Genomic DNA, 228467 nt, shown 5'->3' on the forward strand with positions numbered 1-228467 from the left:
GTAAGTGGTAGGTGAATCATGCGTTTGTTGCTCATCTGCAGCGCATGATTTCCAGAATCCAGCGCGGTTTTTGTGGGAGCGGCCTTGTGTCGCGATTGGGCCGCAGAGCGGTCCCGGCGATGGCTGCGGCAAGCTGAAAACCTGGGACCGTTGCGAGGTCCCAATCGCGACACAAGGCCGCTCCTACAAGTGATTGAGCGGCGCCCGTGCACAGCGATGAATGCCAGAACCCTCTTCTATGCATATTCCAAAGCGTTAGTTCATAAAGGTTTTATAAGCGCATAAGGTATATCCACCGGACCACCGGACCCGCACTCATCCGTCGCAATCAGTTGCACGCGATGCATTCACTTCGTGAGGTTCATGAATGGTCAGCCACACTCTCTCCCCGCTCGGGGCGTCGAGTGCCGCCAGGGAGCGGCACTGATGTCCAGCCAAGCCAACAGTCAATCGAACCACGAGACCGACAGCATGCCGCGGCTGCTGCCGGCGGCGATCCTGCGCGACGACGCCCAGGCGCTGCAGGCCGCCCGCGAACTGGCCGACACCGCCAGGACTCAGGCCGCGCAGCGCGATCAGCAGCGCCAGTTGCCGTGGGCCGAAATCGAACAGTTCACCCGCTCGGGCCTGGGCAGCATCAGCGTGCCCAAAGCGTTCGGTGGCCCCGGCGTATCCTTTGTCACCCTCGCCGAAGTGTTCCGCCTGATCAGCGCTGCCGACCCGGCCCTGGGACAGATCCCGCAGAACCAGTTCGGTCTGCTGCAGTTGCTGCGCGACACTGCCACTCCGGCCCAGCAGGCCCGCCTCTACCGCTCGGTGCTGGACGGCTGGCGCATCGGCAACGCCGGTCCCGAGCGCAACACGCAGAACACCCTCACCCTCAAGGCACGCCTGACCCGCGACGGTAGCGGCTATCGCCTCAGCGGCGAGAAGTTCTACTCCACTGGCGCCTTGTTCGCCCATTGGGTGTCGGTCAAGGCGCTGGACGACGAAGGCCGCCAGCGCCTGGCCTTCGTGCGCCGCGGCAGCCCCGGCCTGCGCATCGTCGACGACTGGTCCGGCTTTGGCCAGCGCACCACCGCCAGCGGCACGGTGCTGCTCGAGCATGTCGCGGTGGAGGCGGACCTGGTGATCGACAACTGGCGCCAGAGCGAGCGCCCGAACATCCAGGGCGCCGCCTCGCAGTTGATCCAGGCCGCCATCGACGCCGGTATCGCCGAAGCGGCCATCGACGACGCCATCGACTTCGTGCGCCACAAGTCGCGGCCCTGGATCGACGCCAAGGTCGAGCGCGCCAGCGATGACCTCTACGTGATCGCCGACATCGGCCGTCTCAAGCTCGACCTGCACGCCGCCGAGGCGCTGTTGCGCAAGGCCGCACAGGTGCTGGACGAGGTCGATGCCGGGCCGGTGGATGCCGCCGCCGCGGCCCGTGCCTCCATCGCCGTGGCCGAAGCCAAGGTGTTGACCACCGAGATCGCGCTGCTGGCCAGCGAGAAGCTGCTGGAACTGGCTGGCAGCCGCGCCACCCTGGCCGAGTTCAACCTCGACCGCCACTGGCGCAACGCGCGGGTGCATACCCTGCACGACCCAGTGCGCTGGAAGTATCACGCGGTCGGCGCCTACTACCTCAACGGCACGCTGCCTGCGCGGCATTCCTGGATCTGATTGCTCGCCGAGGGCTGCTTTGGCGGCCCTCCGCCCCGGAGCCCCCCATGACGACATCCCTGATCACCAGCGACGCCCAGGCCCTGGCCGTCGCCGAAGACCTCGCCCGCCACCTGCAAGGCGGCAGTGCCCTGCGCGACCGCGAACGGCGCCTGCCCCACGCCGAGCTGGAACTGTTCACCCGCTCCGGCCTGTGGGCTATCAGCGTGCCCAAGGCCTACGGCGGCGCGCAGGTGTCCAACGTCACCCTGGCCAAGGTCATCGCCCGCATCGCCCAGGCCGACAGCTCGCTCGGGCAGATTCCGCAGAATCACTTCTATGCCCTCGAAGTGCTGCGGGTGAACGGCAGCGCTGCGCAGCAGCAGCGCCTCTACGCCGAGGTGCTCGGCGGGCGACGCTTCGGCAACGCCCTGGCCGAACTCGGCACGCGCACCGCCCACGACCGCACCACGCGCCTGACCCGCGACGGCGACGGCTACCGCATCGACGGGCGCAAGTTCTACGCCACCGGGGCGCTCTACGCCCAGCGCATCCCCACCTCGGTGATCGACGACGACGGCGTGCAGCAACTGGCGTTCGTCCCCGCCGACAGTCCCGGCGTGCAGGTGATCGACGACTGGAGCGGCTTCGGCCAGCGCACCACCGGCAGCGGCTCGGTACTGTTCGAGAACGTGCGCGTCGAGGCCCAGGACATCGTGCCGTTCCAGTCCGCCTTCGAACGGCCGACCCCGGTGGGACCGCTGGCGCAGATCCTCCACGCCGCCATCGACACCGGCATCGCCCGCGCCGCTGTCGAAGACGCCCTGGCCTTCGTCCGTCAGCACAGCCGCCCATGGATCGACTCTGGCGTCGATCAGGCCTCGGCCGACCCGCTCACCCTGAACGCCTTCGGCCGCCTGAACATTCGCCTGCATGCCGCCGAAGCCCTGCTGGAACGGGCCGGCGAAGCCCTCGACCGGGCCCAGCGTGACGCGAATGCCGACTCGGTGGCCGCCGCCTCCATTGCGGTCGCCGAGGCGCGGGCGATCAGCACCGAGATTTCCCTGGCCGCCGGCAGCACCCTGTTCGAGCTGGCCGGCAGCCGCGCCACCCTGGCCGAGCACAACCTCGACCGCCACTGGCGCAACGCGCGGGTGCACACCCTGCACGATCCGGTGCGCTGGAAATACCACGCCATCGGCAACTACTACCTGAACCGCGAAAACCCGCCGTTGCGAGGGACGATCTGATGCCCAGGCAGATCCTGCTCAACGCCTTCAACATGAACTGCGTCGGCCATATCAACCATGGCCTGTGGACCCACCCACGGGACACCTCGACCCGCTACAAGGACATCGAGTACTGGACCGACCTGGCGCGCCTGCTCGAACGCGGGCTGTTCGACGGCCTGTTCATCGCCGATATCGTCGGCACCTACGATGTCTATGGCCAATCGCTGGACGTCACCCTCAAGGAGTCGATCCAGCTACCGGTCAACGACCCGCTGCTACTGGTCTCGGCCATGGCTGCCGTGACCCGGCACCTGGGCTTCGGCCTCACCGCCAACCTCACCTACGAGCCGCCGTACCTGTTCGCCCGCCGCCTGTCCACCCTCGACCACCTGAGCAAGGGCCGCGTGGGCTGGAACATCGTCACCGGCTACCTGGACAGTGCCGCCCGCGCCATGGGCCTGGCGCAACAGCCCGAACACGACCGGCGCTACGACCAGGCCGACGAGTATCTGGAGGTGCTGTACCAGTTGCTCGAAGGGAGCTGGGCCGACGATGCGGTGGTCGCCGACCGTCAGCGGCGCGTCTATGCGCAGCCTGAACGGGTGCGCAAGGTCGAGCACCACGGCGAGTTCTACAAGGTCGACGGCTACCACCTGTGCGAGCCCTCACCGCAGCGCACGCCGGTGCTGTTCCAGGCCGGCAGTTCCAGCCGGGGCCTGAGCTTCGCCGGGCAGCATGCCGAATGCGTGTTCATCGGTGGCCAGACCCACGCCGGCACCCGCGCCCAGGTCGACAAGGTGCGCGCCGCGGCCCAGGCAGCGGGCCGCGATGCGCAGGCGATCAAGGTGTTCATGGGCATCAGCGTGATCGTTGCCGCCACCGAGGCCGAAGCGCGCGCCAAGCACGCCGAGTACCTGCGCCATGCCAGCGCCGAGGCCGGGGTGGCGCACTTCGCGGCCTCCACGGGCATCGACTTCGCCGCGTTCGACCTTGACGAGCCGATCCATGCCGGCCCGGGCAACGCCATCCAGTCGGCCAACAAGATACTTCAGGACAGCACCTGGACCCGCCGCCGTCTGTTGCAGCAGCACGCCCTGGGCGGGCGCTACGTGACCCTGGTGGGCTCGCCCGAGCAGGTCGCGGAACAGTTGATCGGCTGGATCGACGAGACCGGCCTGGATGGTTTCAACCTGACCCGCACCGTCACCCCGGAAAGCTACGAAGACTTCATCGAGCTGGTGATTCCCGAGCTGCAACGTCGCGGTCGCTACAAGACCGCCTATGCCGACGGCACCTTGCGCCAGAAGCTGTTCGCCAGCCCCAGCGCGCACCTGCCGGCCGATCACCCCGGCAGCCGCCATCGCTTCCCCGACCCTGTCCCGACCGGAGCCCTGCACCATGCTTGAGAAACTCTACCGGCCCGCCGTGGCCCTGCTGCTCAGCCTGGGCCTGTCCAGCGCCGCCCTGGCCGAGCCGCCGCTGAAGATCGGCACCACCGCCGCGTTCGCCATCCCCCTGGAAGCGGCGGTCGAAGAAGCGCACAAGCAAGGGCTCGAGGTGAAGCTGATCGAATTCAGCGACTGGATCGCGCCCAACGTCAGCCTCAACAGCGGCGACATCGACGTGAACTACTTCCAACACATCCCCTTCCTGGAAAACGCCAAGGCCGCCGCCGGCTTCGACCTGGTGCCCTACGCGCCGGGCATCATCAACAACGTCGGGCTGTACTCAAAGCGCTACAAGCGCTTCGCCGACCTGCCCGACGGCGCCAGCGTGGCCATCGCCAACGACCCGATCAACAGCGGGCGCGGCCTGCAACTGCTGGCCAAGGCCGGGTTGATCAGCCTCAAGCCGGGCGTGGGCTACAAGGCCACCGAAGCCGACATCGTCGACAACCCGAAAAAGCTCAAGATCATTCAGGTCGAGGCCGTGCAACTGGTGCGCGCCTACGACGATGCCGACCTGGTGCAGGGCTACCCGGCCTACATCCGCCTGGCCAACAGTTTCGACGCCACCTCGGCGCTGCTGTTCGACGGTCTGGAGAACAAGGAATACGTGATCCAGTTCGTGATCCGTCCGCAGAGCAAGGACGATCCACGCCTGGCCAAGTTCGTCGATATCTACCAGCATTCGCCGGCCGTGCGCGCCGCCCTGGACAAGGCCCATGGCAGCCTGTACCAGGCCGGCTGGGAGGGTTGAGATGAGCAGCGCCAACGCCCTGCGGGCGCCCCTGGCTCCCCGCGAACCTGCCCGGGCACGCGAGCACGCGCTGCGCCCGGACGTGAACCAGGCCCACGTGCGCTTCATCGGCCTGGCCAAGACCTACCCCGGCCAGCGCCAGCCGGCGCTGCACGGCATCGACCTGAACATCCGCCGTGGCGAGATCTTCGGCATCATCGGCCGCAGCGGCGCCGGCAAGTCGTCGCTGCTGCGCACCATCAACCGCCTGGAGCAACCCAGCCATGGGCGCGTGCTGATCGACCAGGTGGACATTGCACCGTTCGACGAAACGCAACTGGTGGCGCTGCGCCGACGCATCGGCATGATCTTCCAGCACTTCAATCTGATGTCGGCCAAGACCGTGTTCCAGAACGTCGAGCTGCCGCTGAAGGTGGCCGGCGTGGCCAAGGCGGAGCGCCAGCGCAAGGTCCGCGAGCTGTTGGAGCTGGTGGGGCTGGAACAGAAACATGGGGTGTATCCGGCGCAGTTGTCGGGCGGGCAGAAGCAGCGCGTCGGCATCGCCCGCGCCCTGGTGCACGACCCGCAGATTCTGCTGTGCGACGAGGCCACCTCGGCACTGGACCCGGAGACCACCGCTGCGATCCTCGACCTGCTGCGCGACATCAACCAGCGCCTGGGCCTGACCATTGTGCTGATCACCCACGAAATGGCGGTGATCCGCGAGATCTGCCACCGCGTGGTGGTGCTCGAGCGCGGCGAGGCGGTCGAGCAGGGCGAGGTCTGGCAGGTGTTCGGCACACCGCGCCATGCCGTCACCCGCAGCCTGCTCGCGCCTCTGCAAGCCAAGCTGCCGGACAGCTTGCAGCGCACGCTGCAGGCCCGACCCGGCCACCCCGAAGCGGCCGTGGTGCTGCGCCTGCACGTACTCGGCGAGCCGGACCTGACGGCGCTGTGGCATGACCTGGGCGGGCGCGTGACCCTGCTGCAGGGCGGCGTCGACACCCTCGGCAGCCAGACCCTGGGCCAGCTGATACTGGCCGTGCGCGGCTCGCCGCACAGCGCGGCGCAACTGCTCGAGCGCGCCCGGCGCTGGACGACCGACGTGGAGGTGCTCGGCCATGTGGACTGAACGCTTGCTGCAAGGCCTGCTCGACACCCTGCTGATGGTCGGCGTGTCTTCCTTGATCGCGTTGCTGGTGGGCATCCCGCTGGCGGTGCTGCTGGTCACCAGCGACAAGGGCGGCATCTACCAGGCGCCCCTGCTCAACCGCGTGCTGGGCGGCTTCGTCAACCTGTTCCGCTCGGTGCCGTTCCTGATCCTGATGGTGGCGCTGATCCCCTTCACTCGCCTGATCGTCGGCACCACCTACGGCGTATGGGCTGCCGTGGTGCCGCTGACCATCGCGGCCACGCCGTTCTTCGCGCGCATTGCCGAGGTGAGCCTGCGTGAAGTGGACCATGGCCTGATCGAAGCGGCCCAGGCCATGGGCTGCCGGCGCTGGCACATCGTCTGGCACGTATTGCTGCCCGAAGCGCTGCCCGGCATCGTCGGCGGCTTCACCATCACCCTGGTGACGCTGATCAACTCCTCGGCCATGGCCGGTGCCATCGGCGCCGGGGGCCTGGGCGACATCGCCTATCGCTATGGCTACCAGCGCTTCGACAGCCAGATCATGCTCACGGTGATCGTCATGCTGGTGGCGTTGGTGGCGGTGATTCAGCTGGGCGGGGATCGCCTGGCCAGGGGCTTGAACAAGCGCTGAGGGGCCGTGATTGGAGGCGGGTCAGAACGAAACGCTCTTTTCGATTGAAGAGTGGATCCGCGAGCGCACGACCTCGTCACCCCCAATTCAACGCCTGCGGCGCCACCGGCCGGCCGAACCAGTAGCCCTGGCCCAGGTCGCACTGCTGCTCCAACAGAAAGCGCGCCTGTTCGGCCTGCTCGATGCCCTCGGCGTGCACCTGCATGCCCATGCTGCGCGCCAGGGCGATGATCACCCGAACGATGGCCACGTCGTCGTCATCCTGCGGCAAGCCGGCGACGAAACCTTGGTCGATCTTGAGCTTCTGCACCGGCAGGCGCTTGAGGCGCAGCAACGACGAATAGCCGGTGCCGAAATCGTCGATCGCCAGGCGCAGGCCCAGTTCGCGCAGCCGGTGCAGTTGCTGCATGGCCACCTCCGGGTCCTCCATCACCGCGCTCTCGGTGACTTCCAGCTCCAGCAGCGCCGGGTCCAGGCCGGTGTCGTGCAGCACCTCGGCGACTTGACGATAGAGTTCGCGCTGACCGAACAGCCGGCTCGACAGGTTCACCGCAACGAAGCTCAGCGCACGCCCTTCGGCCTGCCACTGGACCATCTGCCGGCAGGCTTGAAGCAGCACCCAGGCGTCGATATCGGCGATCAGGCCGGTGCGCTCGGCAATCGGGATGAACTCGCCCGGCGGCACCAGGCCGCGCTCGGGGTGCTGCCAGCGCACCAGCGCCTCGACGCCGACCAGGGTGCCGGTCAGCAGGTCGTGCACCGGCTGGTAGAACACCCGCAGTTCCTCCTGGGCCAAGGCGCGGCGCAACTCGCCGGCGGTCTCGACGCGGTGCTGGGCGTGGGCGGTCAGCTCTTCGGTGTACAGCGCATAGCAGGCACGACCATTGTTCTTGGCCTTGAACAGCGCCGAGTCGGCATTGCGCAGCAGTTGCTCGGCGCTCTGTGCATCGCTGGGGAACAGGCTAATGCCGATGCTGGCGCTGATGAACAGATGCTGGTCCTCGACCTCGAACGGCTCGTGCAGACGCTCGATCAGGCACTGCGCGGTGCTCGCGGCCTGGGCCACCTGCTGGCCGCCTTCGAGCAGCACAGCGAACTCGTCGCCGCCCAGCCGCGCCAGGGTCACACCGGCGCCGACCTGATCGCGCAGGCGGTCGCCCACCCGCTTGAGCAACTGGTCGCCCACGGCATGGCCGAGGCTGTCGTTGATGCTCTGGAAGTGATCGAGGTCCAGCAGCAACAGGGCGCAGCCGCGCTTGTTCGACTGCGCGGCGGCCAGCGCCTGTTCGGCACGGTCGCTGAACAGCAGACGATTGGGCAGGCCGGTGAGCGGGTCGTGGTGGGCCAGGTAGGTCAGTTCTTCCTCGGAATGCTTGATCGCGCTGATGTCGCTGAACACTGCGACGTAATGACTGAGCGCGCCTGCGTCGTCGCGAATGGCGCAGATGGTCTGCCACTGCGGGTAGATTTCACCGCTCTTGCGCCGGTTCCAGATCTCGCCGCTCCATTGGCCACAGGCTTCCAGGGTGTCGTAGATCTGCTTGTAGAACGCCGCGTCGTGGCGGCCTGACTTGAACTTGTTAGGGCGCTGGCCGAGTACTTCGTCCTGCTGGTAGCCGGTGATGCGCATGAAAGCGCGATTGACGTGCACGATCAAACCGTTACGGTCGGTCACCAGCACGCCTTCGAGGGTGCTGTCGAACACGGCGGCGGCCATGCGCAGGCGCTCGCGGTCTTCGCTGCGCAAACGCGCACCGACGCCGATGAAGTTCAGCAGGCGCACCCGCGAGACGAAGATCAGGCCGGCGCTGAGCAACACCCAGACCACCAGGTTGATCTGTCGGCCGACGGTCAGGGCCAGGTCGTCGTCGGTCATGCCACGCAACACCACCTCCGACAGGGCCAGCCAGAGGAACGACAACACAACGTAGAGCGCAGCCATGCGCAAGGCGTCGCGAACAGAAACAGACATGTCGGGCGTATCGGTCCTGGGAAAATGATGGCGCAGTATAAATGCTGAAACATGCCGTGACTTTAATTCCGGGCTCATTAATAAGTCGTGTTTCGCGCCGACGCCTCCCGGTTGGCCTGCCTTTGCGGCCTGGCCGGTGGCCAGTACCAGACCGATGGCACGCCTGCCCGGCGACGCTCGACTGGTTTTATTTCCCCGCCCAGGGATAATGCGCCCGTTGTCCACCCTACTCTGAGGGCTTTTCCAACCATGTGGCATAACGGTCTACTCGACCTCTCGGCCTGGCAACTGGTCGCGGTCACCCTGCTGATGACTCATGTGACCATCGTCAGCGTCACCATCTACCTGCATCGCTATTCCGCGCACCGCTCCCTGGAGCTCAACGCCGGACTCAAGCACTTCTTCCGCTTCTGGCTGTGGCTGACAACGGCGCAGAACACCCGCGAGTGGACCGCCATCCACCGCAAGCACCACGCCAAATGCGAAACCCCCGACGACCCGCACAGCCCGGTGCACAAGGGCCTGGGCACGGTGCTGCGCAAGGGCGCGGAGCTGTACCGCGAGGAGGCCCGCAACCCGGACACCTTGCGCATCTACGGCAAGAACTGCCCGGACGACTGGATCGAGCGCAACCTGTATTCGCGGTACAAGCTCGGCGGTATCGCCCTGATGGCGGTGAGCGACCTGGCGTTGTTCGGCACCATCGGCATCACTATCTGGGCCATCCAGATGATGTGGATTCCGTTCTGGGCCGCCGGCGTGGTCAACGGCCTGGGCCATGCGGTGGGCTACCGCAACTTCGAGTGCCGCGACGCCGCCACCAACCTGGTGCCCTGGGGCATCATCATCGGCGGCGAGGAACTGCACAACAATCACCACACCTACCCCAATTCGGCCAAGCTGTCGGTGCGCCGCTGGGAGTTCGACATGGGCTGGATGTGGATTCGCCTGCTGTGCCTGCTGCGCCTGGCCAAGGTGCAGCGCGTGGCGCCCATCGCCCATCGGGTCGAGGGCAAGGCGTCGCTGGACATGGACACCGCCATGGCGATCCTCAACAACCGCTTCCAGATCATGGCCCAGTACCGCAAGCTGGTGATCGCCCCGCTGGTCAAGCAGGAACTGAACAAGGTCGATGCCTCGATGCGCCACCAGTTCCGCCGTGCCAAGCGCCTGTTGTCGCGTGAACCCAGCCTGCTGCAGGACCGCCATCACCTGCGCATCGAGTCGATGCTCGAACACAGCCAGGCGTTGAAAACCATCTACGAGAAACGCCTGGCTCTGCAGCACATCTGGGCACGCACCAGCGCCAACGGCCACGACATGCTGGCGGCGATCAAAGACTGGGTACATGAGGCCGAGGCCAGCGGCATCCAGTCGCTGCGCGACTTCGCCGCTCAGCTCAAGACCTACTCCCTGCGCCCCGGCGCCGCCTGACCGCCGTTGATCGGCGTGCCCCCGTTCGGGGCACGCCCTCCGGAACTTCACCCCCTGCCTCGACTCGAAATCGGATCATCGCCCGCGTGGCGGGCTGTCTGGCGGCCGCACGCCCTCTCGTCGAGAACCGATCCGTGCTCATGGCCAAAGAACGTCCCTCTTCGCACACCGGCGACCCCCGCCCCGAAGCCGCTCAGATGCTCCTGGCCCTGCTGCATGCCCAAGGCGAAGTAGCCCGCCTGAGCGAACGCGAACAACTGTTCAGTTCGTTGCTCGACAGCGTCAACGCGGTGCTCTGGGCCTTCGATTGGGAAAAGCGTCAGGTGCTCTACATCAGCCCCGCCTACGAGCGCATCTACGGACGCTCCGCGAGCCTGCTGATGGCCGACTTCAACGAATGGCGCGACGCGATCCACCCGGACGATCTCGACTACGCCGAGCGCAGCCTGGCCCAAGTGCTGGTCAAAGGCACGGTCGAGGACCGCGAGTACCGCATCGTCAACGGCCAGGGCGAAGTGCGCTGGCTCAGCGACAAGTGCTACATCAACCAGCAGCGCGAGGGCGAGCGGGTGATCATCGTCGGCATCGCCGAGGACATCACCGAAAAGAAGCACCTGGAAGGCGAACTCAAGCGCCTGGCCACCACCGACGTGCTGACCCAGAGCAGCAACCGCCGGCACTTCTTCGAATGCGCCCGCCAGGCCTTCAACCGCGCCCGCGACAACGGCACGCCGCTGGCCTTCCTGCTGCTGGACATCGACGATTTCAAACTGATCAACGACAGTTATGGCCACCCCGAGGGCGACCAGGTGCTGCAGCGCATCGCCGACAGCGGCAAGACCATCCTGCGCCGGGGCGACCTGTTCGGCCGCATCGGCGGCGAGGAGTTCGCCGCCGTGTTCCCCGGCTGCAGCGCCGAAGTGGCCGCACAGATCGCCGAACGCCTGCAACGGGAAATCGAACGCCTGGCCTTCAGCCATGGCGAGCAGCGCTACAGCGTCACCATCAGCCAGGGCCTGACTGCACTTTCAGCCCAGGACACCGACCTGGACAGCCTGTTCAGTCGCGCCGATGCGGCGATGTACCAGGCCAAGCGGGAGGGGAAGAATCGGATTGTGTGTGGGTAGGAGATCACGCTGGCGCTGCGCTACGGAAAAAACTCATCGCTCCTGATAGCGGTCATGGGCACGTGTCCTTCGACGATTTACGGCCGGGTCCAGAATCTCGATTGGCTCCGATAGCGACCGTGGCACAAAGACGCACGGACCCACACAGCATCAGTCAACTCAACGCCTGAGTTGGTCAAGCAGTGCCAGATGTACATCCATATCGACTTTTACCAGACCATCTAGGTCCGCGCGCCCCCCCAGACTCAGCGCGGGCTCAAAAGCGTACATTTCGCTCTCCGATACAGGCCCTAGCTTGGCGAGCGCACGCTCGAACAAAGGGTTACCCATTCGGTCTTCGAAGTCGAAGTCGGCTTTTGTAGCGGTTGCGAAAAAGATGCCCAGCGCCCGGTCAGGATTCGTCTGGCGTTGTTGCAGTTGGCTCTTCAGCGCGACGATGCCACCCGCCAGGCTCGATATCGTGATGCTACGCTGGTAGCGCTCGCCCCAGGCATACAGAGAACCAAAGGCGTCTCTCGCAATGACATGATAGTTATCGACATGCTCTAAGTCCGAGCCACTCAGCCATTGCTTCAGCGTGGCCGTGTACTGATCGGGATCGACGATCCAGAAAAGACCGTCCGCGTAAGCACTCCAACCCTCACTTTGCCAAACGCTAAGCAACGCGTCGGGAAGCTTCGAGCGATATTTTTCGATACTTGAGACTGGAGCGCTTCTCCGACCTTGCGGCTCGCCAAAATGGGCAGTAAATGTCCGGAAATATTCATCCATTTTTTGAGCACCCGCCATAGTTTCACGACTTATCGAATGGAGCGAAAACACCCACGCATTTTTATTGTATTCAATCGGATCACGTCCACGCTTCACGACCGTCCTCAAAGCACCAAACGAAGCCTCCTGGCACCCAGCATTTACCATCCCTGTTTAGCCAGAATATATCTTCATCCAACTGGTGTTCATCAGGAAAGGCTAGGCGGTAGGCTTCAACTTGTTCCTCAACGCTGCCATCCAAAAATGAATCAGCCGCTAACTTGACCCGTCCCTCGGTAAGCAGCCTGCGCAAAATCTGTAGAAAAAAAGTCTTGCGCTCCTCGAAAGCTGACTCCGGTAACGCCTGAAGTATATTGAGCCACAGCGCATTTACATCGAACCCCTCGCTCAACTCGACGATCTCACAAGCGGCTTGTTCACTGACAGGCGGGGAGTTCAATCGAACTGTGCTGATCGTCACCACCAGCCTTACCCTGACTTCCGATTGAATAACCGCGACCAGAATCCTCGGCGCTCCTCGGGTTGCGCTTCCAGGCTCTGCTGCGCTGGCAGCGGCTCGGGGTGGAGCAACGCTTGGGGATAGTGCTCCTGCCCTAGACATAGCCTGTCGTCGAGTCCAAACGCCTTCACCGCTGCAACTGCCTCCACGCACCAGCGGCCGAAATAGGCTCCCCCCTCAAAGTTTTCATCGCCGTAGCGGTACCAATAAGGGTGCTTGAATGCCGTTGCCTGCTTACCCACACCTGAGCGCGCCCCTGCACCGACTTCGCCATACCAATGTTGAACGAAATCCAATAATGCAGACGCTCGTTGGTCAGGCTGTTCATCGATCGCCTTGAGCAAGCGGGCATAGGGTTTGGGATAAAGCAGCACATCACCTATACGCCGTTGCGGTGAGCGGGAGGCGATGATTCGGTCCAACAGATGGTCTTCGCCCTCATTCCCTACGAGTGTGAGCAATTGCTCCCACTGCTGGTCCGGTATTTCCAGAGCCAATGCCAAGCCGACCAGCCAGAAGCAAACGATGTAGTGGTCGTAATTAACCCGCCAGGCGTTGCGCGTGTACTGCTCATCCTCGTTCCACTGCTCAGCCCCCAGTCGCTTGGAGCGGTCCCAGGCGTCGAGCAAGCCGGGAAAGTAGGCGGTCATTTGCGCCACTGCATTTCCCGCTGAATAGAGTCTCAGCATCTGATGCAAGTGCTTCTGCATCAATGTGAAAAGGTACTGTGGCTCATAGCTGGGGTCGCCAGGAGGGGTATCGACGTTTGCCCTGGCCTTGAGAAGATATTCTTCGCTATAAGCCACCCACTCCTGCCAGTAGTCCTGACCGCCCAAAGGTGACCGCACCATCATTTGCTCCCCAGTAATTTCGACGTGGCGACAGGATCGGGAACGTATCTACCCGCTTTATCCAACACCCCTACACTGACTCTACCGAACGGATCAGTGTGCACAAGCCATTTCTCCACACGCCCTGCCCTCAAGGCGTCGTTGATGCCGTCAGCAACTCGCGCGTTGCCGTTCACGGACTCTAATATGCGGTTGTAGTTCGTGTTACCACCCTGCAACCAACTATCACTCATCTGCATCCCATCACGAGTGTTTTTCAACGTCGAGGCGCCAAACTTATACTCAACGATCAGATAATCCACACCAGGTTTGTTGACCTTGTACAAATCATCAATACCCGTCTGCCCAATGTCTGGTGCGCGACCAATTTTCTGAGCACCCGGGACTGCCTGCTGGATCCGCTCACCCCCCATCAGGTCGCCAATAATACTTTTCTGCGCATTAGTCAGGGAGCGGAAGTCCATGATGGGCGTCCCATTCGGGTTGAATTGCCCACCTTTTGCGAGCAGCTTTTCGAAGCGCCCAAGACCCGCCATGTTTTCCAGGCTATTGGTCGCCAATTTGATGCCGACATTCGCTAGCTTGACTCCACCTTTGGCGACACCACCCACCCCAGTAACAACGCTTCCCACCTGCCACACCAACTCACCCAGGTCACGCCCCAACTCGAAAGCCTTTTCATCCCCGCCCTTCTCCAGCGCCTCGGCCATGCGGTCGATCTTCTGGTCCAGGGCGGCGATCACATCGTCGCCAAACTGCTGGCGCGCTGCCGGATCGTCGATCAATTGCTTCATGCCTTGCAGCCCCTGGATCGGGTGCATGACGAACTGGGCCAGGCCCTTGATATCGTCGAAGCCAGCGCCCACCAGGCCAGCGCCAATACCGCTCTGGGTCAGCAGGTCCTGCTTCTTGCTGATATAGGCCCACTTGCCCAGCACTTGCAGCTCGGCAATACGCCCATCGGCCTCCTTCAACTCCTTCCTGGCCTGCACCAACTGCTGCGTCGCCAACCAGTTGTTATCCACAGCGCCAGAAGCCGCCGCAGTGGCCGTGGCGGCGTCCAGGTTCGAGGTGGCGGCGAGCCCGGTGACCAGGCTGACGATCAGGTTGCGCTTGGCCTCGCGCTCGCGTTCGCTCTCGTTCGGACTGGCTTCGGAGAACAGCCCGGTCAGCAGGCTCGACGCCGCCGCGCCAGCAGCCCCGCTGCCGCAGCTCTGGCTGCTGGCGGCAGCACCGGCGCAGGCCAGGATGCCATGCAGTGCGGCGTGCAGCGGCGTGCCTTCGACCAAGGTGCCCTTGGCCACCAGGTCGCCGATGTAGCCAGCGCCCTGCTGCTGCACGTAGTTGACCACCATGCCCTGGAGGAAGGCGCCGTTGCTGGCGCTGATATTGCCGCTGGCGGCCGCCACCAATGCCGTGGTGATATGCCGGTAGGTGCCGCCGGCGCCCCAGTTGCCGGCGATGCCGTCGGCTTCGTTGCGCAGGTTTTGCGCACGGGTGCGCAAGGCCAGCGCGGCGGTGGGGTCTGCGGCCTTGTCCGCTTGGGCCTCGGCCTCTTCGGCGGCTTTGCGCTTGGCATCGACCTCCTTGGCCTTGTTCGCCAGCAAGGTGCCGGCCTCGTTGGCGAAGGCCTGGACGATCTCGAAGCCCGAGCGGATCTGCTCTTCGTCGAAGATCGGCTTGAGTGCATTGCTGCCGTCACGCTCGCTGGACACCTCGCGGTCCAGGCCCGCCAGGGTCTGCTCGGCGCTCTGACCGCTGCGCTCGCGCTGGGCGGCTTCGTCGGTGATCAGGATCGAAGCGCCGCTGATGCCGCTGCGGGTCACGCTGCTGGCGCTGTCGCTCGCGCTGATGGCGATCGGCAGGCTGGCGCCCAGTTCGCGCTCGTTGGTCGGGATCTCGGTGCCTGGCGTGATGCTGCCACCGGTCTGCACGTTGCCCTGCTGGTCCTTGCCGATCTCGTTGAAGCCGCCGCCGACGTTGAAGGTGCTGGCGTCGTACTCGGCCTTGTTGCGGATATCGCTGCTGGTCAGGCTGCCGGTGACCAGACGGTTGCGGTCCTCGGCCACGGCCTGCTCGCTGCTGGCGATCACCGCGCCCTTGAGGTCGGTGTTGCCGCCCACGCGGACGTCGAACCCACCGTCGCCGGCCTTGATCCCGGACTGCTCGGTGACGCTGGCGAAGTCCGAATCCATGTCGGTGCCGCCGAAGTTGGCGCTGGCCCCGCTGATCGAACTCATGCCCACGCAGAACGGCGGAATGCACAGGCTGACGCCGAAGCCCATGCTCTTCTCGTCGACCTTGAAGGTGTCGGTGTCCTGCAGGCTTTCGATGTTCAGGTCACCGCCGACGTCGGCCATCACTTCCCGCCCGCTGACCACCGCACCGCGCAGGTTGCTGTCGCCACCGGACACCAGGGTGGCGCGGTTGCCCGCCTCGACCACGGCGTTGCGGTGGGTGAGCGTCTCACCGTCGGCCTCGCCACGGTTGCCGTTGACCCCGACGTCCAGGGTGAAGCCGTTACGCGTGCCGCCCAACGACAGGCCGATGCCGACACTGGCGCTGCTGCCCTTGCTGTCGCTGTCCAACTGGCTGGTGTTGCGGGCGGCCAGCAGGTTGATGTCGCCGTCGGCGGCCAGCGTGGCATCGCGACCGGCGCGGATCTCGCTGCCCTGTACCGTGATGTCGCTGTCGGCCCCGGCGCCGGTGGCACGCAGGCGCACGTCGTTGCCCGCCACCACCTTGGAGCCGGCCGCGGTGTCGCTGTGCTGTTCGGTGGTGCTCTGCTGTTTCTTGGTGCCCAGCGACAGGCTGATGTTGACCCCACCCGCCGCGCCCGGATCCTGCGCCACCGCCGTGGCCGCGTTGTTCACCGCCAGCGCGGCCGTGGAAGCGGCCAGCACCTGCATGCGCCCGTCCTCGGTTTTGTTCGCCGCCCGCTGCATCTGCTGGGTGGTCTGGATCGCACTGATCACCGGGTTGGTGATGGTCACGGTGAAGCCGGTCTGCTTGAACAGCGTTTCGCGGGTGCGGTCGGTGGTTTCCCGAGCCTCGGTAATGGCGATCTGCTGAGCCAGGATGTCCACGTCGCCCTTGGGCGCCATGACGTCGCTGCCGACCTGCCGATACTGGCGTCCGGCCTCGATCAGCACATCGCCCTCGGTGCTGCCCACCGTGCTGGCGCGTGCGGTTTCACGGGTGGTGAGGTCCTTGACGCTCTGCTGCTGGGTGCCGATGGTCAGCGCCAGGCCACCGCCGCTGAACAGGCCGCTCTTCTTCACCGATTTGTCATGGCGCTCGCTGCTGCTCTGGCTGGCCGCCTCGACGTCGATATCGCGATCGGCCACCAGCACGGTCTGCTGGGTCGACACCACGTCGCTGCCACGCACCTGGATATCGCGCCCGGCCTGCAGGTAGGTCTGCTCGGCGCTGACGGTGCTGCCCTGGGCCTGGGTCTGGCTGACGGTGTCGCGCAGGGTGGTGGTCTTGCTGGAGAACAGCCCGCTCTTGCCCTTGAACTTGTGGGCTTCGTCGGCGAACTGATACTGCTCGGCGGCGCTCAGGCTGATGTCGCGCCCAGCCTCGGCCATCACCATGCCTTGGTCGCTGGCCACCGTCGCGCCACGCGCGGCGATGTCCTGCCCGGCCTTGATGCGCAGATCGCCGGTACTCTGCACGGTGCTGCCCACTTCGCCGCGACTGGCCTCGTTGCGCCAGTTGCTGGCGTTCCAGCTGATCGCCTGCTGGTGCTGCTCGGCGACGGTGCCCAGGTTGACGTCGCGCCCAGCCTCGAGCTGGCTGACGCCACCAGCACCGGCATTGACCACCTGGGCGCCCAGCAGATTGAGGTCGCGACCGGCGGCCACGCGCATGGCGCCGCCTTCGCCGCTGACGAACAGGCCGGCGACCCGCGAGACATTGCTGCGACTGCCTTGCTCGCTGCTGCTGTCGCGGGTCAGGGAGCGCACGGTGATATCCTGGCCAGCTTCGATCGCCAGGCTGTCGGTGGCGCCGATCAGGCCGCCGAGGTTGTTCAGGTTGTCGCGGGTCTTGAGCGCGACGTTGTTGCCCTGGATGCGCCCTCCGAGGTTGTCGATGTTCTGCGCGGTCAGCGCCACCACGCTGCGCCCGCCCAGGCTGCCGCTGTTGAGCAGGTCGCCGGAGAGGTCCAGACGCAGTTGCTGACCGGCGATCAAGGCGCCGTTGCCGTCGAGATCGCCGTCGCGCACCCGCACGTAGACCTGCGGCACCAGCACCTGGCGCGTCTGGCCGTTGGCCAAGGTGACGTCGCGCGACACCAGCCAGACGATATCGCTGGTCAGTTGGGCCATCTGCTCGGCGGTCAAGGCCACGCCCGGCACCAGGTTCCAGGTGTCGGCGACGGTCACTGCGTTGTCGATCAACGCGCGGTACTGCGCTTCGTCGTTGGCGAAGCCGTCGAGGAAACGTCGCCCGGTGAGCTGGGCGATCTGCTCGCGGATCAGCTTCTGCTCGTAGAAGCCATCGCCCAGGCGCTGCTGGGTCTGCGCCGGATCGACCTGCAGGCGGTCGAGCATGTAGTCCGACGACAGCCAGTTGCGGTAGCTGGTGAAGCGCGGATCGCTCTCGATCAAATAGCCGCGCACGGCATCGGGGTTGGTCTGGAACAGGCTGTTGCTCGGCAGCGCCAGGTTCAGCCCGCCGCTGCGCACCTGGTCGGCGACACCCTGGCCGTCAGCCAGCTTGACCGAGACCACCGCGCCGACACGGTACTGCTCGGCGACCGGGGTATTGACCTCGCCCACCGTGGCCACCTGCTGGCCGACCTGCTGCTGGTCGCGCCCGGCGATCTGCGTGCCGCTGCCGTTGATGGTGGCGTGCTCGCCGTACTCGGTCGGCGTCAGGTCAATGTCCTGGATCAGCGGCGCCGGGCGGTAAGCCGCGACGCTGGTGCCCTGGCGGTCGCGCCCTTTGCGCTGGATGCGGTAGAAGTTGGTGGCCGTACCCGCATCGGTGGTCACCCGCCGACCATCCACTTCGGTGTTGGTCACCTGCGCCGCGCCAGCCTGCAACAGGCCACCGGCGAGGATGCGGCTCTTGTCGTTGAACACCGTATCGCCGCTGAAGGTCAGGTCGCCGCCGGCGAGGATCTGGCCTGGCGCGGAAGTGGCGATGCGGGTCTCGCTGACACTGCGGGTGTAGTCGTAGCGGTTGAAGTTGTCGCGGGTGCCTTCGGGCGTATTGAGGTGGTCCACTTCGTCGTTGTAGACGGAAATCTGGTCCGGCCGGTAGCGAGTCGGCGAGCCGCTGAGCTGGTATTCGCGCAACTGCTCGGTGCTCACCAGTACCTCGGTGGTGCTGAAATGCTCGTTGGTGTTGCGCAGCTCGCCCACCGCCAGGCGCAGGTCGCCCAAGGCTTCGAGGGTGGCACTGGCATTGCTGAGCAGCGTGGCGCGGCCGCTGGCATGGTCGTCGCTGTCCAGCGCACCGCCGATGGCCAGGTCGCCAGCACTGAAGATCAGCGCCTGCTCGCGGTTGTCCAGTTGCTGGCTGCCGATGTCGAGTTGCTCGCGGGCAGCGATGGTAGCCGCGTGATCATTCTCGTCGCGGTTGACCACGCTGCGGCTGGCGATGGCCAGGCGGTCGCCGTACACGCGCCCGGTGCCGAGGTTGAACAGTTCGTCAGCCTGCACGCGCACCTGCTGGCCGTCGATCAGACCACGGTTGGTCAACTGGCCACTGAGGCGCAGATCGACCTGGGTCGCCGACAGCTCGCCCTCGGCGCGGTTGTCCAACTGCGCGGCGCGCAGGCTCAGGGCTTTGCCGGCCAGCAGCTTGCCGCTGTTGTTCAGTTGCCCGCCAACCTCCAGCGCCAGCGTGCCGTTGGCCTGCACCTGACCGGCCAGGGTCAGGTCGCCCTGCTGTTGCAGCAGCAGATCGCCCAGGCTCAACGCCCGGCCGCTGCCGCTGAAATAGGCGGCGTTCATCGCCAGCAGACGCCCAGCGATCAGCGTGCCGCTGCCGTTTTCCAGCCGCAGCCGCGACTGCGCCGCGTCACGGTCGGCCAGGCGCAGTTCGCCGCCCGCCGACACCAGGCCCTTGTCGTTGTCCAGGGTGCCTGCCAGGCCCAGGTCGATGGCCTGATCCGCGCGCAGGGCGCCTTCGCGGTTGTCCAGCGCATCGGCGCGCAGCAGCAGGGATTGCGCTTCGATGCCTTTGTCGGTGACGGCCGTGGCGCGGTTGTCCACCTGGGCGGTCTGCAGGCTGAGCTGCCCGGCGCTGCGCAGCAGGCCGTCGCGGTTGTCGAGAGCGTCGCGCAGCGTCAATTGCAGGTCGCCGCGGGCCTGCATTTTGCCGCCCTGGTTGTCCAACTGCTCGCCCTGCACCTGCACCTGACGCTCGCCGACCACCTCGCCGCGGTTTTCCAGCACGGGGGCGACCAACAGCACATTGCCTTTACCGGCGATGAAACCACGGTCGTTGAGCAAGTGGCCGCTGCGCAGCTCGACCGCATCCTGGCCGACGATGCCTTTGTCGCTGCCGGAATTGGCGTTGTGCAGGGCCTGGCTGCCGGTGTCGATGAACAGGCGACCCCCGGCCTGGATCAGGCCGGCACTGTTGTGCAGTTCGCCACTGCGCACGTCGAGCGTGGCGCCGGCGTCGAGGGTGCCGCCGTCGTTGTCGAAGGTTTGGCGGCGGCTATTGAGCGACAGTTGGCCCGCGCTGAGGGTGCCCTGGCGGTTGTCCACGCCGTTGGCCGCGACCTGGACCAGGCCTGCGGCTTCGATACGGCCGCCCGCGTTCAGCAGGGTGCCGTCGGTGACGTCCAGGCGCACGCTGCCGGCGACCGAGCCCAGGGTGCCCCCGGTGTTGTCCAACTGGCCGGCGATGATCTGCATGGCCTGGGTGGCGGCAATGGTGCCGGCAAGGTTATCCACACGGTCGCTGCGCAGGTCGAGGGTGCCACCTGCGCTGAGGGTGCCGCCGTCGTTGCGCACTACGGTCGCGGCGATGTCCAGGCTGCCGCCTGCGGCCAGCGTGCCGCCGCGATTGTCCAGTTGCGTGGCGTTGCGCACCTGCAAGGCGCCGCCCTGGGTGGCGATCACAGTGGCGTTGCGGGTATCGAGCTGAGGGCTGTCCAGAGTCACCTGGCGGCCCTGGGCCTGGCCCTGGGCGAGCACGGCCTTCTGCGCGCTGATCTGCAGCGCACCATTGCTGGCCAAAGTGCCAGCGGTGCCGTCGATTTCGCGGGCGCGCACGTCCAACTGGCCGCTGCCGGCATGCTCGACCTTGCCCTGGCGGTTGTTCAGGGTGCTGCTGTCGAGGCTGAGGTTGCGCGCGTTGCTGGCGATGCGACCGTCACTGTTGTCGAGGTTGTCGCGGACCTTGATACGGCTGTCGGCACTGCCGGTCTGAACCAACTCCCCGCCCTGGTTGCTCAAGCCGACCGCATCGACCTGCAACTGGCCGACGTTGACCTGCGCACGATCGCTGCGCAGTGTGCCACCCGTGCTGGCCTGCAACGCGCCGGGGCTGTCGAGGGTGCTGTCGCTGAGGTCCAGGTTGCCCTTGTCTGCGCTCAGCGCCAGCGTGGCGCCTTGGGTCTGGCTGTGGCGCAGGTCCACTGTGCCAGCCTTGAGATCGACCGCGCCGCTGGCGTGGTTCTGGCCGTTGGCGGCGATCTGCTGCGCCTGGACCTGCAAGGTGGCGTTGCCGCTGGATACACCTTGCGTATCGACACCGGCCGCCAGCAGGGCGTCGCGGGCGCTGTCGAGCTTGGCCGCCTGGATGCGCACATCGCCTTGGGCCGCCACGGTGCCGGTGTTATCCACAGCCCCGGCCGTGCTCACCTGCACCGCCCCCTTGGCGTAGACGCTGCCGCGGTTATCCACACCGCCGCCGGTGGCCAAACCGGTGTCGGCGGCACTGCTGATGGCACCCTGGTTGACCAGTCGTCCGTCGGCGGTGACGGTCACTTCACCGGCCATGGCGCCGATCTGCCCGGCGTTGCGCACGCCGACGCCCGCTTCGGTGCCCACCAGCTTGATCTTGCCGGCATACATGCCGCCCAGCTCGGCGACGTCGATGGCCACCTCGGGCTTGGCGCTACCGTCATCGGCCAGGGCGTTGGCCTGGCTGTTGTCGGCACTGACCTGGTTGCGACCGGTGGTGACCTTGAGGTCGTTCGCCCAGACCCCGGCGTTGACCTGCACGGTCCGGGCGATCAGGTCGGTGTAGTCGCTGTCGCGGGCATCCAGGCCCTTGCCGGTGATGGTCAGGGTACCGCCTTCGACGCGGTAGCCGACGATGCGCCCGTCTTCGAGCTGGGCGCGGCCAGTGGTCAGGGTGGAGCGGTCGGCGTTGATGAAGCCGCAGCCGTCGCAGGTGATACCGGCCGGGTTGGCGATCACCACCTCGGCGCGTTGTCCGGCCACCTCGACATAGCCGCGCAACTGGCTGGGATTGCTGGCGTTGACCTCGTTGAGGATGACCCGCGCGCTGCCGTTGCCCAGGTAGGGGTTGCCCTCGATCCAGCCACCGAGCTGGGTCTGGGCATTGTTGCCGGCGTTGTTGAGGATGGCGCCGCGCGAGTCCACGTCGAACTGGCTGTACTGGTTGCGCGAGACCCCGGCCGCGCTCGGCGTCTGGATGTTCACCTGCGGCGTGCCGTTAGCGCTTTCGATGATCATCGGCCGTTGCCCGCCGGGCGCGCTGGGGTCGGCGACGATACCGTTGGCCCAGGCCGGCGCCACGCCAAGGCTGATCAGCCCCAGCGCGCCCATCAGCGCGAAGCGCAGGCGGCCGAGGGTGACCACGCACGCCGCGTCGGCGTGACTGGCGGCCTCACGGGTACCCGGCGCCTTGCCCTGGCGGCTGACGTTCTCGGCCACGACCATGAGCAGGCCACGGGCCTTGTTGAAGATGACGCGGTGCAGATGCTTGTTCATGCAAGTCCCTTTGCTGGCGACTCAGGCGCCGGTGGCCAGTGGATGAGCGGCGAACCAGGCGCGAGCCTGTTCGGGGATCACGCCGATGCCGTGAAATGTCTTGATCTTCAAACCGCGCTGCTCGCCCTTGTGATACAGCGCACGGGCGCAGCGGTCGGGAAACACGCGGCTGAGCAGCAGGCGGCTGAGCACCGCCGTGTGGCCAAACGGGGCGATCCAGTCGTTGACCCAGAGGCGCTCGCCGCTGTGCCAGTCGTCCGGGTCCATTTCCACCGGGGAGCGGGTCAGGTAGCGCCGTTCGGCCTCCTCGCTCAGGCTCAGCCACGACAGGTAGAACACGGGTTTGCCGTGCTCGCTGCCGAGCACGAACTGGCGCTGCTTGAGCGCCGGCAGCAGCAGGCTCGACAGGGTGTGCAGCGGCGCATCGCGGTGCGCCTCGGACTGCATCCACAACCAGGTGGCGCAACCCAGCACCGTGGCTTCGTTCCACGGCTCGTCAAAGACGGCCGGGGCGGTGATCTCGAACGTGTCCAGACGCATGGCTTGACCTCAGAACGACAGGGCGACCGTGAAGGCGCTGGTGAAGTGGGCGGTGTCGAAGCCGTCAGGTTTTTTCAGCGGCGTGCCCCATGACCAGTCGTAGGTCAGGTTGCGGTAGCCGCCGCGCACGCCGACCACCGCGCCGGCCAGGCGGCGGCCCACCAGGTAGTCGGCGGCGTTGCCACCCACCTCGCCGTAGTCGATACCGGCGTAGGCTTCCTGGCCGCTGTTGCCCAAGGCCAGGCCCAGTTCGTTGCTCAGGGTCCAGCCACGGTCGCCGGAGAGAATGTTCTCGCCATCGAAGCCGCGCACCGAGTAGCGGGTGCCGATGGTGAAGCGGTCCTGGGGCACCAGTTCGGTACGGTTCCACTGTGCACGCCAGGCGCCGATGTAGCGCAGGCGCTGGTCCTGGACGGTGAACGGCACTTGCAGTTGGGCGTCGGCGAGGATGATCTTGGCGCGCGCGCTGCCATCGCCGAAGGCTTCTTCGGGCGCGGCCAGGGCGCCGTGCGCGCCGGTGCCGCGGCGATAGCTCAGGCCCAGGTCGAGGGTGGAGGCGCCGATGAATTCGCGGTGACCGACACCGGCCTGCCAGCCGGCCATGCGCCGGTGCTGCTGCTCGATCTGCGTGTCGTCGATGAAGTTGTCCGACGAGCGCGTCCACAGGCTGCTCCATAGCGTGGTCTTGCGCACTGCATCGCGGTACACCAGGCGCGACAGGCGCAACTCGTTATTGCGGCTTTCGCCCCGGTAGCTGAAGTTCTGGTTCACGCCCGCGACGGTCTGGTGATAGTCGTATTCGCTGGTAGTGAAGGCCAACTGCCAATAACCGAACGGCACCGAGTAATGCAGGGTGTGGCCCTTGGTGCCCTTGCTGCCGGACTCGCCGCCGCCCAAGTCGTGGTTGAAGCTGGCGTAGAACAGGTCGTTGAGCGACAGCGGGTTGTCCAGCGACAAGGCCACGGCGCCCTGGTACTTGCCGGTGGTCTTGCTGCCGCTGTTGTCCACCGACAGGCTCAGGCGGGCCGGGAAGCGCTGGCGCCAGGCAATGATCACATCGCTTTCACCGGGCTTGGCGTCCTGGGCGCTGGCCGGGGCGATGCGGATGTCGGCATCGGCGGTGGGCACGCGCTTGAAGTTCTCCAGGCCCTGCTCGATGTCGCGCAGGTTGAGCAGGTCGCCCGGCCGGGCCGGCAGCGCGTTCCAGGCATTGGCGCGGCTGCTGGTGGCGGCGTCGAAGCGAATCTGGCCGATGCGTCCGGGCAATAGGGTCAAGACCAGGATGCCGCTGTTGAGGTCCTGGGCTTCGGCGAGCACGCGGGTGGTGACGAAGCCTTTCTCGATGATCGCGTTCTGCACGCGCTTCATGGTCAGGTTCAGACCGCCTGCCCCCAGGCACTGGCCCAGCGCCGGGTCATGCGCGGGATTGGCCGCGCGCAAGGCCCACTGAAACTGCTCGGCGGCGTCGCCGATCAGGCGAATCTGCTGGATGCGAAAGCACGGGGTTTCGTTTTGCGGCAGGCGCCCGGTGGCGCCCTCGGCAGGCGCCGCTTCCAGGCGCACGTCGGGGCGGGTATCGAGTTGCTCGCGCAGCACCCGCTCACGCTCACGCTGGCGCTGCAGTTCTTCTTCGGGACCGGCCGCCAGGGATGTCTGGGTGGCGAGCAGGCCCGCGAGCAATAGCCAGGCGGATGACAGGCAGTGAGCAGCGGTGACGCGCGAGACGCGCGCAACCAACGCCGAACGACGGGCGAGTGGCAGCATGGCACATCCTTGTGGGCCGAAGATCAGGTAAGAAGGGGCGCCGCGCAGGGAAGGAATGAAGCGCGGTCAGCCGAGCGTTGAGACGGAGAATTAGTCGGAAAGTTGCGACCGTTCGTAGGAATAGTCCTACAAAGCACGAATCTGTGAACGGGATCGCGAAACGCACGGCGTATTTCGTCGTGCGTTCATCAGCGCTGGGCGGATCAGGCGGTGGGGGGCGTGTCTGTCTCCTCGCCTGACACCGCTGGCGGTTGCGACGCGGGTTCTGAATCGGTCGCGTGTTCGGTCAGAGGCGCGTCCGGCACGGCCTCAACGGCCAGTGCCGCAGGCGGCTCGCGCAGACGGTTGAGCTCCGGCAGGCCGAGCTTGAGCAGGCGCGCGGTCTTGCTGCTGGCGACCTTGGCGTTGTTCTGCGAAGCCGGCAGGCGCGACAGTTGCCCGGCCAGGTTCATCGCCAGGATCTCCCGCGAATACACACCGCCGCCCAACTGGTAGATGGCGGCGATCAGTTCGCGCAGGTCCAGCGGCAGGCGCCAGCGGGTGCGCAAGGCCGAGCCGAACGGCGCGCCGAATTCGTTGAGCGACAGTTGCACCTGATCTTCGTCCAGCTCGCCCCCGGCCAGCCGCCACTCCTGCAAGGTGCGCAGCACCGCCAGATCGCCCAGGCAATGCAGCAGGCCGGCGCAGTAGCAGCGCTCCGGGTCGAGGTCGAGCTGTTGCGCCAGGGTGCGGCCGTAGTCGGCGGTGCGCAGCGAGAGGTTCCAGAAATGCGCCGCGTGGTGGGTCAGCAGCGGATCGCTCAGGCGCGCGCTGCGTTTGAGGGTCAGCCCCAGCACCAGGTTCATGCTCTGGGTGCTGCCCAATTGGTTGAGCGCCTGAAGCAGCGTCTGCACCGGTTTCTCGCGGTGCAGGGCGGCGCTGTTGGCGGCGGCGATGAGCACGGCGGTGATCTGCGGATCAGTGCGGATGTCTTCCTCCAGCACGCGCAGGTCCAGACCCTGCGGGCTCAGCGCACGCTTGACCGCCGCCTGCACGTCCGCGAGCAGCGGACCGCCGTCGGCGCTGGCGCGGCGTTGCTCGAGGAACGCCGGCAGGCGAGCGCCGGGCTGCAGCGGCGGCACCGGGCAGGCGATCTGCTCGCCCACTTCCAGCAACAGGTTTTCCAGACGCTTGCGCAGGTTGTCCAGGTTCAGCGGCTTGCTCAGGTAGGCGGTAGGGTGCAGCGGCAGCGCTTCCTTGACGCTGGCGCTGTCGTTGCGCTCGCTCATGAGAATGAACGGCAGCGCGGCCTGTTCGCGCCGGCCACGCACCCTGCGCAGCAGATCGAGGCCGTCGAGGCCCACCAGCTCGCGGGCGGCGATGATCAGGTCGGGCTTGCTGGACAAGGCGCTCAGCGCCTGGGAGCCGTCGGCGCAGACTTCCAGGCGCGCGTCGCAGCGCACGCTCAGCAGCATCTCGCGCAGCATGTCGCGAACCCAGGGGTCGCTTTCGGCGATCAGCACGCGCGGTGGAAGGGGATCTGCAGCATTCATGGGCAACTCCTGGCAATCAGTGACGCACGATCCTTCGCAGCTTCCGGAAACATCCTCTGGACACCATAGCGCCACCTGCCGGACTTGGGCATAAAAAAACCCGCCGAAGCGGGTTTTTCCAGCGAAGCCGTGAATTACGCCAGTTCGGCGAAGCACGCTTCGATGATGGCCAGGCCTTTGTCCAGCAGCGCGTCTTCGGCGGTCAGCGGCACCAGGATGCGCAGGACGTTGCCGTAGGTGCCACAGGACAGCAGGATCAGGCCTTTGTCGCGCGCCTTGGCCACGACTTGTGCCACGGCCGCCGCGTTCGGCGTGTGGGTGCCTTTCTCGAACACTTCCACGGCGATCATCGAACCCAGCCCACGGACGTCGCCAATGATCGGGTGCTTCTGCTGGATTTCACGCAGGCCAGCGGTCAGGCGCTCGCCGACGGCCTTGCTGCGCTCCAGCAGTTTCTCTTCCTCGAACACCTGGATGACGGCCAAGGCCGCGGCGCAGGCGATCGGCGAGCCCGCGTAGGTGCCGCCCAGACCGCCTGGGGCGATGGCGTCCATGTACTCGGCCTTGCCGCACACACCGGCCAGCGGGAAGCCGCCAGCGATGGATTTGGCGAAAGTGGTCAGGTCAGGCGCGACGCCCATCTGCTCCATGGCGAAGAAGGTGCCAGTACGGCCAGCGCCGGTCTGCACTTCGTCGGCGATCAGCAGGATGCCGTGCTGGTCGCACAGGGCGCGCAGACGCTGCATCAGCTCTTTCGGCGCCGGCAGGAAACCGCCTTCGCCCTGTACGGGCTCGAGGATGATCGCGGCGATGTCGCGCGGCTCGGCGTCGTTCTTGAAGATGCGCTCGACCGAGGCGATGGCGTCATCGACGCTCACGCCGTGCAGTTCGCTCGGGAACAGGGCGCGGAAGATGCCGCCGGGCATCAGGCCCATGCCAGCCGAGTACGGCACGACCTTGCCGGTCAGGCCCAGGGTCATCATGGTACGGCCGTGGTAGCCGCCGGTGAAGGCGATCACGCCCGCACGGCCGGTGGCGGCGCGGGCGATCTTGACGGCGTTTTCCACGGCTTCGGAGCCGGAGGTGACCAGCAGGGTTTTCTTGGCGAAGTCGCCCGGCACCAGGCTGTTGATCTTCTCGGCCAACTCGACGTAGGGCTCATAGGCCAGCACCTGGAAGCAGGTGTGGCTGACTTTGGTCAGCTGCTCCTGGACGGCTGCGACCACTTTCGGGTGCAGGTGGCCGGTGTTGAGCACTGCGATGCCGCCGGCGAAGTCGATCAGTTCGCGGCCTTCGACGTCGATCACCGTGGAGTTCTTCGCCGACTCGACGAAGATCGGGTGAATCTGGCCAACGCCACGTGGGACGGCGGCGACACGGCGTTGCATCAAGGATTCGTTGGTCTTGCTCATAATGCCCTCATTCGCGCCGAGGCTTACGGCGCTGTTATTCGGGGGTGGCTGGGCGGACGGCGGACAGTATTCGTTGATCGACTGCCGCGCACGCCCTGGCCACCAGGTACTGCGCTGTCAAAAAAACCAGCGGGACGTCGCTCTCGCGCCCCGCTGGCGAGGTAAATCCCTTAGCGCATCAGACGCTGATGCACAGGTATTTGATTTCGAGGTAGTCCTCGATGCCGTACTTGGAACCTTCGCGGCCCAGGCCCGAGGCCTTGATGCCGCCGAACGGCGCGACTTCGTTGGAGATCAGGCCGGTGTTGATGCCGACCATGCCGTATTCCAACGCCTCGGCGACGCGGAACACGCGGCTCATGTCGCGGGCATAGAAGTAGGAGGCCAGGCCGAACTCGGTGTCGTTGGACAGGGCGATGACTTCGGCCTCGTCCTTGAAGCGGAACAGCGGGGCCAGCGGGCCGAAGGTTTCTTCCTTGGCCACGGCCGCGTGCTTGGGCACATCCACCAGAATGGTCGGCTCGAAGAAGTTGCCTTCGATCAGCTTGCCGCCGGACAGCACCTTGGCGCCTTTGGACACGGCGTCTTCAATGTGTTCCTGGACCTTGGCCACGGCCTTGTGGTCGATCAGCGGGCCGGTGGTGGTGCCGTCTTCCAGGCCATTGCCGATCTTGAGCTTGGCGACCGCCGCCTTGAGCTTCTCGGCGAAGGCGTCATACACGCCGTCCTGCACGTAGAGGCGGTTGGCGCAGACGCAGGTCTGACCGTTGTTGCGGTACTTGGAGATGATCGCGCCCTCGACCGCCTTGTCCAGGTCGGCGTCGTCGAACACGATGAACGGGGCGTTGCCACCCAGCTCCAGGGAAACCTTCTTGATGTCCTTGGCGCATTCTTCCATCAGCTGGCGACCGATTTCGGTCGAGCCGGTGAAGGACAGCTTGCGTACCAGGGAGTTGCCGGTCAGCTCGCCGCCGACTTCGCCAGCGCTGCCGGTGACCACGCTCAACACGCCCGCCGGGATGCCGGCGCGGGTGGCCAGTTCGACCAGGGCCAGGGCGGAGTACGGGGTCTGCGAGGCGGGTTTGAGCACCATGGTGCAGCCAGCGGCCAGGGCCGGGCCGGCTTTACGGGTGATCATCGCCGCCGGGAAGTTCCACGGGGTGATGGCGGCGGTGACGCCGATCGGCTGCTTGATGACGATCAGGCGCTTGTCCGGCTGATGGCCAGGAATGGTGTCGCCGTAGACGCGCTTGGCTTCTTCGGCGAACCACTCGATGAACGACGCCGCGTAGGCGATCTCGCCCTTGGCTTCGGCCAGCGGTTTGCCTTGTTCGGTGGTCATCAGGCGGGCCAGGTCGTCCTGGTGCTCGATCATCAGCTCGAACCAGCGACGCAGCTTGGCCGAACGCTCTTTGGCCGTCAGCGCGCGCCAGGCCGGCAGGGCCTTGTCGGCGGCTTCGATGGCGCGGCGGGTTTCCGCAGCGCCCATCTTCGGCACGCTGCCGATGACATCGCCCGTGGCCGGGTTGGTCACCTGGATGGTCTGACCGCTGTCCGCGTCCAGCCACTCACCGTTGATGAAGGCCTGCTGGCGGAACAACTGAGCGTCTTTGAGCTGCATGTCGGCTTCCCTTGACCGCACCGTACACGCACGGCGCGAATGGTTGATTGTGCTTCAGGCGCCGGCTAAGGCGACCGTCATGGATGCTGGCACCCGGTCGAATCGGTGTTCGATATGGGCATCGAGCGTTTGAAATCTCAAACGAATGCTAAGCGGCTGCTGGGGTGTTGGACAATAGCCTGTTCGAAAAAAAGAACGAATGGCCAAATGCGGTGAGTGGCGTCCAGTCGGGAAGTTCACGGGCCGGAGGTGGAGCGACGAGCTTGCCGAGGGCAACACTGCCTGCAGGTTAAACGAGCGGGTTGACGCAAATGTGATAGGCGCGTGAAACGGCCCCTGGAGGGGTGCTTATGGCTACGATTCGGAGATCGTCCTTAATACGGTGAACTCAAACGTTTCATTCAGCTCGATGGCCACCCGGGCGCTGCGGGAAAACCTGCCAGAGATCAAGGCGATGGACGCCATCGACACAGACCGGTATCATGGCGCCCGCGTTGCACTCGTAGCTCAGCTGGATAGAGTACTGCCCTCCGAAGGCAGGGGTCGTGGGTTCGAATCCCGCCGAGTGCGCCATCTCCAAAAGCCCTGGGAATCTCCCGGGGCTTTTTCGTTCCTGCGCCCCCCACCGCGCCCCTCCCCTCACCACGGCCATTGATGGTAGCGTGGGCACGTTCCTACTTTTGCACGTGCCCTTTAAACCTTCGCGAAGGAATGCGCTCGATCATGCCCTTGCCCAAGTTCTCTGCCGCCTCCCTGCTGCTGGCCAGCCTCGCCCTGCTCAGCGTGCCGGCCCACGCCAATCTCAGCCCGCAACAATCCGCCGCCATCCTCAAAGCCTACGACGGCAGCGAGCCGGCCGACTTCAAGCAGTTCATCGGCCAGTTGGCCACGCATGAGCTGGCCAAGACCGATGGGCTCGAACAGACCCTCCAGGCCTATCAGGCCGGCACGTCACTGAATGCCGAGCAGCAAAACGAGATCAACCGTCTGCTGGGCCTCTATACCCGCATCAAGTACGGCAAAGCGGCCACCGAGACGCTGCGCGAGCTGGTCGAGATTCCGACCTTCCAGGTCGAGGGCGTGGCGCAGCACGACAACCCGCAGTTCCACAAGATCGCCGCGAAGATCCAGGCGCTGGCCGAAGGCTTTGGCCTGGCCTTCCGCAACGTCGACAACCGCGTCTACGAAATCACCCTCGGCGAAGGCAAGGAAGTGGTCGGCCTGCACGCCCACGCCGACGTGGTGCCGGTGAACCCGGACAACTGGAAACTGGAAAACGGTACTCGCCTGGACCCGTTCAAGGTCACCCTGGTGGGCGATCGCATGTACGGGCGCGGCACCGAGGACGACAAGAACGGCATCGTCGTCGCGCTGTATGCGTTGAAAGTGGCCAAGGACGAGAAGCTGCCGCTGGCGCGCCAGTTCAAGCTGCTGATCGACACCACCGAAGAAACCTCCGGCGACGCGATTCCTTATTACTTCGCCCACAACGCCACGCCGGACTACAACCTGGCCCTGGACGGCGGCTATCCGGTGGTCATCGCCGAGAAAGGCTACGGCACGGTGATGGCCAGCTTCGCCAAGCGCGCGGGCGAAGGCAAAGGCGCGGAAGTGATCAACCTCACTGGCGGCCTGGCCACCAACCAGATTCCCACCACCTCGGTGGCGACCTTGGTCGGCGACCACCCGGTGGACCTGGCCCGACGCCTGAAAAAGGCCGGCACCGATTATCGCAAGGCCCACGGCAAGGACTTCCGGATCGACAGCGTAGTGTCCGGCAAGCACGTGATCCTGACCGTGACCGGCGTGTCTGCGCACTCTTCCTCGCCGCAGTCGGGGGTCAACCCGGTGGCGCGCATGCTCGACTTCCTCAACGGCCTGGGCGAACGCGTGCCGCTCAAGCGCAACCACTTCACCGACGCTGCGCGCTACGCCGCCGACAACTGGGGCCTGGACTACCTGGGCAGCAAGCTGGGCATCGGCTTCAAGGACGACTTCATGGGGCCGCTGACCGCCTCACCGACGTTCGTTGGCGTGGACGACAAGGGCCTGAAGCTGGCGGTGAACCTGCGCATTCCCAAGGGCAAGTCGATCCAGACCCTCAAGGACGAGCTGGGCAGCAAGCTCGGTGCCTGGTCGAACGACACCCACACCGCCGTGGCCTTCGACTACAGCCTCGACGAGCCGATGTACCGCAACCCCGAAGGCGCGTGGGTGAAGGCGCTGCTCGACGTTGCCAGCCAGAACCTCGGTCTGCCCCATGAGTTCGGCACCTCCGCCGGTGCCACCTCGGTGCATGACCTACCCAATGGTGTGCAGTTCGGTCTGGCCATGCCCGGCGTGAAGTACACCGGTCACAACGACAACGAGTTCAAGACCGTAGAGCAGTTCATGCTCGACCTGCAGGTGGTCAGTGAAATGGTCGCGCGCATCGGGCAGATGCCCACGCTCTAGCGACGCCTGCCGAGGGCTGCCTGCCAGCCCTCGGATTTTTCCCGCCAATGACGTTTTTCAATCGGCTCCATGCCGTTTCCTGCATTGCCCGGCCACGCGCGGTCTTGGATGCTTGAGGCTTTCCAGGACAGCTTTTTTCACTGCCGAGGCCGCCATGAAGAACGTCGAACACATCCTCAAGAGCAAATCCCAGCATCAGACCGTCTACACCATCGGCCCTGACGATTCGGTGCTCGACGCACTCAAGCTCTTGGCGGAAGTGAATATCGGGGCGCTGCCGGTGGTGGAAGGCGATCAGGTGGTGGGCATCGTCAGCGAGCGCGATTATGCGCGCAAGCTGGTGCTCAAAGGCCGCTCGTCGGCGGTCACCCCAGTGCGCGAGATCATGAGCGCGCCGGTGGTCACCGTGGAGCCCAAGCACAACCTGGAATACTGCATGAACCTGATGACCAACCGGCATCTGCGCCACTTGCCGGTGGTGGACAACGGCAAGTTGCTGGGCCTGCTGTCGATCGGTGACCTGGTCAAGGAAACCATCGCCGAGCAGGCCAACCTGATCCTGCAACTGGAGCAGTACATCCGCGGCGAGTGACGCCTCAGGCCTTGGGCTTGTGCAGCGCCTCGTTGAGCTGGTCGATCATGACGATCCAGTCGGAATCGGCGATGTAGTTTTCCTTGAGAAAGGCGCGCTGCGAGTCGCTCCAGAACGGCGCGTCCACCAGTTTGACGTCGTCGTCCAGCGGGGAATGGGTGGTGATGAAGCGGTCGATCTCGACAGGATCGTCATCCAGGCCCAACTGCTTGAAGATTTCCGAGAACTCGTGAGTCGGTGCGTCCATGGTGCGTACCTCCGGGTAGGTCTAAGGGGTGCCTACCTCTAGACAGCTCGCAGGCCGCACTGACTCGATCCGATGCACCTATCCGCTGGAAAAAACGCCGCGCCGCCTACAGAGGCGCGCGGCGCAGGGTCGCGAGGAACGTCGCGGCGCCGATGAACAGCCCGGCGAAGGTGCGGTTCAGGCGCTTCTGCTGCCGGGGCGTGCGCATCAGGCGCAGCACCCGCGAGGCCAGGCCGGTATAACCGGCCATTACCAGCAAATCGACGCTGATCATGGTGACGGTGATGGTCAGGTACTGGGGCAGCAACGGTGCGTGCGGGTCGATGAACTGCGGCAGGACCGCCAGCATGAACACCAGCGCCTTGGGGTTGCTGACGTTGACCAGGAAGCCCCGGAACACCAGGCTCAGCGGCTTGCCGATGGGGCGCACCGCCGAGGGGTCGGTGAGGTCCATCGGCAAGGCCCGCCACTGGCGATAAGCCAGATACACCAGGTAGGCGACGCCGAACCATTTGATCACCTGGAACGCGGTGGCCGAGGCGGCGAGGATGGCGCCCACCCCGGCGGCGATGATGGCGATCTGCACGATCAAGCCCAGTTGCAGGCCCAGCGCGTTCCAGTAGCCGCGCCAGAAACCGTATTGCAGCCCACTGGACATCGAGGCGATCGCCCCGGCGCCCGGCGACAGGCTGATCACCCAGCACGCAGCGAAGAACGCCAACCAGGTCTCCATCGACATCGCACACCTCACTCGCGCTAATGTTGCAAAACGTTAAGCTACGGTCCTGGCCAAAAAAGCACCAGTGGTTTTTGCGCGAATGCCCACGCAGCAGCGCCGCTCAGGACAGCGCTTCGAGCTCCGCCTGCATGCTCTCCAGGGTTTCCAGCGCCAGCATCCACGCTTCTTCCAGCTCGCCTTCACGTTGCTTGAGGCTGCTCTGACGCGCCAGCAACTCGCGCAGCTCGTCCTTGCGCGCCGCCTCGTAAAGTTCGGCATCGCCCAAGGCCGTCTCGATCTGCGCCAGTTGCGTGTGCACCTGGCCCAGTTCGGTTTCCAGCTTGTCGGCCGCTTTCTTGTGCGGCGCCAGTTGCTGACGCAGCGCGGCGGCGGCCTGGCGCTGGGCCTTCTTGTCGGTCTTGTCCGGGTTGACCGGGGTGCTGCTGACCGGCGCGGTGCGCTGGCGATAGTCGATCAACCAGCGGCTGTAGTCGTCCAGGTCGCCGTCGAAAGGCTGGACCTTGCCGTCGGCCACCAGCAGGAAATCATCGGTGGTGCTCTTGAGCAGATGACGGTCGTGGGAGACCACCACCACGGCACCGGCGAACTCCTGCAAGGCCATGGTCAGCGCTAGGCGCATTTCCAGGTCGAGGTGGTTGGTCGGCTCGTCGAGCAGCAGCAGGTTCGGCCGCTCCCAGGCGATCAGCGCCAAGGCCAGCCGGGCTTTTTCGCCACCGGAGAAGTTGAGCACCGGCTCGTCGATGCGATCGCCGCGAAAATCGAAGCCGCCGAGAAAATCGCGCAAGGTCTGCTCGCGCTCGCTCGGCGCCAGACGTTGCAGGTGCAGCAGCGGGCTGGCCTTGTCGTCCAGCGAGTCGAGCTGGTGCTGGGCGAAGTAGCCCACTGCCAGGTTCTCGCCGCGTGCCAGGCGACCGCCCAGCGGCTCCAGCTCGCCAGCCAGGTTCTTGATCAGGGTGGACTTGCCCGCGCCGTTGGGGCCGAGCAGGCCGATGCGCGCGCCGGGAGTGAGCTGCAGCTTGACCTTCTCCAGGATGGTCTTGTCGCCATAGCCCAGCCGGCCTTCGGACAGGTCGAGCAGCGGACTGGAGATTTTCTGCGCTTCGCGGAAGACGAAATCGAATGGCGAATCGACGTGCGCCGCCGACAGTTCCTCCATGCGCTCCAGGGCCTTGATCCGGCTCTGCGCCTGACGTGCCTTGGTGGCCTGGGCCTTGAACCGGGCGATGTACTTTTCCATGTGCGCGCGCTGCGCCTGCTGCTTCTCGTAGGCCTGTTGCTGCTGCGCCAGACGTTCGGCACGGGTGCGTTCGAAGGCGCTGTAGCCGCCTTTGTACAGGTTCAACTTACGCTGCTCGACATGCAGCACGTGGTCGACCACGGCATCGAGGAAGTCGCGGTCGTGGGAGATCAGCAGCAGCGTGCCCGGATAGCCCTTGAGCCAGTCTTCGAGCCAGAGGATGGCATCGAGGTCCAAGTGGTTGGTGGGCTCGTCGAGCAGCAGCAGGTCGGAGGGGCACATCAGCGCCTGGGCCAGGTTCAGGCGCATGCGCCAGCCACCGGAAAAGTCGCCGACGCGGCGATCCATCTGCGCGCTGGTGAAGCCCAGGCCGGCCAGCAGCTTGCGTGCACGGGCGTCGGCGGTGTAGCCGTCGGCGCTGTCCAGTTCGCTGTGCAAACGCGCCAGGGCGGTGCCGTCGTGGGCGTGCTCGGCGGCAGCCAGGTCGGCCTGGACCTTGCGCAGGCGCAGGTCGCCATCGAGCACGTAGTCCACGGCCAGGCGGTCGAGGGTATCGACTTCCTGACGCATGTGGGCGATGCGCCAGTCGGCAGGGATCTGGCAGTCGCCGGCGTCCGGCGACAGCTCGCCGCGCAGCAAAGCGAACAGGCTGGATTTGCCAGCACCGTTGGCGCCGATGAGGCCGGCCTTGTGACCGGTGTGCAGGGTCATCTCGGCGCCTTCTAGCAAGCGCTGCGGACCACGCTGTAAAGTGAGATTGGATAGTCTGATCATGATGGTCGCGGAGTCTATCAGCTTCCGGGTGGCCCACACAGGGCGCTCGATCACTGACGCGAGTCGAACCAATGCACACCGATCTATGGGATCACGCGCGGGCCTTGTATGCCCGGCCAGGCGTCGAGCACGCCTGTCTTGCCTTGCAGTCGCTGGGCGGCGATGTCTGCCTGCTGCTGTGCGCCACCTGGTTGCAAGCGCGGGGCGTGGCGGCAGAGCCGCAGCGGGTGGAGGCGTTGCTGGCGGTCAGCGGGCCGTGGCAACGCGACGTGGTGGCGCCGCTGCGGGCGTTGCGTCAGGCATGGCGCGGGCAGGCGGCGCACGACGCTGCGTTGGCGGCGCTACGCGAACAGGTGAAGAGGTTGGAACTGGAGGCTGAGCGCACCGTGCTGGAGCGCTTGCAGGGCATTACCTGCGGGTGGTCGGCGAGTCCACACGGACACGCCGATGATTGGCTGCAACGGCTGGCGCCGGCGCCGACCCACGACCACGACGCGCTGCATCGATTGCGCGCCGCGGCCGCTGCGCTTCAGGAGGCCGAAGAGGACGACTGAGCGTTGCCGTTGGCCACAGGAGCCGCGGCAGGGGTTGCCGAGTTGGACGACGATGCGGCGGTGTCGGCTGGCTTGGCGGCAGCGGGCTTGGCTGCCGGCTTGGCCGCCGCCGGTTTGCGAGCGACGCGCGCAGCGGCTGGCTTGGCCGCAGGCTTCGCGGTTGCAGGCTTGGCGGTCGAAGCCTTGGCGGCGGCAGGTTTGGCAGCAGCTGGTTTCGCAGCGGTGGGCTTGGCGGCAGCTGCTTTGCTCGGCGCTTTGGCCGCTGCAGGCTTGGCGGCGACGGACTTGGCGGCAGCAGGCTTGGCCGCAGTCGCTTTGGCTGGAGTCGCTTTGGCGGGCGTCGCTTTGGCCGGGGTTTTGGCAGCAGCCGGCTTGGCAGCGGCGGACTTCACCGGAGTTTTCGCAGCAGGCTTGGCAGCAGGTGCCTTGGCCGCCTTGGTGGCGGGAGCCTTCGCTGCTGGCTTGGCTGCAGCCTTGCCAGCCGGCTTAGCGGCAGGTTTGGACGCTGCTTTGGCGGCGGGTTTGGCGGCGGCACGCTGATCCAGCGCCTTGCCGGCCGCCTCGCGGACCTTACCGACGCCCTGCGCCAGTTTGAGGCTGTCCTGGGCATCGCGCTTGAGTTGCTGAATATAGGTGCGCGTTTGGGTCTGACGCTCTTTCAGCGAATCGAGCAGCGTTTCCAATTCACCGATGGCGCCTTGGGCCTTGCCTTGCGCCTTGGCTTTGCCAGCCTGGGCAGCGTCCTGCAACTTCAGACGGGCGTTGTGCAGTTTCTCCTGCGCCTTGCCGCGTTGTTTTTCCAACTTGGCGAGCAGTTTCTCCGCATCCGCCAGCGCTTGCGAGCAAGCCTCTTCCAGATGTTCGAGCAGGCTACCGGAAAGTTGCTGGAGCAGGTGCAACGGCGTACTAACGGGCTTCTTCTTGGCCGACATGGCTTACCTCCTGGCTGACGAGAGTGCGGCTCATACTATGCTTCTGCTGCTAACGCCGCTAGGCCATGTTGACAGTATTCTCGGCGACGCGTTGCATGTTCGGGCACAGTTTGAAACTTGCATCTGCGCCGGTCTGCCGCCGTCGTGTGACTGTTCGATAATGGCGGCCTCCCGGCCACTGGGAAAGACTGACATACTTCGCCCTCAACGCCGCAGGAGTCGCCCGTGCACCGTCTTTCGATATTGCTGCTGAGCGCGCTGGCCTTCTCGGCCGTCGCCGCCACGCCCACGTCGCCGCCCAATGACCAGGACCTGGCCTACAGCCTGGGCGCCAGCCTGGGCGAGCGCCTGCGCCAGGAAATGCCCGACCTGCAACTCGACGCCCTGGTCGAAGGGCTGCGCCAGGCCTATCAAGGTCAACCGCCGCGTATCGACAAGTCACGCATGCAAGCCATCCTGCAACAGCATGAAGAACAGGCGGCAGCGGCCGGCGCACAGGCCCACACCGACCAGTTGCTGGCCGCCGAGAAGCGCTTCATGGCCACCGAGCGCGGGCGCGCCGGCGTGCATGAATTAAGCGAGGGTGTGCTTTACAGCGAACTGGCCAGCGGCAGCGGCGCACAGCCCAAGGCCGGCGGCAGGGTGCAGGTTCGTTATGTCGGGAAGTTGCCGGACGGCTCGGTGTTCGATCAGAGCCAGCAGCCGCAATGGTTCAGCCTGGATTCGGTCATCGCGGGGTGGCAGGTGGCGCTACCGCAGATGAAGACCGGCGCGAAATGGCGAGTAGTGATCCCTTCGGCGCAGGCCTACGGGGCCGACGGGGCGGGCGACCTGATCGCGCCTTACACCCCACTGGTCTTCGAGATCGAACTGCTGGCGGTGGGCGACTGACTCAGGCCTGCACCGCGCCCTCGACCTTGTGCGCGGTGTGCAGCACTTCGATCAGGCAGTCTTCCAGCTCGAAGCGCTCATGCAACAGCCCGCCCAGCTTGCCCAGCTTCTCGGCGAATCGCTCCGGATCGGTGCACTCGCCTTTCTCGCAGTGATCGTTGAACGCCAGGGCGATCTGAGTGCTGTCATCGATGCGCGGGTTGATCTGGGTGGCGAGTTCAAGGCCGCGGGTGTCGCCAAAGGCCTTGGCTTCGCTGACCAGTTGCTCGCTGATCTCGAAGTGCCACGCCGATACATAGTCGACCAGCGCCGCGCAGAAGTCGCGATTCTTGTCCTTGTCGGCGAAGGCAGGCTTGGCGTCACGCAAGGCGTAGAACGCCTGCACCAATTCGTGACGCTCCTTGAGCCAACGGTCGATCAGCTTGTGGACCCCGCCCCACCGTTCCTGGGCGTTCTGGCAACTATCGAGCATGGCAGTCTCTTCCCTAGCTGGGCAGATGCAGCTGCACCCGGCGCCTCGATCGGGCGACACAGCGGTGAAATCAGCGCAACGGCATCGAACCGTGTGATTTAGGTATGTGTGCAGGGCAGATTATTCCCGCACGTGCTGCCCATCAAGGTACGCAGTGGACTAAGTTCATACAAGCGTTCGATAGCCTTGGCCCGAGCCGCTGGTCGTGCGCTTGCCCCAGGTCAACCCTTGCCCGGCATGCGTCGGCGCCACGCCAACAGGTGCCAGCAGGGCAGTGCCGCCAGCGCCAGGAACGCCAGCAAGCTCCATTCTGGAAGGGTGAGGTCGAGGAAGCTCCAACTGATCGACACGCACTCGGAGTTACCAACCAACAAGCGCGCCAGCGCCTGCGCCCAGGAGCGCTGGAAGGTGTGCTCGAACGGTTCGGCCGATACGGTCGGCCACTCGCCCTGTAACCAGACATGCCGGGCGGCCAAAGCCAGGCCGAGAGTGGCCACGACCATTGCTATCGACGCATAGGCGCGGGCGCCTTTGAGCCCCGGTGCGTGCAGGACAGCGCACACACAGATGACGCCGTAGAGCGCTAGCAGCAAACGCTGGCTCAGGCACAGCGGGCACGGCACCAACCCCAGCCAGTTCTCGAGGACGAACGCTGCCGCCAAGGCCAGCACCGAGCCGAGCAAGCCTAAGAAGAACAGAGGGCGCGAGCGAACCTGCGACATGACCGATGCGAATCCCATGGTGTTCGGAGTGGTTTGAAACGGTAGAGGAAAGAGGACCGCTGTTTCAAGTTGCTACAGAGGGAAGAAGTCGTTCATTGGAAGGGAAAGATTTCTGATGTCGGTAGGAAGAATCCTAGGCCTTAACGACAATGCAGTAGCGTCTGACCCGCCTGATTGAAATAGGCCGTAAATACTGCGGCGGTCAGGGTGCCCAGCGGCACCCGATCAAGGCGCAGGCGATGCCGGGCCACGCAGCAGAATCACACGGCTCCGGCACCCAGACGCCGCTCAGGCCTGGACCGCCTCAGGCAACGGCAGGGCCAGCAGACGCTCGTCGAGCAGCCCCAGACCCTCCTGGAACAGTTGATTGCTGCGCTCGGTCTCGCCCAGCCCTGCCAACAGTCGCGCAAGCTCGGCACAGGTTTCCGGGTTGCGTTGCATGCGCAGACTGCTCTCGAAGTAGTCGCGAGCTTTGCCCCAGAGGCGGTTCTGCTGGCTCAGACGACCGAGGGTCAGCAGCAAGCTCGGGTCCTGCGGGTGGTCCTTGAGCCAGCCTTCGGCGGTCTGCAACTGGCGCAATGGATCGTCACCACGCACCAGCCCGTACAGACGCGCCAAGTGGCTTTCATACTGACGCTTCAAGGCGCTGCGCAGCACCTGCTCCGCCTCCCCTTGGGCGCCCACCTGACGCAGTTGCTCGGCATAGGCCAACACCAACTGCGGCTCATGGCGCTGGGCCGAGGTCAGTTGCTGCCAGGCACGCTCCAGCGACTGACGCGCCGCCTGTGGATCTTCACCCCGCGTGGCAGCCAGGCTCAGATTCTGCCCCCAGGCACGCTGTTCCAGTTCGGCCAGCTCTGGGGCCGGCAGTACCTTGCCCTTGCGCAAGTCGGGCAGCAGGCGAATCAACGCGGGCCAGTCGCCGCGCTCGCGGTGCAGACGCTGCAGCAGACGCAGCACCTGGACGTTGTGCGGATGGCGCTCCTGCATCACCAGCAGGGTATCCAGCGCACCGTCGGTGTCGCCGCGGTCCATCTGCAGTTGCGCATGGGTCAGCGCAATGGCCAGCTCGGCCTGGGGCTGACGCTCCAAGGCGCGTTCGAGCAAATGGTCACTGTCCTCGGTACGCCCCTGCTCGTTGGCAGCGCGCGCCGCACCGAGGTAATACAACAGCGGCTGACGCTCGGCCTCGGCGGCACGGTGCAGGTGACGCTGAGCACTGGCCCAGCGACCCTCGGCCAGGTCCAACTGCCCCTGCTCGATGGCGATGCGCACACGACGGCGACGGTTGCGTCGCGACCATGGGTTGACCACGCCGCTGGAAGTCAGCACCAATCCCACCAGATAACGCAGCAGCAGCAGGGCCAGTACGAACACCACCAACGCGGCCAGCGCCGCCCACAGCCCCGACTGATAGCGGAAGCCCCCGTAGGCGATCAGCACGTAGCCACTGTGCTTGGCGATGGCCACGCCCAGCCCCGCCGCAACGACGATTGCCAGCACGGCCAGCAGGTAGACACGCTTCATGGCTTGGCCCCCTCACCCTCGGCCGGCAGGTGCCGGCGCTGGATGTAGGCCTGCACCGCCGCCAGGCTTTCAGCCAGATCGGGAACCTGCACCGACACCGGCTGTTCGGCCAGGGCGTTGAGGCTGTCGAGCATGGCCTTGCTCTGCGGATTGTCGGCATTGAAGTTGGCCAGCAGCACGCTGCGGGCATCGTCCAGGGCACGGGTGTACACCTTGTCCTGACCGTTGAGCGCGGCCCACTGGGCCTGTTCGAGGGTCAGGCTCAACGCCAGGCGCACCTGGCTGAGCGACTGCCCGGCCAACAGCGGACGCACGTTCTGGTCGGCATTGAAGTCGACTTGGAAGTATTTGGAAATTTCTGCCCACCAGTTCGACAGACGCGAGCTGAAGTCGCCGTCTTCGGTCAGCGCACCCACCGCGTTGGCATCGCTGTCGAACTCCGGCGCCAGGGCGCTGAGTTGCTGGACCTGCTCGCGCTGCGCGGCGAGCTTGAGGAACAGGCCGGTTCGGTCAGGTTGCTGGGTGCTTTGCAGGGTCGCCAGGCTGCGCGCCAACTGCTCACGCGCGGCGAACACACCAGGATCGCTCTGCTCGCGCAGAATCTCGTCGGCGCCTTCGACCAGTGCCGTGGCGCTGGTGATGTCCTGCAAGGCTGACAGACGCAGCGTGGCCAGGCGCAGCAGATGCTCAGCCTCGGCCAGCCGCCATTCCTTGCGGCTTTCGCCCAGCACCGTTTCCAGGCGCTGACTCAGCCGCTGCTGGTCGCCCTGCAACTGCGCTACCAGACGCCGGCGATCTTCCAGTTCACTGGCTGCCGGCAGGCCGGCGAGCTGCGAGCCCAGTTGTTGCTGACGCTGCTGCAACGCCTCGGCGCGCTGGTTCAGCGCCTCGATATGCTCGCCCTGGCCCTGCTCGTTGCCTTGCAACTGATGCACCTGCCATGCGCCCCAACCGCCAACGCCCAGACCGGCCGCGCCAAACAGCAGCGCCAGCATGGCCAGGCCGTTGCCAGCCCGCTTGGCCGGCTGCTCGACGGGGGTGTGCGGCGCCTCGGCCGCCGTGGGTTGTTCGTTGTTGGACAAGACAGTCTCGCTCACGTATCCATCCTTTGCATGGGGGCGCCGTCGCTCTGCGCTGGGCGCCTTAAGAGGCAGGTGCAGCGCTGCGCTGCACGGCTGCCAGCAAAGCCGTGGCACTGGCGCCACGGCAATCCACAACCTGTTGGGCACCTGCTGCCCTGGCCTGCTCGGCGACCCGTGGGCTCGGCACGAACAGGGGCATCTGCGCAACGCGGGGCCACTGGGCGCCAGCGAGCCGCTGCAGATGTTCGAAACCCTGCCCACTGCTGACCACCAGCCCGTTCAGGCGTTCCGCTTCGATCCGTTGCAGCAGGCTGCCTGGCGGATGATCCGGCAGGCGACGTTCATACAGTTCCAGATATTCGACACTAGCACCTTGCTCACCAAGACGCTCGGCCAGCAGTTCGCGACCACCCTTGCCACGGACGATCAGGACACGTGCTGTAGGAACCGCGATAGCCTCGCGCAGGACGGACACACCGAGCAAGGCCTCGCTGTCATCACCGGCTGTAGGGTAAGTCACCTGCAGGCCCGTGGCCTGGAGCACCCGGGCCGTGGCTTCGCCCACGCTGAACCAGCCGTGGCGCGGCGCGGCGAGGGCGGCGTCGGCGAGCCGATCCAGCAGCAGGCGCGCGGCCGGCTTGCTCACGACGATGATCGCCTGGTAGCTGCCGATAGCATCCAGTCGCTGCCGCGCGGCAGCGTCCAGGGCGACAGGCGCGATGGTCAACAACGGCAGGCTGCTGCTGGCAATACCCGATGCGCTCAGCACCTGCGCCACCGCCGCGCATTCCTCGGCAGGCCGAGTCAGCAGCAGGCGCCAGTTGCTCACGGATGACCGGCCTCGCCGTAGACGTCCTTGAGGATCGCCTCGGCGCCCTGCGCCAGCAGTGCTTCGGCCACCCGCACACCCAGGCGCTCAGCCTCGGCGCGCGGCGCGCGGGCATCGGCCATCAGCAACGTCCCGCCGCTGGGCTGGCCCACCAGCCCGCGCAGCCACAGGTCATCGCCTTCAAGCACGGCGTAGCAGGCGATCGGCACCTGGCAGCCACCGTTCAGACGCTTGTTCATCGCCCGCTCGGCCTTGACCCGATCCGCCGTGTCGGCATGGTCGAGCGGAGCCAGCAGCGCATGGATTTCCCGGTCGGCACTGCGGCACTCGATGCCCACTGCGCCCTGGCCACCCGCCGGAAGGCTGTCGTCGATGCCGATGCTGGAGGTGATACGCGCTTCGAACCCCAGGCGAATCAGCCCCGCTGCCGCCAGGATGATCGCGTCGTATTCGCCGGCATCGAGCTTGGCCAGGCGTGTGTTGACGTTGCCGCGCAGGAAACGGATCTCCAGGTCTGGGCGACGGGCCAGCAACTGCGCCTGCCGGCGCAGGCTGGACGTGCCGACGATGCTCCCGGCCGGCAGCGCATCAAGGCTGTCGAAGGTGTTGGAAACGAAGGCATCGCGCGGGTCTTCGCGTTCGCAGATGCAGTACAAACCCAGGCCTTCGGGGAAGTCCATGGGCACGTCCTTCATCGAATGGACGGCGATGTCGGCCTCGTTGTCGAGCAGGGCGGTTTCCAGCTCTTTGACGAACAGCCCCTTGCCGCCGATCTTCGCCAGCGGCGCGTCGAGCAGCTTGTCGCCACGGCTGACCATCGGCACCAGGGACACGATGAGACCGGGATGCGCCTGTTCCAGGCGCGCTTTGACGTATTCGGCCTGCCACAGGGCCAAGGCGCTTTTACGGGTGGCAATGCGGATTTCGCGAGTGGACATCTGACGCACCGAAGCAGAGAAATGCCGGCGATGATAACAGCTCGGCTCGCTTGGCTAGCAGATCCAGGTCATCACAAGGCCTGCCATCCCTGGCGACGGCCATGCGCGGGCAAGGCTTAGAGCTGCTGCATCATCTTGCGCACACCGGCTACATGCCGGCGGCTGACGGTCAGCGCATCGCCGTTCAGGCCCTTGAGGAACAGTTGGAAGTGGCCAAGCGGCGTACGCTGCAGCCGCTCGATGCGATCGCGCGCCACCAGCGCGTTGCGATGGATGCGCACGAAGCGCTCGCCGAACTCGTCTTCCAGGGATTTGAGCGGCTCGTCCAGCAGCACCTCGCCACCTTCGTGGCGCAAAGTCACGTATTTGTGATCGGCGATGAAGTAGATCACCTGACCCAGCGGAATCAGTTCGATACCTTTGCGGGTGCGCGCGCTGATATGGCTGCGTGGGCCTCCACCGGCTTCGGTGGCGGGCCGGGTGAGTGCCGCGAGCTGGGTACGGTTGGGTTTGTCGGCCCTGCGCAGGGCATCGCGCAATGCCTGGGGTTGGGTGGCGTGGCCGACGTGGCTGAGGGTGCTGTGGTTGAACGCCTCCAACTCGTCGTCATCGAGGCAGAACACCACCGCGGGCGGCGCCTCACGTTCGCACAGGCGAGCCGCGACCTGCAGGCCGTCCAGGCCTGGCATGCGGGTGTCGAGCAGCACCACGTCGGGTTTCAAGCTGTCGATCAGTGCCAGGGCCTCCTCGCCGCTGGTGGCACTGGGTTCCAGCACGTTGTAGCCCTCCAGCTCGCCAAGCAGGCGGCTCAGGCGGTCACGGGCCTGGGATTCATCGTCAACGATCAGGACATTCATAATTGCGCTGGATTCCTGAGTGAGTCTCGCAAGGTGGGTCTGCGTGACAGGAGTCGGTGGACCGTGTTGCGGTCACGCTACAGACCCATGCGAAGGCCAAAGATTCACTGGTCCGACAGAATCGCTGCCGGCCCTCTGTGAAACTGTAGACGGTCCGTGGAACGCTGCCGTTCAATCGCTGAATATCCTGTAGCGCCGCTGGCATGCCGCAAAACGGCCATCGCGCCGACCGCTGTCCTACGGACGGCAGCCCAACCCTGCTATCATCGGCGCCACTTTTTCATTCACGCCTTCTATGAGTGGATCCATGAGCACCGACAAGACCAACCAGTCCTGGGGCGGCCGCTTCAGCGAGCCCGTCGACGCCTTCGTCGCCCGCTTCACCGCCTCGGTCGATTTCGACAAGCGCCTGTACCGTCACGACATCATGGGTTCGATTGCCCACGCCACCATGCTGGCGCAGGTCGGCGTGCTGTCCGACGCCGAACGCGACGCGATCATCGACGGGCTGAACACCATCCAGGGCGAAATCGAAGCGGGCCAGTTCGACTGGCGCGTCGATCTGGAAGATGTGCACATGAACATCGAAGCGCGCCTGACCGACCGCATCGGCGTCACCGGCAAGAAGCTGCACACCGGCCGCAGCCGCAACGACCAGGTCGCCACCGACATCCGCCTGTGGCTGCGTGACGAGATCGACCTGATCCTGGCCGAAATCACCCGCCTGCAGCAGGGCCTGCTGGCTCAAGCCGAGCGCGAAGCCGAGACCATCATGCCCGGCTTCACCCACCTGCAGACCGCCCAACCGGTGACCTTCGGCCATCACCTGCTGGCCTGGTTCGAAATGCTCAGCCGCGACTACGAGCGCCTGGTCGACTGCCGCAAGCGCGTCAACCGCATGCCCCTGGGCAGCGCCGCACTGGCCGGCACCACCTATCCCATCGACCGTGAACTCACCTGCACGCTGCTGGGCTTCGAGGCGGTCTCGGGCAACTCGCTGGACGGCGTTTCCGACCGCGATTTCGCCATCGAATTCTGCGCGGCCGCGAGCCTGGCGATGATGCACCTGTCGCGCTTCTCCGAAGAGCTGGTGCTGTGGACCAGCGCGCAATTCCAGTTCATCGACCTGCCCGACCGCTTCTGCACCGGCAGCTCGATCATGCCGCAGAAGAAGAACCCGGACGTCCCGGAGCTGGTGCGCGGCAAGACCGGCCGTGTGTTCGGCGCCCTCACCGGCCTGCTCACCCTGATGAAAGGTCAGCCGCTGGCCTACAACAAGGACAACCAGGAAGACAAAGAACCGCTGTTCGACGCCGCCGATACCCTGCGCGACTCGCTGCGCGCTTTCGCCGACATGATTCCGGCGATCAAGCCCAAGCACGCGATCATGCGCGAGGCCGCGCTGCGCGGATTCTCCACCGCCACCGACCTGGCCGACTACCTGGTGCGTCGCGGTCTGCCGTTCCGTGACTGCCACGAGATCGTCGGGCACGCGGTCAAGTACGGCGTCGACCACGGCAAGGACCTGGCCGAGATGAGCCTGGAAGAGCTGCGCCAGTTCAGCGACCAGATCGAGCAGGATGTGTTCGCCGTGCTCACCTTGGAAGGCTCGGTGAACGCGCGCAACCACATCGGCGGCACCGCACCTGCCCAGGTGCGCGCCGCCGTCGCTCGCGGCCAGGCGCTGCTGGCCGCACGCTGATCGAGCAACGGTCGGGGCTGCCCGCCAGCCCCGGCCCCTTCAGCGCTTGTTCTTGATCATTTCCAGGAACGCCGGCATCGCCGCTTCCTTGTCGGCGACGATCCGCGCCATGTGCGGGTTTTCCTGCAACTTCTGCAACAAGGCTGCGGCCTGCGGGAAGTCAGCGAGGAAATCGATGCCCAGCACCTTCTTGCCTACCGCGCAGGCCAGATCCACCGAGAAGCAGAACATCAGGTCCGCCAAGGTCAGGCGTTCGCCCGCCACATAAGGCGCGAACTTGCCATTGCGCTTGAGCGTGGCGAAGCCCACCAACAGTTCGGCACGGGCTTTCTCCTTGACCAGCGGCTCCACCGGCTGACCGAAGAACGCCTCGGCATAGCAGGTGCGCGCGGGCAGTTCGATGTACAGCTCGATTTCCTTGAGCAGCTCGCGCACCTTGGCCAGCTCGAAGGCATCGCGGGGCAGCAGCGGATGCTCGGGGTGGGTCTGCTCGATGTACTCGAGGATCACGCTGGTTTCACTCAGGAAACCGTGCTCGGTTTCCAGCGCCGGCACCTTGCCGCGCGGGCTCACCGCCAGCACCTGCGGGGTCTGCCCGGAGACGAACAGCACTTCCTCGAAAGGCACGCCTTTTTCCAGCAGGGCCAGTTTGACCATGTTGTAGTAGTTGCTGACCGCGAATCCGTAGAGCTTGAGCATGGGGTACAGCCTCCAGGCCGTGTGAGGGGTTGGCCCGCACGTTTATAGCCGCACTGGCCCTGCTCTGACCAGCATCATGGCGCACGTCGATGATGGGGCATTGCCCAGGCAGGCATGGCACACTGTGCGCCTTATCCACAGGAGCAGCGCCATGAGCGAACCCACCGACCTCGACAACGACGACGAAGCCTTCGCCGAAGCCACCCTGACCCAGGCTATCGAAAACCAGATCGAAAGCGGCAATCCGCCCGCCGCCAAGGCCACCTACAACAAGCTGAGCCTGGTCGGCTACGCGCATGAGGATATCCTCAACCTCATGGCCCACGTGCTGGCCATCGAGATCGACGCGCTGCTCAATGAAGACCGCGCGTTCAATACCCAATGGTACGAAAACGCCCTGCGCGCCCTGCCGGAACTGCCGCCTGAGGCAAATCAAGGCGACGACGAACAAGTCTGACTACACTCCTGACTTCCATCCTCGTCTGGAAGTCAGGAGTTGCCCATGTCCTTCACCCCCGATCTGATCGCCGAACTGGAAGTGCTTGCCCTGTTCAACCTGGACAGCAGCCAGGAAGGGATCAAGATTCACGCCAACGCTTCGCCCTCGCTCATCGCCGCCGCCAAGCGCCTGCATGAGAAGCAGCTCACCGATCAGCCCGATGGCGGCTACCTGACCAGCCTCGGTCACGACGCGGTCGAGAGCGTGCAACTGCTGCTGAACGTGCTCAAGTCACCACAGCCGGCCTAGCCACGTAAAGACGCTTTCTCGGGATCGCACCGCGCAGGCGTCCCTCACGACGCCTGCCTGCCAGGTCGCCAGTCGCTGGAAAAATGGCGCCAAAATGCCATCCACTCTCTTATGCATTCTTGTCGCTCAGGTTACACTCGCCGACGCATCCCGACTTGCCTGAGCACGTCATGAGCCACCCTCACGAAATTCGCCCCGACCTGGACCAAGGCATTGACCGCAAGGTGCTGTCGACCCTGCGTGGGCGCTTCCTGCAGATCAATCAAGGTCGCCTGGAACGGGCCATGGACGGGCTCTCCAGCCGCCAGCAGACAGTGCTCAAGCTGTTGCCACTGTTCTTCCACGTCAATCATCCGCTGCTGCCTGGCTACGTCTCGGGCGGCACGCCGGCCGGCGTATCGGGTTTCGAGCCGGACGCTGAACTGCTGGCCGAAGCCCAGCGCCTGACCCGCTCGTTCACCTACAAGGCACGTCACGGCAACCCGCCTCAGCCGATCCATGGACTGTTTCTGATGGGCAGCCTCGGCACCCTGGCCCAGGCCGAACAGAGCGACATGGACCTGTGGGTCTGCCACGCGCCGGACCTGGCCGAACCTGAGCTGGCCGAACTGCGGCGCAAGTGCCAATTGCTCGAGGCCTGGGCGGCCACCCAGGGCGCCGAGGCGCACCTGTTCATGATCGAGCCGCACGGCTTCGCCCAGGGCCAGCGCGACGGCCAGCTCAGTTCCGACGACTGCGGTACCACGCAGCACTTTCTGCTGCTCGACGAGTTCTACCGCACGGCGATCTGGCTGGCCGGGCGCACCCCGCTGTGGTGGCTGGTGCCGGTATATGAAGAGTCGAACTATCAGGCCTACACCTGCACGCTGCTCTCCAAGCGCTTCATCGGCCCCCATGAGGCGCTCGACCTTGGCCACCTGGCGCACATTCCCGCCCAGGAATTCGTCGGCGCCGGGCTGTGGCAACTGTTCAAGGGCATCGACTCGCCCTACAAATCGTTGCTCAAGCTGCTGCTCACCGAGGCCTACGCCAGCGAGCACCCCGAGGTGCGCTGCCTGAGCCTGGACTACAAGCGCGCGGTGTTCGCCAATTGCCTGGACCTGGACGAGCTCGACCCTTATGTACTGGTCTACCGGCGCATCGAACGCTACCTGTTGCAGCGCAACGAGCGCGCGCGCCTGGAGCGGGTACGCCGCAGCCTGTATCTGAAGGTGAACAAGAAACTCAGCCTGTGCGCACGCTCGACCCGCGACGGTTGGCAACAGCGCCTGCTCGCCCGCCTGACCGACGAATGGGGCTGGAGCGACCAGCAACTGGCCCTGCTCGATACCCGCAGTCAATGGAAGGTCCGCCAAGTGGCGCTGGAGCGCCGCGAGCTGGTGAGCGAACTCAATCACAGCTATCGCTTCGTCAGTCAATTCGCCCGCGAAAAAGGCGCCGGCAGCCGCGCCGAGCAGCGCGACCTGAACGTACTCGGACGGCGCCTGTATGCCGCCTTCGAACGCCGCGTCGGCAAGATCGAAGTCATCAACCCCGGCATTGCTCCGGACGTGGCCGAGGACACCCTGACCTTGGTGCAATCGCCCAACCGCAAGGAGCCTGGCACTTACCTCTGGGGACTCTACCCCGGCAGCCTGGGCGTGCATGAATGGGAGCATACCCACCCGCTCAAGCGCTGCCGCGAGCTGATCGAACTGCTGGCCTGGGCGCACCGCAACGGCGTCATCGACAGCAGCACGCGCCTGGCTCTGCACCCTGGGGTCAGCGACCTGAGCGAATTCGAACTGTTCAACTTGATGGGAAGCTTGCAGCAGAGCTTGCCCCTGCCGCTGCAGAACGTCAGCGACATCGACCTGCTGCAACCGAGCGTGGCCCAGGAAGTTCTGCTGCTGGTGAATGTCGGCCTGGATCCGCTGCGTCAACACCGTGACCTGAACATTCTGATGACCACCGAGCGCACCGACTCGCTGAGCTACGCCGGGGTGCGCGAAAACCTGGTGCTGACGCTCGATCAGGTCACCCTCAACAGCTGGAACGAGGTGCTGGTGCAGCGCTACGACGGCGAACATGCCTTGATGCGCTGCCTGCGCGATTTTCTCAACAGCCGTGGCTCACGCACCCCGCGCCCGCGCCTGACGGTACGCTGCTTCTGCCACAACCGCGCGCAGGCCATCGCCCAGCGCGTCGAGGAACTGTTCGACACTGTCCAAGGCCTGCTGGAGCGCAACCTCGGTCATCGGTTCCTGCTGCAGGTGGCGCAGCATACCCATGTGCTGGCGCTCGACGCGGGCCAGGTCGAGCTGACCACGCTGGAAGGGCACGCGGCCCTGCTCACCCACCTGGGCGAAGAGCGCACGCACTACAGCCCCTTGCTGCTGGATGCCCAGGCCCTGACGGATCACGACTTGCCGCTGTTGCTGGCACTGGGTCAGCCCGAGTGCATCCAGGTGTTCTATCGCCTGCATGAAGGGTTCGCCGACCTCTACGTGCTCGACGAGCACGGGACGTTGTGGCAACAGCAATCACCGCTGCAGGATGAAGAGCACCTGCTGCTGCCCTTGCAGCGTTTCCTGAATTCGGTGGCCATGCGCCGCAAGGCGCGCCTGCCGTTGGACGGTCGCCAAGCGGCGCTGGATATCCACTATTACCAGTTGCTGCCCAATGGCCCGGGGAAGGCTCGAAGCGTGGAGCGGCGCCCGACACCGGCCGTGGACGAAGCCCAGCCCTACTACGAAGTGCAGGCGATCGTTCAGGCCTCCCCACAGCAGGCGCCACAGGTCACCTTGTATTGCGATCAGCTCGAATATTCCGAGCTGGAGTATGGCGATCAGCTGTATGCCGTGGTCGCGCGACAGATCCTCGAGCAGCGCCACAGCGCAGGTGTTTACCGCTGCTATATCACTGACCTGGACCTGTCGGGCCTGGACGACGAACGACCGGCCTCGACTGCGGTTCTGTTGCGCCACAAGCAAGCCCTTGAGCAGGCGCTGAACGATGGCCTGCATCTGCAACAGCGCACATCGCAGCCCTGACCCTGCACCGATTCCCGCTGCTGCCAATCCATCGGCCGCACCACCATCAAGGGCTCTTGGCACTGGAGTACTCGATGATGAACAAAGCATGTTGGATGGGCTCGACCCCTGAACTGGGCAGCCTGCGTATTCACGAACTGATTCTGCCCGGCAGCCACGATTCGGGCATGGACACCAAGGTCGGCGCCGTGATCGCCCAGGAGCTCACCCAGGACGTTCCCTGTATCGATCAGGTCCGTGGCGGTATTCGCGTGCTGGACCTGCGCGTGCGGGCATACCACGAATACACCCCGGATCAAGCCTACCGCTATCAGCTGTTCCACATGAGCAGTTCCGGGCGCAACCTGTTCGGCGACGTCCTCAATCAGCTCAAGCAGTTTTTCAAAACGCCGGCCAATGCCAAGGAAATCGTGATCCTCGACTTCCATCAATTCGAGCGCTTCGGCGAAAAGGAACACGGCTGGCTGCGCGAGGCGATGAACCGGCACTTCGGCTCGATGTTCATCCCCAAGTCACTGAGCCACCTGACACTGGACGAGTTGTGGAGCCAGCACCCGGGCAAGAACATCGTGATCGCCTACAACCATCAAGACCGCGGCGACTATTGGCCTGGCGTGCGTCAGGTGTGGATTGGTGAAAACACACCCTCGGCCGCCACGCTGAAGGCGTTCATGGACAAGCAACCACCGGTGGACGATACCAGGGGCGAGCTGAGCGCGATTCAGTGTGCCAAGTACAACGTGGCCGAGTTGTTCCGCCCGGATGACTTCAGCGACAAGATCGACGAGTGGTTCAAATCGCAGGACCTGAACAGCTACATCCAGAAATTCCGCATCATCAACACCGACTGGTCGCTGCGCAGCCGCATCGTCGACAACTGCATCCATGCCTGCCAACTGCGGGCCAGGCAGGCCCGCTGACGCTTGTCGGGCAAGGCCTCAAGTCTCGGCCAGCTTACAGATCGAAATCGCCCGCCGCTTCGGGCTGGTATTCGACCGCCAGTAGCTTGAGCTTGAGGGTCTTGCCGCCCGGTGCCGGCCAGTCGATCTGGTCGCCCACCGACAGGCCGAGCAGCGCGCAACCGATCGGTGCGAGGATCGAGACGTTGCCCTCCACGCCCGCGTCCTTCGGGTACACCAGCGTCAAGTGGTAATCCTTGCCGGTGGCCTGCTCGCGGCAGTGCACGCGCGAGTTCATGGTCACCACACCGGCCGGGACTTCCTCGTGACCGACCACCTGATCGGCGCGGTCCAGCTCGTCCTGCAGGGCGAGCACACCCGGCGTACTGTCGTCGAGGCTGTCGATCAGACGCTCCAGACGCTGCACGTCCAATCGGGTGAGGATAAGGGTAGGTTGGGTGCTCATGATCCAGTCGGACTCCTTTCAACGGGGCATTTCAGGCTGTAGATAAAGCAAAACCCCGCCCAAGGGCGGGGTTTGCTGATGGCTTCTGGCGAGGCCAGTAATGGCTCGACACTACCACAGCCGGACAAATACTCAAGCCTCAGGCGTCGCCGCCTTCAGCGCCCGGGCCTCGCGGCAGATGTGCCGACGCCGTTCATCGTCAGCCGCGCGCCACTCGCGGATGTGCTCCACATGCCGGTAGCAGCCAGTACAGACACGGCGCTCATCGAGCCGACACACATTGATGCAGGGCGAAGGCACGGCTGGGCTGACGTTGCTGTAGAGCGGCTTGGGAGGCCGCGGCTGATCGCTCATGTCAGATCTCGTCGAAGTCCAGCTTCTCGCCGACCCGCTCCCAGACGATGCGTTCGAGCATCTCGCCGAGCAGCTCTTCGCTCTTCTCGCACACCCACTTGCCGCTCTCTTCGTCGTAGTCGAAGTGAAAACCGCCGGAACGGTCGGCCAGCCACAGTTGGCGTAGCGGTTCCTGGCGGCTGAAGATCAGTTGGCTGCCGTTGTCGAACTTGATGGTCAGCACCCCGGCGGAGTTTTCCATGTCCAGATCCAGGTCGGTGTCATCGAACAGATCCTCCAGGGCCTGTTGGGTGGCGTCGACCAGATCGTGGAAACGCGCTTCGCTCAAACTCATTGCAGGAACCTCGGAAATGGCTGCAGGGACGCAAGCCGGGCACGATACCGGCGCAAGGCGCCCAGCTTCAAGCCGTAAGCGGCAAGAGACAAGAAAAACCGCCCAGCGCAGACGACCGGCGCCACCAACTTGCCGCTTGCAGCTTGCCACTTGCCGCTCGCGGCTTGCGGCTCGACTCGCCCGGACCCTCGCATAGGCAATCTGCCGGGCGCTCGGTATACTCGGGCGCAATACTGCTTAATTCAAAGGATTTCGCCCATGAAGCGCCTGATTTCCTCCGTTGCGGCGCTGGTCGCTGTTGCCTGCCTCGTTTCGGCCTGCGGCCAGAAAGGCCCCCTGTACCTGCCTGAAGACGGCAAGGACGGCAAGAGCGCACGCAAGTCGTCGCATCAACACGGGCAGCCGGCCCAGGCCGCGCCGCAAGCCGAAGAACCGCTGCCCGAGCAGTCGCCAGCGCAGTAAGGAAATCCCATGGACGCATTCAACTACCGCGGCGGCGAGTTGTTCGCCGAGGGCGTGGCCCTGTCGGCCATCGCCGAGCGCTTCGGCACCCCGACCTACGTCTATTCGCGCGCCCATATCGAGGCCCAGTACCGCAGCTACACCGACGCCCTGCAAGGGGTCGAGCACTTGGTGTGCTTCGCGGTCAAGGCCAACTCCAACCTGGGTGTGCTGAACCTGTTGGCGCGCCTGGGCGCAGGCTTCGACATCGTCTCCGGCGGCGAGCTGGAGCGCGTGCTGGCCGCAGGTGGACGCGCCGATCGCGTGGTGTTCTCCGGCGTCGGCAAGACCCGTGAAGACATGCGCCGCGCCTTGGAAGTGGGTGTGCACTGCTTCAACGTCGAATCCACCGACGAACTCGAGCGCCTGCAAACCGTGGCCGCCGAGATGGGCAAAGTGGCCCCGGTGTCGCTGCGGGTCAACCCGGACGTCGATGCGGGCACCCACCCGTACATCTCCACGGGCCTGAAGGAAAACAAGTTCGGCATCGCCATCGCCGATGCCGAAGCCCTCTACGTGCGCGCCGCGCAACTGCCGAACCTGGACGTGGTCGGCGTCGACTGCCACATCGGCTCGCAGTTGACCACCGTCGATCCATTCCTCGACGCGCTGGATCGCCTGTTGGCCCTGGTCGATCGCCTGGCCGAGTGCGGCATCCACCTGCGTCACCTGGACCTGGGCGGCGGTGTCGGCGTGCGCTACCGCGACGAGCAGCCGCCGCAGGTGGCCGACTACCTGCAGGCCATCCGCGAGCGCGTCGGCGCGCGCGATCTGGCGCTGGTGTTCGAACCGGGCCGCTACATCGTCGCCAACGGCGGCGTATTGCTGACCCGCGTCGAGTACCTCAAGCACACCGAACACAAGGACTTCGCCATCATCGATGCGGCGATGAACGACCTGATTCGTCCGGCCCTGTACCAGGCCTGGATGGACGTCAGCGCCGTCAGCCCGCGCGAAGGCCAGACACGCGCCTACGACCTGGTCGGGCCCATCTGCGAAACCGGCGACTTCCTCGCCAAGGACCGTGCGCTGAACCTGGCCGAAGGCGATCTGCTGGCCGTGCGTTCGGCGGGCGCCTATGGTTTCGTCATGAGTTCGAACTACAACACCCGGGGCCGCTGCGCCGAGGTGCTGGTCGATGGCGACCAGGCCTTCGAAGTGCGCCGCCGCGAAACCATCGCTGAATTGTTCGCCGGCGAAAGCCTGCTGCCGGAGTGAACCCATGCTGCTGCGTTTTACCAAGATGCACGGACTGGGCAATGACTTCATGGTGCTCGACCTGGTCAGCCAGCATGCGCACATCCAGCCCAAGCACGCCAAGCAATGGGGCGACCGCCACACCGGCATCGGTTTCGACCAACTGCTGATCGTCGAGGCGCCGAGCAATCCGGAGGTGGACTTCCGCTACCGGATCTTCAACGCCGACGGCTCCGAAGTCGAACAATGCGGCAATGGCGCGCGCTGCTTCGCCCGTTTCGTGCTGGACAAGCGCCTGACGGCGAAGAAGCGCATCCGTGTCGAGACCAAAGGCGGCGTCATCGAGCTGGACATCCAGAACGATGGCCAGGTCTGCGTCGACATGGGGCCACCGCGCTTCGTGCCGGCCGACATCCCCTTCGTTGCCGACGAGCAGGCGCTCAGCTACCCGCTGCAGATCGATGGACAGGTTCATCAGATCGCCGCCGTGTCGATGGGCAACCCTCATTCGGTGCTGCGCGTCGATGACGTGCAGCGCGCACCGGTACACGAGCTGGGACCGAAGATCGAACATCATCCGCGCTTCCCGCAACGGGTGAACGCCGGCTTCCTCCAGGTTGTCGACCGTCACCGCGCCTACCTGCGCGTGTGGGAGCGCGGTGCTGGCGAGACCCAGGCCTGCGGCACCGGCGCCTGCGCCGCCGCCGTGGCCGCCATCGCGCAGGGCTGGATGGACTCGCCCGTGTGCATCGAGCTGCCGGGCGGACGCCTGAGCATCGAATGGGCAGGCCCGGGCCAGTCGGTACGCATGACCGGTCCCGCCGTGCGCGTCTACGAAGGACAGGTCCGTTTCTAAACGAGTATCCGCCATGACCGATCAGCCACAGGTTGTACCCGAGCAAGCCGCCGATCTCGACGCCGAGGCGGTGATCGCCTACCTGCGCGCCCACCCCACCTTCTTCGCCGAGCACGACGACCTGCTGGTCGAGCAACGCATCCCCCATCAGCGCGGCGACAGCGTATCGCTGGTGGAACGTCAGCTCACGCTGCTGCGCGAGCGCAACATCGAGATGCGCCATCGCCTGTCGCAACTGATGGACGTGGCCCGCGACAACGACCGACTGTTCGAAAAAACGCGTCGGCTGATTCTCGACCTGCTTGACGCCAACACCTTGGAAGAAGTGGTGATGGCGGTCGAAGACAGCCTGCGCCAGGAATTCCAGGTGCCCTTCGTCAGCCTGATCCTGTTCGGCGACAACGCCGCGCCCGTCGGGCGCTGGGTCAGCAGCGCCGAGGCGCAACAGGCCATCGGTGGGCTGCTGGGCAGCGGCAAGACGGTCAGCGGCAACCTGCGCGAGCATGAGCTGGCATTCCTGTTCGGCGACGAACAGCGCCTGGAGGTGGGCTCCAGTGCCGTGGCCTCGCTGGAGCACCAGGGGCTGCACGGGGTACTGGCCATCGGCAGTCGCGACCCGCAGCACTACAAGAGCAGCGTCGGCACCCTGTTCCTCACCTACATCGCCGAAATCCTCGGCCGCGTGGTTCCACGGGTGACGCAGACGCTGCGCTCGGTGCGCTGATGGAACGTGAGCTGGCGGCTTATTGCGCGCACCTGCGCAACGAGCGCCAGGTGTCCGAGCACACCCAACTCGCCTACCGGCGCGATCTGACCAAAGTGCTCGAGTTCTGCAATAACCAAGGCATCGCCAGTTGGAAGACCTTGCAGATCCAGCAGTTGCGTCAACTGGTGGCGCGTCTGCACCATCATGGCCAGTCCTCGACCAGCCTGGCGCGCCTGCTCTCGGCAGTGCGCGGGTTGTATCGCTACCTCAACCGCGAAGGATTGTGCGAGCACGACCCGGCCAACGGCCTGGCACCGCCCAAAGGCGAACGCCGCCTGCCCAAGACCCTCGACACCGACCGCGCCCTGCAACTGCTCGACGGCGGCGTCGATGACGACTTCATCGCCCGCCGCGACCAGGCCATCCTCGAACTGTTCTATTCCTCGGGCTTGCGCCTGTCGGAGCTGACTCAGCTGGACCTGGAGCAACTCGACCTCGCTGGCGCGCTGGTGCAGGTCCACGGTAAAGGGGGCAAGGCGCGCGTGCTGCCGGTCGGGCGCAAGGCCCGCGAAGCCTTGCAAGCCTGGCTGAAGCTGCGCGGCATCAGCGCCCCGCGTGACAGCGCGGTGTTCGTCACCCGCCAAGGCAAGCGCCTGGGCCAGCGGGCCATTCAGCTACGGGTCAAGGCAGCCGGCGAGCGCGAGTTGGGCCAGCACCTGCACCCGCACATGCTCCGCCATTCGTTCGCCAGCCATCTGCTGGAATCGTCCCAGGATTTGCGGGCGGTACAGGAAATGCTCGGCCACGCCGACATCAGTACCACGCAAATCTATACCCACCTGGACTTCCAGCACCTGGCCGCCGTCTACGACAGCGCCCACCCACGGGCCAAACGCAGCAAGGATAGCGACTCATGACCATCAAACTGATCACCTTCGACCTGGACGACACCTTGTGGGACACCGCGCCCGTGATCGCCAGCGCCGAAATCCTCTTGCGCGACTGGCTGGCTGCCAATGCCCCACGCCTGGGCAGCGTGCCGGTCGAACACCTGTTTGCCATCCGCGAACGCCTGGTCCAGGCCGAACCAGCGCTCAAGCACCGCATCAGTGCACTGCGCCGACGCGTGCTGTTCAACGCGCTGGCGGAAGTCGGCTACGCCCAAGAGCAGGCGCAGGCGCTGGCAGACGAAGCCTTCGAGGTGTTCCTGCAGGCCCGGCACCAGGTCGAGGTGTTCCCAGAAGTCGAGCCGGTATTGGAGATCCTGCGCCAGCACTATGTGCTGGGCGTCGTGACCAATGGCAACGCCGATGTGCGCCGCCTGGGCATCTCCGACTACTTCCGCTTTGCCCTGTGCGCCGAGGACCTGGGCGTGGGCAAGCCGGATCCGGCACCGTTTCTCGAAGCGCTCAAGCGCGGCGGGGTCGAGGCAGCCGCCGCAGTACACATCGGAGACCATCCGGGTGATGACATTTCCGGCGCCCAGCGCGCCGGCCTGCGCGCGGTGTGGTTCAACCCCCAGGGCAAGGACTGGACCGGCGAGCGCGCGCCGGACGCCGAGGTCCGGCAGCTGTCGCAGCTTCCCGAGGTGCTGGCGCGTTGGCGGTGAAGGCCTGCCTTTTCACCACCCACAAAAAAGCCCGCAGCGACGGCGGGCTCTTTCGCACTCAGCCACTCAGATAGGGCGGCTGCCGTACTTGTTGTCCGGCTTCTTGGGCGGATCGGCGACCACGTTGGCCTCCACTTCCTGCACCTTGCCACCACGCGCCAGGAACTCTTCCATGGCCCGGGCCAGCGCATCGCGCTCTTTCTGCTTGGCCTCCAGGCTCGGCATCTCGTCTACCGAGACAGCGGCCTTGGATTTGCCCTTGGCCGCCGGCGCCGGACTGCTGTCGTCGTCGCCGGCATCTTCGGCACCGTCGTCGGCCGCCGTTTCGAGGGCCTCGTCACCCTCTTCGTCGTCGCCGACTTCGAGGTCATCGTTTTCCAGATCGTCGTCGCTCATGTTCTACCTCATGACTTGCGAAAAGCAGATTAGTTATGGCCCAGTGATGCCGTAGACCGGCAGCCACCGGTGAAAATTCCACCGACCGTGGATTGGCCACGGCCTGGAGTATGCGCTGCGTACAGGGAGCGCTTGCCAGCAGGTTCCGGCCTAAGGCCAGCACTGGCGAAATCTTCGGCGGGGGCCGATGGCCTTGCGCTATGAGCCAGCCTAGCAAAGCTGGCACCGACGTGCGCAGGGCGCCTCGAAGGCCCCCTCCGGCGCGCATTCTAGCGCGCCGGGAGAAAAAGCAAAGCTCCATCAACACCCGTCATTTTGTAAGTATTCGCCCTACGTCACGAACGTGTCGGGTAAACCGTTTGCCCCAAGGCGAAACAGTAAAAATCAGGCAAAAAAATGCCCGGACGAGCCGGGCAAGTTTTTTACCGCGTGGCGATTACAGGTTGTAACCACGCTCGTTGTGCTGAGCCAGGTCGAGACCGACCGACTCTTCTTCTTCGTTGACCCGCAGCCCCATCACCGCGTCCAGGACCTTGAGAATCACGTAGGTGACGATGGCGGTATAGGCCACAGTGAAGATCACGCCCTTGGCCTGTACCCAGACCTGCGCACCGATATCGGTGACCGTGCCGAAGCCGCCCAGCGCAGGTGCCGCGAACACGCCGGTGAGAATCGCGCCGACGATGCCGCCCACGCCATGCACGCCGAAGGCATCGAGCGAGTCGTCATAGCCCAGCTTGCGTTTGAGGCTGGTGGCGCAGAAGTAGCAGATCACGCCGGACGCCAGGCCGATCACCAGAGCGCCCATCGGACCTACCGTGCCCGCCGCCGGGGTGATGGCGACCAGACCGGCGACCACACCCGACGCGATGCCCAGCGCGCTCGGTTTACCATGACCGATCCACTCGGCGAACATCCAGCTCAGCGCGGCGGCGGCGGTGGCGATCTGGGTCACCAGCATGGCCATGCCGGCAGTACCGTTGGCGGCCGCGGCGGAGCCTGCGTTGAAGCCGAACCAGCCGATCCACAGCATGGCCGCACCGACCAGGGTGTAGCCCAGGTTGTGCGGTGCCATCGGCGTGGTCGGGTAGCCCTTGCGCTTGCCCAGCACCACGCAGGCCACCAGGCCCGCGACACCGGCGTTGATGTGCACCACGGTGCCGCCAGCGAAGTCCAGCACGCCCCAGTCCCACATCAGCGCACCGTCACCGCTCCAGACCATGTGCGCGATCGGCGCATAGACCAGGGTGAACCACACGCCCATGAATACCAGCATGGCGGAGAACTTCATGCGCTCGGCGAAGGCGCCGACGATCAGCGCTGGGGTGATGATGGCGAAGGTCATCTGGAAGGTGATGAACACCGCCTCGGGGAACAGCGCAGTGGCCGAGGTCAGGCCCGATGGCGTGACGCCCGCGAGGAAGGCCTTGGAGAAGCCCCCGATGAAGGAATTGAAGTTGAGCACGCCCTTTTCCATACCGGCGGTATCGAAGGCGATGCTGTAACCGTAGACGACCCACAGGATGCTGATCAGACCGGTGATGGCAAAGCACTGCATCATCACCGACAGCAGGTTCTTGGAGCGCACCATGCCACCGTAGAACAGGGCCAGGCCCGGGATGGTCATGAACAGTACCAGCGCGGTGGCGGTGAGCATCCAGGCGGTGTCGCCGGAGTTCAGCACCGGGGCGGCGGCTTCGTCTGCCAAGGCCAGGCCAGGCATGACGAGGGACAATAGGGCTCCTAGCCCTGCGATCTTGCGCAGAGTCATTTGTTTTCTCCTGGGGCGTGTTGGGTTTGGTGAGGCGGTGTTGCGTCGCTTAGATCGCGTCGGTATCGGTCTCGCCGGTACGGATGCGGATGGCCTGCTCCAGATTCACCACGAAGATCTTGCCGTCACCGATCTTGCCGGTGTTGGCAGCCTTGGTAATGGCTTCGATCACCCGGTCCAGGTCCTTGTCGTCGATGGCGACATCGATTTTGACCTTGGGCAGGAAATCGACCACGTACTCGGCACCACGGTACAGCTCGGTATGGCCCTTCTGCCGGCCGAAGCCCTTGACTTCGGTCACGGTGATGCCCTGCACGCCGATTTCCGACAGCGACTCGCGCACGTCGTCCAGCTTGAACGGCTTGATGATGGCAGTGACTAGCTTCATGAAACTCTTCTCCCGATTTGGTGGACTTGCCCCAGGAAAACAAACCCGTCTCAAGTCTAAGCGCAGCGCCTGGCTTTGTAACGCGTCGTTGGTTTCCTTCCCCCCTCCGACGCACGCTTCGGTGGGTGACGTGAGACCTAGCGATTGCGCCTGCACACTGCCCGATCACTCAGGACGTCATCAGTGCATGGCTTGCGAGAGTCATTGCAGAAACCTTGCCATTTCTCAAAAAGCTCGGAATTACAGGCCATTACGTTATCGCTCGAGGATTGGCCTGAGGCCCTCAGAGAAGAAGGCGCACAATTCCGGTGCATCCAACCCCTGCATGCTGCGCAAAAAGTGTGCATCCAGCCGTTCCGGGGCACCGTGCTACACTGCCAACCCTTCCCTCTTGATGGACAGCCTGCCCCATGCTCGCGCCCAAAGCCCTCCTCGATGCCCTGAGCGACCAGGCCTCGCGCCTGTTCAGCGGCGATACCGCGCAGCCGCGCGCCGAACTCGAAAGTCAGTTCAAGGCCCTGATGCAGAGCACCTTCAGCAAGCTGGACCTGGTCAGCCGAGAAGAATTCGACAGCCAGATGGTAGTGTTGGCCCGTACCCGTGCCCGCCTTGAAGCACTGGAAAAGCAGGTGGCCGACCTCGAGGCCCGCCTGGCGCCTTCAGCGGACCACTGAGCCCCCAGTTGGCAGAGCCTGCACGGTGCAATGCCGCCTGCAGGCCGAGCCTATGAAGAATGCTTTCCTACACACTAAATATCGCATTCGACAAGATGAAAGTTATTTAACGACCCCCTCTGCGATTGACTTCGATACTACCCTTGAATAAAGTTCGCTCGCCTTGGGAAAAGGCCCTTACTCAACTCAATGAAGCATTCAATGGACACAGTATCTAGTCGCTGCCTGATCGGCGCCCTACGGGCCGGTCAGGCACTGAAATCGGAACACCGGTCCCGACACCTGGATCGGGCACGCCGCGCCAGAGCCTGACGCTCCGCCGTGACTTGCCTCGCCCGGTGCCCGCCGGTCGGAGGCAAGCTCATGACCCTCACCTCGTTCGTTTCACATCGCCTGCACGCCTGCCTGGCTGCGCTGCATGCGCGCACCCGCAGGCCACTCGCCGCGAGGCTCGAAGACGTTCCCACGGCCGCTGCACGCGGCCCGCAACTGCGCGCCATATGGCAGGCCCATCCTGGCCACGGAAAACTCCAGTTGCGCCTGCACTGGAGCCATGACGCCCCTCAGGAACCTCCGAGTCGCAGCGGGCCTATGGCCTGGTTTCGCGCCTGCCTGAGGCCCTCGAACTTCATCTGAAAACCGTATTTAAACGGCCACTTCCGTGCAAACTTTTTTAATTTAAAAGTTTGAGGGTTCCTTATTGCCTGAATTATTTGAACGAGGACACACCCATGGACTGCGCGAGTAGAAAGTTCGCTGCCGGATCAACTTCCGACCCTCGGCAGCGAACAGACAACCGTCGGAAAAACCTGGTTTTTTCATGCGACCCGACATACCGCCGTTCACCCCGTGAGTGAAACGTCTGTGTGGCGTGCCGCCGCAGCGGCAGGAGCACAGCAACATGACCGCCAAATACCGCAATACCCCGTCGGCCAAGGCCGAGCGCGAAACCCGCCTGTCCACCCAGGCCGCCCGTGAGGCGCACCATGGACTGGCCGTCACGCTGGCCAACCTCGACACCAGCGAGTTGGGCCTGACCGAGCAAGAAGCCGCCAAGCGCCTGCAGCGCGACGGTGCCAACCAAGTGGCCCAGGACCGTCAGGCACCCGCCGTGGTGCAACTGCTCAAGGCCCTGAACAACCCCTTCATCTATGTCCTGCTGACCCTCGCCGCGATCAGCTTCGTCACCGACTACTGGCTGCCGATCCGTGCCGGCGAAGGGGACGACGCCGACCTGACCAAGGTCATCATCATCATGACCATGGTCAGCGTCAGCAGCCTGCTGCGCTTCTGGCAGGAGTACCGCTCGAACAAGGCCGCCGATGCGCTCAAGGCGATGGTTCGCACCACCGCCACGGTGCTGCGCCGCGAACGCTTCGGCCAGGCACCGGCCCTGCGTGAAGTGCCCATGAACGAATTGGTGGTCGGCGATCTGGTACAGCTCTCGGCGGGCGATATGATCCCCGCCGACGTGCGCCTGCTCGAATCGCGTGACTTGTTCATCAGCCAGGCGGTACTGACCGGCGAAGCGCTGCCGGTGGAGAAGTACGACACCCTCGGCCACGTCGCGCAGAAATCCGCCGAAGACGCTGGCGACGCCGACAGCCCGCTGGAGCTGTCGAACATCTGCTTCATGGGCACCAATGTGGTCAGCGGCCGGGCTCGTGCGGTGGTGCTGGCCACGGGCAAGCGCACTTATTTCGGCTCCCTGGCCAAGGCCATCGCCGGGTCGCGCACCCAGACCGCCTTCGATCGCGGGGTGAACAGCGTCAGCGCACTGCTGATCCGCTTCATGCTGGTGATGGTGCCGGTGGTGTTCATGATCAACGGCCTGGTCAAGGGTGATTGGGGCGATGCCTTCCTCTTCGCCCTGGCCGTGGCGGTGGGGCTCACTCCGGAAATGCTGCCGATGATCGTCAGCGCCAACCTGGCCAAGGGCGCGGTCGCCATGGCCCGACGCAAAGTGGTGGTCAAGCGCCTGAACGCCATCCAGAACTTCGGCTCCATGGATGTGCTGTGCACCGACAAGACCGGTACCCTCACCCAGGACCGCATCATTCTCGAGCACCACGTTCGCCTCGACGGTCAGCGCGACCGTCGTGTGCTGGAGCTGGCTTGGCTCAACAGCTACCACCAGAGCGGTATCCGCAACCTGATGGACCAGGCGGTGCTGTATTTCGCCGGCCAGGACCACGCCTTCGAGGCGCCGCGCAGCTATACCAAGATCGATGAGTTGCCGTTCGACTTCATTCGCCGGCGCCTGTCGGTGGTGGTGAAGAACGTCCTGGGCCAGCACCTGATGGTGAGCAAGGGCGCGGTCGAGGAAATGCTCGCCATCGCCACCCATGTCCAGGAAGGCGATGACGTGGTGGCACTCGATGCTCGGCGCCGCCAGCGCCTGCTCGACAGCGCCGACGCGTTCAACCGCGATGGCTTCCGCGTGCTGGTGGTCGCCACCCGGCACATTCCCCCTACCGAAGAAAAGGCGCAGTACCACACCGACGACGAGTGCGACCTGGTGATCCAGGGTTTCCTCACCTTCCTCGATCCCCCCAAGGAAACCGCCGGCCCCGCCATCGCCGCGCTGCGTGATAGGGGCGTGCAGGTCAAAGTGCTGACCGGCGACAACCCGGTGGTCACCTGCAAAGTCTGCCGTGAAGTGGGCCTCGATCCCGGCCTGCCACTGTTGGGTCGCGACATCGAACGCATGGACGACACCACCCTGGGTATCCAGGTCGAAGCCCGCACCGTGTTCGCCAAGCTCACCCCGCTGCAGAAGTCACGAGTGCTCAAGGCCCTGCAGGCCAACGGTCACACCGTCGGTTTCCTCGGTGACGGCATCAACGATGCCCCGGCCCTGCGTGACGCCGATGTGGGGATTTCGGTGGACAGCGGCACCGATATCGCCAAGGAGTCGGCCGACATCATCCTTCTGGAAAAAAGCCTGATGGTGCTCGAGGAAGGCGTGGTACAAGGCCGCGAAACCTTCGGCAACATCATGAAGTACCTGTGCATGACCGCCAGCTCCAACTTCGGCAACGTGTTCTCGGTGCTGGTGGCCAGCGCCTTCATCCCGTTCCTGCCGATGCTGGCGATTCATCTGCTGCTGCAGAACCTGATGTACGACTTCTCCCAGCTGGCGCTGCCGTGGGACCGCATGGACAAGGAGTTCCTGCGCCAGCCACGCAAGTGGGATGCCGGCAACATCGGCCGCTTCATGCTGTGGATAGGGCCGACCTCGTCGATCTTCGACATCACCACCTTCGCCCTGATGTGGTACGTGTTTGCCGCCAATAGCGTCGAAATGCAGGCGCTGTTCCAGTCCGGCTGGTTCATCGAGGGCCTGCTGTCGCAAACGCTGGTGGTGCACATGCTGCGCACCCGCAAGGTGCCGTTCTTCCAGAGCACCGCAGCGCTACCGGTGCTACTGGCCACCGGTGCAGTGATGGCCTTGGGCATCTACCTGCCGTTCTCGCCGGTGGGTGCGATGGTGGGACTCGTACCGCTGCCGTGGGAATATTTCCCTTGGCTGGCCGCCACGCTCCTGGGCTACTGCGTGGTGGCTCAGGGCATGAAGACTTTGTACATCCGCCGGTTCGGCCAGTGGTTCTAGATGCTACCTGAAACCCCTTGAAGCGCGGTAAGGCACTATTGAAAGCCGCCCGGCACCTCATTGATCCCAGTTCCTTGAGCGTGCTCGGCGGTTTTTGTCTTATCTGGCCTAGACCACCCGTTCGTTCGAATCCTGCACATCGTTCACCGGGTAAGTGCATCATCTGAAAACATGATCATTTGAATAGTTCGACATCCAACTGGACAGCTTCTGATAATGCGGTTCATGAAAAACCACATGACACGCTGAAATTGAACCGTTCATCGTATTGACAGACAACGACCGTCACTTATACTCGACCGCATTGAGCATCACGTCGGCTGGAGCCGACTATAAGAACAAGGATGACAACAATGTTGATGCACGGCTGCGCACGCATGTGCCCAGCGCCTCGCGCGCTCTCTATAAGCCTTCACGGCAATCATAATAAAAGCTTCTACTGTCCTCAGACGTTCACCTCTTAGCTCCCTGCCCTTTATTAACATGCCCGCAACACTGACTTGCCGAGCCGGCTAACGGCGCTCGTCAATCCGTTTTGCTCGTCATGTGCACATGACCGTTGCTCTAAACACGCACGCGGCTTGTATTCGCCTGAACGAAAGTTTCTTAAATAACGGACGTTGTTAGTTCAATGGAGTGAATTTACCGTGTTCAAAAGACGCAAGCCCGTTGCCCTCGACCATCCAGATCTCGAGCGCGTGAAGTTGACACCGCAGATGCTCGATTACGACCGTTTCGCCAATCGTGGTCGCTCACAGTATCTGCCCTACGTCATGAGTTTCAATGCAGCCGACTATCAATCGCCCAGCATCCATACCGACCGACTGGGGTTTCGCATCGCCCATGATCGAAACGGCAGGCCGGTGAGCGCCGGCACGCTCGACGAGTGCCCGGCCGACATCGTCAACCTACTGGTAGGCGCCTCTCCCGCCTTGGGCTACGGGGCTTCCAGCGATGCAGCGAGTGTCGCCAGCCGGCTCGCGCACCACGACCCCGACGGCATTCCCTGGCTCAATTTCGCCGGGCATTGTTTCAATGCGACGCAGGAGCTGATGCTGTTCATGCTGCATCGGCATCGCCTGCCCAAGATCCGCAGAATCGTGGTGCTGGGCGGCTTCAACACCCTGGTCATGGCGCGCTTGCCCGAGTTCATTCGCGGTGAACTTCCACCCTTCTATTTCTGCGGCGATTATTACGAGAAGTTCGACGAGATCGCCGAAGCACATGGGGCATCTCTGCCGCCAGCGAAACTTCCAAAGTGGCCCACCGAAACCACAGCGGTCCCACCTGTCGGGGAAACACTGAGTCGTGCCACGGCAGAAACGGCGCGCTGCCTGGCGACATGGAAAAGTCTGGCCCAGGCACACGGCGCGGAACTGTCTTTTCTCATGCAACCGCTGGCCACTTGGGTGCGTTCTCCGTGCGCTGAAGAAAAGCGATTGTTTGACGAACTTGATCAGATCTCAAAACTCGGCACGTGGTCGCAATTATACGGTGATATATCCGACCCCACAGTCGCCGATCACTATTCCGATTATCTGGCCTCGGCGTGCCACACATTGGACCTGCCATTCACCAACTTGGTGCATGGCCTCAGGTCGCGACCGGCGAATGAATGGTTGTTTGTCGACCGCGCGCACTTCACCGATACCGGAAATGACGTCGTGGCGCAGGCCATTCAGCAACATCTGAACTAACAGGAAAGGAATCGATCATGTTCAAACGGATTCGACAGGCATTCAGCGCGCTCTTCAAGCGGAAGAAGAAGACCAAGAAAAAGAACAATTCCTCCATTTATCCGATGCACTGATGAACAGCGCCAGAACCGTGTTTTGCGCCCTGCTCAGCGCCGAATCGGGCGAGCAGGCTCGGCAAACCTTCTCGCCTGCCGACCTGCGCGCGTTGCTGCGTGACGTCCCGGTTGGCCAGGCAATGACCAACGACTGGCGCTGCCCCCAAGCGCTGGAAACGTTGGCACAGGAGACGGCCGACCGCGTGCAACGCTTGGCCAGGCCGTGGCGCGCTTTGTGCGCACGCCTGGAGACCGACGAACGTGCCGTACTCAGGGCCAAGGCCGTGCGCGAGGCCGCACCCTTGCTGGTCGGCAGCCAACACTTGCTGCACAGCGTCTGTGCCAGTTGGAACAACGAATCGTCCTATGCCATGGCGGTGTTGAGTATTCATGCAGCCGATGTCGGCAAAGGGCTGGCCGGCGCTGGACGCCTGCCACGCTACGCCGAACTGCTGCGTGAACTCGGACCTTCGGAAAACGGCATCGACCCTCTGCGCATCGGCGAGGATGAAAGCCTTTGCCCGGGCGCTTTCAACCTGGCGGCGATGCTGCTGGTGATGGGCCATTTCCCCGAATCGCTGTTGCCACAGATCCTTGGCGTCAACTTGTACCTGCGCCACGCCGGCCTGCTGCCGATGTTCGCGTTCATCGCCCAGCCCTCGCCCGCCACGTCCTTTCTCGACTTGCGCCGGGACCCGAGCGAACCGAACTGTGACTTGGCCGTGCTGGCCGGGACCGCAGTCTGCGACTTCCTGGCCCAGGCCGACGCCAGCGCCGAACAGGCGGTTGCCCAAGGTTATGCCTGGGCGCGCTGGCAGGTCGAAACGGCCCACAGCGCGCTGCTCGAGGTGCTCGAACGCTGGCTCGATCCCCGGGAAGCGGCACGGGATGTGATCAGGCGGCGACGCCCAGAGGCGTGTCAGTACCACGACAGCACCCGCTTGGCGGGCGCTCCGATGAAACCTATGCTGCAGACAGACGACGCGCTGCTACTGCTCGACCATCTGGCCAATAGCGCCTACGTTCGCCCAGGCGACCCCCACCGCAGTCCGCTGCTGAACGCATTGATCTCGCCCCGCGGCAAGATGTTTCGGATCTTCAGCCCCGACGACGTACTGATCCTGCAACGCTGGATCGCCGGACTGCCCTACGCCCAGGCCCCCAGCCCAGAACCTGCGCACCTGCACTGGAAGGACGACGGCCTGCTGCAGCGTGCCTTGTGCGTCGATGAGCGAGGCTCGGTCCTCTGCACTACCGTGCCCCCTCGCCAACGCTATACGCGCTGGCTTCACGTCGAACTCACCCCTGCAGAAGAGCAGCAGACTCGCGACTATGTGAACCGCTGGCTGGTCAGGTCTGCCAGAGCCCTGTCCAAGGGGCGCTGCCCACTGCCTGAGCGCTGGGCGCCCGGCGCACTGCGCCAGTGGCTGCAGCTCCAGCATGTGGCCGCCAATGCCACGCTGGATCCGGACGAGGCAGTGCCCACACGCGAAGAGGTGGTCGCCGACATTCTCGCCCTGGCCCCACTGACCATGATCGACGGTGCCTGGCTAGCAGGCTTCGCCCACCCTTCCTTAGCCAGTTCAGGGTTTGCCAGCCGATTGTTCGAAACCTTCTACGACGAACTCGGCAATGGTGTCCTGACGCAGAACCACCCGGTGATCTATCGCCAGTTATTGCGCGCCGTGCACGGCGAACTGCCGGCGACAGCCAGTGCCGACTACGCCGCCGCCGATTGCTTTACCGATCAGGATTTCGACCTGCCGCTGCTGTGGCTTGCGATCGGCCGCTATCCGCAACGCTACTGCGCGGAAATTCTCGGCCTCAACCTGGCGATGGAACTGTCTGGCGTAGGGGGCGGCTACCGGCGCACGCACAAGGCCTTGCGCGCCTATGGCTACCCCACCTTGTTCGTCGACCTGCACAACGCCATCGACAACATCGCGACCGGGCACAGCGCTTGGGCGGTCGCCAGTCTCGACACCTACCTCAGTGCTTTTGGCGCAACCGATCGAGAGGCCTTGTGGACACGCGTCCGCGTTGGCTTCGCCGCACTCAACCCCCCCAGGGAGGACACCATGCTGGACAAGTTCAAGGAACGAATGAGGTCGCTGCTATGACCTGCACGCTCGGCATTTCCGCTTTCTACCACGACAGCGCCGCCACCCTGGTGGTCGATGGCCACATCGTGGCGGCCGCCCAGGAAGAACGCTTCAGCCGTATTCGACACGATCCCGGATTTCCCACCCAGGCCATCGCATTCGTGCTGGCCGAGGCGGGGCTGTCCCTGGCGCAGGTCGACCATGTGGCGTATTACGAAGACCCTGCGCTGAAATTCCGTCGGGTGCTGTCCACCGCGGCCGTCGCCGGGTTTTCCTCGGCAGCGACCTACGCCCCCGTACTCAGTGATTGGTTCAAGACCAAGCGCCGCATGGACCGCCAGGTACAGCGGCATCTGCAGGAGATGGGCGATCGCCAGGGACGCGTGATCGAGGTTCATGGCCATCATCAATCCCACGCGGCCTCGGCGTTCTTTCCCAGCCCGTTCGAACGGGCGGCAGTGTTGTGCATCGACAGCGTCGGCGAATGGGCCACTACCACGCTGTGGCACGGCACGCCAGAAGGGCTGAAACAGGTTGCCGAGCTCGAGTTTCCCCACTCGCTCGGACTGCTCTACTCCGCGTTCACCTACTTCTGCGGATTCAAGGTGGACTCGGGCGAGTACAAGTTGATGGGCCTGGCCCCTTACGGCAAGCCGGTGCACGCCGATCGAATCCTGGCCGAGTTGATCGACGTCAAGCCTGACGGCAGCTTCCGCCTGGACTGGAGCAAGTTCGAGTTCATCGGTGGCGAGGTGATGACGGGGGAGGCGTTCGAACGCCTGTTCGGCGGACCTCGTCGCCTGCCGGAAGCGCCGTTGACCGAACGCGAGTTCGACCTCGCCGCCTCTGTGCAGAAAGTCACCGAATTGGTGGTGTCGCGCCTGGCGCAGACGGCGAGGGATCTGACCGGCGAGCGCAATCTGTGCATGGCTGGCGGGGTGGCACTGAACTGCGTGGCCAATGGCGTGGTGTCTCGGCAACGGACCTTCGATCGCCTGTGGATTCAGCCGGCGGCAGGGGATGCCGGAGGCTCGTTGGGCGCTGCGCTGCTGAGCGATCGCCGTGCCAGAAAGGTTCACGTGCGCGAATTGCCCAAAGGCGTGGACGGCATGCAGGGCGCGCTGCTGGGACCTGAATACAGCGACGCGCAGATCAAGGCCGAGCTCGACCTGTGCGGTGCGGTGTACCAGCAGTTGGATGACGAAGCGTTCGACCATCGGCTGATCCTCAGCATGGAGGAAGGCGGCGTGGTCGGCTGGTTCCAGGGGCGCATGGAGTTCGGTCCGCGCTCGCTGGGCAACCGCTCGATACTCGGCGACCCGCGCCGCGCCGACACCCAATCCACCATGAACCTGCGCATCAAGTTTCGCGAGTCTTTCCGGCCGTTTGCGCCGGTGGTGCTCGCCGAGCAGGCTTCGGAATACTTCGACATCGTCGAAGAAAGCCCTTACATGCTGGTGGTCTCGCCGGTCGCACAAGCCGTGCGCCGCAGCGTACCCGCCGCCCAAGCGGCACTCAGCGGCATCGACCTGCTCAAGGTGGTGCGCAGCAGCCTGCCGGCCATTACCCATGTGGACTTCTCGGCACGCGTGCAGACCGTGGACCGCGAGCGTAATCCGCGTTTCCGCGCGCTGCTGGAGCGCTTCGATCGCCGGACCGGCTGCCCGGTGCTGGTCAACACCTCCTTCAACGTGCGCGGCGAGCCCATCGTCAACACACCCGCGCAGGCCTACCGCTGCTTCATGCGCACCAACATGGACGTGCTGGCGATCGGCAATTTCTACCTGGAGAAAACCCAGCAACCGCACTTCGAAGAAGCCGTCGACTGGCGCGAGACCGTGCCGCTGGATTGAGTCGTTCAACCACTAGGGAAGGTGTATCCATGAGTTACGTCATCGTGTCTCTGTTGTCGCTGTTCGGCCCATTCATCCGTCGCGGCGCGCGTTTTGCACACCGGCCCGACCCACGCGCGGCCTCCTACCTGAAGCGCCTGCCATGAGTCTCATGGCCCTGGATGTGCACCAGGCCTCGGTGATCAACACGCTGAGAGTGCCAGGCTATGACCGGCAAGTGCTGGCGCAGTGTCGGCAACGCCTGGGCACAGCGCCGCACCGTGCCGAGGACGTCGGCAACGTCGGCGCACAATGGCTGCGTTCGACATTGGCCAGTGATGTGCTGCAGGCCATCGCCGCGTTTCCCGGCAGCGGCTACAAAGCCTTGTTGCTGCGTGGGATCGAGCTCAGTACCGAGGTACGCTCGCCCTGCGACGGGTTCCTGCCCGACGCCGAGTGCGTACTGGACTTCGATCTGCTGCATTTCGGCATGCTCGAACTGCTCGGCGTGCGTTGTCATGCCGTGGAATACGAGAACCACGGCAAGTTGGTACGCAACGTCGTGCCCGTACCACAGGCCGTCGGCACCACCAGCTCATGGGGCGCGGATGTCGACTTCTCCTGGCACACCGACAATCCCAACTGGCCGTTCGGCGACCAAGCGCTGGATGTCGCCCGCAGCGTACCCAACTACCTGGCCTTCACAGCGGTGCGCAACCAGGAGCAGGCGTCGACCGACATCGTCTGCATCGACCATGTACTGGCGCAACTGCCGAGCTTGGCCATCGAGCACCTGAGCGAATCGAGCTACGTCTTCGGTGCACCGGCCTCGAACGAAGGGTTCGACGGCGAACACCGCGTGATGCCGATTCTGGAACGCAGTGCCGAGGGCTATCGACTGCGCTTCGACGACGGCATCGTCAGCGCCCAGAGCCCCCACGCAGAGACCGCGCTGGCGCAATTGCGCGCGGTGCTCGGCCAGGTTCGCGGCATCGAACTGGTGCTGCAGCCCGGAGATTTCTTCATCTTCAAGAACACCCGTGTGCTGCATCGGCGCAGGGCTTTCAAACCTCTGCCCGATGGCCAGGCGCGCTGGTTGCGCCGGGTCTACGGCAACTGATCCCACTCCATCCTCACTCGAACAGGAAGTTTGCATGAACAAGCGTATTGCAGTCATTGGTGGTCGTCCTGCCCCGATTCACGGCGCCAAGGCCCTGGGTATCGATGTCGTGCTGGTGCACCAGCCAGGCGATTACGGAGACGACATCCTCAGCCACTGCGAACAGGTGGTGCACGCGCCGCTGGACGACGCGGCAGCGATCATCAAGGTGCTCGAGCCGCTGCACCGCGAGCGCCCCTTCGCGCGCATCATCACCACCACCGAAGTGGCGGGTGAGTCGACCGGCAAGGTCGTCGATCATTTCCAGCTCACCGGCGTGTCGTACAAGACGGCCCACCTGCTCAAGGACAAGGTGGCCATGCGCAAGCTGCTGGCCGAGCATGACCTCAGCCCGGTCGCCTACCGTCATGTGACCTGCGCGCAGGACGCCATCGACTTCGTGGCCGAGCACGGCCGGTCGGTGCTCAAGCCTGCCGAAGGCGTCGCCAGCCTGCACATCCACCCCTGCTTCGACGCCGACACTGCTACCCAGGCCTGGCAAGCGCTCAAGCACGCCGAGGTGCGACACATCATCATCGAGGAGTACCTCGATGGCCCAGTGGTCAGCGTCGACTCGTTCTCCTTCGCCGGGCGTCACCTGCCCATCGGCTACTCGCAGTACCGCATGAATGACAAATACGTGGAGTGGGAAGTCAGCACCCCCAGCACCGACGCCGCGAAATGGCTGCCGGAGCTCATGGACATGACCTGCCGCCTGCTCGATGCCGTGGAACTGGTGGAAGGTCCGTCGCACAGCGAGTTCGTGCTCACCGACAAAGGCCCACGGGTGCTGGAGTCGCACGCACGTCTGGCCGGTTCCGGGGCCCCGGAACTGGTGCGCCGCGCATTCGGCCTGGACCTGAACCGGATGTTCCTGACCGTGCCGCTGGGCATCGACGAACTGCCACTGCAATCGCCCCAGCCCAAAGCCGGCGCTGCGATCCAGTTCTTCGTGCCGACTCCGGGCACGGTGCGCAAGGTCGAGCTCGACCTCAAACCCGATGTCGATGTCCGTCACACCCGCCCCGGCGAGACCCCACGCGTCTTCCTGCCCTTCCTGTTCGAGCTGGGCGAGGCGCAACAGGCGGTGGTCATTCAGAAACACGAAGGCGACACGATACCGGCCCTGGATACGGTCGCCGACTGCGTGTCGGGCTATGTGCTGGCCACCGGCAGCTCACGCGAGGATGCCGTGCGCATCGGCGATGAATTGGTGCAGGCGGTGCACTTCATCATGGAGCCCAAGGCATGAGCTACGTGCTCTGCCTGCACCGGTGGGTGGGGCGCCAGGCACTCTACGAGCGTTATGGCCTTGAGCCGGGCATGCAGATCCGCGCGATCTGCACGGCCGAATCCGCGCAGTCGCTGCCCGAGGATCGGCTGGCCTCGATCTCGACGCTGGAATCGCTGGACGATGCCACTGCGGTGATTGCCGAGGCGCAGCGGCTGATCGAGCTGCACGGTGTCCCGCATCGGGTGGTTGCGCTCAACGAAGGCGACCTGCTCAACGCTGCGGCGATCCGCGAACGATGGGGCGTGCCAGGCGACCCCTGCGCCTGGATCGAGCGCTTTCGCGACAAGCTGACCATGCTCGAGGTCGCCGCCCGACAGGCGGCGATCGCGATCCTGCCCGCGGTGAGCGCCGAGGACCCGCAGGCGGTACAGCGGTTGCTGGCCGAGCACGGCTATCCATTGGTGCTCAAGCCACGATGCGGTACCGCCAGCCGCGGTGTGCGGATCCTGCGCCAAGCGCAAGACCTGAGGCTGCTGCAAGCGCCGCACGCCGAGCCAATGATGGTTCAGGCGTTCTGCGCAGCGCCGATCCTGCACGTGGATGGTTGGTGGGACGGCGAGCGGATCGTCGTCCTGACCGCCTCGCGATACGTCAACAGCTGTGCCGACTTCGGGCCGGACAGCGCGCTAGGCAGCATCGAACTGGACGCGGACGAACACGAGCGCGCTATCGCCGAGCAGGTGGCGGCGCTGCTCGCGGTCTTCGCAGGCCAACGCGAGATCGTCTTCCACCTCGAATTGTTCGACGATGGTCAGACCTTGCGTTTCCTGGAGATCGGCGCACGCGTCGGCGGCGCGGAGATTCCATTTCTGTGGCGCGAGGTGCGTGACATCGACTTGGTCGGCATTGCCTGGGAGCTGCAGACCGAGGCCTGTAGCCGTCAGCGCGATCATGCCCGCACCCGCAGCCGCGACGGGCGACCGCTGCACGGCGAGCGCGGTGCCTGGGTGATCGGCCGCCGGGAAAGCCCCTTGCGCACCGAGTTGGGTACGCTGTACTGGGCGCAGGAGGCGCTGCCCGCCGGTGTGCCCAGCGGGGTCTACGAGGGCGCCCGCACTCGTCTGCGGCTGCGCAGCTTCGACCGTCCGGCGCTGGTGCGGGATGTGGAGCGCATCTTCGAGCATCTGGCACAGACCTGGAGTGCCTCGGCATGACCGCTCGCGGCATGCCGCACACCGGCACTGTCAGCGTGCAGATGAGCGCCACTGTCGCTGGCGACTCGGCGCATGTCACTATCGACGTCTCAAAGGCGCCCGTCCTCGGTCGGGCGCTGGCAGGGACAGCCCGTGGACGCTGGTGGCCGGCGCAAGACCGGCCCTAGCGCACGCTTAACTTTTGCAGGAGCAATTCCGATGCCAGTGGAAAACTTGATAGGCGTGGCGATCATCGCCTTGGGCATGGTCCTGACGCCTGGCCCTAACATGGTCTACCTCACCTCCAGAGCGATCTCCCAAGGACGCCTGGCCGGCATGATCTCGCTCGCCGGCGTAGCGCTCGGCTTCATCTGCTATCTGGTCGCCTCCGGGCTTGGCCTGTCCGCGTTGTTCAAGGCCGTGCCGATGGCCTACGACGTGGTACGCATCGCCGGGGCCTTCTACCTGGGCTACCTGGCGTGGAACATGATCCGCGGCTCCTCGCCCTTCGAAGCGCGCGAACTGCCCCCTCATTCACCGCGCAAGCTGTTCACCATGGGCCTGGTGACCAACCTGCTCAATCCCAAGATCGCCTTGATGTACTCGGCCCTGATCCCTCAGTTCATCAATCCCGCTGCTGGGTCGACCCTGCAGCAGTACATGCAGTTGGGGCTGGTACAGATCAGCATCGCCGTGACCGTCAATGGCCTGATCGTGCTGGCGGCGGCGCGGGTCAGCCGCTTCCTGACCGCGCGGCCGAAAGCCATGCGTGCCCAGCGCTGGGTATCCGGTGGGGTGCTCGGTGCTTTCGCCATCGACATCCTGATGCGCAAGCCACTGGACTGAACCGGTTGCCCGCCGGCAGGCGCTGGCGGGTACTGGCCACTTTTAGCGGCCCCCGGCCACCGGCACGATGGTCCCTGTGACATAGCTGGCTGCCTCCGAGGCCAGCCAGCACACGCAATCGGCCACTTCCTGGGGTAAACCGGCGCGACCGGCTGGCACGCCACTGGACATCTCGGCCAGCCGCTCGGGCTTGCCGGCCGCCGCGTGCAACTCGGTCTCGATCAACCCCGGAGCGACCGCATTGACCCGGATCCCGTCGCCGGCGACCTCCTTGGCCAGGCCACGGGTCAGGCTATCGATAGCCCCTTTGCTCGCCGCGTAGTGAATCCACTCGCCCGCCCCGCCCAACTCGGCGGCACGCGATGACACGTTGACGATGACCCCGGCCGCGCCGCCATGGGAATACCCCATGCGCCGCACCGCCTCGCGGGCGCACAGGAAGGCACCGAAGACGTTGACCTGAAAGACGTGTTCCAGCCGTTCGTAGGACAGCGCCTCAAGTCTGGAAAAGCCTTCGGTGATGCCCGCATTGTTGACCAGCAACGACAGCGGCGTGCCGCGTCGGTCCACGGCGTCGAACAACGCCATCACGGCCTCCGGCGAGGCGAGGTTCAACGGGAAACGCCAGGCTCGACCACCCGCAGCGCCAATCGCATCCACCACCTGCTGTGCCGCGTCGTTGTTCTGCTCGTAGGTCAGGCAGACCTCGTACCCTTGTTGCCCGAGCTGGCGGGCGATCGCCGCACCGATCCCGCGGCTGCCGCCCGTCACCACTGCCAAGCCATTCATGTCGACATCCTTATCCGGAGGAGAAAATCGAGGATGCTGTCACTGTAGGTCAAGAAGGCTGGCGGTGGCGTCGGCTGCCCTCAAACGATCAGGGCATCCCCCCCCCGCTGCTGCGGCAAAACCCCGTCTCACTCTTTCCCTGCCCACACCCAATCCCACCACTATCCTTGCCCCCAGCCGCAGGACGCGGCGTCCCCAGCGATCAAGGAGTGTCCATGTCCCTCGCCCTCGTCCACAGCCGCGCCCAGGTCGGGGTGCTGGCGCCGGCGGTCAGCGTCGAAACCCATCTGGCCAACGGCCTGCCCAACCTCACCCTGGTGGGCTTGCCCGAGGCCACGGTCAAGGAAAGCAAGGACCGGGTGCGCAGCGCCATCGTCAACTCCGGGCTGGAGTATCCCGCGCGGCGCATCACCCAGAGTCTTGCCCCGGCCGATCTGCCCAAGGACGGCGGGCGCTACGACCTGGCCATCGCCCTGGGCATTCTCGCCGCCAACGGGCAGGTGCCGGTAGCCACCCTGGCCGACTTCGAATGCCTGGGCGAGTTGGCGCTTTCAGGGGCGCTGCGGCCGGTCCAGGGCGTGTTGCCGGCGGCGCTGGCCGCGCGCGAAGCCGGGCGGGCGCTGGTGGTGCCGCGTGAGAACGCCGAGGAAGCGAGCCTGGCGGGCGGTCTGATGGTGTATGCCGTCGGGCATCTGCAGGAACTGGTCGCGCACCTCAACGGCCAGGTGCCGCTGCCGACCTATGCGGCCAACGGGCTGACCCTGCGCACGCGGCCCTACCCAGACCTCAGCGAAGTGCAGGGGCAGGTCGCTGCCAAGCGCGCCCTGCTGGTGGCCGCCGCCGGAGCGCACAACCTGCTGTTCACCGGCCCGCCCGGCACCGGCAAGACGCTTCTGGCCAGTCGCCTGCCCGGTTTGCTGCCGCCCCTGGACGAGCACGAGGCGCTCGAGGTGGCGGCGATCCAGTCGGTCAGCGGCAAGGCGCCGCTGGACTGCTGGCCGCAAAGACCCTTTCGCCATCCGCACCACTCGGCGTCCGGCCCGGCGCTAGTGGGCGGAGGCAGCAGGCCACAGCCCGGCGAAATCACCCTGGCCCACCATGGGGTGCTGTTTCTCGACGAGTTGCCGGAATTCGAGCGGCGGGTGCTGGAAGTGCTGCGCGAGCCGTTGGAGTCTGGAGAGATCGTGGTATCGCGGGCCAGAGACCGGGTGCGCTTTCCAGCACGCTTTCAACTGGTGGCAGCGATGAATCCCTGCCCCTGTGGCTATCTGGGCGACCCGGCAGCGCGCTGTCGTTGCAGCCCGGAACAGATCCAGCGCTACCGCAACAAACTCTCTGGTCCCCTGCTCGACCGTATCGACCTGCACCTGACCGTGGCGCGCGAGAGCACCACCCTCAGCCACCAGGCCAGCGGCGAAGGCAGCGCCAGCGTCGCCGCCGTGGTCGCCGAATGCCGCGAACGCCAGCAGCGGCGCCAGGGCTGCGCCAATGCGTTTCTCACCTTGTCGGGCCTGCGTCAGCACTGTGCATTGAACAGCGCCGACATGACCTGGCTGGAGAACGCTTGCGAACGGCTCAACCTGTCGCTGCGCGCGGCCCACCGGCTGCTCAAGGTGGCGCGAACCCTGGCCGACCTCGAACAGGCCGAGCGTATCGAACGCACGCACCTGGCCGAGGCTCTGCAGTATCGGCCGGGTAGTTAGCGGCAGGCCATTGGTCAAGCCGACGCTCCAGGCACTGATAGCGCCCGCCTGCGTGGGCACCTTGACCTGAGCGCGCAAGGGAGCGCTTCACGCAGGAAATTAGCGCGTGGTTGGCAAGCGTGCCCTTTTGTCTAATGGCATCATGAACCGCCTCTTTTCCCGGAGTTTCCCCATGCCCCCAGAAGGCAGCCTGCTGCAGACCGCCGTCATCTTCCTGCTCGCCGCCGTGGTCGCCGTGCCCTTGGCCAAACGCCTGCAACTGGGCGCGGTAATCGGTTACCTGCTGGCGGGGGTCGCCATCGGCCCGCAGGCACTGGGCCTGATTCGCGATACCGAAAGCGTGGCGCACATCTCCGAGCTGGGCGTGGTCCTGCTGCTGTTCATCATCGGCCTCGAACTCTCGCCGCGGCGCCTGTGGCTGATGCGCAAGGCGGTATTCGGCGCAGGCCTGGCGCAGGTGCTGCTGACCGGCTGCCTGATCGGCGCCATCGCCTGGTTCGGCTTCGGCCAGACGCTGTCTGCTGCGGTGGTGCTGGGCCTCGGCCTGGCGCTGTCGTCCACCGCGCTGGGCCTGCAGAGCCTGGCCGAAAGCCGGCAATTGAACGCCCCGCATGGCCGTCTGGCCTTCGCCATCCTGCTGTTCCAGGACATCGCAGCCATTCCGTTGATCGCCTTGGTGCCGCTGCTGGCCAGCGGACCGGACAACAGCCACGGCGATAACCTCGAACATGGCCTGCGCATCGTCGGCAGCATCGCCATCGTTATCGTCGGCGGGCGCTACCTGCTGCGCCCGCTGTTTCGCATCGTCGCTCGCACCGGGCTGCCGGAAGTGTCCACCGCCACAGCGCTGCTGGTGGTGATCGGCACCGCCTGGTTGATGGAAGAGGCCGGCATTTCCATGGCCCTGGGCGCCTTCCTCGCCGGCCTGCTGCTGGCGGACTCGGAGTACCGGCACGAACTGGAGTCGCAGATCGAACCCTTCAAGGGGCTGCTGCTGGGGCTGTTCTTCATCAGCGTGGGCATGGGCGCCAACCTCGGTCTGCTGCTCGACGCACCTGTCCTGCTGCTGGGCCTGACGCTGTTGCTGGTAGCGGTGAAACTGCCGCTGCTGATGCTGGTGGGACGCGCGGTCGGCGGGCTGAGCCGAGTCAGCGCGCTACGCCTGGGACTGGTGCTGGCCGCTGGCGGCGAATTCGCCTTCGTGGTGTTCAAGCTGGGCAAGGACGAGGGCCTGTTCGACGCCTACACCTACGACCTGCTGCTGATGACCATCACCCTGTCGATGGCCCTCACGCCGCTGTTGCTGCTGGCCAGCGCGCGGCTGATCAAACGCCCGGCGCCGGCCCGCGAGGTGCCCGAGCATTACCGCAGCATCCAGGCCGATACGCCACGGGTGGTGATCATCGGCATGGGCCGCATGGGCCAGATCGTGGCGCGGATCCTGCGCGCGCAGAAGGTGCCATTCATCGCGCTGGACACCTCGGTGGATGCGATCGAAATGACCCGCTCCTTCGAGCAGGCGCCGGTGTTCTATGGCGATCCGCTGCGCCCGGAGGTGCTGCATGCGGCCAAGGTCGGCCAGGCGGAGTATTTCGTGATCACCATCGACGATGCCGAGGCCGCCGTGCGCATCGCCGAACGGGTAAAACAGGAATACCCGCACCTGAAAGTCATCGCCCGGGCGCGTAACCGCCAGCATGTGCACAAGCTGGTGGACGTGGGTGCCGAGCCGATTCGCGAGACGTATTACTCGAGCCTGGAGATGACCCGCCTGACCCTGATCGGCCTGGGCCTGAGCGAGGCCCAGGCGGCCGATCGCATCCAGCGCTTCACCGAGCACGACCAGCAGGTGCTGGAGGCCCAGGGGCGTGTGCGTGACGACCGCGCCAAGGTGATGCAGACCGCGCAGGAAGCCCGGGTCGAGCTGCAGCGCTTGTTCGAGTCCGACAACGACTGAACCTCAGAGGGCTGCTCGGCAGCCCTCATGAGCGGCAAGCGGACTCAAACGTCCGTCACCTTCTGCCAGACCTTGGGCCGGAAGAACAACGTCTCGCCGCGCGCCAGACCGGTGAGGCTGTCATGGTCCTTGACCACTTCGGCCTCGATCAGCTCGCTCTGCCCTTCGACCTTCAAGGTCACCCGCGTGGTCGCGCCCAGCGGGCGGATGTCGCGCACCTCGGCGGCGTGATGGCCTTCGGTCTCGTGGCGCGACAGCGACACTTCGTGCGGACGGAACAGCACGTGGTTGCCTTCGCTCAGGGCCAGGCGATTGGAGTCGCCCAGGAAGTGATAGACGAAGTCGTTGGCCGGCTGCTCGTACACCTCGCCCGGCGAACCGATCTGCTCGATCACGCCCTTGTTCATCACCACGATGCGGTCGGCCACTTCCATGGCCTCCTCCTGGTCGTGGGTGACGAACACCGAGGTCAGGTTGATGTCCTCGTGCAAACGCGCCAGCCAGCGGCGCAGCTCCTTGCGCACCTTGGCATCCAGGGCGCCGAACGGCTCGTCGAGCAGCAGCACCTTGGGCTCCACCGCCAGGGCGCGGGCCAGGGCGATGCGCTGACGCTGCCCGCCAGACAACTGCTCGGGGTAGCGGTCGGCGAGCCAGTCGAGCTGCACCATGTTCAGCAGCTCATGAACCTTCTCGGCGATGCGGCTTTCGCTCGGCCGCTCGCCCTTGGGCTTCATGCGCAGACCGAAGGCGACGTTGTCGAACACGCTCATGTGACGGAACAGGGCGTAGTGCTGGAACACGAAGCCGACGTTGCGATCGCGCACGTCGTGGCCGGATACATCCTCGCCATGGAACACGATGCTGCCATCGTCCGGGGTTTCCAGACCAGCGATGATGCGCAGCAGGGTGGTCTTGCCGCAGCCGGACGGGCCGAGCAACGCCACCAGCTCACCGCTGTGGATATCCAGGTTGATGGCGTTCAGGGCCTGGAAACTGTTGAAGCGCTTGCTGACGTTACGAACTTCGATCGACATGACTCATTCCTCCGCGGCGCTGTGGCGCAGGCGGTTAATTCGGTTCTCGCTCCACTGCTTGAGCAGCAGGATGAAGAGCGCCAGGATCAGCAGCAGGCTGGCCACGCTGAAGGCCGCCACGTGGTTGTACTCGTTGTAGAGGATCTCCACGTGCAGCGGCAAGGTGTTGGTGACGCCGCGAATGTGCCCGGACACCACCGACACCGCGCCGAATTCGCCCATGGCCCGGGCGGTGCACAGCACCACGCCGTAGATCAGGCCCCACTTGATGTTCGGCAAGGTGACGTGCCAGAACATCTGCCAGCCGTTGGCGCCCAGCAGGCGCGCGGCCTCCTCCTCCTGGGTGCCCTGCTCCTGCATCAGCGGGATCAGTTCGCGAGCGACGAAGGGCACGGTGACGAAGATGGTCGCCAGGACGATGCCCGGCAGGGCGAAGACGATCTGGATATCGTGGTCCTGCAACCACGGCCCGAACAGGCCCTGGGCGCCGAACATCAGCACGTAGACCAGGCCGGCGATCACCGGCGAGACCGAGAACGGCAGGTCGATCAGGGTGACCAGCACGCTCTTGCCACGGAAGCTGTACTTGCTCACGCACCACGCAGCGCTGACACCGAACACCAGGTTCAAGGGCACCGAGATCACCACGGCGAGCAACGTGAGTTCGAGCGCCGCCAGCGCGTCGGCCTCGAAGATCGCCTCGAAGAAGGTACCGAAGCCGTTTTTCAGCGCCTGCGACACCACGATCACCAGCGGCAGCAGCAGGAACAGCGCGAACACCAGCCAACCGAGGCCGATCAGCACGCGCCGCGAGGTGGCGCTGCCACGGCGGGCGGCATTGGCGGCAGCGCTTGCGTTCAGAGTGGATGAAGACATGACCGGGCCTCCTTCAAGGGGTTTCGATGCGCCGCTGAAGCAGGTTGATCAGCAGCAGCAGGATGAAGGAAACCACCAGCATCAGCACGCCGATGGCGGTGGCGCCGGTGTAGTCGTATTGGTCGAGCTTGACCATGATCAGCAGCGGCAGGATCTCGGTCTTCATCGGCATGTTGCCGGCGATGAAGATCACCGAACCGTACTCGCCCACGCCTCGGGCGAAGGCCAGGGCGAAACCGGTGAGCCAGGCCGGCAGCAGCGCCGGCGCCAGCACATGACGGAACACTTGCAGCGGTTTGGCGCCCAGGCACGCGGCGGCTTCCTCGACTTCACGCGGGATGTCGGCGAGCACCGGCTGTACCGTGCGCACCACGAACGGCAGGGTGACGAAGGTCAGCGCCAGGGTGATGCCCAGCGGCGTGTAGGCGATCTTCAGGCCCAGGTCGGTGGCGAACTGCCCGACCCAGCCGGACGGCGCATACAGCGCGGTCAGGGCGATGCCGGCCACGGCGGTGGGCAGAGCGAACGGCAGGTCGATCATCGCGTCGATGATCTTGCGGCCGGGAAAGGTGTAGCGCACCAGCACCCAGGCCAACAGGGTGCCGATCACCCCATTGATGAGCGCGGCGCACAGGGCAGTGCCGAAACTCAGCTTCAGCGCAGCGAGCACACGCGGTGCGCTGACGATGGTCCAGAACTGCTCCCAGGTGAGCTGGGCGGCATGAATGAACATGGCGGCCAGCGGTATCAGCACGATCAGGCTGAGGTACACCAGTGTGTAGCCCAGCGTCAGCCCGAAGCCGGGTATGACGGGGGAAATGCGACGTGACATAGGAATCCCTGGTTGAACGCACGCAGCCCGGGAGCGCTCCCGGGCCGCTGCAGGCTACTGAAGGGTGTTGCATTCGGGGCCGCAACGCAGCCCCGATGACTCATTGCGCCTGGTAGATCTGGTCGAACACACCGCCATCGTTGAAGAACTTCGGCTGTGCAGTTTTCCAGCCGCCGAAGTCCTTGTCGATGGTCACCAGGTCCAGTTTCGGGAACTGCTTGCCAAACTCGGCAGCCACTTTCTCGTCACGCGGACGGTAGAAGTTCTCGGCAGCGATCTTCTGCCCGGCCGGGCTGTACAGGTACTTGAGGTATTCGGTGGCGATCGCGGTATTGCCTTTCTTCTCGGCGTTCTTGTCCACCACCGCCACCGGCGGCTCGGCCAGGATCGACAGCGACGGCACGACGATCTCGAACTTGTCGCTGCCACCGTCTTCCTTGAGCGCCAGGAAGGCTTCGTTTTCCCAGGCCAGCAGCACGTCACCCTGACCGTTGTTGACGAAGGTGATGGTCGAGCCGCGCGCACCGGTATCGAGCACCGGCACATGCTTGAACAGCTCCTGCACGTAGGCCTTGGCCTTGTCCTCGCTGCCGCCGCTCTTCAGGCCGTAGGCCCAGGCGGCCAGGAAGTTCCAGCGGGCACCGCCGGAGGTCTTCGGGTTCGGGGTAATGACCGAAACGTCCTTCTTGATCAGGTCGCCCCAATCCTTGATGCCCTTGGGGTTGCCCTTTCGCACCAGGAACACAATGGTCGAGGTGTAGGGGGTGCTGGCGTCCGGTAGGCGGGTCTGCCAGTTCTCGGGCAAGGTCTTGCCGAGCTTGGCGATTTCGTCGATGTCGCCCGCCAGCGCCAAGGTCACCACGTCGGCGCGCAGGCCGTCGATCACTGCCCGGCCCTGCTTGCCCGAACCGCCATGGGACTGCTGGATCTTCACCTTGTCGTCCGGATGCGCCTGTTGCCAGTGCTTGATGAACTCGGCGTTGTACTGCTGGTACAGCTCGCGGGTCGGGTCGTAGGACACGTTGAGCAGTTCGTAGTCCTTGGCGATCGCGGAACCGGCAAACACAGCGCTGGCCAGGGCGGCGAGCGCGTAACGGCGGATGGACATGCTGAAGCTCCTGAAAAGGGTGTTTTCTAATTAGAGGTGTTGGCGATCAGCCGGACTTCTGCCCTGGCTGCTGCAGGCGAAACTTCTCCTTGCGCTCGATCTGCACCACCTGGGCGTTGTGCACGGTGATCTCCACCGCGCCATAGCGCAGGTCGCGCAGGGCGCTCTGGATCTCACGCAGAATGGTGGCTTCGTCCTGTCCGTCGATGCTGCGCAGCGATGCACTCATGCTCGTTCTCCGTTGAGTCGGGGTGCCGGGCAGAGGGGAGGAATTGCGCCTGGCTTGAGGGCAATAGTAGTGAGGGCGGGATATTCTTAAAAATAATGTTTAAGAATGTTTATATAACTTTTAGCAAGGTCACATCCAAGCCTGACCCTGCCATCCCTGTAGGCGCGGCGCCAGTGCGCCTACAGGAGCGTGCAGCCAGCGGCCTCAGTGTTTTTCCTGCGGCTCGCGGATCTTGTACCAGGCCACGTACAGCGCCGGCAGGAACAGCAGGGTCAACAGCGTTGCGCTGATGATGCCGCCGATCATGGCGTAGGCCATCGGCCCCCAGAACACCTCGCGGGCAATGGGGATCATGCCCAGGCTGGCCGCCGCGGCGGTGAGCAGGATCGGTCGGCGGCGGTGATTGGTAGCCTCCACCACGGCATCCCACGGCGAGTAGCCATCGGCCTCGAAGGCATCGATCTGGGTCACCAGGATCACCGAGTTGCGGATGATGATGCCGATCAGCGCGAGGATCCCCAGTATCGCCACGAAGCCCATCGGCGTACCGGTCGGTACCAGTGCCAGGACCACGCCGATCAACCCCAGCGGCGCCACGCTGGCCACCAGGAACAGCTTCTGCACGCTGTGCAACTGGATCATCAGGAAGGTCGCCATGAGGAACAGCATCAGCGGCAGCACTTTGGCGATCGGACCCTGGGCCTTGCCGCTTTCCTCCACCGTGCCGCCGGTGGCCACTTCGTAGCCGACCGGCAGGGAACCGGCGAACTCGTCGATCTTCGGCTTGAGCTGGGCCACCAGGTCGGTGGGCTGGATGTCGCCGTTGACCGAGGCCTTGATGGTGATGGTCGGCTTGCGATCGCGGCGCCACACCAGCGGCTGCTCCAGTTCGTAGCGCACCGTGGCGAACGACAGCAGCGGAATCGACACGCCGCTGGGGCTGACGATCTGCAGGTCCTGCAGGGTGTCCGGCGAGCCACGCTCGCTGTCCTTGGCGCGCGCCACCACGTCGATCAAGTAGATCTCGTCGTTGACCTGGGTGACGGGCGCGCCGCTGACGATGCTGTTCATCACATTGGCCACGTCCTCGGACGACAGCCCCAACTGCCGCGCCTTGTCCTGGGCGATCTCGACGCGCAGCACTTTGCCCGGCTCGTTCCAGTCGTACATCATCTCGCCGATGTTGGGATTCTTGTCGAGCAGGGTGGCCAGGTCGATGGCGTGCTTGCGCACCTCGTCGATGTCCTTGCCACTCACGCGGTACTGGATCGGCCGGCCCACCGGTGGCCCCATTTCCAGCGATTGCACGTTGGTGCCGATGCCGACGAAGTCCTTGCGCAGACGCTCCTGCAACTTGGCGATCAGCGCGTTGCGCTGCTCCAGGCCCGTGCTGACGATCACCAACTGGGCGTAATACGGGTTCTGCAATTGCTGGTCCAGCGGCAGGTAGAAGCGCACCGCGCCCTGGCCGATGTAGGTGCTCCAGTGGTCGATGTCCGGATCGTCCTTGAGCGTCGCTTCGAGGCGATCGACCACGCGTCGGGTTTCCTGGATCGAGGCATTCTGCGGCAGGTTCAGGTCGAGCAGGATTTCCGGCCGGTCCGAGGACGGGAAGAACTGGTTCTGCACGAAGCGCATGCTCAACAGCGCCAGGGCGAACAGCAGCACAGTGCCGATGATGGTCAGCCAGCGATGGCGCATGCACCACAGCAGGCTGCCCTCGAAGGCGCGGCCAATGCGCCCCGGTTCTTCGTCATGGGGTTTGACCTTGCTGCTGAGGATGTGCACCCCGAGCACCGGGGCGAAAAACACCGCCACCACCCAGGACACCAGCAGCGCCACCGCGATCACCGCGAACAAGGTGAAGGTGTACTCGCCCGCCGAGCTGGCGTTGAGGCCGATGGGCACGAAGCCGGCCACCGTGACCAAGGTGCCGGTGAGCATCGGGAAGGCGGTCGAGGTATAGGCGTACGTGGCCGCCTCCTGCTTGCTCTCGCCCATTTCCAGGCGCGTGACCATCATCTCCACGGTGATCATCGCATCGTCCACCAGCAGGCCCAGGGCGATGATCAGCGCGCCCAGGGAAATGCGCTGCATGGTGATGCCGCTGTACTCCATGAACACGAAGACCATCGCCAGCACCAGCGGGATCGAGCAGGCCACCACCAGCCCGGCACGGATGCCCAGGCTGATGAAGCTGACCACCAGCACGATGATCACCGCCTCGAACAACGCGCTGGTGAAGCCGCCGACGGCGTCCTCGACCACCCGCGCCTGGTTCGACACGGTATGCACGCCCACCCCGACCGGCAACTCGGCGGTGATGGCGTCCATCTTCTCGCGCAGGACCTTGCCGAATTCCTGAATGTTGCCGCCCTTCTTCATGCCGATCGCCAGGCCGATGGCGGTCTGGCCGTTGTAGCGGAACATCGGCGCCGGCGGATCCTGGAAGCCGCGCTCGATGTCGGCGATGTCGGCCAGGCGGAAGAAACGATCGTTGATGCGCAGGTTGACCACTTGCAGGTCTTTCTCCGAGGCGAACTGGCCAGTAGTGCGCACCGAGATGCGCTCGGGACCGGCCTCGATCACCCCAGCCGGGGTCACCGCGTTCTGCGCTTGCAGGGCCTGCATGACCTGGCGTTGATCGATGCCCAGCGCCGCCAGCTTGCGCGTGGAGAAGTTCAGGTAGAGCACCTCGTTCTGCACACCGATGGTCTCGACCTTGCCGATGTTCGGCACTTCGCGCACCTCGGCGCGCACCTGCTCGACATAGTCGCGCAACTGGCGCAGGTCCAAACCATCGGTGGTGAAGGCGTAGATCGACCCGAACACGTCGCCGAACTCGTCGTTGAAGGCCGGGCCCTGCAAGCCTTGCGGAAACTCGCCACGGATGTCCTGGATCTTCTTGCGCACCTGGTACCAGATCTGCGGAATGTCCTCGGCCTGGGTGGTGTCGCGCAGGTACACGAACACGGTCGACTCGCCGGGGCGGGTGTAGCTCTTGACGTAGTCGAGCGAATCCAGCTCCTCGAGCTTTTTCTCGATGCGGTCGGTGACCTGGTACAGGGTTTCGTCCTGGGTCGCGCCCGGCCAGCGGGTCTGGATGACCATGGTCTTGATGGTGAAGGACGGATCTTCTTCGCGTCCCAGGTTCATGTAGGAGAACACGCCCATCAGCAAGGCGACGAACATCAGGTACCACACGAAGGACTGGTGCTTGAGCGCCCAGTCCGACAGGTTGAAGCGTCCTTTCATCGTGCGTCCTCGTCGACTTTGACCGGCTGGCCCGGTTTGAGGCTGTTGACGCCCGCAGTGACCACGCGCTCGCCCGGCTGCAAGCCACTGGCGACCACGATGCGCTTGGCGTCGCGGTCGATGAGCGTGACCTCGCGGGTCGCTACGCTGTGCTGCTGCGGATCGACCACCCACACCAGGGTCTTGCCCTCGCGCTCGATCAGCGCGGTGGCCGGCAGCTCGCTACGTGGGCTGATGGCCGAGCTGAGGGTGACACTCACCGCAGTGCCCAGGTGGAAGGCCGGCGGCGTGCTGGCCAGGGTCAGCCGCGCGCGGCGGGTACGGGTGGCGGCATCGGCCTGGGGCTCGAGCTCGCGCAGGGTGGCGGTGGTGGCGATGCTCGGGTCCAGTTGCGAGGCGACGGTGAACACCAGCGATGGGCTGAGCTGCTCGGCAACCGGGATCGGCAGGTCGATCACCGCCTCCTTGACGTCGGGACGCGCCAGCGTGACCACTTCCTGGCCGGCACTCACCGTTTGCCCAGCCTCGGCGCGCCAAGCGGTGACCACAGCGGCGTGATCGGCCTTGAGCGTGCTGTAGCCCAACTGGTCACGGGCCTGGCTGACCGACGCGCGCGCCTGCTCCAGCGAGGCGCTGCTGGTCTTCAGGTCGGTCTGGGCGATGTCCAGTTGAGCCTGGGCGCCGACGCCACGGTCATACAGTTGCTGCTGGCGGCGGGCGTTGGCCTGGGCATTGATCCACTGCGCCTGGACCCTGGCCAGGTCGCCCTCGGCAGCGCGCAGTTGGTTCTGTTGATCGGTGGGGTCGAGGGTGGCGAGGGTCTGGCCTGCCTCGACCTGCGCGCCGACATCCACCCAGCGCCGGGCGATGCGACCGGACACGCGAAAGCCCAGCGTGCTTTCATAACGCGCCTCGATGTTACCGGCGAAGCGGCCCAACTGCGCTTGGGACAAAGGCTGCACCACGGTGGACAGCACCGGCCGCACCGGCTCGGGCTTATCGTCGTCGCCCTTGCAGCCGCCCAATAGCACCAAGGCACCCAGCAGCATCAGCAGCACCTTCATGGCTGTACCTCCGGGGCCTTGGCATCGACGGTCTCGACCTGCATGCCGGGATGCAGCAGTTGCCCGCCGCTGACCACCACGGCTTCGCCGCCTTTCAGGCCTTCGCCGATCACCACGCGCCCGGTGAGATAACGCGCCACCTGAACCTTGCGCAACTCGACCTTGTCGTCGTCACCGACCACCCACACCGCTGGCGCGTGCAGGGCCTTGGTCAGGCTCGACCAGGGCAGCTCGACGCTGGGCCGGGCCTGGGCACGGGCAGTGGCGGTGACCGGCGAGCCGAGCTGCATGGCCGGTGGCACCTCGCGCAGGGCGACCTTGACCTGCACCGTGCCGCTCTGGGCGGACACCGTGGGCGTGACTTCGCGGATGCGCCCCTGGGCTTCGATTGTGGGGTTGTCCAGCAAGCGCACCGTCATGCTTTCGTCGCTGGACGGTGCCACCAGCAGTGATTCATAGACGTTGAACACGGCATCGCGGTCGCCATCGGCAGCCAGGGAGAAGATCGGCATGGTGGCCTGCACCACCTGCCCGACCTCGGCCTGGCGCGCAGTGATCACCCCGTCCGCCTCGGACACGAGCCCGGTGTAGCCCAACTGCTCACGGGCCGTGGCCAGTTGCGCCTGGGCAGCCTTGAGCGCGCTCTGGCTGCTGCGCAGGGCGGCCTCGGCCGAGTCGTACTCGCTCTGGCTGGTGTAGCCCTTGGGCAGCAGTTTCTGCTGGCGCACGAACGCGGCGCGGGTCTGGGTGACCCGCGCCTGCTCGGCGAACACGGCAGCCTTGGCCGAGTCCACGTTGTTCTGCAGATCCTTGGGGTCCAGGCGCGCGAGCACCTGCCCGGCCTTGACGTGGTCGCCCACATCGACGCTGCGGGCAATGATCTTGCCGCCCACGCGGAACGACAGGTCGGTCTGCACCCGTGCCTGGATATCGCCGGTGAGGGTGACGTTGGCGGCGAAGTCGCGCGATTCCACGCGCGTCACACCGACACGCGGCAGCTCCGCGGCGGGCGGTTTTTCCTCGCAGCCTGAAAGCACGCTCATCGCCCCCAGAAAGACGATCGACAGCGCACGCGTAAACGACATGCCGGCTCCTTGCTTGCGCGCAAATGATTCGTGGGATGCGACTGCTCAGGGTAGTTCAGGGTTCCACAAACAGTAACGACGTACAGCGGCCAAGCTTGCCCATGGACCATACTGCGCCCTCGCACCCGCGTCGAGGACCGCACATGCTCACCACATTGGCCATCGCCAACTACCGCTCGATCAACGAACTGGTCATGCCCTTGGGACCACTGAATGTGATCACAGGTGCCAACGGCAGTGGTAAATCCAATTTGTACAAGGCCCTGCGCCTGCTGGCCGAAACCGGTCGCGGCGGGGTGATCAATGCCCTGGCCGCCGAGGGCGGTCTGGACTCCACGTTCTGGGCCGGGCCGGAACACATCACCCGGCGCATGCTGTCGGGCGAGGTCGCGGTCGAGGGTGGCCCGCGTCAGGAGGTCAAGCGCCTGAAAATGGGCTTCGCCGGGGACGACTTCGGCTATGCCATCAGCCTGGGTTTACCGCCACCGACCCGCTCCAAGTTCGCCCTCGATCCGCAGATCAAGCATGAGGCGTTGTGGGCAGGACCGGTGTGCCGACCCGCCAGCCTGCTGGTGCAGCGCAAGGCCGCGATGGTCAAGGCGCGCGACGGGCGTCAGTGGCAGGTCCTGCACCAACACCTGAGCGAGTTCGACAGCCTGTTCGACCAGGTGGGCAGCCTGCACGGTTCGCCCGAGGTGCTGCACCTGCGTGAGCGCATCCGCAGTTGGCGCTTCTATGACCACTTCCGCACCGACCCCGACGCCCCGGCACGCCAGTCGCGCCTGGGCACCCGCACCCCGGTGCTGCATCACGACGGCCGCGACCTGGCGGCGGCGTTGCAGACCATCGACGAGATCGGCGACCTGCAGGCGCTGAACGCGGCGGTCAGCGACGCCTTTCCCGGCGCCCAGGTCAAGGTCGACGCCGAGGCCGGTGGGCTGTTCAGCCTGCGCTTCTACCAGCCCGGCCTGCTGCGCCCGCTCAGCGCTGCAGAGCTGTCGGACGGCACGCTGCGCTACCTGTTGCTGGTGGCGGCGCTGCTCACGCCCAGGCCGCCGAGCATGATGGTGCTCAACGAGCCGGAAACCAGCCTGCACCCGGACCTGCTGCCGGCGCTGGCGCGGCTGATCGTGCGGGCCTCGCGCGACTGCCAGGTATGGGTGGTGTCCCACGCGCCGCGTCTGGTGGCGGCGCTGGAACAGGATGAACGGTGCAATTCGATCCAACTGGACAAGGCCCTGGGCCAGACCGTGCTGGTGGGCCAAGGCATGCTGGATCGACCGATGTGGAACTGGCCCGATTAGCCGACGGTGCACGATCGGGTGATCGTGCGGCGTGGAGCGGATCGGTCGCGGGTAGATCGCAGCAGCGACTTACCCGCGACAGGCCCGGTCAGGTCGACGCAGCCGTCTGCACCGGACGCCGGACCTGGGGCTGGCCGACGTTCGCCGCAGCCCCTTCCTCGATGGCCTGCTGGATGGCCTTGCGGCGGCGCTCTTCGGCACGACGGCTGAAGTACCACACCAGGAAGGTCACCAACGACACCGAGAGCAGGATCAGGCTCGCCACGGCGTTGATCTCAGGCTTCACGCCCAGACGCACCGCCGAGAACACTTCCATCGGCAAGGTGGTCGAGCCGGGGCCGGACACGAAGCTGGCCAGCACCAGGTCATCCAGCGACAGGGCGAAGGACATCATGCCACCGGCCGCCAGCGACGGCGCGATCATCGGGATGGTGATCAGGATGAACACCTTCCACGGCTTGGCACCCAGGTCCATCGCCGCTTCCTCGATCGACAGGTCCAGCTCGCGCAAGCGTGCCGACACCACCACCGCCACATAGGCCGCGCAGAACGTGGTGTGGGCGATCCAGATGGTGACGATGCCGCGCTCCTGCGGCCAGCCGATCATCTGCGCCATGGCCACGAACAGCAGCAACAGCGACAGACCGGTGATCACCTCGGGCATCACCAACGGTGCGGTGACCAGGCCACCGAACAGGGTGCGGCCCTTGAAGCGGGTGACCCGGGTCAGCACGAAGGCGGCCAAGGTGCCCAACGCCACCGCGGCCACCGCCGTGTAGCAGGCGATTTCCAGCGAGCGCATGACCGAACCCATCAACTGGGTGTTGTCGAGCAGGCCGACGTACCACTTCACCGACCAGCCGCCCCACACCGTCACCAGCTTCGAGGCGTTGAACGAGTAGATCACCAGGATCAGCATCGGCAAGTAGATGAACAGCAAGCCGAGCACCAGCATCAGCTTGGAGAAACCGAAGCGCTTCATGCCCTGCCCTCCATTTCCTTGGCCTGGCTGCGGTTGAACAGCAGGATCGGCACGATCAGGATCGCCAGCATCACCACGGCCAATGCCGAGGCCACCGGCCAGTCGCGGTTGTTGAAGAATTCCTGCCAGAGCACTTTACCGATCATCAGGGTTTCCGGGCCGCCGAGCAGTTCCGGGATGACGAACTCGCCCACCACCGGGATGAACACCAGCATGCAGCCGGCGATGATGCCGTTCTTCGACAGCGGCACGGTGATCTTCCAGAAGCTGTTGAAGGTGCTCGAGCCCAGGTCGCTGGCCGCTTCCAGCAGGCTCTGGTCATGCTTCACCAGGTTCGCGTACAGCGGCAGGATCATGAACGGCAGGTACGAATAGACCACGCCGATGTACACCGCCAGGTTGGTGTTGAGGATCTGCAGCGGCTGGTCGATCAGCCCGGTCCACAGCAGGAAGCTGTTGAGCAGCCCGTTGTTGCTGAGGATGCCCATCCAGGCATAGACGCGGATCAGGATCGCGGTCCAGGTCGGCATCATGATCAGCAGCAGCAGCACCGTCTGGTACTCCTTCTGCGCCTTGGAGATGGCGTAGGCCATGGGGTAGCCGATCAGCAGGCACAGCAGGGTGCTGAAGAAGGCGACCTTGAGCGAACCCAGGTAGGCCGAGATGTACAGGTCGTCTTCGGTGAGCAGGCCGTAGTTGGCCAGGTTCAGCACCAGTTGGATCTTGTCCTCGACGTAGGTGTAGATCTCGGTGTACGGCGGAATGGCCACGTCGGCTTCGGCAAAGCTGATCTTCAGCACGATGAAGAACGGCAGCATGAAGAACAGGAACAGCCAGATGAACGGCACGCCGATCACCAGGTGGCGTCCCTCCGGGACGATGCGCTTGAGGGCTCGTTTGAGCTTTCGTGGTTTCATGAGCGCAGTACCACGCCGCTGTCGTCTTCCCACCAGACGAACACTTCGTCGTCCCAGGTCGGCCGTGCGCCTTGACGCTCGGCGTTGGCGACGAAGGACTGGACGATCTTGCCGCTGGGCAGTTGCACGTAGAACACCGAGTGACCGCCCAGGTAGGCGATGTCATGGACTTTGCCACGCGACCAGTTGTGCTCGAAATCGGGCTGGGTGGTGGTGACCAGCAGCTTCTCGGGACGCAGTGCGTAGGTGATGTGCTTGTCCTCGACCGAGGTGCTGACGCCGTGACCGACGTAGATCTTGCGCTCCAGCTCCGGCGAGGCGATCAGCGCGTGGCCTTCGGCGTCGTCGATCACTTCACCTTCGAACAGGTTGACGTTGCCGATGAACTCGCAGACCAGGCGGCTGGTGGGGGTCTCATAGATATCCACAGGCGAGCCGATCTGGGCGATCCAGCCCAGGTGCATGATGGCGATGCGCTGGGCCATGGTCATGGCTTCTTCCTGGTCGTGGGTGACCATCACGCAGGTCACGCCGACCCGCTCGATGATCTCCACCAGTTCCAGTTGCATCTGCGAGCGCAGCTTCTTGTCCAGCGCGCCCATCGGTTCGTCGAGCAGCAGCAGCTTGGGGCGCTTGGCCAGCGAACGGGCCAGGGCCACGCGCTGACGCTGGCCGCCGGAGAGCTGGTGCGGCTTGCGCTTGGCGTACTGGGTCATGTGCACCAGCTTGAGCATCTCGGTCACGCGGGCTTCGATATCGGCCTTGGGCATCTTGTCCTGCTGCAGGCCGAAGGCGATGTTCTGCGCCACGGTCATGTGCGGGAACAACGCGTAGGACTGGAACATCATGTTGATCGGCCGCTCGTAGGGCGGCATGTCAGTGATGTCCACGCCATCGAGGAATATCCGCCCTTCGGTGGGACGTTCGAAGCCGGCGAGCATGCGCAGCAAGGTGGACTTGCCCGATCCGGAACCGCCGAGCAGGGCGAAAATCTCGCCCTTGCGGATCTCCAGGGACACATCGTCCACGGCGACGGTTTCGTCGAACTTCTTCGTGACCCGGTCGATCTTGACCAGCACCTGCTTGGGTTGCTGGCCACCCTCGAGGGCTTTCTTATAGGCACCGGAGGCAACTGCCATGAGTGAAACTCCCAACAAGATTTTGATGCCCGGACGGCCTGTGTGCAGGGCCGCGCCGGGTCTGGATGGTTACTTGCCCGACTTGACCTTGGTCCAGCTGCGGGTCATCAGACGTTGCACCTTGGGGGGCAACTCCGCGTTGACGAACATCTTGTCCAGCACTTCCTGCGGTGGGTAGACCGCGGCGTCAGTTCTCACAGCCTGATCCATCAGGTCGCCAGCCTTGAGGTTGGGGTTGGCATAACCGACGTAGTCACTGACCTGGGCGATAACCTCAGGTTTCAGCAAATAGTTGATGAACGCATGCGCCTGCTCGACGTTCTTGGCGTCCTTGGGGATGGCCAGCACGTCGAACCAGAGATTGCCGCCTTCCTTGGGAATGGCGTAGGCCAGGTTCACGCCCTTCTTGGCCTCGGCGGCGCGCGCCTTGGCCTGGAACACATCGCCGGAGAAACCGGCGGCCACGCAGATGTCGCCGTTGGCCAGGTCGGTGATGTATTTGGAGGAGTGGAAATAGGTCACGTAGGGACGCACGGCCAGCAGTTTCTGCTCGGCCTTCTGGTAGTCCTTGGGGTTGCTGCTGTTGGGGTCCAGCCCCAGGTAGTTGAGCACCGCTGGCAGCATTTCGTCCGCCGAGTCGAGGAACGCGACGCCGCATTTGGAGAGCTTCTTCATGTTCTGCGGTTCGAACAGCACCGCCCAGGAGTCGATACGTTCCACACCCAGCGCGGCCTTGACCTTGTCGACGTTGTAGCCGATGCCGTTGGTGCCCCACAGGTAAGGCACCGCGTACTGGTTGCCCGGATCGTTCTTGGTCAGACGCTTCATCAGCGCCGGATCGAGATTGGAATAGTTGGGCAGCAACTGCTTGTCGAGCGGCTGGAAAGCGCCCGCCTTGATCTGCTTGCCGAGGAAATGGTTGGACGGCACCACCACGTCATAGCCGGTGTTGCCGGCCAGCAGTTTGCCTTCCAGGGTTTCGTTGGAATCGAACACGTCCAGCACCGGCTTGATGCCGGTTTCTTTCTCGAAATCGGCCAGCGTGTTGGGGCCGATATAGTCCGACCAGTTGTAGATATGCACCGTGGGCGCCGCTTGAACGCTGAGGGCCAGCGTCAGACCTGCTCCAGCCATCATGGCCTTGCGCACTACAGAGATAGACAAGGGGTGGGTCCTCACAATCAGAGCCTTCGGTGGCGTCGGGGTGTGGCCGTACACGCGAAACGGCCGCGCAACTTACCTGCGTGGCGTCGATGCCGCAATCGACAATCGCGTTCAAAGCGCTCTGGACCGCGCTTCGGCGGCCCAGAGGTGACGCATCGGCGTTACTTGCCCGACTTGATCTTGGTCCAGATACGGGTGATCACGCGCTGGGCCGCAGCCTCGGGCGCAGCGATCGCGTACAACTGTTTCTTCACCTCGGCCGGCGGATAAATGCTCGGGTCGCTGGTGATGTCCTTGCTCACGTACTGAGTAGCGGCCTTGTTGCCGTTGGGGAAGCGCACGGCGTTGGTGATCTCGGCCATGATTTCCGGCTGCAGCAGGAAGTTCATGAACTGATAGGCCGCGTCTTTGTGATCCGCGTCCTTGGGCATGGCCACCATGTCGTAGAAGGTACCGGCGCCTTCTTTCGGAATGATGTAGTCCAGTTTCACCTTGTCGCCCGCCTCATGGGCACGGGCCTTGGACTGCTCCAGGTCACCGGAGTAGCCAACGGCCAGGCAGATGTTGCCGTTGGCCAGGTCACCGATGTACTTGGAGGAGTGGAAGTAGGTGATCGACGGACGAATCTTGAGGAACAGGTCCTCGGCCGCCGCCAAGTCTTCCTTCTTGGTGCTGTTGGTGGGCAGGCCCAAGTAGTGCAGTGCGGCCGGCAGCATCTCGGTCGGCGCATCCAGGAAGCTCACGCCGCAGCTCTTGAGCTTGGCGATGTTCTCGGGCTTGAACACCACGTCCCACGAATCGATCTTGTCGATGCCCAGCGCCGCCTTGACCTTCTCAGGGTTGTAGCCGATGCCGATGGAGCCCCACATGTAGGGGAAGGCGTATTTGTTGCCCGGGTCGCTGGCATCGCCGACGGCCTTGAGCAGGTCTTCGTCGAGGTTTTTCCAGTTCGGCAGCTTGGAGCGGTCCAACTCCTGGTAGACGCCCGCCTTGATCTGCTTGGCCAGGAAGTTGTTCGACGGCACCACGATGTCGTAGCCCGACTTGCCGGCCAGCAGCTTGGCCTCGAGGGTTTCGTTGCTGTCGAAGACGTCGTACTTGACCTTGATGCCGGTCTGCTTCTCGAACTTGGCGATGGTGTCCGGTGCGATGTAGTCCGACCAGTTGTAGACGTTCAGCACCTTGTCTTCAGCCTGAACAGCGGTGGCCATGGCGCCCATCAGAGCGGCAGCCAGCAGCGTCTTGCCCATTTTCTTCATGCGTTGTGCTCCAGAATGTTCTTAGTAGCCATCTGTTCAGCGGCCAGGTCCCCGTGGTGCAAGACGGGCGACTGAAACAGCCGCTAGTCTGGCAAGTTACCAGGCGCCGTTTCAACAACGGCAAGGCCTGGCGAGCACTTAATGTCACATCGCTAGCCTAGCAAAGGGCTAGCGGATGGCTTCCAGCGTCAGGTCCAGGCACTTGCGCGCCTTTTCCACCAGTTCGTCCACTTCGGCATGGCTGATCACCAGCGGCGGAGCGATGATCATGGTGTCGCCTACCGCGCGCATGATCAGGCCGTTGTCGAAACAGAAGTTACGGCAGATCATGCCCACACCCTGCCCCTCGTAACGGCTGCGGGTCGCCTTGTCCTTGACCAACTCGATCGCGCCGAGCAGACCCAGGCCGCGCACCTCGCCCACCAGGGGGTGGTCCTGCAGCTCACGCAGTCGTTTTTGCAAGTACGGTGCCACCTCGTCGCGAGCACGCTCGACGATGCCTTCTTCGCGCAGGATGCGCAGGTTTTCCAGCCCCACCGCCGCTGCCACCGGGTGACCGGAATAGGTGAAGCCGTGGTTGAAGTCACCGCCTTCGCTGAGCACCTGGGCCACCTTGTCGCGCACGATCACGCCGCCCATGGGGATGTAGCCGGAGGTCAGGCCCTTGGCGATGGTCATCAGGTCCGGCGCCAGGTCGTAGTAGTCGCTGCCGAACCACTGGCCGGTGCGGCCGAAGCCGCAGATCACTTCGTCGGCGACGAACAGGATGTCGTAGCGGGCGAGGATCTCCTTGATCTTCGGCCAGTAGGTGTCAGGCGGGATGATCACCCCGCCAGCGCCCTGGATCGGCTCGGCGATGAAGGCCGCGACGTTGTCCTCGCCGACTTCGAGAATCTTCTTTTCCAACTGCTCGGCCGCCCACACACCGAAGGCGTCGGGCGTCATGTCACCGCCTTCGCCGAACCAGTAAGGCTGCGGGATGTGGACGATGCCCGGGATCGGCAAGCCGCCTTGTTCATGCATGCCGCTCATGCCGCCCAGGCTGGCGCCGGCCACGGTGGAGCCGTGATAGCCGTTGACCCGGCCGATGAGGGTCTGCTTGTGCGGCTTGCCCTTGAGCGCCCAGTAATGACGCACCATGCGCAGCACGGTGTCGTTGCCCTCGGAGCCGGAGCCGGTGAAGAACACATGGCTCATGCCCGCCGGCGCCACGTCGGTGATCGCCTTGGCCAGCTCCAGCGCCGGTGGATGGGCAGTCTGGAAGAACAGGTTGTAGTAGGGCAGCTCGCGCATCTGCCGCTCGGCCGCCTGGACCAGTTCCTCACGGCCGTAGCCAACCGCCACGCACCACAGGCCGGCCATGCCGTCGAGGATCTGCTGGCCTTCGCTGTCCCACAGATGCACGCCCTTGGCCTTGGTGATGATGCGCGGGCCCTTTTCCTTCAACTGCTTGTAGTCGCTGAACGGGGCCAGGTGGTGCTCGCCGCTCAACTGCTGCCATTCACGGGTTTGCGGATTGTTGACGCTCATCGGTTTCTCCAGGGTCCGAGGGCCGCGTGGCGGCGGCCGCAGGGTTGATCACACGGCGAACAGCAGGAACTCACGTTCCCAGGAGCTGATCACGCGCTTGAAGTTTTCATGCTCGGCACGCTTGGTGGCGACATAGCCGGTGATGAACTTCTTGCCCAGGTAGGGCTCGAGCGCCTGGCTGTTTTCCATGCGCTCCAGGGCGTCCTCGATGGTCAGCGGCAGGCGCAGGTTGCGGCGCTCGTAGCCTCGGCCTTGAACCGGCGCACTGGCCTCGATGCCTTCGACCATGCCGATGTACCCGCACAGCAGGCTGGCGGCGATGGCCAGGTAGGGGTTGGCATCGGCGCCCGGCAGGCGGTTCTCCACGCGACGGTTCTGCGGGCCGGCATCCGGTACGCGCAGGCCGACGGTGCGGTTCTCTTCGCCCCACTCCACGTTCACCGGCGCCGAGGTGTCCGGCAGGAAGCGGCGGAACGAGTTGACGTTCGGTGCGAACAGCGGCAGCGCTTCAGGAATGAGCTTTTGCAGGCCACCGATGTGGTGCAGGAACAGCGTGCTCATGCTGTCGTCTTCATGGGAGAAGATATTCTTGCCGGTGGCGATGTCGATCACGCTCTGGTGCAGGTGCATGGCACTGCCCGGTTCGCCGGTCATAGGCTTGGCCATGAAGGTGGCGGCCACGTTGTGCTTGAGGGCGGCCTCGCGCATGGTGCGCTTGAACACCAGGATCTGGTCGGCCAGGTGCAGCGCGTCGCCGTGACGGAAGTTGATCTCCATCTGCGCAGTGCCGTCTTCGTGAATCAAGGTGTCGAGGTCGAGTTGCTGCAGTTCGCACCAGTCGTAGACGTCCTCGAACAATGGGTCGAATTCGTTGGCCGCCTCGATGGAGAACGACTGGCGACCGGTCTCCGGACGGCCCGAACGGCCTACCGGCGGCTGCAACGGGAAGTCCGGGTCTTCGCTGCGCTTGGTCAGGTAGAACTCCATCTCCGGCGCGACGATCGGCTGCCAGCCCTTGTCGGCGTAGAGTTTGAGCACTTTCTTCAGGACGTTGCGCGGCGACAGCTCGACCGGATTGCCCTTCTTGTCGTAGGTGTCGTGGATGACCTGGGCGGTGGGCTCGATGGCCCAGGGCACCAGATAGACCGCGTCCTGGTCGGGGCGGCAGATCATGTCGATGTCGGCCGGGTCGAGCAGGTCGTAATAGATGTCGTCGTCGACGTAGTCGCCAGTCACAGTTTGCAACAAAACGCTTTCGGGCAAGCGCATGCCCTTTTCAGCGATGAATTTGTTGGTAGGCGAGATCTTGCCGCGGGTGATGCCGGTCAGGTCGCTGATCAGGCATTCGACTTCGGTGATCTTGTGTTCTTTCAACCAATCGGTGAGCTGGTCGAGGTTGTTGCTCATAAATACCTCAGGAGGTCGTTTGACCCAGGCCCAACGGGCCGGGCGCTACTGGCGCCTGGCGCGGCCCAAAGGCGGCACGCACGGCGCGGCCGAGCCCGAACGGGCCCGTGCATTGATTCTGGATGCAGTACGTTACCAAAGCAAAACCCAGGCGCAGGCAGCCAAGCGGTGTAAACGGTAAAGGGCAGGAAGCGGGAAAGGCGTGCAGTAAACTGCTACGGAGCGAGGGTCGAGCATGCCGGTCGTCAATTATTGCGGCCAGTGCACGGCGGGTGCGGCACTGGCGGGCAGGGACCGGGCGGCAAGCGTCGAAAAGACCTGGCTGCACCGTGCAGACAGCGCTTTCAGGTCGCGGCTGGCGGACCATGTGACCCTCGTATTATTACTGTTATGGGTTGCGATCGAGCTTAGCCTCGTTCATTTTTTTTCACAACACCCCCGTAAAAAATAAAATACAGCGACATCGCCATAGCCCTTTCATACGGACTTGGCGGATAATGGCACGCCCTCCAATGCAGCAAAAATGCCGTTGACGTGCCATTTCAGGGCATCTGGAGCGCCGCTTGACATCAGTTTGGCTTTTCGATTGACTGGGTCTGCAAGCTCTCCTTGATTGATATTTTTAACAACAAAGGTGTTGCATCATGTCGGTACCCCCGCGTGCCGTTCAGCTTAACGAAGCGAACGCGTTCCTTAAGGAACATCCTGAGGTTCTCTACGTTGACCTTCTGATTGCAGATATGAATGGTGTGGTTCGTGGCAAGCGGATCGAACGCACGAGCCTTCACAAGGTTTACGAGAAAGGCATCAACCTGCCTGCCTCCCTCTTCGCCCTGGACATCAACGGTTCGACCGTCGAAAGCACAGGCCTGGGTCTGGACATCGGCGATGCCGACCGCATCTGCTATCCGATTCCGGACACCCTCTCCAACGAACCTTGGCAGAAGCGCCCCACTGCGCAACTGCTGATGACCATGCACGAACTCGAAGGCGAGCCGTTCTTCGCCGATCCACGGGAAGTGTTGCGCCAGGTGGTGAGCAAGTTCACCGACATGGGCCTGACCATCTGCGCGGCGTTCGAGCTGGAGTTCTACCTGATCGACCAGGAGAACGTGAATGGCCGTCCGCAGCCACCGCGCTCACCCATTTCCGGCAAGCGTCCGCAGTCGACCCAGGTCTACCTGATCGACGACCTGGACGAATACGCCGACTGCCTGCAGGACATCCTCGAAGGCGCGAAAGAGCAGGGCATCCCAGCCGACGCGATCGTCAAGGAAAGCGCCCCGGCGCAATTCGAGGTCAACCTGCACCATGTGCCCGATCCGCTGAAGGCCTGCGACTATGCTGTGCTGCTCAAGCGTCTGATCAAGAACATCGCCTACGACCATGAAATGGACACCACCTTCATGGCCAAGCCCTACCCGGGCCAGGCGGGCAATGGCCTGCATGTGCACATTTCCGTGCTGGACAAGGATGGCAACAACATCTTCACCAGCGAGGATCCCGAGCAGAACGCCGCGCTTCGTCACGCGGTCGGCGGTGTGCTCGAGACCCTGCCCGCCTCCATGGCGTTCCTGTGCCCCAACGTCAACTCCTACCGCCGCTTCGGCGCACAGTTCTACGTGCCGAACGCGCCGAGCTGGGGCCTGGACAACCGCACCGTGGCCCTGCGCGTGCCGACCGGCTCGCCGGATGCGGTGCGCATCGAGCACCGCGTGGCCGGTGCCGACGCCAACCCGTACCTGATGATGGCTGCGGTCCTGGCCGGTGTGCACCACGGCCTGACCCACCAGATCGAACCGGGCCAACCGATCGAAGGCAACTCCTACGAGCAGTTGGAGCAAAGCCTGCCGAACAACCTGCGCGATGCCCTGCGCGAGCTGGACGACAGCGAGATCCTGAACAAGTACATCGATCCGAAGTACATCGACATCTTCGTCGCGTGCAAGGAGAGCGAGCTGGAGGAGTTCGAACACTCGATCTCCGACCTCGAGTACAACTGGTATCTGCACACCGTGTAACTGAAAACGCCGCCCTCCGGGGCGTAACGCGGTTCACTTAAGATCTGTATTGCTGGAATTGGGGCTGCTGCGCAGCCCATCGCGGCGCAAGGCCGCTCCCACAGGAGCCGTATAAACCCATGTTTCTGGGTTCACGCGGACGTTGTGGGAGCGGCCTTGTGCCGCGAAAGGGCCGCGAAGCGGCCCCAGCACTCTTTAAGTGAACAGCATTAGCCCTCTAGGGCGGCGTTTTTTTTGGCTTACAACGCCTTCTCGAAAATCTTCGAATTGCGCTGAAAGTTGTACAGCGAAGCTCGCGCTGCCGGCAGCCGCTCCACCCCACTAGGCTGGAAGCCGCGTTCGCGGAACCAGTGCGCCGTGCGCGTCGTCAGCACGAACAAGGTTTTCAGACCTGCCTGCCGCGCCCGCGTCTCGATGCGTTCGAGCAGGTCGTCGCCGCGCCCGCCGTGGCGGTATTCGGGATTCACCGCCAGACACGCCAGCTCACCCGCGTCGGACTCGGCGATCGGGTACAGCGCCGCGCAGGCGATGATCATGCCGTCGCGCTCGACCACGCTGAACTGCTCGATCTCACGCTCCAGCACCTCGCGCGAGCGCCGCACCAGAATGCCCTGCTCCTCCAGTGGGCTGATCAGTTCCAGCAAACCGCCGACGTCCTCGATGCTCGCCTCGCGGACGATCTCGAATTGCTCCTTGGCCACCAGCGTGCCGCCGCCGTCGCGGGTGAACAGCTCGGTGAGCAGCGCGCCGTTCTCGGCATAGCTGACGATATGGCTGCGCGCCACACCACCCTTGCAGGCTTCGGCTGCGGCGTCGAGCAGCTCGCCCTGGTAGTCGCTGCCCAGCCGTTGCAGGTGCGCCGGCACCTGTTGCGGGCGCAGTTCGCGCACCAGCTTGCCGTGCTCGTCGAGCAGGCCCGGCTCGGCACCGAACAGCAGCAGCTTGTCGGCGCCCAGCTCGATGGCCGCGCGGGTGGCGACGTCTTCACAGGCCAGGTTGAAGATTTCTCCGGTCGGCGAATAGCCCAGCGGCGACAGCAGCACGATGGAGCGCTCGTCCAGCAGGCGGCTGATGCCCTTGCGGTCGATGCGTCGCACCTCGCCGGTGTGGTGATAGTCCACGCCCTCGAGCACACCAATGGGCCGTGCGGTGACCAGGTTGCCGCTGGCCACGCGCAGGCGCGAGCCCTGCATGGGCGAGGCGGAGATGTCCATCGACAAGCGTGCCTCGATGGCCAGGCGCAGCGCGCCGACGGCATCGATCACACAGTCCAGGGTCGGTGCATCGGTGATGCGCAGGCCGCGGTGGTAATGCGGGGCCAGACCACGCTCGGCCAGGCGGCTTTCGATTTGCGGGCGCGAGCCGTGGACCAGCACCAGGCGCACGCCGAGGCTGTGCAGCAGCACCAGGTCGTGGACGATGTTGCCGAAGTTGGGGTGTTCGACGCCATCGCCCGGCAGCATGACCACGAAGGTGCAGTCGCGGTGGGCATTGATGTACGGGGATGCATGACGCAGCCAGGTGACGTATTCGGGCATGACAGGGCCTGTGGCTAAGTGAACGAGACGGGTGAAGGCGCACAACGGTGGAAAGTCATCGTCGGAACAGGCTTGCGGTCACGCGCGGTCTCCTCTGGGCAGGACGAATCTGGGCGTTGGATATTCAGCTCAGGCAATAGTGCCGGATCAGGTCGCGCAATACACGCACGGTAGGCTCGATACGTGACATTTCAAGGTACTCGCCGGGCTGGTGGGCGCAGGCGATGTCGCCAGGGCCGAGCACGATGGTCTGGCACCCGAGCTGCTGAAGATACGGCGCTTCGGTGCCGAAGGCCACGGCCTCGGCACGGTGGCCGGTGAGGCGTTCGGCCAGTTGCACCAGTTCGGTGTCAGCGGCCTGCTCGAACGGCGGCACCTCGGGGAACAGCGGCGCGTAATCGATGCGCACCTCATGCCGCTCGGCCAGCGGCACCAGCTTTTCGCGAATGGCCGCGCGCAGTTGCTCGACGTCCATGCCCGGCAGCGGGCGCAGGTCGAACTCCAGGGCGCACTGGCCGCAGATGCGGTTGGGGTTGTCGCCGCCATGGATGCAGCCCAGGTTCAAGGTCGGGGTGGGCACGCTGAACTGAGGGTTGCGGAAGGTCTGCTGCCACTGCTGGCGCAGGCCCATCAGTTCGCCCATCACCGCGTGCATGGCCTCCAGCGCGCTATGACCCAGGCTGGGATCCGACGAATGGCCGCTGCGCCCGAGAATGTCGATGCGGTCCATGAGGATGCCCTTGTGCATGCGGATCGGTTTGAGCCCGGTGGGCTCGCCGATCACCGCCGCCCGCCCGAGCGGCTGCCCGGCGTCGGCCAGGGCGCGAGCGCCGGACATGGAGCTTTCCTCGTCGCAGGTGGCGAGGATCAGCAGCGGCTGCTTGAAGTCGTGCTCCAGCAACGGCAGCACCGCTTCGATGACCAGGGCGAAGAAGCCTTTCATGTCGCAACTGCCCAGCCCTACCCAACGCCCGTCCACTTCCGTGAGCGTGAGCGGATCGGTTTTCCACAGTTGCTCGTCGAACGGCACGGTATCGCTGTGCCCCGCCAGCACCAGGCCGCCCGGCCCGCTGCCGCGGCTGGCCAGCAGGTTGAACTTGCCCGGGGTGACCTGCTGGATCTCGCAGCGAAAGCCCAGGTCGCCCAGCCAACCGGCCAGCAGGTCGATGACCGGGCGGTTGGACTGATCCAGCGCCTCCTGGGTGCAACTCACCGATGGCGCGGCGATCAGCGCGGCGAACTGGTCTTTGAGCGATGGCAACGGCATGCGCGGAATCCTCGGAAGCATGGCGGCCATCATAGCAATGCCGTCCCTTGACAGGGCAACTCCTGTAGACTCTGCGCCAACCACGCCTTCCTTCGAGCCAGCGATGCACACAGAAACCGAACTCAAGCTCCGCGCCAGCCGCGAGACCCTTGCCGCCCTGCGCGAGCACCCCTTGCTGAAGAAGCGCAACAAGTCCGGCTGGCAGACCCGCGAGCTGCTCAACCAGTACTTCGACACCCCCGAGCGCGACCTGGCGGCCGCGCGCGTGGCCCTGCGCCTGCGCCGCGACGGCGAGGTCATCATCCAGACCCTCAAGTGCCGCGGCCAGAGCGTCGCGGGGTTGTCGGAGCGCAACGAGTACGAGTGGCACCTGGACAAGGTCAAGCTGGACCTGAAGAAGCTCGACGCCACCTGCTGGCCCGAGCAGTTGGCCGAGCTGGACAAGAAGACCATCAAGCCGCTGTTCACCACCGACTTCACCCGTGAATACGCAGAAATCTCCTGGGGTCGCGGCAAGGCCAAGGTGGTGATCGAAGCCGCCTTGGACCAAGGCTTCGTGATCGCCGGCAAGCGCAAGGAAGCCATCTGCGAGCTGGAGCTGGAGCTGCGCGAAGGCGCCCCCGAAGCCCTGCTGGAGCTGGCGGCCGAGCTATCCGCCAGCCTGCCGCTGATGCCTTGCGACATCAGCAAGGCCGAGCGCGGCTATCGCCTGATGGAGCCGGACAGCTACGTGCTCGGCCTGCCGCAGGTGGAACTGGATGCCGAGATGAGCGTGGACGACGCCTACGCCGCGTTGGCCTGGCAACTGCTGGGCAGCAGCCAGCGTCTGGCCGAGCAATACCGCCACAACGGCCACTGGCGCCTGCTGCAGGACTGGGTGCAGTGCCTGGCCGAACTGCGGGCGCTGACCAGCAGCCTGGGTCAGGCCGCACCCCGCGCCAGCACCCGCGACCTGCGCAGCCGCCTGGACGCGCTGCTGGAAGACTGGCGGCCGCTGGTGCAGGCCGGCAATCACGACGAAGACATTCGTCGCGCCGCGCCCGAGCAGTTCGCCGAAGAGCTCGAAGACACCCGCTGGGGCCAGTTCTCCCTGGAAACCTCGCGCTGGCTGCTGGCCCGTGCCTGGACCAGCGAGCGCAAGGGCCGCGGCGAGCGTCAGGGTTTGGCGCAGTTGGCCAGCTGGCTGCAGCATGAGCTGGGCGAGGAAGGCCGCGCGCTGAAGCTGCCGCTGTACATCCAGCGCCCGGAAGACCTTGGCGAGCAGTTGCCGCGCCTGGAACAACTGCTGGCCTGGCTGCGCCATGCGCGGCAGGTGCTCGAAGCCCCGCAACTGGATCGCCTGTACGGCGACCTGAAGAAGCTGCACGAGCTGGCCGAACAGCCGCTGGGCGAAACGGAGCCCGAGGCGCAGGATCAAGGGGCCGAAGACGCGCCTGCCCTGACCCTGCTCGAAGCGCGCATCGAACAGGCCCGCGCCATCGAGCAGAGCCGCGCCTGGAAGCATCTGCTCAAGGCCTGAGCCCCCCGCCTTCGGGGCAGATCCTTTACTGGATCTGCTCCGGCGTGACGATCACCCAGTTCTTGTCCGCCGTCACCGGCAACCCCTCTTTGGCCTGCGCCGCCGCGTTCTTGGCAATCATGCCGTTCAACTGATCCATGTACTTGGCCTTGCGGTTGATCCACAAGTGGATGCCGCCCTTGTCCACGTCAACGCCATGAAACTGCATGTAGCCATCGCTGGTCGGGGTATCGCCGCCCACCAGCACCGGGCGCTTCCACTCGTCGATGTAGGTGAGGATCGCCGCCTGTTTACCGGCCATCCAGGTCGCCGGGGTCCACAGGTACGGGGTCAACTCCAGTCCTTCGTTGGCCTTGGCGTCGTAGTGACCGGCGCTGATCTGCTTGCGCGCCGTGGTCAGCGCGCCGCTGGCGCGGTCCTTGAGTAGCAGGCTGACGCCGATGACATTCTGCGGTTTGACGTTGTAGCCGTACTGGGGATCGGAGGCGACCATGCGCACCAGCTCTTCGGACGCCGCCGAAATCACGTAGACCTCGATGCCGTTCTCCATCAGCTTGTTGTACAGCTCAGCCTGACCCGCGAACACCTTGGGCGGCTGCACCTCGGTGGTCTTGCGCTGATCGCCTTCGAAATAGGTGGCCGGGATCGGCGTCTTCGACGCCATCAGCTCGTCCACCTGGACCTTCAGCTCTTTGAGCGTGAAGCCAGAGAACACCTGCGCCACCCAGGGGTAGCAGACCATGTCGTCGATTTCGCACAGGCGGTAGTAGTAACTGAACAGGCTCTCCTTGTGCTCGGCGGTGTCCTTGAACGGAATCAGCTTCAAGGCGGGGTCGAGCGTGTCGCGGGTCAGCAGGCCCTTGTTTTCCATGAACGGCAGCAGCGCTTCTTCCAGATCGTAGCGGTAGCTGGTGTTGTCCATGTCGAACACCGCGTAGTTGCCCTGGTTGGCGTTGGCGGCGATCATCGCGTCGAGCTGTTTGGCGGCCTCGGCAGGCCAGTGCTTGAGCTCGGTGGCGGCCCAGGTGCTGGCGCTGAGCAGCAGGGCGAGGCTACCGGTAAGCAGTCGGGATACGGTCATGAGCTACGTTCTCCTGAGACGGGACCGCCGAAGCCTAGTGCGGATTGATGACAGGCAGGCGTCTGACACCGACCTTTGAAAGGCTGCAAACGCCACGTTGATTGTCCATGAGCGACACCGCGTTATTCCATACGCGACTATGCACATTACCTTTAGGTATAAATTCGTTTGTTTTCAGACTGTTAGCATTTCCGTTCGCAATCGCTCACAGAGGCGATCCCTACTTGTGCTTCACGGAGCTTCGATGAACCTGCCACTTTCTCTCAACCTGCTGGCATTCCTGGCCTTGCTGCTGGGTCTGGCGCAAACCCGCCGTACCGACTGGAGCCTGGCCAAGAAGGTCCTCCTCGGCCTGGTGCTGGGCGTGCTGTTCGGCCTGGTGCTGCATACGCTGTACGGCGCCGGGCACCCGGTGCTCAAGGCCACCCTCGGCTGGCTGGACCTGGTCGGCAACGGCTACGTCGGCCTGCTGCAGATGATCGTCATGCCGCTGATCTTCGCGTCGATCCTCAGCGCCGTGGCGCGCTTGCATAACGCCTCGGCGCTGGGGCGGATCAGCGTCCTGAGCATCGGCACGCTGCTGCTGACCACCGCCATCGCCGCGCTGATCGGCATCGCCCTGACCAACCTGTTCGGCCTGAGCGCCGAGGGCCTGGTGGCCGGCGTGCAGGAAACCGCGCGCTTGCAGACCATCAACAGCGACTATGCCGGCAAGGTCGCCGACCTCGACATCCCGCGCCTGCTGCTGTCGTTCATTCCCAGCAATCCGGTGGGCGACCTGGCCCGGGCCAAGCCCACCTCGATCATCAGCGTGGTGATCTTCGCCGTGTTCCTCGGCCTGGCAGCGTTGCAACTGATCAAGGATGACCAGGACAAGGGCCAGCGCGCGCTGTCGGCCATCGACGTGCTGCAGGCCTGGGTCATGCGCCTGGTGCGCCTGGTGATGAAGCTCACGCCCTACGGCGTGCTGGCATTGATGACCAAGGTGGTGGCCAGCTCCAACCTGGAGGACATCCTCAAGCTGGGCAGCTTCGTGGTGGTGTCCTACCTGGGCCTGGGACTGATGTTCGTGGTGCACGGGGTGATCCTGGCGCTGACCGGCGTCAGCCCGCTGCGTTTCCTGCGCAAGGTCTGGCCGGTGCTCACCTTCGCCTTCACCAGCCGCTCCAGCGCCGCCAGCATTCCGCTGAACATCGAGGCGCAGACCCAGCGCCTAGGCGTGCCGCCGTCGATCGCCAGCTTCAGCGCCTCGTTCGGCGCCACCATCGGCCAGAACGGCTGCGCGGGGCTGTATCCGGCGATGCTGGCGGTGATGGTCGCGCCGGCGGTGGGCATCGACACCTTCGATCCGCTGTGGATCGCCACCCTGGTGGCCATCGTCACCCTGAGTTCGGCCGGTGTCGCCGGGGTCGGCGGCGGCGCCACCTTCGCCGCGCTGATCGTGTTGCCGGCAATGGGCCTGCCCGTCGAGCTGGTGGCGCTGCTGATTTCGGTCGAGCCGTTGATCGACATGGGCCGCACGGCATTGAACGTGAACGGTTCGATGACCGCCGGTGTGGTCACCAGTCAGTTGCTCAAGCAGACCGACAAAGCCGTGCTGGCGGACGATGAACACGCCGAACTGAGCCATTCCTGAGCGTGAGCCTAGGGACGGCCATGCGCCGTTCCTAGCGCTTGTCCCACACCTCAAAGTGGTACACCGGCTTGCCTTCCTCGACCTGCCGCGCGGTCGAGGCGAGCGTCCACTGCGCCGGCTCGAACGCCGGGAACCAGGCATCGCCTGGCGGCGCCAGCTCCACCCGGGTCAGGTACATGCGACTCACCAAACCCTTTTCCAGCGCCTGCCCGTACAGCTGCGCCCCGCCGATCAGCATCAGCTCTGCGACGCCCTGCTCGCGCGCCCACTGCTCGGCCCGTTGCACGGCCGCTTCCAGCGAGGCGAACACCTCGGCGCCCGGCAAGGTCAGCCCCGGCTGACGACTGACCACCAGGTTCAGCCGGCCCGGCAGTGGTCGGCCCAGCGAGTCCCAGGTCTTGCGGCCCATGATGATCGGCTTGCCCAGCGTGGTGGCCTTGAAATACTTGAAATCCCCCGGCAGGTGCCAGGGCATGGAGTTGTCGATACCGATCACACGGTTCTCGGCGAGCGCCGCGATCAGGCTGAGGGGGAGTGATGTCTTCATGTCGGCGAGGATAGCACCCGGCGCCTGGGTTATGCTTGAGCCCGACCTGTGTACTGGAAGACCCCGTGACTGCACCCACCGAACTGGACCGCCGCTGGCTCACCGAAGCCGTGCGCCTGCGCGAAGAACAGGCCGGCCCCCTGGAAGACCAGGAGGCCAACCGCCGCGCCCGCCAACAGGGCGGTGACCTGGCCACGCGCATCGAGACCCGTGCCCTGTGGCTGGCCGAGCGCGACGGCATCAGCCAGGCCCTGCGCCACTGGAAACAAGGCGCGCGCCTGGCCCTGCTGGCGCTCACGCTCATCGCCGTGCTCAGCGGTGCCGGCCTTGGCCTGGCCGCCCTGGGCGACGGCCAACGACCGGTGAACGTGTTCTGGGCGTTGGGCAGCCTGCTGGGGCTGAACCTGGCACTGCTGCTTGGCTGGGCCTTGGGCTTTTTCTTCGCCGGCGAGCAGGGCGCCGCGCTCGGGCGGCTATGGCTGTGGCTCAGCGAACGCTTCGCCCGCGATGCCAAGGCTGCACACCTGGCGCCCGCCCTGCTGGTGCTATTGCAGCGCCAACGCCTGAGCCGCTGGCTGCTGGGCCTGCTGGTGCATGGCCTGTGGCTGCTGGCCATGAGCGCGGCCCTGGGCATGCTGCTGGCGCTGCTGACGGCGCGGCGCTACGGCTTCGTCTGGGAAACCACCCTGCTCGCCCCCGAGCCTTTCATCGCCCTCACCCAAACCCTTGGCGCCCTGCCCTCGCTGCTGGGCTTCAGCGTGCCAGACGAGGCCATGATCCGCGCCAGCGGCGCGACGTCGCCGAGTCTGGACCTCGCCCGGCAGGCCTGGGCCAGTTGGCTGCTCGGCGTGGTGCTGGTGTATGGCTTGCTGCCGCGTCTGCTGCTGGCCAGCCTGTGTCTGTGGCGCTGGCATCAGGGTCGCCAACGGCTGACGCTGGACCTCGACCTGCCCGGCCATGCGCACTTGCGCGACGCGCTGATGCCGCACAGCGAGCGGCTTGGCGTACAGGACGCAGCGCCAGAACAGTTGCAGCAGTTCGCCGCCGGCCAACTGGAAGCCGGCAGCAGTGGCGCCCTGCTGGTGGGCCTGGAGCTGGACGAACAACGCACCTGGCCACCGACGCTGCCGGCAGCGATCACCGATGCCGGCGTGCTCGACTCCCGAGCCTCGCGCCACAAGCTCCTGGAGCAGTTGAGCCGCTTCCCGCCCGCGCGCCTGCTGATCGCCTGCGACCCGCAACGTTCGCCTGACCGCGGCAGCCTGGCGCTGCTCGCTGAACTGGCCCGCAACGCCGGCAGCACACGTATCTGGCTGCTGCCAACGCTTGCCGGACAAACCCCGGACGCCGCGCGCCTGGCCAACTGGCACGAGGCCCTGGATCGTCTCGGCCTGTCCCATACCGACACCTCCCCTTTGACCTGGCTGGAGCATGGCCATGACTGAGCCGCTGAAACTGGCCGTGGTCGGCCATACCAACGTCGGCAAGACCTCGCTGCTGCGCACGCTCACCCGCGATGTCGGCTTCGGCGAGGTGAGCCATCGGCCCAGTACCACACGCCATGTGGAAGGTGCGCGGCTGTCGGTGGAGGGCGAGCCGCTGCTGGAGCTCTACGACACCCCGGGCCTGGAAGATGCCATCGCCCTGCTCGATTACCTGGAGCGCCTCGAACGTCCGGGCGAACGCCTCGACGGCCCGGCGCGGCTGGAGCGTTTTCTGCAAGGCGCCGAGGCGCGCCAGCGCTTCGAGCAGGAGGCCAAGGTGCTGCGCCAGTTGCAGGCGAGCACGGCCGGGCTGTATGTGATCGACGCCCGCGAACCGGTCCTGGCCAAGTACCGCGACGAACTGGAAGTGCTGGCTGGCTGCGGAAAACCGCTGCTGCCGGTACTCAATTTCGTCGCCAGCGAGACGCACCGCGAGCCACAGTGGCGTGAAGCCTTGGCCCGCCTGGGGCTGCACGCGCTGGTACGGTTCGACAGCGTGGCTCCGCCGGAGGACGGCGAGCGACGTCTGTACGAAAGTCTGGCCTTGATGCTGGAGGATGCGCGTCCGGCCTTGCAGCGTCTGATCGACGACCAGCAGGCCCAGCGTGTGGCCCGCCAGCACAGCGGCAAGCGCTTGGTCGCTGAACTGCTGCTCGACTGCGCCGCCTGCCGACGCAGCGTCGAAGCCGAGCCGGCCGCCGAAGCCAGGGCCATGGAAACCCTGCGCCAGGATGTGCGCCAGCGCGAACAGCGCTGCGTCGAGGCGCTGCTCAAGCTGTATGCCTTCCGCCGCGATGATGCCCACGCCAGCGACCTGCCGCTGCTCGACGGCCGCTGGGGCGACGACCTGTTCAACCCGGAAACCCTCAAGCTGCTGGGGGTGCGCCTGGGCAGCGGGGTAGCCGCTGGCGCCGCCGCCGGTGCCGGCGTCGATCTGCTGGTTGGCGGTCTGACCCTGGGCGCAGCCGCCCTGGCCGGCGCGATTGCGGGCGGCGCCTTGCAAACAGCGCGTAGCTACGGCTCGCGCCTGATGGGCAAGTTCAAGGGCCGCCGCGAACTGACGGTCGACGACAGCGTGCTGCGCCTGCTGGCCCTGCGTCAGCAGCAACTGATGCAGGCGCTGGACAGCCGCGGCCATGCGGCCCAAGAGCGGGTGCACCTGGCCGAACTGGACGAGAAGGCCTGGCGTGAAGGCAAGCTGCCAGAGGCCCTGCGCCGAGCGCGGGCGCATCCGCAGTGGTCGACGCTCAACCCCGGGGCGCGGGTCAATCAGGCGGAACGCCAGGAGCAGGTGGAGTCGCTGGTGACTCAGTTGTGACCCGCGTGGATAAACGCCGCTGAAGACGTCTAGGGCTGAGCCACCTTCTCCGACTTGCCGTCATAACGCTTGCGCCATTCGGCCAGGATCTGGTCGCGGTGCGTCGACGCCCAGACAAAGTCGTTCTTGATCAAACGCTGCTCATAGTCCGCTGGCAATTCGGTCTGTGGCTTGGCGATACCCGGCGCGGCGAGTACGGCGAAGTTTTCCTTGTACAGCGCCATCGCCACCGGGCTCGCCGAGAAGTCCGCCAGGCGCCGCGCCGCGTCGGCCTGGGGCGTGCCCTTGATCAGCGCGGTGGCTTCGATCTCCCAGCCCAGGCCTTCCTTGGGCAGCACGATATCCAGCGGCGCGCCCTGGCGCTTGAGCTGCACGGCCGGGTACTCGAACGAGATGCCGATGGGGAATTCTCCTGCTGCCGCCAGCTTGCATGGCTTTGAGCCGGAATGAACGTACTGCCCGATGTTCTGGTGCAGCGCGTCCATGTACGCCCAGCCCTGCGCCTCGCCGAAGGTCTGCAGCCAGGCGCTGACATCGAGAAAGCCGGTTCCTGAGGAGGCTGGATTGGGCATGACGATCTTGCCCTTGTACTCAGGCTTGGTCAGATCCTGCCAACTCACCGGTTTGCTCAGGCCCTGCTTTTCGGCCTCAACGGTGTTGAAGCATACAGTTGCAGCCCAGACGTCCATGCCCACCCAGGCCGGAGGGTTGGCGGCATCGCGGTAGTTCGGCGCAATCTTGTCCAGGTCCTTGGGCGCATAGGGTTCGAGCATGCCGTGCTGGTCGAGAATGGCCAGGCTGGACGCCGCCAGGCCCCACACCGCGTCGGCCTGGGGGCGATCCTTTTCGGCCAGCAGCTTGGCGGTGATGATCCCGGTGGAGTCCCGCACCCATTTGATCTGGATATCCGGGTTGGCCTGTTCGAAGGCTTGCTTGTAGCGCTTGAGCTGCTCGGCCTCCAGCGCGGTGTAGACGGTCAGTTGAGTGGTCGCCGCCTGGGCCTGCAGGCTGAACACGGCGCAGACGACAGCGACAAGAGCGAGTGGCTTGAACATGAGTCGGTTCCTTGGAGTGGGCAGTCGGATCAGGGCATGGGGGTGCGCTGACGCCAGGCCTGGGAGCGGCGCAGCAACCCCCGTGAGGCGGCGGCCAGCAGCAGCGAGGCGCTGGCGCTGGTCAGCAGGATTAAAGTGGACATGGCGGCAGCGCCGCCGACATTGCCGGCATCGTCCATGTTCAGCACGGCGACGGCAGCCAGAATGGTGTCCGGGCTATAGAGGAAGATCGCCGCCGACACCGTGGTCATCGCCGAGACGAACAGGTAGCGCACGATGTCCAGCAACGCCGGCAGGCAGATCGGCACGCTGACCCGCAGGAAGTGCCGGTACAGCGGCGCCTTGAGCGACAGCGCGGCGGCCTCGAACTCACCGTCGAGCTGACGCAGGGCGGTGCTGGCGGTCATCTGCGCGGTGGTCAGGTAGTGAGCGATGGTGCACAACACCAGCAGCGACAAGCTGCCGTAGAACACATGCAGTGGATTGCCAGGCAGATTGAAGAAGAAAACGTAGCCCAGCCCCAGCACCAGCCCCGGCACCGCCATGGGGATGAAGCTGAGCAGGCGCAGGCTCTGGGTGAGTAGGCGCTGGCCATGGGTCTTTTCCATGAGGTAGGCGCCGGTGAAGATCACCAGGCTGCCGATCAGCGCGCTGCACAGCGCCAGTGTCACGCTGTTGCGGTAGGCCAGCCAGCCACCGCCAGCGGTGTCCTCGAACAGGTAGTGCTTGAACGACAGGGTCAGGTTGTAGGGCCAGAAGGTGACCAGCGAGGCGTACACGGCCATGCCGATCACCGCCAACAGCGCCGCGCAGACCACCAGTACCAGCACCAGGAAGACGGCATCGCGCGCCCGCGACGGTGACGGCACGAAGGCCTCGGCCCTCCCGCTCATGGCCTGGCTCTGCCGCCGACGCAGCCAGGCATCGACGGCAAAACTGAGCAGCGCGGGCACCAGCAGGACCATGCCGATCAGCGCGCCGCGGCCGAACTGCTGTTGGCCGACCACCGCCTTGTAGGCCTCCAAGGCCAGCACCTGATAGTCGCCGCCGACCACCACGGGCACGCCAAAATCAGTGATGGTCAGGGTGAAGACCAGGCAGAATGCGGCGAACACCGCTTGCCGCGTCGCGGGCCAGGTAATGCTGCGAAACGTCCGCCAGGGCCCTGCGCCCATGCTCGAAGCGGCATCGAACAGCCGCGCGTCGGCCAGCGACAAGGCCGACAGCAGAATCATCAGCGCATGCGGGAAGGTGTAGATGGCTTCGCCCAGCACGATGCCCCAGAAGCCGTAGATGTTGTCGTTCAGCAGCCCGCGCAGCAGGCCCTGGTTGCCGAACAGATAGACCAGCGCGATGGCCGGCAGCATCGAAGGGGCCAACAGCGGCAACAGGGAGATGCCCCGCCACAGGCCCTTGGCCGGAATGAGCGTGCGTTGCAAGGCGTAGGCGAACAGGTAGGCCAGTGGCACCACGATCAGCGCCACACTCAGGCCGACCGTCAGGCTGTTGCCGATCAGCCAGCGGAAGTGGGCGCTGGCAAATAATTCACCCGCCGCCTGCAGGCCACCGCCCTGGCCCGCGTCGCCACTGAAGCCGCGCCAGAAGATCGCCAGCAGCGGCAGCAGCACCGCCAGCAGCAGAAGCACCAGCAGCAGAGCCTTGCCACCGACCACGAAGACCCGGTCACCGAGCGCGACACCCGCGCGTGCTCCAGCCTTGGCAGACGGCGAGGACACCGATATTGACAGGCCCATCTCAGGCGAACACCTGCAGGCTCTGAGGCGGCAATGCCACCCAGATGTCCTGCGAGCGCAGCCGAGGCATGACCTCAGGTGCCAGCTCGGCGAGCAAGGCATGGCCAGGCAACGCCTGCAACTCGAAGCTCAGGCGGCAGCGATTACCGAGGAAGGTGATTTCGCGGACCTTGGCCGGGAACAGGTTTTCTTCATGCACGACGGGGTTGACCGTGATCGTTTCCGGACGGCAGAACAGCCTGCCGCTACGAGCCTTGCCCGCGCCCGGCGCCAGGCGCAGGTTCAGGCCTGCGACCCGGGCGTGCTGGTCGTCGTGGCGCTGGAACGGCAGCCAGTTGCCCTGGCCGACGAACTCGGCGACGAAGGGTGTGGCGGGTCGGTCGTAGATGGCCTGCGCAGTGGCGTACTGCTCGACCTGGCCGTTGTTCATCACCGCAATACGGTCGGCCATCAGCATGGCTTCATCCTGGTTGTGGGTGACCATCAGCGTGGTGATGCCGAGCTGACGTTGCAGTTGGCGCAGTTCACCGCACAGGTGCTCACGCACCCGAGCGTCGAGCGCCGACATCGGCTCGTCGAGCAGCAACAGCGAGGGGGCCGGCGCCAGGGCGCGGGCCAGCGCCACCCGCTGCTGCTGGCCGCCTGACAACTGGCTGGGGTACTTCTTCTCGCTACCGGTCAAGCCGACCAGCGCGAGCATCTCCCCCACCCGGTGGCGTGACGCGCCCCGACCGCAACCGTTCAGGCCATAGGCGATGTTGGCTTCGACGGTGAGATTGGGAAACAGCGCATAGGACTGAAACAGGATGCCGTAGTCGCGCGCCTGGGGCGGCAGTTCGGAGATGTCCCGCTCGCCAATGGACAAGGTGCCCTGGTCCTGGTGTTCCAACCCGGCGATGCAGCGCAGCAGCGTGGTCTTGCCGCATCCGGAGGGGCCGAGCAGGCACACCAGTTCGCCGGCGGCGACGTCCAGGCTCACGTCGTTCAGCGCGGTGAATGCGCCGAAGCGCTTGTGAATGCCGCGCACGTGCAGGTGCGTGCCGGGAGTTGCGAGGTTCATGGCAAGGCCTCATCGAAGAGATGGAGCCATGCTAGGAATGCCGTGCGAAGGTTGCGTGGCGGTTGGGGCAAAGTGAGCGATGGTGGTATTGGCAGATTTGGGTTGGCGCGGGCTTTTCACACCGCGTCTAGAACCCGACTCCCGCCACTTCCTGGGCAACGCCCAGAAACGCGGCCGGCAAGCGCGCCTGTCGACGCTCCTTCAGGCAGTACAGGTACTCGTGCATCACCGGCGCATGCTCCAGGGTGAGCACGCGCAGTTCCGGGGTCAGGGGCACTTCATGGCGGGCGATGACACTGACGCCGATATTGCGCAGCACCCCTTCACGGATCGACTCGCGACTGCCGATCTCCAGCAATGCGCCCGCCTTGACGCCAGCCTCGTCGAGCAGCCGTTCGGTAAGCTGGCGCGTGGTCGAGCCGCGTTCGCGCATCAGCAGGCAGTGCCCGGCGAGCGCCTCGATGGTCACGTGCTGGCGCTGCGCCAACGGATGGCTACGGTGCACCGCCACCACCAGCGGATCGCTGCCCAACAGCCGCCGAACCAAGCGCGCATCCTCGACACACTGCGACGAGGCAGCGACATCCACGCGGTAGTCTTCGAGCATCTCCAGCACCTGCTGAGAGTTGCCGATCTCGACAGTCACCTCGACCTGCGGCAGCCGCTCACGAAAGACCTTCACCAGGTCGAGCATGTAGTACGGCGCCGTAGCCGCCAGACGCAGGCTGCCCTGCCCCTGGGCGCCATTGCGCAGCTCGAACTCGATCTCCGCTTCCTGCTGCAGCAGCGCCTTGACTCGTGGCAGCAAGCGCACGCCTTCGTCGCTGAGCACCAGCCGCCGCCCGCCCCTGTAGAACAGCTCGATGCCGTACTGGCTTTCTAGGTTGCGCACCTGCGTGGTCACCGTCGGCTGACTCAGCCCAAGCTTCTTCGCCGCCTGAGTGATGCTGCCCAGACGCGCCACCATATAGAACGCCCTCAGCTCGGCGCTCAGCATAGGGGGCCGCCCCAGAGAGGCGGCCAGCCGCAAGCTTCGAGCGGCAAGCGGCAAGTCACAGCGGTCAGGCGTCGTCTCATCAATCGCACATTCCCCTCGATCAGCTTGAAGCTTGAAGCTTGAGCCGCAAGTTTCGAGCTACAAGCGGCAAGTCACAGCGGTCGGGCGTCGTTTCATCAATCGCACACTCCCCTCGATCAGCTTGAAGCTTGAAGCTCGAGCCGCAAGCTTCGAGCTACAAGCGGCAAGTCACTGCGGTGCGGCGTCGCTTCATCAATCGCACATTCCCCTCGATCAGCTTGCCGCTTGCCGCTCAAAACTTGCAGCTGCTACTTACGTAGAAGTCGCAAGCCGTTGAAGACCACCAGCAGGCTCACGCCCATGTCGGCGAACACTGCCATCCATAGGGTGGCCAGGCCGGCGAAGGTCACGGCCAGGAAGATTGCCTTGACCCCCAGGGCCAGCACGATGTTCTGGATCAGAATGGCCGCGCTCTGGCGTGACAGCCTGACGAACGCCGGAATTTTGCGCAAGTCGTCGTCCATCAGCGCCACATCGGCGGTCTCGATGGCGGTGTCGGTGCCGGCGGCGGCCATGGCGAAACCGATCTCGGCGCGGGCCAGGGCCGGGGCGTCATTGATGCCGTCGCCGACCATGCCGACCCGATGCCCTTGGGCGTACAGGTGTTCGATGCTCTTGAGCTTATCGGCCGGCAGCAGATTGCCTTCGGCGCGGTCGATGCCGACCTGGGCGGCGATGGCCTGGGCCGTGTGCGGGTTATCGCCGGTCAGCATCAGCGTCTTGATACCCAGTTCATGCAGCTCGGCAATGGCCTGGCGGCTGCTGTCCTTGACCGTGTCGGCCACGGCGAACAGCGCCAGCGGACCGGAGCGGTCGAGCAGCAGCACCACGGTCTTGCCCTGACGCTCCAGCCGGTCCAATTGTGCTTCCAGCGCAGGAGAGCACAGGCCCAGTTCCTCCACCAGGCGATGGTTGCCCAAGTGATAGACCTCACCGTCGATCTCGCCGCGCACGCCGCGCCCGGCCAGCGCCGCGAACTCGCTGACCGGGCTCAGGGCAATGTTCTGTTCGCGGCCATACTGGGCGATGGCGCGCGACACCGGATGGTCGGAGCGCTCACCGAGGCTGGCGGCGAGCGCCTGTGCACGGCTGTCGAAACGCGGGTCGAGCAGGGTGAAGTCGGTCTGCACCGGCTTGCCATGGGTGATGGTGCCGGTCTTGTCCAACGCCAGGTAATCGAGCTTGCGACCGCCTTCAAGGTAGATGCCGCCCTTGATCAGAATGCCCTTGCGCGCCGCCGCCGCCAGGCCGCTGACGATGGTCACCGGCGTGGAAATCACCAAGGCACAGGGGCACGCCACCACCAGCAGCACCAACGCGCGATAGACCCAGTCGAACCAGGCGCCGGCCATCAACAGCGGCGGAATCAACGCCACGGCCAGGGCGATGGCGAACACGGCCGGCGTGTAGACCTGCGAGAACTGGTCGACGAAGCGCTGGGTCGGTGCCCGCGCGCCCTGTGCCTGCTCCACGGCCTTGATGATGCGCGCCAGGGTCGATTGCCCAGCGCCAGCCGTGACACGGTACTCGAGCGCCCCGGCCTGGTTGATGGTGCCTGCGAACAGCTTGTCGCCCAGGCCCTTCTCCACGGGCAGACTTTCGCCGGTGATCGGCGCCTGATCGACGCTGGACTGACCCTCGACCACCTCGCCGTCCAGCCCGATGCGCTCACCGGGACGCACCCGCACCCGCGCACCGATCGCCACCTCGCGCACCTCCACTTCACGCCACTGGCCATCGGCCTGCTGCACGGTGGCCATGTCCGGGGCGAGTTGCATGAGGCCGCTGATGGCGTTGCGCGCGCGATCCAACGAGCGCGCCTCGATCACCTCGGCGAGGGTAAACAGCACCATGACCATGGCCGCTTCCGGCCACTGACCGATCAGCACCGCACCGGTGACGGCAATGCTCATCAGCGCGTTGATGTTGAGGTTGCGGTTCTTCAGGGCGATCCAGCCTTTCTTGTAGGTGCCCAGGCCACAGCCGAGGATAGCGGCCAGCGCCAGCGCGGCCACCAGCCACTCCGGCGCCAGGCCGGAAAAGTGCACGACTTCTGCAGCGATGGCGGCCAATCCGGAGAGCACCAGCGGCCGCCAGCGGGTCTTGTGCGCGCCCGGCGCGCTGGCGCTGCCGTCGTCTGCGTCGGCCAGGGGTTCGGCCTTCATGCCCAGGCTGTCGATGGCTCGCACGATGGACGCGGTGTCGTCGAGGGTATGGCGCACGCCGAGGATACGGTTGATCAGGTTGAATTCCAGTTGCTCGATGCCGGCGAGCTTGCCCAGTTTGTCCTGGATCAGCGTCTGCTCGGTGGGGCAGTCCATGGCGTCGATGCGGAAGCGGCTCAGGTGCGCGCCGTCACTGGCTTTGTCGGTCAGTTGCACGAAGGCAGGCGCAGTAGCGCGGGTGCTGCAGCAACTGCCGCCGGGGCTGGCATGGGAGGGGCCATGGCCGCCGTGATCGAGCCCCTGGTGATCGTGTCCATGATCGTGATCGTGCTCATGCGTAGGGTGGTGACTGACCGGCTGGTTCATAGGTTCGCCCTGATCGAGAGTGCCCCCTGACGGGGGGTTGTTGCCAAGTGAACACCCTGTAGCCACTATAGGGTCAAGCACTCAAGGGGGAACGCGCGATGAAGATCGGAGAATTGGCCAAGGTGACCGACTGCGCCGTGGAGACCATTCGCTACTACGAGCGTGAGGCCTTGCTGCCCGAACCGGCCCGTAGCGAAGGCAATTACCGGCTGTATACCCAGGCGCACGTGGAGCGCCTGACCTTCATTCGCAACTGCCGCACCCTGGACATGACCCTCGACGAAATCCGCAGTCTGTTGCGCCTGCGCGACAGTCCCGAGGGGGCCTGCGGCAGCGTCAATGCGCTGATCGACGAGCATATCGAGCACGTACAGGCGAGGATCGACGGGCTGGTGGCGCTGCAACAGCAACTGGTGGAGTTGCGCCGGCAGTGCAATGTGCAGGGGGAGGAATGCGCGATTTTGCAGCAGTTGGAGGTCAATGGCGCGGTGACGGCGCCGGAGGTCGAGCATTCGCACGTGGGGCGTAGCCACGGGCATTGATCGGACTGGAGTCGGGATGTAGGAAGTCGCAGCGTTGCCGGGGATCGGTGCGCCCCGGCAGCGCGGTAGGAATCAGACCGCCATGGGCGCGGTCATCGGTGCATGGTGCTCATAGCCTTCGAGCCAGAAGTCGCTCGGCTCGATCTTCTCCAGCCATTCGGGTTCGTACTTGCCCGTCTTGGCGAACTCCGGTACGCGCTCGCTGATCATCAGCTTCGGCGCTGCCAGCGGCTCACGCTTCATCTGCTCGTTGAGCATCTCCAGGTGGTTTTCGTACACATGGGCGTCGCCGATGAAGTAGGTGAACCAGCGTGGGGTATAGCCGGTGAGACGCCCGAACAGCGAAAGCAGCGCCGCGCCCTCGGTGAGGTTGAACGGGGTGCCCAGGCCCAGGTCGTTGGAGCGGATGTACAGCGTCAGGGAGATTTCCCGGGTCTCGACATTGGGGTGGAACTGGTACAGCAGGTGGCACGGCGGCAAGGCCATTTCGTCGAGCTGGGCGCAGTTCCAGCCGTGGAACAGGATGCGTCGGCTGCCCGGATCGTTGGCGATGGTATCCAGGCACTGACGCACCTGGTCGATGGCCTTGTACAGGATGACGAACGCCTGGCCGTCTTCTTCGTCCTGGGCGATCTGACGGAATCCGGCCTGCTGCGCCTTTTCGATGGCGGCCGGGTTGCTCAGCGCGATGCGCTTGTAACCCGGCCACTGGCGCCATTGCGCACCGTAGATTTCGCCGAGATCGTCATGGCCCTGACGAAACGGGTTGGCCAACCACTGGACGTTTTCGTTGGCGTTCTGATCCCAGACCTTGCAGCCCAGCTCGCGGAACTCGCCGGCGTTCCTCACGCCGCGCAGGAAACCGACCATTTCGCCGATCGCCGACTTGAACGCCAGCTTGCGCGTGGTGATGGCCGGAAAGCCTTTCTGCAGATCGAAGCGCAGCATGGCGCCGGGCAGGCTGATGGTGCGGATGCCGGTGCGATTGCCCTGCAGCGTGCCGTTGTCGATGACGTCGCGGACCAGGTCTAGATACTGTTTCATGGCCTACCTGTGGCAAGCACGGCAGGGGGATCGCCCCTGCCGTGGGATTTCAGTGGGCGGGTGTCGCCGTGGGTTTGCGATTATAAGCCCACCAGATCAGGCCGAGGCCAGCGACGATCATCGGCACGCAGAGAATCTGACCCATGGTCAGCCAGCCCCAGGCCAGGTAGCCGAGCTGGGCGTCCGGCACGCGGACGAATTCGACGATGAAGCGGAAGATCCCGTAGAACAGCGCGAACATGCCGGAGACCGCCATGGTCGGACGCGGCTTGCGCGAGAACAGCCAGAGGATCGCGAACAGCGCCACGCCTTCGAGGGCGAACTGGTACAACTGCGACGGGTGGCGCGGCAACTGCGCCGGGTCGCTGAACGGCGGGAAGATCATCGCCCACGGCACGTCGGTGGGCTTGCCCCACAGCTCGGCGTTGATGAAGTTGCCGATGCGCCCGGCCCCCAGGCCGATAGGCACCAGCGGCGCGACGAAGTCCATCAGTTCGAAGAACGACTTGTTGTTGCGCTTGCCGAACCACAAGGCCGCCAACATCACGCCGATGAAGCCGCCGTGGAACGACATGCCGCCCTTCCACACCTCGAAGATCAGGGTCGGGTTGGCCAAGTACTGGTGCAAGTCGTAGAACAGCACATAGCCCAGGCGCCCACCGACGATCACCCCCATCGACAGCCAGAACACCAGGTCGGACAGCTTTTCCCGGCTCCAGGTGGGATCGAAGCGGTTGAGTCGGCGGGTGGCGAGCAGCCAGGCGCCGCCAATGCCGATCAGGTACATCAGGCCGTACCAGTGGATTTTCAGCGGCCCGAGTGACAGGGCCACGGGGTCGATCTGCGGGTAAGGCAGCATGGAGGTTCCTCTAGATCAGAAAACTTAAGCCGACGCAGAACAGCAACGCGGCGAACAGACGCTTGAGCAGACGCGGCGACAACCGATGCGCCAGACGTGCGCCGAAGCGGGCGAAAAACATGCTGGTGACGGCGATACCCATCAGCGCAGGCAGATACACATAACCCAGACTGTGCGCGGGCAGGTGCGGTTCGCTCCAGCCCAGCACCATGAAGCTCAGGGTGCTGGCCAGGGCGATCGGCAGACCGCAGGCCGACGAGGTGGCCACGGCCTGTTGCATGGACAGGCTGCGCCAGGTGAGGAAGGGTACAGTCAGCGAGCCGCCGCCGATGCCGAAGATCGCCGAGGCCCAGCCGATCACTCCGCCCGCACCGATCAGTCCAGGTTTGCCGGGGACACCGCCACGGCCCTTGGGCTTGAGGTCGAGCGTCATCTGCAGCGCCACTAGCAAGGCGAACACGCCGATGATCTTCTGCAGCAGCGGGCCCTGGATCAACGAGGCAGTCTTGGCGCCGATCGCGGCACCGATGAGGATGCCGACCGTCATCCACAGGAACACCGGCCACTGCACGGCGCCCTTGCGATGATGCTCGAGCACGGCGTTGATCGAAGTGAAGACGATGGTGGCCAAGGAGGTGCCGACGGCCAGATGGGTGAGGATCGACGCATCGAAGCCTTGCAGGGTGAAACTGAACACCAGCACCGGCACGATGATGATACCGCCGCCCACGCCGAAAAGGCCGGCGAGCACACCGGCGCAGGCGCCCAACAGCAGATAGAGTACGAATTCCATTCGCAGGCCCAGAGAATGCGATCCGGCATGGTAACGGAAGCCGGGGCCACGGCTCTAGTGAACTCTGCGTCAGGTTGATGCGCGAGCGCCAGGCAGCCGCTACAGTGGCAGACTCAGCCAGAGGCCTCAGCATGTGCCTGATTCTATTCGCCTGGCGGCCGGGTCATGCCCAGCCGCTGATCGTCGCGGCCAACCGTGACGAGTTCTACGCCCGCCCTGCCCAGTCTCTGAGCGCCTGGGAAGACGCCCCGGGCGTGTATGCCGGTCGCGACCTGGAGGCCGGCGGCACGTGGTTGGGCATCGGCCCGGGTGGGCGCTTTGCGGCGCTGACCAATATTCGCGATCCGCGTCAGCCGCAGGGGGCGCGCTCGCGTGGCGAGTTGGTGGCGGCGTTTCTGCGTGGCGAGATGGCAGTGACGACGTACCTGCAGCAGGTCGCCGAACGCAGCAGCCACTATTCAGGGTTCAACCTGCTGGCCGGCGACGGCCAGGTGCTGGGCTACATGAACGCGCACGAGGCGCTACCACGGCTATTGCAGCCGGGCGTCTATGGGCTTTCCAACGCTGCGCTGGATACGCCGTGGCCGAAGCTGCTGAAGGCACGGCAGGCGTTCGCGGCGGCGTTGGAGACGCCCAGCGCGCAGTATTTTTTGGCGATGTTGGCCGATGACGCGACGGCACCCGACGAGGCGTTGCCGGAGACGGGCGTTGGCCTCGCGACCGAGCGGCTGCTGTCGAGCGTGTTCATTGCCAGCCAGAACTACGGGACACGGGCGAGCACCGTGTTGATCGTCGACGATCAGGGCAGAAGACGGATGATCGAGCGCAGCTATGGGCCGTTCGGCGGGCACTTGGGCGAAGTCGAAGTCTGCGCCTGACGCATCGGCGCCAGGCCGCGCTATCAGGGCGCTTTTCGCTCACAGGGTCTTGTTCGGCCCGATCATCCGCGCCAGACCGAGATTCTTCAACGCCAACTGCAACGAGCTGTGGATGACCTGCGGGTTGTCGTGGCTCATGGCTTCGCTGAGCAGTTCGCTGGCCTTGCTCAAGTTCACCTGGCGCAGCATCCATTTCACCTTCGGCAGGTTGGTGGCGTTCATCGACAGGCTGTCGAAGCCCATGGCCATCAGCAAGATGGCGGCTGCCGGATCACCGGCCATCTCGCCGCAAATGCTCACCGGTCGCCCTTCGGCATGGGCATCGCGCACCACCGTCTGCAAGGCTTGCAGCACTGCCGGGTGCAGGTAGTCATAGAGGTCGGCGACCCGTGGGTTGTTGCGGTCCACCGCCAGCAGGTACTGGGTAAGGTCGTTCGAGCCGACCGAGAGGAAATCGACCTGCCGGGCCAGTTCGCGGGTCTGGTAGACCGCGGCCGGAATTTCAACCATCACCCCGACCGGTGGCATCGGGACATCGGTGCCCTCGTCACGCACCTCGCCCCAGGCGCGGTGGATCAGGTGCAGCGCCTCTTCCAACTCATGGATGCCGGAGATCATCGGCAGCAGGATGCGCAGGTTGTTCAGGCCTTCGCTGGCCTTGAGCATGGCGCGGGTCTGCACCAGGAAGATTTCCGGGTGGTCGAGGGTGACGCGGATACCGCGCCAGCCGAGGAAGGGGTTCTCTTCCTTGATCGGGAAGTAGGACAGTGCCTTGTCGCCACCGATGTCCAGCGTGCGCATGGTCACCGGCAGTGGATGGAAGGCGGCCAGTTGCTCGCGGTAGATCGCCAGCTGTTCCTTTTCGCTGGGAAAGCGCTGGTTGATCATGAACGGCACTTCGGTGCGATACAGGCCCACGCCCTCGGCGCCGCGCTGCTGAGCCCGGGCGACGTCGGCCAGCAGCCCAGTGTTGACCCACAGCGGCATGCGATGGCCATCGGGGGTGACGCAAGGCAACTCGCGCAGGGCATCCAGGCCGCGGGCCAACTGGCGTTCTTCCTCGACCACGTCGCTGTACTGCTTGCGCAGCACTTCGCTGGGGTTGGTGTAGGCCTCGCCCTTGTAGCCGTCGAGAATCATCTCGATGCCATCGACCTTCGAATACGGCAGGTCGACCAGGCCCATCACCGTCGGGATGCCCATGGCCCGGGCCAGAATGGCCACATGCGAGTTGCCCGAGCCCAGCACCGAAACCAGGCCCACCAGCTTGCCTTCCGGCACTTCGCCGAGCATCGCCGGGGTGAGTTCCTCGCTCACCAGAATGGTGTTGTCGGGGTAGACCAGGGTCTGCGAGCGCGCTTGCTGCAGATACGCCAACAGGCGCCGGCCGAGGTCCTTGACGTCGGAGGCGCGCTCGCGCAGGTAATCGTCGTCCATCAGCTCGAAGCGGTTGACGTGCTCGCCGACCACTTGGCGCAGTGCGCCCTGGGCCCACTGACCGGTCTTGATGACCTCGGCCACTTCGCCGCCGAGCGCGGCATCTTCGAGCATCATCAGGTACACATCGAACAGCGCCCGTTCTTCGGGGCGCAACTGGGTCGCCAGCTTGGCCGACAGCTTGCGCATGTCGGCGCGCACGCCTTCGAGGGCGTTCTCGAACAGTTTCAATTCGCCGTCGATGTCGTCGACGGTCTTGTCCGGCACCACTTCCAGGTCGGCGGGCGGCAACATGACCACCGCACGCCCGACAGCGGCACCGGGCGAGCCCGGCACACCGACGAAACGCGCTTCCTGGATACCCTTGCCCTGACGGCCCAGGCCACGAATGGAGCCGGTGGCCTCGGCGTGGGCGATGACCCCGGCGAGCTGCGCGCTCATGGTCACCAGGAAGGCTTCCTCGCCTTCGTCGAACTGACGCCGTTCCTTCTGCTGGATGACCAGCACCCCGACCACGCGACGGTGGTGGATGATCGGTGCGCCGAGGAAGGAGGCGAAGCGCTCCTCGCCGGTCTCGGCGAAGTAGCGGTAGCGCGGGTGATCGGCGGCGTTTTCCAGGTTCAGTGGTTCCTCGCGGGTGCCGACCAGGCCCACCAGGCCCTCGTTGGGCGCCATGCTGACCTTGCCGATGGAGCGCTTGTTCAGGCCTTCGGTGGCCATCAGCACGAAGCGGTTGCTCTCCGGGTCGAGCAGGTAGACCGAGCAGACCTGGCTGCCCATGGCTTCCTTGACGCGCAAGACAATGATCCCCAACGCCGTCTTGAGATCTTTGGCGGAGTTCACTTCCTGGACGATCTTGCGCAGCGTATTGAGCATGGCTCGGGGTCGAACTCCGTCGTCAGTCGCGCGTCAGCAGGCGCGGGGCTAGCTCTTTCAGCGCGCGGCGATACACCTCGCGCTTGAATGTCACCACCTGGCCCAGCGGATACCAGTAGCTGACCCATCGCCAGCCATCGAACTCCGGTTTTCCGGTCAGGTCCATTCTTACCCGCTGTTCGTTGCTCACCAGGCGCAGCAGGAACCACTTCTGCTTCTGGCCGATGCACAGCGGCTGGCTGTGCGTACGCACCAGGCGCTGAGGCAGACGATAACGCAACCAGCCGCGGGTGCAGGCAAGTATTTCCACATCCTCGCGTTCCAGGCCAACTTCTTCGTTCAGCTCGCGGTACAGGGCATCTTCTGGGGTTTCGTCAGGGTTGATGCCGCCCTGGGGAAACTGCCAGGCATCCTGGTTGATCCGCCGAGCCCATAGCACCTGTCCGGCATCATTCGTGAGAATGATCCCGACATTGGGGCGAAAACCATCCGGGTCGATCACGGCAGCAACCTCGAAAACGCATGTCGCCGCATTGTTCCACAAAGCTTGCGAGCGCAGCAACGCGCCCGCCATCGCTTATGGGCAGCGCGCTAAAAACTCCGTATTCTGCGGGACTTCTTCCCGGAGGCTTCTGCGAGAAAACCCCATGCGTTTGGCTTTATTCGACCTGGACAATACCCTCCTCGGCGGTGACAGCGATCACGCCTGGGGCGACTACCTGTGTGAACGGGGCATTCTCGACCCCGTCGCCTACAAAGACCGCAACGACGCGTTCTATCAGGACTACCTGAACGGCACCCTGGACCTGCAGGCCTACCTGGCCTTCTCCATGGAAATCTTCGCCGCCACCGAGCCGGCCCAGCTCGATCAATGGCACCGCGAGTTCATGCGCGACTGCGTCGAAGCGCTGATCCAGCCCAAGGCCCTGGCCCTGCTGCAACAGCACCGCGACGCCGGCGATCACCTGGTGATCATCACCGCCACCAACCGCTTCGTCACCGCACCCATCGCTCGCCGCCTGGGCGTGCGCACCCTGCTGGCCACCGAATGCGAGCGCGACGGCGAGCGCTACACCGGGCGTAGCACCGATATACCCTGTTTCCGTGAAGGCAAGGTGACGCGCCTGCAGCGCTGGATGCTGGAGAACGGCTACGACCTGCAGGACAGCTACTTCTACAGCGACTCGCTCAACGACCTGCCGCTGCTCGAGCAAGTCACCCACCCGGTGGCAGTGGACCCCGATCCCAAGCTCAAGGCAGAAGCCGAACGCCGTGGCTGGCCGGTGATTTCGCTGCGCGACTGACGAGCCCTCAGACCGGCTTGGCACCCATCAAGCCGGCGATCGACAGAAAGCACACGCCACTGAACACCGCCAGCGCCAAGGTCAGCCGCAGCCCCACAGGCTCGGCCTTGCGCAGGCGGTTCAGGCGCACCAGCAGCCACCAGACGGCCAGCGCCCCCAAGGTGTAGAGGATGCTCGAGGCCAGCACCCAGGTCTGCCCCAGCGGCCAGCCCACCAGGTGCACCAGCCACCAACCCGTGAACGGCATGCTCAGCAGGCACAGGCCCATCACCAACCAGACGAACACTAGCGGACGACGCAGCAGCTTGGCGTAAGCCTGGGCATCGCCCTGGCGACGGGCACGCCAGGTCAGGATCGCCAGCCCCAGTGCACCGAGCAGCAGCAGTGCAGTGGCGAGGACGTGCAAGGTCTTGAGGGCGGTCAGGTGTTCCATGTCATGTCCTTCGGGCACTGGAGTCCGTGTGGCGGCAGCGATCCGCCGCCGCGATCAGGCGCGTTCTGCAACCAAGCGTAGCCGCTCAGCCCAGGAACAGCGTGTACGCCGGGTTATCGGTTTCGTCCCAGTAGGGGTAGCCGATCTTGGCCAAGGCATCGGGCAGCAGGTGACGCTCGTCTTCCGGCACCTGCAAACCCGCCACCACCCGACCATCGGCCGCCCCGTGATTGCGGTAGTGGAACATCGAGATGTTCCAGCGACCGCCCAGCTTGTCGAGGAAATTGAACAGCGCGCCGGGACGCTCGGGGAATTCGAAGCGCAGCACCCGCTCGTCGCTGGCGGCTGCCGAGTGGCCACCGACCATATGGCGGATGTGCAGCTTGGCCAGTTCGTTGTCGGTGAGGTCGGTGACCGGGAAACCTTGGTCGGTCAGGTGCTGCACCAGCGCTGCGCGCGGGTCGGTCTCCGGGTGGGTCTGCACGCCGACGAAGATGTGCGCCTGCTTGTCGGCGTGGTAGCGATAGTTGAATTCGGTGATCTGGCGCTTGCCGATGGCCTCGCAGAAGGCCTTGAAGCTGCCCGGGCGCTCCGGGATGGTCACGGCGATGATCGCCTCGCGCTTCTCGCCCAGTTCGGCGCGCTCGGCCACATGCCGCAGGCGGTCGAAGTTGACGTTGGCGCCGGAGTCGATGGCCACCAGCGTCTGCCCGCTGACGCCGGTCAGCTCCACGTAGCGCTTGATGCCCGCCACGCCCAAGGCGCCAGCAGGTTCGGTGATCGAGCGGGTATCGTCGTAGATATCCTTGATGGCCGCACAGATTTCGTCGGTGCTGACGGTGATCACCTCGTCCACGTGGTGCCGGCAGATGTCGAAGGTGTGCTGGCCGATCTGCGCCACGGCCACCCCATCGGCGAACAGCCCGACCTGTGGCAGCACCACGCGCTCGCCAGCGGCCATGGCCGCCTGCAGGCAATTGGAGTCGTCTGGCTCCACGCCGATGACCTTGATCTCGGGACGCAGGTACTTCACGTAGGCGGCGATGCCGGCGATCAGGCCGCCGCCGCCGACCGGCACGAAGATCGCATCGAGTCGCCCAGGGTGCTGGCGCAGGATCTCCATGGCCACGGTGCCCTGCCCGGCGATGGTGTGGGGGTCGTCATAGGGGTGGATATAGACGAAGCCCTTTTCGTCGACCAGCTTCAGCGAGTAGGCCAGGGCTTCGGGGAAGGAATCGCCATGCAGCACCACCTTGCCGCCGCGCGAACGCACGCCCTCGATCTTGATTTCCGGGGTGGTCTTGGGCATCACGATGGTCGCTTTGATGCCCAGCTCGCGGGCCGCCAATGCCAGGCCCTGGGCATGGTTGCCCGCCGAGGCGGTGACCACGCCACGGGCCAGTTCCTCGGCGCTCAACTGCGCCAGCTTGTTGTACGCCCCGCGGATCTTGAAGGAAAACACCGGCTGCAGGTCTTCGCGCTTGAGCAGGACCTGGTTGCCCAGGCGCTTGCTCAGTTGCCCGGCGCTGTGCAGCGGGGTTTCGACCGCGACGTCGTAGACGCGCGAGGTGAGGATCTTCTTGACGTACTGTTCGAGCATGTTGAACACATCACTGGGCCGCGGGACAGGGGCTGGAAGTCTACCCCAGCGCCCGGTCGGGCGACCACAGCAAAGCCTGTGGAGTGGCTATACTAGCGCCCTTCAGAAAACCTCCCGCCCCTCCGGAGCCCGCATGACCCAGGACCAACTCAAACAGGCCGTCGCCCAGGCCGCCGTCGACTTCATTCTGCCGCGGCTGGATGACAAGAGCATCGTCGGCGTCGGCACCGGCTCGACCGCCAACTGCTTCATCGACGCCCTGGCCCAGCACAAAGGCGCCTTCGACGGTGCGGTCGCCAGCTCCGAGGCCACCGCCGAGCGCCTCAAGGGCCATGGCATCCCGGTCTATGAGCTGAACAGCGTGGGCGAACTGGAGTTCTACGTCGACGGTGCCGACGAGAGCGATGCGCACCTGAACCTGATCAAGGGCGGCGGTGCCGCGCTGACCCGCGAGAAGATCGTCGCGGCGGTGGCCCGCACCTTCATCTGCATCGCCGACGCCAGCAAGCTGGTGCCGGTGCTCGGCGCCTTCCCGCTGCCGGTGGAAGTCATTCCCATGGCCCGCAGCCATGTCGCGCGCCAACTGGTCAAGCTGGGCGGCGACCCGGTCTACCGCGAGGGCGTGCTGACCGACAACGGCAACGTCATTCTCGACGTGCACAACTTGCAGATCACCAACCCGGTGCAGCTCGAAGCGCAAATCAACGCCATCGTCGGCGTGGTCACCAACGGCCTGTTCGCGGCGCGGCCCGCCGACCTGCTGCTGCTGGGCACCCCTGAAGGCGTCAAGAGCCTGAAGGCGGAGTAAGCAGCCCCTGCTCAGTCGGCGGCCGGCTTGAACACGTAGAACAGGTTAGGCTCGCTGACCAGGTACAGCGTCCCGGCATCGTCCATGGCGATGCCCTCGGCCTGCGGCACCGTGCGCTCAAGCCCTTGATAACCCTTGCGCAACGACAAGGTACTCAGCGGCCGCCCCTCCACGTCCAGCTCCAGCACCAAACGCGACTCGTCGGACAGCGCCAGCAGGTGACCGCTGCGCTCGTCGAACTGCAAGCTGGACAGGTCGCGCACGAACAGCCGCCGATCCCGTTTACGGTCCTGCACCACCTGCACGGCGTAGGGTTGGTCGGGCTGGTCGTGGGGAAAACCGCGGACTTCGTAGATCAGCATCGGGTCGCGCTCCTTGGCCACGAACAGCCGCTTGCCGGCCGAGTCGTAGGCCAGGCCCTCGAAGCCCTTGTTGCCGTTCAGGCCGATCCCCAGGGTCAATTGCTCGGCCTGGCTGGCGTCGAGCGTGCGCGTGTCATCGTCCAGGCGCACGCGGATCAGGCGCTGCTGGCGCTCATCGGTGATCACGTAGCTGTTGGGGCCGACGTACTCCACCGCCTCCGGATCACCGAAGCCGACCAGCGTCACGCGCCGCAGGATGCGCCCCGCCAGCGACAACTCGATCAGCTCGGAGCGGGCGTTGGTGACGGTGAACAGGGTCTTGCGCTCGGGATCGAAGGTCAGCGCGGACACGTCGTCGTCCAGGCCATCGATAGGCTGAGCTTGAATCACCGCGCGATAGCGATCCAGGCCCATCCCCTGGTCGCTGGGCTGCCACCAGGTGCGCAGGTTGAACCAGCCACGCTCGAACAGGCGAAACTCATGGGCCGCCGCCGCCAGCAGGGCCACGGATAGGAAAGCCACGAAAATCAAGGGAAGACGCAGATGACGGCGCATGCTCAGGGCTCGACGAAAGGTGGCGAATCTAATCACGTCCAGCTGAAACAAAGCTTAATGCCATCATCGCCAGACGCGCGCTTTCAGGACTTCTTGAAGCGGTAGAACAGCGCCGGCTCACTGATGATGTACAGGTTCCCCTGGTCGTCCATGGTCACGCCTTCGGCGCGTGGAATGCGACTTTTCAGCCCGTTGAAAGCCCCCAGCAGGCTGATGAAGCTGACCTGCTTGCCCTTCTCGTCCAGCTCCAGCAGCAAGTGAGAGTCCGCCGAGAGCACCAGCAGATGACCGGTGCGCGGATCGACCGCCAGTGCCGAAAGGTTGCGCAGGTCCAGTTGATCGTTGGGCAACGGCTGCTTGCTGCCCACCAGTGGGCCACGTCCATCGGTGTTCCAGGTATAGAGACGCGGCGGGCGCTCTTCGCCGATTACCAGACGCTGGCGTTGCGGGTCCCAGGCAATGGCCTCGAAGCCTTTGTTGCGCTCTTCTGATTCACCCAGGTCGTAATTCGGGAAGTCGGCGCGGGTGAGCGAGGTGGTGCCCGGATCGACCTTGACCACGGTCAGGTCATGGTTGCGCTCATCGACGATGGCGATCTGGCCGTTATCGAGCACGGCCACGCCCTCAGGGTTGGCCCAGCCCAACAGCGGGATCTGGCGCAACACATCACCCTCGAGGGTGAGCTCGACCAGGAAGGGGTTCTTGCCCATGACCGCGAACAGCGTGCGCGTCTGCGGGTTGAAGGACAGGTCCGAGGCCTCGTCGTCCGCCATGCCTGGCAAGTGCTTGGCGTCGATGTCCACCCGGTAGTCCGGCAGCCACACGCTCTGCTGGCGTTCGGCCTTGCTCTCGAAGCGCTCCTTGATCCACAGCACCGCGCGGTCGTCCCAGTGCATGGCGATCGCCACGCCATAGGCGATGACCGCCATCGCGGCGAAGGCGAACGACCAGCGTCGGTAGAACGGGCGTTTGCGGCGGGCGGAAGCGTGGGAGGCAGCGGGCATGCGCGGTTCCTGATGCGGGCGAGGACGCGCGCATTATCCGCACGGGGTGTGAAAAAATGGTCAATCGCCCAGGCTGGCTGCAGCCGCAAACGCGTGCGCAGCCCGCCTGGATGGGTCCGTTCAGAGCACGCGGCTTTCGAAACGGCTCGCGCCTGGCAGTTCCAGCACCAGTTCGTCACCGACGTTCAGCGGCCCGACGCCAGCCGGGGTGCCGGTGAGGATCACGTCGCCGGCCTGGAGCGAGAAATGCGCGGCGATGTGCTGGATGATCGGCACGATGGGGTTGAGCATCATCGCGCTGCTGCCGTCCTGGCGCACCTCGCCGTTGATGGTCAGGCGCACGGGGATGTCGGTCACGTCGGCGAAACTCGACGCCGCCACGAAGGGCGCCAGCACGCAGCCACCGTCGAAACTCTTGGCCAACTCCCACGGCAGGCCCTTTTCCTTGAGCTTGGCCTGCAGGTCGCGCAGGGTCAGGTCCAGCGCCGGGGCATAGCCGGAAATGGCATCGAGCACCTCCTCGACGGTGGGCTGGGTGGAGAGCGGCTTGCCCAGCAGCACCGCGATCTCGGCCTCGTAGTGCACCGAACCGCGCTCGGAGGGAATCTTGAAGCCGCCTTCCAGAGGCACCACGCAACTGCCCGGCTTGATGAACAGCAGCGGCTCGCTGGGGATGGGGTTGTCCAGTTCCTTGGCGTGCTCGGCGTAGTTGCGGCCGATGCACACCACCTTGCCCAGCGGGAAATGAATGCGCGTACCGTCTACGTACTGGTGCTGGTAACTCATGGCCGACTCCTCTGGAACTGCTTTTATTCGGGAGCGAAGATCTTACCCGGATTCATGATGCCGTTCGGATCGAACACCGCCTTTATCGCTTTCATGCAGGCGATTTCCGCCGCCGAGCGGCTGTAGCCCAGGTAATCGCGCTTGGTCATGCCCACGCCATGCTCGGCGGAGATCGAGCCGTGGTAACGCTCGACGATCTCGAATACCCATTTGTTGACCGTGGCGCAGGAGGCGAAGAACGCGTCCTTGCTCATGTGTTCGGGCTTGAGGATGTTCAGGTGCAGGTTGCCATCGCCGATATGGCCATACCAGACCACTTCGTAGTGCGGATAGTGCTCGGCCACCACCGCATCGATGTCGCGCAGAAACGCGGGCACCTTGGACACGGTCACCGAAATGTCGTTCTTGTACGGGGTCCAGTGGGAGATGGTCTCGGACCGGTACTCGCGCAGCTTCCACAGGTTCTTCAACTGCGTCTCGCTCTGGCTCATCACTCCGTCGAGCACCCAGCCCTGTTCCACGCAGTGCTCGAACGTGGCCAGTGCTTCGTTGGCCACCTCATCGGTGCTGGCTTCGAATTCCAGCAAGGCATAGAACGGGCACGGCGTCTCGAACGGTGCAGGCACGTCGCCGCGCTCGAGGATTCTGGCCAGGCCCTTGTCGGAAAAGAATTCGAAGGCGGTGAGGTCGAGCTTGCCCTGGAAGGCATGCAGCACCGGCATGATCGAGTCGAAATCCGGCGTGCCCAGCACCATCGCCGTGAGGTTGCGCGGGGCGCGGTCCAGGCGCATGGTGGCCTCGACCACGAAGCCCAGGGTGCCCTCGGCGCCGATGAACAGGTGGCGCAGGTCGTAGCCGGTGGCGTTCTTGATCAGGTCGCGGTTGAGCTCCAGCAACTCGCCGGTGCCGGTCACCACCTTCAGTCCCGCCACCCAGTTGCGCGTCATGCCATAGCGGATGACTTTGATGCCGCCGGCGTTGGTGCCGATGTTGCCGCCGATCTGACTCGACCCACTGGAGGCGAAGTCCACCGGGTAGTACAAACCCTGCTCTTCGGCGAACTGCTGGAGCTGGCGGGTGATCACGCCCGGCTCACAACGCACGGTGCGGTCGAAGGGGTTGAAGTCGAGAATGCGGTTCATGCCGTCGAACGCCACCACCACCTCGCCATTGGCCGCCACGGCAGCGCCGGACAGCCCGGTGCGGCCGCCCGAAGGCACCAGCGCGACCTGATGGCGATTGGCCCAACGGACGATGGCCTGGACCTGCTCGACGGTCTTGGGCAGCACGATGGCCGTGGGCGCGGGCGGGTAGTGCTGGGTCCAGTCCTTGCCGTAGGCCTCCAGCGAGGCGGGGTCGGTGAGGACCTTGCCAGGGTCTACCAGGGTCTTCAGCTCATCAATTACCGCGTGGTCGGTCATCGGCAGAACTCTCGAACGATTCATGGTCACCCTGAGCACTCTTCACCTGTCGGGATAAGCTCAGACGGTGTCGCGTATGCTAGCATAGCGCCCCCGCCGATCGTGCTAAGGCCCGTCCAAAGCCCGTCGCCGCGCCGCTTTGCCCCTCTTCGCCATTTTTTCTCCGGGATACAGGTTTACGCAGATGAGCAAGACTTCTCTCGACAAGAGCAAGATCAGGTTCCTTCTTCTCGAAGGTGTCCATCAGAACGCCGTGGACACCTTGAAAGCTGCTGGCTACACCAACATCGAGTACCTCACGGGCTCGCTGCCGGATGCCGAACTGAAGGAAAAGATCGCCGATGCCCACTTCATCGGCATCCGCTCGCGCACCCAGCTGACCGAAGAGGTCTTCGACTGTGCGAAGAAACTGGTCGCGGTCGGTTGCTTCTGCATCGGCACCAACCAGGTCGACCTGGGCGCGGCGCGCGAGCGCGGCATCGCGGTATTCAACGCGCCGTACTCCAACACCCGGTCGGTGGCCGAACTGGTGCTGGCCGAAGCCATCCTGCTGCTGCGCGGCATCCCCGAGAAGAATGCCTCCTGTCACCGTGGTGGCTGGATCAAGAGCGCGGCCAACTCCTTCGAGATCCGTGGCAAGAAGCTGGGCATCGTCGGCTACGGCTCGATCGGCACCCAGTTGTCGGTCCTGGCCGAGAGCGTGGGCATGCAGGTGTACTTCTACGACCCGCTGACCAAATTGCCGCTGGGCAACGCCACCCAGGTCACCAGCCTGAACGAATTGCTCGGCCTGGCCGACATCGTGTCGCTGCACGTGCCTGAGCTGCCCTCCACCCAGTGGATGATCGGCGAGAAAGAAATCCGCGCGATGAAGAAGGGCTCGATCCTGATCAACGCCGCGCGCGGCACCGTGGTCGAGCTCGACCACTTGGCCAACGCGATCAAGGACAAGCACCTGATCGGCGCCGCCATCGACGTCTTCCCGGTGGAGCCGCGCTCCAACGACGAAGAATTCGAAAGCCCGCTGCGTGGCCTGGACAACGTGATCCTGACCCCGCACATCGGCGGCTCCACCGCCGAGGCGCAGGCCAACATCGGCCTGGAAGTGGCCGAGAAGCTGGTCAAGTACAGCGACAACGGCACCTCGGTGTCCTCGGTCAACTTCCCTGAAGTGGCCCTGCCGGCGCACCCGGGCAAGCACCGTCTGCTGCACATCCACGAGAACATTCCGGGCGTGCTCAGCGAGATCAACAAGGTGTTCGCCGAAAACGGTATCAACATCTCCGGCCAGTTCCTGCAGACCGACGAGAAAGTCGGCTATGTGGTGATCGACGTCGACGCCGAGTACTCGGACCTGGCGCAAGAGAAGCTGCAACAGGTCAAAGGCACCATCCGCTCGCGCGTACTGTTCTGATCGATAAGACCGGTCCGGGAAACCGGACCGGTCGCAAACAGGCTGCGCACTCGCCTACCGCCTGTTCAGAAATATCCCTACTGAAAAATTCCCCGCCTGCCTCAAACATACGCCCGATATCGGGGTCATAGGCAGCGTTCGACCCTGGCCGACCCAAAAGCCTTGGCGAGCTGACTTCATCTGCCGAGAATCAGAAGGGAATTCCATGCGTTTGACCACTGGCCTGCTGCTGGCAGCCCTCATCAGCCCACTGGCCCAGGCCGAGCTGATCGACGAAATCAACGACCGGGGCGAGCTGCGCATCGCCGTGCAGACCGACAACGCCCCTTACGCGTTCAAGAAAGACGAGCAGTTGACCGGCTTCGATATCGAGTTCGGCCAGGAACTGGCGCGTGAACTCGACGTGCGCGCGCAGTTCGTCGAAGCGCCGGCCAACGAGGTGCTGCCCGGCGTGCAAAGCGGCATGTACGATATCGCCCTGACACCGGTAGCAGGTCAACCCGCCAGCCAAGGCGCGCTCGACCTGAGTCAGCCGTTCGCCGAAAAGACCTTGGTCATCCCCTTCCAGAAAGACAACCCTGCATTCGAGAGCGCGCTGAACAATGCATTGCAGCGGCTCGAGGACAGCGGACGAACCGCCGAGCTGGAACACAAGTGGCTCGACCCCGAGACGAAGGCCGAGACGGCGCCGTCCGTCACTCCAGCGCCTGCCGAGCCTCCTCCAGCTCCAGCTCACTGAACACCCGCACGCCCTCACGGCGCAACAGTGCAGCCACCACCCCTTCGCCCGGCACCTTCACACCGCTGAAGGTGCCATCGTAGGTCAGTTGGTTGCCACAGGACGGGCTGCCGGACTTGAGCACCGCTACCTTGATCGCATGCCGTCGCACCAGCGCCAGCGCCTGTTGGGCGCCGCCGAGAAACGCTGCGCTGACATCCTCGCCGCTGACCGTGATCACCTGGGTCTGCCCGTCGAGCACCTGGCCACCTTGCCCGCCGCGAATCTCCGCCGCCGGACGTGGCGTGGGCAGCCCGCCAGCCACTTCCGGACACAGCGGCACCACCCGGCCTTCGGCCTGCCAGCGCCTGAGCACCTGCGGATGGCCACTGGCGCGCCCGTCGTAGCGCACCGGCTGGCCCAGCAGGCAGGCGCTGACCAGGACCTTCGGCAAATCAGAACGGATCATTGCCACGCCGCCTGAACCAGCCGGTCAGCGACAGGCGTTCGCGCGTCGCTGGCAGCACTTCGTGGGGTATATCGCCGGACAGGAACACCACCAGGCTGCCCGCTTGCGGCTGCACGTCACGCTCGACGCCATCGGCGAGGAACATGCGCAACTGCCCGCCCTCGGTCGGTTGCCAGTCGTGGTTGAGGTAGAGCACCGCCGAGACCATGCGCCGATCGTCGTCGCGAAAGCGGTCCAGGTGCTTGAGGTAGAACGCCCCGGGCGGATACAGGGCGAAATGGCACTCGAAATCCTCGAGCCCGAGGAACAGGCCGCGATTGATCGCCAGGCGCAGGGTGTCCATCAGTTCCAGGTAGCGGTCGCACGGCTCGGCCTGGCCGGGATCGATCCACTGGATCTGGTCGCCGCGAATCGCTTCGCGCACTTCCTGGCTCGCGCCCCTGCCGACGCCGGCGGGATTGAGCTCGCCCTCGGCATGACGGCGACGGCATTCGGCCGCCAGCGCACGGGCCAGCGCGTCGGGCAGGAAAAGCGGCTGTTGCGACCAGCCACGGGTGGCCAGGTCGTCGACCACGGCCGACAGCAGGGGATGTTCAAGGGGATTAGGCATGGCGCGCATCATATCCATTCGCCCCGAGCGCGCACAGCGCCGCTTGGCCGAGAAGCGCGCGGATATCTCGACAAGGCCTGCCGCCCCACGGACAATGGCGACCTGCCGACAGGAGTCCTGAATGCGCCGTCTGTTTTCCCTGCTTCTGCTGATGATCTGCACCATGCCTGTCTGGGCAGACAGCCTCGACCAGTTGTACAAGGCCGCGGGTTGGCCTGAGCAACGCGCCCATTTCAACGACGCCCTCGGCGCCGCCCAGTTGCGCTACCGCAACAGCCTGCCTCCAGCGCTGTTCCAGGCCCTGGTCAACAACAGCAATCAGCGCTTCCAGGCCCAGGCCATGGACACCCGCGCCCAGGCCCAACTGCGCGCCAAGCTGAAGAACCCGGCGCCCGCGCTGGCGTTCTTCCAGTCCTCGGTCGGGCGCAAGGTGGTCGCCGCCGAGTTGCTGGCCACCCGCAAGGATCAGTTGGCCAAGAACGCCAAGGGCCTGCCCAGGATCGAAGCCAGCGACAACCGCCTGCTGGCCATCGGTCACCTGGCCCAGGCGCTTCCGGCCCGCGAAGCCGGCGCGGAAGTGAGCCTGGCCATCGCCGGGGTCGCCGCCGACAGCCTCAGCTCGATGATTCCCGGCCTGCTCGGCAACGGTCAGGCCCAAGGTTTGCTCGACGGCCAGCGCCAGCGCCTGATGAACGAAATCGGTGAAGACCTCAACAACACGCTGCTGTACGTCTACCGCGACCTGAGCGACGACGAGCTGGAGCGCTTCGTCGAATTCGCCGAGTCGGCGCCAGGCAAGGCCTACTATCAAGCCGCCCTGGCCGCCGTGCGCGCGGGCCTGGCCGTGGGTCAGAGCAGCGCCGAGCTCAACTGAGCAGGCGCTGGTCGAGGAAGGCGAAGTAGCACTGGCGGATGTCCGGCAGCTCATTGGCCAGGTGATGCCGAGCCTGGGGCAGCAGCAGGATGTCCGGTTCGTCGAACTTGTCCTTGAGCACCTTGAGGTTGTACGGCCAGTCCACCGTGCCGTCGGCCTCGCCCTGCACGACCAGCAGCCGACGCCCACTGTGCGGCGCCGCCTCGATGCGCCGGACCCAGGCCATCAAGGCGCCGACCCACGCCGTGGGCAAACGCCGGGGCTGTAGCGGGTCGTCCTGCAGGAAGGCGAGAAACGCCGGATCGTTGGTGTTGGCGGTGAAGCGCCGCTCGATGCCATCGACGAAATGACGCAGCACCCGGTAGCTCAACTTCGACCAGCCCCAGGCCCGTGGCCGCACCAAAGGTGCCAGCAGGATCACCTGGCCGTCGGCCGGGCTCTGCTCGGCGCAATGCAGCAGGTGATCGATCACGATGGCGCCGCCAGTGCTCTGTCCACAGAGATGCCAGGGCCGCGGCAGGTCGAGCAGACGCGCCTGCTCGAACAGCGCGTGGAGCACCTGCTGATACACGGCGAAGTCGGCGATGCTGGCGCGTGCGCCGCTGGACAGGCCGTGCCCGGGCAGGTCGCAGGCGATCACTGCGAAGCCTTGGCCCAGCGCCCAGTCGATCACGTGGCGGTACAGGCCCATGTGGTCGTAGTAGCCATGCAGCAGGAACAGCGTCGCCACCGGCGCCTGCGGCACCCACACCTGCCCTGCCAGGTCGAAGCCCGCCACGCTGAAGCCGCCCAGCCATGACATCACCGGCAGGTCGAGTCCGTAGAAGCGCTGGTAGTCCTGGGCCTGCGGCGACAGCGGCGGGCGAGTGGACAAGGGGGCGAAGCTGGCGCGCAGCAGGTCGGGGTGAAAGGTCGGCAGCATCGAAAAGTCCGCAGTCGCGCAAGTATTGATCTGCGATATTCAGCTCTGCGTCCGGCCATGGCAAGCTGACGACTTCGTCCGGTGCTCGATCCAGAGTGCCGCCGCCCCATCGCGGACACTCCATGAAGACCCTCAGTACCCTGCTTGCCGCCCTGCTCTGCGCCGCCGCCCTGTGGTGGGCCTACGACAGCTTCCAGTCTCGCTACCTGCGCACCTTCGACGATTCCGCCACGCTGTTCGAGGGCGGCACACTACGCCTGCCGGCCGGGCTCGCCGGGCCGGGAGCGATCCGGGTGGTGCACTTCTGGGACCCGGCCTGCCCGTGCAACGTCGGTAACCAGCAGCACCTGGCCGAGCTGGTCGAGCACTTCGCGCCCCAGGGCGTGACCTTCCATGTGCTGCGCAAGCCCGGCAGCGATGGCCAGCTTCCGGCCAACCTCGACGCCCTGCAATCCCTGGCCGAGCTGCCCGGCAGCGAACAGCTCCCCGCCTCGCCTGCCGTGGCCATCTGGGACCGCGAAGGCCGGCTCGCCTACTTCGGCCCCTACAGTGCAGGGGCGGTGTGCAATTCGAGCAACAGCTTCATCGAACCGGTACTGCGCGCGCTGCTCCAAGGCCGCCACGTCGATGCCTCCAACGCCCTGGCCAGCGGCTGCTACTGCCCCTGGCGGTCCTGATCAATCGCGCACCCGCGCCGGATTGCCCACCACCACCGCACCGGCCGGCACATCGCGGGTGACCACGCTACCGGCGCCGACCACGGCGTCGTCGCCGATGGTGACGCCCGGCAGGATGATCGCCCCACCGCCGATCCACACGTTGTTGCCGATCGTCACCGGCCGCCCGCTTTCCAGGCCCGTGCGGCGCATGGCCGGATCCAGCGGATGGTCAGCGGTATAGATCTGCACCGAGGGCGCGATCTGGCAGTCGTCGCCGATGCGCACCGGCAGCACGTCGAGGATCACCACGCTGAAGTTGATGAACGTGTTGCTGCCCACGCTGATGTTGTAGCCGTAGTCGCAATAGAACGGCGGGCGGATCACCACGCCCTCGCCGACCTCGGCGAAATGCGCTTGCAGCAAGGCATGACGCGCCTCCTTGGACAGCAAGGCGCTTTCGCTGTAGCGCTGCATCCAGCGCTTGTTGGCCATCTGCTCGGCCTGAAGCTCGGGGCAGCCAGCGTGATAGAGCTGCCCGGCCAGCATTTTCTGTTTTTCGCTCAGGGACATGGAAACTCCTGCAGGGGTCTGTTCTTCGAGGCGCCTTTGCGCTGATCATCTGACCTCGCGCACCGCGCAAAATCACAGGGAGTCCCATGAAACGTCGTCTGATACTGCTGACGGTGGTCGTGGCCAGCGCCGCGGGCGCCGGCTACTGGTACGTGCACGCCAAGCTGCCGCAACGTGCCGGCGAAGCGACCGTGCCCGGCCTGAGCGCACCGGTGGCCGTGCGCTACGACGCACGCGGCGTGCCGCACCTGCAGGCCGCCAACGAAACCGACCTGTATCGCGCCCTGGGCTACGTACACGCCCAGGACCGACTGTTCCAGATGGAACTGATACGGCGCCTGGCCCGTGGCGAGCTGGCCGAGGTGCTGGGCAGCAAGCTGGTGCGCACCGACACGCTGTTTCGCAGTCTGCGCATTCGCGAGCAGGCGGCCCGCATGGCCGCACGCGCAGACCCTCAATCGCGCTCCTGGCAGGCGTTGCAGGCTTACCTCGACGGTGTGAACAGCTGGCAAAGCAGCCATCCGCGGCCAGTGGAGTTCGACCTGCTGGGCATCGCCGAACGCCCCTTCACCGCCGAAGACACCCTGAGCGTCGCCGGCTACCTGGCCTACAGCTTCGCCGCCGCATTCCGCACCGAACCGGCATTGACCTACATCCGCGACCAACTCGGCCCCGACTACCTGAAAATCTTCGACCTCGACTGGCATCCGGACGGCGCGCTGCGCCCGGCCCTGGCCGCCAGCGACTGGCGCAGCCTGGAAAACCTGGCGCGGCTGAGCCACGAAGCATTGGGCGATGCGGGTGTGGCCCAGTTCGAAGGCAGCAACGCCTGGGCCGTGGCCGGCAGCCGCACGCGCAGCGGCCGAGCGCTGTTGGCCGGCGACCCGCACATTGGCTTCGCGGTGCCGGCGGTGTGGTACGAGGCCGAACTGTCAGCCCCCGGCTTCAACCTGTACGGTCACTTCCAGGCGCTGAACCCGTTCGCCCTGCTGGGGCACAACCGCGACTTCGGCTGGAGCCTGACCATGTTCCAGAACGACGACGTCGACCTGATCGCCGAAAAGACCCATCCGGACGACGCCAATCAGGTGCTGGTCGATGGCCAGTGGCACAGACTCGAACGCACCGAGCAGCAGATCGCGGTCAAGGGCGAGGCGCCGGTGAGCATCACCCTGCGCCGCTCGCCCCATGGTCCGATCGTCAACGACGTGCTCGGCGATACCGCCGGCGCTACGCCGGTCGCCCTGTGGTGGGCCTTCCTGGAGACCGATAATCCGATTCTGGAGGCCTTCTACCAGATCAATCGCGCCGACAGCCTGGACAAGATGCGCGCCGCCGCCGCGCAGATCCACGCACCGGGCTTGAACCTGGTGTGGGCCAACGCCGCGGGCGACATCGGCTGGTGGGCGGCCGCGCAATTGCCGATCCGTCCACAGGGCGTCAACCCCACGTTCATCCTCGACGGCAGCAGCGCCCAGGCCGACAAGCTTGGCTTCTATCCCTTCAGCGCCAACCCCCAGCAAGAGAATCCGGCCAGCGGCTACATCGTCTCGGCCAACTATCAGCCTCCGGCAGCGATGCCCATTCCCGGCTACTACAACCTGCCCGACCGTGGTCGGCAGTTGGACCGCCAACTGTCCGCTGCGCACGTCAAATGGGATCTGGACAACAGCCAGGCCCTGCAGCTCGATACAAGTACCGACTACGGCCCACGCACCCTCGCGCCGCTGCTGAACACCCTGCGGCAGGTGGCCGAAGGCGTCGAGCAACAGGAGTTGGTCGAGCAACTGGCCGCTTGGGGTGGCGACTATCCGCTGGAGTCCACCAGCGCCACGCTGTTCAACCAGTTCCTCTACGAGCTGGCCTACGCTGCGCTGCACGACGAACTGGGCGATACCTGGTTCCAGGCACTGATCAACACCCGCGCCATCGATGCCGCGCTACCGCGCCTGGCCGCCGAGGTGGACTCGCCCTGGTGGACGCTGCGCGGTAGCCCGCAACCCACCGACCGCACCGCCATCGTACGCCTGGCTTGGCAGCGCAGCCTGGCGCATCTGCGCGAGCTGTACGGCGACGATCCGGGCCTCTGGCAATGGGGCAAGGCCCACACCCTCAGCCACAATCACCCGCTGGGGCAGCAGAAGCCGTTGAACCTGCTGTTCAACGTCGGCCCCTTCGCCGCGCCCGGCAGCCATGAAGTGCCGAACAACCTCTCGGCGAAGATCGGCCCGGCGCCCTGGCCAGTGAACTACGGACCTTCGACCCGGCGCCTGATCGACTTCGCCGACCCGGCCCAGGCCCTGACCATCAACCCCGTGGGCCAGAGCGGCGTACCGTTCGACCGGCACTACGCCGACCAGGCCGAGGATTACGTGCAAGGGCGCTACCGCAAGGTGCAGATGGGCGTGATACCGGCGCAGAGCACCTTGCGCCTGGTGCCGGCGCGCTAGGGGCTTGAATGGGCGATCAGCCCTGCCACTTGCCGCCTTCGACGATCACGCTTTCAGGTGGGGTATCGTCGCTCAGCTCCTTGCGCACGTACTGGTCATAGAGCTTGAGCAGGAATTTCTCCTCGCCGAGCCTGGCCAGCTCGGCATTGACCCAGTCGCGCAGCTCGGTGTTGCCCTTCTTCACCGCCGGCGCGATGGGCGCTTCCTCGCCCAGCAATTGCGGCAACACGCGATAGCCGGGGTTCTGCTTGGCCCAGCTGAACAGGATCAGGTTGTCCTGGGCATAGGCATCGCCGCGCCCATTGGCCAAGGCCTGCAGCGATTCGCTGTTTTTCTCGAACTTGAGCAGCTTCCAGTCGGGGTGGTTTTTGCTCAGCCAGATATCGGCAGTGGTACCGGTGGTGACGATGATGGTCTTGTCCGCCAGGTCGTCGAGGGCCTTTACCGGGCTGCCGTCGGCGACGATGGCCTGCACCGCCACCCGCAGGTTGGGGTTGGTGAAATCCACCGCTTCCTTGCGCTCCGGGGTGACGGTCATGTTGGCCAGGATCAGGTCGACTTTATCGCTCTGCAGAAATGGAATGCGGCTAGCTGGCTCCACGGCCACGAACTCGACCTTGTTCTCGTCACCGAGCAGGTCCTTGGCGAAGCGGCGGCCGATGTCGGTATCGAAGCCCACATAGCGGCCTTTTTCATCGACGAAGCCGAACGGCGGCTTGTCGGTGAAGACCCCGACGATCAGTTTGTCGCGGGCCTTGATGGTGTCCAGGTAGCTGGCCGAGGCAGCGGGTTTGGCTGCCGCCGAGGAATCGGTCGGCTTGTCGCAGCCGGCCAGCAGCGCCAGGCCGAACAGCGGTGCCAGCAGCTTGGTGAGGTGGGCAGTTTTCATGACAGCTCCTTGTGCGTTGTCTTCGGCAGGCTTTCGACGAAGGAGAACTTGTCCAGGAACTGCTGCGCGCGTGCGGTTTGCGGTCGACTGAAAAAACTCTCGGGGTCGTTCTGTTCAAGGATCCTGCCGGCCTCCATGAACAGGATGCGATCGGCCACCGCGCGGGCGAAGGCCATTTCGTGGGTGACGATGAGCAGGGTCATGCCGTCGCGGGCCAGGCCCTGGATCACTTGCAGCACTTCCTTGACCATTTCCGGGTCGAGGGCAGCGGTGACCTCGTCGAACAGCATCACCTGGGGATTCATGCACAGCGCGCGAACGATGGCGATACGCTGCTGCTGGCCGCCTGAGAGCTGGCGCGCGAAGGCATCGCGCTTGTCCAGCAAGCCGACCCGCGCCAGCAGCGTCTCGGCCTGCGCCTGGGCTTCGGCGCGCGGACGTTTCTGCACCTTGAGCGGGCCGAGCAACAGGTTGTCGATCACGCTCATGTGACCGAACAGGTGGTAACTCTGAAACACCATGCCGACCCGCTGACGCACTTGGCGCCAGTCGGTGCCGGGCTGCAACAACTCCTTCCCGTCCAGGCGCAAACTGCCACTGTGCGCAGCTTCAAGACCATTCAGGCAACGCAGCAGCGTGCTTTTGCCGCAGCCGCTGGGGCCGAGAATCACCACCACTTCGCCGGCCTGAACCTGCAGGTCGATGTCCTTGAGCACTTGGTGCTCGCCGAAAAACTTGTTGAAACCCTGGAATTCGATCAATGCATTCATGAATGTGCCCAGCGGCGCTCCAGCGCGCGCGAGGCGGCCGAAAGCGGATAGCAGACGAAGAAGAAGAACAGGAACAGGGCGCCATAGATCAACACCGATTCGTAGGTGCGCTCGATGATCTGCTGCCCGGCCTTGATCACCTCGACCACGCCGATCAGCACGGCCAGCGAACTGGTCTTGACGATGCGGGTGTAGAGGTTGATGGTCGGCGGCGTCATGCGCTTGAGCGCCTGGGGCAGCAACACGTAGCCATACAGCTGCAGCCCGGACAGGCCGATCGACAGCCCTGCCTCACGCTGTCCGCGCGGCAGCGAGGTAAGCGCACCGCGCACCACCTCGCCGATCTCGCTGGCGCCCCACAGTCCCAGCACCAGGACGGCGCACCAGAAGCTGGGAATGCTTACGGAAAAGACGATCGGCAGACCGAAGAACACCAAGTACAGCCAGACCAGTACCGGAATGGCGCGAAACAGCTCCAGGTAGACCTGCAGGGCGATGTTCAGCGTACGTCTACCGAGCGTGGCCAGCACGCCATACAACACCCCGCCCACGGTCGCGAAAACGATGCCCAGCCCCGAGATGGCCAAGGTCTGCGCCGCGCCCCTGGTCAGTTGCGGCAAGGACACCAGCAACAGCTCAATTGCCGAACTGGCCATGTTGCAGCCTCCTTTCCAGTGCCCGTAGCAGCAACGACAGGGGCAGGAACAGCAGCACGCACAGCAGCGTCAGCACCGTGAGCATCTCGTAGGTCTTGTAGTACAAAGCGATGTAGTTCTTGGTGGTGTAGAGGATTTCCGGCACCGCCACCGCCGACACCACGGTGGTCTCCTTGAGCAGGAAGATGAAGTTGGCGAACAGTGCCGGCAGGCTGAGAATGCTGGCCTGGGGCAGGATCACATGGCGCAGCAACTGGCCCTCGGACAAGCCGATGGCGCGTCCGGATTCCAGTTGCGCACGCGGCACCGCTTCGACGCCGGCACGCAGCACCTCGGTGAGGTAAGCGCCGCCCATGAAGGTCAGGGTGATGATCGCCGCCGCGAAGCCGGAAACCTTCAGGCCCAGGCTCGGCAGTGCGAAGTAGACGAAGAACAGTTGGATGAGCAACGGCGTGTTGCGAGCCAATTCCACGTAGCCCTTGACCATGCGCCACAGGTAGGGCGTGCGCAGCACCAGAAGTGCGGCGTTGAACAGGGCCACCAGCAGCGACGTGGCGATGGCGATCAACCCGACCTGAAGGGTCACGCCGACGGCGCTGACGAAAGCGGGCAAGGTGCTGAGCAAGAAGGCGGTATCGAACGTCACGGACGACGTCTCGGTGCAGGCTCTACGGGGTACGACATGGCGAACATTCCCTGTGCGGCGCGAGGTTCGCTCAGCGGCGCGGGTCATCGTGGAGGGCGCCGGTGGGCACCATGGGTAGACTCTAAAGGCATAAGAAATTTTCTCTAAATACCTTTATTGCATATTGATATCACCCACTTACCGGCTTGGAAATTTCATCTCCCCTCTCCGGATCTTTCCTCGTCCCAAGCCCTCAAACAGCTCCCGCACGACAGGCACCTCGGCCTTGAGCGATGACCCCATGCCCCACACCACTCCCCCTGCCACCCCTGAACAACTGCAATGGCTGCTGGCCCTGTACAAGGCGCTGAACGGCGCGCGCTGAGTATCACCCGCCCTGTGTTTCCACAAACGAAAACGCCGACGCAAAAGCGTCGGCGTTTTCCGGTGGAGCGCTGAAGCGGCGAATCAGAACGCTGGCAGCACTGCGCCTTGGTACTTCTTCTCGATGAAGGCTTTCACTTCCGGGCTGGTCAGGGCCTTGGCCAGCTTCTGCATGGCATCGCTGTCCTTGTTGTCAGGACGGGCGACCAGGAAGTTGACGTAAGGCGAGTCGCTGCCCTCGATCACCAGGGCGTCCTTGGCCGGATTCAAGCCCGCTTCCAGTGCATAGTTGGTGTTGATCATGTCCAGGTCGACCTGATCCAGCACACGCGGCAGCATGGCCGATTCGAGCTCGCGGAACTTGAGCTTCTTCGGGTTCTGGGCAATGTCCTTCGGTGTGGCCAGGGCGTTGCTCGGGTCTTTCAAGGTGATCAGCCCGGCCTTCTGCAGCAGCAGCAAGGCGCGGCCACTGTTGCTGCCCTCGTTGGGGATGGCGACGGTGGCGCCGTCTTTCAGCTCGGAGAGGCTCTTGACCTTTTTCGAGTAACCGCCGAAGGGCTCGACGTGCACACCGACCACGGTTTCCAGATGGGTGCCTTTGCCTTCGTTGAAGTTCTTCAGGTACGGCAGGGTCTGGAAGTAGTTGGCATCCAGGCGCTTCTGGTCCACCTGTACGTTCGGCTGCACATAGTCGGTGAAGACCTTGATCTCCAGATCCACCCCTTCCTTGGCCAGGGTCGGCTTGATCAGCTCGAGGATTTCGGCGTGGGGCACGGGCGTGGCCGCCACCACCAGTTTCTCGGCCGCCTGGGACAGGCCGGACAGGGACAGCGCAGCGGCGAACGCCGTGGTCAGCAGGGTCTTCTTCATGGTGATCCTTGTTCTTGAGCCTAGGCCATCGACGATGGCGAATTCAGGTGCCGCACCGCAAGCGGCGGGCGTGGAGCGGACAATACCGGTAATTTTTATGCCCTAACAATATCTTTTAATTCAATGCTTATTCCAAAAACAAAAAGCCATCATGGCTTTCGCTTCTGAGCACTCTGAATGCCCTCTAGCCCGCGCCAGGCTTGAGCTCGGTCAGATATTTCTGCAGCAGTGCACGCAGTGCGGCGAGCGTCTGCGGCTCGCGGCTGCGGCCCAACTGGGCCAGCCGCGTCTCCAGGCTGGCCAGAGGCGAACGGTCCGGCAGGTCCAGGTGCTGCGGCAGGATTTCCTCACCCTCGGCCTGCAGCAAGGCGAAGTGAATGACGTTCTCCAGCTCGCGGGTATTGCCCGGCCAACTGTGCGCCTCCAGCGCCTGCTGCGCGGCCTCGCTGATCAGCGCTACGCCACGCTCCAGGCGGGCGCTGTAGATACCGACGAAATACTCGGCCAACGGCAGGATGTCACCGACCCGATCGCGCAGCGGCGGCAGCTCGAGCTCACCCTCGTGCAGGTAGAGGTACAGCCGTTCATTGAAGCGCCCGGCGCGTACCGCTTGGGCCAGGTCGATGCTGGAGGCGGCGACCAGGCGCACGTCCACCGCCTGCGGCTGCTGCGCGCCGACCCGCGTCACCTCGCGATTCTCCAAGGCGGCCAGCAGCTTGCCCTGGATCGTCAGTGGCAAATCGCCGATCTCGTCCAGGTACAAGGTGCCGCCGTTGGCCGAGCCGAACCAGCCGGCACGGCTGCTGGCGCTGCCGCCATGAATGCCGGCGCTGTAGCCGAACAGCTCGGCGTCGGCGTAGGTGTGGCTGATGCCTGCGCAGTTGACCGAAACGAACAGCCCGGCACGGTCGCTGGCGCGGTGAATCTGCCGCGCCAACAACTCCTTGCCGGTGCCGGTCTCACCGCGGATCAACACCGGCAGCGGCTGCGGCGCCAGGCGCTCCAGCGCCTCACGCAGCTGCTGCGAGCGCGGATCGACGAACACCAGCGCCTTGGCGCGGATGCTCAGTGGGCTCTTGTCCAGCTCGGGAAAGGTCAGCAACGGCTGGCCAAAAGGGTGATTGAAACTCATGGCAGACTCCCGCCCCGCAGCGCGCGGTGCAACGGTGAAAAGCGTGTTCAGGCGCGACGCAGGGCCTGCTGGTCGATACGCCCTTGCAGCCGGAAAAGATAGGCGAAGCCCTGCTCCCAGCGTTCGTGGCCGGACTTGACGTTGATGTGCCCGGCATTGCTCAGCAGCCCGACCTCCGCGCCCCAGGCGCTGGCCAAGGCGAGTGCGCGCGGCACACTCACGGCCGGGTCGTTGTCCGAGCTGACCACCTGGCTGGGGAACGGCAACGGCTGCGTGGAAATGGGTGCGAAATTGCGCAACGCCGCCGCGCAGGTCGGCCGCTCCACATCCGCCGGTGCGACCAGCAGGGCGCCGTGAACCTGACGTAGCGCGCTCGGGCTGGCCTGCGCCGCCCAATGGGCCACGGTGATGCAACCCAGGCTGTGGGCGATCAGGATCACCGGCGAACGCTCGGCGACGATGGCCTGGTCGAGCGCCGCCACCCAATCGCCGCGCTGCGGCGTCAGCCAATCCAGTTGCTCGACCCTGACGCTGTTGGGCAGGCTGCGCTGCCAATGGCTCTGCCAGTGATTGTCTGGCGATCCTTGCCAGCCCGGCACAATCAGGTAACGAATGGATGCACTGCGCATGGGGTCGCCTCCTTGGAACTGGGGTGTCTTGGGGCACCAGTATAAAGAGACGGTTATATTCTCAAAGGAATAAGAAGCTATTTATTAATAACCAAAATCATTATTCACCTACAGCACGACCCGCAGACACTGCCCCGCGTGATACAGCGAGAAGCCTGATTCGTAGAACAACGTACGCAACGACGGCACGCTGACCGGCTTCATCGGCGAGAAGGGAATGGGCAGGTGTTGGTGGTCGCCCTTGAGCAGAAACTCGGCGAAGGCGCGCCCGATCACCGTGCCCGTGGTGTTGCCCCGGCCGTTGTAGCCGGTCACCGCCACCACCCCCGGCGCCGGCTCGAATAGGCGCATCAGGTGATCGGGAGTGAAGTCGATGCAGCCGGTCCAGTGCATCTCCCAAGGCACCTGGCCCAGTTCCGGGAAGTAGTGACGCTGGATGCGGTCGGCCCAGCGGCGCACGAACCAGGCCGGCTTGTTGTCGACCCGCCCGAGGCTGCCGAGCAGCAGGCGGCCCTGGTCGTCGCGACGGATGCTGCTGAGCACGGTGCGGGTGTCCCACGAACCCTGACCGTGGGGCAGGATCTGGTCCGCCGCCGCCCCCTGCAGCGGTTTCGAGGCGATCTGGTAGTAGTAGCCGCGAAAGAACTGCTTGCGCAGCACGGTCCAGTCGCCTTCGGTGTAGGCGCCGGTCGAGATCACCACCTGCTGCGCCCGCACGCTACCGCCGGCAGTCGTCACCTGCCAGCCGTCGCCGTCACGCACCAGCGCCTGCACCGGCGACTGCTGCAACAGCACGCCGCCCAGCCGCTGCACGGCGTCGGCCAGCCCTTGGGTGTAGGCCATGGGATTGAGGGTGCCGGCGCGGCGGTCGAGCAGCGCGGCGGCAATCTGCTCGGTGCCGCAGTACTCGCGGCAGGCGGCGCCGGTCAGCAGTTGCACATCGGCGCCACGTCGCTGCCATTGCGCCTGGCGCGCTTGCAGATCGGCAATGCCGGCCGCGTTGTGCGCCATGTGCAGGGTGCCCTGGTGCCTGGCCTGGCACTCGATGCCCAGGCGCTGGATCAGGGCGAAGACCTCGGCCGGCGCCTGGCCGAGCACCTGGTTCAGCCGCCCGCCACGTTCGGCCCCCAGGGTCGCCTCGACATCGTCGGGACGAATCCACGTGCCCGCGTTGACCAGGCCGACATTGCGCCCGGAGCCGCCACGCCCGACTTCGTGCGCTTCCAGCACCACCACCGAACGGCCTTGCTCGAGCACGTGCAACGCCGCTGACAACCCGGTGATGCCAGCGCCGATCACGCAGACATCGGCCCGCCGCTCGCCGGCCAGAGGCTGGACGGCGACGCTTGGCCGGGTGATCGTTTCCCACAGACAGGCTTGACGCAGATCGGACATGGCCCGGCTCCTGCAATGTTGTTCTTGTCGTAGCCTTGCAGGGGCGCGGACCGACGCCGGGCCCCGTATTCAGATCGCTCAGTCGAAGACGATGCCCTGCGCCAGCGGCAACTCGCGGGAGTAGTTCACGGTGTTGGTCTGCCGGCGCATGTAGCCTTTCCAGGCATCCGAGCCGGACTCGCGTCCACCACCGGTTTCCTTCTCACCGCCGAAGGCGCCGCCGATCTCGGCGCCGCTGGTGCCGATGTTGACGTTGGCGATGCCGCAATCGCTGCCGGAGGCGCTCTGGAAGCGCTCGGCCTCGCGCACGTCGGTGGTGAAGATACACGACGACAGGCCCTGCGGCACGGCGTTGTTCAGGTGCAAGGCCTGGTCGAAATCGTCGTAGGCCAGCACGTAGAGAATCGGCGCGAAGGTTTCGTGACGCACCACCGCGCTCTGGGTCGGCATCTCGACGATGGCCGGCGCCACGTAGTAGGCATTCGGATAGCGCTCGGCCAGTTGCCGCTCGCCGCCGAACACGGCACCCCCCTCGTCACGGGCCTGGGCCAACGCGCCCTGCATGGCGTCGAACGACTGCTGGTCGATCAGCGGACCGACCAGGTTGTCCTGGCGGGGATCACCGATACGTACCTTGGCGTAAGCGGCCTTGAGGCGAGTGAGCACTTCGTCCTTGATCGAACGGTGGACGATCAGCCGGCGCAGGGTGGTGCAGCGCTGACCTGCGGTGCCCACGGCAGAGAACAGGATGCCGCGCACGGCCAGGTCCAGGTCGGCGCTGGGGGCGAGGATCATGGCATTGTTGCCACCGAGTTCCAGGATGCAGCGGCCGAAGCGCGCGGCCACCCGTGGCGCCACTTCGCGGCCCATGCGGGTGCTGCCCGTGGCGCTGATCAACGCGACACGCGGGTCGTCGACCAAGGCCTCGCCGGCTTCACGGGCGCCGATCACCAGTTGGGTCAGTCCCTGGGGCGCATCGGCGAAGGCGTCCAGCGCCTGGCCCAGCAGCGCCTGGCAGGCCAAGGCAGTCAGCGGGGTCTTCTCCGAAGGCTTCCATACCACGGCGTTGCCCGCCACCAGCGCCAGCGTGGTGTTCCACGCCCACACCGCCACCGGGAAGTTGAACGCGCTGATCACCCCCACCACACCCAACGGGTGCCAGGATTCACGCATGTGGTGGCCGGGGCGCTCCGAGGCGATGGTCAGGCCGTACAGTTGACGCGACAGGCCGACGGCGAAATCGCAGATGTCGATCATCTCCTGCACTTCGCCCAAGCCTTCCTGGGTGATCTTGCCCGCCTCGATACTCACCAGTTCGCCCAATTCGGCCTTGTGCGCCCGCAGCACCTCGCCGAACAGGCGCACCAACTCGCCACGGCGCGGGGCCGGCACATCGCGCCAGCGCTCGAAGGCTTGCTGCGCACGGTCGATGCAGGCCACGGTCTGGTCCTTGCCCAGCAGTGTCACCGAAGCGATGCGGCTGCCGTCGATCGGCGTGTGGACAGGGTGTTCGCCCTGGGTGTAATCCGCAGCGGCAACGCCGAGACGCTCGAGCAATCCAGCAACCATGGTGCTTCTCCTGGAATCGTTTGGACGGTTGAAAAGTGACTGGCAATCAGTATTAATCCGATTGCTTCGCTGCCACAAATGACCTTTATTCCTCTAATCATTCCCCTCGGGAATAGTTGACTGCCTCGAGAAAAACCATGTCCAAGCGCCTGGTCCCGTCGATGACGGCCCTGCAGTGTTTCGAGGCGGCGGCTCGCCACCTGAACTTCACCCGTGCCGCTCAGGAGTTGCACCTGACCCAGAGCGCGGTGAGCAAACAGGTGGCGCAGCTCGAAGAGCTGCTGCGCCATCACCTGTTCCTGCGTATCCGCCGGCGCTTGCAGCTCACCCCGGCCGGCGCGTTGTACCTGGCCGAGGTGAACAAGATCCTCACTCAGCTGGACATGTCCAGCCGCTACGTCCTGACCTACGGCGAGCAGACCGAAGTGCTCAAGGTCGCCACCCAGCCGAGTTTCGGCGTGCGCTGGCTGATCCCCCGGCTCAAGGGCTTCGGCAAGCGCCACCCGAACATTCACCTGGACATCCGCAACGAGATGGAGCCCTTCGCCTTGCTGCAAGGCTCGGCCGATGTGGTGTTCTTCTATGGACGAGGGACTTGGCCCGGCGCGACCTGCATCGAGTTGTTCGGCGAGGAGGTGGTGCCGGTGTGCGCGCCGGAGCTGCTCAGCGAGGGCGCGCTGAAGGGGCCGGCCGATGTGGCGGCAAGGGTATTGCTGCAAAGCACGTCGCGGCCCGAGGCTTGGCATGAATGGTTCCTGGAGCAGGGCCTGCACACCGACAACAGCTACCAGGGGCCGCGCTTCGATACCTTCTACATGGCGCTCAGTGCCGCTCAGTCGGGCTGCGGCGTCGCGCTGGTGCCGCGCTACCTGGCCAGTCGCGAATTGGCCGAAGGCAGCCTGGTGATCGCCTGGGAGCATGCGATGCAAAGCCCGGGCAAGCACTATCTGGCCTACGCCGAGCATGCGGCAGAAGTGCCCAAGGTCCGGGCACTGGTGGAGTGGATCGGCGTCGGCCAGTGAGCTTCAGGCGTGGCGGGCGTCGTGGCAGCGTTGGAAACGCGCCTCCAGGCCACGGTCGGGCATCTGGTGCGTGCGCAGGGCCTTGAGCGTCTGTTCCACATAGTCGCGCGTGGTGCCGAAGCGGCCCTTGGCATTGGCGAGGATCTGGCTGAGCAGGCTGTCGGGCAGGTTGCCGGCGTAGCACGGCAGGTGGCGCTCGAGTACGAAGCCCAGCGCCTGTACCTTGCTGCCGTCGTCCAGGCGGCAAGTCAGCCAGTGCGGACGATACGCCGGGAACGGCATCTCGCGTTGCCACAAGGCGCGCAAGGAGTCTTCCAGGCAGCGCTCTTCCAGGCGATAGGCGAAGCCGCTGCACGAGCCGCCGCGGTCGAGCCCGAACACCAGGCCTGGGCATTCCGGCGTGCCGCGGTGCTCGTGGGACCAGAGGTACAAACCGCGGTGATAGCCATGCACGCGCGCGCGCCGGCGCTCCACCGAATCGCATTCCGGACGCCAGATCAGCGAGCCATAGGCGAACAGCCACACCGGCCCGCCTTCATGACGGGACATGGTCGCCTGCATCGAAAGATGCAGTTGATCGGGAGTCAGTTGCTGGCCGAAATCCAGCGAAGGGGGATAGGACACTTGCCACTTAGAACTTTCAAGTACCGACATAGGCTGCCGCCGTTGTTTCCTGTGCAAAGGGACCAGGGTCTATTTGAACGCAGTATGGGCGAGTGCAGATACACTTCGGACAAAGCCCACGAACTTGCACCGCCAGCGTCCGCTGGCCGTCTGGGGCAGCGCACACGACGCTGGGTGAAGTCCATGCGCATAACTTAAGGCAATCGCGCAGAGGCGCTCAAGCCCCGAGAGCACAGTTTTATGCATAATACCGACAGCCGGAACGACGGTTATGAATAGATTAAAAGTTATTCATGCATTCAGTAATAATGGCGACCTTATAATCGACGCCTGCAACTTTGGTTATTACTGCGGACGTGTCATTGCGACACGTCCGTCGCTTCAATTGCGCGGGGCGTAGGCGAAGACGTCGGCGCGCATGCGGTGTGCATCCATGCCCGCTTCCACCAGGGCATCGAGCGTGGCATAGACCATGTTCGGCGAGCCGCTGGCATACACATGCACGCTGTTGAGGTCGGCGATGTCTTCGCGCACCGCCTCGTGCAACAGCCCGCAGCGTCCCTCCCAGCCACACAGGTCGCTGACCACCTTGTGCAGGAACAGATTGGGCAAGCGCTGCCACTGCGCCCAGTGCTCGATGGCGTAGAACTCGTCCGGGCGCCGCACGCCCCAGTAAAGGTGGACCGGGTGCTCGAAGCCATGGGCACGGCAATGCTCGATCAGGCTGTGCATCTGGCCCATGCCGGTGCCGGCAGCGATCAGCACCAACGGACCGTCGGGCAGCTCGGCCAGATGGGCATCGCCGAACGGCAGTTCGACGCGCGCCATGCCCGTGCGTTGCAACTGCTCGATCAGTTGCACGGCGCTGCGCTCGCGAGCCAGCACGTGCAGTTCCAGATCGCGTCCGGCGTGGGGCGCCGAGGCCAGGGAAAACGCGGCCTTGTCCGCACCTTCGCGCTCGATCAGCAGGTACTGCCCGGCGTGATAGCGCGGCAGCTTGCCAGCCGGCGCGCGCAGGCGCACGCGCCAGACATCGCCGCCGACCTCGACGCATTCGCTGACGCTGCAGGCCAGCGCGCGCACGGGCAGTTCACCGAGGGCCAACACCCCATCCCACAACAGCACGCAGTCTTCCAGCGGCTCGGCGATGCAGGTGAACAGCTCACCCTGATCGCGGACCTCGCCGTCCTGGCGTACCCGCCCTTCCACCAGCAATGCCGCGCACACATGGCAGTTGCCGTTGCGGCAACTGCTCGGGCACTCGTAACCCAAGCGCCGCGCTGCTTCCAGAATCCTTTCGCCCGGCTGCACGGACAGTACCGCGCCGGACGGCTGCAAGGTCACCTGCATCACTCTATATTCCCAACTGGTCCCACAGCTCATCGATGCGGCGGGTGACGGCCTCGTCCTTGACGATGACCCGGCCCCATTCGCGTGTCGTCTCGCCCGGCCACTTGTGGGTGGCATCCAGGCCCATCTTCGACCCCAGGCCCGATACCGGCGACGCGAAGTCGAGGTAGTCGATCGGCGTGTTGTCGATCATCACCGTATCACGCTTGGGATCCATGCGCGTGGTGATGGCCCAGATCACGTCGTTCCAGTCGCGGGCGTTGATGTCGTCGTCGGTGACGATAACGAACTTGGTGTACATGAACTGTCGCAGGAACGACCACACGCCCAGCATGACGCGCTTGGCGTGTCCCGGATACTGCTTCTTCATGGTCACGACGGCCATGCGATACGAGCAGCCTTCGGGCGGCAGGTAGAAGTCGACAATCTCGGGGAACTGCTTCTGCAGGATCGGTACGAACACCTCGTTCAGCGCCACGCCGAGAATCGCCGGTTCATCCGGCGGACGGCCGGTGTAGGTGCTGTGGTAGATCGGCTTGTGCCGATGAGTGATGCGCTCGACGGTGAACACCGGGAAGCTGTCCACTTCGTTGTAGTAGCCGGTGTGGTCGCCATAGGGGCCTTCGGGGGCCATCTCGCCCGGATGGATCACGCCCTCGAGAATGATCTCGGCGGTGGCCGGCACCTGCAAGTCGTTGCCACGGCACTTGACCAGTTCGGTACGGTTGCCGCGCAGCAGGCCGGCAAAGGCGTATTCCGACAAGGTATCGGGCACCGGTGTCACCGCGCCGAGGATGGTCGCCGGGTCCGCACCCAGCGCCACGGCGACCGGGAACGGCTGGCCCGGATGCTTTTCGCACCATTCGCGGTAGTCCAGCGCACCGCCACGGTGGCTCAGCCAGCGCATGATGACCTTGTTGCGACCGATCACCTGCTGGCGGTAGATACCCAGGTTCTGCCGGTCCTTGTTCGGACCACGGGTGACGGTCAGCCCCCAGGTGATCAGCGGCGCGACGTCACCCGGCCAGCAGTGCTGGATCGGCAGTTGCGACAGGTCGACGTCTTCACCCTCGACCACCACCTCCTGGCACACCGCGTCCTTGATCACCTTCGGCGCCATGGACACGACCTTCTTGAAGATCGGCAGCTTCGACCAGGCATCCTTCAGGCCTTTCGGCGGCTCGGGCTCCTTGAGGAAGGCCAGCAACTTGCCGATCTCACGCAGCTCGCTCACCGACTCGGCGCCCATGCCCATGGCCACACGCTCGGGCGTGCCGAACAGGTTGCCGAGCACCGGCATGTCGAAGCCGGTGGGCTTTTCGAACAGCAGCGCCGGGCCCTTGGCCCGCAGCGTGCGGTCGCAGACTTCGGTCATTTCCAGAATGGGCGAGATCGGAACCTGGATGCGCTTGAGTTCGCCGCGCTGCTCCAGGCCGCGAATGAAGTCGCGTAGATCGCGATACTGCATGCGTGAGCCTCATGTTGGCCGTATCGGTCGGGGTGCAGAGTGTAACGTGTTTGGCTGAAATGAGTGGGGGCCGCTACCTGCTTCGTCGCCGGTGAAACGCCCCGTCAGGAGCAGGTTCACCGGCGATGAAACACGTAGCGGCCCCCACTTTTGCCGCGATGAAACGCTTACTTGCGCTTCATCGACAGGAAGAACTCATCGTTGGTCTTGGTCTGCTTGAGCTTGTCGATGAGGAACTCGATGGCCGCCACTTCGTCCATCGGGTGCAGCAACTTGCGCAGGATCCACATGCGCTGCAGCTCGTCGTCGGCAGTCAGCAGTTCTTCGCGGCGGGTACCGGACTTGTTGATGTTGATGGCCGGGAACACACGCTTCTCGGCGATGCGACGGTCCAGCGGCAGTTCCATGTTGCCGGTACCCTTGAACTCTTCGTAGATGACCTCGTCCATCTTCGAGCCGGTCTCGACCAGCGCGGTGGCGATGATGGTCAGCGAGCCGCCTTCCTCGATGTTACGGGCCGCGCCGAAGAAGCGCTTGGGCTTTTCCAGGGCATGGGCGTCGACACCACCGGTGAGCACCTTGCCGGAGCTCGGAATCACGGTGTTGTAGGCACGGGCCAGACGGGTGATGGAGTCCAGCAGGATGACCACGTCCTTCTTGTGCTCGACCAGGCGCTTGGCCTTCTCGATGACCATTTCGGCGACCTGCACGTGGCGGGTCGGCGGCTCGTCGAAGGTCGAGGCGACCACTTCGCCGCGCACGGTGCGCTGCATCTCGGTCACTTCTTCCGGGCGCTCGTCGATCAGCAGGACGATCAGGTGGCACTCGGGATTGTTGCGGGTGATGTTGGCCGCGATGTTCTGCAACATGATGGTCTTGCCCGCTTTCGGCGGGGCGACGATCAAGCCGCGCTGACCTTTGCCGATGGGCGCGCACAGGTCGATGACTCGACCGGTGAGGTCTTCGGTGGAGCCGTTACCCGCTTCCATCTTCAGGCGATGGTTGGGGAACAGCGGCGTCAGGTTTTCGAAGAGGATCTTGTTCTTCGCGTTTTCCGGACGGTCGAAGTTGATGGTATCGACCTTCAGCAGCGCGAAGTAACGCTCCCCTTCCTTCGGCGGACGGATCTTGCCGACGATGGTATCGCCGGTGCGCAGGTTGAAGCGGCGGATCTGGCTGGGCGAGACGTAGATATCGTCAGGGCCGGCCAGGTACGAGGCGTCTGCCGAACGCAGGAAACCGAATCCATCCTGGAGAATCTCCAGCACGCCGTCACCCGAGATTTCTTCGCCGCTCTTGGCGTGTTTTTTCAACAGGGCGAAAATCACGTCCTGCTTGCGCGAACGGGCCATGTTTTCGATGCCCATCTGTTCGGCCATTTCCAGCAGATCGGTAATCGGCTTTTGCTTGAGTTCTGTCAGGTTCATAAGGGGAGTGACGTAATCATGTAAGAAGGGGGGGAATTAAGCTTCTGGCTTAATGAAGCCGCGCCGCTAGATTGGCGACAGGATCGCGTACTGATTCGAATTGGGAGTGCGTCGGCGACGGCATGTAGAGGGCACTGGAGAAACAGTGCGAGGCCGAATGTAACACTTGCTTTTTTGGGCGTCTAGTGGTTTTGACGGTGGAAACCGGACCCAGGGGACGGGAGACGCGGTTCACCCAAGACTGCCACGAAGCAGCCCCGGCACGCTCATGCGCACAGCATCAAGCGTCGGCGGGGCGCTTCACATCACAGGTGGGCGTCGATGAACGCGGTCAGCTGCGACTTGGACAGCGCGCCTACCTTGGTCGCTTCGACGTTGCCGTTCTTGAACAGCATCAGCGTCGGGATACCACGCACGCCGTGCTTGGCGGGTGTTTCCTCGTTATCGTCGATATTCAGCTTGGCGACGGTCAGCTTGCCTTTGTAGTCCTCGGAAACCGCGTCCAGCACCGGGGCGATCATCTTGCAGGGGCCGCACCATTCAGCCCAGTAATCCACCAGTACAGGGCCTTCGGCCTTGAGCACTTCGGCCTCGAAAGTGGCGTCGGTGACGTTTTTGATCAGATCGCTGCTCATGGCGTTCTCCAGGTCGAAAGCGAAAAAAGTGGCCCATCATAGCCGTACCCACGGCCTATCGGAAGTCGCGAGCGATTGAGTGTCACTATAGTTGAGCAAGACGCTGTGAATGAAACTGTCATACAAGCGTCATAGGATCCGTTCCAGGCCTTCACCGAGCAGTCATGCAGGCCATCCGCACATTGCCTTGCGTCAACCCTTGCCATGCCGCGCGTTGGCGTCAGCCTGCGATCATGTCAGGATTGCCGGGTTATCGACCGAGAACAACCAGATATGCCGCATACCACCGCGAAGAACCTGTCCCTGATCGCCGCCATCGACCTTGGCTCCAACAGCTTCCACATGGTCGTGGCCAAAGCCCACCATACCGAGATCCGCATTCTGGAACGGTTGGGGGAGAAGGTTCAGTTGGCCGCCGGCATCAGCGAAGACCGCCTGCTCAGCGAAGAAGCCATGCAGCGCGGCCTCGAGTGCCTCAAGCGCTTTGCCCAGTTGATCAACGGCATGCCCGCCGGTGCCGTGCGCATCGTCGGCACCAACGCCCTGCGTGAAGCGCGCAACCGCAACGCGTTCATCCAGCGCGCCGAGGCCATCCTTGGCCATCCGGTGGAAGTCATCTCCGGTCGTGAAGAGGCCCGCCTGATCTACCTGGGTGTGTCGCACACCCTGGCCGACACGCCGGGCAAACGCCTGGTGGCCGACATCGGCGGCGGCAGCACCGAGTTCATCATCGGCCAGCGCTTCGAACCCTTGCTGCGCGAGAGCCTGCAGATGGGCTGCGTGAGCTTCACCCAGCGCTATTTCCGCGACGGCAAGGTCACTCCGGCACGCTATGCCCAGGCCTACACCGCTGCGCGCCTGGAACTGATGAGCATTGAAAACGCCTTGCACCGCCTGACCTGGGACGAGGCCATCGGCTCTTCCGGCACCATTCGGGCCATCGGTGCGGCGATCAAGGCGAACGGCCAAGGCAGCGGCGAAGTCAACGCCGAAGGGCTGGCCTCGCTCAAGCGCAAGCTGTTCAAGCTCGGCGAGGTCGACAAGATCGACTTCGAAGGGGTCAAGCCTGACCGCCGCGCGATCTTCCCGGCGGGCCTGGCGATTCTCGAAGCGATCTTCGACGCCCTGGAACTGCAGCGCATGGACCACTGCGACGGCGCCCTGCGCGAAGGCGTGCTGTTCGACCTGTTGGGGCGCCATCACCACGAGGACGTGCGCGAGCGCACCCTGAACTCGCTGATGGAGCGCTACCACGTCGATCAGGGTCAGGCCGCGCGCGTGGAGCGCAAGGCTGTGCACGCCTTCGACCAAGTGGCCAAGGCCTGGGACCTGGAAGACGGCAACTGGCGCGACTTGCTGGGCTGGGCGGCGAAGGTGCATGAAATCGGTCTGGACATCGCCCATTACCACTACCACAAGCACGGCGCCTACCTGATCGAGCACTCCGATCTGTCAGGCTTCTCCCGCGAAGACCAGCAGATGCTGGCGCTGTTGGTGCGTGGCCACCGCCGCAACATTCCCAAGGACAAGTTCGCCGAATTCGGTGACGACGGCGTGAAGCTGATCCGCTTGTGCGTGCTGCTGCGCTTCGCCATTCTCTTCCACCATATTCGCGGCACCCAGCAGATGCCCAAGGTGGAACTCAAGGCTGACGACGACAGCCTGGAAGTGGTCTTCCCCGAAGGCTGGCTGGAACAGAACCAACTGACCCAGGCCGACTTCGCCAACGAAGCCGAGTGGCTGGCGCGGGTGGGGTTCATTCTCAGCGTTCGCTGAACCTGTGCAAGCGGCCGGGTGCCGCGAACACCGGCCTGGCCGGTGTCAGGCCCCGCGACGCGCTTTGCTGGATATCAGTCGCAGCGGCGAAGCGCCGCTGCCACCGCCCTACCGCTGCGCGGCTAGCGTACGTTCAACACCGGATTGCTCAGGCGCTCCAGCAATGTCGCCTGGGCGCTGCGCGGGTTCTGGTTGCCGGTCGGCGTGCTACGGACATAGCGCCCGTCGGACTGCAGCGTCCAGGCCTGGGTGTTGTCGGTCAGGTAGCTTTCCAACTCCTTCTTCACCCGCAGCAGCAGCTTCTTGCCCTCGACCGGGAAGCAGGTCTCGACGCGCTTGTCGAGGTTGCGCTCCATCCAGTCGGCACTGGACAGGTAGATCTGCTCGTCGCCGCCATTGAGGAAGTAGAACACCCGGGTGTGCTCCAGGAAGCGACCGATGATCGAGCGCACCGTGATGTTGTGCGACACCCCGGCGATGCCTGGCCGCAGGCAGCACATGCCGCGCACCACCAGGTCGATCTTCACACCCGACTGGCTGGCCTTGTACAAGGCCTTGATCACCTTGGCATCGGTCAGCGAGTTGAACTTGGCGATGATGTGCGCCGGCTTGCCGTCGAGGGCGAACTGCGTCTCGCGGGCGATCATGTCGAGCATGCCCTTCTTCAGGGTGAACGGCGCATGCAAAAGCTTCTTCATGCGCAACGTCTTGCCCATGCCGATCAGCTGACTGAACAGCTTGCCGACGTCCTCGGTGAGGGCGTCGTCGGAGGTCAGCAGGCTGTAGTCGGTGTACAGACGCGCGTTGCCCGCGTGGTAGTTGCCCGTACCCAAGTGCGCATAGCGAACGATCTCGCCCTGCTCGCGGCGCAGGATCAGCATCATCTTGGCGTGGGTCTTGAACCCGACCACGCCGTAGATCACCACGGCGCCCGCGGCCTGCAAGCGGCTGGCCATCTGCAGGTTGGACTCTTCGTCGAAGCGCGCACGCAGCTCGATCACCGCCGTGACCTCCTTGCCGTTACGCGCTGCGTCGACCAGTGCATCGACGATCTCGGAGTTGGCGCCGGAGCGATACAGCGTCTGGCGCACGGCGAGCACGTGCGGATCCTTGGCGGCCTGGCGCAGCAGGTCGACCACCGGGGTGAAGGACTCGAACGGGTGCATCAGCAGCATGTCCTGCTTGCTGATCACGCTGAACAGGTTGTCGGCGTTCTGCAGGGTCTTGGGAATGGCCGGGGTGAACGGCGCGTACTGCAGCTCCGGGTGGCTGTCCAGGCCGGTGATGCTGAACAGGCGGGTCAGGTTGACCGGTCCATTGACCTGATACAGCTCGCTCTCGCTCAGGCTGAACTGCTTGAGCAGGTAGTCCGACAGGTGTTTCGGGCAGGTGTCGGCGACTTCCAGGCGTACCGCGTCACCGTAGCGACGCGAGAACAGCTCGCCACGCAGCGCGCGGGCCAGGTCGTCGACCTCTTCGGAATCCAGTGCCAAGTCGGCGTTGCGGGTCAGGCGGAACTGGTAGCAGCCCTTGACCTTCATGCCCTGGAACAGGTCGTCGGCGTGGGCGTGGATCATCGACGACAGGAAGACGTAATTGGCGCCCGCGCCACCCACCTCTTCCGGCACACGGATCACCCGCGGCAGCAGACGCGGCGCCGGGATGATGGCCAGGCCCGAGTCGCGACCGAAGGCATCGACGCCTTCGAGCTCGACGATGAAGTTCAGGCTCTTGTTCACCAGCAGCGGGAACGGGTGGGTCGGGTCGAGGCCGATGGGCGTGATGATCGGCGCGATCTCGTCGCGGAAGTAGCGGCGCACCCAGGTCTTGAGCTTGGGCGTCCAGTAGCGGCGACGAATGAAACGAATCTGGTGTTTCTCCAGCTCCGGCAGCAGCACATCGTTGAGGATCGCGTACTGACGGTCGACCTCGATATGCACCAGTTCGCTGATCCGCGCCAGCGCCTGGTGCGGCTGCAAGCCGTCGGCGCCGGCCTGTTCGCGGGCGAAATTGATCTGCTTCTTCAAGCCCGCCACGCGGATCTCGAAGAATTCGTCGAGGTTGCTGGAGAAGATCAGCAGGAACTTCAGACGCTCCAGCAGCGGGTAGGACTCGTCCAGCGCCTGTTCCAGCACGCGGATGTTGAACTGCAGCTGCGAGAGTTCACGATGAATGTACAGGCTGCTGTCGTCCAGGCTCGGCACCGCAATGGCTGGAGCCGGGGCCGGCGCCGGCGCGGCGGCCTCGACAGCCGGTTCCGGCTCCGGCTCAGGCGCCGTCGGCAGGTCCGGCGGGGTCTGCACCAGCTCCTCCGGCAAGGCCTTGGCGTGTTTGATCTCGACAGCGGTGAGCACTTCGTTATTCATCTGAGTTCCTGTGAGGGCGTTACTGCCCTCTCAACAATTGAGCGGCACGCACGGCGAAGTAGGTGAGGATGCCATCGGCGCCGGCCCGTTTGAAAGCGGTGAGGGATTCGAGAATGACCGCTTCGCTGAGCCAGCCGTTCTGGATGGCGGCCATGTGCATGGCGTATTCGCCGCTGACCTGATACACGAAGGTCGGCACGCGGAATTCGGTCTTCACCCGGTGAACGATGTCCAGGTAAGGCATGCCTGGCTTGACCATGACCATGTCGGCGCCTTCGGCGAGGTCGGTGGCCACTTCGTGCAGGGCCTCGTCGCTGTTGGCCGGGTCCATCTGGTAGGAGGCCTTGTTGGCCTTGCCCAGGTTCAGCGCCGAGCCGACCGCGTCACGGAACGGGCCATAGTAGGCACTGGCGTACTTGGCCGAGTAGGCCATGATGCGCACGTTGACGTGCCCGGCCAGCTCCAGGGCTTCACGGATGGCCTGCAGGCGGCCGTCCATCATGTCCGACGGTGCCACCACCTGGGCGCCCGCATCGGCGTGCGACAGCGCCTGACGTACCAGGGCATCGACGGTGATGTCGTTCTGTACGTAGCCTTCCTCGTCGAGGATGCCGTCCTGGCCGTGGGTGGTGAACGGGTCGAGGGCGACGTCGGTGATCACCCCCAGTTCCGGGAAGCGCGCGCGCAGGGCACGGGTGGCACGCTGGGCGATACCTTCCGGGTTCCATGCCTCGGCACCGTCGAGGGTCTTCTTCTCCACTGGCGTGACCGGGAACAGCGCCAGCGCCGGAATGCCCAGCTCCACCCAGCCTTGCGCCGCTTCGAGCAGCAGGTCGATCGACAGACGCTCGACGCCGGGCATCGACGGCACTTCCTCGCGACGGTTCTCGCCGTCCAGGACGAACACCGGCAGGATCAGGTCATCGACGGTCAGGGTGTTCTCGCGAACCAGCCGACGGGAGAAATCGTCCCGGCGGTTGCGACGCAGGCGGGTGGCAGGAAACAGACGGTTGGCGGGGGTAAAGCTCACGGCAGACTCCTGAAGCCCGCGCAGGCGGGCTAGCGCGACAGTTATAAGCGTCCATTATGACGCCTAGGTTACAGGGAAGGGCAACCCTGCGACCTGTAGCCGCAGGGCACTTGCGTGTAGGAAATGTTCACTTCGAGACACATTTGGACACTTTCCCCCAGACGCGTGAAGGGGTAGGCTGCGCGTTCATTTCGCCAGCATCTCAGAACATGCTTCAACAATTCCTGCATGATTTCGGCTATTTCGCCCTCTTTCTAGGCACCTTCTTTGAAGGCGAGACCATCCTGGTGCTTGCAGGATTTCTCGCGTTCCGTGGGTACATGGACATTTCCCTGGTGGTGCTGGTGGCGTTCTGCGGCAGTTATGCCGGGGATCAGTTGTGGTACTTCATGGGCCGTCGTCACGGGCGCAAGATCCTCGCCCGCAAGCCGCGCTGGCAGGCCATGGGCGACCGCGCCCTGGAGCATATCCGACGTCATCCGGACATCTGGGTGCTGAGCTTCCGTTTCGTCTATGGCCTGCGCACGGTGATGCCGGTGGCCATCGGCCTGTCCGGCTACCCACCCCGGCGTTACCTGCTGCTCAACGGCATCGGCGCGGCCATCTGGGCCCTGGCCCTGGGCGCGGCCGCCTACCATTTCGGCGCCATCCTCGAAGGCATGCTGGGCAACATCAAGCGCTACGAACTGTGGGTGCTGGGCGCCCTGCTGGTGCTCGGTGCGCTGCTCTGGCTGCGCCGTTATGTGCGCAATCGCCGCGCCGAGCGCAAGGCCGCCGCGCTGGCCAGCCAGGCGCAGCCGGCAACCGAGCCGCGCAACGAACAGCACTGAAGCCTTTGCCTCTGACGTCATAGCGATCGACCGCGACCTCCCGCCCCGAATGAACACCGGGCGGCGCGTGCGATCCAATGCGTCACACGACAGGATTTCGAGCGTCTCGACACGGGAGTAACGAACATGACAAAAAAAGTCGCGGTGATTCTATCGGGCTGCGGCGTCTACGACGGCGCCGAGATCCATGAAAGCGTGATCACCCTGCTGCGCCTCGACCAGCGTGGCGCCCAAGTGCAATGCTTTGCCCCGGACGTGGCACAACTGCACGTCATCAATCACCTGACCGGCGAAGCCATGCCCGAGTCGCGCAACGTTCTGGTGGAGTCGGCGCGCATCGCCCGCGGCGAGGTCAAGGACGTGCGCGAAGCCAAGGCCGAGGACTTCGACGCGCTGATCGTGCCGGGCGGCTTCGGCGCCGCGAAGAACCTGTCCAACTTCGCCGTCGAAGGCGCCAACTGCACCGTGCACCCCGATGTGCTGGCGCTGGCTGAAGCCTTCGCCGCCGCCTGCAAGCCGGTCGGTCTGATCTGCATCTCGCCGGCGCTGGCCGCGAAAATCTACGGTCCAGGCGTGGTCTGCACCATCGGCAACGACGCCGACACCAGCGCTGCGGTAGTGCAGATGGGCGGCACCCATGAAGACTGCGATGTGCACGACATCGTCGAAGACACCCAGCGCAAGCTGGTGAGCACCCCGGCCTACATGCTGGCCACCTCGATCAGCGAAGCGGCGAGCGGTATCTACAAGCTGGTCGACCGTGTGCTCGAACTGACCCACGAAGACGATCAGTAAATGCCCAGGGGGCGCCAGACGCCCCCTCTGTTCAGCCTTTGGACAGCCGCGTCAGGATGCGATCCAGGGCGTTGGCGAAGGCTTGCTTCTCGCGCTCGCCATAAGGCGCCTGTCCGCCCCCTACCTGCCCCTGCTCGCGCAATTCGGTGAACAAATTGCGCACGGCCAGACGCTCGCCCATGTTGCGCTCGTCGAACTCACGGCCCCGTGGATCGAGCACCGCGACGCCCTTCTTGATCAGCCGATCAGCCAGAGGCACGTCGCTGCAGATCGCCAGCTCACCGGGCACGGCATGCTCGACCAGATAATCGTCGGCGGCATCCATGCCGCTGGGCACCACGATCAGGCGCACGATGGCGAACGCCGGCTTGGCCACCGCCTGGCCGGCCACCATCACCACTTCCAGCTTGCGCTTGAGGGCGAATTTGACGATCAGGTCCTTGGCCGCCTTGGGGCAGGCGTCGGCGTCGATCCATATGCGCATGGGGAAGTTCCGTGGTTCAAAAGGACACTAGTGTCGGACCCAACTTGGCGCAGGGCAAGCGCCACCTCAATTCGCCGCCGCCCGACGCTTCTCGGCCATCCACGAGCGTCCGTACAGCAGCACGACCGCTAGCAAGGCCACGGCCTGCGCAGCCAACGAATAGGCATCGGCATGAATGCCCAGCCAGTCGAATTCGAAGAACGGCACTGGCCGCGTGCCCAGCACGCCGGCTTCCTGCAACGCCTTCACGCCATGTCCGGCGAACACCACCGACAGCGCGCAGAGCAACGCAGCGTTGATGCTGAAGAACAGCGACAGCGGCAAGCGCGCCGAACCCCGCAGGATCACCCAGGCCAACCCCACCAGCAGCACCATCGCCGTGGCGCCACCGGCGAGCACCGCCTGATGCCCTGCAGGACCGGCCTGCAACCACAAGGTCTCGTAGAACAGGATCACCTCGAACAGCTCGCGGTACACCGAGAAGAACGCCAGCAGGGCGAAGCCGAAGCGCCCACCACCGCTGAGCAGGCTGCGCTTGATGTAGTCCTGCCAGGCGTCGGCGTGGCGCCGGTCATGCATCCACACCCCCAGCCACAGCACCATGACGGCGGCGAACAGCGCCGTACAGCCCTCGAGCAGCTCGCGCTGGGCGCCGCCGACGTCGATTACGTAAGCCGCCAGCGCCCAGGTGGCAAAGCCGGCGAGCAACGCCAGGCCCCAGCCGATGTTCACGCTGCGCACCGCCGATTGCTGGCCGGTGTTGCGCAGGAAGGCCAGGATCGCCGCCAGCACCAGGATCGCTTCCAGGCCTTCGCGCAGCAGGATCAGCAGTCCCGAGACGTAGCTCAGCGACCAACTCAGGCCATCGCTGCCCAGCAGCTTGGCGGCCTGCGCCAGTTTCACCTTGGCTTCGTCCAGGCGCTGCACCGCCTGCTCCACCGGCAAGCCGTCCTGCAGCGCCTGACGGTAGGCCATCAGCGACTTCTCGGTGTCCTTGCGCACCTGCGCGTCGATGTTGTCGAGCGAGCTTTCCACCAGCTCGAAGCCTTCCAGGTAGGCCGCCACCGACAGGTCATAGGCCTGGTCGTGATCGCCCTCGCGATAGGCCGCCAGGCTCTTGTCCAGGGTGCTGGAGGTGTAGTCGAGCAACTGCGCCGGCCCGCGCTTGACCTGCGGCGGCTGGGCACGCTGGGCGCGGAATGCCGCCACGGCCTCGGCGCCTTGGTTGGCGGCGACTTCGGCCGGGGTCTGACGCGCCAGATCGGCGATGTTCCAGGTGACGTCGCCTTTGCCAGCCTGAGGGTCGGCGCTGAAGCTGGCGATGTAGGCGGCCACGTCCCAACGCTGACGCTCGTCGAGCTGATCGGCGAACGATGGCATTTCAGTGCCTTCGATGCCCAGCCCCAGGGTGTTGTACAGGTCGAACAGGCTCAGCTGGTCGAGCCGCTCGACATTGCGCAAGTTGGCCGGCGCAGGCTCCAGGCCGACGCCCGCAGGACCGTCGCCGGCGCCCGTGTCGCCATGGCAGATCGCGCAGTTCTGCGCATACAGCGATGCGCCGCGCGCCGGGTCCGGGGTGATCACCGGGGCCTGGCTGACCTCGTAGGCCACCGCCAGGCGCGCGCCCAACTGTCGCGCCTGATGGGCCACCGCTGCGCCCGCTTGACGCTGGTCGATGGCCTGGCGCAGCGCCTGCACACCCTGCACCAGCGCATCGCGCTCGGGATGGGCCGGCAAGCCTGCGAGCAGCTCCGCCAGCACGGCGCCGAACTCCTGCTGCTCGCGGTACTCCGGGTCGTCCAGCACCTGGCCATCGCGCACCGTCGACGGGTAGTCGGCGCCGATGTAGTCCAGCAGGTGCAGGGCCTTGGTGGCTTCTGCGGGGGACTCGGCCACAGCCAGGCAACTGCACAGCGCCAGCACCGGCAACAACAGCCAGGCAAGCAGAGAAGAGCGGGAATTCATGGCGAATCTCGGCGGGAATACGAAAGCGAACATTGTTCACTTCCACTTCGCACCACTCAAGCGGTGCGCAGGGATTTCATGAAAAATCTTGCGACAAATCAGTAGGACATCGCGTCATCAACGCCATCAGCGCGCGTCAAGGATTTCCACGTCCGGCAGGTCCATCGACGCGGCTTCCTCCTGCAGAAACGCACTCAAGCGCCGCAGACGCTCACCACCGGGCCGCGTGCGTGGCCATACAAGGTAGTAGTCCAGCCCGCTGGGCACAGCGGTGGGCCAGGGCAGGCTCAGGCGGCCGGCGGCAACGTCCTCGGCCACCATCAGCAGGTCGCCCATCGACACGCCGTAGCCACGGGCGGCGGCGATCATGCCCAACTCCAGGGTGTCGAACACCTGCCCACCTGTGATCGGCACCGTTTCGCTCAGGCCCATGCGCGCCAACCAACTGCGCCAGTCGCGGCGGTCGGGGGTGGGATGCAGCAGCTCGGTCCCGGCCAGCCGCTGCGCATCCCAAGGAGCCTCGGCCTGCAATTGCGGTGCACCGACCGGAATCAACAGCTCGGCGAACAGTCGACGCACTTCCCAGTCGGCGGAGAAATTGCCGTCGCTGAGCAGCACGGCACAATCGAAGGGCTCTTGGTTGAAGTCCACATGGTCCACGTCCATCCAGGCGCTGGTCAGTTGCACCTCGTTGCCCGGCTGCAAGTGACGAAAACGACTCAGGCGCGCCAGCAGCCAGCGCATGGTCAAGGTCGAGGGCGCCTTCATGCGCAGCATGTCGTCCTCGCCACGCAGGGTGTTGCAGGCGCGCTCCAGGGCTGCGAAGCCGTCGCGTACGCCGGGCAGCAGCAGGCGCGCAGCTTCGGTGAGCTGCAAACTGCGACCGTGGCGGATGAACAGGCGGCAGCCGAAGTGCGCTTCCAGGGTGCGGATATGCCGGCTGACCGCGCTCTGGGTGATGGACAGCTCTTCGCCCGCGCGGGTGAACGAGCACAACCGCGCCGCGGCTTCGAATGCGCGCAACGCATAAAGGGCAGGCAACTGACGAGACATGCGGCTCCCGTAAAAAGGACATGGCGTGAACGAAGTGGATCTTAGCTGCATGAGTTCAACTCATGCCAGGCATCGCATTTATCCTTTTGTGCAAACCTGACCGAGGCCGCAGAATCGTCCACTTTCATCGCCGCGCCCACACCGAAGGACTCCGCCCCATGCACGTCGCGCCCACCACCGAACTCAAGGCCTTGTTGCGCCTGGCAGGCCCTCTGATCGCCTCGCAACTGGCGCACATGCTGATGGTGCTCACCGACACCCTGATGATGGCCCGCATCAGCCCGCAGGCCCTGGCCGGCGGCGGGCTGGGCGCGGCCAGTTATTCGTTCGTGTCGATCTTCTGCCTGGGCGTGATCGCCGCCGTCGGCACCCTGGTGGCCTTCCGCAAGGGCGCAGGCGACATCGCCGGTGCCACGCGCCTGGCGCAGAACGGGCTGTGGCTGGCCTGGGGCCTGGCCTTGGCTGCCGGCCTGGCGCTGTGGAACCTCAAGCCGCTGTTGCTGCTGTTCGGCCAGCGCCCGGACAACGTCGAGATGGCCATGCAGTTCCTCACGCTGCTACCCCTGGCGCTGCCCGGCTACCTCACCTTCATGGCCCTGCGCGGCTTCACCAGTGCTTTGGGCCATTCCACCCCGGTGATGGTCATCAGCCTGGTGGGCACGGTGCTCAACTACCTGATCAACCATGCACTGATCGAGGGGCTGTACGGCTTGCCGAAACTCGGCCTGATGGGCATCGGCCTGGTCACCGCCGTGGTGTCGCTGGGCATGGCGGTCGCCCTGGCGCTGTATATCCGCTGGCACCGCGCCTACGACGCCTATCCCCTGCGCCAGGGCCTGTCGCGGCCGTCGCTGGAGGCGCTGCGCGAACTGTGGCGACTGGGCCTGCCGATCGGCGGCACGTACATCGTCGAAGTGGGCCTGTTCGCCTTCGCCGCCCTGTGCATGGGCGTGCTGGGCAACACGGAGCTGGCCGCGCACCAGATTGCCCTGCCGATCATTTCGGCAGCGTTCATGGTGCCGACCGGCTTGTCATACGCGGTGACCATGCGGGTCGGGCTGTACTACGGCGCCGGCAACCTGCTGGCGGCCCGCAGCGCCGGACGGGTGGGCATCGGCATGGGCGCGGTGATCATGTTCGCCTTCGCCGTGCTGTTCTGGTTGTTCCCGGACACACTGGTCGGCTGGCTGGTGGACCGCCATGATCCGGCCTTCGCCGACATTTTCGCGCTGGCCGTGCAACTGGTGATGGTGGCGGCGTGGTTCGAACTGTTCGACGGCACCCAGACCATCGCCATGGGCTCGATCCGTGGCTTGAAGGATGCCAAGACTACCTTCGTCATCGGCTTGCTGTGCTACTGGCTGGTCGGTGCCCCCGCCGCCTGGCTGTTCGCGTTCACCCTCGGTGGCGGCGCCGTGGGCATCTGGTGGGGACTGGCGCTGGGTCTTGCGTGCGCCGCGGTGGCACTGACCCTGGCGTTCGAGTGGCGGATGCGGCGGTTGCTGCACAGGGCCGGTGGTGGCCAGCCGCTAGCCTCGGGGATCTCGCGGCGTTGATCCATGGGCGCGGGTTCACGCGCGCCCCGTTCACGGCGGCGCCTGACCCGCACGCTCCCCGCCGCACGCCTCCAGCAGGTACTCCATCAGTTCGTCCACCGGTAGAGGCCGACTCACCAGGAAGCCCTGCACCTGGTCGCAACCAAACTCGCGCAGCAAGGCCATCTGCTCCTCGCTTTCCACGCCTTCGGCTACCACCTCCAGGTTGAGGTTGTGCGCCAGGTTGATCATCGCGTGCACGAGTTTGCGGTTCTCTTCGCGCTGCTCCATGCCGGCGACGAAGCTGCGGTCGATCTTGAGCAGCGCGATGGGCAGGCTGTTCAGGTGCACGAACGACGAGAAGCCCGTGCCGAAATCGTCCAGCGAGAAGCGCACGCCCAGCCGCCCGAGGGCATCCATGGTCTGGCGCACCACCTCGTTGCGGCGCATCACCGCCGTTTCGGTCAGTTCGAACTCCAGCCAGCGCGCATCGACGCCGTGCTCGACGATCAGTCGACTCAGGGTGGCCAGCAGTTGGCTGTCCTGGAACTGGCGGAAGCTCAGGTTCACCGCCATGTGCAAGGGATCGAGGCCGCGCAGTTGCAAGGTCTGCATATCGCGCAGGGCGCGGCAGATCACCCAGTAGCCCAGCGGCACGATCAGCCCGCTCTGCTCGGCCAGCGGTACGAACTCGCTCGGTGCCAACAGGCCACGCTGCGGATGGCGCCAGCGCACCAGCGCTTCCAGGCCGACGATACGTCCCGCGCCCAGGTCCAGGCGCGGCTGGTAGTGCAGCTCCAGCTCATCGCGGCGCAGCGCCCGCCGCAGCTCGCTTTCCAGGTCGGCCAGGCTGCGGGCATGACGATTGATCCGCTCGTTGAACACATGGTACGTGCAGCCCTGGACGCCCTTGGCCTGGCGCATGGCAATGTGCGCATGCCACATCAGCGGGTCGGCGCCCGCCTGGGCGCGGGCGTGGGCCAGGCCCAGGCTGCATCCCAGCAACAGGCTTTCACCATCGACCCAGTAGGGCTCGGCCAGGGCTTCGACGATGGCCTCGGCGATGCGCTCGGCGCGGCCGGTGTCGTGGCGGGTGTCGATCAGCAGGGCGAACTCGTCGCTACCCAGGCGCGCCAACTGATCGTCGGCCCCCAGCAACTGCTTGAGCCGGTGCACCACCTGCAATATCACCCGGTCGCCGCCCTGATGGCCGAGCGCGTCGTTGACGTGGCGGAAGGTGTCCAGGTCCAGGTGACCGAGGGCCAGGCCGCGACCGCCATGCTGGGTCAAGCGTGCGGCCAGCAGCGCCTGGAAGCCCTGGCGGTTGGCGATGCCGGTGAGCGGGTCCTGCTCGGCCAAGCGCTGCAACGAGGCCACCAGCGCGCCGCGCTCGCGCACATGGCGCAGTGAGCGACGCAGCGTATCGCTGCTCAACTGGTCACGCACCAGCCAATCGCTGACGCCTTCCGGCGCGTTATCCGGCTCGGCGTCGAGCAGCAGGATGACCGGCAACGCGCAGCGGCCCACCGCTGGCTGCAACTCGGGCGTGGCCAGCACCACCGCCTGGCGATCATGGGCGAAGAGGCTGTCCACCGCCTCCCAGCTCGGCGCGGTCAGCAACACGGCGCTGTCGGCCAACGGTCGCGCACAGTCGCGCAACAGGGCGGCCCAAAGCGGCTCCTCGGCCAACAGCAGCAGACGCAAGGGTTCGGTGGGCGTGGACAAGCGGGCTCCTTAGGCCGTGGACCGATGATGTCGAGTAGCCATATGCTAACCGACAATTAGCAATGATTCTCACTTTTAAACGTGGCGGTCCCTGCCCGGCATTACGACGGATTTCGGGGTGCATCCTGCGCCAAACGCGCCGCCTGGGCAATTGTGTCGAAACCCGACAGCGCCCGGTCGGACGGTCGCGCCACAACCCCCCCATGCCTGCTAGAATGCGCGGCTATTTTTCTGGTCACCCCCGGTTTCTAGCATGTCCCGACTCAATCCCCGGCAACAGGAAGCCCGAGACTACGTCGGCGGCCCTCTCTTGGTGCTCGCCGGTGCAGGCTCCGGCAAGACCAGCGTGATCACGCGCAAGATCGCCCACCTCATCCAGAACTGCGGCATCCGTGCCCAGTACATCGTCGCCATGACCTTCACCAACAAGGCCGCGCGCGAGATGAAGGAGCGGGTCGCCACCCTGCTGCGCCCGGGCGAGGGCCGGGGCCTGACGGTGTGCACCTTCCACAACCTGGGCCTGAACATCATCCGCCGGGAACACCAGCGCCTGGGCTACAAGCCAGGTTTCTCGATCTTCGACGAGTCCGACATCAAGGCGCTGCTGTCGGACATCATGCAGAAGGAATATTCCGGCGACGACGGCCTGGACGAGATCAAGAACATGATCGGGTCGTGGAAGAACGACCTGATCCTGCCCGCCGAAGCCCTGGAAAAGGCGCGCAACCCGCGCGAGCAGACCGCCGCCATCGTCTACACCCACTACCAGCGCACGCTCAAGGCGTACAACGCGGTGGACTTCGACGACCTGATCCTGCTGCCGGTCAAGTTGTTCCAGGAGCACCCGGACGTGCTCGATCGCTGGCAGAACCGTGTGCGCTACCTGCTGGTCGACGAATACCAGGACACCAACGCCAGCCAGTACCTGCTGGTGAAAATGCTCATCGGCCTGCGCAACCAGTTCACCGTGGTCGGCGACGACGACCAGTCGATCTACGCCTGGCGCGGCGCGCGCCCGGAAAACCTGATGCTGCTCAAGGAAGACTACCCGTCCCTGAAGGTGGTGATGCTCGAGCAGAACTACCGCTCCACCAGCCGCATCCTGCGCTGCGCCAACGTGCTGATCGCCAACAACCCCCACGACTTCGAGAAGCAGTTGTGGAGCGAGATGGGCGTGGGCGACGAAATCCGCGTGATTCGCTGCAAGAACGAGGAAGCCGAGGCCGAACGCGTGGCCATGGAAATCCTGACCCTGCACCTGCGCACCGACCGTCCCTACAGCGATTTCGCCATCCTCTACCGCGGCAACTACCAGGCCAAGCTGATCGAGCTGAAGCTGCAGCACCACCAGGTGCCCTATCGCCTCTCCGGCGGCAACAGCTTCTTCGGACGCCAGGAGGTCAAGGACCTCATGGCCTACCTGCGCCTGCTGGTCAATCCGGACGACGACAACGCCTACCTGCGGGTGATCAACGTGCCACGCCGCGAGATCGGCTCGACCACCCTGGAGAAGCTCGGCAACTACGCCACCGAGCGCGGTGTGTCGATGTACGCCGCCAGCGAGGAGATGGGCCTGGGCGAGCACCTGGACGCGCGCTACACCGAGCGCCTGCAGCGCTTCAAGCACTGGCTCGACGGCGTGCGCCACAAGGTCGCTCTGGACGACCCGATCGCCGCGCTGCACGAGATGGTCAAGGACATCGACTACGAGAACTGGATTCGCCAGAACACCGCCAGCGACAAGGCCGCGGATTTTCGCATCGGCAACGTCTGGTTCCTCATCGACGCCCTGAAGAACACCCTGGAGAAAGACGAAGAGGGTGACATGACCATCGAGGACGCCATCGGCAAGCTGGTGCTGCGCGACATGCTCGAACGCCAGCAGGAAGAGGAAGAAAACGCCGAGGGCGTGCAGATGATGACCCTGCATGCCTCCAAGGGCTTGGAATTCCCCTACGTGTTCATCATGGGCATGGAAGAAGAAATCCTGCCCCACCGCTCCAGCATCGAAGCCGACACCATCGAGGAAGAACGCCGTCTGGCCTACGTGGGCATCACCCGCGCGCGCCAGACCCTGGCGTTCACCTTCGCCGCCAAGCGCAAGCAGTACGGCGAGATCATCGATTGCACCCCCAGCCGCTTCCTCGACGAGTTGCCACCGGACGACCTGGCCTGGGAAGGCCTGGACGACGCCCCGGTGGAGGTCAAGGCCGCGCGAGGCAACAACGCACTGGCCGACATTCGGGCCATGCTCAAACGCTGAATCACCCCTACTCTTTCAACCTGTGCCGCGACCCTTGGATGCGGCGACTTTTGCTACATCGAGGAATACACAGTGCAAGCACTGCATCAGAAGATTCGCGAAGAAGGCATCGTGCTTTCCGATCAGGTTCTCAAAGTCGACGCGTTTCTCAATCACCAGATCGATCCTGCCCTGATGCAGCTGATCGGTGACGAGTTCGCCCGCCTGTTCGCCGATGCCGGCGTGACCAAGATCGTCACCATCGAAGCCTCCGGCATCGCGCCGGCCGTGATGACCGGCCTGAAACTGGGCGTGCCGGTGATCTTCGCCCGCAAGCACCAGTCGCTGACCCTGACCGAGAACCTGCTGACTGCGTCGGTGTACTCGTTCACCAAGCAGACCGAGAACACCGTGGCCATTTCGCCGCGCCACCTGAACAGCAGCGACCGCGTGCTGGTGATCGACGACTTCCTGGCCAACGGCAAGGCCTCGCAGGCGCTGATCTCGATCATCAAGCAGGCCGGTGCCACCGTGGCAGGCCTGGGCATCGTCATCGAGAAGTCGTTCCAGGGCGGCCGCGCCGAGCTGGACAGCCAGGGCTACCGTGTCGAGTCGCTGGCGCGGGTGCAGTCGCTGGCAGGCGGTGTGGTCACCTTCATCGAGTGACCACTTGCTACGGGCGGGTCGCGTGCAGGCCCGCCAGCAGCAAGCGCTGGTAAAGCTCCTCCTTCAGGCCTTCGGGCTGCGCCAGGTTCATCCGCGCCAGGTGCGCCGGATACGCCTCGGGCTCGGGCGCATCCAGCGCTGCCTTGCCCAGCGTCAGCGCTTCGCTCAGCTTGAACTTGCTCTTGAGCCAATTCAGGGCACGCAGCACGTCCTGCTCTTGAGCCGTGAAGTCGCTGCCCAGCGGATACTCGGCGAACATCGACGCATGCCGCGCCCTGATCGCCTCCAGGCGTTCGGGCGTGTTGTCGGTGAAGCGGGCGTCCAAGGCGAAATCCTGCGCCAGCTTGCCGGCCTTCTTGGCCTGGGCCATCAGCGTTTGCTGGAAACGTGAGTCGCTGATCGCCAACAGCCGTGCGATCACCTCGCTGTCGGTCTGCCCGCGCAGGTCGGCGATGCCGTATTCGGTGATGACGATGTCGCGCAGATGGCGCGGGATGGTGCAATGCCCGTACTGCCAATACAGGTTCGAGCTCACTTCGCCACCGGCTTCACGCCAACTGCGCAGCAGCAGGATCGAGCGCGCGCCTTGCAATGCGTGGCCCTGGGCGACGAAGTTGTATTGCCCACCGACGCCGCTGAGCACCCTGCCGTCTTCCAACTGGTCGGCCACCCCAGCACCCAGCAAGGTCATGCCGAACACCGTGTTGACGAACCGCGCGTCGCGCCGCTGCCGGCGCTTGAGCGCTTCGTCGCCGTACAATTCGTTGATGAAGCTGATGGCCGTCATGGAAAAACGCGCGCGCTGCTCCAGCGACATGTGCCGCAGGCGCTGGTAGAAATCGGCTGGGCCGAGGAAGAAGCCGCCGTGCACCAGCACGCCGCGCTCGTCTGCCGGACGTCGCACCACGCCCGCCTCGGCCAGCGTCAGCAGGCCGTTGACGAACATCTCGCTGCAGCCATACATGCCCTGGGCGAAGTCGTCCTGCCCGCCTTCACGGTCGATCAGGCTCCGCCAGGGGCTGAGGTCGAAGTCGTCCAGCAGCGCCCGGTAGGCGGCGTTGTCGGCCTGGCGCGCCAGAAGAGCCGCCGCCACCGCATCGCCCATGGCACCAATGCCGATCTGCAACGTACCGCCATCGCGCACCAGCGTGCTGGCGTACACGCCAATGCAGTGGTCCTGGACGGTGACCGGCATGTTCGGCGTGCTGAACAGGCGCCGCTGCTCGACTTCGTCGATCAGCAGGTCGAAGGCCTGGATGTGCAACTCGGCATCGCCCGGCATGTAGGGCAGTTCGGCATGCACCTGGCCGAGCATGAGCACGGTTTCGCCAGCGGCGCGGCGTGCGGCGACCATCGGCAGCAGGTCCAGGGTGATGTCGGGATTGCAGGCCAGGCTGAGGTGCTCCGGGCGCTCCGGCGTGGCGGCGACCAATTGGGCGATCAGGTTCAGGCCCTTGGCATTGATGTCGCGGGCGGCGTGGCTGTAGTTGCTGCTGACGTAGTCCTGCTGGGCAGACGCGCTGTGCAGCAGGGAGCCGGGCTGCATGAAGAACTGCTCGACGCGGATGTTGGCCGGCAGTGTGTCGTCGCGCAGGTCCTTGAGGTAGTCGAGCTCTTCGTAATCGGCGAACACCCGTTCCAGGAAGGGTTCGAGAAAGCGCTGCTGCAGGCCCTCGCCGAGCGACGGTCGGCCCAGGCTGAGGGCGGTATAGATCGTCAGGCGGCGCTCGGGCAGCGCGCGGATGCGGGCGTAGAGCGCATTGACGAAGGCATTGGGCTTGCCCAGCCCCAGCGGCAAGCCCATGTGGATATGGGCCGGAAGACGGGCCAGGGCCTGGTCGACGGCGTGGTCGATCGAGCAACGGTGGGGCATTGGAAGCTCCTGCGGCGTGTGAGGCGTACAGGATGTGACCATTGCCGGGAGCGTGTGGCTCCCGACCTGTCGTGCAAAGGCTACGACGACCCGCGTTCGTTGCGACCGGTTCGCGGCACGAGGCCGCGTCTACACCACCGTCTTCTGGCGTGGGATCAGAGCCCGGACATCTTCTTGATAGCGCCCTTGAGCTCGTCGTCCGAGCAGTCGCCGCAGGTGCCCTTGGGCGGCATGGCGTTCAGGCCGGTGATGGCCTTGGCCAGAATGCCGTCCAGACCACCCTGGTGATCGGCGCGCTCTTTCCAGGCCGCCGTGTCGCCGATCTTCGGCGCGTTCAGCAGGCCAGTGGCATGGCAGGCGTTGCAGTGCTTGGCGACGATGTCGTCGGCGCTTCTGGCGCCAGCGCCGGCGGCCGCAGCGGTGACGGCCATGCCTTGGCATTCCTGGCCCTGAATGCACACCTTGCCGACCGGCTCCAGGCGCTTGGCGATGTCGTCGTTGGTCGCTGCGGTCGCACTCAGCGCCCACACAGCGAACAGGGCTGCTGGTACGGCCAGCATCTTCTTGATTGGGTTCACGCGTACACCCTCATGGTGGCTGATCAGGCTCGCGGCCACGGTTGGCGAGCGCGGCCGAGTATAGCGACAAGCCCTGAGGGCGTGAACGACCCTACTGCGTAAAGGGGTATTGGCGACGCAATAGCCTGAGCTGGATCAAAAATTCGAGGGGGTGGCGGCGCTGATGAGCCGGGCGGGCTCGTCGAACGGATTGCGGAAACGGTGCGGGCGGGTGCTTTCGAAGTAGTAGCTGTCGCCGGCTTCGAGCAGGAAGGTTTCGGTGCCCACCACCAGCTCCAGGCGACCTTCGAGCAGGATGCCGGTCTCTTCGCCGTCGTGGGTGAGCATTTCTTCACCCGTGTCGGCGCCGGGCGGGTACACCTCGTTGAGAAAGGCGATGGCGCGGTTGGGGTGCGACTTGCCGACCAGCTTCATGGTCACCGCGCCGTCGGAAATGTCGATCAGCTCATGGGCCTTGTAGACGATCTGCGTCGGACTTTCCGGCGCCAGTTCGACGGAGAAGAACTCCACCATCGACATGGGAATGCCGCTGAGCACCTTGCGCAGCGAGCTGATCGAGGGGCTCACGCTGTTTTTCTCGATCATCGAGATGGTGCTGTTGGTCACCCCCGCCCGTTTGGCGAGTTCGCGCTGGGACAGGCCCTTGAGCTTGCGGATGGCTTGCAGTCGTTCGCCAACGTCCAAAGCGTGGGTCTCCAGAAACGGTCGTGGTGAGGCAAAGTGTGAACGATATCATGGCAATGCCGTTCAGTATTTACAACACGACCGCCTCTCACCGCCGCGAACGACCTTATTGGCCCTCGTACTCCAGCGGCACCCGGCGCAGGTTGCAGAAAATCTGATAGGGGATGGTGCCCGCCTGCTGCGCTACATCGCTGGCCAATACCTGCTTGCCCCACAACTCCACCGGGCTGCCGACGGTCGCCTCGGGCACCTCGGTGAGGTCGACGCAGAGCATGTCCATCGACACCCGGCCGATCAGTTGCGTGCGCTTGCCCGCGACCACCACCGGCGTGCCGCTGGGGGCATGTCGCGGATAGCCATCGGCATAGCCCATGGCGACCACGCCGACGCGGGTCGGGCGCGTGCTGGTGAACCGCGCGCCATAGCCCACCGGCTCACCGATGGGCAGCTCACGCACACTGATGATGCGCGATTGCAGGGTCATCACCGGCTGCAGGCGCGCCGCCTGGGCCTGCTCGACCTCGAAGGGCGAGGCGCCGTACAGCATGATGCCCGGCCGTACCCAGTCGCTCGGCGTGTTCGGCCACGCCAGCACGCCCGGGGAATTGCGCAGGCTGCACTCGGCGGTCAGGCCCTGGCGCGCGGCCTCGAAGGCGGCGACTTGCTGTTCGGTGGTCGCCGCGTCCAGTTCGTCGGCCCGGGAGAAATGGCTCATCAGCACGATGCGCGCCACTTTGCCGCTGGCCAGCAGACGCTGATAGGCCTCGTGGTAGTCCTTCGGGTGCAGGCCGACACGGTGCATGCCGCTGTCGAGCTTGAGCCAGATGTTCAATGGCTTGTGCACCGGATGCTGTTCGATGGCCTCGAGCTGCCACAGCGAATGGACCACGCACCACAGGTCATGCTCGGCGATCAGCGCCAGCTCGCTGGCCTCGAAGAACCCTTCGAGCAGCAGCACCGGCGCCTTGATGCCCGCGGCGCGCAGCTCCAGCGCCTCCTCGATGCAGGCCACGGCAAAGCCGTCGGCATCGGCCTCCAGCGCCAGGGCACAGCGCACCGCACCATGGCCGTAAGCATCGGCCTTGACCACGGCCAGGGCCTTGGCACCGGCCAGTTCACGGGCCAGACGGTAGTTGTGACGCAGCGCTTGGAGGTCGATCAGGGCACGGGCGGGGCGCATGGGGCAGCCTTCTGGTGGATCTGGTTATGGGCAGATGGGGCATTCATCGCGGTTGAGCCCGCGCCTACCGGGGGCGGGCTCAACCGGTCATCGTCGTTACTGATGGGCCGACAGCGGACGGCCCTGCCGAGCGACCTCACCGGCTTGGCCATAGCGCGAGATGTCCAGACCTTCGGCACTGATCTGCGGCTTCTTGCGCGCAATCAGGTCGGCCAACAGGCGACCGGAGCCACAGGCCATGGTCCAGCCCAAGGTGCCGTGACCGGTGTTCAGGTACAGGTTGCTCAGCGCGGTGGCGCCGACGATCGGCGTGCCATCCGGGGTAGCCGGGCGCAGGCCGGTCCAGAAACTGGCCTGGCTCAGGTCGCCGCCGCGAGGATAAAGGTCGTTGACGATCATCTCCAGCGTTTCGCGCCGACGCGGGTTCAGAGAGAGGTCGAAGCCGGCGATTTCAGCCATGCCGCCGACCCGAATACGGTTGTCGAAACGGGTGATGGCAACCTTGTAGGTTTCGTCGAGGATGGTCGAAGTCGGCGCCATGGCCGCGTCGGTGATCGGCACGGTCAGCGAGTAACCCTTGAGCGGGTACACCGGGGCCTTGATGCCCAGCGGCTTGAGCAACTGCGGCGAATAGCTGCCCAGCGCCAGGACGTAGCGGTCAGCCGTTTCCAGCTTGCCGTCGATCCACACGCCGTTGAGTCGGTCGCCGGCCTGATCCAGGCGCTGGATGTTCTGCCCGAAGCGGAACTCGACACCCAGCTTCACGGCCATTTCCGCAAGTTGGGTGGTGAACAGCTGGCAGTCGCCGGTCTGGTCGTTGGGCAGGCGCAGGGCACCGGCCAGCAGGTGCTTGGCCCCTGCCAAGGCAGGTTCGACCCGGGCAATGGCGTCGCGGTCGAGCAATTCGTAGGGCACGCCGGACTGTTCGAGCACGGCGATGTCCTTGGCCGCGGCATCCACCTGGGCCTGGGTGCGGAACAACTGGGTGGTGCCCAGGGTGCGGCTTTCGTAGGCGATGCCGGTTTCGGCGCGCAGTTCGTCGAGGCAGTCGCGGCTGTATTCGGACAGCCGCACCATGCGCTCCTTGTTCACCGCATAACGGCTGGCGGTGCAGTTGCGCAGCATCTGCGCCATCCACAGGTACTGATCGACATCACCGGTGAGCTTGATGGCCAGCGGGGCGTGCCGCTCGAGCAGCCATTTGATGGCCTTGAGCGGAACGCCCGGTGCAGCCCAGGGCGAAGCGTAGCCGGGCGAGATCTGGCCTGCGTTGGCGAAGCTGGTTTCCATGGCCACCGCCGGCTGGCGATCGACCACCGTGACCTCGAAACCTTGCCGGGCCAGGTAGTAGGCACTGGCGGTCCCGATCACACCGCTACCAAGTACCAGAACTCGCATCGTCTATCCCTCATGCGCGGCGCACCGCTGTGTTGTTCGAAATGGCATGGATGCGCGCAGTATAAGAATCTCAGGCCAGTGCATTTCACTATATAAGCGCCTATATTTGGCGAGAATTCTCGGCACGAACGCCTTAGACGGAGGGGCATCCCCTATGAGAACCCAGCACCAGAGCAAGCGGGAACTGGACAAGATCGACCGCAACATCTTGCGCATCCTGCAAAGCGACGGGCGCATCTCGTTCACCGAACTGGGCGAGAAAGTCGGGCTGTCCACCACGCCCTGCACCGAGCGCGTGCGCCGTCTGGAACGCGAGGGGATCATCATGGGCTACAACGCCCGGCTCAACCCGCAGCACCTGAAGGGCAGCCTGCTGGTGTTCGTCGAGATCAGCCTGGACTACAAGTCGGGCGACACCTTCGAGGAGTTCCGCCGCGCCGTGCTCAAGCTGCCCCATGTGCTGGAATGCCATCTGGTTTCCGGCGACTTCGATTACCTGGTCAAGGCACGCATCTCGGAGATGGCGTCGTACCGCAAGCTGCTCGGCGACATCCTGCTCAAGCTGCCCCATGTGCGGGAATCGAAAAGCTACATCGTGATGGAGGAGGTGAAGGAGAGCCTCTGCCTGCCGATTCCGGACTGAACCTCAGACCAGCACCTGGCGGGTACTGGCGATGTAACCATGAATCAGTTGCTCGGCCTGCGGCTCGATCGGCGTCTGCGGCCCGCGACCGCGCGGACAGGCCAGGCGCGGAGTGGTGCCGAACAAGCGGCAGATCAGCGGGCGCTCTGTATAGACGGTGCAACCTTGAGGACCGAGGTGCACGCAATCCAGGCGCTGCAAGGCAGCCTCCTGCTCGGCCGCGGTCTTGCGCGGCAGACGCGCCATCTCCGCGCTGGAGGTGGTGACCGGACCGCAGCAGTCGTGGCAGCCGGGCTCGCATTCGAACGAGGGGATGAGTTCGCGCAGGAACTGGATCTTGTGGGTGCAGGACATGGTCGGCGTGTCATTGAGGGGCCGGGCATTATAGGGCCATTGCCGCCCCCGCGCGCCCCGCTTATCCTCGCAGCTTTTCGCCCAGCCCCAGGAACCCGGCCATGATCCACAGCGCCCAGCACGCTGCCTCCTACTATGCCGCCAGCCGCCTGCCGCAACCGGACTACCCGTGCCTGGAAGGCGAGCACAGCGCCGACGTGTGCATCGTCGGCGGCGGCTACTCAGGGCTCAATACCGCCATCGAACTGGCCGAGCGCGGCTTCTCCGTGGTCCTGCTCGAGGCCCGGCGCATCGGCTGGGGCGCCAGCGGGCGCAATGGCGGGCAGTTGATTCGCGGCGTGGGCCACGACGTCGAGCAGTTCCTGCCGGTCATCGGCGCAGACGGCGTACGCAGCCTCAAGCTGATGGGCCTGGAAGCCGTGCAGATTGCCCGCGAACGTATCGAGCAGCATGCCATCGCCTGCGACCTGACCTGGGGCTACAGCGACCTCGCCTATAAGCCGGCCGAACTCGACGGTTTCGCCGCCGACGCCGATGAGTTGCGCAGCCTGGGCTACCGCTACGAGGTGCGCGTGGTGCCCGCATCGCAGATCCGCAGCGTGGTCAATTCGGCCTGCTTCGTCGGCGGCCTGGTGTACATGGGCTCAGGCCACGTGCACCCGCTGAACCTGGCCATCGGCGAGGCGGCCGTCGCGGCGCGCCTGGGCGTGAAGCTGCATGAAGGCTCCGAGGTGACCCGCATCGACTACGGCCCGCAGGTGCAGGTGCACACGGCGCGCGGCCGGGTGCGCGCCAACACCCTGGTGTTGTGCACCAACGCCTATCACAACGACCTGAACCGCGAACTGGGCGGCAAGGTGCTGCCCGCCGGCAGCTACATCATCGCCACCGAGCCGCTGGGCGAGGCCCGCGCTCGCGATTTGCTGCCACAGAACATGGCGGTGTGCGACCAACGCGTGGCGCTGGACTACTTCCGTCTGTCCGCCGACCACCGCTTGCTGTTCGGCGGCGCCTGCCACTATTCCGGGCGTGACCCCAAGGACATCGCCGCCTACATGGGCCCGAAGATGCTCAAGGTGTTCCCGCAACTGGCCGGGGTACGCATCGACTACCAATGGGGCGGCATGATCGGCATCGGCGCCAATCGCCTGCCGCAGATCGGTCGCCTGCCCGAGCAGCCCAATGTGTACTACGCCCAGGCCTATTCGGGTCACGGCCTCAACGCCACGCACCTGGCCGGACGGTTGCTCGGCGAAGCCATCGGCGGTCAGCACAGCGGCCGCTTCGACCTGTTCGCCCAGGTGCCCCATGCCACCTTCCCGGGCGGCAGGTTGCTGCGCTCGCCGCTGCTGGCCTTGGGCATGCTCTGGTACCGGCTCAAGGAACTGCTCTGATCAACCGCGCCAGAATGGCTTGCAGCCTTCTTCCCAGGCCTGCTCGCGGCTCAGACCGATGTCCAGCAACTGCTGGTCGCTGAGTTCGCGCAACAGCTTGCGCGACTGCCAGCGGTGCAGCATCAATCTCCATGAGCCAAGGTCTACCGGAGCGCATGACAGCCTTGAGGGCTGTCCTGCTGCACATTCGTCGGCCTGCAGCATCAATCGCACATCGCTCATTCCGGTCATCGCCGCTTCTCCTTGTGATCGAAACCTGGTGCTAGCATGCGCTGGCGGGTTAGCGACGATACAGATCCAAACAAATCTTATTATTCCAATACAGAACTGGCGCAGCCGCAGCTGAATGGCGTATTTTCGGCCGATCTGTATGGTCGCGCCGATTAGCCTGCGCAGGAGTATGCCTGTGAACCTGTACATGAACCTGGCCGAGCTGCTCGGCGCGCGCATCGAACAAGGCCTGTACCGCCCAGGCGAGCGCTTGCCCTCGGTGCGGGCGTTGAGCCTGGAGCACGGCGTCAGCCTGAGCACGGTGCAGCAGGCCTATCGGCAGTTGGAAGAGGCGGGCCTGGTATCGCCACGGCCCAAATCGGGTTATTTCGTGGCCGAGCACCTGAGCGTGCCAGCGCTCCCAGCCATCAGCCGTCCGGCGCAGCGACCGGTGGATATCTCGCAATGGGAGCAGGTGCTGGAACTGGTTCGCGCCAACCCTCGCCCCGACGTGATCCAGCTCGGGCGCGGCATGCCGGACATCGAAAGCCCCACCCTCAAACCGCTGCTGCGCAGCCTCGCCCAGCTCAGCCGGCGCCTGGACATGCCGGGACTGTACTACGACAACATCCACGGCAACCTGGGCCTGCGAGAACAGATCGCGCGCCTGGCCCTGGACTCCGGTTGCACCCTGGCAGCGGGCGACCTGGTGGTCACCACGGGCTGCCATGAGGCGCTGTCGACCAGCATCCGCGCGGTGTGCGAGCCCGGCGACATCGTCGCGGTGGATTCGCCAAGCTTCCACGGCGCCATGCAGACCCTCAAAGGGTTCGGCATGAAGGCGCTGGAGATCCCCACCGACCCGGTCACCGGCATCAGCCTGGAGGCCCTGGAACTGGCGCTGGAACAATGGCCGATCAAGCTCATCCAGATCACGCCCAACTGCAACAACCCGCTGGGCTACATCATGCCCGAGGCGCGCAAGAAGGCGCTGCTCACCCTGGCCCAGCGCTATGACGTGGCGATCATCGAGGACGATGTGTACGGCGACCTGGCCTACACCTACCCGCGTCCGCGCACGCTCAAGTCGTTCGACGAGGACGGGCGCGTGCTGCTGTGCAGTTCGTTCTCCAAGACCCTCGCCCCCGGCCTGCGGGTCGGCTGGGTGGCGCCGGGGCGCTACCTGGAGCGGGTGCTGCACATGAAGTACATCAGCACCGGCAGCACGGCCTGCCAGCCGCAACTGGCAATCGCCGACTTCATCGCCCAGGGCCATTACCAGCCGCATTTGCGGCGGGTGCGTGCGCAGTATCAGCGTGCCCGCGACCAGATGAGCGACTGGGTCACGCGCTATTTCCCACCCGGCACCCGCGCCAGCCGGCCCCAAGGGGGATTCATGCTATGGGTCGAGCTGCCGGAGCGTTTCGATACCTTGCGTCTGAACCGCGCCTTGCTCGATCAAGGCGTGCAGATCGCCGTGGGCAGCATCTTCTCGGCCTCGGGCAAGTACCGGCATTGCCTGCGCATGAATTTTGCCGCACGGGCCACCCCGCAGATCGAGGCGGCTGTGCGCAAGGTCGGTGAAACCGCGTGCCGGCTACTGGCGCAGGACGACAACGGCGGGTAACTTTGCACGACCTTGCATGGTCCAAGGTTTCCACGTGACCCGTCGCACAGGACGATCCCCCTTGAGTCTCCAGCGAGCCTTGCCCCTGCTGCTGGCGCTGCTGCTCGGCCTGCAGGGCTGCGCCAGCGTCGATACCCCGCGCGATGTCAGCCAGGCGCTGCCTGCCGTCGACTCCGCCTTCGGCCGCTCGGTGCAGCGCCAGGCCGCGCCCTACGAGGGGCGCTCCGGCTTTCGCCTGCTGCCCAACAGCAGCGAGGCGTTCCGGGCCCGCGCCGAGCTGATCCGCCATGCCCAGACCAGCATCGACCTGCAGTACTACATCGTCCACGACGGGCTCAGCACCCGCGCCCTGGTCCACGAACTGCTGCGTGCCGCCGACCGCGGCGTGCGCGTGCGCATCCTGCTCGACGACACCACCAGCGATGGCCTGGACAGCCTGATCGCCACCCTGGACGCCCACCCGCGCATCCAGATCCGCCTGTTCAATCCGCTGCACCTTGGCCGCAGTACGGGCCTGACCCGCACCCTCGGACGGCTGTTCAACCTGTCGCTGCAACACCGGCGCATGCACAACAAGCTGTTCCTGGTCGACAACAGCATGGCCATCGTCGGCGGCCGTAACCTGGGCGATGAGTACTTCGATGCCGAGCCCAACCTCAACTTCACCGACATCGACCTGCTCGGCGTCGGTCCGGTGGCCGAACAGCTCGGGCACAGCTTCGACCAGTACTGGAACAGCGCCTTGAGCCGGCCGATCGGTGATTTTCTCTGGCGCACCCCGGACGCCGACGACCTGCACAGCAGCCGGCAACGGCTGGAGGTCTGGCTGGCACAGGCGCGGGAGAAGCACCCGGCACTGTACGACCGCCTGATGGCCTACCAGACCGAACCGCGCCTGGACACCTGGCGCAACGAGCTGATCTGGGCCCACAGCCAAGCGCTATGGGATGCGCCGAGCAAGGTGCTGTCCAGCGGCGACCCCGATCCGCACCTGCTGATGAGCCAGCAGTTGGCGCCGGACCTGGAGCGCGTGCACCGTGAACTGATCCTGGTGTCGGCCTACTTCGTGCCCGGCGAGCCGGGCCTGCTGTATCTCACCGGCCGTGCCGACGCCGGCGCCTCGGTGAAGCTGCTGACCAACTCGCTGGAGGCCACCGACGTGCCGGCCGTGCATGGCGGCTATGCGCCCTACCGGCGCGCGCTGCTGGAGCATGGGGTGGAGCTGTTCGAACTGCGCCGCCAACCTGGCGATCCGAGTGCCGTACGCGGCGCGCTGAGCTTCAAGGGGCAGTCGGATTCGAGCCTGCACAGCAAGGCCATGGTCTTCGACCGGCAGAAGACCTTCATCGGCTCGTTCAACTTCGACCCGCGCTCGGTGCTGTGGAACACCGAAGTGGGAGTGTTGGTCGACAGCCCGGAGCTGGCCGAGTACACCCGCGAGCTGGCCGAACAGGGCATGGCCCCGGCGCTGAGCTACCAGCCCAAGCTGGTTGACGGAAAGATGGTCTGGGTGACCGAGGACAACGGCCAGGTGCACACCCTGACCGAAGAGCCGGGCGACCTGTGGCGACGCTTCAACGCGTGGGTAGCCCAGGCGGTGGGACTGGAGCGAATGCTCTAGTCCCTCACAGCGCGGCCGGCTCGAACGCCCCCGCTCGCCGGGTCAACAACACCAGCCCCGCCGCACCGGCCGCCATCAGCCACAACAGCGCATGGCCGCTGACCCACTGGCTGCCCGCCCCGGCCAGCAGCGGCCCGAGCAGGCAACCGATGCCCCACAACTGCGCCACGTGGGCATTGGCGCGCACCAGCGCGTCGTCACGATAGCGCTCGCCGATGAGGATCAGCGACAGGGTGAACAGCCCTCCGGCGCTGGCGCCGAACAGCACCCAAAGCGGCCAGATCGCCGGTGTATGCAACAGCAGCGGAATCGCCAGGCTAGACCCCATCAGGCTCACGGCGCAGCCGCTGAACAGAGCCTGCCGGGACATGCGGTCGGCCAACGCGCCAATCGGCAGTTGCAGCACCGCGTCGCCGACCACCACGGTGCTGACCATGAACAGCGCCACTTCGGCGGTGAAGCCCTGCTGCAGCACGTAGACCGGCAGCAGCGTGAGAATCATCGCCTCGAAGGCGGCGAACAGGGCGATGGCCCAGGCGATCACTGGCAGGCGCCGACAGAAAGCCAACAGATCGCGAAGGGTCACGCTGCACGCTTCGGTAGACGGCGCGCCCGTGCGGCCAAACAGCAGCAATGGCGACAGCAGCAGCAGGCCGGTGGCCGCCCAGAAGCCGAAGTCATCATCCGAGCCGAGCACGCCCAACACCAGCGGCCCGGCCAGTTGGCTCAGGGCATAGCTGCTGCCGTAGAGCGCGACCAGACGACCGCGCCACTGCTCGACCACCAACTGGTTGATCCAGCTCTCGCCGAGGATGAACACCACCGTCAGCGAGGTGCCGATCAGCAAGCGCAGCGCCAACCACAACGGATAGCTGGGCAGCAGCGCCAGCAGGCCGATCGACAGCGCCCCGCCCCACAGGCACAGACGCATCGCCGCCGGAACACCGAGCCAGCCAGCCAGACGACTGGCCAGGCTGGCGCCGAGCAGCACGCCGATGGCCGGCATCGCCGCCATCACACCAATAGCGAAACTGCCGTAGCCCCAGCCTTCCAGGCGCAGGGACACCAGCGGCATGCTCACGCCGAGGGCGAGGCCGACACTGAGCACCGAGGCCAGCACGGCAAAGTAGGTGGCCCAACGCATCGGCCTTCTCCTGAACGAAATGCACAAGGCCCACTCGCGTGCCAATCACCGAAGCGATTGACCCGCGAGTGGGCCATTGGGGAGGTTACAGCTTGATCCAGGTCGCTTTCAGTTCGGTGTACTTTTCCAGCGCATGCAGCGACTTGTCGCGGCCGTTGCCAGACTGCTTGAAACCACCGAACGGCGCGGTCATGTCGCCGCCGTCGTACTGATTCACCCAGACGCTGCCAGCGCGCACGGCGCGAGCGGTCTTGTGCGCCTTGGACAGGTCGGCGGTCCAGATGCCAGCGGCCAGGCCGTAAGGCGTGTCGTTGGCGATGGCCACGGCCTCTTCGGCGCTGTCGAAGGCGATCACCGACAGCACCGGGCCGAAGATCTCTTCCTGGGCGATCTTCATGGCATTGGTCACGCCGTCGAAGATGGTCGGCTCGACATAGGTACCACCGGTTTCCTCAAGGATGCGCTTGCCGCCGGCCAGCAGCGTGGCGCCGTCCTGATGACCGGCGTCGATGTACGACAGCACGGTGTTCATCTGCTGGGTATCGACCAGCGCGCCTACCGTGGTGGCCGGGTCCAGCGGGTTACCGGGCTTCCAGGCCTTGAGCGCCTCGACCACCATCGGCAGGAAGGTGTCCTTGATCGAGCGCTCGACCAGCAGGCGCGAACCGGCGGTGCAGACCTCGCCCTGGTTGAAGGCGATGGCGCTGGCGGCAGCCTGGGCGGCGGCGTGCAGATCAGGCGCGTCGGCGAAGACGATGTTCGGGCTCTTGCCACCGGCTTCGAGCCAGATGCGCTTCATGTTCGACTCGCCGGCATACACCATCAGTTGCTTGGCGATGCGCGTGGAGCCGGTGAACACCAGGGTGTCCACGTCCATGTGCAGGGCCAGGGCCTTGCCGACCGTGTGGCCATAGCCTGGCAGCACGTTCAGCACACCCGCCGGGATACCGGCCTCGATGGCCAACTGGGCGATGCGGATGGCGGTCAGCGGCGATTTCTCGGAAGGCTTGAGCACCACCGAGTTGCCGGTGGCCAGCGCCGGGCCGAGTTTCCAGCAGGCCATCATCAGGGGGAAGTTCCACGGCACGATGGCACCGACCACACCCACCGGCTCGCGGGTGACCAGGCCGAGCTGGTCATGGGGCGTTGGGGCCACTTCGTCGTAGACCTTGTCGATGGCCTCGGCGGTCCAGTGGATGGCGTTGGCTGCGCCGGGGATGTCGATGCTGGAGGAGTCGCTGATCGGCTTGCCCATGTCCAGGGTTTCCAGCAGCGCCAGTTCCTCGACATGCTGGCGCAGCAGGCCGGCGAAACGGATGAGCGTGGCCTTGCGCTTGGCTGGCGGCAGTTGCGACCAGACACCCGAAGCGAAGGTGGCGCGAGCATTTTCTACCGCGCGGTTGGCATCGGCCTGGTCGCAACTGGCAACCTTGGCCAGGAAGCGCCCGTCGACCGGGCTCAGGCACTCGAAAGTATCGCCGGAGGCGGCGTCGGTATAGTGGCCGTCGATGAAGGCGCGGCCTTCGATCTTCAGTTGCTGGGCACGTTGTTCCCAATCCGCACGCGTCAAGGTGGTCATACGAAACTCCTCCTCTTGTTGAAGTGCAGCCCCGTACCGAGGACTCACGGGCACTGTCGGATATGCTGGCCGGGCGCCGAGCGCACACGGGCATCCGACACCCTAAACCAGGCCTGACAAACTATCAATATATTTGACACTAAAGGCCAAAATGCCTACTGATGTGCATTTTATTAAACAATCAACGTCTTGAACCAAAAGGGTATCCAGCATGAGCATCGACCGCATCATCGATTTCGCCCAAGCCCTGACCGAGGCCGAGCGCTACCGCCCAGCGGCGGAAAAGATCCTCAAGGGTGATCCCGACCAGGCCGTGTACAACCACTATTCCAGTCCTTGTGGGCAGTTCGCGGCAGGGGTCTGGGAAGGTGAGCTGGGGCAGTGGACGGTGAACTACACCGAGCACGAATACTGCGAGATCGTCCAGGGCGTATCGGTGCTGCGCGATGAAGACGGCAACGCCAAGACCCTGCGCGCGGGTGATCGCTTCGTCATTCCGGCCGGCTTCAAGGGCACCTGGGAGGTGCTGGAGCCGTGCCGCAAGATTTATGTGATGTTCGAGCAACGCTGATCGCTTGGGCAGGATTATCTACCGCCCCCATACAACCGCCGAGGGTGAACATGGGCGTGTCCAATCCGGACCATTCAGGAGAGTCACCCATGTCCATCGAAAAGACCACCGGCCAAGCCATCGAAACCTGCGGCACCGCCATGACTGACACCCAAGTCAACGAAGCCATGCAGAGCTTGATCGGCAAGACCTATACCGACGCGATTCGTGACGAGCTGAAACAGACCACTGGCCGTCCGGTCACCGGGCCAGCCGACATCGTCACCGGTGAGCTGAATCCTCAGCGCATCAACCTGCGTACCGACGCGCAGGGTGTGATCAGCGGTGTCGACTTCGGTTGATCCCACTGGCCGAACGTTTAGGACCGCTTCCATCGGAAGCGGTTTTTTTTCGCCTGACAGGTAGTTCGCGGCTACTTTGCGCGTTGCAATCCTTAATTACCGCTCGGCCAAGATGCCGCCACCTGAACATAGCGGTGTCCAATGTCGGACAGCAGATCAGGAGTACGCAGCATGACCACCGACATTCTCGGCCCGGTTCGCCATATCATCGGCTCGCGCTACGTGGAAACCGTGCAGGCCTATGCGCTCGAACTGACCGGCTTGAAGGCTGTGAGGATCGTAAAAGGCGATGCAGACCTGCGCGATTACCGCCCAGATCAACTGCGCATCTACGTGGATGACAGTGGCTTCATCACGAACCTGGCCAATGCCTGAAGTCTGGCGCTGTCGAAAACCGCTTCCCTACCGAAGCGGTTTTTTTCTGCACCTAAATATCTACAGCGTCTCGGCCCACAGGATGATCGACTATCGTTCGGCCTCGACTGGAGGCTTATCGAAAAGGACACGATCATGGACAGCCAACAAGCGACACACGCTCTGCAGCACCTGCTGGGCACACCTTTCGTACCCAGCGCAGTGAGCTACATGAAGGAACTGGCCGGCGTGAGCAATGCTGAGCAGGTCGGTGAAGTCATCACGCTGCAAGCGCGCCATGACGTCGTGCTGTACAGCGTCGAAGACGGCAACATCACCTTCGTTGCAGCCCACGTCTAAGCCTGCCAAGCATCACCTGGCATAAAAAAACCCGCCTTCTTGCGAAGGCGGGTTTTTTTCAGGTCGCCGATCAATTACTTGATCTTGGCTTCCTTGTACACCACGTGCTTGCGAACGACCGGATCGTATTTCTTGATCTCGATCTTGTCCGGGGTGGTGCGCTTGTTCTTGTCGGTGGTGTAGAAGTGGCCAGTGCCAGCACTCGAAACCAGACGGATCAATTCACGCATGACGTTCTCCTTAGAACTTTTCGCCGCGAGCGCGCAGCTCGGCCAGCACTACGTCGATACCACGCTTGTCAATGACGCGCATGCCTTTGGCGGAAACGCGCAGACGCACGAAACGCTTCTCGGACTCGACCCAGAAACGGTGATGCTGCAGGTTCGGCAGGAAACGACGACGGGTTTTGTTGTTTGCGTGGGAAATGTTATTCCCGGTTACCGGACCCTTACCGGTAACTTGACAGACTCTCGACATGCCTCAGCCCTCTAAAACCACATGCCCAACCCGGCATGGGTTGGCCGCTTAATCTCTCAGTCTATGGCGCCAAGGCGCCGTGTTTCTGGGGGTCTTATCGAACCGGCTCGAATGAGCGACAGACCGAGCCCCTAGAAAAGAGCGCTGCTTTATACCAGAAAGGGTCGACCACAACAACAGAAGATGCACATTCCAGGCGGGTCGATTGCGCCGGGCCAGCATAGCGACAAGGCTTGCGCACTGTCGACCGCTCGTCGCCGCGCGGCGCAAAAATCCGGTAGCCATTTGCCAAGCGGCACTCTAGGGTTAGAGCTTTCCGCTTCCAGACTGCACTGGCAGATGGGCCACTGACCAGCCGAGGATCCCGCATGCGCGTCGCCGCCCTTTCCGTTCTGTTCACTTCCCTGTTCGTCGCGGGCCTGGCCCAGGCAGCGCCGCTGTCGGTGTGCACCGAGGCCAGCCCCGAAGGTTTCGATGTGGTCCAGTACAACTCGCTGACCACCACCAATGCCTCGGCCGATGTGCTGATGAATCGCCTGGTCGAGTTCGACGCTGGCCAGGGCAAGGTCGTACCGAGCCTGGCGCAAGCCTGGACCGTGTCCGACGATGGCCTGACCTACGACTTCACCCTGCGCGACGGCGTGAAATTCCACAGTACCGACTACTTCAAGCCTACCCGCACGCTGAACGCCGACGACGTGCTGTTCAGCTTCCAGCGCATGCTGTATCCGGCCCACGCCTGGCACAAGACCGCGCCGGGCGGCTATCCGCATGCCCAGTCGCTGCAACTGGGCAGCCTGATCAAGTCGATCGAGGCGCCTGACCCGCAGCATGTACGCTTCGTCCTGAGCCACCCCGACGCCACGTTCCTGGCCACGCTGAGCATGGGCTTCGCTTCGATCTACTCCGCCGAATATGCCGACAAGCTACTCAAGGCCGGCACCCCGGAGAAGCTCAACAGCCAGCCGATCGGCACCGGCCCGTTCGTTTTCCAGCGCTTCCAGAAGGACGCGGTGGTGCGCTATCGCGCCAATCCCGACTATTTCGACGGCAAGCCTGCGGTCGATCCGCTGATCTTCGCCATCGCTACCGACCCCAACGTGCGCCTGCAGAAGCTCAAGCGCAACGAGTGCCAGGTGGCGCTCTCGCCCAAGCCACTGGACATCACCGAAGCCACCCAGGACGGCAGCCTCAAGGTCGCCTCCACCCCGGCCTTCATGACCGCTTTCGTCGCCCTGAACAGCGAGCACCCACCGCTGGACAAGCCTGAGGTGCGCCAGGCCATCAACCTGGCCTTCGACAAGTCGGCCTACGTCAAAGCCGTGTTCGACGACACCGCCACCGCCGCCAACGGCCCCTACCCGCCCAACACCTGGAGCTACGCCAAGGACTTGCCCGGCTACAGCCTGAACCTGAAAAAGGCCAAGGCGCTGCTGACCAAAGCGGGCCTGGGCGAGGGCTTCAGCACTACGATCTGGACCCGACCTTCGGGCAGCCTGCTCAACCCCAACCCCAGCCTCGGCGCGCAGATGCTCCAGGCCGACCTGGCCAAGGTCGGTATCAAGGCCGAAATCCGCACCATCGAATGGGGCGAGCTGATCCGCCGCGCCAAGGCCGGCGAGCATGACTTGCTGTTCATGGGCTGGGCGGGCGACAACGGTGACCCGGACAACTTCCTCACGCCACAGTTTTCCTGCGCGGCGGTGAAGTCCGGGACCAACTTCGCACGCTTCTGCGACAGCCGCCTGGATCAGTTGATCAACGCTGGGCGTACCACCAACGACCAGAGCGTGCGCAGCCGCCTGTACCAGCAGGCGCAGACCTTGATCCAGCAGCAGGCGCTGTGGCTGCCCCTGGCTCACCCCACTGCCGCGACCTTGCTCAGCAAGCGCGTGGAGGGGTATCAGGTGAGTCCGTTCGGGCGCGTGGACTTCAGCAAGGTGTCGGTGGAGCGTTGATCGGCCGCCGATCAACGCCGACTTCATCGCGGATTCACCCGCGATGAAGCGACCCAAGCCGTCCACTACCCCCCTATCCAGCCCTGCTCCACCATGGATAACGGCTCGCCGTCACCGACGATCACATGGTCGAGCACGCGGACGTCGATCAACGCCAGCGCTTGCTTCAAGGTGCAGGTCAGGCGCACGTCATCCTCGCTCGGCTCGCAGTTCCCGGACGGGTGGTTGTGACAGATGATCAACGCCGCCGCGTTGTGCAGCAGCGAGCGGCGCACCACTTCTCGCGGGTAGATGCTCGCCCGGTCGATGGTGCCGCGAAACAGGATCTCGAACGCGACCGGCCGGTGCTTGGTGTCCAGGAACAGGCAAGCGAATACCTCGCTGTTCTCGTGGCGCAGCATGGCCTTGAGGTAACGGCGCACGGCGGCGGGGTTCTCCAGCGCTGAGGTGCGTTCGATCGCCTGGTCCAGGTAGCGTCTGCCCACTTCCAGCAGCGCCTGCAATTGCGTGTACTTCACCGGCCCCATGCCCGGCTCGCGCAACAACACCGCGCGGTCGGCCTCCAGAAACGGGCGCAGACCACCGAAGCGCGCGAGCAGGCTTCGCGCCAGGTCGACGACATTGCGCCCGGCCACGCCCGAACCGAGCAGCACGGCCAGCAGTTCGGCGTCGGACAGCACTGCTGCGCCGCGTGCCAGCAACTTTTCCCTCGGCCGCTCATCCTGCGGCCATTCCCTGATGTTCATACCCCTCCTTGCGTGCTACTGCGGCGGCTTCGAGCCCTGTGTTAATCTAGTTCGCCTCGTTGAATGCGACGTTCTGCCGCAGGCATGTTCAGACGTCGTCGCCCGCTTTTACTGGAAAAAGGCAAGCCTATGCAGCGGCTGTATCGCAAGCGCATCGTTCTCGGCGTGGGTGGCGGCATTGCCGCCTACAAGAGCGCCGAGCTGATTCGCCGACTTCTGGAACACGGCGCGCAGGTGCGCGTCGTCATGACCCGCGGCGGGGCCGAGTTCATCACCCCGCTGACCCTGCAGGCGCTCTCCGGTCATCCGGTGCACATGGATCTGCTCGACCCTGCCGCCGAAGCGGCCATGGGGCATATCGAACTGGCCAAGTGGGCCGACCTGGTGCTCATCGCCCCGGCCACCGCCGACCTCATGGCGCGCCTGGCCCAAGGCATGGCCGACGACCTGCTGACCACCCTGGTGCTGGCCACCGACGCCACCGTCGCCGTGGCACCGGCCATGAACCAGGCCATGTGGCGCGACCCGGCCACCCAGGACAACCTGGCGCTGCTCGAGCGCCGGGGCATCCAGGTGTTCGGTCCAGCCTCCGGCAGCCAGGCCTGCGGCGACGTGGGCCTGGGCCGCATGCTCGAAGCCACCGACCTGGCCTGGTGCGCCGCCGAAACCTTCAAGCGCCAGTCGCTGACCGGCAAGCACGTGTTGATCACCGCCGGCCCCACCCAGGAAAACATCGATCCGGTGCGCTACATCACCAATCATAGTTCCGGAAAGATGGGCTTCGCCCTGGCCGAGGCGGCCGTCGAAGCGGGGGCTCGGGTGACCCTCGTCACCGGCCCCGTGCACCTGGCGACCCCCGACCGGGTCACCCGCATCGACGTGGTGAGCGCACGGGACATGCTCGCCGCCTGCGAAGCGGCCATGCCCTGCGACCTGTTCATCGCCTCGGCGGCGGTCGCGGACTACCGCCCGGAAGTGGTTGCCCCGCAGAAGCTCAAGAAAGACCCTACGAGCGGCGACGGCATGCTGCTGCAGATGGTGCGTAATCCGGATATCCTTGCAACCCTGGCCGGCCGCGCCGACCGTCCGTTCAGCGTCGGCTTCGCCGCCGAGACCGAACACCTGCTCGATTACGCCACGCGCAAGCTCAAGGACAAGAATCTCGACCTGATCGTCGCCAACGATGTGGCCAACCCCAGCATCGGCTTCAACAGCGAAGAGAACGCCTTGACCGTGATCGACCGCCAGCAGCACCAGACCCTCTTCGCGCAAACCAGCAAGGGCAAGATCGCCCGGCAACTGGTCGCCTTCATCGCCGAACGGCTCAATCAGGTTCAATGAGTTACATGCACGCTCTTCAAGCCAAGATTCTCGACCCACGTCTGGGTACCGAATTCCCCCTGCCGCAGTACGCCACGCCCGGTTCCGCCGGTCTGGACCTGCGCGCCCTGCTCACCGAGGACACCGTCCTCGAACCGGGTCAGACCCTGTTGATCCCCACCGGCCTGTCGATCTACATCGGCGATCCGGGCCTGGCAGCGATGATCCTGCCGCGCTCCGGCCTGGGCCACAAACACGGCGTGGTACTGGGCAACCTGGTGGGCCTGATCGACTCGGACTACCAAGGCGAACTGATGGTCTCGTGCTGGAACCGGGGCAACACCGCCTTCACCATCAGCGTCGGCGAGCGCATTGCCCAACTGATCCTGGTACCGGTGGTGCAGGCGCATTTCGACATCGTCGAGGCCTTCGACGAAACCCAGCGTGGCAGCGGCGGTTTCGGTCACTCCGGTACCCGCTGAAGCGACCGCCGGGGCCATGGATGGCGAACTCTCGGGTCCAACGACCGTCCAAGCGTTCTGTTTGCGCCTACCCAGAAGCCTCAGACCCTTGGAGTCCCCCTGAGATGAACGATATGGCCCAGCTGGTTCCCGCACTGCCGGACAGCATTTTCCGCGCCTATGACATCCGCGGCATCGTCGGCAAGACGCTGCATGCCGAGACCGCCTACTGGATCGGCCGCGCCATCGGCGCCCAGACCCTCGCCCAGGGCGAGCCGAAGATTTCCGTAGGCCGCGACGGCCGCTTGTCCGGCCCGATGCTGGTCGAGCAACTGATCCAGGGCCTGGCCGATGCCGGCTGCCAGGTCAGCGACGTGGGACTGGTGCCCACCCCCGCGCTGTACTTCGCCGCCAACGTGCTGGCCGGCACCTCCGGCGTGATGCTCACCGGCAGCCATAATCCCTCGGACTACAACGGCTTCAAGATCGTCATCGCCGGCGACACCTTGGCCAATGAACAGATCCAGGCCCTGCTGACCCGCCTGAAAACCAACGACCTGACCCGCGCAGAGGGCAGCGTCGAGCGCGTCGAGATCCTCGAGCGCTATTTCCAGCAGATCGTCGAGGACGTGAAGCTGGCCAAGCCGCTCAAGGTGGTGGTCGACTGCGGCAACGGCGCAGCGGGCGTGATCGCCCCGCGCCTGATCGAGGCCTTGGGTTGCGACGTGATCCCGCTGTTCTGTGAGGTCGACGGCCACTTCCCCAACCATCACCCGGACCCGGGCAAGCCGGAAAACCTCGAAGACCTGATCGCCAAGGTGCGCGAAACCGGTGCCGACCTGGGCCTGGCCTTCGACGGTGACGGTGACCGCGTCGGCGTGGTGACCAACACCGGCAGCATCGTCTACCCCGACCGCCTGCTGATGCTGTTCGCCCAGGACGTGCTGTCGCGCAACCCCGGCGCCGAGATCATCTTCGACGTCAAATGCACCCGCCGCCTCACCCCGCTGATCGAGCAGCACGGCGGTCGCGCCCTGATGTGGAAGACCGGTCATTCGTTGATCAAGAAGAAGATGAAACTGACCGGCTCGCTGCTGGCCGGCGAGATGAGCGGGCACATCTTCATCAAGGAACGCTGGTACGGTTTCGACGACGGTATCTACAGCGCCGCACGCCTGCTGGAAATCCTCAGCAAGGCCGAGCAGTCTGCCGAAGACCTGTTCGCCGCGTTCCCGAACGATATTTCCACGCCGGAAATCAACATCGATGTGACCGACGAGGGTAAATTCAGCATCATTGATGCACTGCAACGCGACGCCGACTGGGGCGCGGCCGAACTCACCACCATCGACGGTGTGCGGGTCGACTATCCCCACGGCTGGGGCCTGGTTCGCGCCTCCAACACCACGCCGGTGCTGGTGCTGCGCTTCGAGGCCGACAGCGAGACAGAACTGAACCGAATCAAGGCTGTATTCCGTGAGCAGTTGCACAAGGTCGAGCCTGGCCTGCACCTGCCGTTCTGACGTTCACATACTGGAGCCCTGCATGACCCTCGATCGCGACGCCGCTTCCCATGTAGCCGAGGTTTTGTCCGAAGCGCTGCCCTACATCCGCCGCTTCGTCGGCAAGACCCTGGTGATCAAGTACGGCGGCAACGCGATGGAGAGCGAAGAGCTCAAGACCGGCTTCGCCCGGGACATCGTGCTGATGAAGGCGGTAGGCATCAACCCGGTGGTGGTGCATGGCGGCGGCCCGCAGATCGGCGATCTGCTCAAGCGCCTGTCGATCGAGAGCCACTTCATCGACGGCATGCGCGTCACCGACTCGGCGACCATGGATGTGGTGGAGATGGTGCTGGGCGGTCAGGTGAACAAGGACATCGTCAACCTGATCAACCGTCACGGCGGCAGCGCCATCGGCCTGACGGGCAAGGACGCCGAGCTGATCCGCGCGAAGAAGCTCACCGTCAGCCGCCAGACCCCGGAAATGACCACGCCCGAGATCATCGACATCGGTCATGTCGGCGAAGTGGTCGGGGTCAACACCGAGCTGCTGAACATGCTGGTGCGCGGCGACTTCATCCCGGTGATCGCGCCGATCGGCGTGGGCGCCAACGGTGAGTCGTACAACATCAACGCCGACCTGGTGGCGGGCAAGGTGGCCGAGGCGCTGAAAGCCGAGAAGCTGATGCTGCTGACCAACATTGCCGGCCTGATGGACAAGCAGGGCCAGGTGCTCACCGGCCTGACCACCGAGCAAGTCAACGAACTGATCGCCGACGGCACCATCTATGGCGGCATGCTGCCGAAGATCAAGTGCGCACTCGAGGCGGTGCAGGGCGGCGTCAACAGCTCGCACATCATCGACGGTCGCGTACCGAACGCGGTGCTGCTGGAGATCTTCACCGACAGCGGCGTCGGCACCCTCATCACCAACCGCAAACGCGCCTGACAGCGTCGTAGCAAGACTTCGCGGGACCGTCCGTGCCTTCGGCAATGGACGGTCCCGCGATGCACTTCACGTTTCTCAACTTTCCCTCCAGACGGCCGAAACAACGTGGCAGAATGCACGCCCGTTGCAAAAAGTTACCGTTCATCTGGAGAAACTCGCGTGAAATACGCATCACAAGGACTCGTGCTGGCCGCCGCCATCGCCCTCGGGTCCATCGCCGGCTGCGCTACCGAAACCTCTACTGCCGTGGCCGTTCAACAGGTCGAGAGCGTCAACCGCCCCTACAGCGGCGTGCGCACCCCGATCGCCGTCGGCAAGTTCGACAACCGTTCGAGCTACATGCGCGGCATCTTCTCCGATGGTGTCGACCGCCTCGGCGGCCAGGCCAAGACCATCCTCATCACCCACCTCCAGCAAACCCACCGGTTCAACGTACTGGACCGCGACAACATGGGTGAGATCCAGCAGGAAGCGCAGATCAAGGGCCAGAGCCAGCGTCTGAAGGGCGCCGATTTCGTGGTCACCGGCGATGTCACCGAGTTCGGCCGCAAGGAAGTGGGCGATCACCAGCTGTTCGGCATTCTCGGCCGCGGCAAGACCCAGATCGCCTACGCCAAGGTGGCGCTGAACATCGTCAACATCAGCACCTCCGAAGTGGTGTATTCCAGCCAGGGCGCCGGCGAATACGCGCTGTCGAACCGCGAAGTCATCGGCTTTGGCGGCACCGCCAGCTACGACTCCACCCTCAACGGCAAGGTCCTGGACCTGGCCATGCGCGAGGCGGTGAACAAGCTGGTCAGCGCCGTGGACAGTGGCCAGTGGAAGCCACAGGCCCAGTAATCGACGCCCGACGTTTCGACACCCGTAACACGACAAGGAAAGCACGTACATGAGCATCACCCGCTCGGCCTGGCGCACTGGCGCCGGCCTTCTGCTGGCCAGCGCCCTGCTGGCCGGCTGCAATACGCCAAAACCGCTGTATCAATGGGAAAGCTACCAGCCCCAGGTGCGCGAGTACTTCAACGACCAGTCCAAGGAAGAACAGGTCATCGCCCTGGAGCGCGATCTGGAGAAGATCAAGGCCAAGAACGGCGCGGTGCCGCCGGGCTATCACGCGCAACTGGGCCTGCTCTACTCGAGCCTGGGCAAGGATGACCAGATGATCCAGGAATTCCGTACCGAGAAAGCGCTGTTCCCTGAGTCGGCGACCTACATGGACTTCCTGATGAAGAACGCCACGCAAGGAGCCAAGCCGTGATCAAGCGCCTTACCCAATGCCTGGTCGGCGCCTGCGTGCTGGCCCTGTTCGCCGGCTGCGCCGAGCGCAAGACCACCGACTACGCCGCCTTCAAGCAGAGCCGGCCGAAGTCGATCCTGATCGTGCCGCCACTGAACAACTCGCCGGACGTCAAGGCCAGCTACAGCATGCTGGCGCAGGTCACCTATCCGCTGGCCGAAGCGGGCTACTACGTGATGCCGGTGGCGCTGGTGGCCGAGACGTTCCGCCAGAACGGCATGACCACCCCGGCGGACATCCATGAGTTGCCGGCCGCCAAGCTGCGCGAGATCTTCGGCGCCGATGCCGGGCTGTACGTGACCGTCAGCGACTACGGCACCCGCTACATGGTGCTGAGCAGCGCAACCATCGTCACCGCCAGCGCCAAGCTGGTCGACCTGAAAACCGGCGCCACCCTGTGGACCGGCGCGGCGTCGGCCTCCAGCGAAGAAGGCCGGCAGAACCAGGGCGGGCTGGTCGGCATGCTGATCACCGCAGCGGTGAACCAGATCATCTCCAGCGTGCAGGACGACGCGGGCTATCCGATCGCCGGTATCACCAGCGCCCGGCTGCTGTCGCCGAACCCCAACGGCGGCATCCTGTACGGGCCGCGCTCACCGAAGTACGGCACCGATTGAGCGACGAGCACTGCGTCGAAGCCATGAAAAAGGCGACCTACAAAGGTCGCCTTTTTCATGGACGATCTGCGCTCAGATCCCGTATTGCGCTCGATAGGCCTCGACCGCCGGCAGGTGCTGCTTGAGCTGCGGATCATCGGCCAGGAATTCCAGTACCTGGGTCAGGGATACGATGCTGACCACTGGCATGCCGAAGTCACGCTCCACTTCCTGAATGGCCGAGAGTTCGCCGTTACCACGCTCCTCGCGGTTCAGCGCGATGAGCACACCGGCGGCGCGTGCCTGCTGGGCCTGGATGATCTGCATGACTTCGCGGATCGCGGTGCCTGCGGTGATCACGTCGTCGATGATCAGCACCTCGCCCGCCAGGGGAGCGCCGACCAGGCTGCCGCCCTCGCCGTGGTCCTTGGCTTCCTTGCGGTTGAAGCACCAGGGCACGTCGATCTGATGATGCTCGGCCAGCGCCACCGCCGTGGCGGCGGCCAGCGGAATGCCTTTGTAGGCCGGACCGAACAGCACGTCGAAGGGGATCTTGCTGTCGACGATGGCCGCCGCATAGCAACGTCCCAGCTGGGCCAGGGCCGAGCCGCTGTTGAACAGACCGGCGTTGAAGAAGTACGGGCTGGTACGCCCCGATTTCAGGGTGAATTCACCGAAGCGCAGCACGCCGCGATCGATGGCAAAACGGATGAAGTCGCGCTGATACGGCTGCATGAAAAGTCCCGGACACCACGGATTTAGCTAAATGAGTTGAGCTCGGGTATCATACACGCACGAGATTTTTGGGGCCATTTATGCGGATCATCAGTGTGAACGTGAATGGCATTCAGGCTGCGGCCGAGCGTGGTTTGCTCAGCTGGTTGCAAGCCCAGAATGCCGACGTCATCTGCCTTCAGGATACCCGCGCCTCGGCCTTTGAACTCGACGACCCAGCTTTCCAGCTCGATGGCTATTTCCTTTATGCCTGCGACGCGGAGGTGCCCGCCCACGGTGGCGTGGCGCTCTACTCGCGGATGCAGCCCAAGGCAGTCATCACCGGCCTGGGCTTCGAGACAGCCGACCGCTACGGACGTTACCTGCAGGCCGATTTCGACAAGGTCAGCATCGCCAGCCTGTTGATGCCTTCGGGCATGAACGGCGACGAAGACTTGAATCAGAAATTCAAGTTGATGGACGACTTCGCCAAGTACCTGGACAAGCAGCGCCGCAAGCGCCGCGAGTACATCTATTGCGGCTCGCTGTACGTGGCGCAGCAGAAGCTCGACATCAAGAACTGGCGCGACAGCCAGCAGTCGCCCGGCTTCCTGCCGCCCGAGCGCGCCTGGATGGACGCCATCATCGGCGAAATGGGCTACGTCGATGCCCTGCGCGAAGTCAGCCGCGAAGGTGATCAGTACAGCTGGTGGCCGGATAACGAACAGGCCGAGATGCTCAACCTGGGCTATCGCTTCGACTACCAGATCCTCACCCAGGGCCTGCGCCGCTGCGTGCGTAACGCGCGCCTGCCACGCCAGCCGCGCTTCTCCCAGCATGCGCCGCTGATCGTCGACTACGACTGGACGCTGACCATCTGAACCCTGACGGGGCCTCTTACCAGGCCCCGTTTTGTTTTACAGCTGCTCCTGCGCCTCGCTGGGCAGATGCTCGTCCAGGTGCAGCCACGACAGGCGGCTTTCGGTCCAGATATGCCGGTTGGCCCTGACCTGCTCCGGTCGATCCAGCGTCGCCACCGTCACATCCAGGCTTGATGGGCTGTGCGTCGTTTCCAGCGCCACATGTGCGCCGCATCGGTCACAGAACATCCGCGTGCAACTGGCCGGCGCCAGATAATGCTTCGGCTGGCCCGCCAGCCAGGTGAATGCGGTACGAGGGACGGTGACCCAGGTCACCACCAGAGCGCCGCTGACCCGCCGACAGATCGAGCAATGGCAATGGGCGACATCCTCAAGGGTCCCCACCAATCGATAGCGCAGGGCGCCGCAATGGCACCCACCTTCATGGACTTCGTTCATCACCGCGACCTCTCGTCAGCTGATTCAACGCGAAAGCTGGCTGAAAGCTTTCGCCCCTAGGATAGCGCCACCACCGGCACAAAGACCGGTCAGCCAGGGTGTGCATCCACAGCACACCCGGCTCAATCAACAACAACAATGGTGATTCCGATGCTGTCCTGTGCCCGCCTCCCCGCAGTACCCCTCCCCGTATTCCACGCACAGCGCCCAACGCGCTGATCCGCCCGACACCTTTCGCCGCGCCACGCCTGGAGTACCGTCATGCTGACCTTCCTCGGCTTTGCCATGGTCATCACCTTCATGTACCTGATCATGACCAAGCGCCTGTCGGCCTTGATCGCGCTGATCCTGGTACCGATCCTGTTCGCCCTGTTCGGCGGCTTTTCCGCCAAGATCGGCCCCATGATGCTCGAGGGCATCAGCAAGCTCGCGCCCACCGGCGTGATGCTGATGTTCGCCATCCTCTACTTCGCCCTGATGATCGACTCCGGCCTGTTCGACCCGGCCGTGCGCAAGATCCTCAAGCTGGTCAAGGGCGACCCGCTGAAAGTCTCGGTCGGCACCGCCGTGCTGGCCCTGGTGGTCTCGCTCGACGGTGACGGCGCCACCACTTACATGATCTGCTGCGCCGCCATGTTGCCGCTGTACAGCCGCCTGGGCATGAGCCCGCGCATCATGGCCGGGCTGATCATTCTTGCGGGCGGGGTGATGAACATGACCCCTTGGGGCGGACCGACCGCCCGTGCCGCCAGCGCCCTGCACGTAGACCCTTCGGACATCTTCGTGCCGATGATCCCGGCCATGGCCTTCGGCGTACTGGCGATCCTCGCCATCGCCTACCTGTACGGCAAGCGCGAACGTGCGCGCCTGGGCGAGCTGCACCTGCCGACCGACGACATCGACCACAGCGAAATCAGCGTGTCGCAATTCCCCGAGGCGCGTCGGCCGAAGCTGATCTGGTTCAACGGCGCCCTCACCGTCGCGCTGATGGCCGCCCTGATCGCCGGCCTGCTGCCGCTGCCGGTGCTGTTCATGATCGCCTTCAGCATCGCCATGATCGTCAACTACCCGTGCCTGCAACAGCAGAAAGACCGCATCGCGGCCCACGCCGGCAGCGTGCTGGCGGTGACCGGATTGATCTTCGCTGCGGGCATCTTCACCGGCATCCTGTCCGGCACCGGCATGGTCGAGGCCATGTCCAAGAGTCTGCTGGCGGTGATCCCGGAGGCACTCGGGCCCTACCTGGCGACGATCACCGCGATCGTCAGCATGCCGTTCACATTCTTCATGTCCAATGACGCCTTCTACTACGGTGTCCTGCCGGTGCTCGCCGAGGCCGCCAGCCACTACGGCATCAGCCCGGTGGAAATGGCCCGCGCCTCGATCGTCGGTCAGCCGGTGCACCTGCTCAGCCCGCTGGTGCCGTCCACGTATCTACTGGTGGCCCTGGCCGGCATCGAATTCGGCGATCACCAGCGCTTTACCCTCAAGTGGGCAGTGTTGGTGTGCCTGTGCATAATGCTCGCCGCCCTGCTCATGGGAGTTTTCCCGCTGTTCAGTAGTCTTTAATACAACTGCAGCACCCTACCGCGGCGGCCCTTTGGGGTCGTCGCCTTCACCGCTCGAAGGAATACACATGGAATGGCTGACCAGCCCGGAAATCTGGGTTGCCTTTTTCACCCTCACCGCACTCGAGATCGTGCTCGGGATCGACAACATCATCATGATCTCGATCCTGGTCAGCCGCATGCCCAAGCACATGCAGCCGCGCACGCGTATCTTCGGCCTGGCGCTGGCGATGGTCACGCGGATCATGCTGCTGCTGTCGATCACCTGGGTCATGCGCCTGACCGACGACCTGTTCGTGGTGCTCGGCGAAGGCATCTCCGGACGTGATTTGATCCTTTTCTTCGGCGGCCTGTTCCTGCTGTGGAAAAGCTCGCAAGAGATCTACCACGGCCTGGAAGGCGAAGACGAAAGCGGCGAGGCGCCCAAGGGCGGCGGCGGCAAGTTCTTCTACACCATCATCCAGATCGCGATCATCGACATCGTGTTCTCCCTGGACTCGGTGATCACGGCGGTGGGCATGGTGTCCCACGTCCCGGTGATGATCGCGGCGATCGTCGTCGCCGTGCTGGTGATGATGCTCTGCGCCGGCACCATCAGCGACTTCATCGACAAGCACCCCTCGCTGAAGATGCTCGCGCTGTCGTTCCTGATCGTGGTCGGCACCGTGCTCATCGCCGAATCGTTCGATGTGCATGTGCCCAAGGGCTACGTGTACTTCGCCATGGCCTTCTCGCTGGCGGTGGAGGCGATCAACATCCGCATGCGCACGGCGCTGGCGCGCAAGGATGGCAAGGAGCAGGACCCGGTCAAGCTGCGCAAGGACGTGCCCGGCCAGTGACCGCCCGGCTGTGCATCGTTACCGTTGGGGCCGCTTTGCGGCCCCAACACCTTCCATGACACAAATGTTTCAAATAAATGCCTGCCATGCGAAGCTGGCGTCTCCTGCGCAAACCCACTAAAGCTTCAGTGAGCACTGACAGAACCGCCCAGCCCCGGGCCAGGCTCACCGCTTCACCCATTGGCCCCGCACTGGGGCGTCGGTAACAAGGGGGCCCCGACCATGCTGACCCTGCTCAACCTGCTGTCTGCCGTGACGTTGCTCGTCTGGGGTACGCATATCGTGCGCACCGGCATCCTGCGCGTGTATGGCTCGCACCTGCGCCGGGTACTCGGCCAGAACATGGATCGTCGCCCGCTGGCGTTCATCGCCGGCATCGTGGTCACTGCCGTGGTACAGAGCAGTAACGCCACCGCCATGCTGGTCACCTCTTTCGTCGGCCAGGGCCTGATGGCCATGACCCCGGCGCTGGCAATCATGCTCGGCGCCGACGTCGGCACCGCGCTCATGGCCCGGGTGCTGACCTTCGACCTGTCCTGGCTGTCACCGCTGCTGATTTTCATCGGGGTGATCTTCTTCCTCTCGCGCAAGCAGACCCGGATCGGCCAACTGGGCCGAGTGGCCATCGGCCTGGGCCTGATCATCCTGGCCCTGCAATTGATCGTGCAGGCGGCAGCGCCCATCACCCAGGCCCAGGGCGTGAAGGTGCTGTTCGCCTCGCTCACCGGCGATATTCTGCTCGACGCGCTGGTCGGCGCGCTGTTCGCGATGATCTCCTACTCGAGCCTGGCCGCCGTGCTGCTCACCGCGACCCTGGCCGGCGCCGAGGTGATCAGCCTGCCGGTGGCCATCGGCCTGGTGGTCGGGGCCAACATCGGCAGCGGGCTGCTGGCGTTTCTCAGCACCAGCATGCAGAACGCCGCCGGTCGTCGGGTCGCGCTGGGCAGCCTGCTGTACAAGCTGATCGGCCTGCTACTGATCATTCCGGTTCTGCACCCGCTGGTGGACTGGATGGACTCGCTGAGCTTCAGCCCGCAAGAGCTGGTGATCGGTTTCCACCTGCTCTACAACACCGCCCGCTGCGTAATCATGCTGCCGACGGTCAAACCCATGGGCCGCTTGTGCAACACCCTGCTGCCCGAACGCGAACTGGCCAACGGCCAGGTCAAACCGCGTCACCTCGACCCCACGGCCTTGCAGACCCCCAGCCTGGCACTGGCCAATGCTGCTCGCGAGACCCTGCGCCTGGGCGATATCGTCGAAAGCCTGCTCGATGCCATGCTCGGTGCCCTGCGCGGCACTCAGACCGCGCTGCCGCAACAGACCCGCGCCCTGGGCGAGGATGCCGAAGCGCTGTACAGCGCAATCAAGCTGTACCTGGCGCAGATGCCGCGCGAAGACCTGGGCGAGCATGACAGCCAGCGCTGGGCAGAGATCATCGAGCTGTCGATCAACCTCAAGCTGGCCAGCGACCTGATCGAGCGCATGCTGCGCAAAGTCCAGCAGCAGAAGACCTCCCAGCGCCGGGAGTTCTCCGAGGTCGGGCTGGAAGAGCTGGCCGGCCTGCAACAGCAATTGCTGGCCAACCTGCGCCTGGGGCTGTCGGTGTTCCTCAGCGCCGACCCGCAAAGCGCGCGCCTGCTGCTGCGCGAAAAGCGCAGGTTCCGCGCTCAGGAGCGGCGCCTGGCCCACGCCCATGTCAGCCGTTTGCAACGCAAGGTGGTGCAGAGCATCGAGACCAGCTCACTGCACCTGGAACTGATCGCCGACATGAAACGGTTGAACTCTTTGTTCTGCAGCAGTGCCTATGTGGTACTGGGCGGCGCGGACACCGGCGGGCTTTTGCTCGACGATCAGCCGGAAGACGCCAGCCCGATTTGACCCCCGCACACCTGGAGACCGGCCCGGAAGCCTGCCCATGCGTTGCCTGATGTTCGCCTGCTGCATCCTGTTCAGCCTGCCCTCGCTCGCCCTCGACCGCTCGCGGGTCGAGGGCTATCTGCTGCCCAACGGCCTGCAGGTGATCCTCAAGTCCGGCTACGAGCGCGACCATGTCGCGATCCGTCTGGTGGTCGGCGTCGGCCTGGACGACTTCCCCTGCGACCAGCGCGAGCTGCCGCACCTGCTCGAGCACCTGCTGTTCAGCGGCCTGGACGACAGAGGCGAAGGCGGCCTGGAAGAACGTCTGCAAGCACTGGGCGGCGAATGGAATGCCTTCACCAGCGCGGCCGACACCACCTTCGTGGTCGAGGCCCCGGCGCGCAACCAGCGCAAGGTACTCGACCTGCTGCTGGCGGCGGTGCGCGACACCCGCATCGACGCCAAGGCCCTGGCCACGGCGAAGCGGATCGTCGAGCGCGAGGACGGCGGCCACTACGGTCACCTGCAACGCTGGCTGGACCGCCAGGACATCGGCCACCCGGCCAGCGATCAACTGGCGGTCGAGCTCGGGCTGAAATGCGCCGAGCGCTCCGACATCGCCAGCATGAGCCTCAAGCAGGTCCAGGCCATGCGCGAACATTGGTATGCCGCCAACAACATGAGCCTGATCGTGGTCGGTGGCCTCGATCGTTTGCTGCCCGCCTACCTGGAGCGCACCTACGGCGAATTGCCTGCCACCGAACCCGGCGAGCGGCGCGACCTGGACAGCATCACCCAGCAGGCCGAACAGCGCCGCGACCTCACCCGCGGCTGGCTCGGCGACAGTGCCAAGCTGCACTGGCTGTTCATCGAGCCGGTGCTCGACAGCGACCACGAGCAGACCCTCGACCTGCTCTCGCGCTACCTCGACTGGACGTTCTACGATCAACTGCGCCTGCGCCACGGCCTGTCCTACGGTCCCTCGGTGCGCCGGGAAAGCTTCGGCGACAGTGGCATGCTCAGCTTCAACGCCGACCTGGAACGCGGCGACATCGACCAAGCCGTCACAGTGCTGCAAGCCACGTTCGATGACCTGCGCAAGCATGGCCTGGACCCCGACACCTTCGCCCGCCTCAAGGAAGCCGCCATCGCCCGGGAAAGCTGGACCAGCCAGGGCAACAGCGCGTTGGCCGACTATTACTGGGGCGCGCTGAACGACTACGAGGACGGCCGCTTCGGCGATCCGATCGGCAAGCTGCGCAAGGTCAGCCTGGCGCAGGCCAACGATGCTCTGCGCCAGTTGCTGGCCACGCCCGGTTATGTGCGCATCGAGAAACCGCTGCTGGGCTACGACGAGTTGTACGGGCTGGTGGCGCTGGTGCTCGGGCTGATCCTGGCCATCGGGCTGCTGCGACGCCGCCGCCAGCCGGCGGATCGTCCCAGCGGTGCTACGCGTGAACGTTGAATTGGCGTTATTCTGAGCCGGCCGTGTCGCGGGTGAATCCGTGACACGGCCAGAACCGTCACCTCACCTTGCTGCCAGCCTCCATGCCCCCCATACCCCAGATCGTCCAGCGCATCATCGAACTGCTCAAACGCTACCCGGGGGTCATCGCCTTGGGCGGTTTCCTGTCGGGCATCGGCAGTTTCATCCTGGTCGACCGCCAGGCCGGGCTGGCCAGCTGGATCGCCATCCTGCTGTTGGTCAGTTGGATATGGCTGATGCTCGAGAACACCCTCACCGGCCTGTTCGCCCGCACCTTCAAGCGCGAAATCCCGCAGCCGCTGCTGCGCTATGCGACGCAGATGATCCACCAGGAGAGCCTGTTCTTCGTCCTGCCGTTCTTTTTCATCACCACCACCTGGAACAGCGGGCAACTGGTGTTCACCGGTCTGCTCGGCGCAGCGGGGCTGATTTCCATCGTCGACCCACTGTACTACCGCTGGCTCGCCCCGCGCCGCTGGCTGTTCCTGGCCCTGCACACGCTCACCCTGTTCGCCGCGTTGCTCACCGCACTGCCGATCATCCTGCACCTGACCACCGCGCAGAGCTTCAAGCTGGCGCTGATCGCCGCCATGGTGCTGTCGTTCCCGAGCCTGGCCAGCAGCTTCCCGATCAACACCTGGCGACGCGGCGTGATGCTGGTGGTGCTGACCCTGGCGATCGGCGGCGGCGGCTGGTTGCTGCGTTCCTGGGTGCCGCCGGCGACCCTGTGGATGACCGAAGTGGCGGTGACCACGCAGATGCAGGACCGAGAGCCGGGCGAGTCGCTGGAGCAGATCGACGCCAGCCGCATCCGCAGCGCCGGGCTGTACGCCTACACCTCGATCAACGCCCCACGCGGCCTGAACGAGCGGATCTTCCACGTGTGGCAGCAGGACGGCAAGGAAGTGGACCGCATTGCCCTGGACATCCATGGCGGGCGCAAAGAGGGCTATCGGGCCTGGACCCACAAGCAGAACTTCCCGCCCAACCCGGTGGGCAAGTGGCAAGTGCGGGTGCTGACCGAGGACGGTCAGGTCATCGGCGTGCTGCGCTTCAAGGTGGTCGAGGATGGGACGGCGGGGTGAGGTTCGATCACTGCGTCGCCTTCATCGCGGGACGAGCCCGCTCCCACAGGGAGTTGTGGAAGTGGGCTTGTCCGGCGATGCAGCCACCACCGCTGCAACAGGCTATGATCTGCCCCACCGCCGTCGTGCAGAGCCAAAAACATGGAGCCCAGCGTCACCCTCGACACGCGCCAGCACCCTACGCGACTCGCCATCACCGGTGACTGGACCCTGGAGCATTACGCTCGCCTGCGGCGCGACAGCGAGCGCCTGCGCGACCAGTACGGCGCCGAGGCTCAGGTCGATCTCACCCAGCTTGGCCGCCTCGACACGGCGGGCGCCTCGCTGCTGGCCGAGCTGCTGGGCGCCGAACGCCTGGCGCACTGCACCCACGAGCTGCCCGCCGCCAGCCGCGCCTTGCTGCAGACGGTCTATCGCTCGCTGCAGGACTACTGCATCCCGCTCAAGGAACCCGAGCAGCCCGTGCTGCTGCAACTGCTCGCGCGCATTGGCTGCGCTGTCGACACACTGTGGCAGGACACCCGGCAACTGCTGGGCTTCGTCGGCCTGATCCTGGCCACGCTCGCCACCCGCTTGTTCCAGCCGCACCGCTGGCGCCTCACCCCGGTGGTGGCACACATCGAGCAGACCGGCCTGGACGCTGCCCCCATCGTCGCCCTGCTGACCTTTCTGGTCGGCGCCGTGGTCGCCTTCCTAGGGGCCACGGTGCTGGCCGACTTCGGCGCCACGGTGTTCACCGTCGACCTGGTCGCGTTCTCCTTCCTGCGCGAATTCGCCGTGCTGCTCACCGCCATCCTCATGGCCGGGCGCACCGCCAGCGCCTTCACCGCGCAGATCGGCTCGATGAAAGCCAACGAGGAAATCGACGCCATCCGCACCCTGGGCCTGAACCCGATCGAGCTGCTGGTGGTGCCTCGGGTGCTGGCGTTGCTGATCGCCCTGCCGCTACTGACCTTCGTCGCCATGCTCTGCGGCATGGTCGGCGGTGCGGTGGTCTGCGCGCTGTCGCTGGACATCCCGCCGGCGATGTTCCTGTCGCTGCTGCAGAGCGATATCGGTGTGCAGCATTTCCTGGTCGGCCTGCTCAAGGCGCCGTTCTTCGCCTTCCTGATCGCCGCCATCGGCTGCCTGGAGGGGTTCAAGGTCAGTGGCAGCGCCGAGTCGGTCGGCGCCCACACCACCTCGGCGGTGGTGCAGTCGATCTTCGTGGTGATCGTACTGGACGCCGTCGCGGCGTTGTTCTTCATGGAGATGGGCTGGTGATCGGCAAGGGTGAACCGGTGATCCAGGCGCGCGGCCTGTGCAACCGCTTTGGCAGTCAGGTGGTGCACCAAGGGCTGGACCTGGACCTGTATCGCGGCGAAATCCTCGCCGTGGTCGGCGGGTCGGGTAGCGGCAAATCGGTACTGCTGCGCAGCCTCGTCGGCTTGCGTCGACCCAACGAGGGCCAGGTGACGGTATTCGGCCAGGACCTCAACGCACTGAATGACGACCAGCGCTCGAGCCTGGAACGGCGTTTTGGTGTGCTGTTCCAGAAGGGCGCGCTGTTCTCCTCGCTGACCATTACCGAAAACGTCGCACTGCCCTTGATCGAGCACGCCGGCCTGTCGCGCGCCGACGCCGAGCACCTGGCCGGGGTCAAGCTGGCGCTGGCCGGGCTGCCCATCAGCGCGGCGGACAAATACCCGGCTGCGCTGTCCGGCGGCATGATCAAGCGCGCCGCCCTGGCCCGCGCCCTGGCGCTGGACCCCGACATCCTGTTTCTCGACGAACCCACGGCCGGGCTGGACCCGATCGGTGCGGCGGCCTTCGATCAGCTGATTCTGACGCTGCGTGACGCCCTGGGCCTGTCGGTGTTGCTCATCACCCACGACCTCGACACCCTGTACACCATCACTGACCGCGTGGCCGTGCTGGCGCAGAAGAAGGTGCTGGTGGCCGGCCCCCTGGCCGACGTCGAACAGGCGGACGATCCCTGGATTCACCATTACTTTCACGGCCCGCGCGGGCGGGCGGCGGCACAGGCCGCTGCCGGCGCGGCACAGGAGCACTGAAGCATGGAAACCCGCGCGCATCACGTTCTCATCGGGCTGGTCGCCGTGCTGGTGGTGGCCGGTGCCATGCTGTTCGGCCTGTGGCTGGCCAAGTCCAGCGTCGACGACGCGTTCAAGGACTACGAAGTGGTCTTCAGCGAGGCGGTGTCGGGCCTGTCGCGTGGCAGCCCGGTGCAGTACAACGGCATCAAGGTCGGCGACGTCAGCAGCTTGCGCCTGGACCCGCAGGATCCGCGCCGCGTGCTGGCCCGGATCCGCCTGAGCGCCGACACGCCGGTCAAGCAGGACACCCAGGCCAAGCTGACCCTGGCCGGCGTGACCGGCAACACCTTCATCCAGCTCAGCGGCGGCACGCCACAGAGTCCGGCGCTCAAAGGCAAGGACGGCCAGCTGCCCGTGATCGTCGCCTCGCCCTCGCCGATTTCGCGCTTGCTCGACGACAGCAGCGACCTGGTGACCAACGTCAACCTGCTGCTGCACAACGCCAACCAGATGTTCTCCGACACCAACATCGAGCGCCTGAGCAACACCCTGGCCAACCTCGAGCAGACCACCGGGGCCTTTGCCAGCCAGAAGGGCGGCATCGCCCAGGCCATCGAGCAATTGGGCCAGGTGGGCAAGCAGGCCAATGCCACCCTGGCCGAGACCCAAGCCTTGATGCGCAGCGCCAACGGCCTGCTGGGCAGCGAGGGCAAGCAGGCCATCGGCAGCGCCGAGCAGGCCATGCAGTCGTTGGCGCAGAGCACCGCGACCATCAACGAACTGCTTTCGCACAACCGCGAAGCCTTGGACGACGGTGCTCAAGGCTTGAACCAACTGGCGCCCGCCATCCGCGAGCTGCGTGAGACGCTCAACGCCCTCAAGGGCATTTCGCGGCGCCTGGAAGCCGACCCCAGCGGCTACCTGCTGGGCCGCGAGCCGAACAAGGAGTTCCAGCCGTGAAATCGCCTCTACGCCTGCTCGTCGTGGCCAGCCTGCTGAGCCTGGCCGCCTGCTCGATCCTGCCGCAAGGCGAGCCGAGCGATGTCTATCGCCTGCCGGTGCATCAGGCCAGCCACACCGCCACGCCCGTGAACTGGTCGCTGCGCCTGAACAAGCCGTTGGCCAGCGAAGCGCTGTCGGGGTCGCGCATCGCGGTGATTCCCGCAGGCGACGTGATCAGCAGCTACAAGGGCGCGCGCTGGAGCGATCCGGTGCCGTTGCTGGTGCGCAACCGGCTGCTCGATGCCTTCCAGCGCGATGGCCGGGTGCAGCGCCTGAGCGCCGATGACAGCAACCTGCAGGCCGACTACGAACTGGTCGGCGAACTGCAGGCATTTCAGAGCGAGTACGGCTCGGCCGGTGTAGACGTGGTGATCCGCTATGACGCCCGACTGGTGCAGGGACGTAGCCAGCGCATTCTCGCCAGCCAGCGCTTCGAAGTGCGCCAGCCGCTGAGCGATAGGCAGGTACCAGCGGTGGTCAGTGGCTTCGGCGCCGCGGGCGACACCCTGGCGCGCCAGGTGGTGGACTGGACCGTGACCCAGGCTTCAGGGTTTCAGGCTCAGGCGAAGAACCAGTAGCACACGCAGATCGCCGCGATCACCCCGGACAGCTCGGCCAGCAGCGCGCAGCCCACGGCGTGGCGCACACGCTGGATGCCGACCGCGCCGAAGTACACCGCCAGCACGTAGAAGGTGGTTTCGGTACTGCCCTGGATCGTGGCTGCCACCAGCGCCGGGAAGCTGTCGACGCCTTGGGTCTGCATGGTCTCGATCAGCATCGCCCGCGCGGCGCTGCCGGAGAACGGCTTGACCAGCGCCGTGGGCAAGCCTTCGACGAAACGACTGTCCATCCCCAGCCATTCGACGCCGTGGCGAATGCCATCGAGCGCCAGCTCCAGCGCCCCGGAGGCGCGCAGCACACCCACCGCCACCAGCATCGCCACCAGGTACGGCAGCAGGCTCTTGGCGACGTCGAAGCCCTCTTTGGCGCCCTCGACGAACGCCTCGTAGACCTTCACCCGGCGTAGCGCGCCGATCACCACGAACAGCATGATCACGCCGAACAGCGTGAGGTTGCCGAGGATCGACGACAGGCTGGCCAGTGCCGCCGCCGACAGCGTGCCGAGAAACGCCATGAAACCGCCCAGCAGCAGCGCGCCGGGAATGAAGTAGGCCAGCACCACCGGATCCCACAGGCGCAGGCGCTGCATCACCGCCACCGACAGCAGACCGACCAGCGTCGAGACGCTGGTGGCCAGCAGGATCGGCAGGAACACCAGGGTCGGGTCGGTGGCGCCCTGCTGGGCGCGGTACATGAAGATGGTCACCGGCAGCAGGGTCAGGGACGAGGCATTGAGTACCAGGAACAGGATCTGCGCATTGCTCGCCGTGGTGCTGCTGGGATTGAGCTCCTGCAAGGCACGCATGGCCTTCAGGCCGATGGGTGTGGCGGCGTTGTCCAGGCCCAGGCCATTGGCGGCGAAGTTCATGGTGATCAGGCCCAGGGCAGAGTGACCAGGGGGCACCTCGGGCATCAGACGGGCGAACAGCGGGCCGAGTACCTTGGCCAGCCATTCGACGATGCCGGCCTTCTCGGCGATCTTGAGAAAACCCAGCCACAGGGTGAGGGTGCCGAACAGCAGCACCATGACCTCGACCGACAGCTTGGCCATGGCAAAGATGCTCTCGACCATGGCAGCGAAGATCCCGGCGTTGCCGCCCACCAGCCACTGGGCCAGGGCGGAGATGGCCGCTACCACGAAGAAGCCGAGCCAAAGGCCGTTGAGCATGCGCCTGTTCCCCTGTGAAAAATGCCGGAATGATAGCGCAAACGGGGGCGACCCGACCCCTCCGCACCATGCAAAAAGCCCCGACAGGTCGGGGCTCTTGGGTGCAACGCCAGGTTTACTGGTTGACGGTCTTGCCCGTCGCCACGGCGTGTGGCTTGGCGCCGGCCTGGAACAGCGAGTTGTAGTACGCCTCGCCCTTGGCGCTGTCGTACATCCCCTGCCACTTGGCGATCACCACCGCAGCCAGGGCGTTGCCCACCACGTTCAGGGCGGTACGGGCCATGTCCATGATGCGGTCGACACCGGCGATGAACGCCAGGCCTTCCAGCGGAATACCCACGCTGCCCAAGGTCGCCAGCAGCACCACGAAGGACACGCCCGGCACACCGGCGATGCCTTTGGAGGTGACCATCAGAGTCAGCACCAGCATCAGTTGCTGGCCGATGGACAGGTCGATGCCATACAGCTGGGCGATGAAGATTGCCGCGATGCTCTGGTACAGGGTCGAGCCGTCGAGGTTGAACGAGTAGCCGGTGGGCACCACGAACGAGCAGATCGACTTCGGCGCGCCGTACTTCTCCATCTTCTCGATCACCCGTGGCAGCACGGTCTCGGAGCTGGACGTGGAGTAGGCGAGGATCAGCTCGTCTTTCATGATGCGCATGATCTTGATGATCGAGAAGCCGAACACCCGCGCCACCAGACCCAGCACCATGAAGGCGAAGAAGGCGATGGCGAAGTACACCAGCAGCACCAGCTTGGCCAGCGGCAGCAGCGAGGCGAAGCCGAAGTTGGCGACCGTGGCGGCGATCAGGGCGAACACACCGATCGGCGCGTAGTTCATGATCATGTGGGTGACCTTGAACATGGTCTCCGACACGCCCTGGAAGGTCCGCACCAGCGGCTCGCGCAGCTCGGCATTGAGCGACGACAGCCCCATGCCGAACATCACCGAGAAGAAGATGATCGGCAGCATTTCACCACGCATCAGCGCGGCGAAGATGTTCGACGGGATCAGGTTGAGCAGGGTTTCGATGAACGCATGCTCATGCTGCACCTCGGCCGCCGTGGCCTGGTATTTGGAAATATCGACGGTACCGAGGGTGCTCATGTCGATGCCGGCACCCGGATGGAACACGTTGGCCATGACCAGGCCCACCACGATGGCGATCGTGGTCACCACTTCGAAGTAGAGAATGGTCTTCAGGCCGATGCTGCCCAGTTTCTTCGCATCGCCAACCCCGGCGATACCCACGATCAGCGACGAAATCACGATCGGGACGACGATCATCTTGATCAGGCGAATGAAGATGTCGCCGGCGGGCTGAAGGACGTTGCTGATCCACCATGCCTTTTCTGCACTGAAATGATTCAGTAGCGCGCCGACTGCAACGCCCAGTACCAGACCGATCACGATCTGCCAGGCGAGGCTCAGTTTTGCCTTCTTCATGTCATTACCTTTGTTGTAGTGGTCTTGGGTTGCCCGACTATAAAGCGCGTCCCAGAGCCTTCGGCAATGAAACGGCCAGCGATGGGCTTCCGTCCGGCGACCCGCTTGGAAGGCCGCCGCCCGCGAGCGAAAGAACGCTCGGGCTTGCGAAAAAGGCGCAACTATTGCGACGAGGGCCGGGCCAGTCTAATGCCGTAAACGACTACCCCATGCCGAATCGGCATAACAGAAGCGGCTATTTCGGCCAATACAGCCGCTGAAAAATCCCCGTATTCGGTTTTCCGAACACGACCGACGTGCCATTTCACGGCCGAAATGACCAGATGCGCAGAGCGCTAAAAGGAGGGTGTTCGACAATCCGAATGGGCACTTTCACGGTCCACTGGCAGAACCGAAGCGCAGGTTTTTTTTCGACATACGGTTGAGACAAAATGTGTCTCGGCGGGAAATTGCGTAAAGCAGCGTTTCAAACGATCAATGGACGCTCCGGAAGCCAGGTCAGCGTAACGGGTCTGCATGTGCCCGCACTGACCTGGATCTTCCGATGCTGTCGCTCCTGACCCGGCCCTCATCGGGGGTACTCCCTGTACCCCTAGGCCACTCCGAACCTGAATCGATCAAAGCAGCCCGGCCCCCTGGTCATGTGCAGCCCCTCATCGGCGCCGCGCATCATGGAAGCCGCAAGCTTGAAGGCTGCAGGCTTCCATCTGATTACAAACGACGACCGCTGGTCAGTACCAGTTCGGGTCACGCTTGAGCTGCTCCTTGAGCAACTGCTGCATGCCTTCGTCCGGTTTACCCAGCCAGCGGTAATCAGCATGCCGCGTTGGCGACTTGTCCGAAGGCAGGCCTTCGGGCACTTCGACCAACATTGCGTAGGCATCGTCCTTGTCCCAGCTGAACGCTACGATCAAACGCTTGTACTTGCAGTTGGTCTCGGACTCGCAGAGCGGCCCGACCATGTACTTGTCACCGTCCTCGGTGACGGCGGACATCTGCTCATTCGAACTGCCGCTGAGGTTGATCACCCATTCGGGCAACCGCTCCTCTCCTTTGATCGCCTTCTGCCAAGCCTGCCGATACTGCTCGTCAGACCCTAGCAGCTGGCCCACTCGCATCTGACCGTCATTACCTGCCAGCGCCCCGGTCGCACCGCCCAGCAGCAGGGCGGTGGCCAGGACATTGCGGAGCATCTGTTTCATCGACGTCCGCGTCCGAAGAAGAAGGAGGCGACGAACAGCACCAGGAACACGATGAACAGGATCTTGGCGATACCGGTCGCGGCGCCGGCGATACCACCGAAGCCCAGCACTGCGGCGACGATAGCGATGATCAGGAATGTGATAGCCCAGCTCAGCATGGTGTTTCTCCTTTCTTTTCGGGATTCTTTCCAGGGTTGAATCGGTGTGCCGTCAGAACACCCAGCGCTCTTGTGGAACGATGCGCTCGACCGTGGCCGGCGAGGCATTGGTCGCCGGCAGCGGTTGAGCGGCTCGAACCAAGGTGTTGGCGTGGGTGGTGCGAAGTTGCGCCAGCAGCGCTGTTTGCGCAGCCACCTGATCGGCCAGACGTGCGGTCTGCACGCTGTGGTAGAACAGGCCGGCAGCCAGGGTCAGTACCAGAGCCACAACCAGATACACCATCGGGTGTACGGACAACGCGGCGACCTGCGAACGATTGACGGATTGGCGATTCATGCCGGCGACTCCTGCAAATGTTGTTATCCAACTCTTGCAGTAGGTATTGCAGCCTGCATGCCAGGTTTTTAATCAAATAAAAAACCTTATGAATCAATGAGTTAACAAATAAATCAAAACCACTGGGGAACGTATCCTGCACGATGACGTCGTCCAGCCCGTGCGTTTTGCACGATCACCCCTCGACCTTGCTGGCGACCTTCAAGAGATCGGCGTCGACCCCACGAACGCCCAGGATCTGCCCGGCGATCTGCACCGCGATGGACTTCTGTTCATTACTCACCACTTCACCGGACAAGCGCACCATGCCGTCCTGGCTCGCCACCTTTATATTCGGGCCGTCCAGGTTGCGACTGAAGCGCAAGCTGCTTTGCACCTTGTCGATGATCCAGGCATCGCTGGGCTGCGGCCCGCTCGGCGCGGTCACTGGCTTGTCGCGGGCCAGCGCCATGGCGGCCGAGTCCAGGCTGATCAGGTTATTGACCAGATACACACCCTCGGTCGTTCGGGCGATCACCCCGGCCTGTTCCTTGGCCTCGACGTTGTCCACTCGCCCACGCATGGTCACCACGCCCTCGCGGCTCTCGACCTCGATCGACGCCTTCTCGGTTACCCGGCTCCACAACAGCCGAGCGCGAATGACGGAGGTGAGGGTGGCGTCTTCCAGGCGCTGGGCATAGGCCCGCAATTCCAGCGGTCGCTCGGCCAGTTGCGGATTGACCTGTAGCTGGTTGTTCACTCGCTCGATACCCCGGGTAGCCAGGGCCACGCGCTCTGCCAGATCACGCTCGACCGGATTTTCCACTTCGCCACTAAGGCGGGCCTGGGCGCCCTCGACCTGGACTTCGATGCGGAACGGGTTGAGCAGTTTGTTAAGGGACACCGCTGTCTGCACCGCGCCCTCCAGGCGAGCGTCCTGTACGGAATCGGCAAAGGCGGGGACCGCTGCCAACAACAGGCTGGCGGCCAGGACGGTATGACGCGAGAACAAAGACATTGGGCTTCTCCTTTATTCGTGACAAATCCCACGCTCATCGCAACCTGCATGCCAGGCTGAAAAAGCGTAAAAAACCTAACTATTTCAATTGGTTAACCAATAACCTAGGCAACAGCTAGCATGCATAGGGCGTAATCCTTCAGAATCGACCATGCAACTTGCCCGATTTTTCCGACACTAACCCAGATCATTCCCACAGGAGCGCAGGAAAAATGGAATCAGCCCAGGATAACCAAGGCCGCATTCTGCTGGTGGACGACGAGTCCGCGATCCTGCGTACCTTCCGTTACTGCCTCGAAGACGAGGGCTACAACGTCGCCACGGCCAACAGTGCTGCCCAGGCAGAGACACTGCTGCAGCGCCAGGTGTTCGATCTGTGCTTCCTCGACCTGCGCCTGGGTGAAGACAATGGCCTGGATGTGCTGGCGCAAATGCGTATCCAGGCGCCATGGATGCGGGTCGTCATCGTCACCGCACACTCGGCGATCGACACCGCGGTGGACGCCATCCAGGCTGGCGCCGCCGATTACCTGGTCAAGCCCTGCAGCCCCGATCAACTGCGCTTGGCCACCGCCAAGCAGTTGGAGGTGCGGCAGTTGTCGGCTCGACTGGAAGCGCTCGAAGGCGAAGTGCGCAAACCCAAGGACGGCCTGGATTCGCACAGTCCACAAATGATGGCGGTGCTGGAAACCGCACGGCAGGTGGCCACCACTGATGCCAACATTCTTATCCTCGGCGAGTCGGGTACCGGCAAGGGCGAGTTGGCCCGCGCCATCCACGGCTGGAGCAAACGCGCACGCAAGGCCTGCGTCACCATCAACTGCCCGTCGCTCAACGCCGAGCTGATGGAGAGCGAACTGTTCGGTCACACCCGCGGGGCCTTTACCGGCGCCAGCGAGAGCACCCTTGGACGGGTCAACCAGGCCGATGGCGGCACCTTGTTCCTGGACGAGATCGGCGACTTCCCGCTGACCCTGCAACCCAAGCTGCTGCGCTTCATTCAGGACAAGGAATACGAGCGGGTGGGCGATCCGGTCACCCGTCGCGCCGATGTGCGCATCCTGGCGGCAACCAACCTCAACCTCGAGGAAATGGTGCGCGAGAGTCGCTTCCGCGAAGACCTGCTGTACCGCCTCAACGTCATCACGTTGCACCTGCCGCCCCTGCGCGAGCGCAGCGAAGACATCCTCACCCTGGCCGACCGTTTCCTGGCGCGCTTCGTCAAGGAATACTCGCGTCCGGCCCGCGGCTTCAGCGACGAAGCCCGCTCGGCACTGCTCAATTACCGCTGGCCCGGCAACATCCGCGAACTGCGCAACGTGATCGAACGCGCCAGCATCATCTGCCCGCAGGAGCGCGTGGAAATCACCCACCTGGGCATGGGCGAGCAACCCACCGGCAACGCCCCACGGGTCGGCGCAGCCCTGAGCCTGGACGAGCTGGAACGCGCGCACATCGGTGCAGTGCTGGCCGCCAGCGACACCCTCGACCAAGCCGCCAAGACGCTCGGCATCGACGCCTCGACGCTGTACCGCAAACGCAAGCAGTACAACCTGTGAAATGGCACATGAAGCTGCGCACGCGGCTGTTCCTCAGCCTTTCGGCGCTGGTGACCGTCGCGCTGCTGGGCCTGGCACTGGGGCTGATCAGCGTGCTGCAGATGGCCTCGGTGCAGCAGCAGATGGTGCGCGAGACCAATCACACCCTGGAAATCGGCCTGAAGCTGCGGCAGAACCTGGGTGAGCAGCTAACGCTGATCCTCGACCCGCAGACCGATCCGAAAAGCCTGACCCACCTGCAGGACAGCTTCAGCACGCTGTTGGCGAACGGTCTGGAACAGGGCGGCGAGCGCACGGGCTTTGGCAAGGCGCAGAGCCACTACCCAAGCTTTCTCCGGGCCTACCGCGACAGCCCAGAGCCGTGGCGCAGCATGGGCCTGGATAACCCACTGGGCGCCGCCTTCAACCAGGTGCGCAACGACCTGATCGACTCGCATCGCCAGGCCCTGGAGCAGATCGCCCGCAGTGAAGAGCACACCCGCGAGCGCGCATTGCTGGTCAGCGGAGTGCTCGGCCTGATGGGGCTGACGGTGGTGGTGCTGGGCTTCGTCACCGCGCACAACCTGGCGCGTCGCTTCGGCCAGCCGATCGAGGCGCTGGCCAAGGCCGCCGACCAGGTCGGCCAGGGCAACTTCGAGGTGACCCTGCCAATCACTCAAGCCAATGAGCTCAGCCTGCTGACACGCCGCTTCGGCCTGATGGCCGATGCCCTGCGCAAGCACCAGGCCACTAATGTCGACGAACTGCTGGCCGGGCAGCAGCGCTTGCAGGCAGTGCTCGACAGCATCGACGACGGCCTGCTGATCATTGATCGCCAGGGCCGTCTGGAGCACCTCAACCCGGTCGCTCAGCGCCAGTTGGGCTGGGACGCTTCGCGGGTCGGCAGCAGCCTGGCCGAAGCACTCAATCGACCTGAGCTGGAGCAGCAGATACGCCAGGTCCTGCGCGGCGGCAGCCTGGACCGTGCGCCGGAAGACCTGAGCATCGAGATCGACGAAGAAACCCGGCTGCTGACCTTCAGCCTGACCCCGGTCAGCCACCCTCAAGGACCGATCCTGGGTGCAGTGATGGTGCTGCACGACGTCACCGAGCAGCGCGCCTTCGAGCGCGTGCGCAGCGAGTTCGTCCTGCGCGCCTCACATGAGTTGCGCACACCGGTCACCGGCATGCACATGGCCTTCGGCCTGCTGCGCGAACGGGTCAAGTTCCCACCCGAGGCCCGCGAGCACGATCTGCTCGACACCATCGGCGAAGAAATGCAGCGCCTGACCCAACTGATCAACGACCTGCTCAACTTCTCCCGCTACCAGAATGGCTTGCAGAAGCTGGAGCTGGCGCCCTGCGCCATCGACGAACTGCTCGAGCGGGCGCAGGCGCGCTTCGCCGAATCGGCCGCAGACAAACAGATCGAGCTGGTCAGCGAGCTCGAGCAACCCTTGCCGCGCATCCAGGCCGACGCCGCGCAACTGGACCGGGTGCTGGACAACCTGTTGCACAACGCCATCCGCCACACCGCCAGCGGCGGTCACATCCGCCTGCATGCACGGCGACATGCCGAGCGCGTCATCGTCAGTGTCGAGGACGATGGCGAGGGCATCGCCTACGGCCAACAGGGACGGATTTTCGAACCGTTCGTGCAGGTCGGGCGCAAGAAAGGTGGCGCCGGCCTGGGCCTAGCGCTGTGCAAAGAGATCGTGCAACTGCATGGCGGGCGCATGGGCGTGTTCTCACGGCCAGGGCAGGGCACGCAGTTCTACATGGCGCTGCCGGTCTGAGGACGAGCGCAGGCTGGCCGTTCAGGGCTTGGCCTTGCGCCAGCGCGGCTGCACTCGACGCCCGAGGCCGATCGAGTCGATCAGCTCCCGGGCGCTCAGCGGATGGGCGAACAACCATCCTTGTCCATGCTTGACCCCCTCCAGGGTCAGCAACGCCGCCTGCGCTTCCGACTCGATCCCTTCGGCGATCACCCGCAAGTGCAGGTCATGGGCCATGCGGATGATGTGCGGGGCGATGGCACCATTGGTCGTGTCCTGGCCGAGCACCTCGATGAAGGCCTTGTCGATCTTCAGGCCATCCACCGGCAAGGCCTGCAAGTACGACAGGCTGCAATAGCCGGTGCCGAAGTCGTCGATCAGGATCTGGTGACCCGCTGCGCGCAGGGCCTGCAAGGTATCGCGCGCAGCGACCACATCGACCAGGCTGCGCTCGGTGACTTCGAACGCAAGTTGCTGCGCGGGCACACGGTGCTGGGCCAGTAGCCGCGCGGCGACATGACCGATGCGCGGCAGCATGACGTCGCAGGCGGCGAGGTTGATCGAAATGTACAAATGACGATGAGCCCGCAGCAGCGGGCTCAGTTGCTCCAGCACACGCTGCAGCACGAAGTCGGTGATCTGCTGGATCTGTCCGGTGTCCTCAGCCAGCGGAATGAACAGCTCGGGGCTGGTCAGGCTGCCGTCCGCACGCCGCCAGCGCACCAGCGCTTCGGCGCCCACACAGCGGCGGCTGTCGAGCTCGAAGATCGGCTGGTACAGCACTTGTAACTCACCGCGCCGCAAGGCCTTGCGCAGCTTCGCGCCCAATGAGCGGCGGCGACGAATCAGGCGCAGCGTCAGCCATCCCAGCAGGCTGGCCAACAGCAGGCTGGCGCCGATCATCAGCCACAGCAACGTGTCGCCCGGCAGGGGCAGGCTCTGCCGGGGCACGATGAGCACGAGTTGATAGTCGGGAAACTGGGTGGGCATGCGGTAAATCAGGCGATCGCTCAGTTCGAGCAGGGCCTTGGGCGAGGGCGGTGGCCAGTCGGGCGTCGGAGGCCAGGGCTGCGGCGGGCCCAGGACCGGGATGGCGCGCCGGCCGCCATCGAGCACCACCAGCAGGCTGCCGCCCTGCGGCAGGTCCACCGCGTCAGCCAGGTGTCCGCGCGAGGTCGAGACCAGGAACGAACCTCGCCCCAGCACCAGCGCGGCGAGGTTGTCGTTGGGTTCGGCTGAGGTATTGAGCCAATAGCTGTAGGTGGGACCATGGATATCGGGGGCGCGATCAGGCCGGATGACCTGGCCGCCACCTCGGCTTGAGCACGCGACGGCTCCGTCGAGATAGACCGCTTCGTAGACGAAGCGATAGTTCAACCCCACCTCACGCAGGGCCTGGCGCATGGGCGCATCGCATTGGCGGCTGGCGACCGCCTGCAAATGATCGACGCCCTCGCGCAACTGCCCGAAGATTTGCTCAAGGCGCTCCAGGAAGCGCTCGCCGCGCGCGTTCATCTGCGCGCTTTCATGCTGCCTGGCTTGTTGCACCGACACACCGACGCTGGCCGCCAGCAGCACACTGGCGCTGGCCAGCGCCACCAGTACCGCCTGCAACCAGGGACTGCTGATAATTTGACGCACGGTGGCGATGAACAAGGGCATGCGCGGCATCCAGTTGAATAACCAAGGTATAGCAACTGGATGGTGAATTGGCTCGTGACGATTTAGCCTGCCGGCTCAACGCTGGGTATTGAGCACCTGCAGCATCGCGGCTGTCTGCGCATCGGGCGTGCCGTCGAACAACTGCGGGCGGAAACGCATCTGGAAGGCGCCGATCACGTGGCGGGTGGCGATATCCAGCTCGCCGGTCTGCTCGATGGCGTAGCCAAACCGTGCCAACTGCTGCTGATACCACAGCGCACTGGGCGGGTTGGCTTCGAAATACACTCGCTGACGTGCCACCGCATTGGCATTCGGCCAGATGCCGAGCCCGGCATCGGCCAGGCGCTTCCAAGGGAACATCGGCCCTGGGTCGAGCTTGCGCAGCGGCGCGATGTCGCTGTGACCGATGATGTTGCGCGGTGCGATGCCATTGCGCTGAACGATGTCCTTGACCAGGGCGATCACGGCCTGGATCTGCGCTTCGCTGTACGGGTGCCAGACACGCCCGGTCGGCGTGTCGGTGTAGCCAGGGTTGACGATCTCGATGCCGATGGAGCTGGAGTTGAGCCAAGTGCGGCCCTGCCACTGGCTTTCGCCGGCATGCCAGGCGCGGCGGTTTTCATCCACCAACTGATAGACCGTGGCATTGCCATCGCCAACCAGGTAATGACTGCTGACCTCACCGTGGGTGAGTAGCGCCAGAGAGCGCTCCAGCGAAGCATTGGTGTAATGCAGGACGACGAACTGGATGCGGCTGTCCTGGTTGGCCGAGGGGTGGCTGCGGTCGATGCGCAGGCCACTGGAGCAGCCGGTGAGGAGCACGAGGAACAGAGTGGTGATCAGGGTTTTCATTGGCGGGGCACGTCATCAGGGCAGTCAGCGATACAGTATAACGAGCTGCTGGCGATTACCCAGTCAGGAAAACCTTGGATCTGACGGTCAGCCCAGCTCGATCCGATTGCGGCCCTGGCTCTTGGCACGGTACAGCGCCTCGTCCGCACGCTTGAGTGCCTGCTCGCCGCGTTCGCCCGAGCGCAGCGCAGTAAGGCCGATGGAGGTGGTGACCACAACGCGCTCGCCCTTGAAATGGAACGGGCAGGCCGCGACCGCCGCACGCAAGCCCTCGACCACCTGCAACGCCGCCTCCGGCGCGCTCTGCGGCAGCAGCAGAACGAACTCCTCGCCGCCGAAGCGGGCGATGAAGTCACGCCCGCGCAGGCGTTTGCGCAGTTGATCGGCGACGATCTTCAGTACCTTGTCGCCTGCCAAGTGGCCGTAGCCATCGTTGATGCGCTTGAAGTGGTCGAGATCGAGGATGGCCATGGCCAGGTGCCCGCCCTCGGCCTGCCAGTGGCCGACTTCGCGCTCGACCTGCTCGGCCCAGGCGGCGCGGTTGGGCAATCCGGTGAGCGGATCGAGCAGGGCCTTCTGCCGCTGCTCTTCGAGGTGCTCGCGATAGCCGAGCGCCTCCTGCTCCATGCTGCTGACGCGCTCGGCCAAGCCCTGCAAGCGCACGGCCAGGGCCTGCTCGCGGCGGTCGCGTTCGTGCTGGTGCTGATCGAGGGTGACCAGCAGGCCCTCCAGGCGGCTGTCCAGCAACTGCTTGAGGCTGTCCATGTCGACTGCACCCTGCACGCTGCTTTGCAGGCCGTCGACCTGCTCGCGCAGTTGGTCGTCCAGTTGGCGCGCGGCGCTGCTGTTGTCGGCGTGCCCTGCGCTAGCCTCCTGCAAATGGCTCTGGAAGCTTTCCAGGCGCTCGTTGATCTGTTGCAGATAGCGCTCGAACTCGTGCTGGCCGCTGTCGTTGATCGCCAGCATCAGCACCGCCAGATCGTCCAGCACGGGAATCAGCTCGTACCAGTTCAGCCCGCGGGCAACCCGCTCGCGCATCTCCAGGGCTTGGGCCTGATGCCGCTCTGGCAGGCTGAGGTCGTCGAGCAGGCCAAGCAGGGTGTGCTCGATATGCTCGGCAACCTGGCTGTAGGGCGGCTCCGCGGCATCGGGCAGGGCGTAGGTGGCGTCTTCATCGAGCGCACCTTCGGCCAGCGGGGTGGTGGCGGACGTATCCTCCTCAAGCGGCGTCTCAGGGGTCGCCAGTGTCTCGACAGGCGCCCAGGGCGCAACGACCTCGACGGATTCGGGTTCGCCCTGAGGCTCGGCACTGACAACAGGCTCGGCCGCTGCGACCGACGGCGGCAGAGGCTGATCGGGGTGGAGCACGGCAGGCGCTTGCGCAGGCGATTCGACACGCGCTTCGGCCAAGGACTCAGACTCGGCACGGGCGGGCTTGGCCTCGACAACAGGCGGCATCGGCTGCGGCGGGACGGGCGCCTCAGGCTCAAGGATGGGTTCGGCAACGGGCTGGCTGGCGGGTTCGGGCTCAGGGTCCGAGCGCGACGCGATCACCGCTTCGGCAGGCGGTCGCAGCGTTTGCGCCTGCGGCTCTGCGGGCTCGGCTGCAGCGCTCTCGTCCCGGCCACCGAACAGGCGTTGGAACAGGCCAGGGCGGCTGTCCTCGCCGGCCTTGCGCAGTGACGACAGCGCCTGAGCCTGCAAGCCGCTGAGCTCGCCGAGCAGCGGCGGCAATTCACGCGACTGGCTGACGCCGCCATCGAGCTTCTTGGCCAGCTTTTTCAGCGGCCGGGACACATCGCCGGGGAGTTCCAAGCCCTGCAACTGGGTAACCAGCGAGGTCAGCGCATCGCTGACCTGGTTCATGCGGGTTTCGCGCCGCTGTTCGGACTCCAGTACCGCCGTTTCCAGGCGCGGGATCAGGCCGGCGAGCCCGGCGTCCATGCTGTCGCCGCGGATCACCTCGCGCATTTCCTTCATGCACTGGTCGACCACCTTGTCGCTGCCCTCGGCAGCCAGGGTGCTGCGTACCAGGCCACGGCGCAGCAGGTCCAGGCGGGCTTCCCAGCGCCGCTCCAGCTTCTCCTGCTGCTCGAGGCTCTTGAGGTACTTTTCTTTCCAGCGCTCGGCTTCGTCGGTCATGCCTGGGTCCGCAACGGTGATGGCATCGGGGAAGGGTAACTACTGGATGTCGGCGAGAAGCGCCAAGTCTTGAGCGCTTCAGCGCACTGCCGGCAGGGTATCGGGCGTCAGGGCAGCGGGCAAACGGATCTCCACGGCCACGGGCAGGTGATCGGAGATGGGCTGGGACAGCACCTCGACCCGTTCCAGGGTCAGGCTCGGACTGAGCAGGATGTGGTCCAGGCAGCGTTGCGGGCGCCAGCTGGGGAAGGTGGCCTCGACCTGCGGCGCGATCAGGCCGAGGTCGCGCAGTGGCGAGCGCTCGAGCAGGTCGTTGGCATGGGTGTTCATGTCGCCCATGAGAATCTGGTGGCGATAGCCGCCGATCAGCTCACGGATGTAGGCCAGTTGCAACGCACGGGTCTTGGCGCCCAGCGCCAGGTGCATCATCACCACGATCAGCGCGTCCTCACCCTCGCCGAAGCGCACCAGAATGGCGCCACGACCGGCTGGGCCGGGCAGGGGGTGGTCTTCCAGATGCTGGGGGCGCAGGCGGCTGAGTACGCCGTTGCTGTGCTGGGCGAAACGCCCGAGGTTGCGGTTGAGCTGCTGATACCAATAGGGGAATGCCCCGAGCTGGGCCAGGTGCTCGACCTGGTTGATGTAGCCCGAGCGCAGGCTGCCACCGTCCGCTTCCTGCAGGGCCACCAGGTCGAAATCGCCGAGCAGCTCGCCGATTTTCTGCAGGTTGCCGGCCCGACCGTTGTGCGGCAGCAGGTGCTGCCAACTGCGGGTCAGGTAATGACGATAGCGCTCGGTGCTGATGCCGACCTGGATGTTGAAGCTCAGCAGCCGCAGGCGACCATCTTCCGGCAGGCCGGGGGCCTGCAGGTGATGCTCGTTGACCCGCGGCTGGTGCAGGCCGACGCTTCGCGTTTGACGCAAACGGGCCATGGTGACGCCGCCTACTTGGCGGCGCGCTCCTTGGCGATCAGCTGGTCAGCAACGTTCAGCACGCCTTCCGGCCCGCCGGCGGTGCCCAGGTCGAAGCGGTACTTGCCGTCGACGACCATGCTCGGTACGCCGGTGATTTCGTACTTCTTCGCCAGTTCCTTGGCCTGGTTGACCTGGCCCTTGATGGCGAAGGAGTTGAAGGTGGCGAGGAACTTGTCCTTGTCCACGCCCTGGGTGGCGAGGAAATCGGCCATGTCCTTCGGATCGGTCAGGCGCTTGCGTTGGTTCTGGATGGCGTCGAAGACGGCAGCGTGAACCTTCTGCTCGACGCCCATGGCTTCAAGGGTCAGGAACATCTGGCCGTGGGCGTCCCAAGGGCCGCCGAACATGGCCGGAACGCGCTTGAAGTGGACGTCCTTGGGCAGCTTCTCGACCCAGGGATTGAGGGTCGGTTCGAAGTGGTAGCAGTGCGGGCAGCCGTACCAGAACAGCTCGACGACTTCGATCTTGCCAGGCTCGGACACCGGCACCGGTTGGCTCAGCTCGATATATTCCTTGCCTGCCACTGGCTCGGCGGCCTGGACGGCGGTCATACCGAAGACGCTGGCGGCGACCAGCGCAGTGCTGAGAATCAGTTTACGCATGCTTTACTCCTGGGCGATCTGTGGTCGCCTCGACGCGACCTGTGCTCAGACAGGCCACGACGGGCTCGAGTTCTGTAGTGTAACGGCTGAGCGCGCAAAAAAGGCAGCCAGCACTCAGCCTGGCCATCGGTCGGATGTCCGCGCCGACCGATATTCCACGACACCGCATTAACCGAGCGTTAACGCCGTGCCTCAGTGCAGCCCTTGAATGTAGCTGGCCAGCGCCTCGATGTCCTTGTTGCTCAGCTTGCCGGCGATGGTGCGCATGGTCATGGCATCACCGTCGTTGCTGCGGTTGCCTTCACGGAAGTCGGTGAGCTGCTTGGACACATACTGGGCATGCTGGCCACTCAGGTGCGGGAAGCCGGCCAGGGCGATGCCTTCGCCATTGGGCGAGTGACAACCGGTGCAGGCTGGCATGCCCTTGTCCAGGTCGCCGCCATTGAACAGCGCGCGGCCGCGCTCGACCAGCTTCGGATCGGCGGCGCCGACGCTGCCTTTCTGGCTGGCGAAATAGGCGGCGATGTCGGCCAGGTCCTGATCGTTCAGGCCGGCGAGCATGCCGGTCATCTCCAGCACCTGGCGTTTACCGGACTGGATATCGTGCAATTGCTTTTCGAGATAGCGCTGGCCCTGGCCGGCCAGTTTCGGGAAGTTCGGCGCCAGGCTGTTGCCGTCGGGGTTGTGGCAGGCACCGCAGACCGCAGTCTTGGCCTGGCCGGCGGCGGCATCGCCCTTGATGGGCTCGGCGGCAACGGCCGCAGCTGCGACGCCCATGGTCAACAGCAGACTCACGACTAGTTTGTTCATCAGCTCATCCAACACGGCTAAGGGTGAAATGTTATGTATCGGGACTGCCGCTCATCCAAAGGATGACCGACCGGTAGTCCTCGGTACTGCAGTCCATGCACAATCCACGCGACGGCATAGCCTTGAAACCCTGAGCAACGTGCGTCAACGGCCCGCTCACAACCTGCGCCAGCCCAGGCTCCCTCGACGCTGTCTGCCCTGCAGAGGGCCGATGACGGCGATGCCGCGTGACCCTGCGCATCGCTGCGGTTGGTCACGCCTCGGGATCCTGTGTAGCCTGTGCGCTGAAAACGGTGGAACCTACCGCTCGCCAGCAGCCGTTTCGCCATGCGCAACGACCTGACAGGGTTGGGGGCCGCGCTGCGTTCTGATGCGCAAGCTGGTGTTCGGCACCCCATGCCCGCTCTCCTACGTTGGGAGAATGAGCACACAAAAACTGGGGCATTATATACGTGCTCCCCGTAAACGGAAATGTGGCCTGGATCAGGCAACACGCACTTCGGATAACCCATGCAACTCAAAAACCCCATCCTTGGCCTCTGCCAGAAGGCCAAATTCGCCCTTAGCGCCGCCAAGGTCGAACAATGCCCGCAAGACCTGGGCTACGAGGTGGCGTTCGCCGGGCGCTCCAACGCCGGCAAGTCCAGCGCCCTCAACACCCTGACCCACGCCAGTCTGGCGCGCACCTCCAAGACGCCAGGGCGCACCCAACTGCTCAACTTCTTCAGCCTCGACGACGAGCGCCGCCTGGTCGACCTGCCGGGCTATGGCTACGCCAAGGTGCCGATTCCGCTCAAGCAGCACTGGCAGCGGCACCTGGAGGCCTATCTGGGCGGGCGCGAGTGCCTGCGTGGGGTGATCCTGTTGATGGATGTGCGCCATCCGATGACCGACTTCGACAAGATGATGCTCGACTGGGCCAAGGCCAGCGGCATGCCCATGCACATCCTGCTGACCAAAGCCGACAAGCTCACCCACGGTGCGGCCAAGAACACCTTGCTCAAGGTCCAGGCGGAGATTCGCAAGGGCTGGGGCGATGCGGCCTCCATCCAGCTGTTTTCGGCGCCCAAGCGCCAGGGCCTGGAAGAGGCATACCGGGTGCTGGCGGACTGGATGGAGCTGGAAGACAAGCCGGCGGCGTGAGGTGCCTGTTTGCCCGCAGTGATCGACGCCGAATGGCAAATTGCGGGCAAAAAAAACCCCGGACTTCATATGGGGAGGGGGAAGTTCGGGGTTCAAGTCCGGACCGCTAGGGCGGGATCCAGATATCTGCCAACACTTAACACAACATAGGAGCATCGAACGGCTTCACCAGCCATTCAGGTACTCTGAGTTGCACTTCACGGGTTTAGTTCCTGAGCCCGGAAAACTAATTGCACAGGTTTCATCTTTCGCACTGTAGCGGCCTGCGCGCTCACGCCGCAGACCGCCAGCGCTCGCCTCAGTGGGCTTCGTCCCAGTTGGCGCCGACACCGACCTCGACCAGCAACGGCACGTCCAGTTTAGCCGCGTTGCTCATGTGCGGACGAATCTCGTTGCGCACCTGCTCCACCAGGTCCTCGCGCACCTCCAGCACCAGTTCGTCGTGCACCTGCAGGATCACCCGCGCATCCAGGCCGCTGTCGGCCAGCCAATGATCGACGTTGACCATGGCCCGCTTGATGATGTCGGCGGCGGTCCCTTGCATCGGCGCGTTGATCGCCGTGCGCTCGGCACCACGGCGCAGGGCCGGGTTCTTGGCGTTGATGTCCGGCAGGTACAGACGGCGGCCGAAGAAGGTCTCGACGAACCCCTGCTCGGCCGCCTGGGCACGGGTGCGCTCCATGTAGGCCAGCACGCCGGGGTACTGGGCGAAATAGCGGTCGATGTAATCCTGCGCCTGCTTGCGATCGACGCCGATCTGCTTGGCCAGACCGAACGCGCTCATGCCGTAGATCAACCCGAAGTTGATGGCCTTGGCGCTGCGTCGTTGATCGTGGGTGACCGCCTCCAGTGCCACGCCGAAC

200 protein-coding genes, 1 tRNA gene and 2 pseudogenes (1 of these 203 running past the window's edge) are annotated in these 228467 nt (G+C 64.8%); 86 read left to right on the forward strand and 117 right to left on the reverse strand.

Going from position 1 to position 228467, the window contains the following annotated elements:
- Window positions 1-426: 426 nt before the first annotated feature.
- Genes Q6A47_RS02215 through Q6A47_RS02240 form a run of 6 tightly spaced genes read left to right on the forward strand, consistent with a single transcriptional unit; the run spans window position 427 to window position 6823 of the window.
- Entirely contained in the window at window positions 427-1668 is a 1242-nt protein-coding gene (locus Q6A47_RS02215) for an SfnB family sulfur acquisition oxidoreductase (protein WP_116889704.1), read from the forward strand.
- Window positions 1669-1715: 47 nt separating this feature from the next.
- Window positions 1716-2897 (forward strand): SfnB family sulfur acquisition oxidoreductase, encoded by a 1182-nt coding sequence (locus tag Q6A47_RS02220; protein ID WP_295481238.1) that lies wholly within the window; start codon window positions 1716-1718, stop codon window positions 2895-2897.
- Window positions 2897-4285 carry an LLM class flavin-dependent oxidoreductase gene (locus tag Q6A47_RS02225; RefSeq protein ID WP_304482827.1) on the forward strand — a complete coding sequence of 463 codons (1389 nt, stop codon included), beginning with the start codon at window positions 2897-2899 and terminating at the stop codon, window positions 4283-4285. Before Q6A47_RS02220 ends, Q6A47_RS02225 begins: the two co-directional genes overlap by 1 nt.
- Window positions 4278-5078, forward strand: coding sequence for a MetQ/NlpA family ABC transporter substrate-binding protein (locus Q6A47_RS02230; RefSeq protein ID WP_295481240.1), 801 nt, complete (start codon window positions 4278-4280; stop codon window positions 5076-5078). The genes Q6A47_RS02225 and Q6A47_RS02230 overlap by 8 nt, the downstream gene beginning before the upstream one ends.
- Before the next feature lies 1 nt (window position 5079).
- The gene (locus Q6A47_RS02235) at window positions 5080-6189 is read left to right on the forward strand and encodes a methionine ABC transporter ATP-binding protein (protein WP_304482828.1); all 1110 of its coding nucleotides are present in this window, start codon (window positions 5080-5082) and stop codon (window positions 6187-6189) included.
- Window positions 6179-6823, forward strand: coding sequence for a methionine ABC transporter permease (locus Q6A47_RS02240; protein WP_039581473.1), 645 nt, complete (start codon window positions 6179-6181; stop codon window positions 6821-6823). Before Q6A47_RS02235 ends, Q6A47_RS02240 begins: the two co-directional genes overlap by 11 nt.
- A 76-nt stretch (window positions 6824-6899) precedes the next feature.
- Here Q6A47_RS02240 and dibA read toward each other — a convergent pair whose 3' ends face one another.
- Entirely contained in the window at window positions 6900-8795 is a 1896-nt protein-coding gene (gene dibA / locus Q6A47_RS02245) for a phosphodiesterase DibA (protein WP_304482829.1), read from the reverse strand.
- Between the two features lie 249 nt (window positions 8796-9044).
- Here dibA and desA point away from each other — a divergent pair, with 249 nt between their 5' ends.
- Together desA and Q6A47_RS02255 are read left to right on the forward strand one after the other, a co-directional pair.
- Entirely contained in the window at window positions 9045-10229 is a 1185-nt protein-coding gene (gene desA, locus Q6A47_RS02250; protein WP_304482830.1) for a delta-9 fatty acid desaturase DesA, read from the forward strand.
- A gap of 98 nt (window positions 10230-10327) precedes the next feature.
- Complete coding sequence (locus tag Q6A47_RS02255) at window positions 10328-11356, forward strand: GGDEF domain-containing protein (protein WP_304483201.1); 1029 nt, start codon at window positions 10328-10330, stop codon at window positions 11354-11356.
- A 159-nt stretch (window positions 11357-11515) separates the two neighbouring features.
- Here the strand turns inward: Q6A47_RS02255 and Q6A47_RS02260 are convergent, their stop codons facing one another.
- The 9 genes from Q6A47_RS02260 to gabD all read right to left on the reverse strand — a co-directional run bounded on the left by Q6A47_RS02260 (window position 11516) and on the right by gabD (window position 29273).
- Window positions 11516-12223: a GAD-like domain-containing protein gene (locus Q6A47_RS02260; RefSeq protein ID WP_304482831.1), complete on the reverse strand. Its 708-nt coding sequence runs from the start codon at window positions 12221-12223 to the stop codon at window positions 11516-11518.
- A complete protein-coding gene (locus Q6A47_RS02265) occupies window positions 12207-12590 on the reverse strand; it encodes a DUF596 domain-containing protein (protein ID WP_304482832.1) in 384 nt (127 codons plus the stop codon). The genes Q6A47_RS02260 and Q6A47_RS02265 overlap by 17 nt, the downstream gene beginning before the upstream one ends.
- Window positions 12591-12595: 5 nt before the next feature.
- A complete protein-coding gene (locus Q6A47_RS02270; RefSeq protein ID WP_304482834.1) occupies window positions 12596-13477 on the reverse strand; it encodes a PoNe immunity protein domain-containing protein in 882 nt (293 codons plus the stop codon).
- On the reverse strand, window positions 13477-22404 hold the full coding sequence (locus tag Q6A47_RS02275) for a two-partner secretion domain-containing protein (protein WP_304482835.1): 8928 nt from the start codon (window positions 22402-22404) through the stop codon (window positions 13477-13479). Before Q6A47_RS02275 ends, Q6A47_RS02270 begins: the two co-directional genes overlap by 1 nt.
- Window positions 22405-22425: 21 nt before the next feature.
- On the reverse strand, window positions 22426-22944 hold the full coding sequence (locus Q6A47_RS02280) for a toxin-activating lysine-acyltransferase (RefSeq protein ID WP_029614153.1): 519 nt from the start codon (window positions 22942-22944) through the stop codon (window positions 22426-22428).
- 9 nt (window positions 22945-22953) lie between these two features.
- The gene (locus tag Q6A47_RS02285) at window positions 22954-24708 is read right to left on the reverse strand and encodes a ShlB/FhaC/HecB family hemolysin secretion/activation protein (RefSeq protein WP_039581483.1); all 1755 of its coding nucleotides are present in this window, start codon (window positions 24706-24708) and stop codon (window positions 22954-22956) included.
- A gap of 203 nt (window positions 24709-24911) precedes the next feature.
- Entirely contained in the window at window positions 24912-26240 is a 1329-nt protein-coding gene (locus Q6A47_RS02290) for a response regulator (RefSeq protein WP_304482837.1), read from the reverse strand.
- A 134-nt stretch (window positions 26241-26374) separates the two neighbouring features.
- Window positions 26375-27652 carry a 4-aminobutyrate--2-oxoglutarate transaminase gene (gene gabT, locus Q6A47_RS02295; protein WP_116889714.1) on the reverse strand — a complete coding sequence of 426 codons (1278 nt, stop codon included), beginning with the start codon at window positions 27650-27652 and terminating at the stop codon, window positions 26375-26377.
- A gap of 178 nt (window positions 27653-27830) precedes the next feature.
- A complete protein-coding gene (gene gabD / locus Q6A47_RS02300; protein ID WP_116889716.1) occupies window positions 27831-29273 on the reverse strand; it encodes an NADP-dependent succinate-semialdehyde dehydrogenase in 1443 nt (480 codons plus the stop codon).
- Window positions 29274-29769: 496 nt separating this feature from the next.
- Between gabD and Q6A47_RS02305 the strand changes: the two genes are divergently transcribed.
- From Q6A47_RS02305 to Q6A47_RS02315, 3 genes are all read left to right on the forward strand, one after another.
- Window positions 29770-29846 (forward strand) — tRNA-Arg (locus Q6A47_RS02305).
- A gap of 150 nt (window positions 29847-29996) precedes the next feature.
- Window positions 29997-31727 (forward strand): dipeptidase, encoded by a 1731-nt coding sequence (locus Q6A47_RS02310; protein ID WP_029612569.1) that lies wholly within the window; start codon window positions 29997-29999, stop codon window positions 31725-31727.
- 154 nt (window positions 31728-31881) lie between these two features.
- Entirely contained in the window at window positions 31882-32319 is a 438-nt protein-coding gene (locus Q6A47_RS02315) for a CBS domain-containing protein (protein WP_029612567.1), read from the forward strand.
- A 4-nt stretch (window positions 32320-32323) separates the two neighbouring features.
- Here Q6A47_RS02315 and Q6A47_RS02320 read toward each other — a convergent pair whose 3' ends face one another.
- From Q6A47_RS02320 to Q6A47_RS02330, 3 genes are all read right to left on the reverse strand, one after another.
- Window positions 32324-32566 (reverse strand): DUF2789 domain-containing protein, encoded by a 243-nt coding sequence (locus Q6A47_RS02320; RefSeq protein WP_029612566.1) that lies wholly within the window; start codon window positions 32564-32566, stop codon window positions 32324-32326.
- Window positions 32567-32672: 106 nt separating this feature from the next.
- Window positions 32673-33305 (reverse strand): LysE family transporter, encoded by a 633-nt coding sequence (locus Q6A47_RS02325; protein ID WP_295481251.1) that lies wholly within the window; start codon window positions 33303-33305, stop codon window positions 32673-32675.
- A 100-nt stretch (window positions 33306-33405) separates the two neighbouring features.
- Window positions 33406-35316, reverse strand: coding sequence for an ATP-binding cassette domain-containing protein (locus Q6A47_RS02330; protein WP_039583299.1), 1911 nt, complete (start codon window positions 35314-35316; stop codon window positions 33406-33408).
- A gap of 71 nt (window positions 35317-35387) precedes the next feature.
- Between Q6A47_RS02330 and Q6A47_RS02335 the strand changes: the two genes are divergently transcribed.
- The gene (locus Q6A47_RS02335) at window positions 35388-35870 is read left to right on the forward strand and encodes a TIGR02444 family protein (protein ID WP_304482841.1); all 483 of its coding nucleotides are present in this window, start codon (window positions 35388-35390) and stop codon (window positions 35868-35870) included.
- On the opposite strand, the gene Q6A47_RS02340 is transcribed toward Q6A47_RS02335, so the two are convergent.
- Entirely contained in the window at window positions 35846-36802 is a 957-nt protein-coding gene (locus tag Q6A47_RS02340) for an AlgP family protein (protein WP_304482842.1), read from the reverse strand. The genes Q6A47_RS02335 and Q6A47_RS02340 overlap by 25 nt on opposite strands.
- A gap of 246 nt (window positions 36803-37048) precedes the next feature.
- On the opposite strand from Q6A47_RS02340, the gene Q6A47_RS02345 reads away from it, so the two are divergent.
- A complete protein-coding gene (locus tag Q6A47_RS02345) occupies window positions 37049-37693 on the forward strand; it encodes an FKBP-type peptidyl-prolyl cis-trans isomerase (protein ID WP_369811411.1) in 645 nt (214 codons plus the stop codon).
- A 1-nt stretch (window position 37694) separates the two neighbouring features.
- Here the strand turns inward: Q6A47_RS02345 and rsd are convergent, their stop codons facing one another.
- The 7 genes from rsd to Q6A47_RS02380 all read right to left on the reverse strand — a co-directional run bounded on the left by rsd (window position 37695) and on the right by Q6A47_RS02380 (window position 44120).
- Window positions 37695-38165, reverse strand: a complete 471-nt coding sequence (gene rsd / locus Q6A47_RS02350) for a sigma D regulator (RefSeq protein ID WP_295481254.1) — start codon at window positions 38163-38165, stop codon at window positions 37695-37697.
- A gap of 221 nt (window positions 38166-38386) precedes the next feature.
- Complete coding sequence (locus Q6A47_RS02355; protein ID WP_304482844.1) at window positions 38387-38887, reverse strand: disulfide bond formation protein B; 501 nt, start codon at window positions 38885-38887, stop codon at window positions 38387-38389.
- Window positions 38888-39175: 288 nt separating this feature from the next.
- Window positions 39176-40414, reverse strand: a complete 1239-nt coding sequence (locus Q6A47_RS02360) for a heme biosynthesis protein HemY (RefSeq protein WP_304482846.1) — start codon at window positions 40412-40414, stop codon at window positions 39176-39178.
- Window positions 40411-41511: a uroporphyrinogen-III C-methyltransferase gene (locus Q6A47_RS02365; RefSeq protein WP_304482848.1), complete on the reverse strand. Its 1101-nt coding sequence runs from the start codon at window positions 41509-41511 to the stop codon at window positions 40411-40413. Before Q6A47_RS02365 ends, Q6A47_RS02360 begins: the two co-directional genes overlap by 4 nt.
- A gap of 46 nt (window positions 41512-41557) precedes the next feature.
- Complete coding sequence (locus Q6A47_RS02370) at window positions 41558-42325, reverse strand: uroporphyrinogen-III synthase (RefSeq protein ID WP_304482849.1); 768 nt, start codon at window positions 42323-42325, stop codon at window positions 41558-41560.
- Window positions 42322-43263 carry a hydroxymethylbilane synthase gene (hemC, locus tag Q6A47_RS02375; RefSeq protein WP_304482850.1) on the reverse strand — a complete coding sequence of 314 codons (942 nt, stop codon included), beginning with the start codon at window positions 43261-43263 and terminating at the stop codon, window positions 42322-42324. Before hemC ends, Q6A47_RS02370 begins: the two co-directional genes overlap by 4 nt.
- Window positions 43264-43379: 116 nt before the next feature.
- Window positions 43380-44120 carry a LytR/AlgR family response regulator transcription factor gene (locus tag Q6A47_RS02380; protein ID WP_295481257.1) on the reverse strand — a complete coding sequence of 247 codons (741 nt, stop codon included), beginning with the start codon at window positions 44118-44120 and terminating at the stop codon, window positions 43380-43382.
- Window positions 44121-44427: 307 nt separating this feature from the next.
- On the opposite strand from Q6A47_RS02380, the gene argH reads away from it, so the two are divergent.
- Window positions 44428-45822, forward strand: a complete 1395-nt coding sequence (argH, locus tag Q6A47_RS02385; protein ID WP_039581526.1) for an argininosuccinate lyase — start codon at window positions 44428-44430, stop codon at window positions 45820-45822.
- Window positions 45823-45861: 39 nt separating this feature from the next.
- Here argH and Q6A47_RS02390 read toward each other — a convergent pair whose 3' ends face one another.
- Window positions 45862-46521 (reverse strand): glutathione S-transferase, encoded by a 660-nt coding sequence (locus tag Q6A47_RS02390; protein ID WP_029612560.1) that lies wholly within the window; start codon window positions 46519-46521, stop codon window positions 45862-45864.
- Between the two features lie 151 nt (window positions 46522-46672).
- Here Q6A47_RS02390 and Q6A47_RS02395 point away from each other — a divergent pair, with 151 nt between their 5' ends.
- From Q6A47_RS02395 to Q6A47_RS02410, 4 genes are all read left to right on the forward strand, one after another.
- Window positions 46673-46978 carry a hypothetical protein gene (locus tag Q6A47_RS02395; RefSeq protein WP_029612559.1) on the forward strand — a complete coding sequence of 102 codons (306 nt, stop codon included), beginning with the start codon at window positions 46673-46675 and terminating at the stop codon, window positions 46976-46978.
- 45 nt (window positions 46979-47023) lie between these two features.
- A complete protein-coding gene (locus Q6A47_RS02400) occupies window positions 47024-47269 on the forward strand; it encodes a TIGR02647 family protein (RefSeq protein WP_039581529.1) in 246 nt (81 codons plus the stop codon).
- A gap of 170 nt (window positions 47270-47439) precedes the next feature.
- Complete coding sequence (locus Q6A47_RS02405; RefSeq protein ID WP_304482853.1) at window positions 47440-50301, forward strand: class I adenylate cyclase; 2862 nt, start codon at window positions 47440-47442, stop codon at window positions 50299-50301.
- Window positions 50302-50378: 77 nt separating this feature from the next.
- On the forward strand, window positions 50379-51221 hold the full coding sequence (locus tag Q6A47_RS02410; protein WP_304482854.1) for a PI-PLC domain-containing protein: 843 nt from the start codon (window positions 50379-50381) through the stop codon (window positions 51219-51221).
- A 34-nt stretch (window positions 51222-51255) separates the two neighbouring features.
- Here the strand turns inward: Q6A47_RS02410 and rnk are convergent, their stop codons facing one another.
- The 3 genes from rnk to cyaY all read right to left on the reverse strand — a co-directional run bounded on the left by rnk (window position 51256) and on the right by cyaY (window position 52354).
- Window positions 51256-51666 (reverse strand): nucleoside diphosphate kinase regulator, encoded by a 411-nt coding sequence (gene rnk / locus Q6A47_RS02415; protein ID WP_029612557.1) that lies wholly within the window; start codon window positions 51664-51666, stop codon window positions 51256-51258.
- Between the two features lie 132 nt (window positions 51667-51798).
- Window positions 51799-52020 (reverse strand): DUF1289 domain-containing protein, encoded by a 222-nt coding sequence (locus Q6A47_RS02420; RefSeq protein WP_304482859.1) that lies wholly within the window; start codon window positions 52018-52020, stop codon window positions 51799-51801.
- Between the two features lies 1 nt (window position 52021).
- Window positions 52022-52354, reverse strand: coding sequence for an iron donor protein CyaY (gene cyaY / locus Q6A47_RS02425; RefSeq protein ID WP_029612555.1), 333 nt, complete (start codon window positions 52352-52354; stop codon window positions 52022-52024).
- Window positions 52355-52612: 258 nt separating this feature from the next.
- Between cyaY and lptM the strand changes: the two genes are divergently transcribed.
- From lptM to Q6A47_RS02455, 6 genes are read left to right on the forward strand one after another with little or no spacing between them, the layout of a single operon-like run.
- The gene (lptM, locus tag Q6A47_RS02430) at window positions 52613-52816 is read left to right on the forward strand and encodes an LPS translocon maturation chaperone LptM (RefSeq protein ID WP_116889738.1); all 204 of its coding nucleotides are present in this window, start codon (window positions 52613-52615) and stop codon (window positions 52814-52816) included.
- Between the two features lie 9 nt (window positions 52817-52825).
- Entirely contained in the window at window positions 52826-54073 is a 1248-nt protein-coding gene (gene lysA, locus Q6A47_RS02435) for a diaminopimelate decarboxylase (protein ID WP_039581537.1), read from the forward strand.
- Between the two features lie 4 nt (window positions 54074-54077).
- The gene (gene dapF / locus Q6A47_RS02440; RefSeq protein ID WP_039581540.1) at window positions 54078-54908 is read left to right on the forward strand and encodes a diaminopimelate epimerase; all 831 of its coding nucleotides are present in this window, start codon (window positions 54078-54080) and stop codon (window positions 54906-54908) included.
- A gap of 13 nt (window positions 54909-54921) precedes the next feature.
- Window positions 54922-55632 carry a DUF484 family protein gene (locus tag Q6A47_RS02445; RefSeq protein WP_039581543.1) on the forward strand — a complete coding sequence of 237 codons (711 nt, stop codon included), beginning with the start codon at window positions 54922-54924 and terminating at the stop codon, window positions 55630-55632.
- Complete coding sequence (xerC, locus tag Q6A47_RS02450; RefSeq protein ID WP_029612551.1) at window positions 55632-56531, forward strand: tyrosine recombinase XerC; 900 nt, start codon at window positions 55632-55634, stop codon at window positions 56529-56531. Before Q6A47_RS02445 ends, xerC begins: the two co-directional genes overlap by 1 nt.
- Window positions 56528-57223 carry an HAD family hydrolase gene (locus Q6A47_RS02455; RefSeq protein WP_029612549.1) on the forward strand — a complete coding sequence of 232 codons (696 nt, stop codon included), beginning with the start codon at window positions 56528-56530 and terminating at the stop codon, window positions 57221-57223. Before xerC ends, Q6A47_RS02455 begins: the two co-directional genes overlap by 4 nt.
- 66 nt (window positions 57224-57289) lie before the next feature.
- On the opposite strand, the gene sutA is transcribed toward Q6A47_RS02455, so the two are convergent.
- The 3 genes from sutA to glnK form a co-directional block, all read right to left on the reverse strand.
- Window positions 57290-57619 carry a dormancy-specific transcriptional regulator SutA gene (gene sutA, locus Q6A47_RS02460; RefSeq protein WP_039581546.1) on the reverse strand — a complete coding sequence of 110 codons (330 nt, stop codon included), beginning with the start codon at window positions 57617-57619 and terminating at the stop codon, window positions 57290-57292.
- A gap of 436 nt (window positions 57620-58055) precedes the next feature.
- On the reverse strand, window positions 58056-59390 hold the full coding sequence (locus Q6A47_RS02465) for an ammonium transporter (protein WP_039581549.1): 1335 nt from the start codon (window positions 59388-59390) through the stop codon (window positions 58056-58058).
- A 49-nt stretch (window positions 59391-59439) separates the two neighbouring features.
- On the reverse strand, window positions 59440-59778 hold the full coding sequence (gene glnK / locus Q6A47_RS02470; RefSeq protein WP_002555808.1) for a P-II family nitrogen regulator: 339 nt from the start codon (window positions 59776-59778) through the stop codon (window positions 59440-59442).
- A 410-nt stretch (window positions 59779-60188) separates the two neighbouring features.
- Between glnK and Q6A47_RS02475 the strand changes: the two genes are divergently transcribed.
- Window positions 60189-60452 (forward strand): accessory factor UbiK family protein, encoded by a 264-nt coding sequence (locus tag Q6A47_RS02475; RefSeq protein ID WP_029612547.1) that lies wholly within the window; start codon window positions 60189-60191, stop codon window positions 60450-60452.
- Between the two features lie 384 nt (window positions 60453-60836).
- Here Q6A47_RS02475 and Q6A47_RS02480 read toward each other — a convergent pair whose 3' ends face one another.
- Window positions 60837-61007, reverse strand: a complete 171-nt coding sequence (locus Q6A47_RS02480; RefSeq protein ID WP_304482878.1) for a hypothetical protein — start codon at window positions 61005-61007, stop codon at window positions 60837-60839.
- Window positions 61008-61353: 346 nt separating this feature from the next.
- Between Q6A47_RS02480 and mgtA the strand changes: the two genes are divergently transcribed.
- The 8 genes from mgtA to Q6A47_RS02520 all read left to right on the forward strand — a co-directional run bounded on the left by mgtA (window position 61354) and on the right by Q6A47_RS02520 (window position 74223).
- Window positions 61354-64065 (forward strand): magnesium-translocating P-type ATPase, encoded by a 2712-nt coding sequence (gene mgtA, locus Q6A47_RS02485; RefSeq protein WP_304482880.1) that lies wholly within the window; start codon window positions 61354-61356, stop codon window positions 64063-64065.
- Window positions 64066-64712: 647 nt separating this feature from the next.
- The gene (locus tag Q6A47_RS02490) at window positions 64713-65762 is read left to right on the forward strand and encodes a hypothetical protein (protein WP_039581695.1); all 1050 of its coding nucleotides are present in this window, start codon (window positions 64713-64715) and stop codon (window positions 65760-65762) included.
- A gap of 112 nt (window positions 65763-65874) precedes the next feature.
- Window positions 65875-67977 carry an iron-containing redox enzyme family protein gene (locus tag Q6A47_RS02495; protein WP_304482881.1) on the forward strand — a complete coding sequence of 701 codons (2103 nt, stop codon included), beginning with the start codon at window positions 65875-65877 and terminating at the stop codon, window positions 67975-67977.
- Window positions 67974-69812: a carbamoyltransferase family protein gene (locus Q6A47_RS02500; protein ID WP_304482882.1), complete on the forward strand. Its 1839-nt coding sequence runs from the start codon at window positions 67974-67976 to the stop codon at window positions 69810-69812. Before Q6A47_RS02495 ends, Q6A47_RS02500 begins: the two co-directional genes overlap by 4 nt.
- A gap of 142 nt (window positions 69813-69954) precedes the next feature.
- The gene (locus Q6A47_RS02505; RefSeq protein ID WP_039581702.1) at window positions 69955-70911 is read left to right on the forward strand and encodes a TauD/TfdA family dioxygenase; all 957 of its coding nucleotides are present in this window, start codon (window positions 69955-69957) and stop codon (window positions 70909-70911) included.
- Window positions 70912-70945: 34 nt separating this feature from the next.
- Window positions 70946-72202, forward strand: coding sequence for an ATP-grasp domain-containing protein (locus Q6A47_RS02510; protein ID WP_304482884.1), 1257 nt, complete (start codon window positions 70946-70948; stop codon window positions 72200-72202).
- A complete protein-coding gene (locus tag Q6A47_RS02515) occupies window positions 72199-73398 on the forward strand; it encodes an ATP-grasp domain-containing protein (RefSeq protein ID WP_116889754.1) in 1200 nt (399 codons plus the stop codon). Before Q6A47_RS02510 ends, Q6A47_RS02515 begins: the two co-directional genes overlap by 4 nt.
- A 198-nt stretch (window positions 73399-73596) precedes the next feature.
- Window positions 73597-74223, forward strand: coding sequence for a LysE family translocator (locus Q6A47_RS02520; protein ID WP_039581711.1), 627 nt, complete (start codon window positions 73597-73599; stop codon window positions 74221-74223).
- A gap of 42 nt (window positions 74224-74265) precedes the next feature.
- Here Q6A47_RS02520 and Q6A47_RS02525 read toward each other — a convergent pair whose 3' ends face one another.
- Window positions 74266-75012 carry an SDR family oxidoreductase gene (locus Q6A47_RS02525; protein WP_304482888.1) on the reverse strand — a complete coding sequence of 249 codons (747 nt, stop codon included), beginning with the start codon at window positions 75010-75012 and terminating at the stop codon, window positions 74266-74268.
- 215 nt (window positions 75013-75227) lie between these two features.
- On the opposite strand from Q6A47_RS02525, the gene Q6A47_RS02530 reads away from it, so the two are divergent.
- Window positions 75228-76715, forward strand: a complete 1488-nt coding sequence (locus Q6A47_RS02530) for a YifB family Mg chelatase-like AAA ATPase (protein ID WP_304482890.1) — start codon at window positions 75228-75230, stop codon at window positions 76713-76715.
- 172 nt (window positions 76716-76887) lie between these two features.
- Complete coding sequence (locus Q6A47_RS02535) at window positions 76888-78672, forward strand: monovalent cation:proton antiporter-2 (CPA2) family protein (protein ID WP_039581721.1); 1785 nt, start codon at window positions 76888-76890, stop codon at window positions 78670-78672.
- 44 nt (window positions 78673-78716) lie between these two features.
- On the opposite strand, the gene Q6A47_RS02540 is transcribed toward Q6A47_RS02535, so the two are convergent.
- The 8 genes from Q6A47_RS02540 to Q6A47_RS02575 form a co-directional block, all read right to left on the reverse strand.
- Entirely contained in the window at window positions 78717-79706 is a 990-nt protein-coding gene (locus Q6A47_RS02540; protein WP_039581723.1) for a sulfate/molybdate ABC transporter ATP-binding protein, read from the reverse strand.
- Window positions 79707-79709: 3 nt separating this feature from the next.
- The gene (cysW, locus tag Q6A47_RS02545) at window positions 79710-80582 is read right to left on the reverse strand and encodes a sulfate ABC transporter permease subunit CysW (protein WP_029612536.1); all 873 of its coding nucleotides are present in this window, start codon (window positions 80580-80582) and stop codon (window positions 79710-79712) included.
- 13 nt (window positions 80583-80595) lie between these two features.
- Window positions 80596-81414, reverse strand: coding sequence for a sulfate ABC transporter permease subunit CysT (gene cysT, locus Q6A47_RS02550; RefSeq protein WP_039581727.1), 819 nt, complete (start codon window positions 81412-81414; stop codon window positions 80596-80598).
- 100 nt (window positions 81415-81514) lie between these two features.
- Entirely contained in the window at window positions 81515-82522 is a 1008-nt protein-coding gene (locus tag Q6A47_RS02555; RefSeq protein WP_039581729.1) for a sulfate ABC transporter substrate-binding protein, read from the reverse strand.
- A gap of 46 nt (window positions 82523-82568) precedes the next feature.
- Window positions 82569-82751: a sulfur starvation response protein OscA gene (oscA, locus tag Q6A47_RS02560; protein ID WP_029615266.1), complete on the reverse strand. Its 183-nt coding sequence runs from the start codon at window positions 82749-82751 to the stop codon at window positions 82569-82571.
- Between the two features lie 204 nt (window positions 82752-82955).
- Window positions 82956-86006: an efflux RND transporter permease subunit gene (locus Q6A47_RS02565; RefSeq protein WP_304482895.1), complete on the reverse strand. Its 3051-nt coding sequence runs from the start codon at window positions 86004-86006 to the stop codon at window positions 82956-82958.
- Window positions 86003-87070: an efflux RND transporter periplasmic adaptor subunit gene (locus Q6A47_RS02570; protein ID WP_039581735.1), complete on the reverse strand. Its 1068-nt coding sequence runs from the start codon at window positions 87068-87070 to the stop codon at window positions 86003-86005. The genes Q6A47_RS02565 and Q6A47_RS02570 overlap by 4 nt, the downstream gene beginning before the upstream one ends.
- Window positions 87067-88155 (reverse strand): efflux RND transporter periplasmic adaptor subunit, encoded by a 1089-nt coding sequence (locus Q6A47_RS02575; RefSeq protein WP_304482897.1) that lies wholly within the window; start codon window positions 88153-88155, stop codon window positions 87067-87069. Before Q6A47_RS02575 ends, Q6A47_RS02570 begins: the two co-directional genes overlap by 4 nt.
- Before the next feature lie 143 nt (window positions 88156-88298).
- Here Q6A47_RS02575 and Q6A47_RS02580 point away from each other — a divergent pair, with 143 nt between their 5' ends.
- Window positions 88299-89459 carry an AAA family ATPase gene (locus tag Q6A47_RS02580; protein ID WP_295481274.1) on the forward strand — a complete coding sequence of 387 codons (1161 nt, stop codon included), beginning with the start codon at window positions 88299-88301 and terminating at the stop codon, window positions 89457-89459.
- Between the two features lie 88 nt (window positions 89460-89547).
- On the opposite strand, the gene Q6A47_RS02585 is transcribed toward Q6A47_RS02580, so the two are convergent.
- From Q6A47_RS02585 to Q6A47_RS02615, 7 genes are all read right to left on the reverse strand, one after another.
- On the reverse strand, window positions 89548-90441 hold the full coding sequence (locus Q6A47_RS02585) for an ABC transporter permease subunit (protein ID WP_029614921.1): 894 nt from the start codon (window positions 90439-90441) through the stop codon (window positions 89548-89550).
- Complete coding sequence (locus tag Q6A47_RS02590) at window positions 90438-91358, reverse strand: ABC transporter permease subunit (protein ID WP_029614920.1); 921 nt, start codon at window positions 91356-91358, stop codon at window positions 90438-90440. Before Q6A47_RS02590 ends, Q6A47_RS02585 begins: the two co-directional genes overlap by 4 nt.
- Window positions 91355-92497: a polyamine ABC transporter ATP-binding protein gene (potA, locus tag Q6A47_RS02595; RefSeq protein ID WP_029614919.1), complete on the reverse strand. Its 1143-nt coding sequence runs from the start codon at window positions 92495-92497 to the stop codon at window positions 91355-91357. Before potA ends, Q6A47_RS02590 begins: the two co-directional genes overlap by 4 nt.
- 69 nt (window positions 92498-92566) lie before the next feature.
- Window positions 92567-93661: a polyamine ABC transporter substrate-binding protein gene (locus Q6A47_RS02600; protein ID WP_116889768.1), complete on the reverse strand. Its 1095-nt coding sequence runs from the start codon at window positions 93659-93661 to the stop codon at window positions 92567-92569.
- A 161-nt stretch (window positions 93662-93822) separates the two neighbouring features.
- The gene (locus Q6A47_RS02605) at window positions 93823-94920 is read right to left on the reverse strand and encodes a polyamine ABC transporter substrate-binding protein (RefSeq protein ID WP_029614917.1); all 1098 of its coding nucleotides are present in this window, start codon (window positions 94918-94920) and stop codon (window positions 93823-93825) included.
- A gap of 168 nt (window positions 94921-95088) precedes the next feature.
- Entirely contained in the window at window positions 95089-96450 is a 1362-nt protein-coding gene (locus tag Q6A47_RS02610; RefSeq protein WP_304482900.1) for an aspartate aminotransferase family protein, read from the reverse strand.
- Window positions 96451-96498: 48 nt separating this feature from the next.
- Window positions 96499-97857 (reverse strand): glutamine synthetase family protein, encoded by a 1359-nt coding sequence (locus tag Q6A47_RS02615; protein ID WP_304482901.1) that lies wholly within the window; start codon window positions 97855-97857, stop codon window positions 96499-96501.
- 644 nt (window positions 97858-98501) lie between these two features.
- On the opposite strand from Q6A47_RS02615, the gene Q6A47_RS02620 reads away from it, so the two are divergent.
- A complete protein-coding gene (locus tag Q6A47_RS02620; RefSeq protein WP_029614915.1) occupies window positions 98502-99878 on the forward strand; it encodes a glutamine synthetase family protein in 1377 nt (458 codons plus the stop codon).
- A 239-nt stretch (window positions 99879-100117) separates the two neighbouring features.
- Here Q6A47_RS02620 and argA read toward each other — a convergent pair whose 3' ends face one another.
- The gene (gene argA / locus Q6A47_RS02625) at window positions 100118-101416 is read right to left on the reverse strand and encodes an amino-acid N-acetyltransferase (RefSeq protein ID WP_039581750.1); all 1299 of its coding nucleotides are present in this window, start codon (window positions 101414-101416) and stop codon (window positions 100118-100120) included.
- A 124-nt stretch (window positions 101417-101540) separates the two neighbouring features.
- Window positions 101541-102683: an acetylornithine deacetylase gene (argE, locus tag Q6A47_RS02630; protein WP_039581751.1), complete on the reverse strand. Its 1143-nt coding sequence runs from the start codon at window positions 102681-102683 to the stop codon at window positions 101541-101543.
- A 103-nt stretch (window positions 102684-102786) separates the two neighbouring features.
- Between argE and Q6A47_RS02635 the strand changes: the two genes are divergently transcribed.
- Entirely contained in the window at window positions 102787-104202 is a 1416-nt protein-coding gene (locus Q6A47_RS02635) for a CYTH domain-containing protein (RefSeq protein ID WP_304482904.1), read from the forward strand.
- Window positions 104203-104227: 25 nt separating this feature from the next.
- Here the strand turns inward: Q6A47_RS02635 and Q6A47_RS02640 are convergent, their stop codons facing one another.
- Window positions 104228-105283 carry an HAD family hydrolase gene (locus Q6A47_RS02640; protein WP_304482906.1) on the reverse strand — a complete coding sequence of 352 codons (1056 nt, stop codon included), beginning with the start codon at window positions 105281-105283 and terminating at the stop codon, window positions 104228-104230.
- Between the two features lie 244 nt (window positions 105284-105527).
- On the opposite strand from Q6A47_RS02640, the gene Q6A47_RS02645 reads away from it, so the two are divergent.
- Window positions 105528-106919, forward strand: coding sequence for an L-cystine transporter (locus Q6A47_RS02645; protein ID WP_295486464.1), 1392 nt, complete (start codon window positions 105528-105530; stop codon window positions 106917-106919).
- Window positions 106920-106950: 31 nt separating this feature from the next.
- Here the strand turns inward: Q6A47_RS02645 and Q6A47_RS02650 are convergent, their stop codons facing one another.
- Window positions 106951-107466: a dihydrofolate reductase gene (locus Q6A47_RS02650; protein ID WP_116889776.1), complete on the reverse strand. Its 516-nt coding sequence runs from the start codon at window positions 107464-107466 to the stop codon at window positions 106951-106953.
- 53 nt (window positions 107467-107519) lie between these two features.
- Here Q6A47_RS02650 and Q6A47_RS02655 point away from each other — a divergent pair, with 53 nt between their 5' ends.
- Both Q6A47_RS02655 and Q6A47_RS02660 read left to right on the forward strand, forming a co-directional pair.
- The gene (locus Q6A47_RS02655) at window positions 107520-108911 is read left to right on the forward strand and encodes a DUF2868 domain-containing protein (protein WP_304483203.1); all 1392 of its coding nucleotides are present in this window, start codon (window positions 107520-107522) and stop codon (window positions 108909-108911) included.
- Complete coding sequence (locus Q6A47_RS02660) at window positions 108904-110268, forward strand: GTPase/DUF3482 domain-containing protein (RefSeq protein ID WP_304482908.1); 1365 nt, start codon at window positions 108904-108906, stop codon at window positions 110266-110268. Before Q6A47_RS02655 ends, Q6A47_RS02660 begins: the two co-directional genes overlap by 8 nt.
- A gap of 29 nt (window positions 110269-110297) precedes the next feature.
- Here Q6A47_RS02660 and Q6A47_RS02665 read toward each other — a convergent pair whose 3' ends face one another.
- The 5 genes from Q6A47_RS02665 to Q6A47_RS02685 form a co-directional block, all read right to left on the reverse strand.
- Entirely contained in the window at window positions 110298-111323 is a 1026-nt protein-coding gene (locus tag Q6A47_RS02665) for a putative 2-aminoethylphosphonate ABC transporter substrate-binding protein (RefSeq protein WP_304482909.1), read from the reverse strand.
- Between the two features lie 29 nt (window positions 111324-111352).
- Window positions 111353-113077 (reverse strand): putative 2-aminoethylphosphonate ABC transporter permease subunit, encoded by a 1725-nt coding sequence (locus Q6A47_RS02670; protein WP_304482910.1) that lies wholly within the window; start codon window positions 113075-113077, stop codon window positions 111353-111355.
- Between the two features lies 1 nt (window position 113078).
- Window positions 113079-114137: a putative 2-aminoethylphosphonate ABC transporter ATP-binding protein gene (locus Q6A47_RS02675; protein WP_304482911.1), complete on the reverse strand. Its 1059-nt coding sequence runs from the start codon at window positions 114135-114137 to the stop codon at window positions 113079-113081.
- Between the two features lie 127 nt (window positions 114138-114264).
- Window positions 114265-115134: a LysR substrate-binding domain-containing protein gene (locus Q6A47_RS02680; protein ID WP_116889788.1), complete on the reverse strand. Its 870-nt coding sequence runs from the start codon at window positions 115132-115134 to the stop codon at window positions 114265-114267.
- A gap of 329 nt (window positions 115135-115463) precedes the next feature.
- Window positions 115464-117746: a heavy metal translocating P-type ATPase gene (locus Q6A47_RS02685; protein WP_304482913.1), complete on the reverse strand. Its 2283-nt coding sequence runs from the start codon at window positions 117744-117746 to the stop codon at window positions 115464-115466.
- Window positions 117747-117844: 98 nt separating this feature from the next.
- Here Q6A47_RS02685 and cadR point away from each other — a divergent pair, with 98 nt between their 5' ends.
- Complete coding sequence (cadR, locus tag Q6A47_RS02690; RefSeq protein ID WP_029614759.1) at window positions 117845-118288, forward strand: Cd(II)/Pb(II)-responsive transcriptional regulator; 444 nt, start codon at window positions 117845-117847, stop codon at window positions 118286-118288.
- Window positions 118289-118360: 72 nt separating this feature from the next.
- Here cadR and Q6A47_RS02695 read toward each other — a convergent pair whose 3' ends face one another.
- Genes Q6A47_RS02695 through Q6A47_RS02705 form a run of 3 tightly spaced genes read right to left on the reverse strand, consistent with a single transcriptional unit; the run spans window position 118361 to window position 120984 of the window.
- Window positions 118361-119332, reverse strand: a complete 972-nt coding sequence (locus tag Q6A47_RS02695; protein ID WP_304482915.1) for a thymidylate synthase — start codon at window positions 119330-119332, stop codon at window positions 118361-118363.
- Window positions 119333-119381: 49 nt separating this feature from the next.
- Entirely contained in the window at window positions 119382-120191 is an 810-nt protein-coding gene (gene lgt, locus Q6A47_RS02700) for a prolipoprotein diacylglyceryl transferase (RefSeq protein WP_116889794.1), read from the reverse strand.
- Between the two features lie 10 nt (window positions 120192-120201).
- Window positions 120202-120984 carry a sulfite exporter TauE/SafE family protein gene (locus Q6A47_RS02705; protein ID WP_304482918.1) on the reverse strand — a complete coding sequence of 261 codons (783 nt, stop codon included), beginning with the start codon at window positions 120982-120984 and terminating at the stop codon, window positions 120202-120204.
- Between the two features lie 131 nt (window positions 120985-121115).
- Here Q6A47_RS02705 and Q6A47_RS02710 point away from each other — a divergent pair, with 131 nt between their 5' ends.
- A complete protein-coding gene (locus Q6A47_RS02710) occupies window positions 121116-121862 on the forward strand; it encodes an NRDE family protein (protein WP_304482919.1) in 747 nt (248 codons plus the stop codon).
- 39 nt (window positions 121863-121901) lie between these two features.
- Here the strand turns inward: Q6A47_RS02710 and ptsP are convergent, their stop codons facing one another.
- Together ptsP and Q6A47_RS02720 are read right to left on the reverse strand one after the other, a co-directional pair.
- The gene (gene ptsP / locus Q6A47_RS02715; RefSeq protein ID WP_304482920.1) at window positions 121902-124175 is read right to left on the reverse strand and encodes a phosphoenolpyruvate--protein phosphotransferase; all 2274 of its coding nucleotides are present in this window, start codon (window positions 124173-124175) and stop codon (window positions 121902-121904) included.
- A gap of 22 nt (window positions 124176-124197) precedes the next feature.
- A complete protein-coding gene (locus Q6A47_RS02720; protein WP_029614755.1) occupies window positions 124198-124677 on the reverse strand; it encodes an RNA pyrophosphohydrolase in 480 nt (159 codons plus the stop codon).
- Between the two features lie 145 nt (window positions 124678-124822).
- On the opposite strand from Q6A47_RS02720, the gene Q6A47_RS02725 reads away from it, so the two are divergent.
- The gene (locus Q6A47_RS02725; protein ID WP_029614754.1) at window positions 124823-125479 is read left to right on the forward strand and encodes a histidinol-phosphatase; all 657 of its coding nucleotides are present in this window, start codon (window positions 124823-124825) and stop codon (window positions 125477-125479) included.
- A gap of 7 nt (window positions 125480-125486) precedes the next feature.
- Here Q6A47_RS02725 and Q6A47_RS02730 read toward each other — a convergent pair whose 3' ends face one another.
- A complete protein-coding gene (locus tag Q6A47_RS02730) occupies window positions 125487-125912 on the reverse strand; it encodes a DUF2269 family protein (RefSeq protein ID WP_304482926.1) in 426 nt (141 codons plus the stop codon).
- A gap of 85 nt (window positions 125913-125997) precedes the next feature.
- On the reverse strand, window positions 125998-127512 hold the full coding sequence (ilvA, locus tag Q6A47_RS02735; RefSeq protein WP_304482928.1) for a threonine ammonia-lyase, biosynthetic: 1515 nt from the start codon (window positions 127510-127512) through the stop codon (window positions 125998-126000).
- Between the two features lie 133 nt (window positions 127513-127645).
- Between ilvA and rpiA the strand changes: the two genes are divergently transcribed.
- A complete protein-coding gene (gene rpiA, locus Q6A47_RS02740) occupies window positions 127646-128320 on the forward strand; it encodes a ribose-5-phosphate isomerase RpiA (protein ID WP_039581854.1) in 675 nt (224 codons plus the stop codon).
- Between the two features lie 11 nt (window positions 128321-128331).
- On the opposite strand, the gene Q6A47_RS02745 is transcribed toward rpiA, so the two are convergent.
- The 4 genes from Q6A47_RS02745 to Q6A47_RS02760 all read right to left on the reverse strand — a co-directional run bounded on the left by Q6A47_RS02745 (window position 128332) and on the right by Q6A47_RS02760 (window position 132448).
- Complete coding sequence (locus Q6A47_RS02745; protein ID WP_039581857.1) at window positions 128332-129237, reverse strand: SdiA-regulated domain-containing protein; 906 nt, start codon at window positions 129235-129237, stop codon at window positions 128332-128334.
- Between the two features lie 83 nt (window positions 129238-129320).
- Window positions 129321-130241, reverse strand: a complete 921-nt coding sequence (locus Q6A47_RS02750) for an SdiA-regulated domain-containing protein (RefSeq protein WP_304482930.1) — start codon at window positions 130239-130241, stop codon at window positions 129321-129323.
- A gap of 120 nt (window positions 130242-130361) precedes the next feature.
- Entirely contained in the window at window positions 130362-131027 is a 666-nt protein-coding gene (locus Q6A47_RS02755; protein ID WP_029614749.1) for a fumarylacetoacetate hydrolase family protein, read from the reverse strand.
- Window positions 131028-131050: 23 nt separating this feature from the next.
- Window positions 131051-132448, reverse strand: a complete 1398-nt coding sequence (locus Q6A47_RS02760; protein WP_304483205.1) for a D-2-hydroxyglutarate dehydrogenase — start codon at window positions 132446-132448, stop codon at window positions 131051-131053.
- Window positions 132449-132632: 184 nt separating this feature from the next.
- Between Q6A47_RS02760 and serA the strand changes: the two genes are divergently transcribed.
- Together serA and Q6A47_RS02770 are read left to right on the forward strand one after the other, a co-directional pair.
- Window positions 132633-133862, forward strand: a complete 1230-nt coding sequence (gene serA, locus Q6A47_RS02765; RefSeq protein ID WP_039581865.1) for a phosphoglycerate dehydrogenase — start codon at window positions 132633-132635, stop codon at window positions 133860-133862.
- A 205-nt stretch (window positions 133863-134067) separates the two neighbouring features.
- Complete coding sequence (locus tag Q6A47_RS02770; RefSeq protein WP_304482932.1) at window positions 134068-134601, forward strand: substrate-binding periplasmic protein; 534 nt, start codon at window positions 134068-134070, stop codon at window positions 134599-134601.
- On the opposite strand, the gene Q6A47_RS02775 is transcribed toward Q6A47_RS02770, so the two are convergent.
- Both Q6A47_RS02775 and Q6A47_RS02780 read right to left on the reverse strand, forming a co-directional pair.
- A complete protein-coding gene (locus Q6A47_RS02775) occupies window positions 134558-135049 on the reverse strand; it encodes a 2-thiouracil desulfurase family protein (protein ID WP_116889812.1) in 492 nt (163 codons plus the stop codon). The genes Q6A47_RS02770 and Q6A47_RS02775 overlap by 44 nt on opposite strands.
- The gene (locus tag Q6A47_RS02780) at window positions 135036-135668 is read right to left on the reverse strand and encodes a 2OG-Fe(II) oxygenase (protein WP_039583307.1); all 633 of its coding nucleotides are present in this window, start codon (window positions 135666-135668) and stop codon (window positions 135036-135038) included. The genes Q6A47_RS02775 and Q6A47_RS02780 overlap by 14 nt, the downstream gene beginning before the upstream one ends.
- A gap of 112 nt (window positions 135669-135780) precedes the next feature.
- Between Q6A47_RS02780 and Q6A47_RS02785 the strand changes: the two genes are divergently transcribed.
- Window positions 135781-136533 (forward strand): DUF2059 domain-containing protein, encoded by a 753-nt coding sequence (locus tag Q6A47_RS02785; protein ID WP_116889814.1) that lies wholly within the window; start codon window positions 135781-135783, stop codon window positions 136531-136533.
- Here the strand turns inward: Q6A47_RS02785 and bipL are convergent.
- Window positions 136526-137455 carry a phospholipase BipL gene (bipL, locus tag Q6A47_RS02790; protein WP_304482936.1) on the reverse strand — a complete coding sequence of 310 codons (930 nt, stop codon included), beginning with the start codon at window positions 137453-137455 and terminating at the stop codon, window positions 136526-136528. The genes Q6A47_RS02785 and bipL overlap by 8 nt on opposite strands.
- Window positions 137456-137577: 122 nt before the next feature.
- Between bipL and Q6A47_RS02795 the strand changes: the two genes are divergently transcribed.
- Window positions 137578-138132: a DUF6436 domain-containing protein gene (locus tag Q6A47_RS02795; RefSeq protein WP_304482938.1), complete on the forward strand. Its 555-nt coding sequence runs from the start codon at window positions 137578-137580 to the stop codon at window positions 138130-138132.
- Here the strand turns inward: Q6A47_RS02795 and Q6A47_RS02800 are convergent, their stop codons facing one another.
- A complete protein-coding gene (locus Q6A47_RS02800) occupies window positions 138133-138684 on the reverse strand; it encodes a sugar O-acetyltransferase (protein WP_029614743.1) in 552 nt (183 codons plus the stop codon).
- A gap of 86 nt (window positions 138685-138770) precedes the next feature.
- Here Q6A47_RS02800 and Q6A47_RS02805 point away from each other — a divergent pair, with 86 nt between their 5' ends.
- Window positions 138771-141134, forward strand: a complete 2364-nt coding sequence (locus Q6A47_RS02805; protein ID WP_304482940.1) for a penicillin acylase family protein — start codon at window positions 138771-138773, stop codon at window positions 141132-141134.
- Window positions 141135-141150: 16 nt separating this feature from the next.
- Here Q6A47_RS02805 and Q6A47_RS02810 read toward each other — a convergent pair whose 3' ends face one another.
- The 9 genes from Q6A47_RS02810 to amaB all read right to left on the reverse strand — a co-directional run bounded on the left by Q6A47_RS02810 (window position 141151) and on the right by amaB (window position 150053).
- Entirely contained in the window at window positions 141151-142023 is an 873-nt protein-coding gene (locus Q6A47_RS02810) for a transporter substrate-binding domain-containing protein (RefSeq protein WP_304482942.1), read from the reverse strand.
- Window positions 142020-142793 carry an amino acid ABC transporter ATP-binding protein gene (locus Q6A47_RS02815; protein WP_029614741.1) on the reverse strand — a complete coding sequence of 258 codons (774 nt, stop codon included), beginning with the start codon at window positions 142791-142793 and terminating at the stop codon, window positions 142020-142022. Before Q6A47_RS02815 ends, Q6A47_RS02810 begins: the two co-directional genes overlap by 4 nt.
- Complete coding sequence (locus Q6A47_RS02820; protein ID WP_029614740.1) at window positions 142790-143449, reverse strand: amino acid ABC transporter permease; 660 nt, start codon at window positions 143447-143449, stop codon at window positions 142790-142792. Before Q6A47_RS02820 ends, Q6A47_RS02815 begins: the two co-directional genes overlap by 4 nt.
- Window positions 143430-144095: an amino acid ABC transporter permease gene (locus tag Q6A47_RS02825; RefSeq protein ID WP_039581882.1), complete on the reverse strand. Its 666-nt coding sequence runs from the start codon at window positions 144093-144095 to the stop codon at window positions 143430-143432. Before Q6A47_RS02825 ends, Q6A47_RS02820 begins: the two co-directional genes overlap by 20 nt.
- 447 nt (window positions 144096-144542) lie before the next feature.
- Window positions 144543-145328: a MetQ/NlpA family ABC transporter substrate-binding protein gene (locus tag Q6A47_RS02830; protein ID WP_029614738.1), complete on the reverse strand. Its 786-nt coding sequence runs from the start codon at window positions 145326-145328 to the stop codon at window positions 144543-144545.
- 184 nt (window positions 145329-145512) lie between these two features.
- Entirely contained in the window at window positions 145513-146460 is a 948-nt protein-coding gene (locus tag Q6A47_RS02835) for a sigma 54-interacting transcriptional regulator (protein WP_304482944.1), read from the reverse strand.
- 47 nt (window positions 146461-146507) lie between these two features.
- Window positions 146508-147089 (reverse strand): alpha/beta hydrolase, encoded by a 582-nt coding sequence (locus Q6A47_RS02840; protein WP_039581886.1) that lies wholly within the window; start codon window positions 147087-147089, stop codon window positions 146508-146510.
- 108 nt (window positions 147090-147197) lie between these two features.
- Entirely contained in the window at window positions 147198-148484 is a 1287-nt protein-coding gene (gene amaA, locus Q6A47_RS02845; RefSeq protein WP_304482945.1) for an L-pipecolate oxidase, read from the reverse strand.
- 78 nt (window positions 148485-148562) lie between these two features.
- Window positions 148563-150053 carry an L-piperidine-6-carboxylate dehydrogenase gene (amaB, locus tag Q6A47_RS02850; protein WP_304482947.1) on the reverse strand — a complete coding sequence of 497 codons (1491 nt, stop codon included), beginning with the start codon at window positions 150051-150053 and terminating at the stop codon, window positions 148563-148565.
- 137 nt (window positions 150054-150190) lie between these two features.
- On the opposite strand from amaB, the gene Q6A47_RS02855 reads away from it, so the two are divergent.
- Window positions 150191-151075, forward strand: a complete 885-nt coding sequence (locus tag Q6A47_RS02855; protein WP_304482949.1) for a LysR family transcriptional regulator — start codon at window positions 150191-150193, stop codon at window positions 151073-151075.
- A gap of 3 nt (window positions 151076-151078) precedes the next feature.
- Here Q6A47_RS02855 and Q6A47_RS02860 read toward each other — a convergent pair whose 3' ends face one another.
- The 5 genes from Q6A47_RS02860 to trxA form a co-directional block, all read right to left on the reverse strand.
- Complete coding sequence (locus Q6A47_RS02860) at window positions 151079-151729, reverse strand: gamma-glutamylcyclotransferase (RefSeq protein ID WP_029614735.1); 651 nt, start codon at window positions 151727-151729, stop codon at window positions 151079-151081.
- Window positions 151730-152080: 351 nt separating this feature from the next.
- Complete coding sequence (locus tag Q6A47_RS02865; protein ID WP_116890211.1) at window positions 152081-153049, reverse strand: CDP-6-deoxy-delta-3,4-glucoseen reductase; 969 nt, start codon at window positions 153047-153049, stop codon at window positions 152081-152083.
- A 4-nt stretch (window positions 153050-153053) separates the two neighbouring features.
- Window positions 153054-154517: a 4-hydroxy-3-polyprenylbenzoate decarboxylase gene (ubiD, locus tag Q6A47_RS02870; protein WP_039581901.1), complete on the reverse strand. Its 1464-nt coding sequence runs from the start codon at window positions 154515-154517 to the stop codon at window positions 153054-153056.
- 167 nt (window positions 154518-154684) lie between these two features.
- Window positions 154685-155944, reverse strand: a complete 1260-nt coding sequence (rho, locus tag Q6A47_RS02875; RefSeq protein WP_039581904.1) for a transcription termination factor Rho — start codon at window positions 155942-155944, stop codon at window positions 154685-154687.
- A 305-nt stretch (window positions 155945-156249) separates the two neighbouring features.
- Window positions 156250-156579 (reverse strand): thioredoxin TrxA, encoded by a 330-nt coding sequence (gene trxA, locus Q6A47_RS02880; RefSeq protein WP_304482953.1) that lies wholly within the window; start codon window positions 156577-156579, stop codon window positions 156250-156252.
- A 273-nt stretch (window positions 156580-156852) separates the two neighbouring features.
- Here trxA and ppx point away from each other — a divergent pair, with 273 nt between their 5' ends.
- Window positions 156853-158355: an exopolyphosphatase gene (ppx, locus tag Q6A47_RS02885; RefSeq protein WP_295484063.1), complete on the forward strand. Its 1503-nt coding sequence runs from the start codon at window positions 156853-156855 to the stop codon at window positions 158353-158355.
- Between the two features lie 122 nt (window positions 158356-158477).
- On the opposite strand, the gene ppk1 is transcribed toward ppx, so the two are convergent.
- Window positions 158478-160721, reverse strand: coding sequence for a polyphosphate kinase 1 (gene ppk1 / locus Q6A47_RS02890; RefSeq protein ID WP_029614731.1), 2244 nt, complete (start codon window positions 160719-160721; stop codon window positions 158478-158480).
- A gap of 19 nt (window positions 160722-160740) precedes the next feature.
- Complete coding sequence (gene hemB / locus Q6A47_RS02895) at window positions 160741-161751, reverse strand: porphobilinogen synthase (protein ID WP_304482955.1); 1011 nt, start codon at window positions 161749-161751, stop codon at window positions 160741-160743.
- Between the two features lie 209 nt (window positions 161752-161960).
- Here hemB and Q6A47_RS02900 point away from each other — a divergent pair, with 209 nt between their 5' ends.
- Together Q6A47_RS02900 and elbB are read left to right on the forward strand one after the other, a co-directional pair.
- Window positions 161961-162581, forward strand: a complete 621-nt coding sequence (locus tag Q6A47_RS02900; protein ID WP_029614729.1) for a DedA family protein — start codon at window positions 161961-161963, stop codon at window positions 162579-162581.
- A gap of 126 nt (window positions 162582-162707) precedes the next feature.
- Window positions 162708-163376, forward strand: a complete 669-nt coding sequence (gene elbB, locus Q6A47_RS02905; protein ID WP_039581913.1) for an isoprenoid biosynthesis glyoxalase ElbB — start codon at window positions 162708-162710, stop codon at window positions 163374-163376.
- Window positions 163377-163407: 31 nt separating this feature from the next.
- Here the strand turns inward: elbB and Q6A47_RS02910 are convergent, their stop codons facing one another.
- From Q6A47_RS02910 to Q6A47_RS02920, 3 genes are all read right to left on the reverse strand, one after another.
- Window positions 163408-163860: a YaiI/YqxD family protein gene (locus Q6A47_RS02910; protein ID WP_029614727.1), complete on the reverse strand. Its 453-nt coding sequence runs from the start codon at window positions 163858-163860 to the stop codon at window positions 163408-163410.
- A gap of 66 nt (window positions 163861-163926) precedes the next feature.
- Window positions 163927-165858, reverse strand: a complete 1932-nt coding sequence (locus Q6A47_RS02915; RefSeq protein WP_039581916.1) for an FTR1 family protein — start codon at window positions 165856-165858, stop codon at window positions 163927-163929.
- A gap of 93 nt (window positions 165859-165951) precedes the next feature.
- Window positions 165952-166878, reverse strand: coding sequence for a LysR substrate-binding domain-containing protein (locus Q6A47_RS02920; RefSeq protein WP_304482957.1), 927 nt, complete (start codon window positions 166876-166878; stop codon window positions 165952-165954).
- Between the two features lie 158 nt (window positions 166879-167036).
- On the opposite strand from Q6A47_RS02920, the gene Q6A47_RS02925 reads away from it, so the two are divergent.
- Window positions 167037-168434 carry a NorM family multidrug efflux MATE transporter gene (locus Q6A47_RS02925; protein WP_304482958.1) on the forward strand — a complete coding sequence of 466 codons (1398 nt, stop codon included), beginning with the start codon at window positions 167037-167039 and terminating at the stop codon, window positions 168432-168434.
- A 30-nt stretch (window positions 168435-168464) separates the two neighbouring features.
- On the opposite strand, the gene Q6A47_RS02930 is transcribed toward Q6A47_RS02925, so the two are convergent.
- Window positions 168465-170138 (reverse strand): putative bifunctional diguanylate cyclase/phosphodiesterase, encoded by a 1674-nt coding sequence (locus Q6A47_RS02930; protein ID WP_116889843.1) that lies wholly within the window; start codon window positions 170136-170138, stop codon window positions 168465-168467.
- A 253-nt stretch (window positions 170139-170391) separates the two neighbouring features.
- On the opposite strand from Q6A47_RS02930, the gene rep reads away from it, so the two are divergent.
- Window positions 170392-172401, forward strand: a complete 2010-nt coding sequence (gene rep / locus Q6A47_RS02935; protein WP_029614721.1) for a DNA helicase Rep — start codon at window positions 170392-170394, stop codon at window positions 172399-172401.
- A 72-nt stretch (window positions 172402-172473) separates the two neighbouring features.
- Window positions 172474-173046 carry a xanthine phosphoribosyltransferase gene (locus tag Q6A47_RS02940; RefSeq protein ID WP_029614720.1) on the forward strand — a complete coding sequence of 191 codons (573 nt, stop codon included), beginning with the start codon at window positions 172474-172476 and terminating at the stop codon, window positions 173044-173046.
- Between the two features lie 7 nt (window positions 173047-173053).
- On the opposite strand, the gene Q6A47_RS02945 is transcribed toward Q6A47_RS02940, so the two are convergent.
- From Q6A47_RS02945 to dadA, 5 genes are all read right to left on the reverse strand, one after another.
- Window positions 173054-174919 carry an acetyl-CoA hydrolase/transferase C-terminal domain-containing protein gene (locus tag Q6A47_RS02945; RefSeq protein WP_304482959.1) on the reverse strand — a complete coding sequence of 622 codons (1866 nt, stop codon included), beginning with the start codon at window positions 174917-174919 and terminating at the stop codon, window positions 173054-173056.
- 155 nt (window positions 174920-175074) lie between these two features.
- Window positions 175075-175497 carry a c-type cytochrome gene (locus Q6A47_RS02950; RefSeq protein WP_240326934.1) on the reverse strand — a complete coding sequence of 141 codons (423 nt, stop codon included), beginning with the start codon at window positions 175495-175497 and terminating at the stop codon, window positions 175075-175077.
- A gap of 135 nt (window positions 175498-175632) precedes the next feature.
- Window positions 175633-176181, reverse strand: a complete 549-nt coding sequence (locus tag Q6A47_RS02955) for a cupin domain-containing protein (RefSeq protein ID WP_039581939.1) — start codon at window positions 176179-176181, stop codon at window positions 175633-175635.
- 106 nt (window positions 176182-176287) lie between these two features.
- Window positions 176288-177361, reverse strand: coding sequence for an alanine racemase (gene alr, locus Q6A47_RS02960; protein WP_304482961.1), 1074 nt, complete (start codon window positions 177359-177361; stop codon window positions 176288-176290).
- A 96-nt stretch (window positions 177362-177457) separates the two neighbouring features.
- Window positions 177458-178759, reverse strand: coding sequence for a D-amino acid dehydrogenase (gene dadA, locus Q6A47_RS02965; RefSeq protein ID WP_116889849.1), 1302 nt, complete (start codon window positions 178757-178759; stop codon window positions 177458-177460).
- Window positions 178760-178913: 154 nt separating this feature from the next.
- On the opposite strand from dadA, the gene dadR reads away from it, so the two are divergent.
- Entirely contained in the window at window positions 178914-179402 is a 489-nt protein-coding gene (dadR, locus tag Q6A47_RS02970; protein WP_039581953.1) for a transcriptional regulator DadR, read from the forward strand.
- Window positions 179403-179405: 3 nt separating this feature from the next.
- On the opposite strand, the gene Q6A47_RS02975 is transcribed toward dadR, so the two are convergent.
- On the reverse strand, window positions 179406-179756 hold the full coding sequence (locus Q6A47_RS02975) for a YkgJ family cysteine cluster protein (RefSeq protein WP_029614714.1): 351 nt from the start codon (window positions 179754-179756) through the stop codon (window positions 179406-179408).
- A gap of 101 nt (window positions 179757-179857) precedes the next feature.
- Here Q6A47_RS02975 and Q6A47_RS02980 point away from each other — a divergent pair, with 101 nt between their 5' ends.
- Window positions 179858-181150 (forward strand): NAD(P)/FAD-dependent oxidoreductase, encoded by a 1293-nt coding sequence (locus Q6A47_RS02980; RefSeq protein WP_304482963.1) that lies wholly within the window; start codon window positions 179858-179860, stop codon window positions 181148-181150.
- Here the strand turns inward: Q6A47_RS02980 and Q6A47_RS22915 are convergent, their stop codons facing one another.
- Window positions 181151-181273 carry a DUF1127 domain-containing protein gene (locus Q6A47_RS22915; protein WP_369811409.1) on the reverse strand — a complete coding sequence of 41 codons (123 nt, stop codon included), beginning with the start codon at window positions 181271-181273 and terminating at the stop codon, window positions 181151-181153. It lies immediately after the preceding gene.
- A gap of 283 nt (window positions 181274-181556) precedes the next feature.
- On the opposite strand from Q6A47_RS22915, the gene Q6A47_RS02990 reads away from it, so the two are divergent.
- Both Q6A47_RS02990 and Q6A47_RS02995 read left to right on the forward strand, forming a co-directional pair.
- The gene (locus Q6A47_RS02990) at window positions 181557-182987 is read left to right on the forward strand and encodes an aminotransferase-like domain-containing protein (protein WP_304482964.1); all 1431 of its coding nucleotides are present in this window, start codon (window positions 181557-181559) and stop codon (window positions 182985-182987) included.
- Between the two features lie 61 nt (window positions 182988-183048).
- Window positions 183049-184608, forward strand: coding sequence for a phospholipase D family protein (locus tag Q6A47_RS02995; protein WP_304482965.1), 1560 nt, complete (start codon window positions 183049-183051; stop codon window positions 184606-184608).
- 4 nt (window positions 184609-184612) lie between these two features.
- Here Q6A47_RS02995 and Q6A47_RS03000 read toward each other — a convergent pair whose 3' ends face one another.
- Together Q6A47_RS03000 and Q6A47_RS03005 are read right to left on the reverse strand one after the other, a co-directional pair.
- Window positions 184613-185752 carry an MFS transporter gene (locus tag Q6A47_RS03000; protein ID WP_116889859.1) on the reverse strand — a complete coding sequence of 380 codons (1140 nt, stop codon included), beginning with the start codon at window positions 185750-185752 and terminating at the stop codon, window positions 184613-184615.
- Window positions 185753-185837: 85 nt separating this feature from the next.
- Window positions 185838-187331 carry an aldehyde dehydrogenase gene (locus Q6A47_RS03005; protein ID WP_029613169.1) on the reverse strand — a complete coding sequence of 498 codons (1494 nt, stop codon included), beginning with the start codon at window positions 187329-187331 and terminating at the stop codon, window positions 185838-185840.
- Between the two features lie 211 nt (window positions 187332-187542).
- On the opposite strand from Q6A47_RS03005, the gene Q6A47_RS03010 reads away from it, so the two are divergent.
- The 4 genes from Q6A47_RS03010 (at window position 187543) to Q6A47_RS03025 (ending at window position 188957) form a co-directional block, all read left to right on the forward strand.
- Entirely contained in the window at window positions 187543-187902 is a 360-nt protein-coding gene (locus Q6A47_RS03010; RefSeq protein WP_295484135.1) for a cupin domain-containing protein, read from the forward strand.
- Between the two features lie 89 nt (window positions 187903-187991).
- Window positions 187992-188243, forward strand: a complete 252-nt coding sequence (locus tag Q6A47_RS03015) for an I78 family peptidase inhibitor (protein WP_304482966.1) — start codon at window positions 187992-187994, stop codon at window positions 188241-188243.
- 171 nt (window positions 188244-188414) lie between these two features.
- Window positions 188415-188618 carry a hypothetical protein gene (locus Q6A47_RS03020; RefSeq protein ID WP_295484141.1) on the forward strand — a complete coding sequence of 68 codons (204 nt, stop codon included), beginning with the start codon at window positions 188415-188417 and terminating at the stop codon, window positions 188616-188618.
- Window positions 188619-188753: 135 nt separating this feature from the next.
- Entirely contained in the window at window positions 188754-188957 is a 204-nt protein-coding gene (locus Q6A47_RS03025) for a hypothetical protein (protein WP_029613173.1), read from the forward strand.
- 74 nt (window positions 188958-189031) lie between these two features.
- On the opposite strand, the gene rpmG is transcribed toward Q6A47_RS03025, so the two are convergent.
- Window positions 189032-189187 (reverse strand): 50S ribosomal protein L33, encoded by a 156-nt coding sequence (gene rpmG / locus Q6A47_RS03030; RefSeq protein ID WP_003253507.1) that lies wholly within the window; start codon window positions 189185-189187, stop codon window positions 189032-189034.
- A 10-nt stretch (window positions 189188-189197) separates the two neighbouring features.
- Window positions 189198-189434, reverse strand: coding sequence for a 50S ribosomal protein L28 (rpmB, locus tag Q6A47_RS03035; protein WP_003258972.1), 237 nt, complete (start codon window positions 189432-189434; stop codon window positions 189198-189200).
- 368 nt (window positions 189435-189802) lie between these two features.
- Between rpmB and Q6A47_RS03040 the strand changes: the two genes are divergently transcribed.
- Window positions 189803-191392 carry an ABC transporter substrate-binding protein gene (locus Q6A47_RS03040; protein ID WP_304482968.1) on the forward strand — a complete coding sequence of 530 codons (1590 nt, stop codon included), beginning with the start codon at window positions 189803-189805 and terminating at the stop codon, window positions 191390-191392.
- Window positions 191393-191457: 65 nt separating this feature from the next.
- Here Q6A47_RS03040 and radC read toward each other — a convergent pair whose 3' ends face one another.
- Window positions 191458-192138 carry a RadC family protein gene (radC, locus tag Q6A47_RS03045; RefSeq protein ID WP_304482969.1) on the reverse strand — a complete coding sequence of 227 codons (681 nt, stop codon included), beginning with the start codon at window positions 192136-192138 and terminating at the stop codon, window positions 191458-191460.
- Window positions 192139-192267: 129 nt separating this feature from the next.
- Between radC and coaBC the strand changes: the two genes are divergently transcribed.
- The 7 genes and pseudogenes from coaBC (at window position 192268) to Q6A47_RS03080 (ending at window position 198284) form a co-directional block, all read left to right on the forward strand.
- Window positions 192268-193479, forward strand: coding sequence for a bifunctional phosphopantothenoylcysteine decarboxylase/phosphopantothenate--cysteine ligase CoaBC (gene coaBC, locus Q6A47_RS03050; protein WP_039581997.1), 1212 nt, complete (start codon window positions 192268-192270; stop codon window positions 193477-193479).
- A 5-nt stretch (window positions 193480-193484) separates the two neighbouring features.
- On the forward strand, window positions 193485-193940 hold the full coding sequence (dut, locus tag Q6A47_RS03055) for a dUTP diphosphatase (RefSeq protein ID WP_029613175.1): 456 nt from the start codon (window positions 193485-193487) through the stop codon (window positions 193938-193940).
- A gap of 128 nt (window positions 193941-194068) precedes the next feature.
- Window positions 194069-195442: pseudogene (locus Q6A47_RS03060) on the forward strand (phosphomannomutase/phosphoglucomutase); the annotation flags it as partial.
- Between the two features lie 22 nt (window positions 195443-195464).
- Complete coding sequence (gene argB / locus Q6A47_RS03065) at window positions 195465-196370, forward strand: acetylglutamate kinase (protein ID WP_029613177.1); 906 nt, start codon at window positions 195465-195467, stop codon at window positions 196368-196370.
- 159 nt (window positions 196371-196529) lie between these two features.
- A complete protein-coding gene (locus Q6A47_RS03070) occupies window positions 196530-197210 on the forward strand; it encodes a CsgG/HfaB family protein (protein ID WP_116889865.1) in 681 nt (226 codons plus the stop codon).
- 49 nt (window positions 197211-197259) lie between these two features.
- On the forward strand, window positions 197260-197628 hold the full coding sequence (locus tag Q6A47_RS03075; protein ID WP_039582001.1) for a DUF4810 domain-containing protein: 369 nt from the start codon (window positions 197260-197262) through the stop codon (window positions 197626-197628).
- 20 nt (window positions 197629-197648) lie between these two features.
- Window positions 197649-198284 carry a DUF799 domain-containing protein gene (locus tag Q6A47_RS03080; RefSeq protein WP_039583310.1) on the forward strand — a complete coding sequence of 212 codons (636 nt, stop codon included), beginning with the start codon at window positions 197649-197651 and terminating at the stop codon, window positions 198282-198284.
- Between the two features lie 72 nt (window positions 198285-198356).
- Here the strand turns inward: Q6A47_RS03080 and pyrE are convergent, their stop codons facing one another.
- Window positions 198357-198998 carry an orotate phosphoribosyltransferase gene (pyrE, locus tag Q6A47_RS03085; protein ID WP_029613181.1) on the reverse strand — a complete coding sequence of 214 codons (642 nt, stop codon included), beginning with the start codon at window positions 198996-198998 and terminating at the stop codon, window positions 198357-198359.
- Between the two features lie 80 nt (window positions 198999-199078).
- Between pyrE and crc the strand changes: the two genes are divergently transcribed.
- Window positions 199079-199858, forward strand: coding sequence for a catabolite repression control protein Crc (gene crc / locus Q6A47_RS03090; RefSeq protein WP_039582003.1), 780 nt, complete (start codon window positions 199079-199081; stop codon window positions 199856-199858).
- Window positions 199859-199894: 36 nt separating this feature from the next.
- On the opposite strand, the gene Q6A47_RS03095 is transcribed toward crc, so the two are convergent.
- Window positions 199895-200296, reverse strand: coding sequence for a GFA family protein (locus Q6A47_RS03095; RefSeq protein WP_029613182.1), 402 nt, complete (start codon window positions 200294-200296; stop codon window positions 199895-199897).
- 261 nt (window positions 200297-200557) lie between these two features.
- Between Q6A47_RS03095 and Q6A47_RS03100 the strand changes: the two genes are divergently transcribed.
- From Q6A47_RS03100 to Q6A47_RS03140, 9 genes are all read left to right on the forward strand, one after another.
- The gene (locus tag Q6A47_RS03100) at window positions 200558-201865 is read left to right on the forward strand and encodes a CitMHS family transporter (protein ID WP_039582006.1); all 1308 of its coding nucleotides are present in this window, start codon (window positions 200558-200560) and stop codon (window positions 201863-201865) included.
- A 67-nt stretch (window positions 201866-201932) separates the two neighbouring features.
- Entirely contained in the window at window positions 201933-202703 is a 771-nt protein-coding gene (locus tag Q6A47_RS03105; protein WP_029613183.1) for a TerC family protein, read from the forward strand.
- A 222-nt stretch (window positions 202704-202925) separates the two neighbouring features.
- On the forward strand, window positions 202926-204584 hold the full coding sequence (locus Q6A47_RS03110; RefSeq protein WP_116889869.1) for a Na/Pi cotransporter family protein: 1659 nt from the start codon (window positions 202926-202928) through the stop codon (window positions 204582-204584).
- A gap of 37 nt (window positions 204585-204621) precedes the next feature.
- Window positions 204622-206028, forward strand: a complete 1407-nt coding sequence (locus tag Q6A47_RS03115) for a M16 family metallopeptidase (RefSeq protein WP_304482975.1) — start codon at window positions 204622-204624, stop codon at window positions 206026-206028.
- A gap of 83 nt (window positions 206029-206111) precedes the next feature.
- Window positions 206112-207134, forward strand: coding sequence for a DUF5924 family protein (locus tag Q6A47_RS03120; protein WP_039582013.1), 1023 nt, complete (start codon window positions 206112-206114; stop codon window positions 207132-207134).
- A gap of 141 nt (window positions 207135-207275) precedes the next feature.
- The gene (locus Q6A47_RS03125; RefSeq protein WP_039582014.1) at window positions 207276-208397 is read left to right on the forward strand and encodes an ABC transporter permease; all 1122 of its coding nucleotides are present in this window, start codon (window positions 207276-207278) and stop codon (window positions 208395-208397) included.
- On the forward strand, window positions 208394-209188 hold the full coding sequence (locus tag Q6A47_RS03130; protein ID WP_304482977.1) for an ABC transporter ATP-binding protein: 795 nt from the start codon (window positions 208394-208396) through the stop codon (window positions 209186-209188). The genes Q6A47_RS03125 and Q6A47_RS03130 overlap by 4 nt, the downstream gene beginning before the upstream one ends.
- Before the next feature lie 3 nt (window positions 209189-209191).
- A complete protein-coding gene (locus Q6A47_RS03135) occupies window positions 209192-210130 on the forward strand; it encodes an MlaD family protein (RefSeq protein WP_295485349.1) in 939 nt (312 codons plus the stop codon).
- On the forward strand, window positions 210127-210750 hold the full coding sequence (locus Q6A47_RS03140) for an ABC-type transport auxiliary lipoprotein family protein (RefSeq protein ID WP_304482980.1): 624 nt from the start codon (window positions 210127-210129) through the stop codon (window positions 210748-210750). Before Q6A47_RS03135 ends, Q6A47_RS03140 begins: the two co-directional genes overlap by 4 nt.
- On the opposite strand, the gene Q6A47_RS03145 is transcribed toward Q6A47_RS03140, so the two are convergent.
- The 6 genes from Q6A47_RS03145 to Q6A47_RS03170 all read right to left on the reverse strand — a co-directional run bounded on the left by Q6A47_RS03145 (window position 210732) and on the right by Q6A47_RS03170 (window position 216105).
- A complete protein-coding gene (locus Q6A47_RS03145; RefSeq protein ID WP_304482981.1) occupies window positions 210732-211961 on the reverse strand; it encodes a nucleoside recognition domain-containing protein in 1230 nt (409 codons plus the stop codon). The genes Q6A47_RS03140 and Q6A47_RS03145 overlap by 19 nt on opposite strands.
- 115 nt (window positions 211962-212076) lie before the next feature.
- A complete protein-coding gene (gene gltP, locus Q6A47_RS03150; RefSeq protein ID WP_029613190.1) occupies window positions 212077-213411 on the reverse strand; it encodes a glutamate/aspartate:proton symporter GltP in 1335 nt (444 codons plus the stop codon).
- 731 nt (window positions 213412-214142) lie between these two features.
- Window positions 214143-214604: an inhibitor of vertebrate lysozyme family protein gene (locus tag Q6A47_RS03155; protein ID WP_369811412.1), complete on the reverse strand. Its 462-nt coding sequence runs from the start codon at window positions 214602-214604 to the stop codon at window positions 214143-214145.
- A gap of 5 nt (window positions 214605-214609) precedes the next feature.
- Complete coding sequence (locus Q6A47_RS03160; RefSeq protein ID WP_023532363.1) at window positions 214610-214771, reverse strand: DUF1328 domain-containing protein; 162 nt, start codon at window positions 214769-214771, stop codon at window positions 214610-214612.
- A gap of 52 nt (window positions 214772-214823) precedes the next feature.
- The gene (locus tag Q6A47_RS03165; protein ID WP_039582031.1) at window positions 214824-215108 is read right to left on the reverse strand and encodes a hypothetical protein; all 285 of its coding nucleotides are present in this window, start codon (window positions 215106-215108) and stop codon (window positions 214824-214826) included.
- A 175-nt stretch (window positions 215109-215283) separates the two neighbouring features.
- The gene (locus Q6A47_RS03170) at window positions 215284-216105 is read right to left on the reverse strand and encodes a BON domain-containing protein (protein ID WP_304482987.1); all 822 of its coding nucleotides are present in this window, start codon (window positions 216103-216105) and stop codon (window positions 215284-215286) included.
- A gap of 212 nt (window positions 216106-216317) precedes the next feature.
- Here Q6A47_RS03170 and algB point away from each other — a divergent pair, with 212 nt between their 5' ends.
- Window positions 216318-217664, forward strand: a complete 1347-nt coding sequence (gene algB / locus Q6A47_RS03175; protein ID WP_039582036.1) for a sigma-54-dependent response regulator transcription factor AlgB — start codon at window positions 216318-216320, stop codon at window positions 217662-217664.
- Window positions 217661-219439: a KinB sensor domain-containing domain gene (locus Q6A47_RS03180; protein ID WP_039582039.1), complete on the forward strand. Its 1779-nt coding sequence runs from the start codon at window positions 217661-217663 to the stop codon at window positions 219437-219439. The genes algB and Q6A47_RS03180 overlap by 4 nt, the downstream gene beginning before the upstream one ends.
- A gap of 21 nt (window positions 219440-219460) precedes the next feature.
- Here Q6A47_RS03180 and Q6A47_RS03185 read toward each other — a convergent pair whose 3' ends face one another.
- From Q6A47_RS03185 to Q6A47_RS03215, 7 genes and pseudogenes are all read right to left on the reverse strand, one after another.
- Window positions 219461-221080: an EAL domain-containing protein gene (locus Q6A47_RS03185; protein WP_304482992.1), complete on the reverse strand. Its 1620-nt coding sequence runs from the start codon at window positions 221078-221080 to the stop codon at window positions 219461-219463.
- A 75-nt stretch (window positions 221081-221155) separates the two neighbouring features.
- On the reverse strand, window positions 221156-221932 hold the full coding sequence (locus Q6A47_RS03190) for an N-acetylmuramoyl-L-alanine amidase (protein ID WP_304482994.1): 777 nt from the start codon (window positions 221930-221932) through the stop codon (window positions 221156-221158).
- An 87-nt stretch (window positions 221933-222019) separates the two neighbouring features.
- Window positions 222020-224074 (reverse strand): GGDEF domain-containing protein, encoded by a 2055-nt coding sequence (locus Q6A47_RS03195; RefSeq protein WP_304482995.1) that lies wholly within the window; start codon window positions 224072-224074, stop codon window positions 222020-222022.
- Between the two features lie 78 nt (window positions 224075-224152).
- Window positions 224153-225007, reverse strand: a complete 855-nt coding sequence (locus Q6A47_RS03200) for an endonuclease/exonuclease/phosphatase family protein (RefSeq protein ID WP_029612508.1) — start codon at window positions 225005-225007, stop codon at window positions 224153-224155.
- An 11-nt stretch (window positions 225008-225018) separates the two neighbouring features.
- Window positions 225019-225651, reverse strand: coding sequence for a thiol:disulfide interchange protein DsbA (gene dsbA / locus Q6A47_RS03205; RefSeq protein ID WP_029612507.1), 633 nt, complete (start codon window positions 225649-225651; stop codon window positions 225019-225021).
- Between the two features lie 192 nt (window positions 225652-225843).
- Window positions 225844-226461, reverse strand: coding sequence for a c-type cytochrome (locus Q6A47_RS03210; protein WP_116889887.1), 618 nt, complete (start codon window positions 226459-226461; stop codon window positions 225844-225846).
- A 31-nt stretch (window positions 226462-226492) separates the two neighbouring features.
- Window positions 226493-226790: pseudogene (locus Q6A47_RS03215) on the reverse strand (c-type cytochrome).
- A gap of 181 nt (window positions 226791-226971) precedes the next feature.
- Here Q6A47_RS03215 and yihA point away from each other — a divergent pair.
- A complete protein-coding gene (gene yihA / locus Q6A47_RS03220) occupies window positions 226972-227604 on the forward strand; it encodes a ribosome biogenesis GTP-binding protein YihA/YsxC (protein WP_039582049.1) in 633 nt (210 codons plus the stop codon).
- Between the two features lie 298 nt (window positions 227605-227902).
- Here yihA and polA read toward each other — a convergent pair whose 3' ends face one another.
- On the reverse strand, window positions 227903-228467 hold the final stretch of the coding sequence (polA, locus tag Q6A47_RS03225) for a DNA polymerase I (RefSeq protein WP_304482999.1). Its footprint extends 2183 nt past the window's final position; only the last 565 of its 2748 coding nucleotides appear in the window; the start codon falls outside the window, past its right edge — the gene reads right to left on this strand; its stop codon occupies window positions 227903-227905.

It is taken from the genome of Pseudomonas boreofloridensis (genome assembly GCF_030580795.1).
Lineage (GTDB): Bacteria > Pseudomonadota > Gammaproteobacteria > Pseudomonadales > Pseudomonadaceae > Aquipseudomonas > Aquipseudomonas boreofloridensis.

Coding starts and splice junctions, on each gene's coding strand:
- Q6A47_RS03115 (WP_304482975.1), top strand. CDS start 204,622: ATGCGTTGCCTGATGTTCGCCTGCTGCATCCTGTTCAGCCTGCCCTCG.
- coaBC (WP_039581997.1), top strand. CDS start 192,268: ATGCAGCGGCTGTATCGCAAGCGCATCGTTCTCGGCGTGGGTGGCGGC.
- mgtA (WP_304482880.1), top strand. CDS start 61,354: ATGACCGCCAAATACCGCAATACCCCGTCGGCCAAGGCCGAGCGCGAA.
- Q6A47_RS03010 (WP_295484135.1), top strand. CDS start 187,543: ATGAGCATCGACCGCATCATCGATTTCGCCCAAGCCCTGACCGAGGCC.
- Q6A47_RS02570 (WP_039581735.1), bottom strand. CDS start 87,070: ATGAAGGTGCTGCTGATGCTGCTGGGTGCCTTGGTGCTATTGGGCGGC.
- rpmG (WP_003253507.1), bottom strand. CDS start 189,187: ATGCGTGAATTGATCCGTCTGGTTTCGAGTGCTGGCACTGGCCACTTC.
- Q6A47_RS02310 (WP_029612569.1), top strand. CDS start 29,997: ATGCCCTTGCCCAAGTTCTCTGCCGCCTCCCTGCTGCTGGCCAGCCTC.
- lgt (WP_116889794.1), bottom strand. CDS start 120,191: ATGCTGCCTTACCCGCAGATCGACCCCGTGGCCCTGTCACTCGGGCCG.
- oscA (WP_029615266.1), bottom strand. CDS start 82,751: ATGAGTGCATCGCTGCGCAGCATCGACGGACAGGACGAAGCCACCATT.
- Q6A47_RS02505 (WP_039581702.1), top strand. CDS start 69,955: ATGAGTCTCATGGCCCTGGATGTGCACCAGGCCTCGGTGATCAACACG.
- dapF (WP_039581540.1), top strand. CDS start 54,078: ATGCTGCTGCGTTTTACCAAGATGCACGGACTGGGCAATGACTTCATG.
- Q6A47_RS03190 (WP_304482994.1), bottom strand. CDS start 221,932: ATGAAAACCCTGATCACCACTCTGTTCCTCGTGCTCCTCACCGGCTGC.
- alr (WP_304482961.1), bottom strand. CDS start 177,361: ATGCGCCCCGCCCGTGCCCTGATCGACCTCCAAGCGCTGCGTCACAAC.
- serA (WP_039581865.1), top strand. CDS start 132,633: ATGAGCAAGACTTCTCTCGACAAGAGCAAGATCAGGTTCCTTCTTCTC.
- cadR (WP_029614759.1), top strand. CDS start 117,845: ATGAAGATCGGAGAATTGGCCAAGGTGACCGACTGCGCCGTGGAGACC.
- radC (WP_304482969.1), bottom strand. CDS start 192,138: ATGAACATCAGGGAATGGCCGCAGGATGAGCGGCCGAGGGAAAAGTTG.
- glnK (WP_002555808.1), bottom strand. CDS start 59,778: ATGAAGCTAGTCACTGCCATCATCAAGCCGTTCAAGCTGGACGACGTG.
- argH (WP_039581526.1), top strand. CDS start 44,428: ATGAGCACCGACAAGACCAACCAGTCCTGGGGCGGCCGCTTCAGCGAG.
- Q6A47_RS02615 (WP_304482901.1), bottom strand. CDS start 97,857: ATGAGCAACAACCTCGACCAGCTCACCGATTGGTTGAAAGAACACAAG.
- Q6A47_RS02755 (WP_029614749.1), bottom strand. CDS start 131,027: ATGAGTTACCAGCACCAGTACGTAGACGGTACGCGCATTCATTTCCCG.
- ppx (WP_295484063.1), top strand. CDS start 156,853: ATGCCGCATACCACCGCGAAGAACCTGTCCCTGATCGCCGCCATCGAC.
- argA (WP_039581750.1), bottom strand. CDS start 101,416: ATGCCCGAATACGTCACCTGGCTGCGTCATGCATCCCCGTACATCAAT.
- Q6A47_RS02725 (WP_029614754.1), top strand. CDS start 124,823: ATGCGTTTGGCTTTATTCGACCTGGACAATACCCTCCTCGGCGGTGAC.
- Q6A47_RS02650 (WP_116889776.1), bottom strand. CDS start 107,466: ATGAAGACATCACTCCCCCTCAGCCTGATCGCGGCGCTCGCCGAGAAC.
- Q6A47_RS02925 (WP_304482958.1), top strand. CDS start 167,037: ATGCACGTCGCGCCCACCACCGAACTCAAGGCCTTGTTGCGCCTGGCA.
- Q6A47_RS02785 (WP_116889814.1), top strand. CDS start 135,781: ATGCGCCGTCTGTTTTCCCTGCTTCTGCTGATGATCTGCACCATGCCT.
- Q6A47_RS03170 (WP_304482987.1), bottom strand. CDS start 216,105: ATGTCTTTGTTCTCGCGTCATACCGTCCTGGCCGCCAGCCTGTTGTTG.
- cysW (WP_029612536.1), bottom strand. CDS start 80,582: ATGTCTTCATCCACTCTGAACGCAAGCGCTGCCGCCAATGCCGCCCGC.
- Q6A47_RS03185 (WP_304482992.1), bottom strand. CDS start 221,080: ATGCCCTTGTTCATCGCCACCGTGCGTCAAATTATCAGCAGTCCCTGG.
- Q6A47_RS02795 (WP_304482938.1), top strand. CDS start 137,578: ATGAAGACCCTCAGTACCCTGCTTGCCGCCCTGCTCTGCGCCGCCGCC.
- Q6A47_RS22915 (WP_369811409.1), bottom strand. CDS start 181,273: ATGCTGCACCGCTGGCAGTCGCGCAAGCTGTTGCGCGAACTCAGCGAC.
- rho (WP_039581904.1), bottom strand. CDS start 155,944: ATGAACCTGACAGAACTCAAGCAAAAGCCGATTACCGATCTGCTGGAA.
- Q6A47_RS02610 (WP_304482900.1), bottom strand. CDS start 96,450: ATGAGCGTCAACAATCCGCAAACCCGTGAATGGCAGCAGTTGAGCGGC.
- Q6A47_RS02770 (WP_304482932.1), top strand. CDS start 134,068: ATGCGTTTGACCACTGGCCTGCTGCTGGCAGCCCTCATCAGCCCACTG.
- Q6A47_RS02215 (WP_116889704.1), top strand. CDS start 427: ATGTCCAGCCAAGCCAACAGTCAATCGAACCACGAGACCGACAGCATG.
- Q6A47_RS02575 (WP_304482897.1), bottom strand. CDS start 88,155: ATGTCGTTTACGCGTGCGCTGTCGATCGTCTTTCTGGGGGCGATGAGC.
- Q6A47_RS03135 (WP_295485349.1), top strand. CDS start 209,192: ATGGAAACCCGCGCGCATCACGTTCTCATCGGGCTGGTCGCCGTGCTG.
- Q6A47_RS02475 (WP_029612547.1), top strand. CDS start 60,189: ATGCTCGCGCCCAAAGCCCTCCTCGATGCCCTGAGCGACCAGGCCTCG.
- Q6A47_RS02685 (WP_304482913.1), bottom strand. CDS start 117,746: ATGAACCAGCCGGTCAGTCACCACCCTACGCATGAGCACGATCACGAT.
- Q6A47_RS02660 (WP_304482908.1), top strand. CDS start 108,904: ATGACTGAGCCGCTGAAACTGGCCGTGGTCGGCCATACCAACGTCGGC.
- Q6A47_RS02830 (WP_029614738.1), bottom strand. CDS start 145,328: ATGAAGAAGACCCTGCTGACCACGGCGTTCGCCGCTGCGCTGTCCCTG.
- Q6A47_RS02220 (WP_295481238.1), top strand. CDS start 1,716: ATGACGACATCCCTGATCACCAGCGACGCCCAGGCCCTGGCCGTCGCC.
- Q6A47_RS02225 (WP_304482827.1), top strand. CDS start 2,897: ATGCCCAGGCAGATCCTGCTCAACGCCTTCAACATGAACTGCGTCGGC.
- lysA (WP_039581537.1), top strand. CDS start 52,826: ATGGACGCATTCAACTACCGCGGCGGCGAGTTGTTCGCCGAGGGCGTG.
- Q6A47_RS02315 (WP_029612567.1), top strand. CDS start 31,882: ATGAAGAACGTCGAACACATCCTCAAGAGCAAATCCCAGCATCAGACC.
- Q6A47_RS02780 (WP_039583307.1), bottom strand. CDS start 135,668: ATGCGCGCCATGCCTAATCCCCTTGAACATCCCCTGCTGTCGGCCGTG.
- gltP (WP_029613190.1), bottom strand. CDS start 213,411: ATGAAGAAGGCAAAACTGAGCCTCGCCTGGCAGATCGTGATCGGTCTG.
- Q6A47_RS02235 (WP_304482828.1), top strand. CDS start 5,080: ATGAGCAGCGCCAACGCCCTGCGGGCGCCCCTGGCTCCCCGCGAACCT.
- Q6A47_RS02775 (WP_116889812.1), bottom strand. CDS start 135,049: ATGATCCGTTCTGATTTGCCGAAGGTCCTGGTCAGCGCCTGCCTGCTG.
- Q6A47_RS02510 (WP_304482884.1), top strand. CDS start 70,946: ATGAACAAGCGTATTGCAGTCATTGGTGGTCGTCCTGCCCCGATTCAC.
- Q6A47_RS03125 (WP_039582014.1), top strand. CDS start 207,276: ATGGAGCCCAGCGTCACCCTCGACACGCGCCAGCACCCTACGCGACTC.
- Q6A47_RS03005 (WP_029613169.1), bottom strand. CDS start 187,331: ATGACCACCTTGACGCGTGCGGATTGGGAACAACGTGCCCAGCAACTG.
- elbB (WP_039581913.1), top strand. CDS start 162,708: ATGACAAAAAAAGTCGCGGTGATTCTATCGGGCTGCGGCGTCTACGAC.
- Q6A47_RS02800 (WP_029614743.1), bottom strand. CDS start 138,684: ATGTCCCTGAGCGAAAAACAGAAAATGCTGGCCGGGCAGCTCTATCAC.
- Q6A47_RS02860 (WP_029614735.1), bottom strand. CDS start 151,729: ATGTCGGTACTTGAAAGTTCTAAGTGGCAAGTGTCCTATCCCCCTTCG.
- Q6A47_RS02750 (WP_304482930.1), bottom strand. CDS start 130,241: ATGCCCGCTGCCTCCCACGCTTCCGCCCGCCGCAAACGCCCGTTCTAC.
- Q6A47_RS02480 (WP_304482878.1), bottom strand. CDS start 61,007: ATGGCTCCAGTGCAGGCGCAACTGGAGTTTTCCGTGGCCAGGATGGGC.
- Q6A47_RS02270 (WP_304482834.1), bottom strand. CDS start 13,477: ATGGTGCGGTCACCTTTGGGCGGTCAGGACTACTGGCAGGAGTGGGTG.
- dut (WP_029613175.1), top strand. CDS start 193,485: ATGCACGCTCTTCAAGCCAAGATTCTCGACCCACGTCTGGGTACCGAA.
- Q6A47_RS02840 (WP_039581886.1), bottom strand. CDS start 147,089: ATGCGCAGTGCATCCATTCGTTACCTGATTGTGCCGGGCTGGCAAGGA.
- crc (WP_039582003.1), top strand. CDS start 199,079: ATGCGGATCATCAGTGTGAACGTGAATGGCATTCAGGCTGCGGCCGAG.
- Q6A47_RS02565 (WP_304482895.1), bottom strand. CDS start 86,006: ATGAAAGGACGCTTCAACCTGTCGGACTGGGCGCTCAAGCACCAGTCC.
- Q6A47_RS02810 (WP_304482942.1), bottom strand. CDS start 142,023: ATGAAAACTGCCCACCTCACCAAGCTGCTGGCACCGCTGTTCGGCCTG.
- Q6A47_RS02380 (WP_295481257.1), bottom strand. CDS start 44,120: ATGAATGTCCTGATCGTTGACGATGAATCCCAGGCCCGTGACCGCCTG.
- Q6A47_RS02605 (WP_029614917.1), bottom strand. CDS start 94,920: ATGAAGAAAATGGGCAAGACGCTGCTGGCTGCCGCTCTGATGGGCGCC.
- Q6A47_RS02325 (WP_295481251.1), bottom strand. CDS start 33,305: ATGTCGATGGAGACCTGGTTGGCGTTCTTCGCTGCGTGCTGGGTGATC.
- pyrE (WP_029613181.1), bottom strand. CDS start 198,998: ATGCAGCCGTATCAGCGCGACTTCATCCGTTTTGCCATCGATCGCGGC.
- Q6A47_RS02805 (WP_304482940.1), top strand. CDS start 138,771: ATGAAACGTCGTCTGATACTGCTGACGGTGGTCGTGGCCAGCGCCGCG.
- algB (WP_039582036.1), top strand. CDS start 216,318: ATGGAATCAGCCCAGGATAACCAAGGCCGCATTCTGCTGGTGGACGAC.
- amaB (WP_304482947.1), bottom strand. CDS start 150,053: ATGGTTGCTGGATTGCTCGAGCGTCTCGGCGTTGCCGCTGCGGATTAC.
- Q6A47_RS03155 (WP_369811412.1), bottom strand. CDS start 214,604: ATGCTCCGCAATGTCCTGGCCACCGCCCTGCTGCTGGGCGGTGCGACC.
- ilvA (WP_304482928.1), bottom strand. CDS start 127,512: ATGCTCGAACAGTACGTCAAGAAGATCCTCACCTCGCGCGTCTACGAC.
- trxA (WP_304482953.1), bottom strand. CDS start 156,579: ATGAGCAGCGATCTGATCAAAAACGTCACCGACGCCACTTTCGAGGCC.
- Q6A47_RS02580 (WP_295481274.1), top strand. CDS start 88,299: ATGCTCACCACATTGGCCATCGCCAACTACCGCTCGATCAACGAACTG.
- Q6A47_RS02230 (WP_295481240.1), top strand. CDS start 4,278: ATGCTTGAGAAACTCTACCGGCCCGCCGTGGCCCTGCTGCTCAGCCTG.
- Q6A47_RS02975 (WP_029614714.1), bottom strand. CDS start 179,756: ATGTCCTGCACCCACAAGATCCAGTTCCTGCGCGAACTCATCCCCTCG.
- dadR (WP_039581953.1), top strand. CDS start 178,914: ATGAGAACCCAGCACCAGAGCAAGCGGGAACTGGACAAGATCGACCGC.
- Q6A47_RS02455 (WP_029612549.1), top strand. CDS start 56,528: ATGACCATCAAACTGATCACCTTCGACCTGGACGACACCTTGTGGGAC.
- Q6A47_RS02710 (WP_304482919.1), top strand. CDS start 121,116: ATGTGCCTGATTCTATTCGCCTGGCGGCCGGGTCATGCCCAGCCGCTG.
- Q6A47_RS02555 (WP_039581729.1), bottom strand. CDS start 82,522: ATGTCCATCCGCCGTTACGCGCTCGCCGCCCTGGCCAGCGCTGTGTTT.
- Q6A47_RS02820 (WP_029614740.1), bottom strand. CDS start 143,449: ATGGCCAGTTCGGCAATTGAGCTGTTGCTGGTGTCCTTGCCGCAACTG.
- ppk1 (WP_029614731.1), bottom strand. CDS start 160,721: ATGAATAACGAAGTGCTCACCGCTGTCGAGATCAAACACGCCAAGGCC.
- rpmB (WP_003258972.1), bottom strand. CDS start 189,434: ATGTCGAGAGTCTGTCAAGTTACCGGTAAGGGTCCGGTAACCGGGAAT.
- Q6A47_RS03000 (WP_116889859.1), bottom strand. CDS start 185,752: ATGCGTTGGGCCACCTACTTTGCCGTGCTGGCCTCGGTGCTCAGTGTC.
- Q6A47_RS03105 (WP_029613183.1), top strand. CDS start 201,933: ATGGAATGGCTGACCAGCCCGGAAATCTGGGTTGCCTTTTTCACCCTC.
- dsbA (WP_029612507.1), bottom strand. CDS start 225,651: ATGCGTAAACTGATTCTCAGCACTGCGCTGGTCGCCGCCAGCGTCTTC.
- gabD (WP_116889716.1), bottom strand. CDS start 29,273: ATGCAGCTCAAAGACGCTCAGTTGTTCCGCCAGCAGGCCTTCATCAAC.
- Q6A47_RS02320 (WP_029612566.1), bottom strand. CDS start 32,566: ATGGACGCACCGACTCACGAGTTCTCGGAAATCTTCAAGCAGTTGGGC.
- Q6A47_RS02500 (WP_304482882.1), top strand. CDS start 67,974: ATGACCTGCACGCTCGGCATTTCCGCTTTCTACCACGACAGCGCCGCC.
- Q6A47_RS02680 (WP_116889788.1), bottom strand. CDS start 115,134: ATGCTGAGCGCCGAGCTGAGGGCGTTCTATATGGTGGCGCGTCTGGGC.
- Q6A47_RS02620 (WP_029614915.1), top strand. CDS start 98,502: ATGTCGGTACCCCCGCGTGCCGTTCAGCTTAACGAAGCGAACGCGTTC.
- dibA (WP_304482829.1), bottom strand. CDS start 8,795: ATGTCTGTTTCTGTTCGCGACGCCTTGCGCATGGCTGCGCTCTACGTT.
- xerC (WP_029612551.1), top strand. CDS start 55,632: ATGGAACGTGAGCTGGCGGCTTATTGCGCGCACCTGCGCAACGAGCGC.
- Q6A47_RS02275 (WP_304482835.1), bottom strand. CDS start 22,404: ATGAACAAGCATCTGCACCGCGTCATCTTCAACAAGGCCCGTGGCCTG.
- Q6A47_RS02695 (WP_304482915.1), bottom strand. CDS start 119,332: ATGAAACAGTATCTAGACCTGGTCCGCGACGTCATCGACAACGGCACG.
- Q6A47_RS02340 (WP_304482842.1), bottom strand. CDS start 36,802: ATGTCGGCCAAGAAGAAGCCCGTTAGTACGCCGTTGCACCTGCTCCAG.
- Q6A47_RS02525 (WP_304482888.1), bottom strand. CDS start 75,012: ATGAATGGCTTGGCAGTGGTGACGGGCGGCAGCCGCGGGATCGGTGCG.
- Q6A47_RS02910 (WP_029614727.1), bottom strand. CDS start 163,860: ATGCGCATATGGATCGACGCCGACGCCTGCCCCAAGGCGGCCAAGGAC.
- Q6A47_RS02585 (WP_029614921.1), bottom strand. CDS start 90,441: ATGAAGCGCTTCGGTTTCTCCAAGCTGATGCTGGTGCTCGGCTTGCTG.
- Q6A47_RS02900 (WP_029614729.1), top strand. CDS start 161,961: ATGCTTCAACAATTCCTGCATGATTTCGGCTATTTCGCCCTCTTTCTA.
- cysT (WP_039581727.1), bottom strand. CDS start 81,414: ATGTCACGTCGCATTTCCCCCGTCATACCCGGCTTCGGGCTGACGCTG.
- Q6A47_RS02445 (WP_039581543.1), top strand. CDS start 54,922: ATGACCGATCAGCCACAGGTTGTACCCGAGCAAGCCGCCGATCTCGAC.
- Q6A47_RS02855 (WP_304482949.1), top strand. CDS start 150,191: ATGTCCAAGCGCCTGGTCCCGTCGATGACGGCCCTGCAGTGTTTCGAG.
- Q6A47_RS02540 (WP_039581723.1), bottom strand. CDS start 79,706: ATGTCGATCGAAGTTCGTAACGTCAGCAAGCGCTTCAACAGTTTCCAG.
- rnk (WP_029612557.1), bottom strand. CDS start 51,666: ATGAGCACCCAACCTACCCTTATCCTCACCCGATTGGACGTGCAGCGT.
- Q6A47_RS02675 (WP_304482911.1), bottom strand. CDS start 114,137: ATGAACCTCGCAACTCCCGGCACGCACCTGCACGTGCGCGGCATTCAC.
- Q6A47_RS03075 (WP_039582001.1), top strand. CDS start 197,260: ATGAGCATCACCCGCTCGGCCTGGCGCACTGGCGCCGGCCTTCTGCTG.
- Q6A47_RS02360 (WP_304482846.1), bottom strand. CDS start 40,414: ATGAAGCGTGTCTACCTGCTGGCCGTGCTGGCAATCGTCGTTGCGGCG.
- potA (WP_029614919.1), bottom strand. CDS start 92,497: ATGGCAGTTGCCTCCGGTGCCTATAAGAAAGCCCTCGAGGGTGGCCAG.
- Q6A47_RS02405 (WP_304482853.1), top strand. CDS start 47,440: ATGAGCCACCCTCACGAAATTCGCCCCGACCTGGACCAAGGCATTGAC.
- rsd (WP_295481254.1), bottom strand. CDS start 38,165: ATGCTCGATAGTTGCCAGAACGCCCAGGAACGGTGGGGCGGGGTCCAC.
- Q6A47_RS03100 (WP_039582006.1), top strand. CDS start 200,558: ATGCTGACCTTCCTCGGCTTTGCCATGGTCATCACCTTCATGTACCTG.
- Q6A47_RS02705 (WP_304482918.1), bottom strand. CDS start 120,984: ATGGAATTCGTACTCTATCTGCTGTTGGGCGCCTGCGCCGGTGTGCTC.
- Q6A47_RS03210 (WP_116889887.1), bottom strand. CDS start 226,461: ATGAACAAACTAGTCGTGAGTCTGCTGTTGACCATGGGCGTCGCAGCT.
- Q6A47_RS03165 (WP_039582031.1), bottom strand. CDS start 215,108: ATGAATCGCCAATCCGTCAATCGTTCGCAGGTCGCCGCGTTGTCCGTA.
- Q6A47_RS02515 (WP_116889754.1), top strand. CDS start 72,199: ATGAGCTACGTGCTCTGCCTGCACCGGTGGGTGGGGCGCCAGGCACTC.
- Q6A47_RS02355 (WP_304482844.1), bottom strand. CDS start 38,887: ATGTCGCAGGTTCGCTCGCGCCCTCTGTTCTTCTTAGGCTTGCTCGGC.
- Q6A47_RS02400 (WP_039581529.1), top strand. CDS start 47,024: ATGTCCTTCACCCCCGATCTGATCGCCGAACTGGAAGTGCTTGCCCTG.
- Q6A47_RS02535 (WP_039581721.1), top strand. CDS start 76,888: ATGCCCCCAGAAGGCAGCCTGCTGCAGACCGCCGTCATCTTCCTGCTC.
- Q6A47_RS02665 (WP_304482909.1), bottom strand. CDS start 111,323: ATGTTCAAGCCACTCGCTCTTGTCGCTGTCGTCTGCGCCGTGTTCAGC.
- Q6A47_RS02760 (WP_304483205.1), bottom strand. CDS start 132,448: ATGACCGACCACGCGGTAATTGATGAGCTGAAGACCCTGGTAGACCCT.
- Q6A47_RS02285 (WP_039581483.1), bottom strand. CDS start 24,708: ATGCTGCCACTCGCCCGTCGTTCGGCGTTGGTTGCGCGCGTCTCGCGC.
- Q6A47_RS03145 (WP_304482981.1), bottom strand. CDS start 211,961: ATGCTCAACGGCCTTTGGCTCGGCTTCTTCGTGGTAGCGGCCATCTCC.
- Q6A47_RS02395 (WP_029612559.1), top strand. CDS start 46,673: ATGAGCGAACCCACCGACCTCGACAACGACGACGAAGCCTTCGCCGAA.
- Q6A47_RS03200 (WP_029612508.1), bottom strand. CDS start 225,007: ATGGCCCGTTTGCGTCAAACGCGAAGCGTCGGCCTGCACCAGCCGCGG.
- Q6A47_RS02730 (WP_304482926.1), bottom strand. CDS start 125,912: ATGGAACACCTGACCGCCCTCAAGACCTTGCACGTCCTCGCCACTGCA.
- Q6A47_RS03160 (WP_023532363.1), bottom strand. CDS start 214,771: ATGCTGAGCTGGGCTATCACATTCCTGATCATCGCTATCGTCGCCGCA.
- Q6A47_RS03110 (WP_116889869.1), top strand. CDS start 202,926: ATGCTGACCCTGCTCAACCTGCTGTCTGCCGTGACGTTGCTCGTCTGG.
- argE (WP_039581751.1), bottom strand. CDS start 102,683: ATGCCGTTGCCATCGCTCAAAGACCAGTTCGCCGCGCTGATCGCCGCG.
- Q6A47_RS02670 (WP_304482910.1), bottom strand. CDS start 113,077: ATGGGCCTGTCAATATCGGTGTCCTCGCCGTCTGCCAAGGCTGGAGCA.
- Q6A47_RS02495 (WP_304482881.1), top strand. CDS start 65,875: ATGAACAGCGCCAGAACCGTGTTTTGCGCCCTGCTCAGCGCCGAATCG.
- Q6A47_RS02645 (WP_295486464.1), top strand. CDS start 105,528: ATGAACCTGCCACTTTCTCTCAACCTGCTGGCATTCCTGGCCTTGCTG.
- Q6A47_RS02520 (WP_039581711.1), top strand. CDS start 73,597: ATGCCAGTGGAAAACTTGATAGGCGTGGCGATCATCGCCTTGGGCATG.
- rpiA (WP_039581854.1), top strand. CDS start 127,646: ATGACCCAGGACCAACTCAAACAGGCCGTCGCCCAGGCCGCCGTCGAC.
- yihA (WP_039582049.1), top strand. CDS start 226,972: ATGCAACTCAAAAACCCCATCCTTGGCCTCTGCCAGAAGGCCAAATTC.
- Q6A47_RS02640 (WP_304482906.1), bottom strand. CDS start 105,283: ATGACCGTATCCCGACTGCTTACCGGTAGCCTCGCCCTGCTGCTCAGC.
- Q6A47_RS02465 (WP_039581549.1), bottom strand. CDS start 59,390: ATGACTCTGCGCAAGATCGCAGGGCTAGGAGCCCTATTGTCCCTCGTC.
- Q6A47_RS02915 (WP_039581916.1), bottom strand. CDS start 165,858: ATGTTCGCTTTCGTATTCCCGCCGAGATTCGCCATGAATTCCCGCTCT.
- Q6A47_RS03095 (WP_029613182.1), bottom strand. CDS start 200,296: ATGAACGAAGTCCATGAAGGTGGGTGCCATTGCGGCGCCCTGCGCTAT.
- Q6A47_RS02920 (WP_304482957.1), bottom strand. CDS start 166,878: ATGTCTCGTCAGTTGCCTGCCCTTTATGCGTTGCGCGCATTCGAAGCC.
- rep (WP_029614721.1), top strand. CDS start 170,392: ATGTCCCGACTCAATCCCCGGCAACAGGAAGCCCGAGACTACGTCGGC.
- Q6A47_RS02280 (WP_029614153.1), bottom strand. CDS start 22,944: ATGCGTCTGGACACGTTCGAGATCACCGCCCCGGCCGTCTTTGACGAG.
- Q6A47_RS03020 (WP_295484141.1), top strand. CDS start 188,415: ATGACCACCGACATTCTCGGCCCGGTTCGCCATATCATCGGCTCGCGC.
- Q6A47_RS02410 (WP_304482854.1), top strand. CDS start 50,379: ATGAACAAAGCATGTTGGATGGGCTCGACCCCTGAACTGGGCAGCCTG.
- argB (WP_029613177.1), top strand. CDS start 195,465: ATGACCCTCGATCGCGACGCCGCTTCCCATGTAGCCGAGGTTTTGTCC.
- Q6A47_RS02745 (WP_039581857.1), bottom strand. CDS start 129,237: ATGCGCCGTCATCTGCGTCTTCCCTTGATTTTCGTGGCTTTCCTATCC.
- Q6A47_RS03040 (WP_304482968.1), top strand. CDS start 189,803: ATGCGCGTCGCCGCCCTTTCCGTTCTGTTCACTTCCCTGTTCGTCGCG.
- Q6A47_RS02390 (WP_029612560.1), bottom strand. CDS start 46,521: ATGCTCAAGCTCTACGGATTCGCGGTCAGCAACTACTACAACATGGTC.
- Q6A47_RS03015 (WP_304482966.1), top strand. CDS start 187,992: ATGTCCATCGAAAAGACCACCGGCCAAGCCATCGAAACCTGCGGCACC.
- Q6A47_RS02240 (WP_039581473.1), top strand. CDS start 6,179: ATGTGGACTGAACGCTTGCTGCAAGGCCTGCTCGACACCCTGCTGATG.
- Q6A47_RS02330 (WP_039583299.1), bottom strand. CDS start 35,316: ATGATCAGACTATCCAATCTCACTTTACAGCGTGGTCCGCAGCGCTTG.
- Q6A47_RS02980 (WP_304482963.1), top strand. CDS start 179,858: ATGATCCACAGCGCCCAGCACGCTGCCTCCTACTATGCCGCCAGCCGC.
- Q6A47_RS02815 (WP_029614741.1), bottom strand. CDS start 142,793: ATGAATGCATTGATCGAATTCCAGGGTTTCAACAAGTTTTTCGGCGAG.
- Q6A47_RS02420 (WP_304482859.1), bottom strand. CDS start 52,020: ATGAGCGATCAGCCGCGGCCTCCCAAGCCGCTCTACAGCAACGTCAGC.
- desA (WP_304482830.1), top strand. CDS start 9,045: ATGTGGCATAACGGTCTACTCGACCTCTCGGCCTGGCAACTGGTCGCG.
- Q6A47_RS02590 (WP_029614920.1), bottom strand. CDS start 91,358: ATGAAACCACGAAAGCTCAAACGAGCCCTCAAGCGCATCGTCCCGGAG.
- Q6A47_RS02530 (WP_304482890.1), top strand. CDS start 75,228: ATGTCCCTCGCCCTCGTCCACAGCCGCGCCCAGGTCGGGGTGCTGGCG.
- Q6A47_RS03195 (WP_304482995.1), bottom strand. CDS start 224,074: ATGACCGACGAAGCCGAGCGCTGGAAAGAAAAGTACCTCAAGAGCCTC.
- cyaY (WP_029612555.1), bottom strand. CDS start 52,354: ATGAGTTTGAGCGAAGCGCGTTTCCACGATCTGGTCGACGCCACCCAA.
- gabT (WP_116889714.1), bottom strand. CDS start 27,652: ATGAGCAAGACCAACGAATCCTTGATGCAACGCCGTGTCGCCGCCGTC.
- lptM (WP_116889738.1), top strand. CDS start 52,613: ATGAAGCGCCTGATTTCCTCCGTTGCGGCGCTGGTCGCTGTTGCCTGC.
- amaA (WP_304482945.1), bottom strand. CDS start 148,484: ATGTCCGATCTGCGTCAAGCCTGTCTGTGGGAAACGATCACCCGGCCA.
- ptsP (WP_304482920.1), bottom strand. CDS start 124,175: ATGCTCAATACGCTGCGCAAGATCGTCCAGGAAGTGAACTCCGCCAAA.
- hemC (WP_304482850.1), bottom strand. CDS start 43,263: ATGTCCACTCGCGAAATCCGCATTGCCACCCGTAAAAGCGCCTTGGCC.
- sutA (WP_039581546.1), bottom strand. CDS start 57,619: ATGAGCGACGACGATCTGGAAAACGATGACCTCGAAGTCGGCGACGAC.
- Q6A47_RS03025 (WP_029613173.1), top strand. CDS start 188,754: ATGGACAGCCAACAAGCGACACACGCTCTGCAGCACCTGCTGGGCACA.
- bipL (WP_304482936.1), bottom strand. CDS start 137,455: ATGCTGCCGACCTTTCACCCCGACCTGCTGCGCGCCAGCTTCGCCCCC.
- Q6A47_RS02290 (WP_304482837.1), bottom strand. CDS start 26,240: ATGAATGCTGCAGATCCCCTTCCACCGCGCGTGCTGATCGCCGAAAGC.
- Q6A47_RS02635 (WP_304482904.1), top strand. CDS start 102,787: ATGCACACAGAAACCGAACTCAAGCTCCGCGCCAGCCGCGAGACCCTT.
- Q6A47_RS03120 (WP_039582013.1), top strand. CDS start 206,112: ATGCCCCCCATACCCCAGATCGTCCAGCGCATCATCGAACTGCTCAAA.
- Q6A47_RS02945 (WP_304482959.1), bottom strand. CDS start 174,919: ATGCCCCACCGTTGCTCGATCGACCACGCCGTCGACCAGGCCCTGGCC.
- Q6A47_RS02835 (WP_304482944.1), bottom strand. CDS start 146,460: ATGAGTTTCAATCACCCTTTTGGCCAGCCGTTGCTGACCTTTCCCGAG.
- dadA (WP_116889849.1), bottom strand. CDS start 178,759: ATGCGAGTTCTGGTACTTGGTAGCGGTGTGATCGGGACCGCCAGTGCC.
- Q6A47_RS02335 (WP_304482841.1), top strand. CDS start 35,388: ATGCACACCGATCTATGGGATCACGCGCGGGCCTTGTATGCCCGGCCA.
- Q6A47_RS02865 (WP_116890211.1), bottom strand. CDS start 153,049: ATGCAGGTGACCTTGCAGCCGTCCGGCGCGGTACTGTCCGTGCAGCCG.
- ubiD (WP_039581901.1), bottom strand. CDS start 154,517: ATGCAGTATCGCGATCTACGCGACTTCATTCGCGGCCTGGAGCAGCGC.